This is a genomic window from Pelagibacterium montanilacus (genome assembly GCF_003992665.1).
Classification (GTDB): Bacteria; Pseudomonadota; Alphaproteobacteria; order Rhizobiales; family Devosiaceae; genus Pelagibacterium; species Pelagibacterium montanilacus.
Window position 1 is genome coordinate 1 of the sequence record NZ_RZMX01000012.1, and the last position, 164123, is coordinate 164123.

At 63.5% G+C, this 164123-nt stretch carries 172 protein-coding genes, 4 tRNA genes and 2 pseudogenes; 77 read left to right on the forward strand and 101 right to left on the reverse strand.

Features of this window, described 5'->3' with window-relative positions; translation table 11 throughout:
* The 17 genes from tuf to EO136_RS03955 form a co-directional block, all read right to left on the reverse strand.
* On the reverse strand, positions 1-1191 hold the full coding sequence (gene tuf, locus EO136_RS03875; RefSeq protein WP_127143157.1) for an elongation factor Tu: 1191 nt from the start codon (positions 1189-1191) through the stop codon (positions 1-3).
* 111 nt (positions 1192-1302) lie between these two features.
* Positions 1303-2532 carry a TadE/TadG family type IV pilus assembly protein gene (locus EO136_RS03880; protein WP_127143158.1) on the reverse strand — a complete coding sequence of 410 codons (1230 nt, stop codon included), beginning with the start codon at positions 2530-2532 and terminating at the stop codon, positions 1303-1305.
* Positions 2533-2717: 185 nt separating this feature from the next.
* Positions 2718-3689: a class 1 fructose-bisphosphatase gene (locus EO136_RS03885; RefSeq protein WP_127143159.1), complete on the reverse strand. Its 972-nt coding sequence runs from the start codon at positions 3687-3689 to the stop codon at positions 2718-2720.
* 199 nt (positions 3690-3888) lie between these two features.
* Positions 3889-4740 carry a pantoate--beta-alanine ligase gene (gene panC, locus EO136_RS03890; RefSeq protein WP_206513268.1) on the reverse strand — a complete coding sequence of 284 codons (852 nt, stop codon included), beginning with the start codon at positions 4738-4740 and terminating at the stop codon, positions 3889-3891.
* Positions 4737-5579, reverse strand: a complete 843-nt coding sequence (panB, locus tag EO136_RS03895; protein WP_127143161.1) for a 3-methyl-2-oxobutanoate hydroxymethyltransferase — start codon at positions 5577-5579, stop codon at positions 4737-4739. The genes panC and panB overlap by 4 nt, the downstream gene beginning before the upstream one ends.
* 284 nt (positions 5580-5863) lie before the next feature.
* Positions 5864-7378 (reverse strand): aldehyde dehydrogenase (NADP(+)), encoded by a 1515-nt coding sequence (locus EO136_RS03900; protein WP_127143162.1) that lies wholly within the window; start codon positions 7376-7378, stop codon positions 5864-5866.
* Between the two features lie 146 nt (positions 7379-7524).
* Positions 7525-9054, reverse strand: coding sequence for a UxaA family hydrolase (locus tag EO136_RS03905; RefSeq protein ID WP_127143163.1), 1530 nt, complete (start codon positions 9052-9054; stop codon positions 7525-7527).
* Positions 9055-9092: 38 nt separating this feature from the next.
* Positions 9093-9530 carry a methylmalonyl-CoA epimerase gene (mce, locus tag EO136_RS03910; protein ID WP_127143164.1) on the reverse strand — a complete coding sequence of 146 codons (438 nt, stop codon included), beginning with the start codon at positions 9528-9530 and terminating at the stop codon, positions 9093-9095.
* Complete coding sequence (gene scpA, locus EO136_RS03915) at positions 9527-11644, reverse strand: methylmalonyl-CoA mutase (RefSeq protein ID WP_127143165.1); 2118 nt, start codon at positions 11642-11644, stop codon at positions 9527-9529. Before scpA ends, mce begins: the two co-directional genes overlap by 4 nt.
* A 49-nt stretch (positions 11645-11693) precedes the next feature.
* Entirely contained in the window at positions 11694-13691 is a 1998-nt protein-coding gene (locus EO136_RS03920) for an acetyl-CoA carboxylase biotin carboxylase subunit (protein WP_127143166.1), read from the reverse strand.
* Between the two features lie 11 nt (positions 13692-13702).
* Positions 13703-15235: an acyl-CoA carboxylase subunit beta gene (locus EO136_RS03925; RefSeq protein ID WP_127143167.1), complete on the reverse strand. Its 1533-nt coding sequence runs from the start codon at positions 15233-15235 to the stop codon at positions 13703-13705.
* 75 nt (positions 15236-15310) lie between these two features.
* Positions 15311-16153: an S-formylglutathione hydrolase gene (fghA, locus tag EO136_RS03930; protein ID WP_127143168.1), complete on the reverse strand. Its 843-nt coding sequence runs from the start codon at positions 16151-16153 to the stop codon at positions 15311-15313.
* A gap of 26 nt (positions 16154-16179) precedes the next feature.
* Positions 16180-16767, reverse strand: a complete 588-nt coding sequence (locus EO136_RS03935; RefSeq protein ID WP_127143169.1) for a DUF1345 domain-containing protein — start codon at positions 16765-16767, stop codon at positions 16180-16182.
* Between the two features lie 56 nt (positions 16768-16823).
* Positions 16824-17294 (reverse strand): YaiI/YqxD family protein, encoded by a 471-nt coding sequence (locus EO136_RS03940; RefSeq protein ID WP_127143170.1) that lies wholly within the window; start codon positions 17292-17294, stop codon positions 16824-16826.
* A gap of 8 nt (positions 17295-17302) precedes the next feature.
* Entirely contained in the window at positions 17303-18430 is a 1128-nt protein-coding gene (locus EO136_RS03945; protein ID WP_127143171.1) for an S-(hydroxymethyl)glutathione dehydrogenase/class III alcohol dehydrogenase, read from the reverse strand.
* Positions 18431-18626: 196 nt separating this feature from the next.
* Positions 18627-18700, reverse strand: a tRNA-Gly gene (locus EO136_RS03950).
* Positions 18701-18751: 51 nt separating this feature from the next.
* Positions 18752-18836 (reverse strand) — tRNA-Tyr (locus tag EO136_RS03955).
* Positions 18837-19008: 172 nt separating this feature from the next.
* Here EO136_RS03955 and rlmB point away from each other — a divergent pair.
* Positions 19009-19764: a 23S rRNA (guanosine(2251)-2'-O)-methyltransferase RlmB gene (rlmB, locus tag EO136_RS03960; RefSeq protein WP_127143172.1), complete on the forward strand. Its 756-nt coding sequence runs from the start codon at positions 19009-19011 to the stop codon at positions 19762-19764.
* A gap of 58 nt (positions 19765-19822) precedes the next feature.
* On the opposite strand, the gene EO136_RS03965 is transcribed toward rlmB, so the two are convergent.
* Complete coding sequence (locus EO136_RS03965) at positions 19823-20521, reverse strand: polysaccharide deacetylase family protein (protein WP_127143173.1); 699 nt, start codon at positions 20519-20521, stop codon at positions 19823-19825.
* Positions 20522-20888: 367 nt separating this feature from the next.
* Between EO136_RS03965 and EO136_RS03970 the strand changes: the two genes are divergently transcribed.
* Positions 20889-20964: transfer RNA gene (locus EO136_RS03970), tRNA-Thr, on the forward strand.
* Positions 20965-21908: 944 nt separating this feature from the next.
* Here EO136_RS03970 and EO136_RS03975 read toward each other — a convergent pair.
* The 3 genes from EO136_RS03975 to EO136_RS03985 all read right to left on the reverse strand — a co-directional run bounded on the left by EO136_RS03975 (position 21909) and on the right by EO136_RS03985 (position 23030).
* On the reverse strand, positions 21909-22340 hold the full coding sequence (locus EO136_RS03975) for a hypothetical protein (RefSeq protein ID WP_127143174.1): 432 nt from the start codon (positions 22338-22340) through the stop codon (positions 21909-21911).
* Positions 22337-22633, reverse strand: a complete 297-nt coding sequence (locus EO136_RS03980; protein ID WP_127143175.1) for a hypothetical protein — start codon at positions 22631-22633, stop codon at positions 22337-22339. The genes EO136_RS03975 and EO136_RS03980 overlap by 4 nt, the downstream gene beginning before the upstream one ends.
* Before the next feature lie 67 nt (positions 22634-22700).
* Positions 22701-23030: a hypothetical protein gene (locus EO136_RS03985; RefSeq protein ID WP_127143176.1), complete on the reverse strand. Its 330-nt coding sequence runs from the start codon at positions 23028-23030 to the stop codon at positions 22701-22703.
* 281 nt (positions 23031-23311) lie between these two features.
* On the opposite strand from EO136_RS03985, the gene EO136_RS03990 reads away from it, so the two are divergent.
* Together EO136_RS03990 and EO136_RS03995 are read left to right on the forward strand one after the other, a co-directional pair.
* Positions 23312-23521, forward strand: a complete 210-nt coding sequence (locus EO136_RS03990; protein ID WP_127143177.1) for a transcriptional regulator — start codon at positions 23312-23314, stop codon at positions 23519-23521.
* A 29-nt stretch (positions 23522-23550) separates the two neighbouring features.
* Positions 23551-24147 carry a hypothetical protein gene (locus EO136_RS03995; RefSeq protein ID WP_127143178.1) on the forward strand — a complete coding sequence of 199 codons (597 nt, stop codon included), beginning with the start codon at positions 23551-23553 and terminating at the stop codon, positions 24145-24147.
* A 90-nt stretch (positions 24148-24237) separates the two neighbouring features.
* On the opposite strand, the gene EO136_RS04000 is transcribed toward EO136_RS03995, so the two are convergent.
* From EO136_RS04000 to EO136_RS04050, 12 genes are all read right to left on the reverse strand, one after another.
* Positions 24238-26673: a phage tail tape measure protein gene (locus EO136_RS04000; RefSeq protein ID WP_127143179.1), complete on the reverse strand. Its 2436-nt coding sequence runs from the start codon at positions 26671-26673 to the stop codon at positions 24238-24240.
* On the reverse strand, positions 26670-27014 hold the full coding sequence (locus tag EO136_RS04005; RefSeq protein WP_127143180.1) for a hypothetical protein: 345 nt from the start codon (positions 27012-27014) through the stop codon (positions 26670-26672). Before EO136_RS04005 ends, EO136_RS04000 begins: the two co-directional genes overlap by 4 nt.
* A 194-nt stretch (positions 27015-27208) precedes the next feature.
* Positions 27209-27382: a hypothetical protein gene (locus EO136_RS18535; RefSeq protein ID WP_164730431.1), complete on the reverse strand. Its 174-nt coding sequence runs from the start codon at positions 27380-27382 to the stop codon at positions 27209-27211.
* Between the two features lie 70 nt (positions 27383-27452).
* Complete coding sequence (locus EO136_RS04010) at positions 27453-27746, reverse strand: hypothetical protein (RefSeq protein WP_127143181.1); 294 nt, start codon at positions 27744-27746, stop codon at positions 27453-27455.
* Positions 27747-27757: 11 nt separating this feature from the next.
* Positions 27758-28564 (reverse strand): hypothetical protein, encoded by an 807-nt coding sequence (locus EO136_RS04015; protein ID WP_127143182.1) that lies wholly within the window; start codon positions 28562-28564, stop codon positions 27758-27760.
* Between the two features lie 234 nt (positions 28565-28798).
* A complete protein-coding gene (locus tag EO136_RS04020) occupies positions 28799-29254 on the reverse strand; it encodes a DUF5681 domain-containing protein (protein ID WP_127143183.1) in 456 nt (151 codons plus the stop codon).
* Between the two features lie 123 nt (positions 29255-29377).
* Complete coding sequence (locus EO136_RS04025; protein WP_127143184.1) at positions 29378-29626, reverse strand: hypothetical protein; 249 nt, start codon at positions 29624-29626, stop codon at positions 29378-29380.
* Between the two features lie 50 nt (positions 29627-29676).
* A complete protein-coding gene (locus EO136_RS04030; protein ID WP_127143185.1) occupies positions 29677-30162 on the reverse strand; it encodes a hypothetical protein in 486 nt (161 codons plus the stop codon).
* Positions 30159-30500: a winged helix domain-containing protein gene (locus EO136_RS04035; RefSeq protein WP_206513262.1), complete on the reverse strand. Its 342-nt coding sequence runs from the start codon at positions 30498-30500 to the stop codon at positions 30159-30161. The genes EO136_RS04030 and EO136_RS04035 overlap by 4 nt, the downstream gene beginning before the upstream one ends.
* A 192-nt stretch (positions 30501-30692) precedes the next feature.
* On the reverse strand, positions 30693-30890 hold the full coding sequence (locus EO136_RS04040) for a helix-turn-helix transcriptional regulator (protein ID WP_127143186.1): 198 nt from the start codon (positions 30888-30890) through the stop codon (positions 30693-30695).
* A 119-nt stretch (positions 30891-31009) separates the two neighbouring features.
* Complete coding sequence (locus EO136_RS04045) at positions 31010-31657, reverse strand: hypothetical protein (protein ID WP_127143187.1); 648 nt, start codon at positions 31655-31657, stop codon at positions 31010-31012.
* The gene (locus EO136_RS04050; RefSeq protein ID WP_127143188.1) at positions 31654-32934 is read right to left on the reverse strand and encodes a tyrosine-type recombinase/integrase; all 1281 of its coding nucleotides are present in this window, start codon (positions 32932-32934) and stop codon (positions 31654-31656) included. Before EO136_RS04050 ends, EO136_RS04045 begins: the two co-directional genes overlap by 4 nt.
* A gap of 274 nt (positions 32935-33208) precedes the next feature.
* On the opposite strand from EO136_RS04050, the gene EO136_RS04055 reads away from it, so the two are divergent.
* The gene (locus EO136_RS04055) at positions 33209-33517 is read left to right on the forward strand and encodes a hypothetical protein (protein ID WP_127143189.1); all 309 of its coding nucleotides are present in this window, start codon (positions 33209-33211) and stop codon (positions 33515-33517) included.
* A 177-nt stretch (positions 33518-33694) separates the two neighbouring features.
* On the forward strand, positions 33695-34471 hold the full coding sequence (locus EO136_RS04060; RefSeq protein ID WP_127143190.1) for an NAD kinase: 777 nt from the start codon (positions 33695-33697) through the stop codon (positions 34469-34471).
* A 69-nt stretch (positions 34472-34540) separates the two neighbouring features.
* On the opposite strand, the gene EO136_RS04065 is transcribed toward EO136_RS04060, so the two are convergent.
* The 3 genes from EO136_RS04065 to EO136_RS04075 all read right to left on the reverse strand — a co-directional run bounded on the left by EO136_RS04065 (position 34541) and on the right by EO136_RS04075 (position 37322).
* Positions 34541-35752, reverse strand: coding sequence for a DUF2336 domain-containing protein (locus tag EO136_RS04065; RefSeq protein ID WP_127143191.1), 1212 nt, complete (start codon positions 35750-35752; stop codon positions 34541-34543).
* Positions 35753-35841: 89 nt separating this feature from the next.
* Positions 35842-36633, reverse strand: a complete 792-nt coding sequence (locus EO136_RS04070) for a transglycosylase SLT domain-containing protein (RefSeq protein WP_127143192.1) — start codon at positions 36631-36633, stop codon at positions 35842-35844.
* A 110-nt stretch (positions 36634-36743) separates the two neighbouring features.
* On the reverse strand, positions 36744-37322 hold the full coding sequence (locus EO136_RS04075; protein WP_127143193.1) for a nitroreductase family protein: 579 nt from the start codon (positions 37320-37322) through the stop codon (positions 36744-36746).
* Positions 37323-37447: 125 nt separating this feature from the next.
* Between EO136_RS04075 and EO136_RS04080 the strand changes: the two genes are divergently transcribed.
* The gene (locus tag EO136_RS04080) at positions 37448-38434 is read left to right on the forward strand and encodes a hypothetical protein (protein WP_127143194.1); all 987 of its coding nucleotides are present in this window, start codon (positions 37448-37450) and stop codon (positions 38432-38434) included.
* Between the two features lie 5 nt (positions 38435-38439).
* Here EO136_RS04080 and thrS read toward each other — a convergent pair whose 3' ends face one another.
* From thrS to EO136_RS04095, 3 genes are all read right to left on the reverse strand, one after another.
* On the reverse strand, positions 38440-40413 hold the full coding sequence (gene thrS, locus EO136_RS04085) for a threonine--tRNA ligase (protein WP_127143195.1): 1974 nt from the start codon (positions 40411-40413) through the stop codon (positions 38440-38442).
* Positions 40414-40483: 70 nt separating this feature from the next.
* Entirely contained in the window at positions 40484-40801 is a 318-nt protein-coding gene (gene yidD, locus EO136_RS04090) for a membrane protein insertion efficiency factor YidD (RefSeq protein ID WP_127143196.1), read from the reverse strand.
* On the reverse strand, positions 40801-41229 hold the full coding sequence (locus EO136_RS04095) for an iron-sulfur cluster assembly scaffold protein (protein ID WP_127143197.1): 429 nt from the start codon (positions 41227-41229) through the stop codon (positions 40801-40803). The genes yidD and EO136_RS04095 overlap by 1 nt, the downstream gene beginning before the upstream one ends.
* A 212-nt stretch (positions 41230-41441) precedes the next feature.
* On the opposite strand from EO136_RS04095, the gene folE reads away from it, so the two are divergent.
* The gene (gene folE, locus EO136_RS04100; protein WP_127143198.1) at positions 41442-42071 is read left to right on the forward strand and encodes a GTP cyclohydrolase I FolE; all 630 of its coding nucleotides are present in this window, start codon (positions 41442-41444) and stop codon (positions 42069-42071) included.
* A 58-nt stretch (positions 42072-42129) separates the two neighbouring features.
* Entirely contained in the window at positions 42130-42594 is a 465-nt protein-coding gene (gene hisI / locus EO136_RS04105; RefSeq protein WP_127143199.1) for a phosphoribosyl-AMP cyclohydrolase, read from the forward strand.
* Here the strand turns inward: hisI and EO136_RS04110 are convergent.
* Positions 42582-43346, reverse strand: coding sequence for a rhomboid family intramembrane serine protease (locus EO136_RS04110; protein ID WP_127143200.1), 765 nt, complete (start codon positions 43344-43346; stop codon positions 42582-42584). The genes hisI and EO136_RS04110 overlap by 13 nt on opposite strands.
* Positions 43347-43545: 199 nt before the next feature.
* Here EO136_RS04110 and EO136_RS04115 point away from each other — a divergent pair, with 199 nt between their 5' ends.
* From EO136_RS04115 to EO136_RS04145, 7 genes and pseudogenes are all read left to right on the forward strand, one after another.
* Positions 43546-44211 (forward strand): PAS domain-containing protein, encoded by a 666-nt coding sequence (locus tag EO136_RS04115; protein WP_127143201.1) that lies wholly within the window; start codon positions 43546-43548, stop codon positions 44209-44211.
* A 113-nt stretch (positions 44212-44324) separates the two neighbouring features.
* Complete coding sequence (locus EO136_RS04120; RefSeq protein WP_127143202.1) at positions 44325-44954, forward strand: PilZ domain-containing protein; 630 nt, start codon at positions 44325-44327, stop codon at positions 44952-44954.
* Positions 44955-45179: 225 nt separating this feature from the next.
* Positions 45180-45524: pseudogene (locus EO136_RS04125) on the forward strand (cell wall hydrolase); the annotation flags it as partial.
* Positions 45525-45831: 307 nt separating this feature from the next.
* A complete protein-coding gene (locus EO136_RS04130) occupies positions 45832-46617 on the forward strand; it encodes a transporter substrate-binding domain-containing protein (protein ID WP_127143204.1) in 786 nt (261 codons plus the stop codon).
* Positions 46618-46683: 66 nt separating this feature from the next.
* A complete protein-coding gene (locus tag EO136_RS04135) occupies positions 46684-47358 on the forward strand; it encodes an amino acid ABC transporter permease (RefSeq protein ID WP_127143205.1) in 675 nt (224 codons plus the stop codon).
* Positions 47355-48014 carry an amino acid ABC transporter permease gene (locus EO136_RS04140; protein ID WP_127143206.1) on the forward strand — a complete coding sequence of 220 codons (660 nt, stop codon included), beginning with the start codon at positions 47355-47357 and terminating at the stop codon, positions 48012-48014. The genes EO136_RS04135 and EO136_RS04140 overlap by 4 nt, the downstream gene beginning before the upstream one ends.
* Positions 47992-48717, forward strand: coding sequence for an amino acid ABC transporter ATP-binding protein (locus EO136_RS04145; protein WP_127143207.1), 726 nt, complete (start codon positions 47992-47994; stop codon positions 48715-48717). The genes EO136_RS04140 and EO136_RS04145 overlap by 23 nt, the downstream gene beginning before the upstream one ends.
* 59 nt (positions 48718-48776) lie before the next feature.
* Here EO136_RS04145 and EO136_RS04150 read toward each other — a convergent pair whose 3' ends face one another.
* Positions 48777-49289 (reverse strand): SMI1/KNR4 family protein, encoded by a 513-nt coding sequence (locus tag EO136_RS04150; RefSeq protein WP_127143208.1) that lies wholly within the window; start codon positions 49287-49289, stop codon positions 48777-48779.
* A 138-nt stretch (positions 49290-49427) separates the two neighbouring features.
* Here EO136_RS04150 and EO136_RS04155 point away from each other — a divergent pair, with 138 nt between their 5' ends.
* Positions 49428-50054, forward strand: a complete 627-nt coding sequence (locus EO136_RS04155) for a transglutaminase-like cysteine peptidase (RefSeq protein ID WP_127143209.1) — start codon at positions 49428-49430, stop codon at positions 50052-50054.
* 71 nt (positions 50055-50125) lie between these two features.
* Here EO136_RS04155 and EO136_RS04160 read toward each other — a convergent pair whose 3' ends face one another.
* Positions 50126-50452: a DUF6949 family protein gene (locus tag EO136_RS04160; protein ID WP_127143210.1), complete on the reverse strand. Its 327-nt coding sequence runs from the start codon at positions 50450-50452 to the stop codon at positions 50126-50128.
* 127 nt (positions 50453-50579) lie between these two features.
* Between EO136_RS04160 and EO136_RS04165 the strand changes: the two genes are divergently transcribed.
* Positions 50580-51254: a hypothetical protein gene (locus EO136_RS04165; RefSeq protein WP_127143211.1), complete on the forward strand. Its 675-nt coding sequence runs from the start codon at positions 50580-50582 to the stop codon at positions 51252-51254.
* Positions 51255-51496: 242 nt separating this feature from the next.
* On the opposite strand, the gene EO136_RS04170 is transcribed toward EO136_RS04165, so the two are convergent.
* From EO136_RS04170 to EO136_RS04180, 3 genes are all read right to left on the reverse strand, one after another.
* Entirely contained in the window at positions 51497-51715 is a 219-nt protein-coding gene (locus EO136_RS04170) for a DUF3126 family protein (protein ID WP_127143212.1), read from the reverse strand.
* Positions 51716-51797: 82 nt separating this feature from the next.
* Positions 51798-52622 carry a serine O-acetyltransferase gene (cysE, locus tag EO136_RS04175; protein WP_127143213.1) on the reverse strand — a complete coding sequence of 275 codons (825 nt, stop codon included), beginning with the start codon at positions 52620-52622 and terminating at the stop codon, positions 51798-51800.
* A gap of 146 nt (positions 52623-52768) precedes the next feature.
* A complete protein-coding gene (locus EO136_RS04180; protein ID WP_246018257.1) occupies positions 52769-53521 on the reverse strand; it encodes an alpha/beta fold hydrolase in 753 nt (250 codons plus the stop codon).
* A gap of 162 nt (positions 53522-53683) precedes the next feature.
* On the opposite strand from EO136_RS04180, the gene EO136_RS04185 reads away from it, so the two are divergent.
* The 3 genes from EO136_RS04185 (at position 53684) to EO136_RS04195 (ending at position 56655) form a co-directional block, all read left to right on the forward strand.
* On the forward strand, positions 53684-53929 hold the full coding sequence (locus EO136_RS04185) for a zinc-finger domain-containing protein (protein ID WP_127143215.1): 246 nt from the start codon (positions 53684-53686) through the stop codon (positions 53927-53929).
* A 14-nt stretch (positions 53930-53943) separates the two neighbouring features.
* Positions 53944-55131, forward strand: coding sequence for an FAD-dependent monooxygenase (locus EO136_RS04190; protein WP_127143216.1), 1188 nt, complete (start codon positions 53944-53946; stop codon positions 55129-55131).
* A 90-nt stretch (positions 55132-55221) separates the two neighbouring features.
* Complete coding sequence (locus tag EO136_RS04195) at positions 55222-56655, forward strand: TCR/Tet family MFS transporter (protein ID WP_127143217.1); 1434 nt, start codon at positions 55222-55224, stop codon at positions 56653-56655.
* Positions 56656-56712: 57 nt separating this feature from the next.
* Here EO136_RS04195 and gndA read toward each other — a convergent pair whose 3' ends face one another.
* On the reverse strand, positions 56713-58131 hold the full coding sequence (gene gndA, locus EO136_RS04200) for an NADP-dependent phosphogluconate dehydrogenase (protein WP_127143218.1): 1419 nt from the start codon (positions 58129-58131) through the stop codon (positions 56713-56715).
* A 177-nt stretch (positions 58132-58308) separates the two neighbouring features.
* Between gndA and EO136_RS04205 the strand changes: the two genes are divergently transcribed.
* Positions 58309-58887 carry a gluconokinase gene (locus EO136_RS04205; protein ID WP_206513263.1) on the forward strand — a complete coding sequence of 193 codons (579 nt, stop codon included), beginning with the start codon at positions 58309-58311 and terminating at the stop codon, positions 58885-58887.
* Here the strand turns inward: EO136_RS04205 and EO136_RS04210 are convergent.
* The 3 genes and pseudogenes from EO136_RS04210 to EO136_RS04220 all read right to left on the reverse strand — a co-directional run bounded on the left by EO136_RS04210 (position 58866) and on the right by EO136_RS04220 (position 60840).
* Complete coding sequence (locus tag EO136_RS04210) at positions 58866-59732, reverse strand: TraB/GumN family protein (RefSeq protein ID WP_164730433.1); 867 nt, start codon at positions 59730-59732, stop codon at positions 58866-58868. The two genes, EO136_RS04205 and EO136_RS04210, sit on opposite strands and share 22 nt — an antisense overlap.
* A gap of 102 nt (positions 59733-59834) precedes the next feature.
* Complete coding sequence (locus tag EO136_RS04215) at positions 59835-60017, reverse strand: CsbD family protein (protein WP_127143220.1); 183 nt, start codon at positions 60015-60017, stop codon at positions 59835-59837.
* A gap of 68 nt (positions 60018-60085) precedes the next feature.
* Positions 60086-60840 (reverse strand): annotated as a pseudogene (locus EO136_RS04220) (SDR family NAD(P)-dependent oxidoreductase).
* Between the two features lie 269 nt (positions 60841-61109).
* Here EO136_RS04220 and EO136_RS04225 point away from each other — a divergent pair.
* The 5 genes from EO136_RS04225 to phnE all read left to right on the forward strand — a co-directional run bounded on the left by EO136_RS04225 (position 61110) and on the right by phnE (position 65471).
* Positions 61110-61442: an EF-hand domain-containing protein gene (locus EO136_RS04225; RefSeq protein ID WP_164730434.1), complete on the forward strand. Its 333-nt coding sequence runs from the start codon at positions 61110-61112 to the stop codon at positions 61440-61442.
* Between the two features lie 156 nt (positions 61443-61598).
* Positions 61599-62825 (forward strand): chromate efflux transporter, encoded by a 1227-nt coding sequence (gene chrA / locus EO136_RS04230; protein WP_127143222.1) that lies wholly within the window; start codon positions 61599-61601, stop codon positions 62823-62825.
* Positions 62826-62926: 101 nt separating this feature from the next.
* Complete coding sequence (locus tag EO136_RS04235; RefSeq protein ID WP_206513264.1) at positions 62927-63805, forward strand: phosphate/phosphite/phosphonate ABC transporter substrate-binding protein; 879 nt, start codon at positions 62927-62929, stop codon at positions 63803-63805.
* A 77-nt stretch (positions 63806-63882) separates the two neighbouring features.
* Positions 63883-64671 carry a phosphonate ABC transporter ATP-binding protein gene (locus EO136_RS04240; RefSeq protein ID WP_127143224.1) on the forward strand — a complete coding sequence of 263 codons (789 nt, stop codon included), beginning with the start codon at positions 63883-63885 and terminating at the stop codon, positions 64669-64671.
* The gene (gene phnE / locus EO136_RS04245; RefSeq protein ID WP_127143225.1) at positions 64668-65471 is read left to right on the forward strand and encodes a phosphonate ABC transporter, permease protein PhnE; all 804 of its coding nucleotides are present in this window, start codon (positions 64668-64670) and stop codon (positions 65469-65471) included. Before EO136_RS04240 ends, phnE begins: the two co-directional genes overlap by 4 nt.
* A 72-nt stretch (positions 65472-65543) precedes the next feature.
* Here phnE and EO136_RS04250 read toward each other — a convergent pair.
* The 3 genes from EO136_RS04250 to EO136_RS04260 all read right to left on the reverse strand — a co-directional run bounded on the left by EO136_RS04250 (position 65544) and on the right by EO136_RS04260 (position 66937).
* A tRNA-Leu gene (locus EO136_RS04250) sits at positions 65544-65630 on the reverse strand.
* A 12-nt stretch (positions 65631-65642) separates the two neighbouring features.
* On the reverse strand, positions 65643-66137 hold the full coding sequence (gpt, locus tag EO136_RS04255; RefSeq protein ID WP_127143226.1) for a xanthine phosphoribosyltransferase: 495 nt from the start codon (positions 66135-66137) through the stop codon (positions 65643-65645).
* Positions 66134-66937: a competence/damage-inducible protein A gene (locus tag EO136_RS04260; RefSeq protein ID WP_425466584.1), complete on the reverse strand. Its 804-nt coding sequence runs from the start codon at positions 66935-66937 to the stop codon at positions 66134-66136. The genes gpt and EO136_RS04260 overlap by 4 nt, the downstream gene beginning before the upstream one ends.
* Before the next feature lie 47 nt (positions 66938-66984).
* Between EO136_RS04260 and sfsA the strand changes: the two genes are divergently transcribed.
* Genes sfsA through radC form a run of 3 tightly spaced genes read left to right on the forward strand, consistent with a single transcriptional unit; the run spans position 66985 to position 69262 of the window.
* Complete coding sequence (gene sfsA / locus EO136_RS04265) at positions 66985-67695, forward strand: DNA/RNA nuclease SfsA (RefSeq protein WP_127143227.1); 711 nt, start codon at positions 66985-66987, stop codon at positions 67693-67695.
* A 26-nt stretch (positions 67696-67721) separates the two neighbouring features.
* A complete protein-coding gene (map, locus tag EO136_RS04270) occupies positions 67722-68555 on the forward strand; it encodes a type I methionyl aminopeptidase (RefSeq protein ID WP_127143228.1) in 834 nt (277 codons plus the stop codon).
* Positions 68552-69262 carry a RadC family protein gene (gene radC, locus EO136_RS04275; RefSeq protein WP_127143229.1) on the forward strand — a complete coding sequence of 237 codons (711 nt, stop codon included), beginning with the start codon at positions 68552-68554 and terminating at the stop codon, positions 69260-69262. Before map ends, radC begins: the two co-directional genes overlap by 4 nt.
* 130 nt (positions 69263-69392) lie before the next feature.
* Here the strand turns inward: radC and EO136_RS04280 are convergent, their stop codons facing one another.
* Positions 69393-70130, reverse strand: coding sequence for a cytochrome c biogenesis CcdA family protein (locus tag EO136_RS04280; protein ID WP_127143230.1), 738 nt, complete (start codon positions 70128-70130; stop codon positions 69393-69395).
* A 149-nt stretch (positions 70131-70279) separates the two neighbouring features.
* Here EO136_RS04280 and EO136_RS04285 point away from each other — a divergent pair, with 149 nt between their 5' ends.
* From EO136_RS04285 to purB, 3 genes are all read left to right on the forward strand, one after another.
* Positions 70280-71146, forward strand: coding sequence for a DMT family transporter (locus EO136_RS04285; RefSeq protein ID WP_127143231.1), 867 nt, complete (start codon positions 70280-70282; stop codon positions 71144-71146).
* A 123-nt stretch (positions 71147-71269) separates the two neighbouring features.
* Positions 71270-71950, forward strand: coding sequence for a ribulose-phosphate 3-epimerase (gene rpe / locus EO136_RS04290; protein ID WP_127143232.1), 681 nt, complete (start codon positions 71270-71272; stop codon positions 71948-71950).
* A gap of 56 nt (positions 71951-72006) precedes the next feature.
* On the forward strand, positions 72007-73311 hold the full coding sequence (purB, locus tag EO136_RS04295) for an adenylosuccinate lyase (RefSeq protein WP_127143233.1): 1305 nt from the start codon (positions 72007-72009) through the stop codon (positions 73309-73311).
* Positions 73312-73342: 31 nt separating this feature from the next.
* Here the strand turns inward: purB and EO136_RS04300 are convergent, their stop codons facing one another.
* From EO136_RS04300 to EO136_RS04310, 3 genes are all read right to left on the reverse strand, one after another.
* On the reverse strand, positions 73343-74020 hold the full coding sequence (locus tag EO136_RS04300; RefSeq protein WP_127143234.1) for a DNA alkylation repair protein: 678 nt from the start codon (positions 74018-74020) through the stop codon (positions 73343-73345).
* 119 nt (positions 74021-74139) lie between these two features.
* Positions 74140-74940, reverse strand: coding sequence for an SRPBCC family protein (locus EO136_RS04305; protein ID WP_127143235.1), 801 nt, complete (start codon positions 74938-74940; stop codon positions 74140-74142).
* Entirely contained in the window at positions 74940-75533 is a 594-nt protein-coding gene (locus EO136_RS04310; protein ID WP_127143236.1) for a helix-turn-helix domain-containing protein, read from the reverse strand. Before EO136_RS04310 ends, EO136_RS04305 begins: the two co-directional genes overlap by 1 nt.
* Positions 75534-75869: 336 nt before the next feature.
* Here EO136_RS04310 and EO136_RS04315 point away from each other — a divergent pair, with 336 nt between their 5' ends.
* The gene (locus EO136_RS04315) at positions 75870-76283 is read left to right on the forward strand and encodes a GNAT family N-acetyltransferase (protein ID WP_246018258.1); all 414 of its coding nucleotides are present in this window, start codon (positions 75870-75872) and stop codon (positions 76281-76283) included.
* Positions 76280-76831 (forward strand): RBBP9/YdeN family alpha/beta hydrolase, encoded by a 552-nt coding sequence (locus EO136_RS04320; RefSeq protein WP_127143238.1) that lies wholly within the window; start codon positions 76280-76282, stop codon positions 76829-76831. The genes EO136_RS04315 and EO136_RS04320 overlap by 4 nt, the downstream gene beginning before the upstream one ends.
* Positions 76832-76907: 76 nt before the next feature.
* Here the strand turns inward: EO136_RS04320 and EO136_RS04325 are convergent, their stop codons facing one another.
* Complete coding sequence (locus EO136_RS04325; RefSeq protein WP_127143239.1) at positions 76908-77234, reverse strand: DUF1476 domain-containing protein; 327 nt, start codon at positions 77232-77234, stop codon at positions 76908-76910.
* Positions 77235-77456: 222 nt separating this feature from the next.
* On the opposite strand from EO136_RS04325, the gene purC reads away from it, so the two are divergent.
* The 4 genes from purC to EO136_RS04345 all read left to right on the forward strand — a co-directional run bounded on the left by purC (position 77457) and on the right by EO136_RS04345 (position 80163).
* Complete coding sequence (purC, locus tag EO136_RS04330; protein ID WP_127143240.1) at positions 77457-78221, forward strand: phosphoribosylaminoimidazolesuccinocarboxamide synthase; 765 nt, start codon at positions 77457-77459, stop codon at positions 78219-78221.
* Positions 78222-78292: 71 nt separating this feature from the next.
* Positions 78293-78535: a phosphoribosylformylglycinamidine synthase subunit PurS gene (purS, locus tag EO136_RS04335; protein ID WP_127143241.1), complete on the forward strand. Its 243-nt coding sequence runs from the start codon at positions 78293-78295 to the stop codon at positions 78533-78535.
* A 349-nt stretch (positions 78536-78884) separates the two neighbouring features.
* Positions 78885-79550 carry an FMN-dependent NADH-azoreductase gene (locus tag EO136_RS04340; protein ID WP_127143242.1) on the forward strand — a complete coding sequence of 222 codons (666 nt, stop codon included), beginning with the start codon at positions 78885-78887 and terminating at the stop codon, positions 79548-79550.
* An 88-nt stretch (positions 79551-79638) separates the two neighbouring features.
* The gene (locus tag EO136_RS04345) at positions 79639-80163 is read left to right on the forward strand and encodes a MarR family winged helix-turn-helix transcriptional regulator (protein WP_127143243.1); all 525 of its coding nucleotides are present in this window, start codon (positions 79639-79641) and stop codon (positions 80161-80163) included.
* A 15-nt stretch (positions 80164-80178) separates the two neighbouring features.
* Here the strand turns inward: EO136_RS04345 and EO136_RS04350 are convergent, their stop codons facing one another.
* The 4 genes from EO136_RS04350 to EO136_RS04365 form a co-directional block, all read right to left on the reverse strand.
* The gene (locus EO136_RS04350; protein WP_127143244.1) at positions 80179-80829 is read right to left on the reverse strand and encodes a glutathione S-transferase family protein; all 651 of its coding nucleotides are present in this window, start codon (positions 80827-80829) and stop codon (positions 80179-80181) included.
* Positions 80830-80900: 71 nt separating this feature from the next.
* Positions 80901-81605, reverse strand: coding sequence for a VIT1/CCC1 transporter family protein (locus EO136_RS04355; protein ID WP_127143245.1), 705 nt, complete (start codon positions 81603-81605; stop codon positions 80901-80903).
* 100 nt (positions 81606-81705) lie between these two features.
* Positions 81706-82380 (reverse strand): potassium channel family protein, encoded by a 675-nt coding sequence (locus tag EO136_RS04360; protein ID WP_127143246.1) that lies wholly within the window; start codon positions 82378-82380, stop codon positions 81706-81708.
* Positions 82373-83695 (reverse strand): TrkH family potassium uptake protein, encoded by a 1323-nt coding sequence (locus EO136_RS04365; protein WP_206513265.1) that lies wholly within the window; start codon positions 83693-83695, stop codon positions 82373-82375. Before EO136_RS04365 ends, EO136_RS04360 begins: the two co-directional genes overlap by 8 nt.
* A gap of 282 nt (positions 83696-83977) precedes the next feature.
* On the opposite strand from EO136_RS04365, the gene EO136_RS04370 reads away from it, so the two are divergent.
* From EO136_RS04370 to EO136_RS04395, 6 genes are all read left to right on the forward strand, one after another.
* On the forward strand, positions 83978-84706 hold the full coding sequence (locus EO136_RS04370; RefSeq protein ID WP_127143247.1) for a hypothetical protein: 729 nt from the start codon (positions 83978-83980) through the stop codon (positions 84704-84706).
* 309 nt (positions 84707-85015) lie between these two features.
* Complete coding sequence (locus EO136_RS04375) at positions 85016-86026, forward strand: phospholipase D family protein (protein ID WP_484237550.1); 1011 nt, start codon at positions 85016-85018, stop codon at positions 86024-86026.
* Positions 86027-86252: 226 nt separating this feature from the next.
* Positions 86253-86915, forward strand: coding sequence for a phosphoribosylformylglycinamidine synthase subunit PurQ (gene purQ / locus EO136_RS04380; RefSeq protein ID WP_127143249.1), 663 nt, complete (start codon positions 86253-86255; stop codon positions 86913-86915).
* A gap of 144 nt (positions 86916-87059) precedes the next feature.
* Positions 87060-89267 (forward strand): phosphoribosylformylglycinamidine synthase subunit PurL, encoded by a 2208-nt coding sequence (gene purL, locus EO136_RS04385; protein ID WP_127143250.1) that lies wholly within the window; start codon positions 87060-87062, stop codon positions 89265-89267.
* Between the two features lie 26 nt (positions 89268-89293).
* Positions 89294-89527 (forward strand): BolA family protein, encoded by a 234-nt coding sequence (locus EO136_RS04390; protein ID WP_127143251.1) that lies wholly within the window; start codon positions 89294-89296, stop codon positions 89525-89527.
* Positions 89528-89531: 4 nt separating this feature from the next.
* A complete protein-coding gene (locus EO136_RS04395) occupies positions 89532-89846 on the forward strand; it encodes a DUF6665 family protein (protein WP_127143252.1) in 315 nt (104 codons plus the stop codon).
* Here the strand turns inward: EO136_RS04395 and EO136_RS04400 are convergent.
* Complete coding sequence (locus EO136_RS04400) at positions 89818-90582, reverse strand: TVP38/TMEM64 family protein (RefSeq protein ID WP_164730435.1); 765 nt, start codon at positions 90580-90582, stop codon at positions 89818-89820. The two genes, EO136_RS04395 and EO136_RS04400, sit on opposite strands and share 29 nt — an antisense overlap.
* A 153-nt stretch (positions 90583-90735) precedes the next feature.
* Here EO136_RS04400 and grxD point away from each other — a divergent pair, with 153 nt between their 5' ends.
* From grxD to EO136_RS04420, 4 genes are all read left to right on the forward strand, one after another.
* On the forward strand, positions 90736-91071 hold the full coding sequence (gene grxD, locus EO136_RS04405; protein WP_127143254.1) for a Grx4 family monothiol glutaredoxin: 336 nt from the start codon (positions 90736-90738) through the stop codon (positions 91069-91071).
* Between the two features lie 57 nt (positions 91072-91128).
* Positions 91129-91593, forward strand: coding sequence for a YtoQ family protein (locus EO136_RS04410; protein ID WP_127143255.1), 465 nt, complete (start codon positions 91129-91131; stop codon positions 91591-91593).
* A gap of 127 nt (positions 91594-91720) precedes the next feature.
* Positions 91721-92953, forward strand: a complete 1233-nt coding sequence (locus tag EO136_RS04415; protein WP_127143256.1) for an MFS transporter — start codon at positions 91721-91723, stop codon at positions 92951-92953.
* Positions 92954-93044: 91 nt separating this feature from the next.
* Positions 93045-94304: a multidrug effflux MFS transporter gene (locus EO136_RS04420; RefSeq protein WP_127143257.1), complete on the forward strand. Its 1260-nt coding sequence runs from the start codon at positions 93045-93047 to the stop codon at positions 94302-94304.
* A gap of 15 nt (positions 94305-94319) precedes the next feature.
* On the opposite strand, the gene EO136_RS04425 is transcribed toward EO136_RS04420, so the two are convergent.
* Together EO136_RS04425 and ttcA are read right to left on the reverse strand one after the other, a co-directional pair.
* Positions 94320-95132 (reverse strand): inositol monophosphatase family protein, encoded by an 813-nt coding sequence (locus tag EO136_RS04425; RefSeq protein ID WP_127143258.1) that lies wholly within the window; start codon positions 95130-95132, stop codon positions 94320-94322.
* 4 nt (positions 95133-95136) lie between these two features.
* Positions 95137-95997 (reverse strand): tRNA 2-thiocytidine(32) synthetase TtcA, encoded by an 861-nt coding sequence (gene ttcA, locus EO136_RS04430; RefSeq protein WP_127143259.1) that lies wholly within the window; start codon positions 95995-95997, stop codon positions 95137-95139.
* 423 nt (positions 95998-96420) lie between these two features.
* Here ttcA and sbmA point away from each other — a divergent pair, with 423 nt between their 5' ends.
* The gene (sbmA, locus tag EO136_RS04435) at positions 96421-97662 is read left to right on the forward strand and encodes a peptide antibiotic transporter SbmA (RefSeq protein ID WP_127143260.1); all 1242 of its coding nucleotides are present in this window, start codon (positions 96421-96423) and stop codon (positions 97660-97662) included.
* Positions 97663-97756: 94 nt separating this feature from the next.
* On the opposite strand, the gene rpsD is transcribed toward sbmA, so the two are convergent.
* The 3 genes from rpsD to EO136_RS04450 form a co-directional block, all read right to left on the reverse strand.
* Positions 97757-98374: a 30S ribosomal protein S4 gene (rpsD, locus tag EO136_RS04440; protein ID WP_127143261.1), complete on the reverse strand. Its 618-nt coding sequence runs from the start codon at positions 98372-98374 to the stop codon at positions 97757-97759.
* 204 nt (positions 98375-98578) lie between these two features.
* The gene (locus EO136_RS04445) at positions 98579-99514 is read right to left on the reverse strand and encodes a DMT family transporter (RefSeq protein ID WP_127143262.1); all 936 of its coding nucleotides are present in this window, start codon (positions 99512-99514) and stop codon (positions 98579-98581) included.
* Positions 99515-99565: 51 nt separating this feature from the next.
* A complete protein-coding gene (locus EO136_RS04450) occupies positions 99566-100372 on the reverse strand; it encodes an RNA methyltransferase (RefSeq protein WP_127143263.1) in 807 nt (268 codons plus the stop codon).
* A 208-nt stretch (positions 100373-100580) separates the two neighbouring features.
* Between EO136_RS04450 and EO136_RS04455 the strand changes: the two genes are divergently transcribed.
* The 3 genes from EO136_RS04455 (at position 100581) to EO136_RS04465 (ending at position 104204) form a co-directional block, all read left to right on the forward strand.
* A complete protein-coding gene (locus EO136_RS04455) occupies positions 100581-101792 on the forward strand; it encodes an NADP-dependent isocitrate dehydrogenase (RefSeq protein ID WP_127143264.1) in 1212 nt (403 codons plus the stop codon).
* Positions 101793-101987: 195 nt separating this feature from the next.
* Positions 101988-103565: a hypothetical protein gene (locus EO136_RS04460; RefSeq protein WP_127143265.1), complete on the forward strand. Its 1578-nt coding sequence runs from the start codon at positions 101988-101990 to the stop codon at positions 103563-103565.
* 468 nt (positions 103566-104033) lie between these two features.
* A complete protein-coding gene (locus tag EO136_RS04465) occupies positions 104034-104204 on the forward strand; it encodes a YegP family protein (protein WP_127143266.1) in 171 nt (56 codons plus the stop codon).
* 136 nt (positions 104205-104340) lie between these two features.
* Here the strand turns inward: EO136_RS04465 and EO136_RS04470 are convergent, their stop codons facing one another.
* The 3 genes from EO136_RS04470 to recA all read right to left on the reverse strand — a co-directional run bounded on the left by EO136_RS04470 (position 104341) and on the right by recA (position 110062).
* Positions 104341-105708 carry an autotransporter outer membrane beta-barrel domain-containing protein gene (locus EO136_RS04470; RefSeq protein ID WP_246018262.1) on the reverse strand — a complete coding sequence of 456 codons (1368 nt, stop codon included), beginning with the start codon at positions 105706-105708 and terminating at the stop codon, positions 104341-104343.
* A 98-nt stretch (positions 105709-105806) separates the two neighbouring features.
* The gene (alaS, locus tag EO136_RS04475; RefSeq protein WP_127143268.1) at positions 105807-108467 is read right to left on the reverse strand and encodes an alanine--tRNA ligase; all 2661 of its coding nucleotides are present in this window, start codon (positions 108465-108467) and stop codon (positions 105807-105809) included.
* Positions 108468-108973: 506 nt separating this feature from the next.
* Positions 108974-110062, reverse strand: a complete 1089-nt coding sequence (gene recA, locus EO136_RS04480; RefSeq protein ID WP_127143269.1) for a recombinase RecA — start codon at positions 110060-110062, stop codon at positions 108974-108976.
* Positions 110063-110249: 187 nt separating this feature from the next.
* Here recA and EO136_RS19165 point away from each other — a divergent pair, with 187 nt between their 5' ends.
* On the forward strand, positions 110250-110489 hold the full coding sequence (locus tag EO136_RS19165) for a glycine zipper domain-containing protein (RefSeq protein ID WP_484237551.1): 240 nt from the start codon (positions 110250-110252) through the stop codon (positions 110487-110489).
* Here the strand turns inward: EO136_RS19165 and cckA are convergent.
* From cckA to flgB, 7 genes are all read right to left on the reverse strand, one after another.
* Entirely contained in the window at positions 110449-112986 is a 2538-nt protein-coding gene (cckA, locus tag EO136_RS04490) for a cell cycle histidine kinase CckA (protein ID WP_206513266.1), read from the reverse strand. The genes EO136_RS19165 and cckA overlap by 41 nt on opposite strands.
* A 188-nt stretch (positions 112987-113174) precedes the next feature.
* Complete coding sequence (gene flhB / locus EO136_RS04495) at positions 113175-114260, reverse strand: flagellar biosynthesis protein FlhB (RefSeq protein ID WP_127143271.1); 1086 nt, start codon at positions 114258-114260, stop codon at positions 113175-113177.
* Positions 114261-114263: 3 nt separating this feature from the next.
* Positions 114264-115025, reverse strand: a complete 762-nt coding sequence (fliR, locus tag EO136_RS04500; protein ID WP_127143272.1) for a flagellar biosynthetic protein FliR — start codon at positions 115023-115025, stop codon at positions 114264-114266.
* A complete protein-coding gene (fliQ, locus tag EO136_RS04505) occupies positions 115025-115291 on the reverse strand; it encodes a flagellar biosynthesis protein FliQ (protein ID WP_127143273.1) in 267 nt (88 codons plus the stop codon). The genes fliR and fliQ overlap by 1 nt, the downstream gene beginning before the upstream one ends.
* Before the next feature lie 64 nt (positions 115292-115355).
* Complete coding sequence (gene fliE / locus EO136_RS04510; RefSeq protein WP_127143274.1) at positions 115356-115679, reverse strand: flagellar hook-basal body complex protein FliE; 324 nt, start codon at positions 115677-115679, stop codon at positions 115356-115358.
* A 4-nt stretch (positions 115680-115683) separates the two neighbouring features.
* On the reverse strand, positions 115684-116085 hold the full coding sequence (flgC, locus tag EO136_RS04515) for a flagellar basal body rod protein FlgC (RefSeq protein ID WP_246018259.1): 402 nt from the start codon (positions 116083-116085) through the stop codon (positions 115684-115686).
* Positions 116086-116156: 71 nt separating this feature from the next.
* The gene (gene flgB, locus EO136_RS04520) at positions 116157-116564 is read right to left on the reverse strand and encodes a flagellar basal body rod protein FlgB (protein ID WP_127143276.1); all 408 of its coding nucleotides are present in this window, start codon (positions 116562-116564) and stop codon (positions 116157-116159) included.
* 187 nt (positions 116565-116751) lie between these two features.
* Here flgB and EO136_RS04525 point away from each other — a divergent pair, with 187 nt between their 5' ends.
* The 4 genes from EO136_RS04525 (at position 116752) to EO136_RS04540 (ending at position 120664) form a co-directional block, all read left to right on the forward strand.
* Positions 116752-117354, forward strand: coding sequence for a flagellar biosynthetic protein FliO (locus EO136_RS04525; RefSeq protein WP_127143277.1), 603 nt, complete (start codon positions 116752-116754; stop codon positions 117352-117354).
* Positions 117355-117382: 28 nt separating this feature from the next.
* Complete coding sequence (gene fliP, locus EO136_RS04530; RefSeq protein WP_127143278.1) at positions 117383-118111, forward strand: flagellar type III secretion system pore protein FliP; 729 nt, start codon at positions 117383-117385, stop codon at positions 118109-118111.
* Between the two features lie 70 nt (positions 118112-118181).
* Positions 118182-119639 (forward strand): YcjX family GTP-binding protein, encoded by a 1458-nt coding sequence (locus EO136_RS04535; protein WP_127143279.1) that lies wholly within the window; start codon positions 118182-118184, stop codon positions 119637-119639.
* Positions 119636-120664: a YcjF family protein gene (locus tag EO136_RS04540; protein WP_127143280.1), complete on the forward strand. Its 1029-nt coding sequence runs from the start codon at positions 119636-119638 to the stop codon at positions 120662-120664. Before EO136_RS04535 ends, EO136_RS04540 begins: the two co-directional genes overlap by 4 nt.
* 93 nt (positions 120665-120757) lie before the next feature.
* Here the strand turns inward: EO136_RS04540 and EO136_RS04545 are convergent, their stop codons facing one another.
* Both EO136_RS04545 and EO136_RS04550 read right to left on the reverse strand, forming a co-directional pair.
* Entirely contained in the window at positions 120758-121291 is a 534-nt protein-coding gene (locus EO136_RS04545; RefSeq protein ID WP_127143281.1) for a hypothetical protein, read from the reverse strand.
* 97 nt (positions 121292-121388) lie between these two features.
* Entirely contained in the window at positions 121389-121709 is a 321-nt protein-coding gene (locus EO136_RS04550) for a hypothetical protein (RefSeq protein ID WP_127143282.1), read from the reverse strand.
* Between the two features lie 198 nt (positions 121710-121907).
* On the opposite strand from EO136_RS04550, the gene EO136_RS04555 reads away from it, so the two are divergent.
* From EO136_RS04555 to EO136_RS04580, 6 genes are all read left to right on the forward strand, one after another.
* Positions 121908-122264: an ArsR/SmtB family transcription factor gene (locus EO136_RS04555; RefSeq protein WP_127143283.1), complete on the forward strand. Its 357-nt coding sequence runs from the start codon at positions 121908-121910 to the stop codon at positions 122262-122264.
* On the forward strand, positions 122261-122761 hold the full coding sequence (locus EO136_RS04560) for an arsenate reductase ArsC (protein WP_127143284.1): 501 nt from the start codon (positions 122261-122263) through the stop codon (positions 122759-122761). Before EO136_RS04555 ends, EO136_RS04560 begins: the two co-directional genes overlap by 4 nt.
* Positions 122762-122766: 5 nt before the next feature.
* Positions 122767-123825, forward strand: a complete 1059-nt coding sequence (gene arsB, locus EO136_RS04565; protein ID WP_127143285.1) for an ACR3 family arsenite efflux transporter — start codon at positions 122767-122769, stop codon at positions 123823-123825.
* Positions 123826-123830: 5 nt separating this feature from the next.
* Positions 123831-124253 (forward strand): arsenate reductase (glutaredoxin), encoded by a 423-nt coding sequence (gene arsC / locus EO136_RS04570; RefSeq protein ID WP_127143286.1) that lies wholly within the window; start codon positions 123831-123833, stop codon positions 124251-124253.
* On the forward strand, positions 124234-124965 hold the full coding sequence (gene arsH, locus EO136_RS04575) for an arsenical resistance protein ArsH (RefSeq protein WP_127143287.1): 732 nt from the start codon (positions 124234-124236) through the stop codon (positions 124963-124965). Before arsC ends, arsH begins: the two co-directional genes overlap by 20 nt.
* 363 nt (positions 124966-125328) lie before the next feature.
* Positions 125329-127536 carry an autotransporter outer membrane beta-barrel domain-containing protein gene (locus EO136_RS04580; protein WP_164730437.1) on the forward strand — a complete coding sequence of 736 codons (2208 nt, stop codon included), beginning with the start codon at positions 125329-125331 and terminating at the stop codon, positions 127534-127536.
* 109 nt (positions 127537-127645) lie between these two features.
* Here EO136_RS04580 and EO136_RS04585 read toward each other — a convergent pair whose 3' ends face one another.
* The 9 genes from EO136_RS04585 to EO136_RS04625 all read right to left on the reverse strand — a co-directional run bounded on the left by EO136_RS04585 (position 127646) and on the right by EO136_RS04625 (position 135716).
* Entirely contained in the window at positions 127646-128407 is a 762-nt protein-coding gene (locus EO136_RS04585) for an EAL domain-containing protein (RefSeq protein ID WP_127143289.1), read from the reverse strand.
* A gap of 223 nt (positions 128408-128630) precedes the next feature.
* Positions 128631-128963: a 2Fe-2S iron-sulfur cluster-binding protein gene (locus tag EO136_RS04590; RefSeq protein ID WP_127143290.1), complete on the reverse strand. Its 333-nt coding sequence runs from the start codon at positions 128961-128963 to the stop codon at positions 128631-128633.
* Complete coding sequence (locus tag EO136_RS04595; protein ID WP_127143291.1) at positions 128963-129994, reverse strand: NAD(P)/FAD-dependent oxidoreductase; 1032 nt, start codon at positions 129992-129994, stop codon at positions 128963-128965. The genes EO136_RS04590 and EO136_RS04595 overlap by 1 nt, the downstream gene beginning before the upstream one ends.
* A gap of 63 nt (positions 129995-130057) precedes the next feature.
* Complete coding sequence (locus tag EO136_RS04600; protein WP_127143292.1) at positions 130058-131350, reverse strand: phosphoadenylyl-sulfate reductase; 1293 nt, start codon at positions 131348-131350, stop codon at positions 130058-130060.
* Positions 131337-132995 (reverse strand): nitrite/sulfite reductase, encoded by a 1659-nt coding sequence (locus EO136_RS04605; RefSeq protein WP_127143293.1) that lies wholly within the window; start codon positions 132993-132995, stop codon positions 131337-131339. Before EO136_RS04605 ends, EO136_RS04600 begins: the two co-directional genes overlap by 14 nt.
* The gene (locus EO136_RS04610) at positions 132982-133296 is read right to left on the reverse strand and encodes a DUF2849 domain-containing protein (protein ID WP_127143294.1); all 315 of its coding nucleotides are present in this window, start codon (positions 133294-133296) and stop codon (positions 132982-132984) included. The genes EO136_RS04605 and EO136_RS04610 overlap by 14 nt, the downstream gene beginning before the upstream one ends.
* Positions 133293-134690, reverse strand: coding sequence for a siroheme synthase CysG (gene cysG, locus EO136_RS04615; RefSeq protein WP_127143295.1), 1398 nt, complete (start codon positions 134688-134690; stop codon positions 133293-133295). The genes EO136_RS04610 and cysG overlap by 4 nt, the downstream gene beginning before the upstream one ends.
* A 256-nt stretch (positions 134691-134946) precedes the next feature.
* Positions 134947-135267, reverse strand: a complete 321-nt coding sequence (locus tag EO136_RS04620; RefSeq protein WP_127143296.1) for a 2Fe-2S iron-sulfur cluster-binding protein — start codon at positions 135265-135267, stop codon at positions 134947-134949.
* Between the two features lie 68 nt (positions 135268-135335).
* A complete protein-coding gene (locus EO136_RS04625) occupies positions 135336-135716 on the reverse strand; it encodes an Hpt domain-containing protein (RefSeq protein ID WP_127143297.1) in 381 nt (126 codons plus the stop codon).
* A gap of 339 nt (positions 135717-136055) precedes the next feature.
* On the opposite strand from EO136_RS04625, the gene EO136_RS04630 reads away from it, so the two are divergent.
* On the forward strand, positions 136056-141734 hold the full coding sequence (locus EO136_RS04630) for an apolipoprotein A-IV repeat region-like domain-containing protein (protein ID WP_164730438.1): 5679 nt from the start codon (positions 136056-136058) through the stop codon (positions 141732-141734).
* Positions 141735-141791: 57 nt separating this feature from the next.
* On the opposite strand, the gene EO136_RS04635 is transcribed toward EO136_RS04630, so the two are convergent.
* From EO136_RS04635 to acs, 7 genes are all read right to left on the reverse strand, one after another.
* Positions 141792-142859, reverse strand: a complete 1068-nt coding sequence (locus EO136_RS04635; protein ID WP_246018260.1) for a glycosyltransferase family 4 protein — start codon at positions 142857-142859, stop codon at positions 141792-141794.
* Between the two features lie 49 nt (positions 142860-142908).
* Positions 142909-144096 (reverse strand): MFS transporter, encoded by a 1188-nt coding sequence (locus EO136_RS04640; protein ID WP_127143299.1) that lies wholly within the window; start codon positions 144094-144096, stop codon positions 142909-142911.
* A gap of 88 nt (positions 144097-144184) precedes the next feature.
* The gene (locus EO136_RS04645; RefSeq protein ID WP_127143300.1) at positions 144185-144985 is read right to left on the reverse strand and encodes a UDP-2,3-diacylglucosamine diphosphatase; all 801 of its coding nucleotides are present in this window, start codon (positions 144983-144985) and stop codon (positions 144185-144187) included.
* Between the two features lie 137 nt (positions 144986-145122).
* The gene (locus EO136_RS04650; protein WP_127143301.1) at positions 145123-145719 is read right to left on the reverse strand and encodes a LysE family translocator; all 597 of its coding nucleotides are present in this window, start codon (positions 145717-145719) and stop codon (positions 145123-145125) included.
* A gap of 93 nt (positions 145720-145812) precedes the next feature.
* A complete protein-coding gene (locus EO136_RS04655; RefSeq protein WP_127143302.1) occupies positions 145813-146910 on the reverse strand; it encodes a glycoside hydrolase family 3 protein in 1098 nt (365 codons plus the stop codon).
* A gap of 92 nt (positions 146911-147002) precedes the next feature.
* Positions 147003-147323, reverse strand: a complete 321-nt coding sequence (locus EO136_RS04660) for an EAL domain-containing protein (RefSeq protein WP_127143303.1) — start codon at positions 147321-147323, stop codon at positions 147003-147005.
* A 147-nt stretch (positions 147324-147470) separates the two neighbouring features.
* Positions 147471-149417: an acetate--CoA ligase gene (gene acs / locus EO136_RS04665; protein WP_127143304.1), complete on the reverse strand. Its 1947-nt coding sequence runs from the start codon at positions 149415-149417 to the stop codon at positions 147471-147473.
* Positions 149418-149564: 147 nt separating this feature from the next.
* On the opposite strand from acs, the gene EO136_RS04670 reads away from it, so the two are divergent.
* Positions 149565-150131, forward strand: a complete 567-nt coding sequence (locus EO136_RS04670) for an N-acetyltransferase (protein WP_127143305.1) — start codon at positions 149565-149567, stop codon at positions 150129-150131.
* Positions 150132-150158: 27 nt separating this feature from the next.
* Here EO136_RS04670 and EO136_RS04675 read toward each other — a convergent pair whose 3' ends face one another.
* Positions 150159-151466, reverse strand: coding sequence for a lipopolysaccharide biosynthesis protein (locus tag EO136_RS04675; RefSeq protein WP_127143306.1), 1308 nt, complete (start codon positions 151464-151466; stop codon positions 150159-150161).
* A 2-nt stretch (positions 151467-151468) separates the two neighbouring features.
* A complete protein-coding gene (locus EO136_RS04680; protein ID WP_127143307.1) occupies positions 151469-152638 on the reverse strand; it encodes a lipid II:glycine glycyltransferase FemX in 1170 nt (389 codons plus the stop codon).
* Between the two features lie 708 nt (positions 152639-153346).
* Between EO136_RS04680 and EO136_RS04685 the strand changes: the two genes are divergently transcribed.
* The 5 genes from EO136_RS04685 (at position 153347) to EO136_RS04705 (ending at position 156937) form a co-directional block, all read left to right on the forward strand.
* Positions 153347-154342 (forward strand): sensor histidine kinase, encoded by a 996-nt coding sequence (locus tag EO136_RS04685; protein WP_127143308.1) that lies wholly within the window; start codon positions 153347-153349, stop codon positions 154340-154342.
* Entirely contained in the window at positions 154343-154741 is a 399-nt protein-coding gene (locus tag EO136_RS04690) for a response regulator (RefSeq protein WP_206513267.1), read from the forward strand.
* Positions 154742-154935: 194 nt separating this feature from the next.
* Entirely contained in the window at positions 154936-156006 is a 1071-nt protein-coding gene (locus EO136_RS04695) for a sensor histidine kinase (RefSeq protein ID WP_127143309.1), read from the forward strand.
* Positions 156007-156051: 45 nt separating this feature from the next.
* Positions 156052-156426, forward strand: a complete 375-nt coding sequence (locus EO136_RS04700; protein WP_127143310.1) for a response regulator — start codon at positions 156052-156054, stop codon at positions 156424-156426.
* A gap of 286 nt (positions 156427-156712) precedes the next feature.
* Complete coding sequence (locus EO136_RS04705) at positions 156713-156937, forward strand: hypothetical protein (RefSeq protein WP_127143311.1); 225 nt, start codon at positions 156713-156715, stop codon at positions 156935-156937.
* 83 nt (positions 156938-157020) lie between these two features.
* Here the strand turns inward: EO136_RS04705 and EO136_RS04710 are convergent, their stop codons facing one another.
* Complete coding sequence (locus tag EO136_RS04710; RefSeq protein ID WP_164730440.1) at positions 157021-157659, reverse strand: PRC-barrel domain-containing protein; 639 nt, start codon at positions 157657-157659, stop codon at positions 157021-157023.
* 204 nt (positions 157660-157863) lie between these two features.
* Between EO136_RS04710 and EO136_RS04715 the strand changes: the two genes are divergently transcribed.
* The 4 genes from EO136_RS04715 to EO136_RS04730 all read left to right on the forward strand — a co-directional run bounded on the left by EO136_RS04715 (position 157864) and on the right by EO136_RS04730 (position 160407).
* Entirely contained in the window at positions 157864-158244 is a 381-nt protein-coding gene (locus EO136_RS04715; RefSeq protein WP_127143313.1) for a hypothetical protein, read from the forward strand.
* A gap of 85 nt (positions 158245-158329) precedes the next feature.
* The gene (locus EO136_RS04720) at positions 158330-158956 is read left to right on the forward strand and encodes a hypothetical protein (RefSeq protein ID WP_127143314.1); all 627 of its coding nucleotides are present in this window, start codon (positions 158330-158332) and stop codon (positions 158954-158956) included.
* Between the two features lie 191 nt (positions 158957-159147).
* Positions 159148-159804: a DUF1236 domain-containing protein gene (locus EO136_RS04725; RefSeq protein ID WP_127143315.1), complete on the forward strand. Its 657-nt coding sequence runs from the start codon at positions 159148-159150 to the stop codon at positions 159802-159804.
* 300 nt (positions 159805-160104) lie between these two features.
* Positions 160105-160407 (forward strand): hypothetical protein, encoded by a 303-nt coding sequence (locus EO136_RS04730; RefSeq protein ID WP_127143316.1) that lies wholly within the window; start codon positions 160105-160107, stop codon positions 160405-160407.
* A 114-nt stretch (positions 160408-160521) separates the two neighbouring features.
* Here the strand turns inward: EO136_RS04730 and EO136_RS04735 are convergent, their stop codons facing one another.
* The 3 genes from EO136_RS04735 to EO136_RS04745 all read right to left on the reverse strand — a co-directional run bounded on the left by EO136_RS04735 (position 160522) and on the right by EO136_RS04745 (position 162051).
* On the reverse strand, positions 160522-160872 hold the full coding sequence (locus EO136_RS04735) for a DUF1515 family protein (protein ID WP_127143317.1): 351 nt from the start codon (positions 160870-160872) through the stop codon (positions 160522-160524).
* A gap of 190 nt (positions 160873-161062) precedes the next feature.
* Positions 161063-161407 (reverse strand): hypothetical protein, encoded by a 345-nt coding sequence (locus EO136_RS04740; protein ID WP_127143318.1) that lies wholly within the window; start codon positions 161405-161407, stop codon positions 161063-161065.
* Positions 161404-162051, reverse strand: coding sequence for a YcbK family protein (locus tag EO136_RS04745; RefSeq protein ID WP_127143319.1), 648 nt, complete (start codon positions 162049-162051; stop codon positions 161404-161406). The genes EO136_RS04740 and EO136_RS04745 overlap by 4 nt, the downstream gene beginning before the upstream one ends.
* Positions 162052-162358: 307 nt before the next feature.
* Here EO136_RS04745 and EO136_RS04750 point away from each other — a divergent pair, with 307 nt between their 5' ends.
* On the forward strand, positions 162359-162700 hold the full coding sequence (locus tag EO136_RS04750) for a hypothetical protein (protein ID WP_127143320.1): 342 nt from the start codon (positions 162359-162361) through the stop codon (positions 162698-162700).
* Positions 162701-162745: 45 nt separating this feature from the next.
* Positions 162746-163966, forward strand: a complete 1221-nt coding sequence (locus tag EO136_RS04755; protein ID WP_127142641.1) for an IS701 family transposase — start codon at positions 162746-162748, stop codon at positions 163964-163966.
* Positions 163967-164123 lie beyond the last annotated feature (157 nt).

Consider the following 164123-nt stretch of genomic DNA (forward strand, 5'->3'; position numbering starts at 1 on the left):
TTACGCGACGATTTTGGAAACGACGCCGGCGCCGACGGTGCGGCCGCCTTCGCGGATGGCGAAGCGAAGCTTCTCTTCCATCGCGATCGGAACGATCAGTTCCACGTTCATTTCCACGTTGTCGCCGGGCATCACCATCTCAACGCCCTCGTTCAGCGTCACGACACCGGTCACGTCCGTCGTCCGGAAGTAGAACTGCGGACGGTAGTTCGTGAAGAACGGGGTGTGGCGACCGCCCTCTTCCTTGGTCAGGATGTAGGCTTCGGCAACGAACTTGGTGTGCGGGGTCACAGAACCGGGCTTGCACAGCACCTGCCCGCGCTCCACCTGGCTGCGGTCGATACCGCGGATCAGAGCACCGATGTTGTCACCAGCCTGGCCCGAATCGAGCAGCTTGCGGAACATCTCGACGCCGGTCACCGTGGTCTTCTGGGTCGCCTTGATCCCGATGATCTCGACTTCCTCGCCAACCTTGACGATGCCGCGCTCAACCCGACCGGTCACAACCGTGCCACGACCGGAAATCGAGAACACGTCTTCGACCGGCATCAGGAAGGGCTGATCCACGGGGCGCTCGGGCTGCGGAATGTAGTCGTCCACAGTCTTCATCAGCTCCAGGATCGCGTCATGGCCGATCTCGGGACGCTTGTCCTCGAGTGCCATCAGCGCAGAACCCTTGGTGATCGGAATGTCGTCACCGGGGAACTCATAGGACGAGAGAAGCTCGCGAACCTCGAGCTCGACCAGCTCAAGAAGCTCCTCGTCGTCGACCTGGTCGACCTTGTTGAGGAACACAACAAGCGCCGGAACGCCAACCTGGCGGGCGAGCAGAATGTGCTCGCGCGTCTGGGGCATCGGGCCGTCGGCAGCCGAGACCACAAGGATCGCGCCGTCCATCTGCGCCGCGCCGGTGATCATGTTCTTCACATAGTCCGCGTGACCGGGGCAGTCCACATGCGCATAGTGGCGCTTCTCGGTCTCGTACTCGACGTGCGCCGTCGAGATCGTGATACCGCGGGCCTTCTCTTCGGGCGCCTTGTCGATCTGGTCGTAAGCGGAGAACGTCGCACCGCCCGTCTCGGCCAATACCTTCGTGATCGCAGCCGTCAATGACGTCTTGCCGTGGTCAACATGGCCAATCGTGCCAATGTTGCAGTGCGGCTTCGTGCGGCTGAACTTTTCCTTACCCATCGCTCACAACCATCGTTCAAGAGTTGAAACTGCGGGGCGTTTACCTTCTGGCTCCCGGCAACACAAGCCCTTTTTGCTCGGGCGACAATGGCTTGCGGACCGCCGCGCCCCTCAGCCGACCAGCCGCGCGCTGCGTTCACCCTCGGTCACGAAGGTGGGGCATTCGATGATGACACGGATGTCATCATAGTCCCGGTCGGTCCATGCGAAATCCTGCCACCCCCCGCTTGCCCCGGTCTGCCCGGGAGGCCGGTCCTCCCAGCCGTAATACATGTACTTGCCCGGCTCGCACTCCCCGGACGCGCGCTGCGGATTGCGCCCGGTGCCCGAGGGGACCACCCCGCCCGAACCCGACCGGCATTCCTCCAGCGTGTCGCACAGCACCGTCTCGAGAATCTGCACCGGCTGGGCGGTCGTCGGGTGCATCAGGTGGGCGTACTGCTCGGTCGGGTCGCCCGCCGAAAAATACGTGTCGGTGTAATAGTCGAACCGCCCGGTATGCCGGTCCCCGCCGCCATTGGGCGCTTCGCCCTCGTCCCAGTACCGATGCGCGCTCCGGGCGAACCGGACGTTCTCGAGCCTCAGGCTCAGATGCGAGCCTGCAGGGCAGTCGGGCAACATGTAGCGGTAGACCCTGTCGGCCGTCCCCGCACCGTCGGCGAGCCGCCAAGCGCCCTCTTCCTGACCATCGAGCCCGAAATGATTGGTCCTCAGGATCTCTTCATAGATGATGCGCAACCCGGCATCGGACGGCGGCACATCGGTATCGGCGACGAACTCGGACCCGCCATTGTCGGCGATCGGCACCATGCGTGTGCGCTTGGGCAGGGTCGCTGTCGGCGTGTCGCGGCTGGGCCAGTAGCAATACATCCAGATCCGGTTGTAGTCCCCGGCTTCTGGGTCGAGCGTGGTGTTGATCGGAGGCTTGCGGATTTCGGTCGGCTCGCTCACCCGCGCAATTGCGGACACCACGACGGTCTGGGATTGCGGGATTCCCGGTATGATGTGCATGAACGAGAGCGGCACTTGGGCTGTCACTGTGACAGTCACGTCCGATCCGCTGTCGTTGAGCGCGTTCTCGACGGCCACGTCGCGGGCCCAGGCGCCCTCGTATTTCCGATCGAGCTCCGCCAGCAACAGCATGCGCCACTGATCGGCCGGCGCATCTTCCACCCAATAGTTGAGCGCGGCGGCGTCTGCCTGGGCCTGCAGATGGTCGTTCACATGCTGGAGCCGCACATAATCCACCGTCCAGCCGCCGAGGGCGATGAACGGAATAGCCATAAGCGCGAATATGACGGCGACAACACCGCCTTCGTCCTTGGCGAACTGTTTCATCATGTGCGCGAGCAGCCTCCCGGTGCCATTCGGGGACCGGCGCACATTGTATTCATGATCGCCTGTGCCGGCGCCCCCGCCAACCAGACACTAAACCCGCAAATTTTAGATGAACTTTCAAAGCCCAATCAAATTGCCGGCCTGCGATTAACCGCTTGGCACCGATGTGCATCTGCAGTGGCGCTGCGTCAGTAAAAGCTGCAGGCTCGCTTAACATCGTCGCGCGACCCGATGATCACCCCAACCCTCTGGTGCAGACCGCCCGGCTCGATATCGAGGATGCGCCGCGTCCCGTCGCTGGCCGCGCCGCCTGCGGCCTCCACGATCATCGCCATGGGGCTGGCCTCATAGAGCAGCCGCAGCCGTCCGCCCTTCTCGCGCGTGCCCGTATCGACCGGATAAAGGAAGATCCCGCCCCGGCACAGGATCCGGTGCAGATCCGCGACCATCGCCGCACACCAGCGCATATTGTAGCTGCGCCCGAACGGCCCGGACTTGCCGGCAAGGCAGGCCTCGATATAGGCGCGCGTCGGCTCCTCCCATGAATCACGCCGCGACGCGTTTATGGCGAACTCGCCGGCCTGGGGCGGGATGGACACTTTCTCCCGGGTCAGAACGAAGGTCCCGCTGGTCTCCTCGAGCGCGAACATCGCCACGTCTGCGCCCGCGGTCAGAACCAGGACCGTGGCGGGCCCGTAAAGGATATACCCCGCCGCGATCTGCCGGTGGCCGGGCACCAGTACGCGCCCGGTCTCCATCGCCTGGGGCGTGCCCACGTCCAGGATCGAAAAGATCGTCCCCACGCCTCCGTTGACCTCGAGGTTCGACGACCCGTCCAGCGGATCGAACACCAGCGCCAGCCGCGCATCGCCCCCGGCACCCGAGGGCACTACGATCTCTTCAAGTTCCTCGGAAACGATCGCCGAGACGACACCCGACGCCTCGCAGGCGGCCGAAAGGATCTCGTTGGAGATGATATCGAGCGGCTTCTGCTCCTCGCCCTGCACGTTGATCGATCCCGTACCGGCGGAGATACCCTTGGCAGCCTCGATCCGCAGCGCCTGGGATATCTCGCGCCCGCTCTCCGCGACTGCCGCCAGGAGCCGCGCCACGTCCTCGGCGACCGCCTGCGATTCGATCCAGCCAATAAGTGTCGTCACCGCCGGTCTCCCGTTCCTGCTCGTCTGTGGATGGCTGTTATGGACGCCCCGCCTCCCCGCTGTCGACCGCGAAAAAGGTCTGAGGCGAGGCCGGCAACGCGAGCCGTGCAGCTGGAGGAAGGCGGTACACCCGGCGACACTGTGCGCTCGTTCTTTGACACCAAACGAGAGTCTACGGCCCCGAGCCGCGCAAGAAAGGTCAGCGCGGCATGACCGGCACGTTGTCGATCAGCCGCACCCCATCGAGCCAGGCCGCAGCCAACAGCCGGGACGGCGCTTCGAGCACCTCGACCGGAGCCAGCGACCCGGCCTCGCGCAGCTCGATGTACTCGACCTCGCTATAACCGGCGGCCAGCACCATCTCGCGCGCCTTGGCGATCGTGGGTTCGATGGCCGCTCCAACCGAGATAGCGTCAGCGGCACTGTGCAGGGCCCGGGCCAGTGCCGGAGCCTGCGCCCGCGCTTGTTTCGATAGCCTTGCGTTGCGGGAAGACAGCGCCAACCCGTCCGCCTCACGCACCGTGGGACATCCCACCACCTCGATCCCAATATCGAGATCGCGTGCCATGCGCCGGATGATCGCGAGCTGCTGGAAGTCTTTTTCCCCGAACAGCGCAACATCGGCGCGGCTCTGGAGGAAAAGTTTGGCCACCACCGTGGCCACGCCCTCGAAATGGCCGGGCCGGAAGGCGCCGCACAGCCCTTCGCTCAGCCCGTCGACCCGCACCACGGTGGAGAACCCGTCAGGATACATCTCCTCGACCGGCGGCGCGAACAGCACATCGACGCCCAGCGGACCCAGCGCCGCGGCGTCGCTCTCCTCGGTCCGCGGATAAGCGGCGAGATCATTGGGGTTGTTGAATTGCTTGGGATTGACGAACAGCGTCACCACCACCCTGTCGGCCCGCGTCCGTGCGGCTTGGACCAGCGAGAAATGGCCCTCGTGCAGCGCCCCCATGGTGGGCACCAGCGCCACGGTCTCTCCCGCGTCATGATAGCCCGCCACCTTCTCCCGCAGCGCGGCAACGGTTCTGGCTATTGCGATCATCAGGTCTTGCCGGCCTTGGCCGGGCCCTCGCCATAGACATGATCGGGCCCCGGGAACGTCCGCGTCCGGACCTCCTCGGCATAGCGCGCGATCGCTTCCTGAGCGTGACCGGCAAGTTCGCCATAGCGCTTGACGAATTTGGGCGTGAAATCGGTAAACATGCCGAGCATGTCGTCGACAACGAGGATCTGGCCATCGCACGTCGCGGATGCACCGATCCCGATCGTGGGCACCGCGATCGCCTCGGTGATCCGGGTCCCCAGCGATTCAGGCACCGATTCCACCACCACCGCAAAGGCCCCTGCCTCGGAGACCGCCACCGCATCGGCCAGCACATGGTCGGCGGCATCGCCCCGGCCCTGTACCTTGTAGCCGCCAAACCGGCGGATCGACTGCGGCGTGAGCCCGATATGGGCGACCACCGGGATCGAGCGTTCGGTCAGGAACCTGATCGTCTCGGCCATGTGCACGCCGCCCTCGATCTTGATCGCGTCGCACCCGGTTTCCTTGACCAGCCGCACCGCGTTGGCGAAGGCCTGATCGGGCCCGGCCTCATAGGCGCCGAATGGCAGGTCCACCACCATCAGCGCATGCCGCAGCCCGCGCCGCACCGCCTGGCCGTGCAGGATCATCATCTCCATTGTGACCCCGAGCGTGTTGTCCAGCCCGTGCACGACCATGCCGACGCTGTCCCCCACGAGGATCAGGTCGCAATGGCCATCGACCAGCTTGGCCACCGGCGTTGTATAGGCCGTCAGGCACACCAGAGGATCGCCGCCCTTTCGGGCGATGATATCGGGCGGGGTCAGCGCCTTTGCGGGTCTTGCGGTCTGGGTGGACATGGGGACTCCCCGGCGCGCTTCGCGCTCGTTTGTCGTTCTGCGCCGTCTTATCCCAACACCGGGCCGGCGCAAAGTCCGCCAAAAGGCGAGGGCGGGAAAAGTGCTTTGCGCCTCGCCGCCGGTCGTCCCGGAGTGGGACCGGAAGGATTTCCCCCGGCCCCGAAATGTGCCTGCGATTAGCTCGGAGCGTTTCCAGAAAAAGTAGAATTACCTCTCCGGCTCGGAAACGCGACAACTCGATGACTTGGAGCTCCTGTTCTGATTCAATCAGAACAGGAAATGCACTAGTGCAGGTCGCCCGGCAGCAGCGCGTCCGGCATCGCCTGGAAGCAGACAGGCCGCAGGAAGCGCCGGATCGAGAGCGTGCCCACCGAGGTGGCGCCGAAATTGGTCGATGCGGGGTAAGGACCGCCATGGACCATCGCATCGGCGACTTCCACGCCCGTCGGGAAACCGTTGGCGAGAATGCGCCCGGCCTTGCGCTCGAGGATCGGCACGAGGGTCTGGGCCAGAGCCGTGTCGCCGTCGTCGAGGTGGATGGTGCAGGTCAACTGGCCTTCAAGGCTCCTGGCCACCTTGCGCATCTCGTCCTCGTCCTTGACCCGGACCACGAGCCCCAGCGGGCCGAACACTTCCTCGCCCAACTCGTGATTGGCCAGCCAGTTCTCGCCCGTGGTCTCATAGAGATAAGGCGTAGCGTTGCGCAGGTCGCAGGTGCTGGAGAGCACTTCGCGCACACCGGAGGTCTTGGCGATCCGGTCACGGCCCGAGCGATAGGCTTCGGCGATCCCGTCGGTCAGCATGGTCTGCGGGCCGACTTCGCCCAGAGCGTCCTTGGCCGCGGCAACGAACGCGTCGGCATCGCTGCCTTCGAGCACCACGGCAATGCCGGGATTGGTACAGAACTGGCCTGCGCCCATGGTCAGCGAACCGGCCCAGCCCTTGCCGATCTCGGCGCCACGCGCACCGAGCGCTGCCGGCATCAGGAACATGGGGTTGACCGAACCGAGCTCACCGAAGAACGGGATCGGCTCAGGCCGCTGCGCGCAAAGGTCATAGAGCGCGCGCCCGCCACCGAGCGAACCGGTGAACCCGACCGCCTTGATGTTGGGGTGCTGGATCAGCGTCTGGCCCACATCGCGCTTGCCACCCTGGATGAGCGAGAAGACGCCCTTGTGCAGCCCGTGCTTTTCGCGGGCGGCATTGACCGCTTCGGCAACGATCTCGCCGGTTCCCGGATGCGCCGAGTGGCCCTTGACCACGACGGGGCAGCCGGAGGCCAGCGCCGCTGCGGTATCGCCGCCGGCGGTGGAAAACGCGAGCGGGAAGTTCGACGCACCGAACACGGCCACCGGCCCGATCGGACGCTGGACCATCTTGAGGTCCGGGCGCGGCGCCGGCTTGCGGTCCGGCAGAGCCTCGTCGTGACGGCGGTCCAGATAATCGCCCTTCAGGATATGCTCGGCGAAAAGGCGAAGCTGGCCGGTCGTGCGGCCGCGCTCGCCATTGAGCCGTGCTTCGGGGAGCCCGGTTTCCTGCGTACCGATTGCGGTGATCTGCTCGGCGCGCGCTTCGATCTCGTCGGCGATCGAATTGAGGAACGCGGCGCGCTGCTCACGGGTGGTGTAGCCATAGGACCAAAACGCCTCTTCGGCGGCCTCGCAGGCTGCGTTCACGTTTTCGGGCGTGCCGACGGAAAAGGAATGGGCCTCGCCCGATGCGGGGGAGGATGTGAAGGTTTCGTCTCCAGCGACCCAGTCTCCGGCGATCAGGTGCTTGCCATGCGGCGTGAAAGTCATCTGGTGCTTCCTCGATTCTTTGGTCTTTTCATCATCCCCCGAGCGGCTGCCCGGAGGTGCGTTCGACGTGGTGAGTACCACGAGGGGTGTGACATGCACATGGTGTCCCGCGCCCCCGGTACAAGGGGCGATCGGCCATGCGATGACTACATGACGGCCCCGATCTGCCAGGGCACGAATTCATTGTCGCCCAGCCCGAGCGCTTCGCTCTTGGAGGCCTCGCCGCTCGCGACCTTGAGGATCATGTCCACGATCTGCCGGCCCTTGTCCTCGAGCGAAACTCCGGCCAGCACGTCCCCGCAATCGAGGTCCATGTCGTCGGGCATCGCCGCGGCCAGAGCGCTGTTGGTCGCCAGCTTGATCGTCGGCGCGGGCTTGGAGCCGAAAGCCGACCCGCGCCCGGTGGTGAACACCACGATCTGGGCGCCCGTCGCGATCTGGCCAGTCACCGAGGCCGGATCGTAGCCCGGACTGTCCATGAAGGCGAAGCCCGGCACATCGGCGGGCGCACCATAATCGATCACCGAAGTCAGCGGGGTCGATCCGCCCTTGGCGGCGGCCCCCAGCGACTTCTCGAGGATCGTGGTCAGCCCGCCAGCCTTGTTGCCGGGGCTGGGGTTATTGTCCATCGTCCCGCCGTTGATGCGGGTGTAGTTCTCCCACCACCCGATCCGCTCGATCAGCTTGTCGGCGACCTCCTGGGACGCGGCACGGCGCAACAGGAGCTGTTCTGCGCCATAGATCTCAGGGGTTTCGGCCAGCACCACCGTACCGCCCATGCCCACGAGAATATCGCTTGCCACCCCCAGCGCCGGGTTCGCGGTGATCCCTGAAAATCCATCAGATCCCCCGCATTGCAGCGCCACGCGCAGCGCCGAGGCCGGTGCCGGTGCACGCGTCACCGCATTGGCTTGTGGCAACAGCTTGGCTACCGCATCCACGATCGCCGCGATGGTCCTGGTCGTGCCTCCGCTATCCTGGATCGTGAGCCCCTTGAAGCGCTCGGCCGACCCCACGTCCCCGAAGGTCGCCTTCATGCGGGCGATCTGGATCACCTCGCAGCCCAGCCCGACGAACAGCGCCGCGCCCACATTGGGGTGCGTCGCATGACCCCAGAGCACGCGCTGGAGATTGTCGTGGCCCGGCCCGTCCGGCGCCATGCCACAGCCCGTGCCGTGGGCGAAGGCCACCACGCCATCGACATTGGGATAGTCATCCAGCATGCCGCTGGTGTTGATCTGGAAAGCCGCCTGCCGGATCACCGTCGTCGAGCAGTTCACCGTCGCGATCAGCGCCACATAGTTCCGCGTCCCGATCTGGCCGTTGGCCCGGTGGATGCCCATGAACTCGCCCGGCGCGACCTTGGGAATATTGGCCCGCGCCTGCTCGAGATCGACGCCGATCTCATAGGCGGTGTCGTGCTCGCCCATGGCGCAGTTGTGGGTGTGTATATGCTCGCCCGCCGCCACGGGCTGTGTGGCATAGCCGATGATCTGCCCGAACTTGATGATCGGCGCACCCTGCGCGATGGTATCGAGCGCAAGCTTGTGCCCTGCTGGCACAGCCCGTTCGAGGGCAGCACCATGGCCCAGCGGCTGGCTGCCGCTCGGCGCCTTCGCCGTGAGCACCGCCACCGTATCGCTGGCGTGCATCTTCAACCATCCGTCCGCGGCCATTGCGAACCTGCTCCTCGGGAATCTGGGAATGAGGCCTTTTAGACCCTAACATGTTTGTTGGAAAGGGGCGTCCCTGTCTCTTCCAGTTCGATCAACACCCCGTGGAAGTCCTTGGGATGCAGGAACACCACCGGCACCCCATGGGCGCCCGTCCGGGGCCGGCCGCCGCCGAGAACGCGCATGCCCTGCCCCACCAGCCGCTCCACCGCTGCGGCGATATCCTCGACCTCGAAACACATGTGATGCATCCCGCCGTCGGGATTGCGCTCTAGGAACTTCGCGATCGGCGATTGCGCGCCCAGCGGCGCCATTAGCTCCACCTTCGTGTTCCCGGTCTCGATGAACACCACGGTCACCCCGTGCTCCGGCAGCGCCTGCGGGGCCGAGACCCTCGCCCCTAGCCCGTCGCGGTAGCGCGCCACCGCAGCATCGAGATCGGGCACCGCGATCGCGATATGGTTGAGCCGCCCGATCATCGGTTCGTCAGCCTCCCCTCGATCCTGTCGAGCACCGTGAATGCAGCATCAAGGACGTTTGTGCCGGGCCCGAAAATCTCGGTCACCCCGTGCTCGCGCAGGAAATCGTAATCTCCGCTCGGGATCACGCCCCCCACGAACACCGCCAAATCGCCCAGCTCCCGGGCCTTGAGCGCAGCGACCAGCTCGGGGACCAGCGCCTTGTGCCCTGCCGCCAGCGAAGACACGCCCACCGCATCCACGCCGAGCGCATCGGCCTGGGCCGCGACCTCCTGGGGCGTCTCGAACAACGCGCCCATCTCCACGGCAAAGCCGATATCGGCAAACGCGGTGGCGATCACCTTGGCGCCGCGATCATGGCCGTCCTGCCCCATCTTGGCGATCAGGATCGCCGGCTTGCGCCCGTGACGCTGTGCAAAGGTATCGGTGCGTTCCCGGGCCGCGGCAAACTCCGGATCACCCGCATACTGATCCGCGTATACCCCGGAAATCATGCTCTGGGTGGCGTCATAGCGCCCGAAGACATCCTCCATGGCCTGGGATATCTCCCCCAATGTGGCCCGCGCCCGCGCCGCCGCAATCGCCGCCTCGAGCAGATTGCCCTCGTTCATCGCTGCGTATTCGCGCAACGCGTTGAGTGCGAAGGCGCAGTTCTCCTCATTGCGCGCGCGTCGCACCGCCCCGATCCGCTCGATCTGGCCGGCCCGGACCTTGGCGGTGTCGATTTCGAGCGCGTCGACGCCATCCTCGGTTTCAAGCCGGTAGCGATTGACCCCCACGATCACCGCATCGCCCCGGTCGATCAAAGCCTGGCGCCGCGCCGCCACCTCCTCGATGGCCCGCTTGGGTGCTCCCGATTGCACGGCGCGCGTCATCCCGCCATCCGCCTCGATCTCGGCGATCAGCGCGCGGGCCTCTACCACCAACTGCTCGGTCAGCGCCTCGACGTAGTATGAGCCCCCCAACGGATCGACCACGTCTGTCACGGCCGTTTCATGCTGCAGTATCAACTGCGTATTGCGCGCGATTCGCGAAGAGGTTTCGGTCGGCAGCGCGATGGCTTCATCGAATGAATTGGTGTGCAGGCTCTGCGTTCCGCCCAGCACCGCCGCCAGCGCCTCATAAGCGGTGCGCACCACATTGTTGAGCGGATCCTGCTCGGTCAGCGAAACCCCAGAGGTCTGGCAATGCGTGCGCAGCATTTTCGAGCGCGGGTCCGACGCGCCCAACCCCGTCATGATATCCGACCACAGCGTCCGCGCCGCCCTGAGCTTGGCGATCTCGGTGAAGAAATCCATCCCGATGCCGAAAAAGAATGAAAGCCTGGGCGCAAAGCTGTCGATAGCTAGGCCCCGCCCCCGCGCCGTGCGGACATAGTCGATCCCGTCCGCCAGCGTATAGGCCAGTTCCTGGACTGCCGTCGCCCCGGCCTCGTGCATGTGATAGCCCGAGATGGAAATCGAATTGAAGCGCGGCATGTGTTCCGAGCAATACCCGATCACGTCGCCCACGATCCGCATGGAAGGCTCGGGCGGGTAGATATAGGTGTTGCGGACCATGAACTCCTTGAGGATGTCGTTCTGGATAGTCCCCGACAGCGCTTCGGGCCCAATACCCTGCTCGTCGGCCGCCACGATGAACATGGCCAGCACCGGGATCACCGCCCCGTTCATGGTCATCGACACGCTCACCGCGTCGAGCGGTATGCCCTCGAACAGCGTTTTCATGTCCTCGACCGTGTCGATGGCCACTCCGGCCTTGCCCACATCCCCCGCAACGCGCGGATGGTCGGAATCATAGCCCCTGTGGGTGGCGAGATCGAAGGCGACCGAAAGCCCCTTCTGCCCCTTGTCCAGCGCCCGACGGTAGAACCTGTTGCTCTCCTCTGCAGTGGAAAAGCCCGCGTATTGCCGGATCGTCCAGGGGCGGTTGGCGTACATGGTCGCCCGCACCCCGCGCGTATAGGGTTCGACGCCCGGCACCGCGCCATCCTCGCCAAAATAGACCGGCTCGATCGGCACGCCCCCGCGCTCACGCCTCAGCGCCTCGAGCGGCGTGCCGCGCAACTCGGTGCTTGCGATATGGTCCCAGACCTCGCGGGGCGTCCGGGTCATTGAGGTCTCTCGATGGGGGGCATTTGGCAAGCGCGAACGATAGCTTCCATCACACGGCCTCGAATTCCATGATCACCGCGTCGACCGCCAGCACGTCGCCCTCAGACGCGGCCAGCCGCGAAACCCGGGCCCGCCGCTCGGCGCGCAGCACGTTTTCCATCTTCATGGCCTCAACGATCGCCAGCGCCTGCCCGTCCTCGACCACATCGCCCTCGGCCACTGAAAGCCGCACCACCTGCCCGGGCATCGGGCACAACAGGAACCGGCTCATGTCCGGCGGCGTCTTGACCGGCATGTGAACCATCAGATCGGCCACATGCGGAGCCACGACCCGCGCACGCAAATCCGCGCCCCTGTAACGCAGGCGAAACCCGGAGGTGATCCGATCCATGCGCACCACGAAGGTGCGCCCGTCGATCTCGCTGACCGCCAGCGAAGCGCCCGGTTGCCAACCATCCTCGATGGAAACCCCCTGCCCGCCGCTCATCAGAACGAATGAGTCCCCCGATTTCGGGATCGAGAAATCCCAGCGCTTGTCTCCGATCAGGACGCTGCGCTCGGCGCTATCATGCCCCCCGGCCAGCGCGGGAGGCTCGACGAACCCGCGGGTCTCGAGCTGATAGGCGGCCCGGCAGGCGAGCGCCGCCAGCGCCTTGAGCGTGCCCTCATCGGGTTCGGTCCCGGCGAACCCATCTGGAAATTGCTCCGCGATATAATTGGTCGAGAGGTCCCCTGAACGGAACCGGGCTTGCGCGGCGACAGCCGAGAGAAAAGGCACGTTGTTGCCCACGCCCTCGATCTCGAACGCGTCGAGCGCGGTCGCCATGGTCTCGATCGCCGCCTCCCGGGTCTCGCCCCAGGTCACCAGTTTTGCGATCATCGGATCGTAATAGGGGCTGATTTCCGAGCCTTCCTGAACGCCGGTATCGTTACGCACCACAAGGCGCGTCGACGCCTCCTCGGCGGGCGGACGATAGCGCTTGAGCCGGCCGGTCGAGGGCAGGAAATTGCGATAGGGATCTTCGGCATAAACCCGCGCCTCGATCGCGTGACCGGTGAGCGTAACCGCATCCTGATCGAGCCGGAGCGGCTCTCCGTCAGCGATCCGCAGCATTTCCTCGACCAGATCGAGCCCCGTCACCAGTTCGGTCACCGGATGCTCCACCTGCAGCCGGGTGTTCATCTCCAGAAAGTAGAAATTGCGGTCCCGATCGACGATGAATTCCACCGTCCCGGCGCTCACGTAATTGACTGCCTTGGCCAGCGCCACGGCCTGCGCGCCCATCATCTCGCGTGTCGCTGCGTCGAGAAACGGCGATGGCGCCTCCTCGATCACCTTCTGGTTGCGCCGCTGGATCGAGCATTCCCGCTCGCCCAGATGAATGCAATTGCCCCGCCCATCGGCCAGCACTTGGATTTCAATGTGGCGCGGGTTTTCGATGAACTTCTCGATGAAGATCCGGTCGTCCCCGAACGAGGACGCCGCTTCGGACTTCGCCCGCTCGAACCCCTCGGCCACCTCGTCCACCGAGCGGGCAATCCGCATGCCCTTGCCGCCTCCGCCCGCCGACGCCTTGATCATCACCGGGAATCCGATCTGGCACGCGATTGCGACCGCCTCGTCCGCATCTGCGATCAGCCCCATGTGCCCGGGAACCGTCGACACCCCGGCCTGTGCGGCGATCTTCTTGGAAGCGATCTTGTCGCCCATCGCCTCGATCGCCTTGACCGGCGGCCCGATGAAATAAATGCCCTCGCGGCGCAGCCGCTCGGCGAACACCGGGTTCTCCGAGAGAAACCCATAGCCCGGATGCACCGCCACGGCGCCCGTGGATTTGCACGCGGCAACGATTTTTTCGATATCCAGATAGGACCGGGCAGCCGGCGCCGGCCCGATATGGACCGCCTCGTCGGCCATCTTTACATGCACCGCATCTCTGTCCGCATCCGAATAGACCGCGACCGTCGCAATACCCATCCTGCGCGCCGTCTTGATCACCCGACACGCAATCTCGCCCCGATTGGCAATGAGGATCTTGGGAAACATCTATCTGGACCTCACAGCGGAATATTCCCGTGCTTTTTCACCGGTACATGCGCCTTCTTGTTGCGCAGCGTCTCGAAGGCCCGGGCCACCCGGCGGCGGGTGTTGTGGGGCATGATGACGTCGTCGATAAAGCCCCGCTCCGCCGCCACGAACGGGTTGGCGAAGCGGTCTTCGTATTCGCGCGTCCGCTCCGCGATCTTCTCGGGCTCGCCGAGTTCGGAACGATAGAGGATCTCGGTGGCGCCCTTGGCACCCATCACGGCGATCTCCGCGCTCGGCCAGGCATAGTTCACATCGGCGCGGATGTGCTTTGAACTCATCACGTCATAGGCCCCGCCATAGGCCTTGCGGGTTATCACCGTCACCTTGGGCACGGTCGCCTCGGCATAGGCGAACAAGAGCTTGGCGCCGTGCTTGATGATCCCGCCATATTCCTGAGCCACCCCGGGCAGGAAACCCGGCACGTCCACCAGCGTCAGAATCGGAATCTCAAAACAATCGCAGAAGCGTATGAATCGCGCCGCCTTTTTGCTCGCGGCAATGTCGAGGCACCCGGCAAGAACCAGTGGCTGGTTGGCCACTACGCCCACCGTCTCGCCATTGAGACGGATGAACCCCACGAGGATATTGCCCGCATGCTCGCGCTGGAGCTCGAGGAACTCGCCCTCGTCGGCGATCTTGCCGATCACCTCGCCCATGTCGTAGGGCATGTTGGCGCTTGCCGGCACCAGCGTATCGAGGCTGTCCTCGCGCCGGTCAATCTGGTCGTTGGTGGCCACGCGCGGCGCCTTTTCGCGCGCCGAAAGCGGAAGGAAGTCGAACAGCCTGCGCACTTCGAGCAGGGTCTCAATGTCGTTCTCGAACGCCGCATCGGCCACAGAGGAAAGCTTGGTGTGCGTCCCCGCCCCGCCCAGCTCCTCGGCGGTCACCACCTCGTTGGTCACCGTCTTGACCACGTCCGGTCCTGTGACGAACATGTAGGAGGTGTCACGCACCATGTAGATGAAGTCGGTCATCGCCGGGGAATAGACCGCCCCGCCCGCGCACGGGCCCATGATCACGGAAATCTGCGGCACCGCACCCGAGGCCTGCACATTGCGCCAGAAGACTTCCGCATAGCCCCCCAGCGAGGCCACGCCCTCCTGGATGCGCGCTCCGCCCGAATCGTTGAGCCCGATGATCGGCGCGCCGTTCTGGACCGCGAGATCCATGATCTTGCAGATCTTCTGGGCGTGGGTTTCCGAAAGCGAGCCCCCGAACACGGTGAAGTCCTGGGAAAACACGTAGGTGAGTCGGCCGTTGATCGTGCCCCAGCCGGTCACCACTCCGTCCCCGGGCACGATCTGGCCATCCATGCCGAAATCGCGGGCCCGGTGGGTCACGAACATGTCGTACTCTTCGAAGCTCCCCGGATCGAGCAGCACGTCGAGACGCTCGCGCGCCGTCAGCTTGCCCTTGGCGTGCTGAACCTCGATCCGGCGCGCACCGCCGCCCTGCCGGGCCTCCTCCCGGCGCGCTTCGAGCGCATCGATCACATGCTGCATGCCTTGCCCCTCCCTCGTCCGTTCACACTAGCGCACAGGTTCGACCGCGCCAGCCATCATTTGCAAAGTGCCCTATCAGGCCGCGTCCAGCCGCTGGGCATGCCAGCGGATGTGGCTGTCCATGAAGGTGGAGATGAAGAAATAGGAGTGGTCGTACCCCTCCTGCATGCGCAGCCGCAGCGGCTGGCCCGCAGCCTCGCAGGCCTTGGCGAACCGCTCGGGCATCAACCCGCTTTCGAGGAAACCATCTGCCGTGCCCTGGTCGATCAGAAGCTCGCCATTGAACCGCGCGCCGTCTTCGATGAGCGCGCACGCATCATGGGCGCGCCACGCAGCCTGGTCGGGCCCCAGATATTTCTCGAACGCGCCCTTGGACCAGTCCGCCTCCATCGGGTTGACGATGGGCGCGAACGCCGAGCACGAGCGGAACCGGCCGGGATTGGACAGCGCGAACGTCAGCGCGCCATGCCCGCCCATCGAGTGCCCGAAGACCGACTGGCGGTCCATATCGGCGGGAAAGTGCTCGCGCACCAGCGCGGGCAATTCATCGAGCAGATAGCTGCGCATGCGGTAGTTCGCATCATAGGGCGCCTGGGTCGCATCCACATAGAACCCCGCCCCGCAGCCGAACTGCCAGTTATCGGGTTCGTCCGGCACGCCCTCGCCGCGCGGGCTCGTGTCCGGGCAGATCACAATCACGCCCAGTTCGGCGGCGGTGCGCCGGTATTCGCCCTTGTCCATGACGTTCTGATGCGTGCAGGTCAGCCCCGAAAGATACCAGAGCACCGGCAGGGTCTGCCCCTTCTCGTGCTCGGGCACGAAAACGGCAAAGGTCATCTCGCACCCCGTCGTCCGCGCGGCGTGCGAATGCACGCTCTGCGTACCGCCAAAGGATAGGGCTTGCGATAGGGTCTTCATGATCGGGCTCCCGGTCGTCTGTGATGTCATCCAGCCAGCGAAACCGCCGCGTTCACCGCGGCGGCAACCAGCACAGTGTTGAAAAAGAACGAGACCACCGCATGGACCAGATTGGCCTTGCGCATGGATGTGGCGGTGATCGCGACGTCCGAGGTCTGGCATGTCATCCCGATCACCAGCGCGAAATAGAGAAAGTCGAACCCGCCGGGCGCATCGGAATGCGGGAATTCCAGCCCCCGCTCCTTGACCGCCCGAGAGGGGCGCCAATAAAGGTGCGCATAATGGAGCGCAGCCATGGTGTGGATCGTCAGCCAGCCCAGCGCCACCGCGGCGAAGCCGAGGAGCAGATCGGAGATGGTGGGCTCGTTCTCGCGGTTGAGTAGCAGGAACAGCGAAGCCAGCGAGATCATGATCGCGGCCAGCGTCACCAGGAAGATGATGGGGGCAGGCTCGTCGGTGTCTGTGGCATGGCGGCGCAGATAGGTCGCATCGAGCCGGGGCATACGGATGGCGACCACCGCCAGATAGACGAGGAAAAACCCGACCGCTGCCAGCTCCACGGCAAGGCCGGGCACCAAGGCCAGGCCCAACACAAGCGCAAAAACCCCGCCCATGAGCCCTGCGTAGAACGGCAGATGCCGGAGGTGTCTTCCCTTCGCCGCCCGTGTACTCACTGCGCCGCCCCGCCAGGCGCCGTGCGCTTGGCCTTGATGCACAGCGTGTCGAAGGCCTGAAGGAAGTTCGAGCGGTCCCGGGGCGTGAAGCTGGCATTGAGGCCGCGGCTCTCCCCGGTCTCACGCAGGTGCTGATTGAGATTGCGCATAGCCAGCGCCATACCGATCGAACTGGTGTCGAATATGCGCCCGGTCGGCCCGATGGCGTAAGCGTCTTTCTTGAGCGCCCTGTCCGCCAGCGGAATATCGGCGGTCACCACGATATCGCTGGCCGCGATTTCCTCGGCGATCCAGTCGTCGGCTGCATCGGGGTCCTTGGGCACGGTCACCATGCGGACAAGCGGATCGCGGCTGGGCCGCAATCCGGTATTGGCGACCATCGAGACGCGCATCTGGTGCCGCTCGGCCACCTTGAGCACCTCTGCCTTGACCGGGCAGGCATCCGCATCGACGTAGATTTGCGGCACCCGAACGCTCAGTACAGCACCACTGAGCGGATCGATTCGCCCTTGTGCATCAGATCGAACCCGGTGTTGATGTCTTCGAGCCGCAGCGTGTGGGTGATCATCGGGTCGATCTCGATCTTGCCCGACATGTACCAGTCCACGATCTTGGGCACGTCTGTGCGCCCACGCGCGCCGCCGAATGCCGTACCCATCCACTGACGGCCGGTCACCAGCTGGAAGGGGCGGGTGGAAATCTCCGCCCCCGCGGCCGCCACCCCGATCACCACAGATTTGCCCCAGCCGCGATGGCTGGCCTCGAGCGCCTGACGCATCACGGTCACGTTGCCGGTGCAGTCGAAGGTATAATCCGCGCCCCCGATCTGGTCGGCCCCGCGCTTGGTCATATTGACGAGATGGGGCACGATATCGCCGTCGATCTCCTTGGGATTGACGAAATGAGTCATCCCGAAGCGCTCGCCCCAGCTTTTCTTGTCGTTGTTCAGATCCACGCCGATGATCATGTCGGCGCCGGCCATCTTCAGGCCCTGGATCACATTGAGCCCGATGCCTCCGAGCCCGAAGACCACCGCCGTCGATCCCTGTTCGACCTTGGCGGTGTTGATCACCGCGCCCACGCCCGTGGTCACCCCGCAACCGACGTAGCAGACCTTGTCGAACGGCGCGTTCGCATCGATCTTGGCCACCGCGATTTCCGGCATCACCGTGTAGTTGGAAAAGGTCGAGCACCCCATGTAGTGAAAGATAGGCTTGCCCTTGTAGGAGAACCGCGAGGTCCCATCGGGCATCAGCCCTTGGCCCTGGGTGGACCGGATCGCCGTGCACAGATTGGTCTTGCGCGACAGGCACGAGGGGCACTCGCGGCATTCGGGCGTATAGAGCGGGATGACGTGATCGCCCTTCTTGACGCTGGTCACCCCCGGCCCGACATCGACCACGATACCCGCGCCCTCATGGCCAAGGATCGCCGGGAACAGCCCTTCAGGGTCGGCGCCCGAAAGCGTGAACTCGTCGGTGTGGCAGATACCCGTTGCCTTGATCTCGATGAGGACTTCGCCAGCCTTGGGGCCCTCCAGATCGACCTCTACGATCTCGAGAGGCTTGCCCGCCTCAAATGCCACCGCCGCGCGCGTCTTCATGTGCGTATCTCCATTCCCTTGCAGACGGCCCGCCCGCAAAGCGCCGCGCCGATCACCGTTGTCGAACGATTTCAAGTCTGTATTGGCCGAGGCGTCAACCCGCACGAGCCATCGTTACCGCCAACAGCGCAGTTGACGCGCGACGGCATCGACCGAACTGCGCCAGGAAAAGCCCGCAATGTGAGGGGGATGGCGTTGGAGCGGGTGAAGGGAATCGAACCCTCGTCGTAAGCTTGGAAGGCTTCTGCTCTACCATTGAGCTACACCCGCTCAGGGTGCGCCCCGTCTCGGGGGCAGTGCGTGCTCGCGCGGGCCGCAGTCTGGTGGAGGGGGCTGGATTCGAACCAGCGTAGCCATAGGCGTCAGATTTACAGTCTGATGGATTTAACCACTCTCCCACCCCTCCCCGAAGCATCGGCGAAGCGCGATGTCGACACGACCGGAACCCCAACCGCGTCTGTGGCGGTTTATGCTGACCGGGAGCCCATGTGTCAACTGCCCGCCATGGGAAAATTGCAGACTCTTCAACACGCACGATCCGCTTGCCGACCCATGACAAAGGGGCTACCCCTCTGGCCATGAGCAAGAACAAGTTCCCGCCCAGAAAGCGGCCGCAGCGCGCGCCCGAAGACGAGCCGGTCTACCTCTATGGTATCCATACCGTTCGCGCCGCGCTGGACAACCCCAGACGCGTCCGGCGCCAGTTGCTCGCCACCACCAACGGGCTCAACAGGCTGGCCGAGGGCGGCCCCCTGCCCGCGATCGAAACCATCGAAAAGACGCCGCGCGAACTCGACGCGCTTCTGGGCACCGATGCGGTGCATCAGGGCGTGGCGCTCGAAGTCGATCCAGTCGACCGCGCGCGGCTCGACGATATCAGTTCGCTCGATCTCGTTATCGTGCTCGATCAGGTCACCGACCCTCACAATGTGGGCGCCATTCTGCGCACCGCCTGCGCATTCGGGGCCGATGCGGTGGTCACCACCAACCGCTACGCCCCCCGGGAAACCGGAGTTCTGGCCAAGTCGGCCTCCGGCGCGCTGGACATGATCCCGCTGGTCGCGGTGCGCAATCTCGGGGATGCAATCGAGGAGCTCAAGGCTCAGGGCCTCATGTGCCTCGGCTTTGATTCCGAGGCTCCGGCCCTGCTGCGCCCCCGCGCGCCGGGCGGGCGCCTCGCCATTGTTCTGGGCGCCGAGGGCAAGGGATTGCGTCAGAAGACCCGTTCGCTATGCGACGAGATGGTCCGGCTCGACATGCCCGGCCCGATCAAGTCGCTCAACGTGTCCAACGCTGCCGCAATCGCGCTATTCGCCGCGACGGCGGGCCGCTGACGAGCGTCCCGAAATACGGCCGACGCTTTCCGCTTCGTAAGCGCAGAAGAACCCCGGCTTACAGCCCCGCCGTCACCAACGGCGTGTCAAACACCGATCCGTCCGTGCTCTTGAGCGAAACCACGCTGTAGCCCCGCTCGGCCAGGGCGGCGAGGAAATCGGGCAGCATGGCGACGGTCCGCGCATGGATGTCGTGGAACAGGATCACGCCCCTCCCCTTGCGCTCGAGTGCATCGAGCGTCGACTGCAGCAGTTCAGACGCGGTGACCGAGTAGTAATCCTTGGAATCGATGTCCACGCCCAGCTCGATCAGATGCCCATCGGCCACCGCCGTGCGCAGCACCCCGTCATAGGCGAGATAGGGAAACCGGAAGAACCGCGAGACATCGCCCGCCCCGTCCGCGCCGAGCGCCTCGGCAACTGCCTCATGGCCCGCCTGCACTTCAGCCATAGCCTCGGCCGGGGAAAGCTCGGTCAGTCGGGCATGGTCATAGGTGTGAGAGCCGATCGTGTGCCCATCAGCCGCCACGGCCCGGACCAGTCCGGGATGCGCCCGGGCGGCCCGTCCCAGCATGAAAAACACCGCCTTGGCCTCATGGCGCCCGAGCGCATCCAGCACAGCCTCGGTCCGTTCCGGCCGGGGACCATCGTCGAAGGTCAGCACCACTTCGCCGGGGGCAAGGGCAATACCCGCCCGCTCGCCCACGATCAGCGTCCGGCCGGCCAGCGATGTCGCCCGCTGGTCAATGCCTGCCATTCGATATTCTGGTGTCGACCGCAAATGCCCCGACCCGGTCGACGCGGTGATGACCGTATCGATGCCGGCATTATAGGCGCTGAGCGTAGGACCGGCCTCTGGTGGCCGGGCACAACCGGCGAGCGCCAGCGCTGCAAGACTTGCAATAGATAAGAGTTTGAACACGATCCCCACCAGGTGCCCCCATGCCCGAAAGCGCCTGATGCAGTCTTGATGATTATGGTTAACAACCGGTTCCGTAGCTCCGTGTTTATACTTAACGAAGTCTTACCCTTCGCGCCCGGAACGCCACTGCCACAAGCCACCTTACCGCCCGGCCCGCACCAGTCTTGCGCCGGCCTGGACATGGTGATAGCTAGCGCTCGTTGCCGGTATAGCTCAGTTGGTAGAGCATCTGATTTGTAATCAGAGGGTCGCGGGTTCAAGTCCTGCTGCCGGCACCAGCTAATCAGGCACTTAGCACACATTCTTCATAAGCCGGTGTAGCTGCCCGCCTACAGGGTAACGCCCGGGGTAAATCGGAACCACGTTTCGCCTGCACTTGCGCGTTCCGGGTTATTTCCACGCTGGAAAAAACGTCTGCGCGCCACCTGCATGATGCAGGTGCCATGCCCCAGATTTGGGCTGTGGCCGCAAGGGGGTACGCACCGGGCGCGTACCCTTGCCGCGACATGTGACGGAATTCGTCGGATGTGAGGTGTGGCCATGATGGCCCTACCCTTGCTGAATTCTAAGCAGACCCCCTGCGCAGTTTTGCGCAGACCCCTCGGCGCCTTACTGCACGGGCAGTTGTTTCGATATCGAAACAACTGAACCCACCGAAACGGCAGTGCAGACATCTCCGCAATTTTGCGGATATGTTTCGCGGGCGCGCGCCACGGTGGCGCGGGACCATCTGCATGAAACTGTGCAGACCCAACCGTGTTCATATGAACACAGCTGCCCAGAGTAAGGATGTGCTCTATTTGGAACGGCGGACAACTTGTCCACCGTTTCGATATCGAAACGGTCGGACGAAATTCCCACCACCGCACTGGGCAACTGTAACCATATGGCTACGGTTGAGTTTGGCGCCGCGCTGCACTGCGCAGCGCAATTTTGCATCGTTTAAAGCCAAGCACTTACCGGGCCCTGCGCTTCACCTCTGCCTTGCTGCCGAGATGGGCCGAACGGCTGTCGGGTGGGCGCCCGTTGCGCCGCGCGCCCTGGGGCAACCCAAAGAACGCCCGTTCCTTGGCCAGTATCCGGTCAGCGCGCCGGGATAAGGCCAAATAGCAGTTTGCCGCTCTCTGGGCCCTCCAGCGCAACCAACGCAACATGGCGAACCGCACAAGGCTAAGGGCCAGTCTGGGGCCTAGCATGTGGTCACCTCGTCGCACCCGGGACATCATGCGAGGTCCCCGATCCGTTTGCCAATTGTGGTTTCCAGAACGTGCTCGAGCCTACGGCTTCGCTCGCCCGGGCATGACACGATGAAGGTTCGGTATCCGTCGATGACTTCATTGGTCAATTCGACCCGGTAATGAATCCGCGCGCCCAAAGCGGTTTCATGGCCGCTCTCATAGATCCCGTCGCCTTCGTAGCGACCCGTTACGCGATTGCCGACCAGTAGCATCGGGTCACCGGGCCGCTCCGGTAGATTGAGCCTCCAGCGCACAAGCATCGGGTCGAGCTCTTCGGCTGCGCGTTTGAACTCGGCCAGGTGGTATTTCAATCGCTCGTAAGCCGTCATCACTTCGTCGGCGGCAGCCGGCGCAGACAATGCAACGGGCGTAAGAGCCGCGCCGGGCAGTGCCTTCAATATGTCACGGCGCTTCATGCTTCACCGCCTTTCGCGAGATCGACCACGCGCAAAAACCACTCGGGGCGCCATTCGCTGTTGCCGTGGTCAGTTTCGGCCAGCAATTGCATGGCCAGTTCTTGCGCGGTCACGGGAACTGCGCTGACAATGGCCTCTTGCAACTCCAGATAGCGCGCTGTGCTCTGTGCCTCCTGCTCGGCGCTGCAATCTTCAAACCCAAGCTGGTGGCACTCAAGCCATTCGGCGAACATATCTGCGATGCCAGGGGCTCGCGCTGTGTGGTGCTCTGGGGTTATGATGTTGGGGACCATGTGAACCTCCGATGGTTGTTTGGTTGAAGGCTCGGGACAGGTGGCAGCCTGCCCGAGCCGTTTTGTCTCAGGCTGCGCGCAGGCGAACCCCCATCAGGGACTCGAACAGGAGCGCGCACTGCCGGCGGTCGAGCGTCTCGGTGTGGTGGGTGTGTATCTCGATGTACGCGAGCTTCCGCTGCAACTCGATGGTCGCTTCGGGGACGTGCGAGAGAAGGGCGTCGAACGCTTTTTCTTCCTCGGCTTCTGCAGTGTCCCATTCGGCCTGATCGGCTTCTGAGACTTCGCGACCTTCCTGCCGCGCCTGGGTATTGTCGATGCCGTCTGCTGCCTCTTCGAGGCGCGCTGCTGCTACGGCGTGGGCTGCGATCAGGTGATAGATTTTCAGAGCGCTCATACCAGAGCCCTCCGACGCATAGCGCCCGGGAAATTCGGGGGCGTGGGGTTGCTGTAGATTTTGCGCTTGGAAAAGCGAACCCTGATCACGTTCCCCGTCATTGCGGTAACGGTCGCGCGGGTTGTCTTGCCTTCAAACTTCGGCTGATAAGTGCGTGTAGCCATTTGCATTCCCCTCTGTGTGCTGATAGCATCATTAAAGGGCACATAGCATATGCTGTCAATACAGTATTTGTGCTATTAGCATAAAAAGTGAGACATATGACACCTGAACAATTTCGCATGGCCAAATCCGCTCTTGGATTGAGCAATCCCGAACTGGCGGAAATCACCGGACTGCATCGCAATACCCTGAACAAGATCGATCAGGGAGCGGGCAAACCCTCGACTGCCCAGCACGTGCGCTTAGCCCTTGAGGCCCGGGGGATTCAGTTTCTCGAAAGCGGAGAAGTGGCGGAAGGCTCTGGCGTTGCCGTTCGTCCGCCCATGTGATCCAATGCATCCCAGATCAGGGGGCAATCGTGAAAATCATCAAGGCAATATTCCGCGTGTTCGTCGGGGCAGTGTTCGGCATTGCGAGCGGGCTTGTGCTGTCACCGGCCATCGCAGCGTTCGCAGGCGAACCGGGAGACTCCGCTTGGCTGATCTGGGTAGTGGTGGCCATTGCTGCCGTGCTGGCCTTTTTCGCCCCTACCATTCGGCGCGCCTTTGGTCGGAGCTTTCTGGTGTTGGGAGCCAGTACCTTTGCGCTCCCGCTTTCGATGATGGTTCTATCAGGGCGCGTGACGAACGACATGATGAACCAAGCCCAGATGGGCGAGCAGGGCATGGCCGCATTCGGCGGCGTCGTTGCCGGCACGATGATGACGGGCGCAGCCGCTTTCATCGGGTTCTTTCTGGGAGCCATCTTCCTGATCATCGGGTTGGTGCTGTCTCTCGGGGGACGTAGAGAGGTTATCGTGGTCCACCATGGGCCGGATCAAGCGCGCTACACACACAGGTCGGATGGCTTGGGGCCAGCGCCCCACGTGATTGATGCCCATCAAGCGCCATCGATTGGCCATGCCCGGCGTGGGCCGGAGCCCTCCGTGAACCGCGATATCGAGCCCACGCTATAACCCCAGCGTTACCCTATAGGTCGGACATGAAAAAAGGGCCCAGATTTCCGGGTCCCTTTTGCATTTTCGCACTGATGGTCACTCAGGGAATCAACCGGCTTTGATGGCCCTGACGAAGTCGTACCCGACTCCGTCATTGATCTGGCCGGTCATGTCCTCGAGCATTGCTCTCACCTCGTCGCGGCTATATCTGCCATTACCCGCCAATGTGAGACTGATGCCGATCTGTTGGGGCGCTGCCTGCTGTTGCGGTGCCTGCGAAGGCGCGGAGCCGCTGGGGGCCCGGGGGGCACTGCCCCCGCGCACATTGGTTGATGCAATGGCGGCGATCTGCCCGGCTGTGGCAGCGGCTGCGGTAGCTGCGAAGGCAGCGCCTACCACCGGGCCGCCAATCTTGGCGCCCGCCGCGTATGAGCTGACAACTGCCTCGATGCCCTTCACAACGGCTGTGGCGTAGGCCAAGGCTCGATTGTCCTCGAACGCGCCGGAAAGCATCGCGAGTTGATTGCCAACCGCGCCCGCCACCGACGCTGTTGCGTTCGCCATCGATTTGGATACGGCAGCGGCATATTCCTGCGCGGAAATAACGCCATCCACGCGGAACATCTGGTTCAGCCCCGCAAGCTCGGTCTGCATGCGCCCGAAAGGCGTCTCGATATCGTTTACCAGTCGCAGACCCGCATCGAGGTGGGCAAGATTGGCATTTGCCGCCACTAGGTTGTCATTCGCCGCCGTCAAAGCCTCCCCAAGCCCGCCTGTCTTTTCCGTCAGCTCGGTAAGCATCCCGCTCGCGCCGGGAGCGATGGAATTGAACTGCTCCCACTGCCCGCTGATGTTGCCCGCCCCTAGGTCTCGGTCCTGCCCGTCGCCCTGCGTCAGACGGCTCCAGTTGCTGCCCATGGCATCGTATGCGGTCCTGGTCGCTTCGCGGGACGAGTTGAACGCTTGCGTGCCCGCTGTCGGGTCGGCTTTCCACCCCGAAACGTCCACCCCTGGGATTGACGAAAGCCCGTCAAGAATCGTGTTCATCAGCGCCGCGAAACTATCCCGGACGGTCGCGAACGCCCCGAGAAAGAACGTGGCAATGCTGCTCGATGCCCAATCAAACGATGAAACGACAAGCTCGGCACCAACTTGCATGGTTTCAAAGAACGACCGCCCCGTCTCCCCGACACGATCGATCGATTCACCGAACGCGCGCACCCCGACCGTGGCGTCATAGATCCTGTAAACCACATCGGTGATGAGCAGGACCAAAAGCCCTACACCAGTGCCGGCGATGGCGGTTCGAAGGAATACAAGAGCGCCTGAGAGTGTCGCCGTGGCCCCGCCTGCCGCAACCATCGAGACGACATACTGACCTGCGAAATACACAGAAAACCCGGTTGCGGCCTGCAAAGCGGCATCCATATTGTCGGCAAGTGCGCGCAATAATTCTGTTGCCGTCTGTGTTCCCGCGCGGAGCGCTCCCGTCAGCCCGGCATCGCCCAAAGACAAAGTCACGGCCTCCACCGCCGACATGAGACCCTGAATGTCGCCCCCAAGGTTGTCTCGCATGGTGTCCGCCATGCGCTGGGCTTCTCCGGTTACATTTGACAATTCGTCTCCGAACGCCCCGACGCGATCGGCAGCATCCACCAGCACCAAGGCGCCGCTTGCCGCCTCGCGACCGAATATCGTCATCGCGTCTGCCGTGGAAAGGCTCGCAGAGCGCAACCGACCAAATATCGTTGCGAGGTCATTCGTCTCTGGGTTCACATCACCAATTGTCAGTCCGAGCCTTGAAAGAACCTCTGCCGCCTCGGCTGTCGGCCCGGCCAGTGAGGCCAGAACGCCCCGCATTGCAGTGCCCGCCCGTTCTCCCTGAATACCGGCATCAGACAGGACGCCGATTGCCGCCGCTGTGTCCGCAAGCGTGATATCGAGCGCCGCCGCAATGGGCGCCACGGTGGACATGGCCGCCCCCAGTTGCTGCACGTTCGTGTTCGCCCGGCTCGATGCAGCCGCTAGCACGTCCGCCACATCCGCCGCGTTGCTTGCCGCGATGCCGAAGCCCGACATGATGTTCGACGCGATATCGGCGGCGCTGCCCAGATCCATTGCCGCAGCCGTGGCGAGGTTGAGAACCGCCGGGATCGCGGCAACGCTCTCGGTGGCGGTGAAACCAGCCATGCCGAGAAACCGCAAACCGTCAGCCGCCTGAGACGCGCTGAATTCGGTCGTGGCGCCAAGCTCGCGAGCGACATTTCGCAAGGCTTCCATTTGCGCGGTATTGGCCCGAGTAATGGCCGCTACGGCCGACATGGATTGCTCAAAGGCCGCCAAAGTCCCGATGGTCCGCTGCAACCCGAATGCGGCGGCGGCCACGGCTGCTAGTTGGCCCGCAGCTCTGTTGAATGCGCTCGCCATCCGAGCTGCGGATTTCTCAGCATGGGTCCCGCTTCTCACCATCTCATTCAGATCGGATGAGGCGCGCCGAACCTTGCTGCTATTTACCTCCAGTCCGAGAACTGCGATTTCGCTCATTGCTGCCCCTTTCCGTGCGGCACGTGCCCGGTTGCCCGGAGCAACATTTCATGAATGGCTGCTGTGAAACGGATGTCGGGGCCACCAGGCTTATGGCTATCCATGGCTAGGCGGAGTTGTCCCCAGAGCATCGCGAGAAACCGCTCGTCATCTGGGAAATTGCGAATATCGCCGTGAATCGGCAAAGGCGTATGGCGCAAGGTGCCTGTGTCCTGCCGAACTATGATTGTCACTTGCGTGTCGAGATGCCGGCCAACCTCTAAATCATCTAGCTCGTGCTCCAGGGTCGGGCGCACCCAATGCAAGCGGTCCGGGTTGTCCCGAAAGAACTGCTCTACCATCTTGGCCCCCTGGGCTTTCGCCGCTCGGCATCTTGGCGATGGCTTTTTGGTTAGCTTAGGCATGTCTGCCGTTCCCCCTTCGATACCCTGAAACCGATTCACTCTTGGCCTTCATGCCGAAACCCTATCATACACTGGGTTTTCTCTGACGTGTTCCACTGATCGTAAGTCAGTGAGCATTGGACGATTCACTCTCATGAGCGGACCTCAATGTTCAGATCGCCCCGGCCATTGTCGGGAATCTCGAAATAAGCGCCGCTGGCTCCCTCGATCCGGATAACACCCGCTTGGATGGTCACGACCGGCTTGCCCCCGCCAGCCCCCGGCAGCTTCTTTTCCAGCGTCGTTACTCTGCTCTTGATGGACACTCTTGGCCCTCCGGTCACGTTGATAAAGGCGCCCGGGGCAGAAAGGGAAACACCCCCGGGCGCCTCTTCATCATTCCTGCTCCGGTGTCCCGAAGTTGGCGATGATGGTTTCAAGCCCGCTCCGAACCTGGGCACTGATGCCCGTCCCATTTTCTGGGGCGAATACCGGGTGCAGGATCTCTCCGGGGATGGCGTCGATCAGGCCATTGAACGACTGGTTACGGTGCCCGCCAATGTTGGCGTTGTTCATCGCGGCATCGAGGGTGGCAAGATCGATGTAGGCAGTGCGCAATTCCGCGATTGCCGCCCGGTAACGGACGCCGGCAGCTTCTCGGTGCCTCGAAATCTCTTGAAGCGTGGACATGCGCTTTCCCTTCACTGCGTATCCGGGCGAACCAAGTGCGCCCCTGGGTTGTCGGTTTCGTACTCGTGCTGGCTCGCATAGAACTTGCCAGCCGCTATCTCGTCAGCCGTCGCATGGGGATACTTGCTCTCCCCCGGAATCACGCGAACAATGTCGGCACCCTGGCGCATGAGCCATGGCGTCAGGCTGGACGACTTCAGCATGCCGTCAAACTGTCGGGCCGACACGCCGACCTCAGCCTTGATTTCGTTCAGTGCAACCTTGTGGGCAGCATTGGCCGACGCGATAGAATCCTCTGCCTCACGAAGCTCAGAAATGATCTGACCATGGCGCCGCTCAAGCGTGGCGTCGTGGATCTTGATGAATTCGTCATCGTTAAGCCCGCTCAGTGCTGCCGGCGCCGTCAGCACCGCGTCGAGTATGCGCTCGTCCTTGTTCCCGATCAGGTACCCCATGCGCTGGCCCCCGGTCATCTCACGAACCATGGCCCGTATCTCTTGCCGCTCAAGAGCTGCCGCGATGTTGGCGGGATCTGGCGCGGGGACCGAGACATCCCGGCGCTGACTCGTGATCGAGTCCACCGCCACCCCAATGGGGGCCTGCGCGGCATTGAGGGCCGGCAGATAGGTTTTCACAGCCTCGTCATGCAAAGCCTTGGCCTTGCCCGCCTGTGTCAGATTCTCATCGGCCTTGATCTTGGCAGCTCGATCGGCAAACTGGCGGGCAACGTCGAGACATTTCTCCGCTGCCGACCGAACGCCCTTAGCGCGTTCCGTTTCCTTGATCCGGGCCAGCAAAGCCTTATGGTTGTGGTTCAATTTCTTACTCCCTTTCCTGAGATGTAAGCGTTTGGAGGGTACGCAGATTGTGCGTGCCCGCTTCCCGGGTCCAAGTCCGCCCGACATAGTCGAAAGGTATTGGGCGCCCGGTTGGTGGGATCTCGACGCCATACAGGCGGCCATCATCTTCGCAGACGAATTCAAGTGTCGCTGGCAACCGCTCGGATGCCGATGTGATGGCCTCCAGCTTGGCCAGCCTGTCGCGTATCGACCTCATGAGCGCGCCGCCTTCTCTATCGCTGTCACACGCGCCTCAAGATCCGAAACCTCGATTGCGCGGGAATAGCGCTCCAGGATGCCCGAAAGGTCCCCTGCCTCGTCTGGGGTCAGCTTGCCCGCGGCGACTGCCTTGATAATCTCAGCGAACGCCAGCGGAACATCCTGAATCCCGTTCACTGGCGGGAAAGCCCGGAGATCAACAACGCGCCCTTTGCGAACTGGTGCAATGCGCTCCAGGCACAGCCTCAGTGCCACGTTGTCACCCGCCAGAGCGCTCTTGATTGCTTTCTCGGTCAGGGCCTCGGCTTCACCCTGCAAAAGCTTCTCGACTGCGACGGTAGTCTTGTGGCGAGCGCCGCGCGGACGGCCACTGTTACCGCGAGCGAACCGGCCCTTACCGTCCCGTTCCTTTTTGTTTCCGTCGTTTTCGGCGCTGTCGCTTTCGCTCATAAAAATTCCCTGCATGTGCCCCGATAACACCCGTATGTTACCCGGAATGCGCCCGTTTCGGTTTCCGTCAGTGTAACCCCTTGAGAGAAAAAAGGAAAAGCAAGGCATTCTCCTGATAGGATATCAGTGAGTAACGATGACAATCGGCGCTTGACCTAATTTTGGGTAGGAGGGGAAAAGATTACCCCTTGCCGTTTTCGGCCCGTAGATTCGGAGCGACATTCCTTGGCTGGGTTTGCACTGCATCGGTGCAAACCCCGGGGTATCGGCAATCACCATCTCCATTCCCGGCCAATCGCCGCCTTTGGTGGCGCTCTGCTTTTTTAGATTTGCTTTTTGATTTTCATTTGGATTTTCCCTCTGCATCTGCATTTGCTTCTGCTTCTTCCTTCTTCTTGTATCGGTAGGGTCTCGATACGGTATCAGCGGGTGCGAACGATGCTGTCATAGAGGCTTTGGGAAATAGGGGGCGAGTTGCGAGATGGTCCGTTCTGGGGCGCGGCGGCTTGTCCAAGCGGGTCGCGGGACCGATCAAAGTCCTCTTGGGCCCTCTCAGCGATGGACTCGCTCGGCAGCTCCACAATCATTCTCTGGACAGCCTGGGCGTGCTTGGGATTCTGGGCAGGGCACCACTTGAACCAATCGCAGATATAGACCGTGGCGTTTTCTTCATCGAACAGGATCAAACCCGCTTCGACCAATTCAGCCCGGGTGGATCGGTATTTGTCCTGGGGCCATTCCAGATCGGTAGCAGCGTACCCATCAGGCAGATGATAGGCACCGGCGCTGCACTGGTGCTTGGATGTCATCAGGTAGAGCAACAGGAGCTTGGCGTCCGGAGACGCCAAGCTGTTGAAACGGGCCGACGACCATATGGCCGGATAGACCTTGGTGAATTTGGCGCTCACGCTGCACACCCCGCAGGGTATCGCACCCCAGCCGGGCGCCACTCATCGAGGTTGCCCCCGTCGAGCGTGACGGCATCATGCAGGACATAGCGAGCATGCGAGCCGGCGAAGGGACCATCATGGGGCTCGTCAACCGTCTCGACCGTGAAGCCATGGCCCCTCAATAGCCAGACATAGTGCGACCATCGAGGCGCGGGGTTATCAATCGGAGTGCATCCCCGCTTGCCAGCCTCGACAAGCTCGAGCAGTGCCCATGCCTCCCGGCCCACCAGATCAATGGAGTGGTCGCCATCGGCGCGCCCGTGGATCTTCGCGGTGAGGTGAAGTTTCTTAGGCATGCGCGCCCCCCAGTCCCGAAAGTTCGCAAACCACCCTGGCCACAGGCAGGGAAAGCCCCATCCGGCCCGCAATGCGCCTGGCTGCAATTTCTCTTGCGGGGAATGCCTCGGGAACGTAGTGTGAGGGTGCCTGAATATCTTTGCCGCCGTGCCCGGTGCCAGCCGGGGCGGCGGTTTCCTTTTGGGGGTGCTTCATGCGGCCGCCTCCACTGTGCGCCGCGCTTCCCAATCGATGATGTCTTGTTCCTTGAACAGACGACGATTGCGGACTTTCATTGGACGGGGAAAGTTCAGGCTGTCGTCTTCCAGCCACCGCCAGAGGGTCATATCGCTGATGCCACCGAAGCGGGCGCGAACCTCTGTTGCGGTCAGGTAACGATTATCGGACATGGTGTCTGTCTCGGTCTCTCATGGTTGAACACGAGACCGAGAGTGTATTATCGTTACGCGGTGCGAAATTACTGTCGCCAAACTTGCCACTAGTGCAATCGAGCGCTGCACTAGTTTGCTTATTTCAGATTCTGCACTGGAGCCCGGTACGCATCAAGGTTGGACTTGCCGAACGTGTCAAAGTCCGGAATCTCGAAGGAAACTGGCGGAATCGGCCAGCTTTCCTGGGCCCGCCACATGGTCGCGCTAAACCGCATGCCCGCTTGCTCTGCCTTATCCAAAAGCGCGTGGGCCAGCCCGACGAATCCGCGCGGATCCTCGATCATTAGATCTTGCTCAAGAGCGAATGCTGCGCAGAGATGGGCCGCAGGCAGAAACTCAGTCCACCAACTTTGCAGGGTTCTCTTGCTCGTCGGGGCAAGGTGCCCGTTCACCAGCACCATCCCGTCTCGCATATCGCACCAGACCAAGTGCCAAGCCTTGTTGATGCTCTTTTTTTCCGGGTGATGCTCCGCCAGCATCAGGTAATAGAGCAGGACACGTCCGACCAATGACCATTCAAGGCCGGCACTCGACAAATCGCTAAGACGCGACTGCGTCAGCTCCGTCAAAGGGTCGCCATCCTCCGACATGGCGAGATCGAGTTGCATTGCAGATATGAGCATCTGGGCTTCGCGCGGCTTGCGCGGCCATCGCATAATGGCAGCAAGGGAGAGGAAACCCCTGTCCCCAAGATCGATCAGCGGGAGTGCTGCCGGACCCGTCATTCTGCTGCCCTTATCTGAACCACGTTAGCGGGCTTGTTCGTCACCAGCGTTTCCACATAGCTGGCCCACGCGTTGGCAGCTCTCCGCTTTTCGTCCGCATAGTCGTAGCGGTTGTATACGGCAGCAACCCCTTTCACGGTGCCGCTCTTGTGGTTGAGCAGCGCCTCGACAACGTGCACCGGCTGACCAAGGCGCGCCATTCCGCTTGCAGCGGTCCTGCGCAGGTCGTGGAACCGCCAGGCCGGCAGGCTGATATCGTCTGACGGCTTCCCGCGCTTCTGAGCCTCCGCAACCGCCGCAGCGAGCATTGCAGCGTCCAAATCTCGCTTATGCTTTGACCATCCGCTTGAAGGCGTGCGCCCGTTGCTCGTGAAAACCAGACCGGCGCGCCCAAGTTCGGGCTGGGCAGCAAGGGTTGTCTGCGCAAGCGGGGAAAGCGGAACTGTGTGTGCGTTGCCGTTTTTCGTCCGCTCGGGCGGAATATGCCAATCGCTGCCGTCAATCTCCTGCCGGGTCATTTCGCCAACCTCGCTCCGACGCTGGCCGGTCAGTACGAGCATGCGGACTGCCCCGTTCAGCGGGCCTTGGGCCTCTGTGGCTTTCCAGAGCCATCGGATCTCCGAGTCATTGAGCACGCGGTCGCGGCTAATCTCCGGCGCCGGGGCCTTCACCCCGGCTGTGGGCGGCGCTTCGATGACGCCCCGCTCGGCACACCAGTTGAAAAAGCGCCGAACCAAGGCCAGTACCCGATTTGCCAGCGTCTCCGCGCCACGCTCCACAATGCCGTCGAGCAAATCGATCACCTCGCGCCGCGTGATGGCGTGCACCTTGCGGTTACCCCAGAGGGGGCGAACCTCGCGCTCGATCAGCCGGCGCATTTCGGCGGCGGTACTGTCCTTTTTCTTATCCACATGGCGCTTGATGAACGTGTCCAGAAGCTCCCCGACCATGTCGGATCGATCCTGAGCGCCTATGCGAGCGGCCAGCTTCTCTGTCGCGGGATCGCGCGCCTCCGCAACGTCCCGAGCAGCCTTGCCAGCCGCTTTGCGTGCATCGGTGAGGGGGAATGCAGGATACCGGCCAATGGTCAGCTTCTTGGGCTTGCCATCGATCGGAGAGCGGTAGCGATAGGCCCAGCTCGCCACCCCGGACGGCTGAACCACCAAATAGAGCCCGGGCATGCCGCCGTCCGCAACCTCGCGGCGTGACGCGAACTCGCCACGCTCCGCCTTCGCTATCTCTGCCTTTATGGCTCGATCTGTGAGCGGCTTTGCCATGGGGTATCCTTAGGGTAATCAAATCACCTTGATAGGATACGTTACCCCAAGATATTATCAAGCCCTAACAGGGGTAACCAACCCCCGTAATCCGCAAGGTTTCCGGGCGCTCCAGCGATAAGCATGGTGTCAACCTGATGGGCTTGTCTCGCTGATTTGTAATCAGAGGGTCGCGGGTTCAAGTCCTGCTGCCGGCACCAGCCCCCCGCATCGCTGATCGCACAGTGAACCGCCCATCGGACCGACACGTATGCTGTGGGAAAGGTGGTGCCTCATGAACGCCCTGCGTTTTCTGCTCGCCCTTTGTGCCCTTGGCCTTGCTGCGCTCATCGTCTGGGCTACGGCGCAGGCCAACATGTTTGCAAGCTTCGGCACCGTTCTCGCCGATCCCTGGGGCATCGTGGCCATCGTCGATCTCTATCTCGGATTCATCGCCATTTCCGTGCTTGTCTGGATGCTCGAACCCGACTGGCGTATCCGCCTGGCCACCATCCTTCCCACTTTCATTCTGGGCAATCCCTGGGTCATCATCTGGCTGGTCTGGCGCCTGCCGATGATCGTTCGGCGCGTCGGCCTGTCCTGAACGGGTTCTGGCCTCTCTCGAGTGCGCATGATAAACGCGTCCGAGGCGTGCTCGATGGCGCGGGCACAGTCCCGCGTCTCGGGAACGCGCGGCAGAACAGGACCTTGGGGCAAATCCGCTACTTCGCAACGGGCGGAGCGCCCTGGGACGGTCGGCTTGGGCCCGGGGGAGGCACGATTGGCGCTATATACGGACGGCAGGGTCCATTTCGTCTCCAGCAGCGCCCCCGAGGCCATGGCCGCGCTGGAAAAGCTGTGCGCCATCCACGGCAATGCCGACCTCGATAACGCCAGCATCGTGGTGGCACTGGGCGGCGACGGGCTGATGCTGGAAACGCTGCACAAGGTCATGGACCGGTCCATCCCCGTCTACGGGATGAATTTCGGGTCCGTCGGATTCCTGATGAACGACTACCGGCCAGAGGCTCTGGACGTGCGCCTGCGTGCTGCGCTGCCCACCACCATTCACCCGCTCAACATGCGGGTCACCGGACCCGATGGCGTGGTGGCCGAAGCCCTCGCGCTCAACGAGGTCTCGCTCTACCGCTCGTCCTATCAGGCGGCCAAGATCCAGATATCAGTCGATGGAGAAAGACGCCTCGAGGAGTTGGTCTGCGATGGTATCATCATCGCCACTCCCGCCGGATCGACCGCCTACAACCTGTCGGCTCACGGTCCCATCCTGCCCATCGATTCCCCTTTGCTCGCCATGACGCCGATCTCCCCGTTCCGGCCCCGGCGCTGGCGTGGCGCGATTCTCTCGAACCGCGCGAGCATCGCGCTGGTTACCCGCGAGCCCGCAAAGCGCCCGGTCAACGCCGTGGCGGACAATGTGGAATTCAACGATGTCCGCGAAGTGCGCGTGCATGAGGACCGCAGCCACAGCGTCACGCTGCTGTTCGATCCGGGCCACGGCCTTGAAGAGCGCGTACTGGTCGAGCAGTTCCGGTATTAGCGCTTACAGGAAAAGCGGAAATGCTCTTCAGGTTCAGCGGCGCGACACGACAAACACTTGGATGACGCCTCAGGCCACCGCCGCCGGCAGGGCCAACAGCCCTGCAGACCTTCGGCCTTCGATCATCTCCAGATCAGGAGAGCTTGCCGCGAAGGCGGGCATCACCTGCCGCGCCGCGGCGCGCGCCAGCAGCACGTTCTGGTCGTTGAGATAGGCGAAGGCCTCCTCAAGGGCAGCGGGTATTTCGCCCTCGTGCTCTGCGATCATCTCGCCCAAAAGCACGGTCACGACGAAATGGCGGGCACTGATGTCCTCGGCCATATCCATCCGACGCGCATGCACGACCAGCCGCGCCATCAGGTTGCGCAGCGCAGGGGAGATTCCGCACCGCGCGAACAGGGCATTGAGCGCCCCACGGCTGCCGGTGTCGAGCAGCGCGCAGACCTTTCCATGCGGCGTCTGGGCAAGCTGGGCGAGGCAATCGGCGAAAAACAGCACCTGCCCGCTCACCACCGCATGCAGCATCAGCCGCGCATTGATCTGCCCGTTTTCTTCCAGCGCCGCCACATAGCGCTTGCGGCCGTGTCCTGCCTCCCGCTCACCGATCGTTGTCGCGGCCGTGTCGCACGCATCGCGCATCACGCGCCCGAGGCGCCGGGGCTGAATCGCTCCCGCCACCATCCGCGCGCCCATCAGCGCTTCGCGCACCTGCCCGACAAGGTGCAGACGCGCCAGCGCCGGAAGGTCGGCGCGCGCCAGCATAGCCCCGCGCAACTCCGCATCCTCGCCCCAGCGCTCGGCCAGCTCGATCAGGTCGTCCTCAGGCAAGGCGGGATCAGTCCGCTCGAGCACGCGCAGGCAAAGGTCCTCCTGGCCCAGCCGCAAAAGCGCCAGCGCCACCCGCGCGCTCAGCGCGGTGCGGGCGGTCATCGCCGTGAGCATGTCCGGATCGCCTGCCCGGATGATGCCCACGAGGTCCGCGTCCAGCAACACCGGCGAGAACTGCACCACCGCGCGCGATATCACCGGCGCATCCTGGGCCAGCGACAGCATGACGGGGCGTGGCGCGCGTTCGGAATGCAGCAGTCCGTAGGCGAGCGCGGCCCGGACCTTGACCGAAGGATCATCGAGAAAGCCGATCAGCGCCGCATAGAGCGCCGCTTCCTCGTCGACGGGACCGGAATGGCTCAGATAGGCAAGGGCCGCCATATGGGCCGCTTGGCCCCGCTCCTCGCTGTCGCTCGACTGCGCGAGCGCAATATATCGATGGTAGGCGACCATTACGCATCCCCCGGGTACTCATACTCGGGGCCAACTCTAGCGGCCAAGACTTAAGGATTGGTTCACCATAAATGGACGACTTGGCGTCTCTACTCGCCCGAATACAGGTCCGAGAACAGCGCCCGCGCAGCCGGGCCATCGCCCGCGGGCAAGGGCCCGCCGGATGCTCCGCCGGCCTCGGTCGAGAACAACGCTGTGAACGACACCCCCTGAGGCAGCGGCGGGCGCTGCTCGATTTCGAACCGTGAGGGCAAGGGCGGAGGCGACGCCCGTTCGGCTGCCATTTGCTGGGCCGCAAATTGCGGACTGGCCGAAGGCACCTGCTGGTGATGGCGCGCGACGAGGACCTGGTAGACTTCCCTGACGCTGCGCGGACGCCCATTGTCGTAGAATATCGTCGGGTTCGCCACGGCAGGACGCGGAAACAGGGCCGCCGCCTGCGCATCGGGCTGGCTCAGCCCGGCCTCAAAGAATCGCTCGGCCCCTCGGGCCCCGAGGAAATGGGCGATATAAAGTTCGCCGGCACTCGGCATCCGCCCGAACTTGGTGAACAGGTAATCGCCGTTGCGCCGGGTGAACGCCGCCGCCATGTCCGAGGCCACTTGCGGATCCTTGCGCAGATCCAGGATCTGCTGGCGCACCGTGGGATTTCGCACGAGGAACTCCCCGCCCCGCTCCTCGATCTGGTCGGCAAGCTGCTGATAGCCGAGCCGGCCGCCCTCGTCCTTCATCATCTCGAACCATGTGCTCTCGATGAATTGGAACAGCCCCGTCGCCGACGATGTCGCCGCCTTGGCCTTGGGGTTGAGGCTGCTCTCGCGAATCGCTGTCTGAACCAGATAGTCGAAATCCACACCATTGCGCTGCCCCGCCCGGTTCATGGCGTAGGCAAGCTCCTGGGGAATCGATTTTACGGCCGACGTCAAAGCGGGATCTCGCGACTCGGATGAATCAGTATGGTTAATGAAATATGACCGGGGTTAAGACCCGGTTAACCGGTCCACTTCGTCATCTTCTCAAGCGCGTCGGGACGGTCGCGGTCCTCAAGCCGGGTTTCGGGCCTCCCGATATGGACAAACCCCACGAACCGCTCGCCGGGTCCCGCGCCCAGCATCGCCGCCGCCTCCTGGTCATAGGCGAACCAGCGCGTCACCCAATGGGCCCCGAACCCCAGCGCGTTGGCACCGTGGCACAGGTTGAAGCAGGCATTGCCCGCCGCGATAAGCTGCTCGAACTCGGGGATCTTGGGGTGGATCGCAGCGGTCGAGACAACGCCCACGGTCAGCGGCGCGGGCAGGAATTGCTTGCGTTCGACCTCCAGCCGCTCGGGCGGGCAATCGGGCTCGCGCGACGCCACCAGTGCGGCCAGCTTCTCCCCGGCCTTGTGCCGCGCCTCACCCTCGAAGACGATGAACCGCCAGGGGGCCAGCTTGCCGTGGTCGGGCACCCGGCAGGCGATCGTGAGCAGGATTTCCAGCTGGGCTGCATCAGGGCCCGGCGCACCGAGGAAGGCAGCGGTCACGGTCCTGCGCGAGAGCAGGTAATCCTTGAGGGCGGCATTTTCAGTCATGGAAGAGGCGGTCCTTCATTCTTGCTCTTGAATGCCCCTTATGACACAGCTTTTCCCCATTCCAAGCGTATCGGTCGCCGCATCGGCGCATGTGGCGCGCACAGTCCAGGGAGATCGTTAGGCCAATGCCTCTTCGTGCCGGCCTTGCCGTACTGCTCACCCTTCTGGCGGCTCCAGTCCATGCGCAATCGGATGGCACCCAGGGCGCAATGGAAGAGGGCTTCGTCCCGCCGCCGCGCCCTGCGGAGATGGGCGGCGTTCCCTATGGCGGGGAAGGCGCTGGTCCGTCCTCGAACATCAACTCCGCCCAGGAGCTCGAGGAGCCTTTTTCCGACCGGTTCGCCGGGATCACCGATCCCCAGCCGGTCACCCTCTCTGCGCGCATTTCGGCAGAGGGCGATCTGATTCCCGAAGGCCTTGTCTGGCGCGTCTTCGAACCCCGCGTCGATGAGAGCGGCGAACTGGCCATGGTGGCAAAGTCCGAAGACGCAACCGCTACCTTTTCGCTTCCCCCGGGTGAATACCTGCTGCACGTCGCGTTCGGGCGCGCCCAGACCAGCGATTCCCTTTATGTCGAGCCGGGCCCCAACAACCGCACGATCATATTCGAGGTCGGCGCCCTGCAACTCGCCGCGATGATCGACGGCGATCTGCCCATTCCAGCCGACCAGCTCACCTTCGATATCCAGTCCACGGGCCCCGAAGGCCAGACACTGGTCGCCCAGGACGTGGTTCCCGGAGAGCTCGTGCATCTGAACGCGGGGATCTACACCATCATCTCGCGCTACGGCGAGGTGAACGCCGAGATCCATTCCGATCTGCACGTCGAGCCCGGACAGATCACCGAGGCGACGCTCTATCACCGCGCCGCGCAGGTCAATCTCAGGCTGGTGTCCGAGGAGGGCGGCGAAGCCATCGCCGACGTGGAATGGTCGGTTCAGACCCCGACCGGCGAGACCATCTACACCGAGATCGGGGCCTTCCCCGAAGCGGTGCTGGCCGAGGGCGAGTATGTCGCCCTGGCCCGTCTCGGCGAGAATGTCTACAACCGCGAGTTCGAGGTGCGTCCCGGCGCCCGCAATGAAGTCGAGATCCTCACCACCGTCTACTGACCGGTTCAGTCCGCCTTGCGGCGCAGGTCGGGGGCGAGGATATCGGCCGACAGCGTCGCGATGGCCTCGGCCAGTGGCTTTACGGTCTGCCCCTGGCTGCCCAGTTGCCGGATCGAAACGGTCTGCTCGTCAGCCTCGCGCCGCCCGGCAACGAAGATGAACGGGACGCGCCCCACCGAGTGCTCGCGCACCTTGTAGTTGATCGACTCGTTGCGGATGTCGAGTTCGGCCCTGATGCCCTGAGCCCGCAACTGGTCCACTACAGAGCGCGCATAGTCGTCCGCATCGGAAACGATGGTCGCGACCACCACCTGCACCGGCGCCAGCCACAGGGGCATGCGCCCGGCATAGCTTTCGATCATCATGCCGATGAAGCGCTCGAGCGAGCCCAGGATCGCCCGGTGCAGCATCACGGGCCTCTGGCGCGATCCGTCCTCGGCCACATAGGAGGCCTCCAGCCGCTCGGGCATCACGAAGTCGAGCTGCAGCGTGCCGCACTGCCAGGACCGGCCGATGGCGTCCTTGAGGTGGAATTCGAGCTTGGGCCCATAAAACGCCCCCTCGCCTTCCGCGATCTCGAAATCCCGCCCGGTCGCCTTTAGCGCATCGCCCAGGCTTTTTTCTGCCAGGTCCCAGACGCTGTCCTCGCCGGCCCGGGTCTCGGGCCGCGTGGCGAGCAGAACCTTGACCTCGGTGAAGCCCATGTCCTCATAGACCGAATCCAGCAGCGCGCAGAATTTTTCGGTCTCGGCTTGGATCTGGTCGATCCGGCAAAAGATATGTGCGTCGTCCTGCGTCATCTGCCGCACACGCATCAGCCCGTGCAGCGCGCCATGCGCCTCGTTGCGATGGCAGCAGCCGAATTCCGCAAGCCGCAGGGGCAGATCGCGGTACGACTTGATTCCCTGGTTGAACACCTGAACGTGCGCCGGGCAGTTCATCGGCTTGAGCGCCAGAAGGTTCGCGTCAGCCGAAATCTCGGGCTGGTCACCTTCGGTCGAGGGCGTCTCGTCGGGCACAACGAACATGTTCTCGCGGAACTTGCCCCAATGGCCCGATTTTTCCCAGAGCTTGTTGTCCAGAAGCTGGGGCGTCTTGATTTCCTTGTATCCGGCCTTGGTCAGCCGACGGCGGATATAGGCCTCCATCTGGTTGTAGATGGTGAAGCCCTTGGGATGCCAGAACACCGAACCCTGCGCCTCGGGCTGGAAATGATAGAGGTCCATCTCCTGCCCGATCTTGCGATGATCGCGCTTCTCGGCCTCCTCGATCATATGCAGGTGATCGTCGAGCTGCTGCTTGGTCGCCCACGCCGTCCCGTAGATGCGCGAGAGCACGGGATTGTTGGAATCCCCGCGCCAATAGGCGCCCGCCACCTTGGTCAGCTTGAAGGCCTTGCCCACGTCCTTGGTGGTGCGCATGTGCGGGCCACGGCACAGGTCGAACCAGTCGCCCTGCCGGTAGATCTTGATCTGCTGGTCCGCCGGGATCGCGTCCACCAGTTCAACCTTGAAATGCTCGCCCTTGTCGGCAAAGACGCGCTTGGTCTCCTCGCGGTCCCACACTTCCTTGGTGAACGGGGCGCCCCGGTCCACGATCTCTTCCATCTTCTTTTCGATTTCGCGCAGTTCGTCCTCGGTGAAGGGCGCCTCGCGATGGAAGTCGTAGAAAAACCCGTTCTCGATCACCGGGCCGATGGTCACCTGCGTGGTCGGCCACAGCTCCTGCACCGCTTCGGCCAGCACATGGGCCGTGTCGTGGCGAATGAGTTCGAGCGCCGCGCTGTCCTCGCGCAGCACGAACTCGATCCGCCCGTCGGCGTGCAGCGCATCGGAGAGGTCCGAGAGCACGCCGTTCCAGCGCATGGCGACGGTCTTCTTGGCCAGCGACTTGGAGATACCCTCGACGATGGTGGTCCCGGTGGTGCCAGAAGCGTAGTCACGCACTGCACCGTCGAGGAACGTCACCTTGATCGTCATGTCTCAAATCTCCAGAACTGCTCACGATTGAGCGGGGTATAGCGGGCGGTTGATTACCATGAATTGGGCGTCAATCCAGCCCTTTGTCTGCCCGCCACCGCCCGTAGCGCCACGGCAGATACCACCGCGCCGGACCCGGCACCGCCTGCGGCACCGGGTCATAGCCATGGGTTCCCCCCGGACGGCAGCGCCAGATCCGTGCCGCGCCCATCCATCCCCCAGGCCAGAAGCCATGGGCAAGGATAGCGTCGCGGGTGAATTCCGAACAGCTCGGCGCGTGCCGGCATTGCCGCCCGATAAGGGCGGAAAGCGAATGGCGGTAGATCTGGATCAGCCCGTAAGCCGCCCATTTGAAGGGCCAGTCGATCACGGCCCAGATTCGGCCCATCACGCCCCTGCCTTGTCCAGCGCCTCGACGATCGCTTCGAACACCAGAAGGGTCGAGGCATGGCGCGGGGGATAGGCGCGCACCGGCTGGAGATAGCGCAGATCGTCCCATTTGCCGTCCGGCGGCCCGCCCTCGCTCTTGAGCATGTCCACCATGGTCCGGCGCAATTGCCGCAATTGCTCGGGCGTCGAGCCCAGCACGTGCTCGGCAACGATCGCCGCGCTGGCCTGCCCCAACGCACATGCCTGGATATCGGCGCCATAGGCGCTCACCCGCCCATCCTCGAGCGCAAGGTCCACCTCGACCACCGATCCGCAGACCCGCGAGGATTTCCGCGCGGTGCCATCGGGCGCATCGAGCCTTGGAAGCTGCCGCGCGGCCCCGACGATCTCTAGAATTCGGGTACTGTAGAGGTCGGAGAACTCCATTGTGCTAGTCTCCTTGCCCGGAGCAGGATTTGCCTTTGTTCACCGCTTGCGGCCAATCTGTTTGCTTGTCGGGGACATGATGCGCCCTATATAAGAGCCTGGACGCCGACCTGCAAAAGGCAATGGTCTAAAATTCTCACCCCGGCGTATTAGCTGCCGAGGGGCCGCATGGGAGATGGCCCGGCCATCCGATGCGAAAGGGATGCACCCAGATGGACATGAACGCCAAACCCACGCTCGCCGCAGCGCCCGTCACGCCGATGCCGCGCCAGCGCCCGTCCCGTGAAGAGGCCGAAGCCGCCGTGCGAACGCTGATCCAGTGGGCTGGCGACGATCCGGATCGCGAGGGTCTCATCGACACCCCACGCCGGGTGCTCGATGCCTATCGGGAGATGTTTGCCGGCTACGAGATCGACGCCCGCTCCGTGCTCAAGCGTACCTTCACCGAAGTGGGGGGCTATGACGACATCGTCCTGGTGCGCGACATTCCCTTCAACTCGCACTGCGAGCACCACATGGTCCCCTTCGTGGGCAAGGCGCACATCGCCTACCTGCCCCATGATGGCGTTGTCGGCCTCTCCAAGCTCGCCCGGGTAACCGACGTCTTTGCCAAGCGGCTCCAGACCCAGGAAAACCTCACCGCGCAGATCATCGAGGCGATCAACGACTCGATCAATCCGCGCGGCGCGGCGGTTATGCTCGAGGCCGAGCACATGTGCATGTCCATGCGCGGCATCCAGAAGCACGGCTCGTCCACGGTCACCCACCGGTTCACCGGTGTGTTCGCCGAAGACCGTCAGGAGCAGGACCGCTTCTTCGCCCTCATCCGCGCCGGTCGCTGATCCTCGCCCCTTGCGCGGGCTCTGGCCCAGCGCGATACAATTCCCTATGAGCGGCGCCATGACGCATCCTGACAGCCCTTTCCCCGCCGCCGACTCCATCACAAACACCGAGCGCGAATTGGGCGCCGTCTTCGCCCCGAAGTTCGACGCGTCGGGCCTCGTCACCGCCGTGACCGTGGACGCGGCAACCGGCCAGGTGCTCATGGTCGCCCACATGAATGCCCAGGCGCTCGAAGCGACCGTCAGGACGGGCTTGGCCCATTACTGGTCCCGGTCGCGGTCGGCGCTCTGGAAAAAGGGCGAAAGCTCGGGCGAGCTCCAGGAAGTGGTCGAAATCCGCACCGATTGCGATCAGGACGCCGTGATCGTCATGGTTAACCAGACCGGCCGTGGCGCGGCCTGCCACACCGGTCGCCGCACCTGCTTTTTCCGCCGCGTGGTCACAGGTTCCGATGGCGCGATCAGCCTCGAGGACGCCGGCGAGCCTACGCTTTTCGACCCCGAAGCGGTTTATGGATCCTGACGGCTGCGCACGTAGCGGTCAAACAGTGTCGGAAGCCACAGCCCGAAGATGAACCCGCCCACATGCGCCTCCCAGGCGATGGGAATCGCCTCGCCCGTCACCAGCGGCGCAAGCGGGATCAGAAGGTTCAGTCCCAGCCAGATCAGGATGAAGGCACGGGTGCGCGTATTGCGCATCAGCTCTCCGAATGTCGCCGTCCGCCGGCCCAGCACCACGATCTCACCCGTCTCGGGATGGCGCGCCCGCAGCACCGGCTGGAAGGCGAATCGCATGGCCGCGCCCGTCAGCGCCGATACCCCGCCCGAGGCCCCGATCAGCACCAGGAACTGGGCGAGTTGGCTGAACTGGATCACCGTCATCAGCATTGCTCCGGCCAGCGCACCACCGAGGAACACGATGACAGTGGCACCTGCCCCATAGCGCCGGGCCACCGGCGTGCCGAACACCAGAAGCCAACCGCTGTTGACCAGCAGATGCATGAGATCGGCGTGCAGAAAGGCGTGGGTAAACCCGCTCCAGAGCAGCGGCGCTGCACCGCCTGGCAAGGCGTTGGGGTCGACGATTCGCATGGGCACGAATCCCGCCCACATCCGCAGATTCGCCTCTCCCACCTCGTCGAGGACGAACGCGGAGCCGAAATGGACCGCCCACATGAGCCCGAGCACGATAGTGATCACGCCCGGCACGAGGAAAATCGGCTGCCGGACCGGGGGCTCCTGGCCGGGATCGGATGGCTGCCCGGGCGTGGTCATGGTCTGCTTTCTCCCGTTGCGCGGGCGGTTTCCCGGGCCCCGACGCGGCTTTCCACAATGGCACCGTGGAAATTAACCTTAACCAATGTTTAAGGGCGATTTCGCGGGCCGTTTTTGCCACTTTGGCATTCGAGCATGAAGGGCGATCCACCACCGGTCCGCACGTCCTTCACTTACCTATTGGGGATAGCGGGACACGATGCAACTGCGCAGCACAAAAACGCTCTACTCGTACTGGAACGACATCCGCGGCGCCCGCAGCGCCCCTGATCGGCGCGACATCGATCCCACCCGTATCCGGGACGCCCTCGCCTATACCTTCATCCTCGAATCCGAGGATGGGCTGGACTTTTCCTTCCGGCTCGCGGGCTCGCATCTGTGCGCCAGCTATTGCCGCGAGCTCAAGGGCCGCAGCTTCGGCGCGCTCTGGCCGGCCCGGGACCGGGACGCGCTCGATACGCTGGTGCGCGCCGTCACCGAGGACCACGCGATTGCCGTTCTCACCTTCGAGGGTCGCTCCGAGCGCAACGAGACCCTCGCCTTCGAGACGGCACTTTTTCCCCTGCGCCACAACGGGGTCACCTGCTCGCGCATCATGGGCAGCATGACGGCGCTCGATACCCCGTACTGGCTCGGCATTCACCCCATCGTGCAGCAGCGGATCACGGGCCTGCGGCTGATCTGGCCCGACGACGCCTCCGATTCGATCGCCACCGGTTTCTCCATCGCCAGCGACAGCGATCAGACCACGCGGTTCGGCGCCGCCCTGCGCGAACCCATGCCGTCCATGCCCTCGAGCCTGGCCGGCGTCTCCGCCCGGCGCTATGCGCATCTGGCGGTCATCGACGGCGGCAAAGCCCAGTAGCGCTGCGGAAGCGATTGGACTAAAATCGGCAGCGCTGGCCTTACCAACCGTTAAGGCAAATGCACTTAAGGTTGACCTGACCGATAATCCGCGACGATTCAGCGAGAGCCCAAATGCTCACCGAGAACCTTGCCTTGGCGACCCGGGCCCAGCGCGGCCCGCGCGAAACCGAGGATCGATTCCAGAGCGTTCGGGTTTCGCTTCTTGGCCGTTACATGCTCGCCGACCGGCGTGAGTTTCCCTGCCAGGTCATCGAGATGTCCCCCGGCGATGCATGCGTCATCGCGCCCGTGGTCGGGATCGAGGGCGAGAAAGTCGTCGCCTACCTCGATCATCTGGGCCGCGTGGAAGGCCGTATTCTCGCGCTGATCGACGGCGGGTTCCGGATGGACCTCATCGCCTCCCCCCGCAAGCGCGACAAGATGGCCGCCCAGCTCACCTGGCTGGCCAACAAGGACCTTCTCGATCTGCCCGAAGACCGCCGTCACGAGCGTGTGGTCCCCGATATCCGGCATTCCTCGATCCTTCTCGAGGATGGTCGGCGCTACAATTGCAAGATCACCGACATCTCGCTCGGCGGCGCCGCCGTCGAGATGGACGTGCGGCCGGCCATAGGCACGCCGGTGACCCTCGGGCGCATGCGCGCCCGCGTGGTGCGCCATTTCCCCGACGGCATCGCGGTCGAGTTCGCCTCGGTCCAGGAAATGCTCACCGTGGTCCAGCAGAACCTGCGGATCAACTGATCGCGCCTGCCCGGTGCCGCCGATCGGTCTTGGTCAACACACCATTAACGTCCCATGGTTTAGTTTAGCGTTCTCAGTGCTGGGAGGCCCCATGCTGTTTGGACGGATTTTTCCATGACCACCCCATTTCGCACCCTGAGCACACTTATGGCCGGCGCCGTGCTGGCCACCACGCTTTCGGGGTGCATCACCCTCTTTGGCTGGGGTGGCGGAAAAGGGGCGCATGAATGTCTCGTACGCGCCATGTATTTCGAATCCATCCGTTCGAGCGATGAGGGCATGCTGGCGGTCGGCACCGTCGTCATGAACCGGGTCGATGACCGGGCTTTTCCCGACGATGTGTGCGGTGTCGTCGGCCAGAAGAACCAGTTCGCGCCCGGCGTGCTCACGCGCGCCATGACCGAGCCGCGCAGCGTCGAGCGCGCTTCCAGGGTGGCCAGCGATGTGTTGCGCGGCAAGCGCCATCACGGCGTACGCGGCGCGAAATACTTCCACACCGCCGGGCTCACCTTCCCTTACAAGAACATGCACTACGTGCTGGTCGCCGGCGGCAACGCCTTCTACGAGCGCCACTAGAGCGTTTACAGAAACAGTGAGAACACTTCGCCGGTTCAGCCGCGACAGTTCAAAGACTTGGAACGCCTGTTCCGATTCCATCAGAGCAGCAGCTCTAGCCATCGCAAATGCCGGCCTGTCATAGCCGGGCACATCACGCCAAGCTGCTCATCACTTGAGCAGCTTGGCTTGCCCTGCCCATCAAACGCGCAAATCCGGCATTGGAAGCCGCGAGCACCAGGCGTACAGCCCCGGAAACCGGGCGCTGGCACAGCGCTTGCAACTCTTTTCCCCGTCAGACACTGGAACACGGGGAACCGCAATGCAGAGACGTTCATTCATCGCCCTCGCCGCAGCCTTGGCGACACTGGCCGGGGCCACGGCGCCCGCCCACGCCGATGCGCTCGAGACGATCATGGAAACCGGCACGATCCGCATCGCGGTCCCGCAGGACTTCCCGCCCTTCGGCAGCGTGGGCACCGATCTCCAGCCTGTCGGGTACGACATCGACATGGCCATGCTCATCGGCGAGCGGCTTGGCGTCGACGTCGAGATCGTTCCCGTCACCAGCGCCAACCGCATCCCCTATCTGCAGACGGACATGGTCGATCTCGTCATTTCCAGTCTCGGCAAGAATGCCGAGCGCGAGGCGGTCATCGACTTCACCGATGCCTATGCGCCCTTCTTTAACGGCGTCTTCGGGCCCGACAGCATCGACGTGGGCAGCGTCGAGGATCTTGATGGCCAGATCGTCGGCGTAACGCGCGGGTCGGTCGAGGATCTCACCCTCACCGACATGATCGGCGACGGCGTCACCATGCGCCGCTACGAGGACAACAACGGCACCATTTCGGCCTTCCTGTCCGGCCAGGTCGAACTGATCGCTACCGGCAACGTCGTTGCGGCCGCCATTCTCGAGCGCGACCCCGACATCCGGCCCGAAATCAAGTTCCTGGTCCAGGATTCGCCCTGCTATATCGGGCTCAACCAGGGCGAGGATGCGCTCAAGGCAGCGATCAACGAGATCATCGCGGAGGCCAAGACCGACGGATCGCTCGAGGCCATCTCCATGGAATGGCTCGGCCAGGAGCTTCCCGAGGACCTGTGATCACGCGCGGCGTGTCGGCGCGATCGGCGCCGGCCCGCTCCCCCTTCCTCTCCCGGAGAGCGATCGATGGGCTATCAGCTCAATTTCGGCTGGATTCCCCAGTATATGCCCGTGCTCCTGCACGGCATCGGCATCACGATCTATCTGATCGCGGTGGGCGCCGTTGCCGGCTGCATCCTGGGCATCGTCTGCGCGTGGACGCGGGCCCTCGGGCCTGTCTGGGCGCGGCCACCCGTGGCCGCCTATGTCGAGCTGATCCGCAACACGCCATTCATGGTGCAGCTCTTCTTCATCTTCTTCGGCCTGCCTTCCCTGGGCGTCCAGATGAACGAGTTGCAGGCAGCGACCCTCGCGATGATCGTCAATCTGGGCGCCTATAGCTGCGAGATCATCAGGGCCGGCATTCAGGCGACGCCCAAAGGCCAGTTCGAGGCCGGCGCGAGCCTCGCCATGAGCCGCATCCAGACCTTTCGCCATGTGGTGCTGATCCCCGCCCTCCAGCGCATCTGGCCGGCGCTGAGCTCTCAGATCGTCATTGTCATGCTCGGCTCGGCGGTCGTGTCGCAGGTCGCGGCCGAGGACCTCACCTACGCGGCCAATTTCATCCAGTCGCGCAATTTCCGGGCATTCGAGACCTATATCGTCGCCACGGTGGTTTATCTGGGGCTGTCCATCCTGCTGCGCTTTGCGCTCGACGCTCTGGGCTGGGTCCTGTTTCCCCGGCGAAAGGCAGCGCGATGATCGAGTTCACCTACTGGGACATCATCCGCAATCTGCTGCTGGCCACGCGCTGGACCATCCTGCTGTCGCTGGTGTCGTTCATCGGTGGGGGCCTTGTCGGGCTGATCGTGATGTCGATGCGCATCAGCAAAAACCGCATCGTCTCCGCGATCGCGCGCGGCTATATCGAGCTCTTCCAGGGCACCCCGCTCCTGATGCAGCTTTTCCTCGCCTTTTTCGGCATGGCCCTGCTCGGCTTCACCGTGCCCGCATGGCTTGCAGCGGGCACCGCGCTCATCCTGTGGACGGCCGCCTTCCTGTCGGAGATCTGGCGCGGCTGCGTCCAGGCGATTGCCAAGGGGCAGTGGGAAGCCTCGGCGAGTCTTGCCATGAGCCGGTTCGAGCAGATGCGCTACGTCATCCTGCCCCAGGCCATCAGGATCGCCATACCGCCCACGGTCGGCTTTTCGGTGCAGGTGGTCAAAGGAACCGCGCTCACCTCGATCATCGGCTTCATCGAGCTCACACGGGCCGGCACCACGCTCACCAATGCAACCTTCCAGCCCTTTCTCGTCTATGGGCTCGTCGCGCTGATCTACTTTGCCCTGTGCTGGCCGCTCTCGAAAAGCAGCCAGATTCTCGAAAGGAGACTAAATGTCTCTCATAACCGTCACTGACGTCAGAAAGCGCTTCGGCGAAAACGAGGTCCTCAAGGGCATCACGCTTGAGGTCGGCCGGGGCGAGGTAGTGGCGATCATCGGAAAATCCGGATCGGGTAAATCGACCCTCCTGCGCTGCATCAATGGCCTCGAGCAGATCAATGACGGCGCGATCTCCGTGGCCGGAGCCCAACTGCTGCCCGGAGAGGCCGCCCTGCGGCAATTGCGGCTCAAGATCGGGATGATCTTCCAGTCCTTCAATCTCTTCCCTCATCTCACCGCTGGCCGGAACGTCATGCTCAGCCAGCAGGTCGTCAAAAAGACGCCCGCCCCAGAGGCCGAGGGGATGGCCCGCCGCATGCTCGAGCAGGTCGGCCTCTCCGAAAAATTCGATGCCTATCCCGACGAGCTGTCCGGCGGCCAGCAGCAGCGGGTTGCGATCGCCCGCGCCCTTGCCATGGAGCCAATGGGCCTTCTTTGCGATGAGATCACCTCAGCGCTCGACCCAGAGCTGGTGAGCGAGGTTCTGGCGGTGGTCAAGCAACTGGCGGCCGAGGGGATGACGCTGGTCATGGTGACCCATGAGATGAAGTTCGCCCGCGATGTCTGCGACCGGGTCGTGTTCATGCACCAGGGCCGCGTGCACGAGGTCGGACCACCCGCCGAAGTCTTCGCCAATCCCGGAACGCCCGAACTCAAGCAGTTCCTCGGAATGCTTTAGGCCGCTGAGCTGTGGCGTTTCCGAACCGGACGGGTGTCTCCGGTTATCATCGAAACGCTCTAATCCTGCAGGTCGGGCGCACGCCGCGAATTGTGCTCGGGCTCCCCGGCCGCGATCGCGGCCTCGGCGCTGACGAGGAGTTCCTCGATCCATGCCCAGACCGAGTCGTGGACTTTCTTGACCCTACCCGATGCGAAGTCCAGCACCCACACCGCCGAGTCCGCATGGCCCTCAGCCAGGAGGTACATGGGCTTTTCCCCGTGGTGGGCGGCGATGAACAGCGCCTCTTCGGGCACGTCCGGATCGATGTCGTCTTCGGCATATTCGTCGATCACATCCCGGGCCTGCCGGTTGATCCGCCCGAGCTGATCGAAATAGACCCAGTCCGCATGGTCGTCCACAAGCCTCCCCGCGCGGTGCCCGATGACCGACAGGATATCCCTGTAGGACTCCGGCAGGGGCCCGAACCGGGAGACCAGATGGTCGATCTCCTCGGGTGTACATCCCTCGATATCCTGGGGATCGGCGATGTTGGACGCAATCAGTCTCGCCCTTAGCGCTTCAGGCCCCATACCGGATTCTCCGTGTGATTTTTCATGGCTAACAGCCTGTAAATAAACCAGATCAAACTCGATTCAAAACTGGCTATCAGTTTTCGGATCGGTGCAATTCGCCCCGGTTACCGTGATCTCCATCGGGGAGATTGCACAATGAACATCAAATCGATCGTCGCATCCGGCCTTATCGGCCTTCTGGCACTGACCGGCATGACCACTCTGGCAATGGCCCAGGATCATTATGGGCATCCGGCTTTCGCAAGCGTCGCCGGCCCAACCTCGGTGCCCATCGGCCACCACGAATACTGCCAGCGCCGCTCCGGCGATTGCCAAGCGTTCCACACTCCCGGCGATCGCGTCAACCTGACCGATGCAAAATGGGCGGACCTGCAGGCGGTCAACAACCACTACAACGTCACGGTGACTCCCGCCAGCGACCAGGACCTTTACGGCGCTCCGGAGTTCTGGACCTATCCGGTCAACGGCTATGGTGATTGCGAGGACATCGTCATCGGCAAGCGCGCCGCGCTCATCGAGCGGGGCTGGGATGCCTCGAATTTGCTGATCACGGTGGTGTCCCAGCCCGACGGCGAAGGCCATGCCGTTCTGATGGTCCGCACCGACCGCGGTGACCTCGTCCTCGACAATCAGGACAGCCTCATCAAGATCTGGACCGACACCCCCTACACATATCTCAAGCGCCAGTCACAGACCCACGCCGGCCAGTGGGTCGATATCCTCGACGCCCGCGGCGAGGTCGCCGTCACTGCCGGTTACTGAGCCAACGCCTCGCGCCTCCCCGACATCGGGCGCCAACTGGGCCGGCCTTTCACACGAAAGGCCGGCCATTTTCATGCGATCGCGCGCATGATCCCCACATAGGTGCCAAGGATCATCAGCCCGGTGAAAAAGCTCCAGCCAAAGGCGATGAAGGACGCCAGAAGCGCCGAGGTGGTCGAGATGCGGTTGCTTTCATCAGATGAGAACCCCAGGCGCAGCATCAGATAGGGACCGCAGACAAAACTCACGAACAGATTGAGGACGGCCTCGATCCCCGTCTCCCCATGCCATCGGAACACCGCTGTCTGACGCGCGACGCCCTGGTAGAGATGCGTCCCCATGCCAGCTACGCACAATCCCACCCCGATGATGAACATGGACAGGACAAGATCGTGCATGGTGAATCACCACCCCTTGTTCTCGGCACATACCGCATTTGCTTAATGGTTTATTAAGCATATCGGGGTTCACACTGCTTGTCATGCAGGCTCACCCCGGTTGGTTAATTGTGAAGACGTATCCACGATGAGCGCATCCGGCCTGTCGCGTCCGTCTGCGACCACCTCGTCCCTCCCCTACACGCTTGCAGTGATCGCGCTCACGGTCGCGATTATTGGCATGGGCGCGGCCCTTGGAATTTCGACCTGGCTCGATTGGCGGGCCGAGCGGTCCGCCGCGGCGGCGCTGGAGGCCACCTACATCAAGACGATCGGCGCCCAGCACTATGTGGTGCCCGCGGCGCTCCTGCCCCAGCCGGGACAGCACCGGGAGGGCTTTGCCGAGCGCATGGACCTCGCCTTTACCCTGCCTCTGGGGCCGGCCGGCGCACTCACCGAAATCGGGATGACCATTGTGCCGCGCGGCCGAATCGTCCCCAGCGCCACGCTTCTGGATTCGGTGTACATGCGCCAGTTCGGCACCGGTCAGGCCTCGGGGGTTCCGGGTCTGGTGGGCAAGCCGCTCGATGGCGATGCCGGCACGTCCGGGGAAACGGTGTGGTACGACCCGCTGAGCGCCCAGCCCTTCGCCGCCAAGTGCATGCAGCCTATCTCGACGGAGACGCCCGGGCTCACATGCCTGCGCGCGCTCCCGCTCTCGGACCGCAACACAGCCGTGATCAGGTTCGCGCCACATGCGCTGGCAAATTGGCGGGCTTTCGACCGGACGGTCGAGCAATGGCTGGACGGGCTGCGACGTTAAACGCGTTCGCCGAGATGACCTCGCAAACGCCAAGAGCAGGAAGCAGTGCACCGCTCCCGCGGAAGGGAAGCACCCAGGATCGTCTCACGGGCGCTTCTCGAAGTCCTTTTGCGCTTAAAGCGTTTCCGGGAAATGCCTGTCCCAGACCCCGATCTGGGATGGTCCCACTTTTCCGGTTCACAAACGCGACAAATCAAAGACTTTGAGCTCCTGCTCTGATTTCAATCAGAACAGGATATGCTCTAGCTGACTTCGTCGAGATCGATATCGAGGATCGAGACCTGCATCATGTAGGAGCGCTCGCCCTCGTCCTCATCGAGATAGATCAGCCCGATGAATTCGTCGCCCAGATACAGCTCGACAGAGTCGTCCTGCTTGGGACGCGGGCGCACATCGATGGACGCATTTGCGAATTTCTTTTGCAGATACTTCTGCAGCTTGATGATTTCTTCGTGCTTCACAAAATTTCTCCGGTTCGCGTGGGCGGACCATTACCCATCACGCGCTGCACTTCAATGCCGAAGCACGGGAAATCAGAAGCTCTCAATCCTTGACGGGGACCATCACGATCTGATCCATCACCGTCGCAGGCTGGTTGCATCCCGCTTCGCCCACCACCCGGGCAGGCACGCCCGCCACTGTCGTGCGCGGCGGCACTTCCTTGAGAACCACCGACCCCGCGGCGATGCGCGAGCAGTCGCCCACGCGGATATTGCCCAGGATCTTGGCACCCGCACCGATCAGCACGCCGTTCCCGATCTTGGGGTGGCGGTCCTGATCGGACTTGCCCGTCCCCCCAAGCGTCACGCTGTGCAGGATCGAGACGTGATCGCCGATCTCGGCCGTCTCGCCCACGACAAAGCCTGTGGCATGGTCGAGCATGATGCCCTTGCCGATCTTTGCGGCCGGGTTGATGTCCACCTGGAACACGACGCTGGCCCGGCTCTGCAGGTACAGCGCGAAATCCCGCCGCCCCTGCTGCCAGAGCGCGTGTGCGAACCGGTGGGTCTGGATGGCCTGGAAGCCCTTGAAGAACAGGAACGGCTCGATCACCCGCTCGCAGGCCGGATCGCGCTCATAGGTCGCCGCGAGATCGGCGCGCGCGCCATCCCCGATCTCAGGGTGCGCGACGAGCACATCGTCGAGCGCCTGCCGGATCAGATCGGCGGGAACGTCAGCATGGTCGAGCCGCGCGGCCAGTCTGTGGGCCAGCGCGGATTCGAAGCTCTCGTGATTGAGCACGCAGGAGATCACCATCTGCGTCAGCGATGGTTCGCTCGCGCAGATCTGATGGCCTTCCGAAACGATGGCATCCCAGACCGGATCAATGGCCTTGAGCCTGGAAGACGACTTGAAGCTGGTGCTCATTGTGTTCTCCGAGGAACCTGCCAGACGGCCAGATATAGGAGATTCATTCTCCCAGACAACGGGCAGCGTGGCAAATTGGTTCACATTTGCCTTCCGTCCCGCCAATCGCGCCCTGCCGTGCCGGCGCCCTGAGAATCACGCTGCCCTCAGGCCGGATGGATCCGCCCCAGGAACTCCAGGGCCCCGGCCTTGAACTTGGGATCGCCGGTGGTGCGCATGTGATCGCGCCCCTCTACGGTAATCGCCTCGCCCTTGGGGATCATGCCCGCAAGTGTCGGCGCGTCGCCCCCTGTGGTATCCTCGCTGCCCGTCACCACCAGCACGGGCACGGGGATCGAGCCCACCTGCTCCTCGGTGATCCGCGTGCGCGATCCGGCCATGCAGGCGGCCAGCGCCTCGCGATCGCTGCCGGTGTGGTCGGCAAAGATCCGGAACTGCCGCCCGGTCTTGTGCGTCACGTCCGAAAGTGCGGGCGCCTTGAGCGCCGCGATGATCTCGTCGCTGTCGATCATGGGGCTGACCATATTGGCGCCCAGCCCCCCGAAAATCGCACAGGCGACCTTCTCCGGCGCCTGCAAGCAAACGAAGGCCGATATCCGCGCACCCATCGAAAACCCGATCAGCGCCACTTTCCCCAACCCCAGGTGGTCGATCAGATTGGCCACGTCGCGCGCCATGTCCTGTGCGCCATAGACGTCCGGATCGTAGATCTTTTCGGACTTGCCGTGCCCGCGATTGTCCAACGCTACCACCTGATAGCCTGCCGCGTTGAGCGTTTCGACCCAGCCGGTATTGACCCAGTTGATCTCGATATTGGACCCGAACCCGTGTACCGCGATGACGGGCGGGCCCTCTCCGAAGACCTCGTAGCGCAGATCGAAACCTTCGGATTGAAACATCGGCATAAGGGATTCTTTCGACTCTGGTTTTCATCGGGCAACTGCCCACTGCTTTTAAATGCCGCACCGCGATCTGCCAACCGTGCCCAGATCAGCGCTGGCCATCACGCCCCCTAATGGGTATGGTCCGGCCCAATCGCCAACCACCGGCAATGATCTCTCATGGCTCAGCACAGCACCCCCCATTTTCATAACTCCGAAGGCCTGGCGCGCATCGAAATCGGCGCACGGGAATTTCAGTGCGTGGGCGCCAAGCCGCCCTACGATCACCCGCACGTTTTTCTCGACATGGGTGGAGACGACGAGATCGTCTGCCCCTACTGCTCCACGCTCTTTGTCTTCAGCGCAGCCCTGCCAAGAGGGTCTGCCAATCCCGAATCGGCGATCTTTCACCTCGAAGACGCCTGAGAGGATCGAACCCGATGGCGGCCAACCGCACCATCGTTGTGGTCGGCGCGGGCATAGCGGGGCTCTCGCTGTCGCTTGCCCTGGCCAAGTTCGGTCTCCACGTCACGCTTCTTGAGCGCGAGACCGTCATCAGCGAGCTCGGAGCCGGTCTCCAGATCAGCCCCAACGCGCGGCGCACGCTCGATCGGATGGGCCTGGGTCCGGCCATTGCCACCACCAGCTTTGAGCCCGACGGGATCGACATCTATCGCGGCGGTGCGCGCAAACCCATCCAGACGCTCACGCTGGGCGACCAGATGCGCCAGCGCTACAAGTTGCCCTATGTGGTCATGCACAGGGCCGATCTCGCCCAGGCGCTCCACACCGCCGTCCGGCGCTTCGCCAATATCGAACTGGTGACCGGCGCCAGAGACCTGGAAATCGATCAGTCCGGCCCCTCCCCCCGGGTCCGCTTTTCCGAAGCGGATGGCACGGCCCGCAAGGCGAGTGCCTTTGCCGTCGTCGGCGCCGATGGCGTGCGCTCGGATATCCGCACGCGGGCTCTGGGCGGACCGCAGGCGCAGTACAGTGGCCGCGTGGCCTGGCGCACCCTCGCCCCCTCCGCCGCGCTCGACGGGCTGGTCGACCGCCGCCGCACATCGCTGGTTCTGGGCTCGGGCTATCACTGCGTGATCTATCCTTTGCCCCACCGCGACGCCATCAACGTGGTTCTTTTTTCCTCGGCGCCGGAAAGCCGGTTGGCTGGCCTTCTCTCGGCCCGCGCGCCCGATCTCAAGCCAAGGATGAACAAGCGCCTCTCATCTCTCCTTGCCCGAACCGGCGACACGTGGACGCCCTGGGTCGTCTCCACCGTGCGCACCGATCTCTGGCACCGCGGCGCCGTGGGGCTGATCGGGGACGCGGCCCACGCCATGCTGCCCTTCCAGGCGCAGGGCGCGGCCATGGCCATCGAGGATGCCGAGACGCTGGCGCCCCTGCTCTATTCCTCGCCCAATGCCCAGCATGCCTTCCAGCGGTTTACCGCGCTCCGCAGGCCCCGTGTGCACAAGGTCATGGACATCTCCGAAGCGAACGGGCGCGCCTTCCACATGCGCTGGCCGCTCTCGCTGGCCCGTGACACCGTCATCCGCATGCAAGGTCCCCATGGTCATCTGCGCCGACTCGATTGGCTCTACGGCTTTGACACCATGAAGAGTTCCTGAAACCGCACCTCCCCCCGATCCGGGGGGATTGTCTTGGGGGGTCAACTATGCGACCCCCCGCACGCAACGCGATAACCATAGCTGGACCAGATGCGCGCAGATCACCGGTCGCGACTGCCCCTCGTCTTTATCCTGATCACGGTGTTTCTCGACATCGTGGGACTGGGCATAATCCTGCCCGTCCTGCCCGGCCTGATCCTCGAGGTCACTGGGGAATCGGTGGTCGAAGCCGCGGTCATAGGCGGCTACCTCGTGTTCGTTTATGCGACCATGCAGTTCTTCTTTTCCCCGATCCTGGGAAACCTCTCGGATCGCTGGGGACGTCGGCCCGTGCTCCTGCTCTCGTTGGTGGGGCTCTCGGTGGACTACCTCATCATGGCCTGGGCCCCCACGCTGATCTGGCTGTTCGTCGGCCGGGCACTTTCTGGCATCTGCGGCGCGGCCATGGGAACGGCAACCGCCTATGTCGCCGACATTACCCCCAAGGAAAAACGCGCCCAGCGCTTCGGGCTGATCGGCGCGGCCTTCGGGCTGGGCTTTATCGTCGGCCCGGTGATCGGCGGTGAGCTGGGCGAGTTCGGGCCCCGGGCACCCTTCTATTTCGCCGCGGCACTCGCCGCCGCCAATGTGGTCTTCGGCTTTTTCGTCCTGCCCGAAAGCCTCTCCAAGTTCCGCCGCCGCCGCTTCAACTTCAAGCGCGCCAACCCCTTCGGCGCCATTCTGGCCTTCCGGCACAGCCCGGTGATCATCGTGCTCCTGGGCTGCCTGTTCCTGTTTGCCCTCGCCGGGCAGACCTATCCCAACGTCTGGAACTTCTTCACCATCCAGCAATTCGACTGGAGCACTTCTCAGGTCGGCCGCTCACTTGCGGTCTTCGGGATCCTGTTCGCGCTCAGCCAGGCCGTTCTCATCGGGCCCGCCAACCGGCTCGTCGGCCCTGCCGGCACAGTCCTCATCGGCCTCTCCTTCGCCGTCGTGGCGCTGTTCGGCGTGGCCTTCGTGTGGACCGAACTCGGCCTCTGGACGTTCCTGGTCATCGGCGCCCTGAGCGGGGTGGCCGCGCCCGCCCTCACCGGTCTTCTGGCCAACAATGTGCGCTCCAACCGCCAGGGCGAGCTTCAGGGCGCGGTCAATGCCACCAACGCGCTCACCGCCATCATCGCCCCGGTGGCCGCCACCCAGCTTTTTGCCCGTTTTACAGGCGAGAACGCCCCGATCATGTTCCCCGGAGCCCCCTTCTTTGCTTCGGGCATTCTTGTCACGTTCTCCGTCGGCGTCTTCCTTTACGCCGCGTTCCGGTTCGACCTCTTCGGCTCGCACCTGACCGAGGAGGCGACCAGGCCCGTAATGAGCCCGCCGCACGGCCAGGCCGTCAATCTTCCAGCCATCGAGCAGCAATTGCGCGAGCAGGACATCGCGCTCGAAGACCTCATGGATCTCGAAAACATCGTGATCACCGGCAACGCCCCGCCTGTCGACGAGGGCTCCATGGGCAGCGGGCGCCACCGGCGGCCAGACACCTGACAACGAAAAACGCCGGGTCAATGACCCAGCGTTTTCCATCTGGTTGGTCTCGGGGGCTCAGCCCGCCTTGCCGATCAGACTAGGCCAGTCATGGTGGAAGTCGCCGTCCTCATCGGTCCGTTTGAAGCCATGCGCGCCGAAGAAGTCGCGCTGGCCCTGGGTAATGTTGGTGGTCCCCTGCGCCTGCCGGTAAGCGTCGAAATACGCGAGCGCCGAGGACAGGCACGGCGTGGGCAACTCGGCCATGGCACAGGCGGCGACGACCTCGCGCAGCGACCCGTTGGACTCTTTCATCATTGTGACGAAATCGGGCTGGGTCAGAAGGTTGGCCGCGTCGCCCTTGGCGAAGGCCTGGGAAATCGTGTCCAGGAACCGCGAGCGGATGATGCAACCCGCGCGCCAGATCTTGGCGATCTCGTCGAGCGGAAGATCCCATCCGTTTTCTTCGGAAGCCTTGGCCATCACGGCAAAGCCCTGCGCGTAAGCGGCGATCTTGCCGGCCAGCAGTGCGTTCTCGAGCGTCTTGAGGTCGACCCTCGCCTTGCCCTTGGGCGCCGCGCCATAGAGTTTTTCGCCCGCGATCCGCTCTGGCTTCATGGCCGAGATCGACCGCGCCGCCACCGCACCCTCGATCGTTGTTGCCGACACGCCGAGATTGAGCGCCTCGATCGCCGACCAGCGCCCGGTGCCCTTCTGGCCGGCCTGATCGACGATGATCTCGACCAGCGGGCGCCCGGATTTGCTGTCCACCGCGTCGAGCACGTGAGAGGTGATTTCGATCAGGTAGGAATCGAGCGGCCCCTTGTTCCACTCGCGGAACACTTCGGCACACTGGGCCGGGCTCATGTCCAGCCCGTCACGCATCACGCCATAGACCTCGGCGATCATCTGCATGTCGGCATACTCGATGCCATTGTGGATCGTCTTTACGAAATGGCCCGCGCCCCCGGTCCCAAGATAGGCGCAGCACGGCTCGCCATTGAACTTGGCCGAGATCGCCTTGAGCACCTCTTCGGCATTGTGCCACTCGTCCTCGGACCCGCCGACCATGATCGAGGGACCGTGCCGCGCGCCTTCCTCGCCGCCCGAGACGCCGATGCCGAGAAATCCGATTCCCGTGCCGTCGAGCTCGGCAAAGCGCCGGACCGTGTCGTGATAATTGGCATTGCCCGCATCGATGATCACGTCGCCCTTCTCGAGGTGCGGCTTGAGTTGGGCGATCACCGCGTCCACGGGATCGCCGGCCTTGACCATGATGATGACAGAGCGCGGCGCTTTCAGCATGGACACGAAGGTTGCGATATCGGCGTCGCCGCTGACGCGGTCGGCCAGCGGCCCGGCATTGGCGATGAACGCCTCGATCTTGTCGGGCGTGCGGTTGTTCACCGCGATCCTGTACCCGTTGTCCGCAATATTGAGCGCAAGGTTTTCGCCCATGACACCGAGCCCGACCAGTCCGATATCTGCTTGAGGCATCTGGTTTTCTCCCCGAGGATGTTGTCTTTGGTGCGCGCTGCGTGCATGAGACAGCATGGTGGCGCGAGTGATGTGCTCCCGGTTTAATCGGTTTGGGGCAAGAATGCGAGCGCGGCTGTACCGGTATCATGCGAGAAATGTAACCGGTTACACGCCGCGCACGGGGCAAGACGAGAAATGAACGAAACGCACTTCGATACCGCTTCGGCCAACGCCGAGGGCTTGCGAAAGGCCCGGCTGTTCGTGGTCATGGGCGTCTCGGGATCGGGCAAGTCCACCATCGGCGAAGCGCTGGCCGACCGCATCGGCGCAGCGTTCATCGACGCAGACGATCTGCACCCCAGGGCCAATGTGGCCAAAATGGCCGGCGGACACGCGCTCGAGGATTCCGACCGCTGGCCCTGGCTCGAGATCGTCGCCAACGCCATGCGCGACCGCGCCCAGAGCATGGGCAGCAGCGTGTGCGCCTGCTCGGCGCTCAAGCGCAGCTATCGCGATTTTCTGGTTCGGCACGCGGGCGAGGCGATCGGCTTCGTCCATCTTCATGGGGACAAGGCGGTGATCGCCGAGCGCCAGTCGGGTCGCAAGGGCCACTTCATGCCCTCGAGCCTCCTCAAGAGCCAGTTCGATACCCTCGAGCCGCTGGCTCGGGACGAACTGGGCGTCCTGATCGACGTCAGCGGCACGGTAAGCGAGACCATAGATGCCGCCGCGCGCGCACTGGGCGCACCCGGTCAGCGCAGCTCGACCTCGTAGCCACGCGCCTCGAGCAGCTCGGGGATCGAGCCCTCGCCCACGAAATGACCGAGCCCCACCGCGACCAGCGCCGTGCCCCCGTCGGCCACGATCTCCTCAATCTGGTCGGCAAAGCCGATATTGCGCTGGGTAAAGAGCCGGTCGTGGAATTCCGGCGCCGTCACATAGGCTTGCTCAATGGACTCCGCCAGCGCGTCCAGGTCACCATCGGCCCAGGCGTCCACCTGCTCGACCATCGCATCACCCGAATTACGGATATCCAGCAGCGTCTGGCGCAGCATTTCGATCTGCGCCTCCTCGCTCATCCCCGCCAGGGTTTCGATCTGCTCCTCGACCGTCTCGAAGGCCAGAATCCGCTTGCCGGCGTCCTCCGCCTCCGCTTCGATCAGGAGGTCTAGGCTGTTGGCCGGATCGAACCCGGCTTCCACCAGCGGTATCGTGGTCAGTTGCAGCGCCGCGAACCAGGGCTGGACATGATTGATCGCCTCGATAGGCACCCCATAGGTCTCGAGCGCGTCCTCCAGCAGCGCGAAATCGTCCGCCTCCAGCCTCTCACTCAACGAAGCCTCGGGCGAAAGCGCACGCTCCATGATGTCCGGCACCATCGCCTCGGGATCGCCCGCGCCTGCCAGTTCGAGCCACACCACATCGGCCGCCTCGAACGCGGCGTCAAAGGCCTCGGTGCGCCACGCGGCCCCATCGCGCATCAGATGGATGGTCCCCACCATATAGACGGTCGCATCCTCCTCCTCGATCACCCACAGCGGAGGCTCTGCAAGAGCCGCCCCCCCGATCATCGAGACGGTTCCGGCCAAAAGGAGAGGTGCAACAAGGCGAGAGGGCATGGGCTTTCCTTTTTCGATAAAGGGGGTCGATGACCACCGGACCATAACAAAGGGGCCGCTCCGTGTCCCGGAACGGCCCCCAAGAGGGAATGGTGAGTGAAGTCAGTCTTCGAGCTTGTCGCGCACGGCGTCCTTGGCCTTGCCGGACTTCTCCTGAACATGGCCCTTGGCCTTGTCCATCTTGCCCTCGGCCTGAAGCTGTTCGTTTCCGACAGCCTTGCCAACGGCTTCCTTTACGGCACCCTTGGCTTTGTTGCCGGCGCCTTTGACTTCATCTTTGTGCATGGGATGTCTCACCTTGGTAGGATGAACATATAACGTCATGCACGAGGACAGGTTCCTTCACGCCTGCGTTACTGCGCGGCGTAGGCTCCATCGACGAGATGGTACGATCGGTGATGAACGAAGCCTCGTCCGAGAGCAGGAAGGCCACGAGCGCCGCCACTTCCTCGGGCTTGCCCAGCCGGCCGATCGGATGCAGCCCGGTCAGCTGCTCTTGCGCCTCTGCGTCGAGGTTATCGTCGATCAGCGGCGTCTTGATGAACCCCGGTCCCACGGCGTTCACGCGGATGCCCTTCGCCGAATATTCGATCGCGGCGGTCTTGGTGAGCCCCACTACGCCGTGCTTGGCGGCCACATAGCCCGAGGCCGTCGCAAAGCCATTGGTCCCCAGAATAGATGAGACATTGACGATCGCGCCGCCGCCCCGCTCGAGCATGGCCGGGATCTGGTGCTTCATGCAGTAGAATACCGAGTTGAGATTCACCGCGATGACCTTGTTCCAGCCCTCGTCGCTGGTCTCGGCCACCGGCTTGTTGTCGCCTGCGATCCCGGCGTTGTTGACGGCGAGGTCCAGACCACCGAATGTCGAGACGGCATGCCTGACCATTTCGGCCACCGCCGCCGGGTCCGCCACATCGGCGCGCACAGCGCTGGCCTCGCCACCCGCCGCCTCGATCTCCCCGACCACCGACTTCGCACCATCGAGGTCCAGGTCCGAGACCACCACTCTGGCGCCGGCCCCGGCCAGCTTGAGGCTGACCGCCTTGCCGATGCCCGAAGCCCCGCCTGTAACCAGGGCGACCTTGTCCTTGAACCCGTCCGTCATGTCCAATCTCCGTGTTCTGGTTGTGCTGGGCGCCGTGCGCCCGCCTTCATGGGAGATGGGAATTCAGTGGCATGAACGAAAGGTGCGGCGACCACGCTCCCCGACACTGAACCGCCCGGCAATGGCCTCCAGATCGCCCAAACCCTGCCCGAACCTCGTCACACCCGGCGTTCACGTTGGCATCACGAACTCGCGATCAGGCGGGCTCGGAGGGCGGCAGGCAGTCGTGCTGGCGCCCTTGCCTACCGACGAAATCCAGGAGTAGACCGTTGAAAAACATCACACTTACCCTCGCCACCGCATTCGGGCTCACCATCGGCGCGGCAGGCGGCGCTTTCGCGCAAGGGGTCGATTTCAACTCGGTTGACGCCAACAATGACGGCCAGGTCAGCTTTGAGGAGCTTCAGGCTCTCCTCCCGAACATGACCCCGGAGGACTTTGACGTGCTCGATGCCTCGGGCACCGGCAGCCTTTCGCAGGCCGAATTCAACGTGCTGCTCGAAGCTCCGGCCGAACCAGCTCCCGCGGATCCGATGGCCCCAGCCGAGCCAGCCCCTGCGGATCCGATGGCCCCTGCCGATCCCATGGCGCCTGCGCCCTGATCGCGCCGCCACATTGCAATCCTCCCGGCCGCCCTGCGCTCATCGCGCGGGGCGGTTTTTCCATGAACGTTCTGTGACATGGGCCCGGTCCCCTTGCCCGCTCAAACCGCTTCCTGCAAAAGGCGTATGTCGAGACCATAAGGGGGAGGCACGGCGATGCAGCAAGGTGTCGAGGGGAACCGCACTCCTGAAGCCAGGGGCACGCCTCTCGAAGTCTTTGTCGCGTTTCTGATGCTTGGGCTGACCTCGTTCGGCGGCCCCATCGCTCATCTGGGCTATTTCCGGACCGAGTTCGTCGAGCGGCGCAAATGGCTCGATGATCGCAGCTATGCCGATCTCGTCGCGCTCTGCCAGTTTCTCCCCGGTCCCGCTTCGAGCCAGGTTGGGTTCGCCATCGGCCTCTCGCGCGCCGGACCGCTCGGCGCATTGGCCGCATGGACCGCTTTCACCCTGCCCTCGGCCATCCTGCTCGTCGCCTTCGCCTATGGAGCCGCCGCCTTCGCAGGGCCCGTCGGATCGGGCATCGTCACGGGGCTCAAGATCGTCGCCGTGGCCATCGTGGCTCAGGCCGTGTGGGGCATGGCCCAGGCCCTTTGTCCGGACCGCGAGCGCGCCGGCATCGCGCTCGGCGCCGTTATCCTTGCCGTCTTCGTGGCTGGCTCGCTCGGTCAGGTCTCGGCGATCGCGCTCGGCGGGCTCGCCGGCCTGCTCCTTTGCCGCCCCGATCCCGGCACCGCGCGCCCATCGGAGGCCCAACCCCTCCACATTCCTGTCTCCCGCTCCGCCGGGATCGGATTGCTGGCCGCCTTTGCGCTGCTGCTCCTTGCCTTGCCCCTCCTCGCGGGAACGGCCCAGCCCATAGCCATCTTCGATGCCTTCTACCGCGCCGGCGCGCTGGTCTTTGGCGGCGGCCACGTCGTCCTGCCCCTGCTCGAAGCCGAAGTGGTGCAAGGCGGCCGAGTCGCAGCCGACCAGTTCCTCGCAGGCTATGGCGCGGCACAGGCAGTGCCCGGCCCGCTCTTCACCTTCGCGGCCTATCTCGGTGCGATTCTCGATCCCGGCCCCAACGGCATCGCCGGCGCGGCCATATCGCTCGTTGCTATCTTCCTGCCCGGGCTGCTCCTGCTGGTCGGTATCATGCCCTTCTGGGACCAGTTGCGGACCCGGCCCGCCATCCAGGCCGTCATGCGGGGTGCCAATGCGGCGGTCGTCGGCATTCTCGGCGCCGCGCTCTACGATCCGGTGTTCACCAGCGCCATCATCGACGGCCCGTCATTCGCCCTCGCCCTCGTCTGCTTCATACTGCTCGTCCGCTTCAGGGCACCGCCCTGGGCGATCGTTATTGCCGGCGCCATTGGAGGCGTTGCGCTCTCGCTTTTGTGAAATGTGATCGAACCGTCACACAGCCTATATCGAACTGTCATACGGACATGGTGGAAGGACGGTGCTCAAACAGTCACCTGTCCTTTCAAGGAGTTCAGACCGTGAACCGCCTGACCATTTCCCTCGCCGCGCTGACGCTTGCCGCGCTCACCGGCACCGCCAACGCCCAGAGCGTCGCCGACACCTGCCCCGCCACCCTTTCGATGGCCGACACCGGCATCGAAGGCATGGCATCGCTCGATGAGGCCTTCGGCCCTTTCGCGGAAAAGTTCGAGGAACTGACCGGGGTGGAGCTGGAGCTCTTCTCGCTCTCCAACCGCACCGCTGCCGGCACCGCGCTCGCCTTTGACGAAGTCGACTTCGTCTTCGCCGGCCCGTCCGAATTCGTCCTCTTCCAGCAGCTCGCCGAAATGGACATCCTGTTCTCGGTCGTGCGTCCCGAATACGGCTCGAGCTTCGTGGTCAAGGCCGACAGCGGCATCGAATCCATGGCCGACCTTGCCGGCAAGCGCGTCGCCCTCAAGGACGCCGGCTCGACCTCGGGCCACATCTTCCCGATGATGATGATGACCGAGGCTGGACTTGACGTGGACAGCGACGTCGAGATCATCATGGCCGGCGACGCCCGCATCCAGGTTCTGATCAACGATGACGTCGACGCCATGGGCGGCGGCAACAAGGATTGGGACGCCGTGCGCGAGCAGGATCCCGAGACCGAGTATCGCCTCCTGGCCCAGACCGAGACCCTCCCCGGTGACCCGGTCGTGATGCGCGCTACCCTCGCCCAGGAGTGCCGGGACGCCCTGCGCACCACCCTGGCTGATCACCACGACGAACTCTGGGAAGCGCTGACCGCAACCGACCGCAACGCCGACAAGTTCATCGAGCGCGGCGCCTATATGTCGTTCGAGACCGACCCGGCCATCTACGACATGGTCCGCGATGCCTACGAAGTCGCGGGTATCGCGCTGGACGACTAGTCCTCCGCCAGACCGACCTCTGGCCTCCCCCGGCGCCAGTCTTCGGGGGAGGCTTTCGCATACCGAAAGGACGACAGATGACCGACGCCCCGCTCATTGCCCGCGACGTGCACGCCAGCTATGGCAAGCTCCATGTGCTGCGCGGCATCACGCTTTCGGTCGGTAGCGCGGAGGGCGCGGTCCTGCTCGGCGCCAATGGCTGCGGGAAATCCACCCTCATGCGCGCTCTGAACGGTCTCGAGCGCATCGAGAGGGGCGAGATCATCGCCAACGGCATCTCCATCCCCAGCGCCTCGCGCGCCCAGCTGCGCAAAGCCCGCGCCGGCATGGGCTATGTCTTCCAGCAGTTCAATCTCGTGCCCCAGCTCACCGCCTATCAGAACGTCCTGTTCGGCATCATGGGTCAGCGCCCGCTCGGCATCCTCAATTGCCTCAACATGTTCGCCTCCCACGAGGACCGCGAACGCGCGCTGGAGTGCCTCCACCGGGTCGGGCTTTCGGACCGGGCCGAGCACCGGCCCTCCGAGCTGTCGGGCGGCCAGCAGCAGCGCGTGGCCATCGCCCGCATGCTCATGCAGTCCCCGCGCATCGTCATCGCCGACGAACCCATCGCCAGCCTCGACCCCAAAGCCGGCCGTGAGGTTCTCGAACTGCTCTGGCGCATCGTGGACGAGGACAGGCTGAGCCTTCTCTGCACCCTCCACCAGCTCGATCTCGCCCGGGAATTCGGCACCCGCCTCATCGGCATGAAGGCCGGGCGCATCGCGCTGGACTGCCCCGCCGCCGACGTCGCCCGCAGCGATCTGGACGCCCTCTATCACGGCCAGGTCCGGGTCGATGAAACCCTCGAAAGGACGGCAGCATGACCGACCAGACCGCGTCCAGCGGCCGCGCCCCCGCGCGCTTCCGCCGCCCCTCCCCGCTCGCCTTCGTCTTGGTCATCGGCTTTGCGGCGTTTTTCGTCCAGGGCCTTGTCGGCGCCGATGTCTCACTCGATCGCCTTCAGCGCGGCGCCTTCAATTTCGTGCGCTTCATTTCCATGGCCATCCCGCCCGATTTCACCCGCTGGCCGCGTATGGCAGCGTCGATGCTCGAAACCCTCAACATCGCGATCGTCGGCGTGGCGTTCGGGTGCCTGTTTTCCATTCCCCTGGCGTTCCTTGCCGCCACCAACACCGCGCCCCACCCGATCGTGCGCACCATTGCGCGCCTCTTCATCTCGATCTCCCGGACCATCCCAGACCTTATCTGGGCGCTGATCTTCGTGGTCGCAGTGGGCCTCGGCCCCCTCGCGGGCATTCTCGCCATCATCATGGACACGATCGGCTATGCTGCGCGGTTCTATTCCGAGCGCTTCGAGGAAGTGCCCCCCGGCCCCTCCCAGGCGCTGACCGCCACGGGTGCCGGGCGCGTATCAGTGATCCTGGGCGCGATCCTGCCCGAAAGTTTCGCCTCGATGACCGCGACCTCGCTCTACAGCGTGGAGAAGTCGATCCGCTCAGCGGTGACGCTCGGGCTCGTGGGGGCTGGCGGCATCGGGGTGGAACTGTCCACCGCCATGCGTCTCTTCCAGTACGATGTGGCTGCCGCGATCATCCTCGTGATCCTCGTCGCCGTCATCGGCTTCGAGCACCTGTCCACCATCATCCGCCGACGCTTGCTCTGATCGGCACCGCACCTGGCTCAGCATCCCGGAGCATTCCTGCTCCGGGCCCGGTGTTCATGTCTGGAAAAGCTCTGGTGCGGGCGGCGGGACTCGAACCCGCACGGGGATACCCCCTCAAGATTTTAAGTCTTGTGTGTCTACCGGTTCCACCACGCCCGCGGTGAAGTGCGTTCAGTCCGTGCCGCCCGTGATCGGGGGCGCGTACGAGAAGTCCAGATCCCAGGGGAAGTAGATCCAGGTGTCCTGGCTCACTTCCGTAATGAAGGTGTCAACCATCTCCCGGCCCTGCGGCTTGGCATAGACCGTCGCGAAATGGGCGTTGGGCAGCATGTCGCGAACCGCGCGCGCCGTGGCACCCGTGTCCACCAGATCGTCGATGATCAGCAGCCGCTCGCCCGAGGCATCGGCGGCCAGAAGGTCGGAGTTGATCGCTTTGAGAACCGTGATCTGGCCCTGGTTCTTGTGATCGTAGGATTTGACCGAAACGCTCTCGACCATCCGGACATTGAGCTCGCGCGCGATGATCGCCGCGGGCACCAGCCCCCCGCGCGTGATCGCCACGATGGCGCGGAACGGGCCTTCGCTGGTCAGCCGCCAGGCGAGCGCACGGGAATCGCGATGGAACTGATCCCAGGAAACAGGGAACGACTTGTTGGGCTGGTTCATGCTGAGGTGTCCTCGGGGATCGTGATGTTGCGTTCGGCGTGAAGGGTGTCGACCAGCTTGCGAACCTCGGCGGTCGCCTGCTCGAGCCGGTCGATGTCGTGGCTGCGCATCACAAGATACGTCATGACGTGGGCATGGCCCATCTGCGGGTACGACCCGATCTTGACGTCCGGATACGCCTCCTGGATTTTGCCGAGCGGCCCGCCGACCGTCCCCTCGCCCACGCCCGCCGCCACGGTGCGGCTCTCGACCTTGCGCCCGCCACGGAGCGTGGGCGCCAGCGCCTCGAGCATGGCACGCATGATCACCGGCACTCCGGCCATCACGTGCACGTTCTCGATCCTGAAGCCCGGCGCCGCGGAAACCGAATTGACGATCAGATCCGCGCCCTCGGGAATCCGCGCCATGCGCAGCCGGGATTCGGTCACCTCGATATTGGATTCCTTCCAGCGCGTCTCTAGCATCGCCCGCGCGTCCGGGTTGATCGGCAGGGCCACCCCGAAGGCCTTGGCCACCGCATCGGCGGTGATGTCGTCATGGGTCGGCCCGATCCCGCCGGTCGTGAACACATAGCTGTAGCGCGCCCGCAGCGTGTTGATCGCCTCGATGATCATGTCCATGTCGTCGGGCACGATCCGGACTTCGGCCAGCTCGATGCCCAGATCGGCGCAGAACACCGCCGTGGCGTTGATGTTGACGTCCTGGGTGCGGCCCGACAGGATTTCATCGCCAATAACGATGAGCCCTGCGGTTACTGTGGCTTCTGACATGGGATTGACCGGCTGAACATGGGAGGTCATGGATGCCCGCCCGGCCCCGAAAAATCAAGCCGAACTGAAGTCTTGCCATGCTGTTTCCCACCCCACTCGTCCCCGGAACCCTGCTGAGGCGCTACAAGAGGTTCCTCGCCGATGTGATTCTGGACACTGGCGAAGAGATCATCGCCCACTGTGCCAATCCCGGCGCCATGACCGGGCTTGCGGCCCCGGGTCTGCCCGTCTGGCTCTCGCGCTCGGACGATCCCAGGCGCAAGCTCGCCCATTCGCTCGAACTCGTCGAACTGCACACCGGGCTCGTCGGCATCAACACCGCCCACCCCAACCGCATCGTCGGCGAAGCCCTGCGAGCCCGCGCCATTCCCGAACTCGCGGCCTACCGAACCATCCGACCGGAGGTGAAATACGCCGACAAGAGCCGGGTCGATTTCCACCTCAGCGGGCCGGGGCTTCCCGATTGCTATCTCGAGGTCAAGAACGTCCACCTTGTGCGCAGGGACGGCCTTGCCGAATTCCCCGATTCCGTCACCGCCCGCGGCGCGCGGCATCTGGCCGATCTGGCGCGGATGGTGGGCGAAGGGCACAGAGCGGTGATGCTCTATCTTGTCCAGCGCACGGACTGCACCCATTTCGATCTCGCCGCCGACATCGACCCCGCCTATGCCGGGGCCTTCGAAGCGGCCCGCACCGCCGGTGTCGAGGCCATCTGCCACGGCACGACCATCACCCGCGAAGCGATAACGCTCGCCGCCCCCCTTCCCTTCGCGCCGGGTCGAGGCTAGATTCGCGGCCCTGTCCGGAGACTGCAATGACCACTTACGTAGATGCCACCGCCAAGAAGAAACGTATGGCCGGGATCATCCCCATCCACGGCGCCGAGGGCTTTGCGGGCATGCGCAAGGCGGGGGCCCTCACGGCCGAAGCGCTCGATCTGCTGGTGCCCATGGTCGAGCCCGGCGTGCCGACCGCCACGCTCGACCGCTTCGTTTACGAATTCGCGCGCGACAACGGCGCGATTCCCGCGACATTGAACTATCGTGGCTACCGCTATTCCACATGCACCTCGATCAACCACGTGGTCTGCCACGGCATGCCGTCCGATCGTCCCCTGCGCGAAGGCGATATCGTCAATATCGACGTCACCCTGATCGTGGACGGCTGGCACGGCGATTCCAGCCGCATGTATCCTGTCGGGGCGATCTCGCGAAAGGCAGAGCGCCTGATCGAGATCACCTATGAATCCCTGCGCCTGGGCATCCAGGAGGCCCGCGCGGGCAACACCACCGGAGACATCGGCGCGGCCATCCAGCGCTATGCGGAATGCGAGCGCGCCAGCGTCGTGCGCGATTTCGTGGGCCATGGCCTGGGGCGGCTCTTTCACGACGAGCCCAACATCCTTCATTTCGGCAACCCCGGCACCGGCGTCGAGATCAAGCCCGGCATGATCTTCACCATCGAGCCCATGATCAATCTGGGTCGCCCGCAGGTGAAAATCCTCAATGATGGCTGGACCGCCGTTACCCGCGACCGGACGCTCTCGGCCCAGTGCGAGCATTCCATCGGCATCACCGAGGATGGCGTGGAAGTCTTCACCGCGTCCCCCCGGGGCCTCTTTGACCCTCTGGCAGCGCGCACCGGATGACGCGTCGCGGGGGCCTATCGGAATCACAGCCGGCCCGTCCCCACTATCACGGGCACCGGGAGCGCCTCAGGGAGCGCTTCGTCACCGGCGGCTCCGCAGCGCTTCAGGATTACGAATTGCTCGAGCTGGTGCTCTTCCGCATCCTGCCGCGCCGGGACACCAAGCCCATCGCCAAGGCCATGCTCGAACGCTTCGGCAGCTTTTCCGAGGCGCTGGGCGCACCGCCCCATCTGCTCGAGGAAATCGATGGGCTCGGGCCCACCGCCATTGCCGACCTCAAGGTCATCCTCGCCGCCGCCCAGCGCATCGGGCGCGATGCCATCCAGGACCGTCCGATTCTCTCCTCATGGAGCGAGGTCGTCGACTACTGCAAGGCCCAGATGGCCTATGAGACAAAGGAACAGTTCCGCATCCTGTTCCTGGACAAGAAGAACCGGCTGATCGCCGACGAGGTCCAGCAGACCGGGACGGTCGATCACACCCCCGTCTATCCCCGCGAGGTGATCAGGCGCAGCCTCGAGCTCTCGGCCACAGCCCTGATTCTGGTGCACAATCACCCCTCGGGCGACCCGGCCCCGTCTTCCGCCGATATCACCATGACCCGGCAGATCCTCGACATCGCCAAGCCGCTGGGCATCTCGGTGCATGACCACATCATCATCGGACGCTCGGGACATGCCTCCCTGCGCGGCATGAAGCTGATCTGAGCTTGTGAACTTAGAGCGTTTCCAGGACAAGTGGAAACACTTTTCCGGTTCGGAAACGCGACAAATCAAAGACTTAGAGCTCCTGTTCTGATTCAATCAGAACAGGATATGCTCTTGGAGCGCTGCTGCTCTACCCGAACTCGGCCAGCGCCGGGAACGTCTCGAGGAACCAGAACGAGATGCGGGTGAAATTGCCCGTCAGGAACAGCACCCCGATTACAACGAGAAAGGCGCCCATCACCTTCTCCACCGTGCCCAGATGCTTGCGGAAGCCCTCAAAGAAGGTGAGGAACGGCCCGAGCGCCAGCGCAGCCAGCAGGAACGGCACGCCCAGCCCGGCCGAATAGACGCCCAGAAGCGCCGCCCCTTCCCAGGCTGTGTTCTGGTTGGCCGCCACCGTCAGGATCGCGGCCAGAACCGGCCCGATGCACGGCGTCCAGCCGATCGCGAACGCCAGCCCGAGGAGGAACCCGCCCGCCGGCCCGCTCGCGAGCTTGGGCCCCTCGAACCGAAATTGCCGGTAGAGCGCGGAGATCCGGAACAGCCCCAGAAAATGCAGGCCCATGATGATGATCACGATGCCAGCCAGCGGCATCAGCAGCGGCAGTGCGCGGCGCAGCGCCTGACCGAAGACCGTCGCGGTCGCCCCAAAGGCGATGAACACCACCGAGAACCCGATCACAAAACACAGCGCGGTGATCGCGGTGCGCCGGTAGAGCGCCCCGCCCTGCACCCCCTCGTCCCGCAGCCGCTCGAACGTCGCCCCGCTCATATAGGTCAGATAGGGCGGCACGAGCGGGAGCACGCACGGGCTGAGAAAGCTCAGTATTCCGGCGCCGAAGACGGCGTACAGCTCGAAGCCGAACATGGGGGCTCCCCTTGGTGGATGCCGCCGTTCTATCGCGTCACAAGATTTAGGCAATGGTCAGCGGTGACGCATCGCAGGGGTGTGATGGGCCCGGCTGGCCGATTCCAGTCCGAACGCCTATAGATGCCCCACCGGCCGGGGAGGATTTCATGCGCCTTGCGCTTTTGACGGGTGTCGCGATGATCGCGTTCGCCGCCAATTCGGTGCTCGCCCGGATGGCGCTAGGCTCCGATCTGATCGATGCCGCAAGCTATACCGGAATACGGCTGATTTCCGGGGCAGCGCTACTGTTCGTGCTGGTCAGCCTGCGTGCCCCGGCGCGCGCCTCCGGCCGCATCGGCGGCGGCTGGGCCGGCGCCGCATCGCTCCTGGGCTATGCCCTGGCCTTTTCCCTCGCCTATCTCATGGTCGGAGCCGGCATGGGTGCCCTCATCCTGTTTGCCAGTGTCCAGATCAGCATGCTCGGCTGGGCACTCTGGAAGGGCGACCGGATGAGCATCGCGGAATGGTCGGGCGTAGCGCTCGCCCTTGCGTCCCTAGCCTATCTGCTCTCCCCCGGCGCGGCAGCCCCCAACCCGGTCGGCGCGGCACTGATGGCGGGTGCCGGCGCCTGCTGGGCCGCCTATTCGCTCATCGGGCGCGGCTCGGCTTCGCCCCTCGCCGATACGGCGGGCAATTTCATCCGCTGCGTGCCCCTCAGCCTCGTGTTGCTCGGCGGACTGGCCCTCGCCGGCAACGCCACGCTCGAAGGCATTCTGCTCGCCTGCGCGTCGGGGGCCATCGCATCGGGCCTGGGCTATGCCATCTGGTATCTGGCCCTGCCCGGGCTGTCGCGCACACAGGCCTCCGCCGTCCAGCTGACGGTTCCCGCCATCGCGGCTTTGGGGGGAATCATCCTCGTGGGCGAGCCCCTGACCACGCGGCTGGTCCTCGCCTCGGCCGGCATTCTCGGCGGAGTCGCCCTGGCCCTGATCGCGGCGGATCGCCGAAAACGCCGCGCCCTCACCGCCGCTTAGACCAAAGTTCGGCGCGAAAATGAGCCTGTGCAGCAAATCCGCGTTTCATCCACGGCCGGATTTGCTCTAAGAAGCCCCCGAACCGCCTGCCCCCGATCGGACAGCGCCTCAGGGAGACCCGCCATGAGCCAACGCCCCATCATCATCTCGCCGTCGATCCTCTCGGCTGATTTCGCCCGGCTGGGCGATGAGGTGCGCGCCATCGGCGCAGCGGGGGCCGAATGGGTGCATGTGGATGTCATGGACGGCCATTTCGTGCCCAACATCACCATCGGTCCGCTGATCGTCGAGGCCATCCGCCCGGTCACCGACAAGGTGCTGGACGTCCACCTCATGATCGCGCCCGCCGACCCTTATCTCGAGGCCTTCGCCACCGCCGGCGCCGACATCATCACCGTGCACGCCGAAGCTGGCCCCCATCTTGACCGCTCTCTCCAGACCATTCGCGCTCTGGGCAAGCGCGCCGGCGTCTCGCTCAACCCCGCCACCCCCGTCTCGGCCATCCAGCACGTTCTCGACCGGCTGGACCTGATCCTCATCATGAGCGTCAATCCCGGTTTCGGCGGACAGGCGTTCATCCCCGAAGCCCTGCGCAAGGTGCGCGAGGCCCGCGCGCTGATGGGCGATCGCACTATCGACATCGAGGTCGACGGCGGGGTCACCCCGGCCAATGCCGGCGACCTCGCCGAAGCGGGCGCCAATGTGCTGGTTGCCGGCTCGGCGATCTTCAAGGGCAACGACCCCGCCACCTACACCCCCCGCATCACCGCCCTGCGCGATGCGGCATCGGAGCGTCTGCGCTAAGCCACGATCGAGCCGCTTCGTCATGATTCACTCTCAGAAAAAGGTCCGCTAACCTCATGATCCCGCGCTATTCCCGCAAGGAGATGGTCGACATCTGGTCGCCCGAGACCAAGTTCAAGATCTGGTTCGAGATCGAGGCCCACGCCGCCACCGCGCAGGCCAATCTGGGGATCGTCCCCATGGATGCGGCCGAGACCGTCTGGGCCAGGGGCCGGGATGCGCAGTTCGACGTCGACCGGATCGACGAGATCGAACGCGAGGTCAAGCACGACGTCATCGCCTTCCTCACCCACCTCTCGGAAATCGTTGGCCCCGAGGCCCGCTTCGTCCATCAGGGCATGACCTCCTCGGATGTGCTCGACACGACCCTCTCGGTCCAGCTCGCCCGCGCGTCTGACCTGCTGCTCGCCGACATCGATGCCCTGCTCGCAGCGCTCAGGACGCGCGCCCACGAGCACAGGAACACGATAACCATCGGCCGCAGCCACGGCATCCACGCCGAACCCACCACCTTCGGGGTCAAGCTCGCCCAGGCCTATGCCGAATTCGCCCGCTGCCGCGAGCGGCTGGTCAATGCGCGCCGGGAGATCGCCACCTGCGCCATTTCGGGTGCCGTGGGCACCTTCGCCAATATCGACCCCTCGGTCGAAGAATACGTCGCCGGACAGATGGGGCTCGAAGTCGAGCCGGTCTCCACCCAGGTCATCCCGCGTGACCGCCACGCCATGTATTTCGCAACGCTCGGGGTCATCGCCTCATCGGTCGAGCGCCTGGCCACCGAAATCCGGCACCTGCAGCGCACCGAAGTCCTTGAGGCAGAGGAGTTCTTCTCCAAGGGCCAGAAGGGCTCGTCGGCCATGCCGCACAAGCGCAATCCGGTCCTCACCGAAAACCTCACGGGCCTTGCCCGCATCGTGCGCGGCATGGTCACTCCCGCGCTCGAGAACGTCGCCCTTTGGCATGAGCGCGACATCTCCCACTCCTCGGTCGAGCGCATGATCGGCCCCGACGCCACCGTCACCCTCGATTTCGCCCTCGCCCGTCTGACCGGCGTGATCGAAAATCTCGTGGTTTACCCCGAGAATATGAGGGCCAACATGGACAAGCTCGGCGGCCTGCACAATTCCCAGCGCTTCTTGCTGGCGTTGACCCAGGCCGGCATGAGCCGGGAGGAAAGCTATTCGGCGGTCCAGCGCAACGCCATGAAGGTCTGGCGCGGCGAGGGCAAATTCCCCGACTTCCTCAAGGCCGACCCCGACGTCTCCGCGCTTCTCTCGGACGACCAGATCGACGCCAGCTTCGACGACGCATACCACCTCAAGCACGTCGACACGATCTTCCGCCGCGTCTTCGGGGACTGACCCGGCGGGCTGCAAACACCCAACGAGCCCCTCAGCCCTCGGCCTTCCGCCGCACGATCTCCTCGATCCACAGCGGCGCGAAGGGCGAGGTGCACCCCTTGGATACCGGATAATCCCTGAACGCGCCGATCGCCTCCCCGATCGCCATCGCCCGCTCGCGATGGACGGGGAAATTGATCCCGATGCCGGCAAGGCAGAAGTTCATCGTCCACTGCACCTCGGGCGCCGCAGCTCCCATCTCTGCTTCGATCCGGTCGAGCAGCCCGGCGATATCAAGACCATCGGGGTTATTGTCGATCCGCTCGGCGGTCAGGCTCCACCCCGCTCGCGCCACCCAGAGGTTCTCGTCAGCCATCCAACGCTCGCGAACCGCCTCCTTTTCGGGATGCGCCTTGAGCACATAGGCATTGAACCAGTCGGCAACTTGGACGAACGCGATCTCGCGTTCCATCCGCTCGAGCTCCGCGACCGTCAGGTCCTGTGGCTTGACCATCAGTGTTGCGAGCAGCCGCGCCTCGAGATTGCCCGTCCGCCAAAGCGCTTGCGCCAGCGCCGTATCGCCCTTGACCGCCTTGTGAACCTTGCGGATGTCGCCCAGCCGAACGCCGAACACGTTCTCGCCCGCGCCATTCCTCTGATACCGCGCCCGCACCGGCTCTGCCCCCAACGCCTCGAGCTTGGCCAGCACTGTGTCCACTGTTGCGCTCATCGCTTCGCCCCCGCGCCTGGAGTGTTTCCAGGAAAAGTGGAAACACTTTTCCGGTTCGGAAACGCGACAAATCAAAAACCCAGAGCTCCTGTTCTGATTCAATCAGAACAGGATATGCTCTAAGCCGCCCCGAACCGCTCGTTGAGCCATCCCTGCCATTCCGCCTCGATCCGCCCCGCCTTGCCGATCGCCTCGGCGCCATAGAGATAGAACCGCACCGAGACGTGCATCGCGCGCCCCATCGGAATTCCGATCATGTGAACGATCGCCCGCGCCGGATCATCGACACGCACAAGGACACTGAATCCTTCCTTCCCGCTCTGCACTTCCAGCAGGTCCCCAGCCAATGCCGGTGCGTCTTCCCCCGAGCGCACGCGCTGCGCATCGGTATCCGCACTCACCCCCAAGGGGCCCATCAGCCGCGAGAAGGTCTCGGCAACACTCGCCTCCGACCGCGCCGCCAGTTGCACCAGCATGCTCTCTTCGCCCGGGAAATACTCGAGGTAAAAGCGCAGGATCTTGAAGAACGACATCCAGCCCCAGCTATGACCCTCGAACTCGTTGTCCCAGTCGTCGCCCTCGGCCACCCAGCTATGGACCACCCGCACGGTGCACACGCCCCCGGCCCTGGCCTCCACGGACCACTCGGTCGCAACGATTCCCGGCCCTTCCTCGGTCTCGGCGACGAAGCGATACGGCGGCTGCCACTCGGTGATCCTCGCCACCGAATCCATGCTGCCGCCCGGCGCGAAATGGCACACGGTCGTACCCCCGACCCTCCCGTCGACCTCGGCAGGCACAAACCAGGCCGAAATGCCCGGCCCGCTCGCGATCGCCTCCCACACCGTCTCGGGCGTGCCCGGCACCTCGACTTCGGTTTGCACCGACCGGCGCCCGTTCGGCTCTTTTTTGACAGCCATCATGCGTCCTTTCGTGAACTGGGCGTGGGATGGGCGACGATCACCAGCCGGTGCGCTCGCCCGCCCGGCGCGGCCTCATCGTGATACCGGCTCGCCAGTGCGTTGACCGCCTGCGTCAAGTCCCGGGTGAAGGCCGCCCGGTCCGCCGCCGAGGCGAAGCGGATTTCCGTATCGATGGCCAGCGTGCCCAAATCCTTGTCCGCCGCGCGGGCCCGCGTCCACAGATCGCCGACCTCCCGCACGATCCGCGCGCCCAGCGCGATCAGATAACTCGCCGCCAGCCGGTCCGGGCTGCGCGCCGGATCAGCGGCAATAGCGCCGAGCGCCGCCGGCGAAACCACGAACGATCGGGCCGAGGCCACCACCAGCCGTTCGGTCAGCCCGCCCCAGCGCCGCTCTCCGGCCGGCTCCACCAGCCGCGCCGCCTGCAGCGCCTTGAGGTGATAATTGACCTTCTGGCGCGTCAGCCCCACGCTTTTGGCCAGCGCCGCCGCCGAAGCAGGCTCCGCCAGTTCGTCGAGCAATCTGCTGCGCACGGGATCGAGCGCCACCATCGCGGCCCTGGGATCAGCGATGACATCGACATCCAACATGCCCCCAGACTGCCCTTGACAACTTTTCTTGTCAATGGCCGTTCCGGCACGGAATCCGCCTTCGCTCAAGCCGGCGCGGCCCCTGCCCCCTCATAGCCGCTCGCCCCCGTGGCCACCCGCCGGTCCTGGTCCTGCCCCACCATCGCTGTCCCCGCGAAAGCGGGGACCATCAGCCTGCCTGCACTCACCCGCCCCACAGTCCCGGCACGGCGGCCCCGACCGGTCCAGCGGCCTCTCCCCTTGCCTCATGGCGGGCCATGCCGTATCGCACGAAGGTCCGGGCGGGGAATTCCGAATCCAATGTCAGTAACTTATGCACCAGAGCCGAATCTCTGCGTGAACGTGTACAGGCGCGTGCTCGTCGCCTCCACGCTCGGGGAGCGCCGTCCGGTCGACGACATCGCGCGTCTCTCGGAAATGCTCGCCCATTCCGATGTGATCGTCGTGGCGCGCGACGCCGGAGGAACGGCAATCGGCGTGGCGCGTTCGATTACCGACTACGCCTTCTGCCTGTACTGCTCGGATCTCGCCGTGGACGCCGCCCACCAGGGACAAGGCATCGGCAAAAGGCTCCTTGAGGAGACGGTTCGCGCCGCTCCAAGGGTGCGGAACTACCTTTTGCTCTCGGCACCCAAAGCTGTCAGTTTCTACGAACATGCGGGGTTTGAGCGTCTTCCCGACGCATTCCGCTTCTACCCTCAGGACGGCTGGAGCGTCCCATCACCTCCAGCCAGAAAAGCGAACCCATGAAAACCGCAGACGCCGATATTCTGGTCGTTCCGGGGCTGGGTCATTCAGGCCTAGGTCACTGGCAGCAGCGGTGGGTCGACAAGATCCGCACCGCACGCTTCGTCGAGCAGGAGAACTGGGATCGGCCCACTTTCGAGGATTGGGTCGGCACACTCGAGCGCGAGATCATCATGGCCACGCGCCCGGTGGTGCTGGTCGGCCATTCCCTTGGTGTGTCGGCCATCGTGGCCGCAAATGACCGCCTGGCCGATACCAAGGTGCGCGCGGCATTCCTCGTCGCCGCGCCCGATGTCGACGAGCACCCCGACGTGCCCCCGGCCACCGAACCGTTCCGGGACCTGCCGCGCGACCCGTTGAAATTCCCCTCCATGCTCGTCGCCTCGTCCAACGATCCTTTTTGCACGGTCGAGCGGGCTGCCGAGTTCGCGAACTGCTGGGGCTCGGACTTCCACATCGCCGGCGATGCGGGTCACATCAACCTCGATTCGGGCCACGGTCCGTGGCCCGAAGGCCTGTTGATGTTCACTCGGCTGATGGGCCGGATCTGACGCGTCCGATCTGCACCCGGACATGAAAAAGGGGCGCCACCGGCGCCCCCGTCAAGATTGTGGCTGACTGAAAGCCTCAGCTCCCCGCAAGGACTTCCTGCTTGGCCTGCGCGTCGAACTGATCGACCCTGCGGGCGATTTCCGCCTCGTCGAACGCCACGTTGCGGGCCTCGAAATCGGCCTTGAGCTTGCGGACCACGTCGGCGGGACCAGCTTCGGTCATGTCCGCAGCGATCACTTCGGCAACGTAGTTGGCGCGCTCGTCGGCGCCCTCGATACCGAGCTGGTCGCAGGCCCAGTAGGCGAGGTGCTTGTTCCGCCGCGCTTCGGCCTTGAACCGCAATTCCGCATCATGGGCAAACTTGGATTCTTCCGCCCTTTTCCGATCATCGAACGACGACATTTCCGGTCCCTCGGCTCTGGTGTTGTGCCCGCGCCGGTCCGGCTTGGGGCGTCTCGTCATTGAGATAGGCGGTTCGCCCCGTCAAATCAACGCCCTGCGCTAGTGGAGCCCCCCACATGCCCGGGCAGGGGGTCGAAAAAGCTTGCATTGGAGGGCCAAACCGGCGCATGAGTGCGCCCACTTCTCCCGTTCAGAACCACCCATGACCAACGGACAGGTTACATGAACCGTCGTCGCAAGATTTATGAAGGCAAGGCCAAGGTCCTCTACGAGGGCCCCGAGCCCGGGACACTCATCCAGCACTTCAAGGACGACGCCACCGCCGGCAATGGCGCCAAGCACGAGATCATCGATGGCAAGGGCGTCCTCAACAACCGGATTTCCGAGTTCATCTTCACCAAGCTCAACGGGCTGGGCATTCCCACCCACTTCCTGCGCCGGGTGAACATGCGCGAGCAGCTGATTCGCGAAGTCGAGATCATCCCCATCGAGGTGGTGATCCGCAACGTCGCCGCCGGTTCGCTCTGCAAGCGCCTCGGGCTCGAGCCGGGCACCCAGCTCCCCCGCTCGATCATAGAGTTCTACTACAAGGACGATGCGCTGGGCGATCCCATGGTCTCCGAAGAGCACATCACCGCCTTCGGTTGGGCCAACCCCCAGGAGCTCGACGACATCATGGCGCTCGCCGTGCGCGTCAACGATTTCCTGACCGGGCTGTTCATGGGCGTCGGTATCCAACTGGTCGATTTCAAGATAGAATGCGGACGGCTCTATGAGGGCGATCTCATGCGGATCGTGCTCGCCGATGAGATATCGCCGGACAATTGCCGGCTGTGGGACGTCAAGACCCGCAATAAGCTCGACAAGGACCGCTTCCGCGAGGATCTGGGCGGGCTCGTCGATGCCTATCGCGAGGTTGCCCAGCGGCTTGGCATTCTGGTCGAGGCAGAGAACGCCCTGACCACCGGCCCGCGTCTCGTGCAATAACGCGTCGGAGGGAGGCCGGTCGCCTTCCTCCAGAGAACGCGACAGTGCAGCACCGCCAGGGAGAAGAGTTCATGAAGGCCCGCGTCATCGTCACCCTCAAATCCGGGGTTCTCGACCCCCAGGGTCAGGCCATCGAAGGCTCGCTCACCAGCCTCGGTTTCGAAGGCGTCAGCGCCGTTCGTCAGGGCAAGGTTTTTGATGTGGAACTATCCACAGACGACGAGAGTTCAGCAAGGGAGGAGATCGACGCGATGTGCGAGAAGCTCCTCGCCAACACCGTCGTCGAGGACTACGCCGTCGAGATCATCGGTTAACTTCTCGATGCTATGTCTATCAACAGGCAAATATCAATTGCCGACCTGGAGCCTACGACTACCATGCGCATGCAAGCCACCCTCTCCCTCATGTTCGTTCTCGCCATGGGTATCATGATCGCAGCCTACGGCACCGTGCCGGTTTGATCCGATAGCCGGGCGCAGACGCCCCACATAAACGACCTCCAATTCCAATCGGCTCGATGCACCCGCATCGGGCCGATTGGCTTTTCAGCGACTCCTTCACCACCTTGACCCATCCCATCCGTCTATTTTCAATACGATCTTGACTACATATCATATAGATTCTAGATGATCTTTATCACAGATCATTTGAGAGTTTTGTCCCATGCCTTCGATCTTCCGCCTCGACGCCAGCATCCGCCAGGACGGCTCGGTGACCCGCTCCATCGCCGACAGCCTGGAGGCCGCGCTGGTATCGGCTGACCATGGCGAGGTGTCCGTCACCCGCCGCGACATCGGCCTCTCGCCCCTGCCCGCCACGGCATGGGCAAACGCCGTCTTCGGCCCGTACGCGCCCGAGGACACACGGACCCCCGAGCAGCAGGACTCCATCGCATTGGCCACCCGCCTGGCCGACGAGCTGGTTGAGGCCGACGCCTATATCTTCGCGCTGCCGTTCTACAATTTCGGCGTCTCACAGCACTTCAAGGCATGGGTGGATGTCGTTCTGACCGAGCCGCGCTTCGCGCCGGGGGCCGATGTTCTCATCAAGGGCAGGCCCGCCCACCTCATCGTCGCCCGCGGCGGCGGCTACGGCCCGGGCACTCCGCGCCATGGCTGGGATCACGGCACCGCCTGGTACCGGCGCGTGCTCGAGGACATCTGGATGCTCGACGTGCAGGTGATCGAATGCGAGCTCACGCTGGCCGACAGCACCCCCGCGATGGAAGAGCTGCGCGGCATGGCTGCAGAGAACCTGTCCAACGCCCACGCCAGCGCCGCCGATGGCGGCAAGCGCCTGGCCCGCACCCTCGCCGCGAAAGCTGCGTAAGGCACCCCGGCGCAAACGCGCACCACATCGCAAACGAGCCGGCGGGCAGGTTCTCGACTTGCCCGCCTCGCGCGGCTAAAATGATCCAATGAACAAGCGCTCACAGCCCATCGCGGACCCTCACCACCAGGTCGATCTCGGCTGGGCGCTGGCGACCTTGCTGCGCACCTACCAGAAAGAAGTCGAGGTGGCCCTCGAAGGCCTCCCCGGCGGCGCCCGCGCCTTTCTCGTGATGTCACTCGTCGGCCGCGAGACCTGCAACAGCCAGGTGGCCATCGCCGACCGGCTCGGGCTGGACAAGACGGCGCTGACCTATCTGCTCGACGGGCTGGAAAACCAGTCCCTCGTCCGGCGCACCCCCGATCCCAACGACCGGCGCACCCGCCACATAAGCCTGACCGACGCGGGCGCCCAGACCCTCGCCCGTTCGCAAAAGGCCGTACACGAGGTCGAGCGCAAGGTGCTCGCCCGGCTCGGCGCCCAGGAGGCCGACCAGTTCCAGCTCGCCCTGGTCAAGGCCGCCGGCCTCGCCGACCGCGCGGGCGTCGCCCTTGGGGACGCTCCCGAGGACGGGCACATCTGTCGGGCGGCCATGGAGCCGCCCTCCTGCTGATCCGGGCGCGTCGCCCTACCCTCGTTTTGCGTCCGCAGCGGCGAAATGGGCTATCTGGTCGCCATGGGCCTTGATGAACGCCGGCCTGCCGATCCCGCGCGCCACATAGGCCTCGCAGGCCGGATACCCTGACAGCTCGCCGAACCTGTCGACCAGCCGCAACACATCCACCATGGCGATATCGGCCACCGAGAAGGCCCCGGCCAGCCATTCCCGGCGCTCCAGCACCGCTTCCATATGCGTCAGCCGCTTGGCCAGAAACCCGTCCAGCGCGGTGCGGCCCGGCGTCTCGTGCTCATCGCCCGAAAACTTGTAGAGCGTCCAGGGCACCACCGGCATCTCGACCGAATTGAGCGCCCCGAAAAGCCATGAGATCACGTCTGCCCGGCCTCCTCCATCCTGCGGCATGAGCGCCGCGCTCTTTTCGCCCAGATGCAGAAGGATCGCCCCGGTCTCGAAGATCGAAAGCCCGTCATCGGTCAGCCAGGGCACCTGCCCGAAGGGCTGATGACGGAAATGCTCGGCCCCCCGGTCCGCGATGGGCACGCTCGCCACCCGGTAGGCCAGCCCCGCCTCCTCGAGCGCCCAGCGCACCCGCAGGTCGCGCACATAGCCGCGCGGCCCCTCGGGCACCCAGTCGAACGTGGTCACGACGATGTCGCTCATGGCTTTTCTCCCTTGCCTGCGATGCCCCCCAAGGACGCTTCATCGCGCCCCGTCCCGACAGCCTGTCCCAATCAGGCCGCCACACCGAAAAGCGTTCCCACCCCGGCGGTGATCGCCATGGCGATCGCGCCCCAGAACAGCACCCGGACCGTGGGCCGCAGCCTTGCCGCGCCGCCGGCCTGCGCGCCCAGCGCCCCGAGCCCGGCCAGCGCGATGAGCGTGGTCACCACCACCACGGGGATGACGAGCCCTTCGGGCGCCAGCATCGCGGCCACCAGCGGCACCGCGGCCGCGACCGTGAACGTCACCCCCGAGGCGAAGGCCGCCTGCAGCGGATTGGCCGCATGGATGTCGGAAAGCCCCAGCTCGTCGCGCACATGGGCCGCCAGCCCGTCCTTTTCCATCAGCTCGCGCGCCACGAGCGCTGCCGTGGCCGGAGAAAGCCCCCGCGCCTCGTAGATCGAGGCCAGCTCGGCCTCCTCCTCTGCGGGCATGGATACCAGTGCCTCGCGCTCCCGCGCGATGTCGGCCCGCTCGATGTCCGATTGCGAGCTCACCGACACATATTCGCCCGCCGCCATCGACATCGCCCCCGCCGCCAGCCCCGCCGCGCCGGCGACCAGAATCGCCGAATGCGCCGGAGTGGCCGCCGCCACCCCCACGATCAGCGAGGAGACCGACACGATCCCGTCATTGGCCCCCAGCACCGCCGCCCGCAACCAGCCCGAGCGGTTGACGAAATGGACCTCCTCATGCGCCGATCTGTACCCCACCATCGCTCACCGCTCCCGTGCATCGAAAAAACTCGGCCCCGTCACCGGACACCCAACCCCGCCAACCGGCAAGGCCCTTCCCGAACAGCAGGGCCTGCCCCCCTCATGTCCGCGAGGCGAACCGCTCGACCTGTTCGGTTTCCCCCAGCACGATCAGCAGATCGCCCTGTTCGAGCACGGTGTCGGCCTGCGCGTAGGTGAACACTTCGCCCGCCCGCTTGATGCCGACCACCGTCACCCCGTATTTCTGGCGCACCTTGCCCTCTTCGAGCGTCTGGCCCATCAGCTCCTTTGGCACCCTGGTCTTGACCATGGCGAAGTCGCTGTCGAGCTCGACGAAATCCATCATCTTGCCGGTCAGGATATGGGCCACCATCTGGCCCATCCGCGCTTCGGGATAGATGACGTTGCGCACCCCGATGCTCTTGAGGATCTTGCCGTGGCGCTCATTGTTGGCCTTGGCCCAGATGGTGGGCACCTCCGCCTCGATTACCGCCAGCGCGGTCAGGATGCTGGCCTCGAGGTCGGCCCCGATGGCGATCACTGCCGTCTTGAAATCCCCGATCCCGATCTGGCGCAGGGTTTCGGGGTTCGAGCAGTCGGCCTGCACCACATGGGTCAGCCGGCTCGAGGCCTCCTGAACGACGGCGGCGTTCTCGTCGACCCCCATCACCTCGTGACCCATCCGGATCAGCGAGGTCGCCACCGCGCTGCCGAACCTGCCCAACCCGATGATGAGCACGGTTTCGGATTTGGGGCGATTAAGGAAATTAGCCAATGATCGGGCGCTCCTCTGGATAATGCAGTTCGCTCCTGCCGCTTCCCAGCGCCAGGGCCGTTGCGATTGTGATGGTCCCAACCCGGCCGATCACCATCAGAACGATGAGCACCAGCTCGCCCGTGGGCGGCAACTGGCCGGTGATCCCGGTCGAGAGCCCCACCGTCGCGAAGGCCGAGATCGTCTCGAACAGCACCGCGGTCAGGGGCAGCTCGGTCACCGAGAGGATGATCATGGTCCCCGTCGAGACCGCCGCCAGCGACAGCATCACCACCGTGAGCGCCTGCCGCTCGGTCCCCGAGCTGATCCGCCGGCCGAATACGGCCGCCTCCTTTTCCCCGCGCACCTCCGACCATACGACGATGGCGAGCAGAAAGAACGTGGTGATCTTGATCCCGCCGGCCGTGCCCGCGCTCCCGCCACCGATGAACATCAAAAGGTAGGTGATCGCCAGCGACTCGTCCTTGAGGGCCCCGGTATCGAGCGCGTTGAACCCCGCCGTGCGCGTCGTGATCGACTGGAACGCGCCATTGAGCAGCTTGTCGCCAAGATCCATCGCCCCCAGCGTGGCCGGGTTGTGCCACTCGACGTAAAGGATCGTCCCGCACCCCACCACCAGGAGGATCACCGTCCCCCCCAGCGTGATCTTGGTGTGCAGTGTCCAGGGCTGCCGGCCGGACCGCAAATGGTTGCGCAGCTCGTGCAGCACGGGAAACCCCAGCGAGCTGATGATGATCGCCAGCCCGATCGGCAACAGGATCAGCCAGTCCCGCGCAAACCCCATCAGGCTGTCCGAATAGGTCGAGAACCCCGCATTGTTGAACGCCGAGACCGCGTGGAACACCCCGTGCCAGGCCGCCTCCGGCCAGTCATAACCATAGGCGAAATGCAGCCGCACCGTCAGCGCGACAGAAAGCGTCACCTCGGCGACCACCGTCACCAGAACGATCAGCCAGAGCACGTCCCGGGCATTGCTCATGTCGATCGCCCCGCGCTCGACCTGGGTGCGCAGCCGGTCCTTGAGCCGGATCCCCCGCCCCACGAGAAGCCCCAGCAGCGTCGCCGCAGCCATGATCCCGAACCCACCGATCTGGAACAGCGCGAGAATGACCGCCTGCCCGAACGGGGACCAGTAGGTCGAGGTGTCCACCACCGCCAGCCCGGTCACGCACACCGCCGATGTGGCGGTAAACAGCGCCGTCAGAAACGGACTGAACCCATCCCCCGCCCGCGAGACCGGCAGCATCAGCACAAGCGTTCCGATAGCGATGGCAATGAGAAAAGCTAAAGGCACCAGCCGAGTAGGATGCATCATCCTGGCTGCTCCGAGACAAAGGGCGGCCCTTATAATCCCGGGGGCAATGGCGGGCAAGGGGGTGGGTGATTGGGGTGGAATTCGGGTGGTGCCAGTTGGCTCGCATGATGGCTGCGGCAGAAATGACGAGCAGGTTGGATAGATGCCCAGAATGACGGCATACTGGCGAGGACGGCCAAGTAAGCAATTATCATCAGCTTCGCGCCGCTTCCGGACTTTTACGCCAACAAAGATATGCAATAACGCTTACAGCATAGGCATTTCTATATGGAGACAGAAAACATGAAGAACTCCGATAGTGCGGAGGGCGCGCCGCTGCCGCCGGAGAATGAGAGCCTATTTAAGCACACTCAGAAGGAGTGGGATTTCATTCTTAGTTGGTGGAAACGCGGATATGCGGCGGATAGCAAATTGGAATCTCTCGAGGCGTTGATCGATCATAGGCGCCGCGTAATATTTGTTGAGCGGAACATTGACGCGAAATTTGATTGGCATTCCGATTGGATAAATGCAAAAAACTTACATGACTACCATATCGATGGTATTAGAAATAATGGACATCATCTAGCCGGAGTCAAGAATTTCTGGGAAAAATGGACCGATACTACAACGAGCCATTTCTCTAACATTAGCCTCGAAGCGCTGCGCTCAACATTACTTCTAAACGGCGCTGCAATTATAGCATCACTATCTGTACTAACCGGACAAATAGATACACCTCGTGACAGCGCCATACTAACTGCAAAGATCACTACGATAACATCCGTCGTTAGCATGATTATGATGGCTAGTGGTCATGCGATTCTCTGGGATCGTATTAGCAAAACAATTGGGCAAGTGCGTAGCAGTATCCTCGGGTCACCTAGGCATAGGCGAGTTTACTCGGTAAGCCGCTACCTTCGGCGTCACCTGGATCCGGTCACCAACTGGGCGAACGCGCTAATTTATGGCTCAATTGTGGTTTTTGCTGGAAGCGCCTTCGCTTGCTCAATTATATTAGCATTCGGATAGCGAATTGTGAAAATATTATAAAAATTATCTCGTTTGCACAACATGTTTACCGGCTTCTGAAAATGCACACTCTTGGCATTCACCGGTTATTGAGCGGATTGCTGTAGACAAAAGAATGCCGACGGGAATCGTCGGAAATCACAAACCATCAACAACGGCATAGATATGAATCATTTTCGGTTGATTGACAGTGGATGGTCCGAAGAATTCGACAAAGCATTGCGTCTCAAAACAGCAGCGCTGCGGATTGTTTGTCCGTTCATAAAGCGATCTGTCGCTGAGAGCCTCCTAAAGCACGGACGCCCCGAGGTGATCGAAGTTCTCACTCGCTTTGACTTGAATGCATTCAAAGACGGCGTATCCGATTTATCAGCTTTGAGCAGGCTCCTTGCCGCTGGCGCAACCATTCGAGGCATCAAGGGCCTTCACTCCAAGATGTACCTCTTTAGCGGATCAATGGCTATCGTCACCAGCGCCAATCTGACTGAAGCGGCATTGTTCAAGAATAGGGAATTTGGCTTCGCTTCCAGTGATCCTTATATTGTCGATCATTGCGAATGTTACTTCAGATCACTGTGGTCTCAGACTACTTTTAATCTTAATGATAAGTTTATTGCTGAGTGGACATCGGATATAGATAATTCACGACGAAATTTTTGTTCAGTTTCGAATTCACTAGCTGACCACGGAGAATCCGTTTCTGGCAGTTCTCCATTTGTATCGGGAGATATATACGGCACACCACTTCAGTCGTTCGTTAAATTTTTTGGACGAAGTCAATACCGTGCGCCATTATCTCAGCCGATCAAGAATGAAGTTATTGCCTCCGGATCGCATTGGGCTTGTTCATACCCTACAGGTCGACGTCCGATGCAAGTTCGCGACGGCGCTGTGATGTTCATGGCACGAATGGTTCAAGATCCGAACGACTTGCGCATTTATGGCCGAGCAATCGGAACAGGCTATCGCGGGACAGTCGATGATGCCACCTCAGCCGATATCTCAGTTCGAAGTTGGAAATCTGCGTGGTCACACTACATTCGTGTACATGCCCCCGTGTTTATCAACGGACCATTGTCCGAGGGAGTGTCTATGGTAAAGATGATGGAAGAACTCGGGGCAGAGGCTTTTGCGCCCACCCTAAGGAACCAACTTTCTGGCTCAGGGAACACAGATCCAAGACGTTCGATTATGCGTAAGCCTGCGATGGAGTTGACCCCGCGAGCTTATGACTGGATTTCTACGCGACTTGATGCAGCCTTGCTTAAGAACGGCTCTATAAATCTGACCAGCCCGGAGTTCGACTCTCCTCTGCCGTGAGGGATGAGTTATCTTCTATCGCCGCGGGAGCACTTAGATCATTTTGGTGGGCACGCCGCTGCAGAGACTGGTGCGCAAGCAGCTTTGCAGGAGCATCATGCGAGCCGGACAGCCTAAACGCCCCCCACACCCCCCATCACGATTCCCCCTTGCGTTTTGCGCCCGGAATTCCGAAAAGGCCCCCATCCGGCACAATACTCCCGATCCTTAAAAGAGGCCCCGCGTGATGAAGTCCGCAGTCGTCGTCTTTCCCGGCCTCAATCGCGAGCGCGACATGATCGCGGCGCTGACACGGATCGGCGGCGTGCCGCCGGCGGTGGTCTGGCATAAGGACGCCGAACTCCCCGACGTCGATCTCATCGTCATCCCCGGCGGCTTTTCCTATGGCGATTATCTGCGCGCCGGCGCCATCGCCGCCCGCTCGCCCATGATGGATGTCATCCGCGCGCGCGCCGAAAAGGGCGTCACCGTCCTCGGCGTCTGCAACGGCTTCCAGATTCTCACCGAGGCGGGGCTTCTGCCCGGCGTCCTCATGCGCAACGGATCGCTCCGCTTCGTCTGCCGCAAGGTCCGGCTCGAGATCGCCAACGCCAACACCCCCTTCTCGCGCGGCTATCAGGGCGGGCAGGTCATCGATTGCCCCGTCGCCCACCACGACGGCAATTTCTTTGCCGAGGCCGAAACCCTGCGCGCCATCGAAGACAATGGCCAGGTCGTCTTCCGCTATGCCGAGGGCACCAACCCCAACGGCTCGGTCAACGACATCGCCGGCATCACCAACAGGCGCGGCAATGTCATGGGCATGATGCCCCATCCGGAAAACCTCATCGAGCCCGAGCATGGCGGCACCGACGGCCGCGCCATCTTCGCCGGGCTGCTGGCGGGTTGAGGCCCATGCCCACCGCCCTGCACCCGCGCCCCTCTTCCCTTCTCCCCCGGCGGGAGAAGGTGGCCGCAGAGCGGTCGGATGAGGGGGCAACGGCCTCCCATCCCCACCGCCGCCCGATACGTCCCCTCCGATCCCACGGCTGACATGACCCTTCGCACCGATATCGCCATCACGCCCGAACTCGTCGCCGATCACGGATTGAAGCCCGACGAGTACCAGAAGATTCTCGACCTGATCGGCCGCGAACCCAGCTTCACCGAGCTGGGCATCTTCTCGGCCATGTGGAACGAGCACTGTTCCTACAAGAGCTCGAAGAAATGGCTGCGCACCCTGCCCACCAAGGGGCCGCGCGTCATCCAGGGCCCGGGCGAGAACGCCGGCGTCGTCAATATCGGGGATGGCCAGGCCGTCATCTTCAAGATGGAGAGCCACAACCACCCCTCCTTCATCGAGCCCTATCAGGGCGCGGCAACCGGGGTCGGCGGCATCCTGCGCGATGTCTTCACCATGGGCGCACGCCCCATCGCGGCCATGAACGCCCTGCGCTTCGGCGCACCCGATCATGAAAAGACAAAGCACCTCGTCTCGGGCGTCGTCGCCGGTGTCGGGGGCTATGGCAATGCCTTCGGCGTTCCCACCGTGGGCGGCGAGGTCCAGTTCGACGCCCGCTACAACGGCAACATCCTCGTCAACGCCTTCGCCGCCGGCCTTGCCGACGCCGACAAGATCTTTCTTTCCGAAGCCAAGGGCGTCGGCCTGCCCGTCGTTTATCTCGGGGCCAAGACCGGGCGAGATGGGGTGGGCGGCGCCACCATGGCCTCGGCCGAGTTCGGCGCCGATATCGAGGAAAAGCGCCCCACCGTGCAGGTGGGCGATCCCTTCACCGAAAAGCGCCTGCTCGAGGCGTGCCTGGAATTGATGGCCACCGGCGCGGTCATCGCCATTCAGGACATGGGCGCCGCCGGGCTCACCTGCTCGGCGGTGGAAATGGGCGCCAAGGGCGGGCTCGGGATCGAACTCAACCTTGATGCGGTCCCGGTGCGCGAGGCGCGCATGACCCCATACGAGATGATGCTTTCGGAATCCCAGGAGCGCATGCTCATGGTCCTGCATCCCGAAAAGGAGGCCGAGGCCCGCGCCGTCTTCGAAAAGTGGGAGCTCGATTTCGCCACCGTCGGCAAGACCACGGACGATCTGCGCTTCCGCGTGCTGTTCCAGGGCGAGGAAGTCGCCAACCTGCCCATCAAGGAGCTCGGCGACGAGGCCCCCGAATATGACCGCCCCTGGGTCGCGCCAGAGGCCCCCGCCCCGCTCGACGAGACCACCCTGCCCGCGCTCGACGTCGCCGAGAGCCTCCTTGCGCTTCTGGGTTCGGCCAATCATTCCTCGCGCCGCTGGGTTTACGAGCAGTACGACACGCTCATCCAGGGCAATTCGCTGGTCACCCCCGGCTCGGACGCCGGCATCGTGCGCGTCGATGGCCATCCGACAAAGGCCCTCGCCTTCTCCTCTGACGTCAATCCGCGCTATTGCGAGGCCGATCCTTTCGAGGGCGGCAAGCAGGCCGTCGCCGAATGCTGGCGCAACCTCGTCGCCTCGGGCGCCGAACCGCTCGCGGCCACCGACAATCTCAATTTCGGCAATCCCGAGCGCCCCGAGATCATGGGCCAGATCGTCCACGCCATCAAAGGCATCGGCGAGGCCTGCGCGTCACTCGATTTCCCCATCGTTTCGGGCAATGTCTCGCTCTACAACGAAACCAACGGCCGGGGCATCCTGCCCACCCCCACCATCGCCGGCGTCGGGCTGATCGAGGACCGCAGCCGCATCGGCCGCATCGGCTTTGCGGACGCGGGCCAGACCATTCTCCTCGTCGGCGCGCCCGACGGCTGGGGCACCCATCTGGGCCAGTCCGCCCTCCTGCGCGATTGTCTGGGCCGGCACGAAGGCACCGCGCCGCACGTCGACCTCGCCGCCGAAAAAGCCACGGGCCAATGCGTCCTCGCGCTCATCCGGTCGGGCCTTGCCACCGCGGTGCACGACGTCTCGGATGGCGGCATCGCCCTCGCGCTCGCGGAAATGGCGATGGCCGGCGGCATGGGCGCAGAGATCGAGGCCCGATCAGCCCCGATCAGGGCCTTCTTCGGCGAAGATCAGGGCCGCTATCTGGTCACGATCGACCCGAAAAACCTCGAGCAGATCGTCGCCGAAGCCAGCGTCCCCCTCGCCGTCATCGGCACCACGGGCGGCGATGCCTTGAAGCTGGGCGATGCCCGCTCCATATCTCTCGATGACCTCAAGACCGCCTACGAGGGCTGGTTTCCGGCCTTCATGGGCGATACACTGAACTGAATTAACTGAACAAACGGGAGCAGACCATGCCGATGGACGCGTCGGAAATCGAAGGACTGATCAAGGCCGCCCTGCCCGATGCGCGGGTCGATATCCGCGATCTGGCCGGCGATGGCGACCACTACTCGGCCACCGTGGTCTCAGAAGCCTTCCGCGGCAAGTCCCGCGTGCAGCAGCACCAGCTCGTCTACCAGGCGCTCAAGGGCAATATGGGGGGCACGCTGCACGCCCTCGCCCTCCAGACCAGCGCCCCGGACTGATCCGATGTCCCTGCGCGACAGCCTCGATCTCATCAAGGCCGTCAATCCCGAAGGCGGCCAGGCCGTGCTCGAGCACGAGATCATGGCCGAGCGCGCCTCCTCGCTCAACGCCGCCGAGCAGCGCGTCGCCAAAGCCATGGCCGCGCTCAACGGCGCTCAAGGGGCGGACCGCGCGGTCCCGCTGGCCGAGGCCCGCAGGGCGGTCTGGGCCTATTTCGTACAGCGCGAATTGATCGGCTTCCGCCGCCATCAGGATGTCATCTCGGCCTTCGGCATCACCCGCGACGTTCTCAACGGTCTTGGGGCGTTTCACCCCTGATCCGCTTGAAAACGATCGGCGCCACCGAGACCACTCCCAGCAGCACCGTCGCGATCACGATCTCCGCGGTCACGAAATCGGCCAGCGCGAAATCGGGACGGCACGGAGGCACTTCGAGCCCGCAGGCCCTGATCCTCTCGTCGATCACCCCGCGCAGCCCCTCGCCTGCAAAGCAATAGGCCGCCAGCCGGGGCGCCATGCCCGCCAGCGTGGTGAGGAGAAACTGCACATAGGGCACCCGCAGCACGGGCAGCGCCACGTTGAGCACGGTAAAGGGCACCGGCGGCATCAGCCGCATGAACAGCATGTAGCCCACCGCATCCTCACGCAGGCCCTTGGCCATGCGGTCGAGCATGCCGCTGTTGCCGCGCGCGAACCGGTCCGGAACGATCCACACCGCCAGCACATAGAGAAGCGAAATGCCGATCGCCGTGGCGCTCATGGTCACCGCGATGGCCATGCCCCAACCCAGGATCAGCCCCACCGGGATCGAGAGCAGCGGCACCCCGGGCAAGAGCAGCAGGACGAGCAGCGAATAGATCGCCGTGCCGACAACGAATGCCAGCAATGGACGGGTCTCTGTCTCTGCCGAGATTTCTGCATAGCGGGCGATCAGTGCGCTCATGTCGACCCCGTCGAAAAGCGCGTAGCCGATACCCGCCATCGCGAGCAGCGCGGCGCCGCCCGCGACCATCCAGCCATGGCGCCGGATCAAATGAGTCAGTCTGTGGAGCATGGGTGCGGGCCGCTGGTCATTGCCATTCACACTTGCGATCCCGCGGCCCCTGTCAAGCGGGCCCGGCCTCGACATCGCCACTCCGATCACCTATCTATCGCGAAACACCGATGAACAGGTCCCGCTTGGCGGGGCGGAAAGGTCAGTTTTCCCATGAGCGATATCAACGCGATCATCGACGCACAGGTCAAAGCCAACGACGTGGTGCTGTTCATGAAGGGCACCCCCGATTTCCCCCAGTGCGGATTTTCCGGACAGGTCGTCCAGATTCTCGAATATCTCGGCGTGCCCTATGCCAGCACCAACGTGCTTGAGACCGACGCCATGCGTCAGGGCATCAAGGACTATTCCAACTGGCCGACCATCCCCCAGCTTTATGTGAAGGGCGAATTCGTGGGCGGGTGCGATATCATCCGGGAAATGTTCCAGGCCGGCGAACTCCAGACCCATTTCGAGAACGCGGGCATCCCGGTCAAGCAGAGCGCCTGACCGCACCCCTCTCTCTCGCGCGCACTCCCTGCTTCCAGACCACAGGACGGTATCCTCATGGCCAGAACCTGGTCGGTTTATCTTTCCGGCGAAATCCACACCGACTGGCGTGATCAGATCCAGTCCGAAGCCCAGTCCCGCGGCCTTCCGGTGCAGTTCTCGGCGCCCGTCACCAATCATGAGGCGTCAGACGATTGCGGCGTCGCAATCATGGGCGCGGAAAGCGACAAGTTCTGGCATGACCACAAGGGTGCCAAGCTCAATGCCATCCGCACCCGCACGCTGATCGCGGAGGCCGACATCGTCGTCGTGCGCTTCGGGGACAAGTACAAGCAGTGGAATGCCGCCTTCGATGCGGGCTTTGCCTCCGCGCTCGACAAGCCCCTGATCGTCATGCATCAGGACGAGCACCAGCACGCCCTCAAGGAAGTCGACGCCGCCGCGCTCGCGGTCACCAGCACACCCAGCCAGGTCGTCGATATCCTCGACTATGTGATCAACGGTACCCTTGCGGGATATTGATTCCTTCCGGCCGGGCGAGCCCACCGCCCGGCCCCGATCACGCGAAGTGATCGATGCCATGACACTTATGCGCTTGAGCCGTTGACCCGTTGGGCGTTAGATCGCCGCCCGATCAGCAGGTCCGCTCATGTCCCACACCGCCCCCTCACGCCGCCTTCTGCCCGTTCCGCTGCCGCTGGTCATCGCGGCCGGCTGCCTGATCGCGCTCGTCACCTTTGGCGCGCGTTCCTCGGCGGGCGTGTTCCTCGTGCCGATGACCGACGAACTGGGCTGGTCGCGCGAGGGCTTTGCGATGGCGCTGGCCATCCAGAACCTCGTCTGGGGCTTCACCCAGCCCTTCGCGGGCGGGTTCGCCGACCGGTTCGGCACCGGCCGGACGCTGGCGCTGGGCGCCGTGATCTACGCACTCGGCCTCGCGCTCTGGTCGATCAGCTCCACGGTTGAAGTGTTTTATCTCACCGGCGGCGTCCTCATGGGCGTCGGGGTGGGCACGGCCTCCTTCCCGGTGGTCATGGCCGCTTTCGGCAGGGCGGTCCCGCCCGAAAAGCGCTCCTTTGTCTTCGGCGTGGCCACCGCGGCCTCCTCCATGGGCCAGTTCATTTTCGCCCCGCTCGGTCAGGCCTTCATCTCCAGCTTCGGCTGGCAGACGGCGCTGCTCTATTTCGGGCTCATCATCCTCATGGTGGTGCCCCTCTCCTTTCTCATGCGCGGCAACACGACCAGCGCGCCCGGGGATGCCGACATGCCCTTCATGCAGGCACTCGCCAAGGCCATGGGCCACGGCTCTTACCGGCTGCTGATCGTAGGCTTTTTCGTCTGCGGGTTTCACCTCGCCTTCATCACCGTCCACTTCCCCGCCTTCCTCATCCAGTGTGGGCTCACGCCCGAGGCCAGTTCATGGGCGCTGGGGCTCATTGGCCTGTTCAACGTCGCGGGATCGCTTCTGGCCGGCTGGCTGGGCGATCGCCTGCCCAAGCAGATCCTGCTCGCCACCATCTATCTGCTCCGCGCCATCGGCACCGCGGCCTTCCTCTTGCTGCCCATCACCGAGGTGAGCGCCTATATCTACGCCGCGACGCTGGGCCTCTTGTGGCTCGCGACGGTTCCGCTGACCGCCGGCCTCGTCAGCCTTTTCTTCGGCCCGCGCTTCATGGGCATGCTGTACGGCGTGGCGTTTCTCTCTCACCAGGTGGGCTCATTCTTCGGCGTCTGGCTGGGGGGCCTCGCCTTCGATCTCACCGGCTCATACGATCTGGTCTGGTATCTCGGAATTTTGATCGGGCTCGCCTCGGCGGCAGTACACCTGCCGATCCGGGAATCCCGCGCACCTGCCTTTGCCGCACCCGTAGCGGTTGCGTGACCTTTGGGGTTGCCTTCCCAACGCGACGGGTTCAAACTTGCACATGTAATTGACCGGCAGTTCGCGCCGGCCTCAATCCTTAGAGCTTTCCATGACTGTTACATCGCCACAGGCCCGGGACGTTTCCCGGCCTGAATTCATCGCCCTGATTGCGGGGCTGATGGCCCTCAATGCTATGGCCATCGACATCATGCTGCCCGCCCTTCCCTATATGGGCGAGGCGCTCGGCGTTCTCACCGAGAACGACCGCCACTACGTGCTGACCGCCTACATGATCGGCTTCGGCCTCGCCCAGATCGCGTTCGGGCCCCTGTCGGACCGCTTCGGCCGCAAGATCCCGCTGGTCATCGGCATGAGCATCTATGTGATTGCAGCCTTCGCCGCCGCCTTTTCCCCCAACTTCACCACACTGCTCGTGCTGCGCATGATCCAGGGCATGGGCGCCGCAAGCACGCGGGTCATCTCGACCTCGCTGGTGCGTGACCGCTTCGGCGGACGGGCCATGGCCGAGGTGATGTCGCTTGTCTTCATGGTGTTCATGATCGTGCCGGTCATCGCGCCCGCGCTCGGACAGGTTCTGCTGCTGACCGGCCCCTGGGAATACATCTTCTTTTTCATGGCGGGGCTGGGCTTCATCATCACCGTCTGGACCTGGACCCGCCTGCCCGAAACGCTGGCGCCCGAAAACCGCCGCGCCCTGCGCCCGGCGATCATCATCGAGAGCTTCCGGCTGGTCTTTTCCAACCGCATGGCCTTCAGCTACGGGCTTTCGGCGATGTTCGTGTTCGGCGCCCTGTTCGGCTTCATCTCCACGGCCCAGCAGATCTACGTGGACATCTACGATCTGGGCGCGCTGTTCCCGCTCGCCTTCGCGCTCATCGCCAGCCTGATGGCCGTCTCGTCCTACACCAATTCGCGCATCGTGCGCCGGATCGGCATGCGCAGGCTCAGCCACGGCGCCATGCTCGTGTTCACGGCCATGAGCGGGCTGTGGTTCCTCGTGTCGCTCACCGGCTTCATGCCGCTCTGGCTGTTCTTCTGCTTTCTGGCCGTGATCATGTTCATGTTCGGCTGGATCATGGCCAACATCAATTCGCTGGCCATGGAGCCTCTGGGCAAGGTCGCCGGCACCGCATCTGCGGTCTTCGGGCTCATCCAGACCGTCGGCGGCGCGCTGATGGGAACGATCATCGGCCAGTTCTTCAACGGCACGATCGTGCCGATTGCGGCGGGCTATTTCGTCCTCGGCGCCCTCGCGCTCGGCTGCATCCTCGTGGCAGAGAAGGGCAAGCTCTTCGGCGTCGGCGAGGAATACCGCGACGAAAGCCCCGCAGCCCTCGCCGGACACTGATCGGCGGGACGAGTTCTAGACGGTGAACACCTCGCGGCGCAGCGTCTCCCATGACGCTGCGTCCGGGGCCACAAGGATGCCCCCGTCCCGATGCTCGGGCCGATAGGCCGAGCCATCCAGCCGAGCCACATATCCGCCCGCCTCGGTGACGATCAGCGCGCCGGCCAGATGGTCCCAGGGCATCAGTTTCGAATACATCAGGAAATGGGAATGTCCGCCCGCGGCGGCGCGATATTCGTGGCCCGCACAGCGATAGGACGTCATCACCCGGACCTTGGCGAGGTTCGCCATGTACGCGGCGCGCGCTACCGGCTCCCCATAGCTTGTCGAAGCCGACCCGCCCATGTCTTCGAGCGCCGCCGGCGCGGCAAAGCTCTGGCGGGTCATCGCCCCATCGGGCGTCTTGAGCCACGCCCCGCAGCCCCGCTCGGCCATCACCCAGTCGTCGCCCATGGGGTCATAGATTACCCCCGCAACAGTCTCGCCCTTGTGCACCACTGCCGCCATCACCGCAAAGAGCGGCAGCCCCGCGGCGAAATTGCCCGTGCCATCGACCGGATCCACATAGATCACCGTCTCGGCGTCGATGTGCCGGTCCAAAAGCTCCGGATCGGCCGCCACCGCCTCTTCGCCCACGACCATGGTCCCCGGGGTGGCTTCGGTGATCGCTCTTGTGATGAACACCTCCGCCTTCCGGTCGGCCTCGGTCACCAGATCGAAGGCGCTGGATTTGGTCTCGATGGCGCCGGGATCGAGCTTGCGGAAGCGCGGCAGGATTTCCGCCTGCGCGGCCTGGCGCAGTATGGCGGCGAGCCGTTCGATGTTCATGGTCTCAGACTTTCGGTTCGGCGTGGATCGCGGCGAAATCGAACAGCCGCGGGTCGAGCATGTGGCTGGAATTGACGTTGCCCAGCGCGCGCATCATCACGTCCTTGCGCCCGGGCATCTTGCGCTCGAAATCCTCGAGCATCGCTTTCATCGCGTTGCGCTGGAGCCCGTCCTGGGACCCGCACAGGTCGCAGGGGATGATGGGGAAGTCCATGGCCTCGGCGAACCGCGCCAGATCGGCCTCCGCGCACAGCGCCAGGGGCCGCAGCACTTCGAGATCCCCCTCGTCATTGACCAGCTTGGGGGGCATGGCGGCCAGCCTGCCACCGTGCAGGAGGTTCATGAAGAACGTCTCGAGGATATCCTCGCGGTGATGGCCCAGCACCAGCGCCGAACACCCCTCCTCGCGCGCCACCCGGTAGAGATGCCCCCGACGCAGCCGCGAGCACAGCGAGCAATACGTGCTGCCTTGGGGCAGCTTGTCGGTCACGATGGAATAGGTGTCCTTATATTCGATCCGGTGAGCGACCCCGTGCCGGTTGAGAAACTCGGGCAGGATATGCTTGGGAAAGCCCGGCTGGCCCTGGTCGAGATTGCACGCCAGAAGATCGACCGGCAGCAGGCCCCGCCATTTGAGGTCCAGAAGGATCGCCAGCAGCCCGTAGCTGTCCTTGCCGCCCGACAGCGCCACCAGCCAGCGTGCACCCGGACGGATCATGCCGTAGGTTTCCATCGCCTCGCGCGTCTGGCGCACCAGCCGCTTGCGCAGCTTGTTGAATTCCACGCCGCCCGGCGCGCCGGCGAAAAGCGAATGGCCGGGACCCTCCTCGATCTCGGAAACGGCCGCTGTCGATGCGCTGGTCATGAGGCAAACTCCCTGCACAGCGTGTGTGCTGCGCGCGTGCCTTGATACCGCGCGGGGGGAGCCAAGAAAACCCCGCAGGATGGACCGGGAAACATGGTCTGCTCCCGGCCATCCCTTGGGTGACGCAGAACAATGGAGATCCTGCACGAGCTGGCCGGAGAGACGGGCAGAACCCGTCACCGGCCGAACTCGCGGCGATCCTGACAGCAAGTGTTTTCCCCCGGCTCAACCCGATCCTGACAATTTGGATAAAATCGGCTTGCAGAGCGCCACGGCTTCACGAAACTTTGCAGCCGCGCGCTTCGTCCCCTGATGTTAAGCGCATTGCAAACCCTTGCGGACCAAACATAGTTACCTTGCCCTTGTCGGGCGCCAGTTCGTCCACGCCGCTCAGGCCGCGTATACACTCATGAGGATGCACCCGTGTTTCGCTCCTTCTTTCCCGAACCGAGGCTTTTCTTTTCCAGCGCCGTCGCCTGGGTGATCCTGGCCATGGCGCTCTGGTTTCTGATCGGCGACCAGCTCGCCGCAGTCCTGAGCCTCGGCCCGATCCTCGCCATCGCCCCCACCGAGCTCAACCCCGAGCCCTTCTTTAACGCCGAGCGGGTCTGGCTCTACCAGTACGTCATCATGGTGGGCTACGGCTTCTGCGTCCCCTGGTACTTTTACAAGCGCAACCGCTGGTACTGGTGGTCGGTGGTCACTTCGGTGACCATCCTCCTGATCATCTACTTCCAGGTCCAGATCAGCGCCTGGCTCAACGACTGGTATGGCCGGTTCTTCAACCTCGTGCAGGAAGCGCTCACCAACCCGGGCGAGTTCACCATCGAGGAATTCTACGGCGAGATGTTCACCGTCGCCTTCGTGCTCATTCCCTCGATCACCGTGGCGGTCATCCTGGCCTTCATCTCCGCGCACTACGTCTTCCGCTGGCGGCGGGCCATGAGCTTTTACTACCACCATTTCTGGCCTCACCTGCGCCATATCGAGGGCGCCGCCCAGCGCGTCCAGGAAGACACCATGCGCTTTGCGGCCATCATGCAGGGACTCGGCACGTCCTTCGTGGGGTCGATGATTACGCTGGTGGTCTTCCTGCCCCTGCTCTACGGGCTATCGGGCCAGATCTCGGAAATCCCCTTTATCGGGGACGTGGATGGCGGGCTGGTTTTCGTGGCGCTGCTCTCGGCGTCCTTCGGCACGGTGCTGCTCGCTGTGGTGGGCATCAAGCTGCCGGGCCTCGAGTTCGAGAACCAGAAGGTGGAAGCCGCGATCAGAAAGGAACTGGTCTATGGCGAGGACGATCCCGACCGCGCCGATCCGGTCTCGTTCCGGGAGTTCTTCGCCGCCGTCCAGCGCAACTATTTCCGGCTTTACTGGCACTACCTCTATTTCAACGTCGCCCGCTATGCCTATCTGCAGGGCGCCAATTTCGTGCCTTTGATCGCCCTGGGCCCCTCGATCGTCACCGGCGCGATCACCCTCGGGGTCTACCAGCAGGTCTCCAACGCCTTCGACAGGGTGGAGAACTCCCTCCAGTACCTTGCCAATTCGTGGACGACCATCATCGAGCTGATTTCGGTCTACAAGCGCCTGCGCGCCTTCGAGAGCCACATCCCCGACGATCTCGAAGAGCCCGACGCAGATGTGGCAGTGGTGCCCCAGTAAAGCGCTTCGAGGAGAACTGGGAACACAGACCTCAACGAAAAAGGGGCTGCCCATCAGGCAGCCCCTTTTCAAATCCATATGCGCGATCGGCAGATCAGCGCGAGTAGAATTCCACGACCAGGTTCGGTTCCATCTGGACCGGATAGGGCACGTCCGACAGGGTCGGGATGCGCACGAAGGTTGCGGTCATCTTGGAGTGGTCGGTGTCGAGATAGTCCGGCACGTCGCGCTCTGCGAGGTGGGTAGCCTCGATCACGACGGCGAGCTCCTTGGAGCGGTCGCGCAGCGAAATCACGTCACCCGGCTGGCAGTTGTAGGACGGAATGTTGACCCGCTTGCCGTTGACCAGGACATGGCCGTGGTTGACGAACTGGCGGGCGGCGAACACCGTCGGCACGAACTTGGCGCGGTAGACGATGGCGTCCAGCCGGCTCTCGAGAATCCCGATGAGGTTCTCGCCGGTATCGCCACGACGCCGGGCGGCCTCGGCATAGACGCGACGGAAGGCCTTCTCGGTGATCGAGCCGTAATAGCCCTTCAGCTTCTGCTTTGCGCGGAGCTGGATACCGAAATCGGAAAGCTTGCCCTTGCGGCGCTGGCCGTGCTGGCCCGGGCCGTAGGCGCGTGCGTTGACCGGGCTCTTGGGGCGACCCCAGATGTTCTCGCCCAGGCGACGGTCAATCTTGTACTTCTGCGAATGACGTTTCGACATCGCATGTCCTTCTCAATCGATTTAAAGACAGCGCCCTCCTTTGTACCACTCCTTTCGGAATGATACCGACAGACCGTGCGAAAAACGCGAAACCCGGGCCCGACCTCGCGGTCGAACCCGAGACGGCAAACCGACGGTCCCGGGTGCATTCTCGAAGGCAGGCCCTCGACAATGGCGCGTTTCTATGGGCCGGAGCCCGGCAAGTCAAGCGGAATGGGCCGTTACCGTGGTCGAGCGCCGCGCCCGGCGCTCGCGGTGGAACACATAAAGCCCCGAGCCCAGGATGATGGCGGTTCCCACCCAGGTCCAGAAATCGGGGAAATCGCCGAAGACGATAAAGCCCAGCGCCGTCGCCCCGACGATCTCGATGTATTGGAACGGGGCGATGGTGCTCGCCGGCGCACGCCGGAAGGCCTCGGAAATCAAAAAGAACGTGCCGCCCGACAAAAGCCCCATCAGCACCAGCATGCCCCATGGCCCGCCCGTATCCAGCCCGCTGGCACCAACCAGCGTGAACCCGCCGGTCACCGTCAGCCCTGCCCCCAGCCCGATACAGGCCACGATCGCGAACCAGAACTGGATCGCCACCGACGAGAGCGTTTCGGACGCCTTGCGCATGGAGATGGCCGAGAGCGCGAACGCCAGCGCGGCGGCCACCGGCAGCAGCGTGCGCCAGCCAAAGGCGTCCCAGCTCGGGCGGATGACGATCAGCGCCCCCACCAGCCCCACCAGCACGGCGACGTAGCGCCGCCACCCCACCTTCTCCCGCAGAATCAGCGCCGAAAGCACGATCAGCAGCAGCGGCTCGACGAAAAAGATCGCGATCGCCGTGGCGATCGGCATTACAGCGAACGCCCCGATCAGCGTCACCAGCGTCGCCGCGCTCATCAGCCCGCCAAGGATGAGCCAACCCACCGGACCACCACCGATCTTCTGGCGGAACGCAACGATCACCGCGGCCAGGATCAGGGCCTGGAACGAAAAGCGCCAGAACGCGATCTCGGGGGCCGCCAGAATTTCGGTCAGGAGCTTGGAGAGCGTGTCGCCCAGCGGCACCAGCATCATGGCGATCACCATGATGACGATCCCGCGCTCTGGCGTATTGATGCGCGCCGGAGACGCGGAAGCCTGCGAAGACATGAAAGAGCCCTTCCCTCGGAGACCGAGACCTAACATGTCACCTTGGCAGTCTCAATCGCCCCCGCACTCGGCTTTGGTCTGCCGTGTGGGGTTGGGCCGCTCGTGGCGCCTGTCCAGCGAAGCGATGATGCCGCGCAGGGTGCGGATTTCCTGCACGTTGAACCCGGCCCGGGCGAACATGGCCCGGAAATTGTTCATCATGCCCGGGCGCTTTTCGGGGGATTTGAAGAAGTTCGCGCGGTCCAGCGCCTCCCCCAATTGCTCGACCATTCCCGAAAGGTCTTCCAGAGTCGCGGGCTCGCCCTTGTCTTCCTCGAACGGCAAAGGCACGTCGGCGAGCGCCGCGCGGCGCCATTCATAGGCCAGCACCAGCACTGCCTGCGCGATGTTGAGCGAGGCGAACGCCGCTTCCACCGGCAGGGTCACCAGGGCATCAGCCAGCGCCACCTCGTCATTGGTCAGCCCCCAGCGCTCGCGCCCGAAGAGAATTCCCACCCCCTGGGACTGACCGATCGCCGCATTGGCGCGGTCCGCAGCGACGTCGGGCCCGATTACGGGCTTGAACATCTCGCGGTTGCGCGCCGTGGTCGCAAACAGCACGTGCAGGTCCGCGACCGCCGCATCGAGCGTCTCGAACACCTGCACCCGCTCGATCACGTGGTCCGCCCGCGATGCCGCGGCGATGGCGCGCTCATTGGGCCAGCCATCGCGCGGATTGACCAGCCGCAGGTCCCACAGCCCGAAATTGGCCATGGCCCGCGCCGCCGCGCCGATGTTTTCGCCCAATTGGGGTTCCACGAGGATCACCGCCGGTGAAGGACGGAAGACCACCTGCTTGCTGGTATCTGTACCGGCCATGTGCGCATCCTTTCGTTGCGGCGAATTACGCTGCCTTGGCGCAGGGATCAAGCACCCAGGCGCGCCGATGCCCGGCTTCTCGGTTCGGCACACCCCATCTCCCCGCCCGCGCGCTTTGCGCCCGGCCCCGCTGATGGTATAGGGACGCACCCCGTCCGGCCGCCCTGGCGACCGGACTACACAGATTTGCGCGGACGAGGAGCAATTCATGGAAAAGATCAAAGTCGCCAATCCGGTCGTCGAGCTCGACGGCGACGAGATGACCCGGATCATCTGGCAGGCCATCAAGGACAAGCTGATCCACCCCTATCTCGACATCGATCTTGAATATTACGATCTCTCCGTTGAAAACCGCGATGCGACTGACGATCAGGTCACCATCGACTCGGCCAACGCCATCAAGAAGCACGGCGTCGGCGTCAAATGCGCCACCATCACACCCGACGAGGACCGCGTCGAGGAATTCGGCCTCAAGAAGATGTGGCGCTCGCCCAACGGCACCATCCGTAACATTCTTGGCGGCGTGATCTTCCGCGAGCCCATCATCTGCAAGAACGTGCCGCGTTTGGTCCCCGGCTGGACCCAGCCGATCATCGTGGGCCGCCACGCCTTCGGCGACCAGTACCGCGCAACCGATTTCAGGTTCCCCGGCAAGGGCAAGCTGACCATGAAGTTCGTCGGCGAGGACGGCACCGAGATCGAGCACGAAGTGTTCGACGCACCGGGCGCCGGCGTGGCCATGGGCATGTACAACCTCGACGATTCGATCCGCGACTTCGCCCGCGCCTCGATGAACTACGCGCTCAACCGCGGCGTGCCCTGCTATCTCTCGACCAAGAACACCATCCTCAAGGCCTATGACGGCCGCTTCAAGGACATCTTCCAGGAGATCTACGAAGCCGAGTTCAAGGATCAGTTCGAAGCCAAGAAAATCACCTACGAGCACCGCCTGATCGACGACATGGTCGCCGCTGCGCTCAAATGGTCGGGCGGCTATGTCTGGGCCTGCAAGAACTATGACGGCGACGTGCAGTCCGACACCGTCGCCCAGGGCTTCGGCTCGCTCGGCCTGATGACCTCGGTCCTGATGACCCCCGATGGAAAGACCGTCGAGGCGGAGGCCGCCCACGGCACGGTAACCCGTCACTACCGCCAGCACCAGCAGGGCAAGGACACCTCCACCAATTCCTGCGCCTCGATCTTTGCCTGGACCCGTGGCCTCGCCCACCGCGCCAAGCTCGACGACAACGCCGAACTCGCGACCTTCGCGACCACGCTCGAGAAGGTCGTCGTCGACACCATCGAAGGCGGCCAAATGACCAAGGACCTGGCGCTCCTCGTGGGTCCGGACCAGAAGTGGCTGACCACCATGGGGTTCCTGGACGCCATCGACGCCAACCTTCAGAAGGCCATGGCATAAAGGCTCCGCGCCACGCGCTGGAGATGAAATCGGAGGGGCGGGATCGGAAACGGTCCCGCCCCTTTCGCGTCTCCCCGATTCTTGCCCCGCCCCCGGCCATCCGCCCCCCGAACGGGGGATAGCGCCCGCGGGGCCCTGCCCGCACCCTGCGCCGGGAAACTCACGCCATAAGGCATTGCAGGAGACGCAGGGACGATGAAACCGGTAACATTGGCTCGGCTGGCCGGCACGATGACGGCGGCAGTTGCACTGGCCGCCAGTGGCGCGGCATATGCGGGCCAGATCGAGCATGTCTCGATGGCCTATTCCACCACCCATCCGGTGCCCCATTTCCATTACAGCGGCCCCGTCGAAATGGGCGATCTCGACGCCCTGGCCGAGCTTTATTTCTCGGTTGTGAGCTGCCAGCCCGACCTGCTGCCCGCCGACGGCGGCAATTGCGGCGTCATCACCTTCGACAGCCCCGGCGGCAATTACGTCGAGGGACTCAACATCGCCCACTGGCTGCGCGCCAATGCCATTGCCACCGTCGTCGAAGTGGGCAATGGCTGTTATTCGGCCTGCGCCTTCGCCTTTCTGGGCGGCTCGGGCAAGTCAGGCGACAGCGCTATCGGCGCCTATATCGACCGCGTTGTCGAGCCCGGCGGCGTCGCGGGCTTCCACGCGCCCTACTACGAAAACGAAACCGTCGAGGAACTGATCGCCTCCTATGGCGTGGTCGAGGTTCTCGGCGACACCCGCGACGGCATCGCGCTGATGGTGGACCAACTCGTGGAATGGAACGTCAACCAGCACGCGATTGCCGATATGGTCGCGATGGGCCCCGACCAGTCCTTCGACGTCACGCGCCCCGAGGAGATGTTCCTCGTGCGCGCAGATCTGCCCCAGGCCCCGCTTTCGCTCTGGAACAGCGATCCCGAGGCCATGCTCCGCAACGCCTGCATCACCCTGATCGCCGACCATCGCGACACCTCCCCGGCCATGGTGACCGACACGGTCACCGGCCCGATGGAATACGACATCGTCACCGACCAGAACGGGCGGTCGCTCTCGGGCTACCGGCTGGGACCCGACAACGGGCTCGCCATCAGCTATTGCGCCGTGCCCACCGACGAGGCGAGTCTGCAAGGCGATGCCGACATCGCGCTCTTTTCAGGCCGGGGCGTGGAGGGCACCGTACGCCCCATGCACAGCTTCTTTCACCGACCCCAGGGCTGGTCGACCATCGGCACCGGCGGCCAGTCGGACCGCCGCATCATGGAGAAGGGCATGATCGTGCGCGCCTTCCTCGATCCGCTCACCTCTCCCGCGCCGGTCCCGCCCCTGCTTCAGGCCTATCTGCTCGGGCAGAACTTCATCGGCCGCGATGCAGCGGGGCAATACTACCTGCCCACGCTGGCCACCATGCCCGATGGTCTCGAAATGCGTTACCGCAGCTCGGCCATGGAAGTTTGGGGCAATGGCAATGTCACGGTCTTCACCCAGGCCGGCAACGCGCTGCTGTTCGAAACCATGCGCGACGCCCTCGATAACGGCAATGTCGAGATCACCCACAGCTCGGTGGGCGAAGATGCATTCGTCTTCATCGGCCGGCGCATGGACATCCAGCGCCACTTCTCGCTGATCGGCTTCCGCTCGGGCGAGGACAGCTCGATCACCCTCGTTGAGGCCCGCAGCCTCAATGGCACCGAGCCCGCCCAGTCCGATATCGAGCTGCGCAATTCCATCCACTGCGCCGTCACCTTCGCCTCGCTGAAGCTTAACTGCGGCTGACGCCAGACCCAGGCGACCAACAGGGTGGCCCGGCATGGCTGCCCTGCTCTGCCCCGGATCGCCAGGCGTGCCGGAAGGCTCGAGATCTATCGGCACCACAGCATCAAGGAACAGTCCGCGACAGTAATACGGCAGCAATACTGCCCGGTTCTGTGGATGACTTATCTTGTAGATTGATCTCCAACGAATCGATTACCATCCGGACGAGCGCCGCAAATCAAAGATTTAGAGCTTCTGCGCCAGTTCAGCCAGAACAGGATATGCTCTGATCTATCAAGTCGTGCGTCAGGACTATGGATGGTTGCTTGAACCTCGCTGCGACAGCGGTGGATGTTCAGCGGATTGATACGCTCTTTGGCCTGGCAGGCGCAGCGCGCACCAATCAAACGCCCATTGCCCGCCCGTTCGTGCCGGTCGTCAAACCGGCACCGATCAAGTTCCTTGTCTCAACCAAAGAGGATGTTGGGGATGTACTTCAAGCTCTACAAGGACGCCGCCAATGAGTGGCGCTGGACCCTGCGCGCTGCGAACCACCAGGCAATCGCGGATTCAGGCGAAGGCTATGTCAACAAGTCCGATTGCGAACACGCAATCGCGCTCGTCAAGAACTCCGCTTCCGCGCCCGTCAAGGAAGATTAGAGCGTTTCCAGGAAAAGTGGAAACACTTCTCAGGCTCGGAAACGCGACAAATCAAAGACTTGGAGCTCCTGTTCTGATCCGGTCAGAACTGGAGCTTCATGCCATTTTCGCGCTCGTCGCTCAGGCCCTGCCGGCCTCAGAACGCCTGGCTCAGAGCCGCCCGCGCGCTCCAGGTGTGCGTGTCGCTGCCCAGCCCGTCATACTGCCCGTCGAGCGCGATCTGCCCGCCTTCGCCCAGCGACATCGAGACCCCCGAGGTCAGCCGCGCCGACCACGCCGCGGTGCTCGCTCCATCCGCCCTACCGTCGCGCGCATGGTCCCAAATGCCATAGGCGCCCGCATAGACCGTCACGCCCATGCCATTGAGCGCCTCGGGGCTGACGAGACGCCCGCCGAGCGCGACCGTCTCCGCCGACACCTCCCGGCCGTCGTGAGCCTCACCCTCGCTGTCCTCCCAACCCGGCTGCCACTCGCGAACCACGAGCAGGCTGACCGAAGGCTCGAGTTCTATAGTGCCCACAGGAATAGACCCGGTCAGCGCCGTCGCCACGATCGCCCGATTGCCCGAGAATTCTCCCGTCGCCGTCTCGGTCGCGATGTCGTAGAAAAGTCCCGTATAGGCCGCCAGCACGTCCCAGCGCAGTTCGGGCAAAATGCGCCAGGCGCCATAGCCGCCCAGTGTCGCCCCGGTGCTGCGCAGGGCATCGTCGTTCACCGAATACACACCGCGCTCGGCACCCACGAAAGCCCCCACCAGCATGTCCGGCGAGAGCTTGTAGGTAACGCCCGTGCTGAAATTGGCCTGCCCGCCCTGCGTCGCGTCCTCGGCACCCTGCAGGCTATAGGTCCCGCTTCCCTGCAGGTCCGCCCAGACCGACCAGTCCGCTTCCCGAGCCTCCGGGGTCAGGTCGGCAAAGGGATCGGAACCCAGCGCCGTGCGCGTGGGCACATAGCTTAGCGTGACGCCGGAGGGCCCAAGGGACCCCGTGCTCTCCAGATTCGCAAAAGACTGCCCTATGACCCGCCCGATCACCGAGGACGTGATCTGCGCCGAAGTCCGCGCCATGCGCGCACTCCCCGCCGCCTGCACATCCTCTATGGTGGACCCGACGGCATCGAGAACCACCGGCACGCACGTCGCGGTAACGCCGATAAAGTCGCCGGTGCTTCGTATCTGACTTCTGAGCGCAGAATCGAGATCGCTTGCGACGATATATGTGTGCGTGGACGTGCCCGTTGAGAACCCAGATGAAACCAGGACATCTGCGGAACTGTTGAGCAGCCGCCATACCGAAGACAACCCCGCTTTTGTCACGACAAAATTCAGCGTTTCGCCCGGCTCAAACCCCGTCTGCGGCTGGGTTTTGGTTCCAATGCTGGAGGTCTCGTTATCGAAGCCTCCGGCATTGACCGCATCGCAGGCCGCCGATGCGTAGGCCGCTCCACCTGACGCCAATACCATCAGGCCCGCCGAGCCCCATCTTTGCAGCTCGCGCGTAAGCACCAATGCGGTATCCCCAATATGAAAAAATGCCTATGCGGCCCATCGCTGGTAAGCCATGGGCACGCACCGCACAAGCGCTTTCACCATATGGGAACTTCTCAGCTCGCCAGCATCGCCTTCACTGCGGCGACGGCTTCGTCGGCCTTGCCCGCATCCGGGCCGCCGGCCTGGGCCATGTCCGGCCGGCCGCCGCCGCCCTTGCCGCCGAGCGCTTCGGACCCGGCCCGCACCAGATCAACCGCCGAGAAGCGGGCCGTCAGGTCCTCGGTCACGCCCACGGCAATGCCCGCCTTGCCATCTTCGGTCAGCCCGACGATCGTCACGATGCCCGAGCCGATCTGCTTTTTGCCCTGGTCCACGAGCCCGCGCAAATCCTTGGGTTGCAGGCCCTCCACCACACGGCCGAGAAACTGCACCCCCTCGATGGTTTCGGCCGCGGCGCCGTTCTCGTTGGCGCCTCCGCCCATGGCCATCTTCTGGCGCGCGTCGGCCAGTTGCCGCTCGAGCGTCCGGCGCTCTTCCACAAGCGCCTCGACCCGGGCCAGCGCATCGCGCGGGCTGACCTTGAGCGCGGAGGCCACGGCGCGAAGCTGGGCCTCCTGCTCGGCGAAATAGGCGCGCGCGCCGTCTGCGGTCAGCGCTTCCACGCGCCGCACACCCGAGGCGACCGAAGTTTCCTGCACGACCCTGACCAATCCGATCTCACCGGTCCGGCGCACATGGGTTCCCCCGCATAGCTCCATCGAATAGGTCTTGCCGGCTTTCTCGCCCTCGAGCGCGGTGCCCATGGAGACCACGCGGACCTCCTCGCCATATTTCTCGCCGAACAGCGCCATCGCGCCTGCGGCCACGGCATCGTCCACGGCCATCAGCCGCGTTTCCACGGGCCCGTTCTGCAGGACGATCCCATTGGCCAGCCGCTCGACTTCGGCCAGTTCATCATCGCTCAGGGGCTTTGTGTGCGAAAAGTCGAACCGCAGCCGGTCGGGGCCAACCATCGAGCCCTTCTGGGCCACATGGCTGCCCAGCACTTCCCGCAGCGCTTCGTGCAGAAGGTGCGTCGCCGAGTGGTTCGCCCGGATTGCGGTGCGGCGCGCCCGGTCGACCGCAAGGGTCAGCGGCGCGCCCTTTTCCAGCCGGCCCCCGGTCACCCGCACCCGATGGGCGAAGACCCCGCCGGCCTGCTTGGTGGTCTCGAGCACCACGGCCGACGCGTCCTCGCCGGACATGGTGCCCGTGTCCCCCACCTGGCCGCCGCTTTCGGCATAAAACGGCGTCTGGTTGAGCACCACGAACCCTTCTTCGCCCTCGCCGAGCGCCTCGACCTCGGCACCTTCGCGCACAAGCGCGGTGACGGCCCCGTCGCTCTCCTCGGATTCATATCCCAGAAATTCCGTAGCCCCGACCCGGTCGAGCACCGAGAACCAGACCGCGCTCGTCGCCGCTTCGCCCGACCCGGTCCAGTTCTTGCGCGCCTCGGCCTTCTGGCGGGCCATGGCCGCATCGAAACCGCCCTGGTCCACCCCGATGCCCCGCCCGCGCAGCGCATCCTGGGTCAGATCGAGCGGAAAGCCATAGGTGTCGTAGAGCTTGAACGCGGTATCCCCGCCCAGCGTATCGCCATCGGCGAGCCCCGCCGTTTCGTCCTCGAGGATCTGCAGGCCGCGGCTCAGCGTCTTGAGGAACCGTTCTTCCTCGAGCCGCACCGTCTCGGCGATCATCGCCTCCCCATGCACCAGCTCGGGATAGGCCTGCCCCATTTCGCGCACCAGCGTCGGCACCAGCTTGTGGATCGTGGGCTCGTTGGTGCCCAGAAGCGTGGCGTGGCGCATCGCCCGGCGCATGATCCGGCGCAGCACATAGCCGCGTCCTTCGTTCGCCGGGAGGACACCCTCGGCGATCAGGAACGCCATGGACCGCAAATGGTCGGCGATCACGCGATAGGACGCGACAGTCTCGGATGTCGGCGATTTGCGGACCGCAGAGGCAGCCGCGTCGATCAGGTGCTTGAACAGATCGGTTTCGAACACCGACTCCACGCCCTGGAGAATCGAGGCCATGCGCTCGAGCCCCATGCCCGTATCGATCGAAGGCCGCGGCAGCGGGTCCTGCCCGCCTTCGGGGGTCTGCTCGTACTGCATGAAGACCAGGTTCCAGAATTCCAGGAACCGGTCCCCGTCTTCTTCCGGTGAGCCCGGAGGGCCACCCCAGATATGTTCGCCCCGGTCGATGAAGATTTCCGAGCACGGGCCGCACGGGCCGGTGTCGCCCATGGTCCAGAAATTGTCCGAAGTCGGAATGCGGATGATCCGGTCGTCGGAGAACCCGGCGATCTTCTTCCAGTAGTCCGCCGCCTCGTCGTCGGTGTGGTAGACCGTGACCAGAAGCTTGTTCCGGTCCAGCCCGAACTCCTTGGTCACCAGCGTCCAGGCCAGCTCGATCGCCTGTTCCTTGAAATAGTCGCCGAACGAGAAATTGCCCAGCATCTCAAAGAACGTCAGGTGCCGCGCGGTGAACCCGACATTGTCGAGATCATTGTGCTTGCCGCCCGCACGCACGCATTTCTGGGAGGTCGTGGCCCGGCTGTAGGGGCGCTTTTCGAGCCCTGTGAACACGTTCTTGAACTGCACCATCCCAGCATTTGTGAACATCAGCGTGGGATCGTTGCGCGGCACCAGCGGGCTCGAAGCCAGCTTTTCGTGGCCGTGCTCCGCGAAATAGTCGAGGAAAGTCGAGCGGATGTCGTTTACGCTTGTCATTACCGAGCCAGAATGATTTTGGCGCCGAGCCGCGCCGGAAAAAGGAGTGCGAGCGTTCTAGCGCGCCGCTGCGTCAAGCGCAATCGGGCGCTGGCCCTGCCCTGTGGCCTTACCCCCTGGCCAGCCCCGGCACGAGCCGATCCCGAACGATCACCACCTGCCCCACCGTCTACCCCGGCACCGGCGCAAGCCCACCGAGCGGCGTTTCACTTGCCTATCGAACAGACCAACCGACCAACCTCGCACCGGAATAGCCACACCAGCCACCTTCTCACCGGGATGCGGCCCAAGCCATGCCCGATCCCGAGCCCGCGCCAATCGCGATCAAGCCCTCCAACGCCCGCAATCATTCGCACGCCCTCCGCCCGGCGCACGTCTCTCAGCCACCTGCCCGTCCCTGGACGCAGCACCGCGATCAGGCAGCGCTCCAACCAGGCTGAGATTAAAATGCAAAAGGGGCGCGGCTTGCGCCAGCACCCCTTGAGAGTCTCAGCCGCCGCGAGCACCTACTCCTCGGCGCCCTCGGTGTCTTCGGTCTCGCTGTCATTGCCGCCATGGCCGATCATGTCGGTAGCGATCAGCCCGGCGCTCTCGCGCACCCCGCTTTCGATCTGCAGCGCGATCTCGGGATTGTCCTTGAGGAACTGGCGGGCATTCTCACGCCCCTGTCCCAGCCGCTGGCTGTCATAGGAGAACCACGATCCCGACTTCTCCACGATCCCGGACTTCACGCCCAGATCGAGCAATTCGCCGGTCTTGGATACGCCCTCGCCATACATGATGTCGAACTCGACCTGCCGGAACGGAGGGGCCAGCTTGTTCTTGACCACCTTGACCCGCGTCTGGTTGCCCACCACCTCGTCGCGGTCCTTGATCGCGCCGATGCGGCGGATATCGAGCCGCACCGAGGAATAGAACTTGAGCGCATTGCCGCCCGTCGTGGTCTCGGGCGAACCGAACATCACGCCGATCTTCATGCGGATCTGGTTGATGAAGATCACCATGCCCTTGGACCGCGAGATCGAGGCGGTCAGCTTGCGCATCGCCTGGCTCATCAGCCGCGCCTGCAGCCCGGGCAGCGAATCGCCCATCTCGCCTTCGAGCTCGGCCCGCGGCGTCAGCGCTGCCACCGAATCGACCACCAGCACGTCGATGGCGCCCGAGCGGATCAGCGTGTCGGCGATCTCGAGCGCCTGCTCGCCTGCGTCAGGCTGGGAGATCAGCAAATCATCGATATTGACGCCCAGCTTGCGCGCATAGATGGGGTCGAGCGCATGCTCGGCGTCCACGAACGCACAGATGCCACCGGCCTTCTGCGCCTCGGCGATCACATGGAGCGCCAGCGTGGTCTTGCCCGAGCTTTCCGGCCCGAAGATCTCGACGATACGTCCGCGCGGCAACCCGCCGATCCCCAGCGCGATATCGAGCCCGAGCGAGCCCGTGGAAATCGATTCGACATTGACCGAGGTGTTCTCCCCCAGCCGCATGATCGAACCCTTGCCGTAATTGCGCTCGATCTGGCCCAGCGCGGCCTCGAGCGCCTTGTTCTTGTCCATCGAATCCCCTTGGATCACGCGAAGCTGTGAGGTTGCCATTGATGCTCTCCTTATTTCACCGATACCGGGACGACGCAACGCGCGCACTGGGGTTGGACCACTTCGTTCAGTAGAGCGATGTTCTTATTTTGTTTCAGTGTTGTCAAGGGACAAAATAAGAACATTTGGCGATAGGAACCCCTCTCACCCCGCGTTCAACTCGGGACAAGGAGTTCGCCTCATGACCATGGGAGTCGGCATCGCCATCGGAATCGCCCTGGGCGCCGCAATCGGTGCGGCGCTCGACCAGCTCGCACTCGGCGTGGGCCTCGGGGTCGTCGGCGGCGTGGCTCTTGCGGTCGCGATTCGCGCGCGGGCCTCGCCCGACCGGAACCGCGACAAAGGCTTAGCGCTCCTGTTCCGATTCAATCAGAACAGGACATGCTCTACTCGTCCTCGCCCGAGCGGCCCGAGAGCACTTCCTTGACCTTGGAGTTGATCTGGTCGAGCGAATAGGGCTTGGGCAGGAACTCCACGCTCCGGTCGTCCTCCAGCCCCTGGCGCACGCTTTCCTCGGCATAGCCCGAAACGAAGATCACCTTGAGGTCGGGATAGGTCTTGCGCACCTGCACCAGAAGGCTCGGCCCGTCCATCTCCGGCATCACCACGTCCGAGATCAGGAGGTCGAGCTTGCCATCAAGCTCCTCGAGCACCTCGAGCGCCTCCTCGCCGGAGCCCGCCTCGAACACCTCGTAACCGGTCGCCGAGAGGGCCCTTGCCGAGAACGCGCGCACGCTCTCCTCGTCCTCCACGATCAGGATGCGTTCATTACCCGTCAGGTCCTTGACTGGCGCTGCGACCGCCTTGACCACTTCCTTGGGCTCGATCGGGATATGCCTGGGCAGGAACATCCGGAAGGTCGTGCCCTTGCCCACCACCGATTCGGGATAGATGAACCCGCCGGTCTGCTTGACGATGCCATAAACCATCGAGAGCCCCAGCCCGGTCCCCTTGCCCAGCTCCTTGGTGGAAAAGAACGGCTCGAAAATCTTCTCCATGATCTCGGCTGTCATGCCCGTTCCGGTGTCTTCCACCTCGACCAGCACATAGTCCGCCGCCGGCATGCCGCGATAATCGAGGCTGCCGGCTTCCTCCTCGCCCACATTGCGGGTCCGCAGCGTTATCTGCCCGCCCTCGGGCATGGCGTCGCGCGCGTTGACCACGAGGTTGATGATCACCTGCTCGAGCTGCACCAGGTCGGCGCGCACCGGCCACACATCGCGCCCGTGCTCCACGTCGAGCGCCACATGCTCGCCGATCAGCCGCTTGAGCAGCACCGTGAGGTCGTCGATATGCTGGGGCACCTCGAGCACCTGCGGGCGCAGGGTCTGGCGGCGTGAGAACGCCAGGAGCTGGCGCACCAGCCCCGCCGCGCGGTTGGCGCTCTGCTTGATCGACATGATGTCGGAAAACGAGGGGTCCGATGGCTTGTGCTTGAGCAGCAGGAGGTCGGAAAACCCGATGATGGCGGTCAGCACGTTGTTGAAATCGTGCGCCACCCCGCCCGCGAGCTGGCCCACCGCCTGCATCTTCTGGCCCTGGGCGAACTGCTCCTCGAGCAGCCGCTGCTCGGTGGTGTCGAGCGCATAGAGCACGGCGGATTCGTCCTTGTCCCCGCCGTCCTCGACCCCCGAGAGGTAGATGCGCACATTGCGCGGCTTGTCGCCGGCCACCGTCGCGTCCACCGGCGGAATTTCCGCCATATGGGCACGCGCCTCGCGCAGGGCGCGCTCGAATTTGGGCCGGCTTTCGGTGTCGATCAGCCCGGCGATATCCAGCCCCTCGATGCCGCGATCGCCCGAGGTCAGCCCGAATATGCGCGTGAAGGGCGCGTTGGTGCGCACCACCCGGCCCTCGGTATCGAGCGCCGCGATGGCGATCGGGGTGTTGTTGAAAAAGCGCGAGAACCGCACTTCGGCGGCGCGCAGCGCCTCGTCCCCGCCGATCCCGCGCGAGCGGTCGAGCACCAGGGTCCGGGTTTCGCCCAGCTCGCCTTCGGCCAGCCGCGCCGCCCTGTGCAAAAGCCGCACGGGAAAATTGGTGCCGTCCTGGCGCACGAGGTCGAGGTCGAACACCTCGGTGCGCACCGTGCCGTCCTGCCCGCCGCCCAGCAGCAGGCCCGCCCCGTCCCCATGGACGATTTCATTGAGGTCGAGATCGCCCGCCTCGAACGCGGCGAGGTCGCGCCCCAGCCAGTCCGCGAGCGTCGAGTTGATGTACTGGATCCGTCCGCGCGCATTGGCCGAGAAGAACCCTGCTGGCGCGTGATCGAGATAGTCTATGGCCTTCTGGAGCTCGACATAGAAGTTCTCCTGGCCTTCCTTGTCGCGGGAGATGTCCTCGACCGTCCAGACCACCGAGCGCCCCTGCTGGCCCTCGAAGGGCGGCAGGCTGCGCACACGCACCCGCAGCCAGCGCACCTGTCGGCGCGCGCCCATGATCCGGATGTCCTCGAGGATCGAGCGCCCCTCCCGCGCCGCGCGCGAGAGCCGGTACACCGCCTCGCTCGCTTCGGGCTGGCTGGCCAGCAGCCGGGGCACGCTCACCGCCATGCCGCGCGAGACTTCGGCGGAAAGCTCGGAATAGCGGGAATTGGCGTAAAGGATCTTGCCGTCCAGATCGGTCACCACAGCGCCTTCGGGCAGGCTGTCCACGATGGCGCGCGAAAGCGTGCGCCGCTCTTCGGTGCCGGTGAACCGGAACAGCCCCGCCGCCAGCGCGAACAGCGAGAAGACGCCCACCACCGCCAACAGGCCCAGAAACAGCAGCACGACGCTTGGGGGCACGGTCTCGCCCAGCAGCGAAAGCCCCACGGCGATGGCGACGAAGCCGAGCGCCAGACCCACCACGCGCCACAGCGCGGCGTTGGACGCTGGGCGACCGACCACGGGTTCGGGATAGCTATCCTCGTCCAACCGCGTCACCGCCCATCCCTTCGTATTGTGCCAATTTGCGAATCGCCCTTGCTCATAGGTAACAAAACCGCCTTGGCCTTGGGAGCCTTCATCGGCCCGCTGTCAACAGGTTGCCCCATGGCGTGCTCCGCGCGCCACCATCTTCCAGTCCCCGCGCTCCGCGCGCCACAGGTTTGCAACGCCCGCGCGCGCCCAGCTCAGCGCGGCGCCGGTTTCCAGCCCCCGCGCTGGCGCAGGCGCATCACATAGCCGATCACCTGGGCCACCGCCTTGAAGTGCTCGGCCGGGATCTGCTCGCCCACCTCGGCGCCCGCATAAAGCGCGCGCGCCAGCGGCGGGTTCTCGATGATCGGCACGTCGTGGTCGCTCGCCAGCGCCCTTATGCGCAGGGCCAGCGCGTCCACGCCCTTGGCCACCACCTTGGGCGCGGCCATTTCGCTGTCGTATTTCAGCGCCACGGCAAAGTGGGTCGGGTTGGTCACCACCACCGTCGCGTCGGGCACCGCGGCCATCATGCGCTTGCGGCTGCGCTCGAGCCGGATCTGCCGGATGCGGCCCTTGATATGCGGGTCGCCCTCCATCTGCTTGTACTCGTCCTTGACCTCCTTGACGGTCATCATCTGCCGCTTCCACCATTTGTGGCGCATGTACATGTAGTCCAGCAGCGCGATGATGGTGATCGTCAGGATGACCACCACGAAGATCTTGAGCCCGATTTCCTGAAAGATCGCCAGCAGTGCCACCGGGTCGGCAGCAATCATGGTGTCGAGCCGGTCCCGCTCGGGCCAGACGACGACGAACATCACCACCGAGAAGATCAGCAGCTTGCCCAGCCCCTTGGCGAAATTGACCAGGGCCTCGGTCGAGAACAGCCGCTTGAACCCCGCGATCGGGGAGACCTTGGAGAATTTGGGCTTGATCGGGTCGACCGAAAACACCATCCGGTGCTGCACCATGTTGCCCGCAATCCCGCACACCGCCAGCAGCGCCATGGGGACCAGCATGGCCACCAGCACCGTGCCGGCCAGCGCCTGCATGAACGGGCCGAATCCGTCCCCGCCCACCTCGAGCTGATGGGCGTTGTCGAGCACGCCCCGCAGCGTCTCGGTGATCGATGCAGCGGTCATGGGCGCCACGAACGCAAACACCAGCGCCGAGCCCACGATCATGAACCAGGTCGTCACCTCCTGGCTTTTGACCACATCGCCCTTCTTGTGGGCGTCGTTGAGCCGTTTTTGGGAGGGGTCCTCTGTCTTTTCGCTCTGTTCGGGCTGGTCGCTCATCGATCACCCGAGAAACAGCGAAAAATTGTCTTCGAGATAGCTCATGTAGAGCCCCATGATCATCGTGAGCAGCAGCGCGAACAGCATCAGCCCGATGATGATGTTGGCCGGCATCATCATGAAGAACACCTGGATCTGGGGCATAAGCCGTCCCAGAATGCCGAGCCCGAGATAAAACACCAGCCCGAAGACCAGCAGCGGCGCCGACATCTGCACGCCCACAACGAACGCGCCCGAAACGATGCGCACCGCCATTTCGGCGGCATCTCCCAGCATCAGCGGGGAGCCGGGCGGAAAATAGGCGTAGCTCTCATAGATGCCGACCAGCAGCATGTGATGCAGATCGGTGGCAAAGATCAGCGCAATCCCCATGAAGGCCAGGAAATTGCCGACGATCGCCCCCTGCACCCCACCCTGCGTGGGGTCGGCGGTCTGGGCCATCGATAGCCCCATCTGGTAGGCGATCACCGCGCCAGCCACCTGCGCCGCAGAGAGCAAGAGCCGCGCCAGTCCGCCCAGGATCAGCCCCACCGCGATTTCGTGCAGGATATTGGCCACCAGCCCCGCCAGCGTCTCGGGCGGCCCCGGCAGTTCGCCACCCACCAGCGGATAGAGCATGAACGCGAAGGCCAGCGCGAAGGAGAGCTTGAGCCGCGAGGGGATCGTCTGCTCGCCGAGCGCCGGCAACAGCATGATCATGGTGCCCACACGCGCAAACAGCAGAAAGAAGGTATAGGCGACCTCCGGGCCCCAGGTGATGCTCATCAGCCGCCCAGGATGATGAGATCCACCACCCGATCCATGTATCCTGCCATGGTGGCGCCAAGGAACGGCAGGACGATCATCATTGTGAAGAAGATCGCGATGATCTTGGGCACGAAGACCAGCGTCATTTCCTGGATCTGGGTCAGCGCCTGGAAGAGCGCGATCACCACGCCCACCACCAGCCCCACGATCATCATTGGCGCCGACACCACGATCAGCACCCAGATCCCGTCACGGGCGATGTCGAGGGTTTCGGCTCCGGTCATGGCAAGGCTCCGGCCGGTCGATCCGGCGAATCGGATGTCAGTTTACCGGTTCGCGGCCCTGCCGTCAGATCGGCATGCGCATGATTTCCTCATATGCGGAAATCACCCGGTCGCGGACCGTCACCATGGTTTCCATGGTCGCTTCGGTTTCCGCCAGCGCCGTCACCACGTCCACGATGTTGGCCTGGCCGTTGATCATGTCGAGGCCCACCTGGTCGCTGGCCCGCCCGGTCTCGACCACATTGCTCAACTGCTGGGACAGCATCTGCGCGAAATCGCCGCCCGGGGCTTCCGCGCCCACGCCCGTGGCGCGGCCCGAGGCCTGTTCGGAAATCAGCCGCGCCGCCGAGGCATAGGCGCTGGTCGCGCTGGTAAAGGGTGCCGACATGAACCTAGCCTCTCAGGATATCGAGTGTGCGCCCGAGCATCTGGCGCGAAACGGTGACCACGTTCAGGTTCGCCTCATAGGTGCGCTGGGCCTCGCGCATGTCCATGGTCTCGATCAGCGTGTTGACGTTGGGATATTTCACATACCCCGTCTCGTCGGCGGCCGGATGTCCCGGCTCGAAGCGCGAATCGAAGTCCGACATGTCGTAGGAAAGCTGACCCACCCTGGTCTCATAGGCACCCATCTCGCGGTTGAGCACCGCATGGAAGGTGGGCACCCGCCGGCGATAGGGATCCTCATCGGGCGTCTTGCCGACCGAATCGGCATTGGCCATGTTCTCGGCGATCACCCGCATACGCGCCGTCTGGGCGTTGAGCCCGCCGCCGGCGATCTTGATCGATGTCATGAAGTCGTTCATGGCGAACTGCCCTGTTTGAAGCGCGCCCGTGTAGGCCGGAAGCGCGTTATTTCATTGTCTTAGCCCTGCTTGCCCAGCGCGATGCGCAAGAGCCGCATGGAGCGGGAATAAAGTGTCGTGGCGGCCTGGTAGTCCATCTGGTTGGTCGTCACCTTCATCATCTCTTCCTCGAGCGTGACCCCGTTGCCGCTCGGGGTGGTCTCGAAACTGTTCATCGGCCGCGCCCCATAGCGCTCGGTTGCCGTGCCCGCGCCGATGGAAAAGTGCCGGTCATTGGTCGCAACCGTCGTCACCCCCGAACGGGTGCGCTGCAATTGCTCCGAAAAGCTGTATGGTTCCAGATCGCGGCCGCGATAGCCCGGCGTTTCCGCGTTGGCCACGTTCTCGGCCAATACGGTCTGGCGCGCCTGATGCCAGTGCATCTTGTCGCGCAGCGCTGCGAATATGGGCAGGTCGCCGATGGACATTTTGGGCCCTCGTCCCGATGAGATGGGCAATTCTTGCCTGCCTCATGGTTAACACGACGTTAACTCTTGACCGTCACCCTGGCTTTGGGCCCCGATTTTGGCCCATTGCGAGACTATGGTAGGCAAGTCTTGCCTGCACGCATTGCACGTGCAGTGATGTTTGAGTGCGAAACCGGGAGATGGTTGTTTGGGCTGGCTTGCAGACATTCTGGGCATCGAGACCACCTATCTCACCGCCGTGATCGCCCTCGGTATCGTGGTGGTCCTGATCATTCTGGTCGCCTGGGCGCTCAAATTCTTCGGCACAGCCTCGCGCACCGTCGGACGCCCCCGCGCCCGGCGCCTCACCGTGGTCGAGGCGATTCCGCTCGATGCCCGCCGCCAGGCCCTGATCCTGCGGCGCGACGGCGTCGAGCACCTGATCGTCACCGGCGGGCCCAACGATCTGCTGGTGGAATCGGGATTCGACGCCCCGCCCCAGCCCGCCTATGGCCGCCCGGGCCGCCGCGCGGTCGAGCCCCAGCCTACGGCCGAACCCGAGCCCGACCGGCAACTGCCGGGCCGCGGGCGCCCCATGCAGAACGCCTCGCGCCCCGAGCCCTTCACCTCCCGGCTGCGCCCCAAGGTCTACGATCCGCGTCAACTTGCCGGTGGAAACCGCGCCGCGAACGGCCGTTTGCCCGGCGACTCAGCTACAACCGGCTATGACCTGTCCGATGAGGACGAACGGCCGGAGGTGACGCCTGAGCCCGTCGAGGACGACTACGACCGCCACAAACGGCAGGGCTGATCCCCGCGTCGCGGGCCTTTTCACGCGCATCACCGGCCTTCTTGCCGCCTCAGCGCTGCTGCTGGCCCTTCTCCCCGACGCCGCGCTGGCCCAGGACATATCTATCGATTTCGGCGACGACACCACGCTGACCGAGCGTGCGGTCCAGCTCATCGCGCTCATCACCATCCTCGCGCTCGCGCCCTCGATCCTCGTCATGGTCACAAGTTTCACCCGCATCGTGGTGGTCCTGTCGCTCCTGCGCACCGCCATCGGGCTCCAGACCGCCCCGCCCAATTCGGTGATGATCTCGCTGGCCCTGTTCCTCACGGCCTTCATCATGGCCCCGACCCTGCAGGAGAGCTACGATCAGGGCATCGTCCCGCTGGTCGCCGGCGAGGTCGAGATCGAGGAAGGGCTCGAACTCGCCGCCGGGCCCGTGCACGCATTCATGCTCGCCCATGTCCGCGAGCGCGACGTGATGCTGTTTCTCGACCTCACCGAGACCCAGCCGCCGGAAAACCCGGAAGATCTCGAGCTGCGCATCCTCATCCCCGCGTTCATGATCTCCGAACTCCGCCGGGCCTTCGAGATCGGCTTTCTCCTGTTTCTCCCCTTCGTGGTCATCGACATGGTCGTGGCCTCGGTGCTCATGAGCATGGGCATGATGATGCTGCCCCCGGTCATCATCTCGCTGCCGTTCAAGCTCATCTTCTTTGTGCTCGTGGATGGCTGGCATCTGGTCGCCGGCTCGCTGCTGCGAAGTTTCAGCGGCTGAGACCGCTTCCCAACGCCTTGAATTCTCTGGGCAACCGCTTACCTTCAGGCCTGACCGGAGGCCAGCGCATTTGTCCAGATCGCCCACCACCCTTGCCGACGAGGTCGGACTGACCCTCGGCAATCTCGCCGATGCGGCTGCGGGCACCGTCACCCCCACACTGCGACTGGGCGTGACGGGGCTTTCACGCGCCGGCAAGACCGTGTTCATCACCGCGCTTGTCCACAATTTGCTCTCGGGCACCCGCCTGCCGGGCTTCGCGCCCCTCGCCGAAGGGCGGCTGATCGGCGCGCGCCTTGCCGAGCACCCCGACCGCGCCACCCCGCGCTTTGCCTATGAGACCCACCTTCAGTCGCTGTTTTCCCACAGCCCCCACTGGCCCGAATCCACCCGCCGGATTTCCCAGATCCGCATCGCCCTGCGCTTCCAGTCCGCCCACTGGCTGATGGGCCGGTTCGGACCCACGACCCTCAATGTCGACATCGTCGACTATCCCGGCGAATGGCTTCTCGACCTGCCGCTCCTTGCCCGGTCCTTCGCCGAATGGAGCGCCGAGGCGCTGACCCTCGCCAATCGCCCCGCACGCGCCGCCGAAGCCGGGGATTTCCTTGCCGCCCTCGCGCAAACCGACATCCTTGCCCCCGCCGAGGAGCCCACCGCCGAGCGGCTCGCCACCGCCTTCGTGAACTATCTCCGCAATTCGCGCATCGATGGCCGGGCGCTCTCGACCCTGCCGCCCGGCCGTTTCCTCATGCCCGGCGATCTCGAGGGTTCGCCCGCGCTCACCTTCGCGCCGCTGCCGCCCCCCGATCAGCGCCCCGACAGCGCCAGCCTCTACGCCATGTTCGAGCGGCGCTACGAGGCCTACAAATCCATTGTCGTGCGCCCCTTCTTCCGCGATCACTTCGCCCGGCTTGACCGCCAGATCGTGCTCGTCGATGCCCTCCGGGCGCTGAACGCCGGCCCCGAGGCCGTCTCGGACCTGGAAACCGCGCTCACCTCGGTCCTCTCGTGCTTCCGTCAGGGCACGTCCAATCCCATCTCCCGGCTCCTCACGCGCAGGATCGACCGCATCCTTTTTGCCGCCACCAAGGCAGACCTCCTCCACCACACCAGCCATTCCCGGCTCGAAGCGATCCTCAATCGCCTTGTCGCCAACGCCGTCGACCGCGCCCGCTTTGCCGGGGCCGAAACCCGCTCGCTCGCCATCGCCGCGGTCCGCGCCACCCGCGAAGGCACCATCCGCGAGAACGGCGATATCCTCGACACCATTGTGGGCACCCCCCAGCCCGGCGAGCGGCTGGGCGACACCACCTACGACGGAAAAACCGAAATCGCCTTGTTTCCCGGAGACTTGCCGGAAAATCCGGATTCACTCTTCAAGGACGATGACTCGACACCTCAAGTCAATTTCCTGCGCTTCCAGCCCCCCGGCGTGCTCGATCGCACTGAGCGCGGCGCGCCCATCCTCCCCTCCGTCAGGCTCGACCGGGCCCTCGATTTCCTCCTGGGAGACAAGCTGGCATGAGAGAGCCCCGCGCCATCCCCACCGCACAGCAGCGCCCCGCGGACGCCGCGCCGCGCGCGCCCCGCGCCTTTGGCGCCGCGCAGGCGGACCTCACCGAATATGATTTTGCCGCCGAAGATCCGTTGGGGACCGATGAAGCGGTAGTACCGCCCCCGCCCCGGCGCGGCCGCTTCTGGCGCACCCTCGCGCTCGGCACGGGTGGCGCGCTGGTCATGGCGGGTCTCGGCCTTGCCGCAGAGCGGCTCGTGGCCGATCTCTTCGCACGCCATGAATGGCTCGGCTGGGCCGGCAGCGCCCTTCTGGCGGTCTTTCTCGTCGCGCTCGCGGTGCTCCTCGTGCGCGAAATCCTCGGCATTCTGCGCCTCAAGGTTCTCGACCGGCTGCGCGACCGGGCGTCAGCCGTCCTCGCCTCGGACGATCTGGCCGGCGGCAAGGCGGTACTGGCCGAACTCGACGCACTCTATGGCGCGCGCCCGGACCTCGCGCGCGCCCGCACCCAGCTCGCCGCCGATGCAACGGACCGGTTCGACGGCGCCGAGCTGATCGGCATGGCCGAACGCGACCTCATGGCGCCGCTCGATGCCCGCGCGAAAGCGCTCACCGCGGCCAGCGCGCGCCGCGTCGCGCTCGTCACCGCCGTCTCCCCGCGGGCCCTGATCGACATTGCCTATGTGCTGTTCGAAAGCGTCCGGCTTGCGCGCGGGCTCGCCGATCTTTACGGCGCCCGCCCGGGATTTCTGGGCTTCGTGCGACTGGCCGGCTCGATCCTCTCCCACCTCGCGGTCACCGGCGGGCTCGTCCTCACCGATGGCGCCGTCGAGCAGCTTTTAGGCCAGGGACTTGCCACCAAGCTGTCGGCGCGTCTCGGCGAGGGCGTCGTCAATGGGCTCATGACCGTGCGCGTCGGCATCGCCGCCATGCGGGTCGTCCGCCCGCTCCCCTTCCACGCGCGCCCTGCTCCTGTGGTCACCGACTTCATCAAGGATTTACTGTCCGTCGCCACCAGCGCCCGCAAGCCACGCTGATTCCAGCCCAAACAAAAAGGCGGATCCCGAAGGGTCCGCCTCATTTTATGTCCGTGACCGGATCGCTTGACCGCAGCCGGTCAGAAGGACCGATCAGTCCTCTTCGCCTTCGGACTCCATGTCCGCGTCGACATCGACGTCAGCACCCACATCGGCATCGATGCCAATGTCATCGCCATCGTCCGAGTCTTCCAGGCCGGCATCTATATCGGCATCCGCGCCAGCGTCTGCACCCATGCCACCATCGGTCTCGTCGACGATCAGGCCAGCATCGATACAATCCTGCAAAGTGATGGCCTCCAGGTCGATGTCGGTTTCCGCAGTGGCGCCGGCTTCCATCGAATTGTCGGATGACATCGCATCCGTTTCCATGGCGTCAGCGTCCACGGCATCGGACTCCATACCGTCGTCCTCGCCATCTTCCTCGCTCATGTCGCCCGCAGCGCCAGCCGACGCATCGGCCGCTGTATCAAGGTCCATGTCCAAGGCTTCGCAGTGCGCCTCCACTGCGGGAAGTTCGATGTCGGATATATCCTGATCGCCCACACTCGTCTGGGCTGCTGCGCCGCCGGTCATGGCAAGGCCGGCAAGAAGCGCGATCGGTGAAACAAAAGACTTGATGGTCATTCTAGTTCTCCTGGAACGAAAGGCTTGCAGCGTCCCCGCAAGTTGAGCAGCCGCGCAAAGCGCGACCGCCAAGCTTGGTGATTAGGCGCTCAAGCGCTTAGTCCTCGGGCAGAGCCGACTCTTCGACGTTCCCGCCGTCCATGTCGGTCAGACCAGCTTCGATGCAGTCGTCACGCGTGATGGAGTCCAGCTCCACATTCACGGCAACTTCCTGCTCAACGGTAGCTTCGAAATCAGGGATCGTGGCCCCGTCTTCCATGTCGTACGCGTTCTCGAGGTGGTTGCAGTACTGCTCCACGACCGGCAGATCCTCATCGGAGACCTCAATGGTGCCAACCATGGTCTGAGCCATGGCCGCGCCGCTGAAACCAAGGCCGACGGCAATAGCGAAAGGGGCAACGAGCGTTTTGATGGACATGAGTGAAACTCCATTCTGTTTTTGCGGGCATCCAGCGCCCGACTGCTCCAACAACCGCCTGGCTCGACGATTGGTTGCGCATTCTTTCGGGGTTTTTTCGGGGCAGGTTTGCCATAATTTCCGAAGTAACTCATAGACTTAACCTACGATAAGCCTTACCTGTTGACCGCATCGAAACATATCGATATATCCAGATATATGGATACAAATGACGCATTGGATGCCTTTGGCGCTCTCGCCAGCCCGACCCGCCTTGATATTTTTAGGGCGTTGGTTTCAGCCGAGCCTGAAGGGATCAGCGCCGGGCGCGTGGCCGAGCTGTTGGGAGGCCGCCAGAACACCGTCTCGGCCCATCTTGCGGCCCTGTCACGCGCTGGTCTGATCGTCGGCGAACGGGACGGGCGCACGATTGTCTACCGGGCGCGCATGGAAACCGTCGCGAGCTTGGTGTCCTTCCTGCTCGAGGACTGCTGCGGCGGCCGTCCAGAGATATGCCGGCCCGTCGCTTCGGCGCTCGCCTGTCTTCAGCCCGCCCCTTCGGAGTCTCGACCATGACCGATCGCACCTACAATGCGCTGTTTCTCTGCACCGGCAATTCCGCCCGCTCGATCATCGGCGAAGCGCTGCTCAACCGCGATGGCGGAGGCCGCTTCAAGGCCTGGTCCGCCGGCAGCCGCCCGCGCGGCGAGGTTCATCCCTATACGATTGCCCTGCTCGAAGGGCTGGGCATTGATGCCGGCTTCGCCCGCTCCAAGAGCTGGGACGAGTTTGCCGAACCCGGCGCACCCGAATTCGATTTCATCTTCACGGTCTGCGACAGTGCCGCTGCGGAAGAATGCCCGATCTGGCCGGGCCACCCCACAACCGCTCATTGGGGCATTCCCGATCCCGCAGCGGTTGAGGGCAGCGAAGCGGAAAAGCATTTCGCCTTTGCCGAGGCGGCGCGCCAGTTGAGCAACCGCATCTCGCTGCTGCTCAATCTGCCCATCGCGAGCCTCGACCGGCTGACGCTCAAATCCCGGCTCGACACCATCGGCCAGACGAAAGACTGAACCCAATGACCAACCGCGTTTCTCCTGCCCCGGCGGCGCCGGGCGGCATCGGCTTTTTCGAAAAGTGGCTCTCGGTGTGGGTCGGGCTCGGCATCGTCGCCGGCATCATACTCGGCAATCTCGTGCCGGGCCTTTTCGCCGCGCTCGCGGCGTTCGAATACGCATCGGTCAATTTCGCCGTCGCCGTGCTTATCTGGGCCATGGTCTACCCGATGATGGTATCGGTCGATTTCTCGGCCATCCGGCGTATCGGTGAGCGGCCCAAGGGCATCGTGCTCACGGTAATAGTCAACTGGCTCATAAAGCCGTTTACAATGGCCCTGCTCGCGGTCGTTTTCTTCAACTTCGTCTTCGCGCCTTTCGTCGATCCGGCCGATGCCCAGCAATATATCGCAGGGTTGATCATCCTCGGAGCGGCGCCGTGTACGGCAATGGTGTTCGTTTGGTCACAATTGACCAGGGGCGACCCGGCCTACACCCTGGTGCAGGTGTCGATAAACGACGTGATCATGGTCTTTGCCTTCGCGCCGATTGTTGCGCTGTTGCTTGGACTTACCGAGATTTCGGTGCCTTGGGAAACCCTCCTTCTCTCCGTCGGGCTCTACGTCATCGTCCCGCTCGTTGCAGGCGCGATCACGCGTATATCATTGCTTAATAGCGGCGATCATGGCCGTCTTGACCGCTTCAACGCGCAGATCAAACCGGTATCTGTGGCCGCCCTGCTCGCCACAGTGGTCCTCCTCTTCGGCTTCCAGGGCCAGACCATCATCGACAATCCGCTGGTCATCATCCTGATCGCAATTCCCCTTCTGATTCAGAGCTATGGCATCTTCGCCATCACGTTCTGGGCCGCCTGGAAGTGGAAGATCCCCTTCAACGTCGCAGCTCCCTGCGCGCTGATCGGCACCTCCAACTTCTTCGAGTTGGCCGTGGCCGTCGCCATCGCGCTTTTCGGGCTCAATTCCGGGGCCGCCCTCGCCACCGTCGTGGGCGTGCTCGTCGAGGTGCCAGTCATGCTCTCGCTGGTCGCCTTCGCCAACCGCAACCGTCATCGCTTCGGGTAAACCCAATGACCACAACGATTTATCACAACCCCGCCTGCGGGACCTCGCGCAACACCCTCGCCATGATCCGCCAAAGCGGCGTCGAACCCGAGGTCATCCTGTACCTCGAAAACCCGCCCGATCGCGCGACCCTTGTGGACCTCATCTCCCGCTCGGGCCTCGGCGTCAGGCAGGCCATGCGGACCAAGGAACCGGTCTTTGCCGAACTCGGTCTCGATGCCCCTGAAACCCTCGACGAGCGGCTGATCGACGCTATGCTGGCCCACCCGATCCTCATCAACCGCCCCTTTGTCACGACCCCAAAAGGCGTGCGCCAGTGCCGGCCCTCGGAACTGGTGCTCGATATCCTTGAGAACCCCGATATCGGGCCCTTCACCAAGGAGGATGGCGAGGTCATCATTGACGAAAATGGACAGCGTATTGTCTGAGACCGACAGTTTCCCCGCTCTCGACGAGGCCCAGTTCCGCCCCATCGACGACGCCCGCCTGCACGCTCCCGAACGCAAGACTTATCCTCCACGCATCCTGCTGCTTTATGGTTCTCTGCGTGAGCGGTCCTATTCCCGTCTCGCGACACAAGAGGCCGCCCGTATCCTGCGCCGGCTCGGAGCCGAAACGAGGATATTTAATCCCGAGGGCCTCCCGCTCCCAGATGGCGCGCCCAAGGAGCACCCCAAGGTGCAGGAGCTGCGCGATCTCTCCATGTGGTCGGAAGGCCATGTGTGGTGCTCACCCGAGCGCCATGGCGCCATGAGCGGCATCATGAAGGCCCAGATCGACTGGCTGCCCCTTTCCATGGGCGGCATGCGCCCCACCCAGGGCCGCACGCTGGCCGTCATGCAGGTCAATGGCGGAAGCCAGTCCTTCAACGCCGTCAATCAACTCCGCATCCTGGGACGATGGATGCGCATGGTCACCATCCCCAACCAGTCCTCGGTGCCCAAGGCTTTCACCGAGTTCGATGACTCCGGGCGGATGAAACCGTCCCCATACTACAACCGAATCGTGGACGTCATGGAGGAGCTGATGAAGTTCACCCTCCTCGTCCGCGATCGCTCAGACTACCTCGTCGACCGCTACTCCGAACGCGTTGAATCCGCTGCCGAAGTTTCCAAACGTGTTAATCAGGCCAGTCTGTAAGGCCTATCCCGGCTGAAGACTGAAGATTCCTGCGCGGATCGTGTTTTAGAGGTTGCCGTGTCTCGGTTAATGCCCCCCTTATTGCTGCCGATAGCTTAATTCATTTAGAAAAATAGACCCGTGACCAAGTTGTTTGACGTCGCCTCCCCCCGGTCCCAGAACGCACCGGGATCCCGGTATTGGGGGGTAGCGCTCCTGCTTGGCACCGCCTCCGCCGCCTTGCTCGCAGCCAGCCCCGCCATCGCCGCCGAGGTGGAGCGCTCCTTGTTCGAGTGGAACGCCAACGAGGCGTCCCAGGAACCAACCGCCGAGCCCTGGAACAGCCCCGAGAACTGGCTCAAGGACGCCGAGCCCGCCGACGAGGTGCCCACGATCGATGATATTGTCTCGATCACCTATGGCGGGGCCGCTATCGCTGACAAGGCGACCGCATACAGCCTGACCACCTCGGGCGGCATCAACGTCAATGCCGGCGGCACGCTCACCGTCGAGGCCGGCATCGTCAACACCGCGCCCGAGAACGTCTATTTCATCAATGACGGTGAGGTCTTCGCCGATATCGACAGCTCCGGCTATCTCAGAACCAGCAATTCCATCGAGGGCAAGCTAGTCGTGCGCGAGGACGGCGACATCTACAACCAGACGAGCTCGGACGATGGCGCTCCCATCGCGACATGGCTCGGCGATGTCGAGAACGCTGGCTACATCGTCAACAGCGGGGCTGAAATGGACGGTGCCGTGCTGTCCAACACGGGGGCTGAATGGGACGGTGCCGTGCTGTCCAACACCGGCACCATCGTCAATTCCAAAGGGAGCACCTGGGATGGAGAAGTTCTCGTCAACACCGGCGAGATCCGGGTCGAGGATACATCCAGTTGGACCGGCACCGTTCATTCCAGCTCCGGTAACCTCGTCCTCTTGTCCGCCGATTCGTCATGGCACGGCGATGTTCTCGACAGCTCCGGCAGCATCTCGAGCTCCGGCAACTGGTACGGCTCGATCGACAGCACTGGCTGGCTGCACTTGTCCGGCTATGTCGGAGGCGACATCTCCAGCGTTGATGAACACTCAAGTCAGTTGAAGGTCGACGGAAACCTCGAAGTCGATGGCGATATTTTCGTGGATGGTTCGTTTTGGTTCATCAACGACGAGTTCCATACGCTGCAAGCCGAGAACTTGGAACTCAGCCAGAACACCTGGCTCGAAATCGATATCGACGCGGGCAACAACGACCGTATCGAACTCTCCGGAACTGCAACGCTGGCCGGCAACCTCTGGGTCCAGGCTACTACGGGCGAGAACTACGTCGAAGACATGCGCTACAGCATTCTTTCCGCCGAATCTATCTCCGGCACGTTCGGCTACGTCGGCAGCAGCAACCTCGACTTCCTTACCCCTATGTTGAGCATCGACGGCAGCGAACTCTCCGTGGTCCTGAAGCGCAACGGCTTCAGCTTTGCCGATGGCGCCGCCGGCGCAAACGACAAGGCCGCCGCAGGCGCCATCGATTCGCTGGGCGCCGGCAATTCTCTTTACGAGGCAGCCCTCAACCTTTCGAACGGGCAGGCACCTGCTGCATTCTCTGGGCTGGCGGGAGATATCCACGCCACTGCGCCCAACGCTATGATGGCCACGACGGTTGCAACCACCGGCCAGGTGATAAACCACCTGCACCAGAGCTTCGACGCGCTGGGCGCGACGCCTGGGCCCGCCGCCTACGCCGCTTCGGGCGCGCCCGCCGCCTCCGCCGAGCCGGTCACCGGCCCCTGGGGCACGGTCTATGGCGTTCGGTCCGATACCGAAGCCACGGACACCCTGCCGGGCAGCACTTCGGTTTATGGCGGTGTCGTGGGCGGCATCGATACACTTGTCGACACCTGGCGCGTCGGCATAATGCTCGAAGCCGGCAGCGGCCGCAGCGACATGAACGGGCACGACGCCTCGACCGATACCACGAGCTACGGCGCTGGCGTTTATGCGGGCAATGAATGGGGCGACACGCGTCTGCTGCTCGGCGGCAGCATCACCGGCCACGCCATCGAATCGCGTCGCACCGTCACCCTTCCCGAATTGGAAAGCCTTGAGGCCGATTACGGCGCCGCCACCGCCATGGCCTTCGCCGAACTCGCCCATCGCGTCGATCTCGGTGCAGTCGAACTCACCCCGCGCATCGGCCTCAGCCATGTCCGCTACAGCAGCGACGGCTATACCGAAACCGGCGGCGATGCCGCGCTGACCGGCGCGCCAAGTGCGTTTGACAACACCTTTGCCACGCTGGGGTTCGATATCGGACGCCAGTTCATTCTGGGCGAAAGCGCATTGCTGACCGCCAGCGGCAGCGTCGGCTGGCGCCATGCCTTCGGCGACGCCGAGTTAGCAGAACATGCGTTTGGCTCGGGCCCGTCCTTCTCTGTCGACACCGCCGGCCAGGCCGCCGATACGCTGATGCTCGGGGCCGATCTCGCCTTCGACCTCAACGAATCGACCGTTCTCGGCCTCGCCTACGGCAGCGAGCACGCCGAGGGTTCGACTGCCCATAGCCTGAAAGCAAGCTGGAACGGCCGTTTCTGATCGGCTCTAGATCGTTTCCAGAAAAAGTTGAAACACTTTTCCGGTTCGGAAACGCGCCAAATCAAAGACATAGAGCTCCTGTTCTGATTCAATCAGAACAGGATATGCTCTAGGCTGCGAGACCTTCAATCTCATCGAGCATGGAGAAGGTCTCAAGCTGCGGTCTGGCGAAGAGGTAGCCCTGGAACAGGGTGATCCCCAGATCCGCAAGAGCCTGGCGCTCCGCGTGGCGCTCTATGCCTTCGGCGATGATGGTGAGCCCAAGGTCCCGGCCGATGGTGGCGATCCCGCTCACAATGGCGTGGCGGCGCGCATGGCTATCGATGTTTCGGACGAGCTCCATGTCGATCTTGATCACATCGGGCTCGAGCATGGAGAGCAGGTTGAGACCCGCAAACCCGGCGCCGAAATCATCGATCGCGGTGATGAACCCGATATGTTTGTAGGCCTCGATAATCTTGGAGACGTGAGCAATGTCTGTCATTTGCTCGTTCTCGGTGAACTCGAACATGATCCGGTTGGGATTGAAGCCCGCGCGCGCAGCGGCCGCCAGGGACGCCCGAATGCAGGCGCGTGGCTCATAGACCGCATTGGGCATGAAGTTGATCGACAGCCGCGCGTCGCCCTTGAGCTTTTCGCCCGCCAGATCAATGGCTTTGACCCGGCACGCTTGATCGAAGGCATAGCGGTTCTCGTCGGTCACCGCCGACAGAATCGACCAGGCCGATTGGCCTTCGCGCCCCCGCACCAGCGCCTCATAGCCCCATATGCGCTGGCGTGGCAGGTCGATAATGGGGTGGAAAGCCATTGTGAATTCCACCGGAAAGGCAGCGCCGTCCTTGCAGCCTTGGCAAATTTTTGTGTCGGGCATGCCGAATATCCAGAGTGAGTGTTTGCACTCAATCTTGACTTAACCAGATGAACAAATGCCTTACGCGCGCAAAAAAGCCGGACCTTAGGACCCGGGCCGCCGATCGTCGCAGCGTGGTCTGGCTTAGAGCTCCTGTTCTGATTGAATAAGAACAGGAGCTCTAAGTCTTTGATTGGTCGCGTTTCCGAACCGGAAAAGTGTCCCCACTTGTCCTGGAAACGCTCTAGGCCGCTTCTTCGTCCTGCCGTGCAGACTCGGCGAGGGTCACCTTGAGACCGTCGAGATCGTCGCTCATCAGGATCTGGCAGGAGAGACGCGAATTCTCCTTTACGTCAGCGACCGTATCGAGCATGTCCTCTTCCTCATCGGTCGGCGGGTTGAGCCTGTCTTCCCAGGCCTCGTCCACATAAACGTGGCACGTTGCGCAGGCGCACGAACCGCCGCACTCGGCCTTGATGTTCAGGCCCCAGTCCCGGATCACTTCCATGACCCGCCATCCCTCGAGGGCCTCGAGTTCGTGAACCGTGCCGTTCTGGTCCGTGACGATGATTTGCATCAGGCAACTCCGAGCTTTTTCTGCAGCTTGGTCGAGGACGTGGTGTACTGGAACACGACCTTCTCGTCAGGATGCACGATCCGCTTGGCGGCCTGGGCCATCAGGGCAGCCTCGTGGAACCCGGAGAGAATGAGCTTGAGCTTTCCCGGATACCAATTGATGTCGCCGATGGCAAATATGCCCGGCGCGCTGGTTTCGAATTTCTCGGTGTCCACCTTGATCAGAGCATTTTCGTGCAGCTCGAGCCCCCAATCAGCGACGGGGCCCAGCTTCATGGTCAACCCGAAGAATGGCAGCAGCCGCGTGCCGGGAATGCCCATTTCTCCGGCCTTGGTGTTGAGCACAACTTCCGAGATCTGCCCGTTCTCGCCCTCGAGCCTGCCAAGCTGACCCATGACAAAATTGATGCGGCCTTCCTCGACCAGGGCCCGCATCTTGTTGACGCTGTCGGCATGACCGCGGAACTGGTCGCGGCGATGCACCAGGGTCAGCGACCGCGCGATCGGCTCGAGACTGAGGGTCCAGTCCAGCGCCGAATCCCCGCCCCCGACGATAACGACGTCCTGGTCGCGGAACTCGTCCATCTTGCGCACGGCATAAAAGACCGACTTGCCCTCATAAGCCTCGATTCCGGGCACCGGAGGCCGCTTGGGCTGGAACGATCCCCCACCGGCAGCCACCACGATCACCTTGGCCACAAAGGTCTGGTCAGCGTCGGTGGTGACGCGGTATCCGCCATCGGCCAGCTTCTCGACATTGGTGACCATCTGGCTGAAATGAAACTCGGCGCCGAACGGCGCGATCTGCTTCATCAGATTGTCCGTGAGCCCCTGCCCTGAAATCTCGGGAAAGGCCGGAATGTCGTAGATCGGCTTTTCCGGATAGAGTTCCGCGCATTGCCCGCCCGGGCGGTCGAGAATGTCGATCACCTGGCATTTGAGGTCCACGAGTCCCAGCTCGAACACCGCGAACAGGCCAACCGGGCCTGCACCGATGATGATGACATCCGTGACGATTTCATTTCCGGTCATCTGGAAAATCCTGTTTGGGCAAGAGCTGGCGCAACCGCGCTTTGTCGAGTTTGCGGCGCTCTGTCAAGCGTCCGCAAGCGCGCGCCGGAGGAAGGGTCGGGTCCCGACGGGCACTTCGGCCCGGGTTCCGACAGGTTGATAATACAGCGACACCTCGGCAAATGCATCGTTTTCGAGGGCCTGCCGCGTCGCGGGGTTGGCCACCACGAAGGCATCGATGCCGCACCGCCGAAGGAACGGCACCTGGTCGGCAAGAATATCGCCCACAGCCCGAACCTCGCCCTGAAATCCGAAGCGTTCGCGGACCAGCCGGGCACTGGAAAAGCCCCTCCCGTCACCGAATGCGGGGAAGCTGATCGCAACCGACGAGAACCGCGCCATGTCGGCTTCCACGTCCTCGACGCGGTGGCCCGGATCCACCCGCAGGCCGAGCGGGTGCGGGCTGGCGATGAACGCTTCCCGATGCGCTACGAAGACATCGAGGGGCACATGGGTGTAGCTGGCCTCGGCCGGATCGAGCGCCTCTACCCAATCAGTCCAGGGATCGGCCATGAACCCACCATTCTTGAACAGCCTCATCTCTTTCGTCTTGCCTGCCTGCTTTCGGGTCGGAGCGATCTGCCCGTTGAAATCGAAATGGATGCCGCATTCTCTCTTGTCCAGCCCTCGCCAGCGTCCGGCGCGGGGATCCTCACCCTCGGCCACCGCGCTGGTGCACGGAGCGCAGCCGATCGACTTGTAGCCCTGATGGTAGAGAGGATGGTCGGGCAAACCATACCGATGTTTGTACGCCTCGATATCGTCATGGGTGTAATAGGCAAGCGGATTGACCTTGATCCGGTTGTCCGAAGTGAGCTCGAAGTGGGGCAGCACCCCGCGCTCGGCCGTCTGGAACCGCTTGCGTCCAGTCACCCATCCGCCATAGCCGGAAAGCACCTTCTCGAGCGGTTCGGTCTTGCGGATGTGGCAGCACGAGTCTGGATCGGTCTCCCACAGCTCCCCGGTCGGATCGAACCGCGCGAGATCGGCTGGATCGGGAACCACGGCGATGACGTTTGTAAGCCCCAGCTCGGCTTTGAGCTGCTCGACATACTCCAGTGTTTCGGCAAAGTGCTTGCCGGTTTCCAGGAAATAGACGGGCAGCGAGGGGTCGACGCGCGAGACGATGTGCAACAGCACCGCCGAATCCGCACCGAACGAGGACACAAGGGCCAGATCAGCCGGCAGGATATCCTCGGCGGCCTGACGCAGGACACCCTCGGCATCCATCTCGTCGAACATTCCGTTGAGCGCGACGATGCCAAGCGCCCGCAGCTTGTCGGGGCCCTGCGAGGGGACGGGGTCAGCCATTGCCATAAAGCGCCTCCTTGAAGGGTGCATCGCCCAGCCGCCGATACGCGGCGATGAAAGGCTCTTCGGCACTCTCGCGCTGCGCGATATAGGCATCGACCAGCCGTTCGATGGCGTCCGGCACTTCGTCGGCGACAAAGCCCGGCCCGAGGATTTTGCCGACGGCCGCATCTTCCGTCCCGTCGCCACCGACCGTGATCTGGTAAAGTTCTGTGCCCTTCTTCTCGACGCCGAGAATGCCGATATGGCCCACGTGATGGTGCCCGCATGCGTTGATGCAGCCGGAAATCTTGATCTTGAGCTTGCCGATCTCGCGCTGGCGCTCCGGATCGGCAAAGCGCCTCGAGATGTCCTGTGCGATCGGGATCGACCGGGCATTGGCAAGCGCGCAGAAGTCGAGACCCGGGCAGGTGATCGTGTCGGTGATCTCCCCGGCATTGGCCTCCGCAAGTCCCGCTTCGGCCAGTGCCTGGTAGACCGCGCGCAGCTCCGACAGCGCCACATGCGGCAGCACCAGGTTCTGCTCGTGACTGACCCTCAATTCATCGAAACTGAAACGCTCGGCAATGTCGGCAACGGCATCCATCTGCTCGGCCGTGGCGTCGCCAGGCGCCCCGCCGATGGGCTTGAGCGAGACGGTGACCGAGGTGTAGCCCTGCCGCGCGTGGGAGAACGTGTTGTTTACAAGAAAGCGCCCGAAGGCCGGGTCGAGGATCTTCTCGCGCTCGACATCGATGGAGACAACGCCGGAATCTATGAAGGCCGGCGGGGAGAAATACGCGTCGATGCGATCGAGTTCGGTCTGGGGCAGGGTCAGAATCCCTCCCCTCACATGAGAGAACTCCTCCTCGACCTGCGCCTTGATGGTCTCGAGCCCTTCCTCATGGACGAGGATCTTGATGCGGGCCTTGTACTTGTTGTCCCGCCGTCCGTAACGATTGTAAACGCGCAGGATCGATTCCAGATAGGCTAGCAGATGCTCGTGGGGCACAAAGCCATTGATCTGCTTGCCGATCATCGGGGTCCGCCCCAGCCCGCCACCGACATAGACCGCCCAGCCGACCTGGCCGGCGCCATTAGTCTGCGCCATCAGCCCGATATCGTGAAATTTGACCGCCGCCCGGTCATTGGGTGACCCGGTGATCGCGATCTTGAACTTGCGCGGCAGGAAGGTGAATTCCGGGTGCAGGCTGGACCATTGCCGGATGATCTCGGCAATCGGCCGCGGATCGATGATCTCGTCGGCAGCAGCGCCGGCGAACTGGTCTGTGGTCACGTTGCGAATGCAGTTGCCCGAGGTCTGGATGGCGTGCATCTCGACGCTGGCAAGATCGGCGAGGATCTCCGGCACGTCGCGCAGCTTGGGCCAATTGAACTGGATGTTCTGGCGCGTCGTGAAATGACCGTAACCCCGATCGTATTTGCGCGCGATATGGGCGAGCATCCGCATCTGGCGAGACGACAGCGTGCCATAGGGCACGGCGACCCGCAGCATGTAGGCGTGAAGCTGCAGGTAGAGCCCGTTCATCAGCCGCAAGGGCCTGAACTGGTCCTCGGTCAGTTCGCCCGAAATGCGGCGCCTGACCTGATCGGAGAACTGGGCAACGCGCTCGGAAACGAACGCGGCGTCAAACTCGTCATATCGATACATGTTCGTCCTCTGCCAGATGCTGGCGTTCGAAACGCGGAGCGGTCGGTCCGCCGGCGCGGATGCGGGCCCGCGTACGGGCCGGCACCAAGGCTCCGTCCTCAAGAACCACGTCCTCGACCTCCAGACTGATGAGACGTCCCGTTGAGCTCGCCGCGACCCGCGCCGCCTCGAGCGCATGGGCATCGTCCTTGTCGAACTGCCGAGCGCCCTGGAGATTCTCTACCCATGCGCCGTCGGCGCCGAGATAGACCACTGCGCCCGAGAGCAGCTCGTTTGCGGTCAGAACCTGCTTGCTCATCATGCCACCCTGCTTTGCTGCCGCATCAATTCCGCCGCGCCGGCCCAATCGCCGCTGGCCACCGCCGGCCCAATGAAAATAATCGCGGGCCCCTCGGCGAACTCCGCCTGGCCCGAGGCAAGGCCAGCGATCGTGCCCGCGTGAAGCGATTTGTCCGCCCGGCCGGCATTGACAACGACCCCGACCGGCACCTGACCCGAAAGCCCCCGGGCCATCAGATCACTCGCCACTTTCGCGGCGATTGACTTACCCATGTAAAGCCCGAGCGTGAGCCCGGACTGGGCAAGAGCCGCCCAATGGGTCAGATCCTGGTTGTCGGCGCCATGTGCCGTTGCAAAGACGAAGCCGCTCGAAACTTTGCGCAAGGTGACTGGTGTGGCCGTATCGGCTGCCGCAGCGAGGGCAGAAGTCACGCCCGGCACGATTGCATAATCGATCCCCGCCTTGCGCAGCGCCGCGACTTCCTCGCCCGCCCGGCCGAACACCATCGGATCGCCGGACTTGAGCCGGGCAACCTTCTTGCCCTCGCTGGCAAGCCGAACAATGAGCGTGTTGATCTGCGCCTGGCTGAAGGAATGATGCCCCTTGGCCTTGCCGACCGAAACGCGCTCGGCATCGCGGCGCCCCATTTCCACTACTGCATCCGGCACGAGCTGGTCGTGAACGATGACGTCCGCCTCCTGAAGCAGCCGCTGGGCGCGAAGGGTGAGAAGATCGACCGCACCCGGACCGGCACCAATCAGCCAGACGACACCGGCGCCGCTCGGTTGACGCGCCGCATGCCTCGAGAGCAGCGCGTCGGCAACGGCCTCGCCCTGCCCCGACTCAAGCGCGCGTTCAAGCGCTGGCGCCGTTACAAGATCCTCGTAATAGCGCCGCCGCGATACGCCATCGGTCAGCAGACGTGAGACCTTGGCCCGCATCGATCCGGCCAGCCGGGCGATATCGCCCAGCCGCGGCGAGAGCACAGACTCGATCCTGGCGCGCACCAGCCGGGCGAGCACCGGCGCGGCTCCCTCAGACGATATCGCGATGGAAATCGGCGCCCGATCTATGATCGCCGGCGTGAAGAAATCGCAATTGCCCGGAACGTCCACCTCATTGGCGGGCACGCCGGCCAACCGAGCCATGCGTCGCGCCCTTGCGCCAGCGGCACCGTGATCGGCCACAAAGGCCAGCGCTGCGCCGAAAAAATCGCACGGAGCTGCGTGGCGCTCAACGAGTTTCACATCGAGCGCGGAGAAATCCGCCTCGAACTCCGGAGCGATGACCACGGTCTCGGCGCGGGTCCGCGCCGCAAGCCGCGCCTTGGCAAGCGCCTCATCGTCACCGCCGACGATGACAATCCGGCGTCCGTCCACCTTGACCGAAACTGGAAATGTGCCGAGACCGGGCATGGCCTTCGCTCCTGGTTGCAATTGGGCGTTCTCTTCCGGGGCGAAATGCCCACGGAGGTCATGCTGCGCCGCATGCTGTGATAGCGAACTGAGAAATAAGGGTTTTCGGCTTTACCGACAACCGCGTGCATCGAAGCGGGAGCTTTATTTCCCTGCCGGCAGCGCCCCTAGAACGGGCGCTGCGGACACCCCGGATACCACGCAACAAAATGCACGCTGTAGGCGTCCGAACGAAACACGACAGGCAGAATCGTGATTAGCCCTGGCGGCTCGGCACCCGGAGAATGAGCCCATCGAGTTCGTCGCGTACCTTGATCTGGCACGAGAGTCGGCTGGTCGCCTGCACGTCGAATGCGAAGTCGAGCATATCCTCTTCCATGGAGGACGGCCCGCCAGTGACCCCGAACCATTCCTCGTCGATATAGACGTGGCAGGTGGCGCACGTGCAGGCACCACCACATTCGGCGACGATTCCCCTCACCCCGCTGCGAATGGCTGTCTCCATCACCGTAGACCCCGCGTCAGCCTCGACCTCTCGGCGGGTTCCGTCGGGCTCGATATAGGTGATAGTGGGCATCTGGGCTCTCCATGAACAAAGTCAGCCCCGATATAGGAGGCCCCCCGGCGGGCGGCAAGCCGCGCGCGTCAGTCGACCACAAGCCGGGCGATATAGGCACACACCTCCTCGACCGCCATCGCCATGTCGGCGAGCGTCTCTTCTTCAAGCCCGCCGGTCTCGCGGAACTCGATCTCGGCGGAGCCAGCAAGATCTGCCAGCACCACGGCCCCTACTCCGGCCGATGCGCCCTTGAGCGTATGCAGGCCGATTGCCAACTCCTCCCTATCGGTGGTGGTACGGACACGGTCGAAGTACAAGCGAACCTGCTGCTCGAACAGGCGGAGGACTTCGCACTCCAGCATGCGGTCTCCGAACGTCTGGCGCGCAAGATGCACGAGATCGATCGGACGAGTGGTGCGATCGACCTTCTGCCTTGGGACTGCAGCGTGCCGCCGCGATAACGCCATAAGGAAAATCCTGTGCCTGAGGGACAAACCATGCTAACGTCCCACAGGTGAAAAGAGGCTTAATCTGCGGAATAGGCTTAAGAATTCCTTTCCCGCGGCTTGAGCGGAACGCATATTAACGACTTTTTAATAAAGAGTTCAGCTATCGCGCGGTTCGGTGTATAAAGCCGTGTTACGAGCAGAGTGGCGGAGTGGGTTCTCGTAAAGCGGTGTTGCCGCACCGGGCAGTTTTCGGGATGGTATCCACAGCCGACAGGGTGATGACAGCGTGTCAGTCGGAACCCTCATCGGGCTTTCGTCGCAATGAGTTGGCGGCACAGAGTAAGAGTAGTAAAGCGTATGGCGAACAAGTCGACCCCCCAGAAGGAAGATCCAGCAGCCCTCGCCTTCTCGGCTGTTGCAAGCGCCCTCAACGACCCCGGCGCACCGGCTCCTGAAGAGAAGCCTGCGCGCAAGGCGGAAAAAAAGGCCTCCCAGCCCAACAGCAGTGCATCGACCAACGATCGCCTGCGTGCCGCGGACAAGATCGCGTCGCGCGCAACAACGGTCGCAAACGATGACCGCGGAGCGGCGGGGGCACGCAGCTTCGGACTTGGCGCCCCCAAGCGCCCCACCAATTCCGCTCTCTGGATCGCCGCGACAGCTTCGGTTCTCTGGCTCGGCCTCGTCTACACCGTCGTCTCCATGCAGTACGGTTCGCCCGGAGGCTTTCTCGATTTCGGCCGCTCCATTGACTTCACGGTGATCGCGGCTGTCGCCGGACTGCCGGTGCTCGTCATCATGGCAGTGGGCGTCCTTATCCGCCGCGTCCACGATCTGCGCTATGCGGCCGCCACGATGGCGCAGGCCGCGATGCGCCTGAACGAACCCGAATCCACCGCGGCCCATCGCGTTGCGACGGTCGGACAGGCTGTGCGCCGTGAGGTCAATGCGATCGGGGACGGTCTTGAACGTGCTCTTTCGCGGGCCAGCGAGCTTGAGGTGATGGTCCACAACGAGGTCACGGCCCTTGAGCGCACTTATTCGGACAACGAAACCCGCATGCGCCAGCTGGTCGAAGAACTGGCCAACCAGCGCGAAGCCGTGGTCACCAACTCCGAACGCATGCGCGAAGCCATCGCGGCTGTGCACGGGAATGTGGCGGGCGAGCTCGATCAGATCGGAACCGTGCTGACCGAGCGCCTGCGGACAGCCGGATCGGACGTTACATCTACGCTCATGAACCGCGGCACCGAAATTGCCGACGCGATCGAAAACGCCGGTGGCGCAATTCAGACGGCGTTCGAGCGCCGCCGCAAGACCTTCGAGGAAACCCTCGACGACCGCACCTCCCAGCTCATGATGGCGCTGGAGGACGGCACCACCCGCCTCGACACCTCGCTCGCCGACCGGACCAACGAGCTTGCGCAGGCCATCGAAGGCTCGGCATCCTATCTCGACAGCACGCTGACCGAGCGGGCCGGGTCGGTCTCCCAGCTTATCGAGGAAACCGCTGCACGGGTCGACACCACTCTGACCGAGCGGGTAACCTCGGTTACCCAGTCGATCGAACAATCGACCGCGCGCCTCGACGAAGCCCTCTGGGGTACGGCCGAAGGGCTGCAGACGTCTCTCGACGGGCACGCCGCACGGGTGGAAACCAGTTTCTCGGGATCTTCCGAGCGCATCTCGCGTCTGTTCGATGAAAGCACCCGGGGGCTTGCAGAAACCCTCGACAGCCGTCTCAACATAATGTCGGAAGCCGTGGACTCGCGCGTCGGCAACCTCATCGAAGCACTCGACGGACGCGTCGACTCCATCTCGCTCGCCATCGAGGACAAGGGCATCAGCCTCTCGGAGGTTCTGCGCACCTCGTCCGATTCGATCCTGGCCGAATTCACGCGGCGCAGCGATGTCGTCGGATCGACCTTCGCGGCGCTGGGCGAACGCATGTCAAACGACATCGCCAGCCGGGGCGAAGAGGCCGAGGAAGTGCTCAGCCGCATAACCGGTCGCCTGGACGAGACCTTCGCCATTCAGTCCAACGCCATGCGCAGCCAGGTCGAGTCGCTGACCCTGGAAATCGGCGGTGCACTCGAGGAATCGGTCGAGCGAACCCGCTATACGCTCAGTGAAACGGGCGCCGAGACCATCTCGCAACTCAATGCCCGGGTCGAGGAAATCACCGGCACTCTTGATGCGAGGATCAGCCAGGCCGATTCCGTGGTCGGCACAAAGGGCGAGCGTCTGATCGCCGCGCTCGACGATCAGGCAGAGCGCTACGCCTACAGCGCCGACAAGCTTACCGCGACGATCGACGCCAAGTCGTCCGCCATCAACAGCTCGCTTGAAAACGCCAGCACACGCTTTGTCGAGATCGTGGATTCGCGCTCCGAGCAGCTTGGCGGCATCATCGATGACCGCAGCATTCGCTTCATCGAGAACGTCGATGCCCGCGCCGGCCAGATCGGCGAAACGATCGAAAACAAGGCGGGTTTTCTCATCCAGGCCCTGGACAGCCGCACCTCGCGGTTTGCCGAACTGGTCGATGTTCGCACCGGCCTATTGGGCACCACCATCGAGGGCAAGGCCAACGCGCTGGCCGAGGCGCTCGATTCGCGCAGCGAAGGCTTCGCCGCCCTGATTGACCAGCGCACCACGCGTCTCGGCGAGACCATCGAGAACAAGGCAGGCGCCTTTAGCGAAGCGCTGGATTCCCGCAGCCTGCATCTGGCCGAAATCCTCGACGAACGGGCCGGGCACCTGGCCTCTACGATCGACGCGCGTGCCTCATCTCTCAACAACGCGCTCGATAGCCGCAGCGCGCAGTTCGCCGAGCTGGTCCAGACCCGGACCCAGGAGCTGGGCGCCACCATCGCGGAGAGCGCGTCCGCCCTCGACGACACGCTCGTCAGCCGCAGCACACAGTTCTCCGAACTCGTGCAGTCGCGTACCGAGGAGCTGGGATCGACCATCGAGGAGCGGGCGGCCGCGCTCGACAATACGCTGGTCAGCCGCAGCGACATGTTCATCGAACTGGTCGACGTACGCACCGATCACCTCGCCTCCACGATCGAGCACCGCGCAGAGACACTCAACATCACGCTGGCCGACCGCAGCCAGGCCCTTTCCGAGATGCTCGAGACCCGCTCGACTGAGCTCGGCTCGGTCATCGACCAGCGTGCCGGTGCCCTCAATGAGGCGCTGGACAGCCGTAGCCGTAGCTTTGCCGGGCTGGTCGAAATCCGCACCAACCAGATGGCGACGACCATCGACCACAAAGCCGAGGCGCTCAATCAGGCGCTCGAAACCCGGTCCGAGCAGTTCGCCGAACTCGTGGAGGCCCGCACGCAACAGCTCGACTCCACGCTCGTCCAGCGGGCGAACGAACTCGATACCACCTTCGCGGCCCGTACCACCCAGCTCGATGACACCATCAGCGAGCGCACGGGCGCCCTGCATTCGATGCTCACGGTCACCACAAGCCAGTTTGCCGAGACCGTCACCGATCGCACCCGGTATCTGGGCAACACCATCGACCAAGCCACGAGCCGTCTCGACACCCAGATGGGCGAACGCGTCAATGCGCTCGAAGCCGCTCTCGAGGAGAAGGTCGAGCGTGTGGGCCAGTCGATTGCCGAGCGCACGACCGAACTCACCGGCGCCATGGAGACATCGGGCGACAAGTTCCGCCTCACCGTCGACAGCAGCCTGGCCAACGTCACCGAGACGATGGCGACGCGCACGGCCGAGGTGAGCACCGTGATCGAAGGCAAGGTTTCCGAACTCAACGCGACCCTGGGTCGTGGTGTGGAAACTGCCGTCGCGCGGATCTCCGATGCAGAAACCGGGATCACCTCGCGGATCGATACAGCCGCGCAGGCGGTGGGCGAAAGCGCCCGCGATGCGGCCGATCTCGTTGAGCAGCGTCTGGGCGCAGCCCGCAACGCGATCAGCGAAATGGTCGACGAGCGTTTGGGCACCCTGCCCGAAGCCATCACCGCTCGCGCCGAAATCACCGCAGAGCGCCTTTCGGGGCTCAACGAGGTTATTCACGGTACGATCACCGATTCCATGCGCGAACTCGAAGTGGGCGCAGACAAGATCGAGTCCACCATTTCCAAGTCGCTGCACACGGCCGTCGACCGGTCGGTCAAGGATCTGGAGGCCGGTGCAGACCGCATCGAGCACATCCTCACAGACAAGCTCGCGGCCACCACAGCCGACATATCGAGCGATGTCGAGAAAACGGCCCTCCGCATGGACCAGGTCGTGCGTGGCGCCATGGAGCAGTTCCGCACTGCGGCCAGTCAGATCGAGGAAATGGTCGACGTCCGTGCGGTCAATACGGCGGACGATCTTGCCCGCAAGACTGTCGAGCTCAACCGCATGGTCACCGAGCATACCGATACCTTCGCGGACCTGATCGATACCAAGCGCGATCAGCTCACGAGCGCATTGGGCACGCAGACCAACCTTCTGCGCAACGCGCTTGAATCGAACGCGCGCGAGTCCGAACAGCTGATGACCGAAACGACCAGCCGTATCGAGGCCGAGGTCACCGAGACCCTGCGCAAGCTCAACGACGCCAACATGCTGCTTCATCGCGTTCTGGAAAGCTCCTCGGGCAATCTGGCTCGACTGCAGAGCGACGTGGGCGATCAGACCCAAACCTACGCTACTGCAGTCGACAAGGCGCTGGAAGGCACTGAAAAGGCCGGTGCCGTGGTCGGCCAGCATGTGGAGGCCCTGCAGGCCACCATCACGGCGATGCTCGAGCAGTTCGGCTCCATCTCGGGACGCCTCAAGTCCGAGACCGAGACGTTCACAAGTGCAGCGGCCACGCTGGCCGAAACCAGCACCTCGACCGCCGATACGCTGGAGTCCCGCCGCACGGCCATGGAAAGCCTCGCGGAAGGCTTCACGGCGCGGACCGAGGAAATCGACACAAGGCTGCGCACCTTCGCCCAGTCGATCGCCGATACCGTCAACGATACCGAACGGCGGCTGCTGGGCGCGCGTCAGGCCATGGAACAGGCTCTCGCCTCGACCACTCAGACGGTCAGCAGCGAGATCGAGTCCATTGGCAAGCTGGCGGCCAGCGAAGGCGGTCGCGCGGGCGAATCCCTGCGCAAGGCCCAAGGCGAACTGCTGGCAGACGTCGAGCGCGCCTATGCCGAGGCAACGCGTCGGTTCGGCGACACAGCAGAAGCCATGCGCAAGACCGCTGCGGAACTGGGCAAAGAACTGGAGTCCACCCGCAACGAGTTGCAGCGCAGCGTTCTCGACCTCCCCGAGGAGACGCGGGCAAGCGCGGCAGCAATGCGCCGGGTTGTTGCAGAACAGATCGAAGCGCTCTCCGAACTCAATGCGATCGTCCACGGCCAGCCGGGCACACACGACGTCGCTGCGCGTCAGACCGCGTCCGTGCGTCGGACCGCACCAGCTGCTCCCGTGCGTCCGGCTCGCGAGGAAGCCCGCGTGGCGCCCCAGGCGCCGGCACGACCCGTGCAACAGGAGCCGCAGTCTCCCTCGCAACGCGTGAGCGAGGCGCTGGACCAGTCCCGCGCCAGCGAGCCGGTTCAGCCCCAGACCCCGTCGACTCAGGCCGGGCCAGAAGCTGGGTCGCAGACCGAAGGTCTGCCTGCGGAAAGCGGCTGGCTCCAGGACGTGCTTCGCAACGCGTCGGCGAACCAGCGCCCGATGAACCTGTCGAGCCTGACCGAAGAGATTGCCAAGTCCATGGACGACCGGTCCGTGACAGAAGCTTGGACGCGCTATCAGAGCGGTCAGCCCGGTGCCTTCAACCGCAAACTCTACACTATCAGCGGCCAGGGCACGTTCGACGAGGTGCGACGCAGGCTACAGCGGGACGCCGACTTCGCTCGGACCGCCAGTGCCTACATGAACGAGTTCGAGCAGATCCTGCGCGAAGCGGCGGCCGGCCCTGGTGGCAAGGAAGCCTATCTTGAACAACTCCGCTCCGGGCGCGGCAAGGTCTACACCATGCTCGCCCACGCGAGCGGCCGGTTGAGCTGACCTCGGTCCGCGATCGATCAATCACAAGCGCCGGGGCAATGCCCCGGCGCTTGTGATTCAGGCCGCGATCGGCTGCATGGTGGATTGGATCGGGCTCAGGCTGCCCATGAACTGGTCTGCGGCGCATGACCAGGTATAGCGCTGTGCAAGCGTGCGGGCATCGGAACCGCGGAGGGTCAGCGCACGCATGGTGGCCACTTCGAGATCCTCATCGAGAGCCCCTGCGCGGGTGTCGGTGAGGATATCGACCGGGCCCGGGACCGGATAGGCCGCCACCGGCAGGCCGCTGGCCAGAGCCTCTAGAATCACGTTGCCGAAGGTGTCGGTTCGCGAGGGGAAGACGAGCACCGACGCGCTTCGGTAGAGATGGGCGAGGCGCTCGCCGCGCTGAAATCCGAGAAACAGCGCTTCGGGATACCGGCTCTGTAGTTCAGCGCGGCAGGGACCATCGCCGACTAGAATTTTGGTGCCCGGCACATCCATATCCAGAAATGCGGTGACATTCTTTTCCACGGCCAACCGTCCCGCGTAAAGCAGGTGCGGACCGGGAAGGCCAGCGAACGCTCCACCCTCGCCCGGCGAAAAGGTTTCCGTGTCCACCCCACGGGACCAGAGGGTCAGGTTGGAGAACCCGCGCCGGGTCAACTCGGTGCAAATGCTGGCAGCAGGGACCATCGTGCGGACCGAAGCGCCATGGAACCACCGAAGATAGGCATAACTCCAGTCGGTCGGCACCGGCAGCCGCGCGGCGAGATATTCTGGGAATCGCGTGTGATAGCTAGTGGTAAAGCGCAGTCCTTCGGACGCACAGAACCGGCGGGCAAGAAGGCCGAGCGGACCTTCGGTGGCAATATGCACGCAATCGGGGGCGTAGCGACGGATGTAGCGCGCCACAGCACTGGTATGCGTCAGCGACAGCCGAATTTCCGGGTAGCTGGGAAGCGGCATGGTCCGGAACTGGGATGGCGTGAGGTAACGGACCTTGAAGCCTCGCCCTCGCAACTCCTGGCCGACTCTATCGAGAGAACGCACGACTCCGTTCACCTGTGGATGCCAGGCGTCCGACACGATCAACAATCTGCGCATGTCGCCCTCCGCGGCCTCCGGCCGCTCGCGAATGTCCATCGGGATCGATCAACGGATGCCCGATTTGAACAACCGTTTGATGACGCGGCTAGCGCTTGGAACGCACGATGGAGAGCGAGATCAGGATCAGGGCGCCGCCCAGGGCCGCGATCGCGGCGGCCACGTAGAAACTCGCCAGCCCCAAATGCGCAACCAGCGGCCCGAAGAGCAGCAATGCTCCCACCGTTGCAGCTTGACGGAGCACGACGAAAAAGCTCTGGGCCTGGGCCGCGATCTCCTCAGTGGTCCAGTTGGCAATGAAGTTCACGGTTCCCAGATATCCCAGGCCAAAGGTGGCCATATGCAGCATCTGCATTGCGGCAAGCCACCATGCGTCCTGGCTCAGCCCCATCCCCACCCAGCGGAACGCTCCGACAAAGCATGCCAGCGCCAGCAGATGCCGAGCAGAAAAGCGGCGCGCCAGCCGTGCAAAGAACAGCATGATCGCAATCTCGCAGATCGGCGCGATGGCCCACAGCACGCCGATGACGGACGGCGACACGCCGGCGGAGCGCCACATGAGGGCACCAAAGCCGATGAGCAGGAAGTGGCTCGCCTGAAGCAGCGCGGCACCGGCAAGCGTCAGCACGAACCACGGCTTCAGAATTTGCCTCATCGTGCTGGCGGCTTCGCTGTTGAGCACTTCGCCCGCCAGCAGGACTTCGGTCGAAGCGGCGCGGAACAGCGGCAGTTGCAGCGAGACCAATCCGCGCATCACGCATGCCGCGACGAACAGGGGCACGAACACGGCGATGCCCAGCCAGTCGAACGCCAGGCCCGAGAGCACGCTGCCCACGATGAAGCCTACGGTCCCCCAAACCCTCAGGCGTGAAAAATCGGATCCGCGCCGCCGGGTCATGCGTATCGCTGCAGCATCGGTTACCGGTTCACTGGCAAAGAAGGGTACCATGACCAGCGTCCAAACGATCAGGAAGCCCCAGAACTCGCCAGCGATGAAGAAGCCGACCGAGGCCAGGCCAGAGGCAATGGTGCCGATCACGATCACACCGCGCCAGTCTGGCGCGGCATCGGCAACGCGCCCGACGAACAGGCTGATCACGACCATGATCATCAGCGGCATAGCATTGATAAGCCCGATCTGCTCGGGCGACATTCCGCGCGAGTCGAGCCAAATAGGGAGCAGCAGCGTCGCTGCACCCGCCGGCAGGTACATCACGAGATAGTAGAGCGCCGTTCGCACCTCGGGGGATGCGGAACGCGCCTGGATCGGTGTCATGAGGAAAGCCCCGTCCGGTTTGGAACCAGGAGAGTGCTGGTCAAAGCGCGGCCGCGCAAGCTGAAATGTTAGTGCCGGCGACGAGCGCCTATGCCGCGCGACGTGCCCTTCGGAACCGCCGCCGCTTGGGCGGTGCGCTCATGTCCTTCCAGCGGATCAGCTCGAAGGCTCCGTCATGGTCCTCGATGATCGCCGTGCAACTTTCCACCCAGTCGCCGGAATTGAGGTAGTGAATCCCGAACTTGTGGTGCATGGCGGCATTGTGGATGTGGCCGCAAATCACGCCGTCGACCTTGCTGGTGCGCGCCTCGAGCGCCAGGGCTTCCTCGAACCGGCCCATCACGCTCACCGCGTTCTTGACCTTCTGCTTGGCCCATGCCGACAATGACCAGTAGGAGAGGCCCATACGGCGGCGCACCCAGTTGACCAGTACATTGACCCTGAGGGCGAAATTGTAGGCCCAGTCGCCCACATGGGCCAACCATTTAGCGTTGGCCACGACCACGTCGAACTGATCGCCATGGATCACCAGATAGCGCTTTCCGTCGGCCGTTTCGTGGATTGCACGGTCAGCGATCTCCACACCTCCGAAATAGGCGCCGAGGTAATCGCGAAGGAATTCGTCGTGATTGCCGGCGAGATAGACGATCCGCGCCCCGCGCCGCGCCTTGTCGAACAGCGACTGCGCGAGCTCGTCATATTCCGGCAGCCAGTTCCATTCCTTTTGCAGCCTCCAGCCGTCGATCAGGTCGCCCACGATGTAGATCGTGTCCGCGTCGAAATGGCTGAGGAACTTGAGGAGTTCGTCGACCCGAATCGCCTGCATCCCGAGATGCACATCGGAAATGAAAAGCGCCCTCACATGGCGGACGCCCTCGGACTGTGTCATTGGCAATATGGCCCTGTCCTTGCGCAAGACGCCCGTAATCGGGGCGGGTCGGGCGCACTATAGGCCGGGCGCGTTCGGCTTGGCAAAGGCGCGCGCTGTTTTCCCCCCAGATCGCGGCGCCTATGCAACATGCGTTCCTAGCGCAGGAACAGGATCACCGAAGCAACCATTAGCCCGGCCAGCACCCAGCCGAGCAGGCGCTCGGACCCGGTGCGTCGTAGGAAGGCGACCACCGCCCGCCCCGACACCATCCAGAGCCCGGCCGAAAATGGACCCATGGCCGTGCAGAGCCCTGCCAGCAGCACCAGTTGAACCACGCGCTCTTGGCCCGGGGTGATGAATAAGGCGACAAAGCTCACGGCCATCGCCCAGGCTTTGGGATTGACCCATTGGAACAAAGCTGCCTCGTGGAGCCGCATGGGACGCTCCGAGCCGCGGGCCTCTCCGATGCGAATTCCGAGCATGGTCCAGGCCATCCACAGAAAATACGCCGCAGACACAACACGCAGCGCCAGGTTGATTTGCGGATAGCGGGTGAAGATTTCGCCCAATCCAAGTCCAACGACGAAGACCATGAGCGGAAATCCCAGCACGATGCCTATGGCGTGCGGCAGCGTCCGCCACAGCCCGAACTTGGCGCTCGAGGTCATGAGCATAAGATTGTTCGGTCCGGGCGAGAAAAATCCTGCCGACGCCGCAAACAGGAATGCAATGAGCAAAGACGAGTCGTTCATGACGCACCATTAAGGTCAATATTACTGACCTATATCGCGTTTCAGCGCTGGTGTGAAGCGTGCTCGGTGCGCGTCGTTTGCCCCTCCTCTATCTCACAGCCCTGCGGACAGACGCTGCTTGAGTTGGGCAATTCGGGCGTAGCTCGCCTCGATCCGGTCGGCGAACGCCGGATCGGCCGCCGCCTGATCGACCATGATCTGGTGGATCCGGGCGCCCAGATCTGGGTCGTACGCGGCAGTGTTGGAAAACAGCAGGATATCGTTTCCTGCCATGACAGCACGAACGACAGTTTGTTCGAGATCGAAATGATCGGTCACAGCGCTCATTTCCATGTCGTCGCTGATGACGACGCCGTCATACCCGAGCTCACCACGCAGGACACCTTCGATCCATTCCGGCGCCAGGCTGGCCGGCAGGGCCTCCTCGTCCGTTGGCACGTAGTCGGCATTGTAGATATGAGCGACCATGATCATGTCGGCCATGTCGTCGGCAATGATCGCGCGGTATGGCTCGAGCTCGACCGGGTTCCACTCGCGCGTTACATCGACGAACCCGTCATGGGTGTCCCCCGAGCTCGATCCATGACCGGGAAAGTGCTTGAGCGCCGTTATGACCCCTGCTCGCCTGTGCGAATTGACGAAGGCCTCGGCAAAGCGTCGGACCCGATCCGGATCATCGCTGAATGCACGCTGGAATCGACCGATAACAGGGTTGGCGGGATTGAGGTCCAGATCGACCACCGGGCCAAAATTGAGCGTGAAGCCGAGGCTCTGGAGCCCCGTCGCGAGCTCGGTGTAGCGACCACCTGCGGCCTCGACGCTGCCCCGTCCCACCGCCTCCGCAGAGGGCGTATCGACAAAGCCGGTGGCGCTCGTCAGCCGGCGCACCTGACCGCCCTCCTGATCCACCGCGATCAACGGCGGCATCCACGGGCTGGCCGCGAGCAACGCCCGGTTCATCGCCCGAACCGTATCCAGGCCAGAAACGTTCGTGCGCAGGTACATGACCCCGCCGATCCGGCCTTGAGCGATCTGTCGCCGAACGGCCCGAAACCCACTGTCGGACACATCATCGCCCGTAAATCCCACCATGATCATCTGGCCCGCCATGCGCTCGATGCTCTGGGCGTTGGCAGTCGTCGCAGATACGACGATCATGAGAACGGCGATGAGGCGGGCTATGAGGAACATGATATCTCCCTGTTGGACGAGCCTGGTTGCGCTCAGGCGCTGACCTTATCGCCACCGAATGGAGAGATAATGGGGCAAGTGCTCTTTGCGGACTACCCTTCCCTACGGGCAAGGCGACCAAGGCGCATCTCATCGACCTGCTCGATCAGCACATCGGCGGGGCCCGGGCCGCCGAAATGATAGCCCTGCCCCATCCCGCACCCCGCGAGCCCCAGCATCCAGGCCTGGTCTTCGGTCTCAATTCCTTCGGCGATGACGGTCTTGCCCAGCGATTCGGCCAGCATCAGCACGGCGCGCACGATTGCTGTCAACTGCCGGGATTCCGGCAGGCCCCGCACGGAGTTCTGGTCGATCTTTATCTTGTCGACGGGCAGACTTCCCCCGAACGCAATCAGATTCAGCGAACGCTTCACCGTGCCTCCCTAAACTTGGCGCACGGGCCGATCCGGCTCCATGCGATCGTCCCGGTCAGGCTGCGGCAAGGGAAGTTCTCAAATCCTTGATGCCGGACCGGGGCGACCGCCTTTTTCGTGTAGCCCGTTAACTATTGCCCTATGAAATCAACGGTTTTTCCGGTTCTCGATCAGATCGTCCACCACACCGGGATCGGCAAGAGTCGATGTGTCGCCAAGGGCACCATAATCGTTCTCGGCAACCTTGCGCAGAATCCTGCGCATGATCTTGCCCGAGCGGGTCTTGGGCAGGCCCGGGGCGAACTGGATGTGATCGGGACTGGCGATCGGCCCGATCTCCTTGCGGACCCAATTCCGCAGTTCGACTGCCAGCCCGTCGCTGGGCGTCTCGCCGGACATCAGCGTCACATAGCAGTAGATGCCCTGCCCCTTGACGTCATGGGGAAACCCGACGACGGCGGCTTCGGAGACCTTGGAATGCGCCACAAGAGCGCTTTCGATCTCGGCGGTGCCCAGACGATGACCGGAGACGTTGAGCACGTCGTCCACGCGCCCAGTGATCCAGTAGTAACCATCTTCATCTCGCCGGCAGCCGTCGCCGGTGAAGTAGTAGCCTTTGTACTGCTGGAAATAAGTGTCAACGAACCGCTGATGGTCGCCATAGACGCTGCGCATCTGACCCGGCCAGCTATCGGCAATGCAGAGCACACCTTCAGCCTTCAGGTCGTCGATAACCTGACCTTCGGGCGTCATCACCACAGGCTGAACGCCGAAGAACGGCTTGGTCGCAGAACCGGGCTTGGTGGGGATCGCACCGGGTAGCGGCGTGATCATGAACCCTCCAGTCTCGGTCTGCCACCAGGTATCGACAACAATGCAGCGCTCGCGGCCCACCTGCTTGTGATACCACTGCCAGGCCTCCGGATTGATCGGCTCACCGACCGAACCGAGAATGCGCAGGCTGGAAAGGTCGGCGCGCTCGACGAATGCGTTGCCCGCACCCATCAGGGCACGGATGGCCGTCGGAGCGGTATAGAAGATGTTGACCTTGTGCTTGTCGACGACATCCCAGAACCGGCCCGCATCGGGGTAGTTGGGGACGCCCTCGAACATCAGGGTCGTCGCGCCGTTGGCAAGGGGCCCGTAGACGATATAGCTGTGCCCGGTGACCCAGCCGACGTCGGCGGTGCACCAGTAGACCTCTCCATCGCGATAATCGAACGTGAGCTGATGGGTAAGAGCCGCGTAAACCAGATATCCGCCTGAGGTGTGCAGCACGCCCTTGGGCTTGCCCGTCGATCCGGACGTATAGAGGATGAAGAGCGGATCCTCGGCGTTCATCGGCTCGGGCTCGTGAACCGCGTCGACCCCTGCCGCAGCCTCGTGCCACCAGACGTCGCGACTGCCCTTCATGGGCACTTCGTTGCCCGTGTTGCGGACAACGAGCACCTTATCGACACCTGCGCAGTCCTTGAGGGCGGTGTCGACATTGGCTTTGAGCGCCACCGTCTTGCCGCCGCGGCGGCCCTCATCCGCGGTGATCACAACGCGGCTGTCACAGTCGTTGATCCGGCCCGCAAGGGCATCGGGCGAAAAGCCGCCGAACACCACCGAATGGACAGCGCCGATCCGGGCGCATGCCAGCATGGCATAGGCAGCTTCGGGGATCATCGGCATGTAAATGGTGACGCGTTCACCCTTTTTGACGCCTATGTCCTTGAGGACATTGGCAAAGCGGCAGACCTCGGCATGAAGCTGGGTATACGTGATATGCCGAGCCTCGGCCTCGGGGTCATCCGGCTCGAAGATGATGGCGGTCTGCTCGCCGCGCGATTCCAGGTGCCGATCTATGCAGTTCGCCGCAACGTTGAGCACTCCGTCCTCGAACCATTTGATCGAGACGTCAGGATAGGCGAAGGACGTGTTCTTGACCTTGGTGAAGGGCTTGATCCAGTCCAGCCTGCGCCCGTGTTCGCCCCAGAACGCCTCGGGATGTTCGATCGAGCGGGCGTACATGTCATCGTATTGGCGGGCGTTGACGAACGTCTTTTCCACAACCTCGTCCGACGGGGCGTAAATGGCCTCCGAACTCATGCTGGCTCCTCCAGACTCTATACGTTTCCCCACCTATTAACCCGCCCCCGCTTGCCCCTGCAAGGCCGGCCCTCCGCGCGACCGGCAGAATATCCTTAACCCTCGGAGGGTTATCGTCTTGGATCAAAGCATCCGGGGAGCTGGGCAATGGCGGAATTCAGTGCACGTGCAGCACGGCACGCCGACATCGGACTGATCCATCGCGAATTGATGGAATTGATCGATTCGATGCCTTACTACAGCGACAGGTTCAAGGCGCACGAAAAGGCGCGGCTGGACAAGACATTCCTGCGTACCCTGATCGAAATCGACCCCTGGCACGTCATGGTGCTGCTCAGCGATTCCGAGCCCGGCGGATTTCTGATCTCGGGGCCCGATTGCGGAACCATCTTCCAGTTCTGGTCCTGCGTCTTTCCGCGCCATCGGAAGACCTCGCTGGGCATGCACGGCATGCGGGCATTCATCGAGCACTGGGACAATTCGCGGTTTCACAAGGCCTCGACCTACGTCCGGCCGGACAACCGGATCGCGCTCGCCCTCCTGCGCCGATATGGCTACGAGCAGGTTGCACTGCTCGAGCAGCACATCTTCGGGGAGGACTATTGCGTGATGGAGCGCAAGTTCACCAAGGCGACCGAGGGCTATGATTCCGGCATGCAACTCCCCCTGGCGAGCCGGCTGCGGCTGCGGGCTCAGGCTCTCCTCGATCGCTAGCCGATCAGCAAGACATCCGGTTCGCCCTCAGGCTGCTGCGCGGGCCCGAAAGCGCGCGAGCAGAGATACGTCCACCTTGGCGCGGCGAAGCGCCGTGAACCAAAGGGCGAACGACCAGAGTGTGATGGCTGTGAATGCGGAGACCGCCGCCCCCATCAGACCGTGCTGGGGGACAAGCAGGTAGTTTCCGGCAACGAGCGCCAGGATTCCCAGTCCCACCGCCGGAAGGCTGGCTGCGGGTTGGTCATGCATGGACAGGACCAGCGAAGCCGGGCCAAACATGGCGCGCACGACCAGCGCGAGGCACAGGATGCTCAACGGTCCGCTGCCCGCAACGAACTCGTCCCCGAACAGCGCCAGGGCATAGCGGCCAAAGAGTGCAACACCAGCAAAAAGACCGAACGCCAGAAGCGTCGCGACGAGGTTCGCTTCCCCGACCCGCCTGCCGAATGCGGTCGTATCAGAAGCCCTGTCGGCCTCGAACATGTCGGGCAAGGTCAGCGAATAGACAGTCACGATCCCGAACGACACGAGCGCAAAGATGCGTGTGCTCACCCCGAAGACGGCCAGGTCGGTGCGATCAAGGAGGCCGGCAAGCATCAGCAGATTGAGATCGAAGAAATAGTCCGATGCCAGGGTGATGAACACCCAGGGAGCGGCGAACCGCCACCAGAGGCCAAACTCTGCAGGACGCCTGGGCTCGGCGCGAGGCACGGTGCGCACGAACTGCGCCATGACCCCCAAATGCACGATGCAGATCGCCGTCGTGCCGCCCGCGATCAGCCAAAGGAGCAGGCTGAGCTGCGCCCCGTCCGTCAGCAAGATGACAACGGCGAAGAGGCCAAGCATCACGATCGGCCGTACCAGCATATCGGCCCCATAGCCCAGAAAGGGCTGCTTCATGCCGATGAGGGTCGTCGAGTTGACATACAATACCGCCGAGGACAGCGCGATCAGGGCGGTGGGCGTCCACACGCTGCGCAGATGCGCGCCCGTCTCACCCATAGGGAACGTCCCGACCCAGCCGAGCGCCACGACCAGCGTGCCAACCACAAGGACGTGGCCATAGGACTGCACGAGAAAGCGGCGCAGCATATGCCCATCGCTGCGGGAGCTGTAGAGCGCGGTGAAATAGGCTCCGACCGTCTGGTAGCCCAGGGGTATGACGACCGCCAGAATGCTGGCGGCAGCGATGGCCAGAATGAAATCCCCGAGAACCGCGGCACCCCACAGTCGAGCGATCGCGATCTGCAGCACGAAGATCAGCCCTGCGCCCAGCAGGCGCGCGGCGAATATCAGAATCGATCGGGAGGCGAGGCGCCGGACCAGGGACATGACTAGGCTGCGTCCCTCCGCAGACCGCGCATGAGACGCTTACGGGCCGAAACCAGCCGGTTCTTGAAGTTGCGGAGCCCTTCATAGCCCCGGTAGGCGACCGAACCGAAAAGCCGTGCCCGCCAGGAGCTGGCGTAATTGGCAAAGGGAGGAGCCGGCACCACGAATCCGGCGGAACCGACCATGCCGCTCTTGAACTGATGAAGCCCGGAAAAGCCATCGGTGCCCCCCAGATCGTATAGCCTGGCCCGGGTGTTGTCCCTCAGCCACGCGATGATGTGCCAGTGCAGGAAATACCCTGCCCTGAGATCCAGAGCAGCGTCCGCAGTCGCACCATAGAGGTAGGTCGCCGTTCTACCCGCTGTAAAGATCACGGCCCCGGCGACGGTCTCGCCTCCGCGCGTCACAAAGAACATCTCCGGCCGCCCGGCGCAGCGCGGCAAGGCCAGCAGGTTGTCCAGCTCTGCGATCGCGGAATAGTCGGGAAATTGCTTGCGTTCGGACATGGCGCGATACAGCGCCATGAAGCGATCGAGCTGCGGCTGCTCGACATGTTCGAACTCCAGCTCCGTCTTGAAAGATTTGCGCAGATGATAGCGCCACTTCTGGGCGAATGCGGCGAGCCGGTCTTCGTCATTGAGGGTAACATCGACCACATAGCGGTCCGGATAGGGCACGCCCATGCCCTTTTGGAATCCGCGAGCCATCAATCTCCCGTAGCCCGTGTTCTCGGCCTGGGGCTCGAGCTTGGGCATGATCGACAGCATCATGCCGCGATGATCGGCATACTCGGAGACGAGCGCGGAGGTCATGGCCTCCACCAGAGCCTCGGCATCGGCGCGGTCGCCGTCGGCGAGCATTGGGCCCCATTTCACCAGAGCGAGCGTAGCCAGCCCCAGCGGCAGGACCTTCAGCAGCACAAGGGCTCCGCCGACGACGACCCCGTCCTTCTCAAAGAGGCGAGGCTCAATTCGCGAGCCACCCCAACGCGTGCTGGCATAGGCATATAGCTGTTCCTGGCAGACCCCGTCGAAATTCGCCACTGTCGCGTCCCAGGCGTCGTGCGCAACCGAAGTCATCTCGAGTTCGGCAGCGCCACTGGCGCCGCGTTCCATTGGCGCGTACGTGTCCTCGACCTCGATCCGCGATGTGGTTTGCGAAGTCACACTCATCACTCTTCCTCTCCCCCGCAGCTCGGCCCCCTGAGCACCGACAAGACGCGGTGCCCGGGACGCTTTGGCCAGACTAGGACGTGGAGGTGAAGAGTAAGTCTACCCCGCGCGATGACAGCATGGAGTTGGCATACTGGTTAACAACCCATGCAGCGGGCGGCAGACAGACCATACGATACGTACCGGACAAAGCGCTATAGCGCCCTGTCCGTAACGGGCATGTTCGTAATGTTTTCAGGAGAAGATGGTGGGTGTACAAGGGCTCGAACCTTGGACCCGCTGATTAAGAGGCTGATGGTCGATCCCGGAGAGGGCCGGAATTTCTGGGGTCTCGGATTCCCCATTTTACATTGCCGGGTCTGACGGGGTCAGGAAATCCGGTACTCTCCAGCAAGGGATGTAAAATGATTCTGCCGCCAGATTCCAAGCCGCCCCGTCGATTCTCTGCTGCCGGAGTGAGACGCACTGATGAGCTGGTCCACCTGCAGATGGGCCTACGAACGACTTAATGCCGGGAGACGACGGTCGTGTCCAAATCCGCCCGCTCGGACAACTTTTCCCGAACAGTTCGGGAGTTTGCGGCCGTCCCTGCAAAGCGCCGCTGCGGAACGAAACGGAAATTCGCGAACACCAGATTCCGACTTTCGTTCGTGGCGGCAGCAACCCTTCTAGAGGTTTGAGCGTTGGGACGGTGCTGAGGGGAACTAAATGACACTAGACGAACTCTATCGAATGCTTCGGAGCAGCCATGTCCAGTCCCAGGGCATTGTTGACACCTTGCGCGAGCCGTTGCTGGTCCTCGACAGGAACCTTGATGTCATAAATGCCAATCCGGCCTTCTTTAGGACGTTCAAGGCCAACCGGGATGAAATGATCGGGCATAACCTGTTCGATCTCGGCAATGGCCAATGGGACATTGGCGAGTTGCGGGGACTTCTGGCCGACGTATTGCCGAAGGCCATGGCTCTGGTAGGCTATGAGGTAACCCAAGAGTTTCCTGAGATCGGCCGGCGTACCATGCTCGTCACCGCCCGCCGGCTTCAGCACCCCGACGAAAACAGCTCCCAGATCCTGGTCGTCTTCGAGGATACAACCGAGCGCAAAAGAACAGATTCCGACAAGGACATCCTGCTTGCCGAGACCCGGCATCGGATGAAGAATCTCCTGTCGATCATGAGAGCGGTCGCTTCGCAGACCGGAACCGACGGACGGTCTGCTAAGGAATACCGGGACATCGTGTTGGGTAGGTTCGAAGCCGTGACCAATGCCCAGATGCTCATCTCCTCCAACGGATCGGAGGCCGAGCTGTCCGAACTGCTCGCGCAGATGCTGGCCCTGGCCACTGGAGCTCGTATCAAGGTGGCGCCCAGCCCTCCGGTCGTGCTGGCCCAGCATCAGGTGCTGCCGGTTTCCTTGATCCTGCACGAGCTGGCGACCAATGCGTTCAAGTATGGAGCGCTCTCCAACTCGAGTGGTGTCGTTCACGTCAGTTGGACCACCGGGGAACACAACAGTTCGGAGTGCCTTGTTCTCAGCTGGCGCGAAGAGGGCGGCCCCCCGGTTGTGCCCCCCGCGCGCAAGGGATTTGGGACGGATTTAATACGTCACGGAGCAACATCTGAGGGCGGCGAAGTCGAGCTCGATTATGATGCGGCAGGCCTCTGCGCCCGGATCACTCTGCCCATCGGCGGAAAAGGAGGATAGGTGAGACCAGCGCCCCCCAACCCGAAGGCGTTCACCATTCTCGTGGTCGAAGACGAGTTTCTGATCGGCCTGGAACTGGTTGATGTGCTGGAAGGTGCTGGATATGCGGTTCTGGGGCCAGCCCCAACCGTGAACGCCGCCCTGACCTTGATGGAACAGACCGCCTTCGATGCCTGTATTCTCGACGTCAGTCTGCGCGAGGGAGACAGCGGACCGGTGGCAGAAGCCCTGAAAGCGAAAGGTGTCCCGTTCGTCTTATCGAGTGCCTACGAGCGCGCGACGCTGGACAAGGTCCCCGCGTTCAGAGACGTTCCCAATATCGGCAAGCCGAACCCACCCCATGAGGTGCTGGCCGCGCTCGCAGCTATGACCGAAGATAGGGGCGTAGGCGGCCATTAAACGAGCTGAAACAGGATGCTCCTTGGGCCCTGCCGCCGCGCCGGGGCGGCGCCGTCAAATATTCAGAATATTGATGACGGGTAGGCAGCGCAAACGTGATAGTGTGTGTTCGTAAAACCCATCATGCGATGATCGGATTTGCAGCCGAGCGATGACTTGCTTCGCGAGTCTCCGGCCCCCAAGGGGCCCTTTTCATGCCGAACAGCCCTACTGACCATTTCGAGGCAGCGAGCACGCTTGCCGTGGTCGTTTCATCCCACGAGCCGCTGCTTTTTCTCTCCCAGGACCTCAAGGTTCTCGCTGCGAGCGCCTCGTTTTGCCGAACCTTCGGCATCGAACCCTCCACCGTCTCTCATAAACGCCTCAGCGATCTGGGAAAGGGTGAGTGGGCCATGCCCAAGCTTGCCTCGCTGTTGAAGGCGACCGCATCTGGAAACGCCCGGATCGAATCCTATGAGATAGACCTCATACGACTGGATCAGGAGCCACGCCAGCTCGTGGTCAACGCGTGCAAGCTCGATGATGGCGACGAACAACGTACGCGGCTATTGCTGGCGATAACCGATGTGACCGAGGGCCGCGCGGAAGCCCGGTTGAAGGACGCACTTATTCGCGACAGGGCAATGCTGCTGCAGGAAGTCCAGCACCGGGTTGCCAACAGTCTCCAGATCATTGCGAGCGTGCTCATGCAAAGTGCGCGGCGCGTGCAAACCGAAGAAGCGCGCGGCCATCTGCACAATGCGCACCACCGCGTCATGTCGATCGCGTCGCTGCAGCGGCAACTATCGGCGTCCCATGACGGGGACGTTGAACTGCGTGCCTATCTGATCCAGCTTTGCCAGAGCCTCGGTGCATCCATGATTTCCGACCCTTCCAGGCTCTCGATCGAGGTCAATGTCGATGAGAGCGTTGTCGGAGCAGACGTGTCGGTGAGTCTGGGACTGATCGTGACGGAGCTGGTGATAAATGCTCTCAAACATGGGTTCCCTGACGAGCGCGAAGGCATGATCCATGTCCAATACGGCTCTGGCGAGAACAACTGGAAGCTTTCGGTCATCGACGATGGCATTGGCATGCCCGCAGGCGACAACGCACCAAAGGCGGGCCTGGGAAGCGGCATCGTCGAGGCACTGGCCAGAAATCTGAACGGTGCCATTCAAGTCAGCGATGCAGGGCCAGGCACCAACGTGACCATCAGCCATCGGAACACCTCTGGTGCAGCGCCCAACTTTCTCGGCGCCGATAGCAACGCCACTATCTCATGAGCGCTGTTCCGATGCGCGCCCGTCGACCATTGCCCGACGTGACCGATGCATAACGGTAAAGCCGTCGTGCTGGTTGTCGAAGACAGCCCGATCATTCGCATGGGAGCGATCGATCTGGTGGTATCTGCCGGCTACGAAGCTCTGGAAGCGCAGGACGCGGACGAAGCAATTCGAATCTTGGAATTGCGAGATGATGTCGATCTCGTTTTCACCGACGTGGATATGCCAGGCACAATGGACGGCATTCGACTCGCTCACTATATTCGGGATCGTTGGCCACCCGTGAGGCTGCTTGTCGCGTCAGGAGCGGCAATCATAGAGGAGAGCAGCCTGCCGCTGGGGAGCAAATTCTTCTCCAAGCCCTACCACGACCACGCAATAACCGATGCGATGGCACGGATGCTTGCAGGCAATCCCTAGAGCGTTCGCATGGCTAGGGCTAACCGGCAGGCCCCTCAAACGGGCAGCGTTCGTCCCAATTTCCAGCCCCGTAAGCCGCTGGCCGCGCTCAGTCCCTGATCGACCAAACAGCTGACTTGAACAGACCGGACGCCCAGGCTCACCCCATCATCTCGGTCATCGTCCCGGCACAATGGTCTGGTACCCATATGCTGTCGTTGCAGCGCTAAGCGGCACGTGACGATTGAGAGACATAGAGCCCTGGCTCAAGAGGTTCATGCTCCCGCCGTTTTTGGAAGGAACGATCATGACCGAACCCCTTGAGGATCGGGCAGTGAAATGCCCGTTCTGCAATACCATCAATACCTTGATCGGCAGCTATGTTTCCCCGCATGCCGAAGTCGCCTGCTCGCATTGCCGGATGCCTCTGGGACACCATGGTGACGTGTTCGCGAAAACCCCGTGCAGCGCAGAGCGCAGTGCGCTCGTCTTCGCCGACGATCCTGGCCTGGCCTCAGGCGCGTCGAGATAAACTGGCCTGCGCCGACGCAAAAAAGGCCCGGGCATAAAGCTCGGGCCAGTGCGATTTCAGGATATTGCGATTGCTGTCGGAGCCTACTGTGCGGGCGGTTGCGCCGTCAGACGCTGGTCCTGCCGCTGGTCGACATAGGTCTCTTCGTCGTACTCGGGCTGGGCCTCGAGTTCGTCCTGCGTGAACGGCGTAAAGACGTACCAAGTCTGGTTGGCATCGGTCATGAATTGAAGGTTGTCTAGTCCGATGGCCATCTGATGGGCTCCAAGACCGAGAAATCCGCCGACGTCGACAATCAGTGCGTCGACCTCGCCGTCTTCGGTGAGAATGACGTCGGTCACGTTGCCGATGTTTTCGTCATTGGCACCATAGACGTCAGAGCCGATCACGGTGTCGGTCGAGAGCTGCTCGGGCTCCTGCGGCTGAAGATCCTGCTGCCACCCAATGTCTGTCCGGGTTTGTCCGGCCATGCCGCCAACGCCCTGGCCCGCCATTTCATCAGTCTGGCCGAACTGGAAGTTGAGCGTGAATGCACCCGACTGATCGGGCTGGATAACGATCGTATCGCCGCTGTTGACCTGAACCTGCTGACCGGCGCCTGTCTGTTGTGCCTCGGACTGAAGCCGGGCATCGTCTTGCTGGACGGGCTGGGCATCTTGCGCGAAGACAGCCGAGGTGCTCAGCGCGGCCAGGGCGGTCGTTGCCAGTAATGTGCGAAGCATGTGGCACTCCTTTGAATTTGGAAGGGTGGGCTTTCCATTGCCCATCATGATGCCAAGCCTGCGGCGGCCGATGTGGTTCAGAATATTTCGCGAGCGTTGCATAGGTTAGTCCAGGCTGGGGCAAGCGACCGATCTGGAGGCGCACGCGGTCGTCCGCGGCCTTTTGGTTCCGGCTTTGGCCCTCCGGATGACTCACGCCGACGCATGACAGCCAACGACACAACCTATGCGATGCCCGCGCCCCGACCTCGTCGCAAGGAAGGGACCGATGCAACGATGCCCTTCTCCCCGCATTGGCGTCGTATCAAGGCGGGTGACAGGTTGCCCGATCAGATCTCACATTCTGGCATCGAGCCCATGGTTGACGGCCCTACCTTTCCACCAGACGCGAATCCATCGGCATCCGCGTGTCGCAAGGCCATCGAGGCCAACTTCAACGCACTGGTGGCCGATGCCGTCCATGTCGGTTTGCCGTCCCTCCTCATCGCGCGCAGCTTGACCAGCCTCGCCAAAGAGCTCGAGCGAGAGATCGAGGAGTACGAAGCACTCGCGGACATGCCGACCGATCGACCGCCAACCAGATAGAATTCAATCTCCACCCTCTTCATCGCCTCGGCCCTTCGGGCCGCACGAAGGCGCCAGAACCCCAGTTCACAAGGCCAGGCCCGTCATGCTCCAGTGGATAGCCGACAACAGCGACACCATCAACACGATCTCCAATGTCGCAATGCTATTGGTATGGGTGGCGTATCTGCAGGTCTTTTTGCAGGGCTATCGGCGGCAGGTGCGGCCCAAGATCGTGATCAATCGCGCGGCCGGGTCGGGTCTGGATGCGTCCTGCTTTGTCAGCAACATGAGCTCTGAATCGATCTACCTCGAGATCGTGATTGTCACCCTCAGATGTGGAGAGTTCAACGCGAGCCATACGGTCACCGACGTTGATTCGCTCGATGGGGAGGAAAGGCCCAATGATCCGCGCAAGAGAACGCTGCAGGGCCCCCTGCGCCCCGGCGACTATACCTCCATCGGGTCATTCGATAGCCTCATCGCAACGGTGCTGCGCCGAAAAGGCGAAGCCGTGGATCGGCTCAAGAACAGCGAGGATCCCATCCATGTTGAGGTGATGGTTGCAGCCGACTACTCCTCGGATGATCTGCTCGTGGGGGCGAGAAGGGCTTTTGCGGCTGATTGGGAAGCTCGGGGATGGCATCTTACGCCCCGATCGGCTGAAACCGAGCAGATCCGATCGCGGCGGGAGCGCCACAAGATCAAACAGGCCATTGCTGGGCAGGGTTGAGCGGCATTGCCAATTGAACCACTTGCAGCCCCGCAGACAGGAAGGACGCGCGGCCGTTGCGCGGTGACGGCCACCGGACTGAGAATGCACATTTTTCTCTACCCCACTGCCTGAACCAAGCGGAACTACAAACTCCAGTCACCGTTTCCATGCGTCGAGGGGCAAAACCTCTGCCACGAAAAGGGAACAAGATGAAATCCGCTTTTGCCAAGACAGTATTGGCCGCAACTGCCGGCCTGCTGATGACGGGAACCGCTTTCGCACAGACGGCGACAGCCACCGCAACCACCGAGCTCAATATCCGTTCTGGTCCCGGCCCGCAGTATGAAGCCATCGGCGTGATCGACGGCGGTGCCCAGGCCTCCGTTGCGGGGTGCCTCGAGGAAGGCATGTGGTGCCAGGTGGACTACAACGGGACCACGGGCTGGGCCTATTCGGACTATCTGATCGTCGAATCCTCGGGGGAGACTTTCGTTCTCACCGAACGCGCGCCCGAACTGGTGGGCGTGGTCGAGCCGGACACCACGGGTGACTCCGCAGTGACCGGAGCTGCGGGCGGTGCAATCGCCGGCGCGCTTATCGCCGGTCCGATAGGTGCGGCGGTAGGCACCGCGATAGGTGCCACAACCGGCGTCGTCATCGATCCGCCCGAGTCCGCCCGCACCTATGTGACGTCCAACCCGATGGACCCGGTATACCTTGAAGGCGAGGTCGTCGTGGGCGCTCAGGTGCCCGATACGGTCACGGTCGAATCTATTCCCGACTACGATTATGATTACGTCTACGTTAACGGTCAGCCGGTCCTGATCGAGCGGGAGAGCCGGCAGATCGTCTACGTCTTCCGGTAGGAAAAAGACGAGCACCGAAATGAAGGGCGGCCCGCGGGTCGCCCTTTTCTTGAGTTAACACGGATGGGTCATATCAGAGCCATGGCGGCCGGTCTCCACTTGGCCCTCACCCATCGGTGTGTTTCAGCACGGTGAACCGGCTCTGTCGGCCACCCCACCAGAGCAAAAGAACCTGCGCGCGCGACTTCTTCGCGGAATGTTTTACCCGCCCTTAAACCCGCCCGTGCCAGCACGGACTTAGGGGACGCAACGGTGTCCCTCTGCCAAGGCGAGGCATCCTCGCCACGGATGGAGGACGAGATGAAATACCTTATAGCGGCAGCGACCGCACTCAGCCTGACCGTAGCGGCCGGAGCCGTCGAGATCACCGTGCCCATGGGTTACAACCCCAATGGCGTTGATCCGACGACGATGGAATGCACGGTGCCGGGCAAGGTCACGACGACCTACACCGATCGCAACGGGAACACCTACGTCTCGTGCACGTCGGCGCCCAACCCCCGCAAGTTTATCGACAGCGAGCTCGGCCGGGGTGGAAGTTCGCCAGAACCATGCGATATCAAGCAAGACGAAAAGTGCCTGATCGAAGACAACTATCGTTGATTTCTGCTCGCCGAGCCGCTCCAAAGCGGCTCGGCCCTCACAGGGCTGCGGCCAGGTAAAGGATCACCGCGATCGCCAGCCCGCCCATCAGCACTGTGGCGGTGTCAATCCATCTCATTGGCCGCCCAGGGTGCGGATCGCCCATGCGGCGACCCACCCCAGCCCCTGGACCACCAGCCCGCCCACCAGCAGCCAGACAAAGCCGATGATCATCAGCATGCCCACGCCGCGCTGCTTGAGCCGCCCGAATTCGTCGACCAGCGGACGCATCTTGCCCACGGTCTCCTCGACGGTGTGCATGCGGCTGTCGAGCTCGTGGGTGTTGCGCTCAACGCTCCCCACCCGGTCATAAAGCCGTGCGCGGCTGGCATCGGACTTCTCTCCCTGGGATTTGACCGTCTCGATCAGCGCGTCGAGCTTGCCTTCCAGCCGGCCGATCGCGCGGTCGTTGTTCGCCTCGGTCATCGCTTATCGCCCCCCGAGCTCGGCGCGCAGCTGCGCGTGATAGTCCGCGACCGCCGCAAGCTGCCCCGAACACCGCACCAGCGCGGCGCGATCCCGGGCCCAGAGCTGCTCGACCTGGGCCCGGGTGAGTGGGCCGGCCAGGGTCTGAGCCGGATCGCAGCGCGTCAGATCTTCCGGCAGCGCTTGGAGCTCAATCGGCGCCCTGGCCGATGGACTGCAGGCGGCGAGCGCCGACAGCATCAAGGCACAGGTCAGTAGCGCCAGGGCCGGCCGCGGCCGCCCGGTCGAGTTCGGAAAGCGCATGGTCGAGCTCCGTTGATTTCTCGGTGAGGGATTTGGCGAGCCGCTCGAGCCGGCGGTTCGCGTTCTCGATGGCCTGCCGGTTGGCGCGCTCGATCTCGGCCTGCTGCGCCTCGCAGCGCGCCATGGCCCGCTCATAGCCGCGACGCTCGACCGCCAGATAGAGCGTTCCGAGGACCGCGAGCGCCAGCGCGGCCGCCCCGATCCGCAGGGGCCAGGGGCCGAGCCCGATCATGACCGGCGCCCCAGCTGGCGGACCGCGATCAGAACGGTCAGCCCGAAGATGACGAGCGCGAAGGCAATGCGGACATAGTCCCCCGAGCCGAACGCATCCTCCTGCCCCTCCAGCGCCTCGAGCGCGACGGGCGCGACGGTGACGATTGCCCCTGTCCCGCCGACCAGCCCGGTGTCCCGCGCCGCCTTGGCGCGCTCGAGCGGCCTGGGCGCCTCCTCGCCGAACCGGTTGTCCGGCCGCGGCTTGAACCACCCGCCCTCGTTCCAGCGGCGCACGGGCCCCAGGTCGATATGCATGAAGTTGGAATTGGGATAGTGCCCGATGCCGAGAAAGCCGAGCGCATTGGCCTCTTTCTCGAACTGGACGGGATCGTGGTTGGCCATGGAGATGTCATAGGCATGGCCCTCCGGGTGTTTCGACCGGGGGGCTCCGCCGACCTTGCGGTTGTGCTCGGGGCTCCGATAGGCCGAGTTGACGATCATCGGCTTGCCGATCTTCTCGCGCAGCGCCTGGAGGCGGTCCAGCGCCTCCTCATGGACGAGGATCGCCCCGGTGCCCCGGCAGGCGATCTCCTCGGGCGAAAAGCTGGGCCAGCGCCAGGTCCCCTCGGGGATCTCGCGCCAATGGGAATAGAGCCGCTGCATGGCGGACCTCCTCGGTTCTGGAATCGCGGATACAAAAAAGCCGCCCGGGCGGGCGGCTTTTGACCTAGGATAGGGCGTGGATACGATCGGACGGGAAGCGGGTTACACGAGGACGGTGGGCCCGCCCTGCTCGCCGTTCGGCCATCGGTCGGCCGCAGCCCTGAGCCGTTCGGTGGTCTACTCTGACGCAACGCCAGAGTTTCTCCCTAGGCTGTCCGCCCTTTGCCGTGGCTTCCCTCGGGCGGGCAGCCGCTTGACCGTTAAGGATTTCGTAATCATGATGCACCCTCAAGTTTGGGGGAACATCATGAACACCAAGATCGCCTTTGCGGGGCTCGCCGCTGTTGTGCTTTTGGCTGGCTGCGCCAAGCGGCCGGAATCCATCGCGCCGTCCTATGTGTCACATTTGACCTATATGGACCTCAGCTGCAGCCAGTTGCTCGAGGAGCGCGCCCGCGTGGACGCTGCATATACTCAGGCAGCGCAGGCACAGAACGATGCCGCATCGGGCGACGCGGTCGGCGTATTCTTCCTCGGCATGCCCACCTCAACGCTCTCGGGCGGCAACATCGCGCCCCAGGTCGCCAACCTCAAAGGCCAGCAGGAAGCCTTGCACCAGGCATCGATCCGCAAGAACTGCTCGGCCTAGCATTACAGTTGCATTTTCGGTTGACATCTGAATCCATGAGTTTCCATGATTCGGAGGTCATGGATGACAGGTGCATCGGTCGAGACAACGCTTGAACTTTGGGCGTCTTCGTTACGGGAAGTGAAGGCACGGCTGCGCCCGTTGTTCACCCAGGAGCGTGTGGCAGCTTCAGCGGGGCAGTTTTTGGATGGCCTGCTGGGGGACGAAAGACGCAAGACGGGCTGGATGCGCGCGGAAGCGGTAGGCGATCCTGGTCCATGGCGGCAACAGGCAATTCTGGGCCGGGGGCGCTGGGATGCGGATCGGTTGCGTGACATCGTACGCGATTACACGCTCGAAACGCTTGCGGATCCTGATGCCGTCCTCGTGCTTGATGAGACCGGCTTTCTCAAGCAGGGCAAAGCGTCCTGCGGGGTCGGTCGGCAATATACAGGTTCGGCAGGCAAGATCACCAATTGCCAGATCGGCGTGTTCGCCTCTTACGTCTCCCGGCACGGCCATGCCTTCATCGACCGGGCGCTCTATCTGCCGAAAGTCTGGACGGATGACCGGGATCGTCTGGCGGCAGCGCATGTGCCCGAACACGTCCGCTTTGCCACCAAACCCGCCTTGGCGCTCACCATGATCGAGCACGCCATCGCTGGCAATGTGCCGTTCTCCTGGGTGGCGGCCGACAGCGTCTATGGCGTGGGTGACATCGAAATGGCCCTCAAACGAGCAGGCAAGGGCTATGTGCTGGGCGTGAACGCCACCCATTCCTTCCGCTCATGGGACAAGTCGCTGGCCGTGGCTGGAACGGCAAAGGATATCGCCGAAGCCTTGCCGGAGGAGGCCTGGAGACGGCTGTCGGCAGGCGAGGGAAGCAAAGGCGCGAGACTGCATGATTGGGCCTATCTCGAACTCGCCGATCTTGACGCCGATGATTTCGACGCGGACTTTGCCGGCACCTGGACCCGCGGGCTGATGATCCGCCGCAACATCGCCGATGGTGACCTCGCTTTTTTCTCCACCTGGTGTCCGGCTGGGACGACCCTGGAGAAATTGGTCACCGTGGAGGGGCACCGTTGGGCGATAGAAGACAGTTTCGAAACCGCCAAGAACGAGTTTGGCCTCGACCACAATGAGACCCGATCCTGGCATGGCTGGCATCGCCATGTATCGCTCGTCATGCTCGCCTTCGCGATGGTGGCGGTTATCCGCCATCGCGCCAACGCCGTGCCGCCCCCAAAAACGATGCGGCCCGCAAGGCGCAAGATCGACAGTTGATCCGATGGTCGATTCAGGAAATCCGGCGCATCGCTACCCGCCTTGCTCGCGCGCACATTGATCCATCATCCATTATCGCATGGTCGCTCTGGCGACGAGCACATCAGGCCGCCGCTCAACGCGCACAACTCAAATCGAAAATGCAACTGTAATGCTA

Excerpts from the sequence above, each read along its gene's own strand:
- flhB (WP_127143271.1), bottom strand. The coding sequence starts at position 114,260 with ATGAGCGACCAGCCCGAACAGAGCGAAAAGACAGAGGACCCCTCCCAA.
- EO136_RS04190 (WP_127143216.1), top strand. The coding sequence starts at position 53,944 with ATGGCGGCCAACCGCACCATCGTTGTGGTCGGCGCGGGCATAGCGGGG.
- EO136_RS03905 (WP_127143163.1), bottom strand. The coding sequence starts at position 9,054 with ATGGCCGCGGACGGATGGTTGAAGATGCACGCCAGCGATACGGTGGCG.
- EO136_RS03945 (WP_127143171.1), bottom strand. The coding sequence starts at position 18,430 with ATGAAGACGCGCGCGGCGGTGGCATTTGAGGCGGGCAAGCCTCTCGAG.
- EO136_RS04720 (WP_127143314.1), top strand. The coding sequence starts at position 158,330 with ATGCTCCAGTGGATAGCCGACAACAGCGACACCATCAACACGATCTCC.
- purQ (WP_127143249.1), top strand. The coding sequence starts at position 86,253 with ATGAAGTCCGCAGTCGTCGTCTTTCCCGGCCTCAATCGCGAGCGCGAC.
- EO136_RS03935 (WP_127143169.1), bottom strand. The coding sequence starts at position 16,767 with ATGGGCGGGGTTTTTGCGCTTGTGTTGGGCCTGGCCTTGGTGCCCGGC.
- EO136_RS03990 (WP_127143177.1), top strand. The coding sequence starts at position 23,312 with ATGGCCAAATCCGCTCTTGGATTGAGCAATCCCGAACTGGCGGAAATC.
- EO136_RS04550 (WP_127143282.1), bottom strand. The coding sequence starts at position 121,709 with ATGTCCATCAAAACGCTCGTTGCCCCTTTCGCTATTGCCGTCGGCCTT.
- map (WP_127143228.1), top strand. The coding sequence starts at position 67,722 with ATGACCACTTACGTAGATGCCACCGCCAAGAAGAAACGTATGGCCGGG.
- fliQ (WP_127143273.1), bottom strand. The coding sequence starts at position 115,291 with ATGACCGGAGCCGAAACCCTCGACATCGCCCGTGACGGGATCTGGGTG.
- EO136_RS04300 (WP_127143234.1), bottom strand. The coding sequence starts at position 74,020 with ATGAGCGCAACAGTGGACACAGTGCTGGCCAAGCTCGAGGCGTTGGGG.
- fghA (WP_127143168.1), bottom strand. The coding sequence starts at position 16,153 with ATGAAGACCCTATCGCAAGCCCTATCCTTTGGCGGTACGCAGAGCGTG.
- EO136_RS04670 (WP_127143305.1), top strand. The coding sequence starts at position 149,565 with ATGGCGGAATTCAGTGCACGTGCAGCACGGCACGCCGACATCGGACTG.
- EO136_RS03980 (WP_127143175.1), bottom strand. The coding sequence starts at position 22,633 with ATGGTCCCCAACATCATAACCCCAGAGCACCACACAGCGCGAGCCCCT.
- arsH (WP_127143287.1), top strand. The coding sequence starts at position 124,234 with ATGGACAGCGTATTGTCTGAGACCGACAGTTTCCCCGCTCTCGACGAG.
- EO136_RS04595 (WP_127143291.1), bottom strand. The coding sequence starts at position 129,994 with ATGACCGGAAATGAAATCGTCACGGATGTCATCATCATCGGTGCAGGC.
- EO136_RS04340 (WP_127143242.1), top strand. The coding sequence starts at position 78,885 with ATGCCTTCGATCTTCCGCCTCGACGCCAGCATCCGCCAGGACGGCTCG.
- EO136_RS04350 (WP_127143244.1), bottom strand. The coding sequence starts at position 80,829 with ATGAGCGACATCGTCGTGACCACGTTCGACTGGGTGCCCGAGGGGCCG.
- thrS (WP_127143195.1), bottom strand. The coding sequence starts at position 40,413 with ATGACGATCAAGGTGACGTTCCTCGACGGTGCAGTGCGTGACTACGCT.
- purC (WP_127143240.1), top strand. The coding sequence starts at position 77,457 with ATGAACCGTCGTCGCAAGATTTATGAAGGCAAGGCCAAGGTCCTCTAC.
- EO136_RS04710 (WP_164730440.1), bottom strand. The coding sequence starts at position 157,659 with ATGCTTCGCACATTACTGGCAACGACCGCCCTGGCCGCGCTGAGCACC.
- EO136_RS04195 (WP_127143217.1), top strand. The coding sequence starts at position 55,222 with ATGCGCGCAGATCACCGGTCGCGACTGCCCCTCGTCTTTATCCTGATC.
- EO136_RS04070 (WP_127143192.1), bottom strand. The coding sequence starts at position 36,633 with ATGAACCGGGCGGGGCAGCGCAATGGTGTGGATTTCGACTATCTGGTT.
- EO136_RS04040 (WP_127143186.1), bottom strand. The coding sequence starts at position 30,890 with ATGTCCGATAATCGTTACCTGACCGCAACAGAGGTTCGCGCCCGCTTC.
- EO136_RS04020 (WP_127143183.1), bottom strand. The coding sequence starts at position 29,254 with ATGAGCGAAAGCGACAGCGCCGAAAACGACGGAAACAAAAAGGAACGG.
- panB (WP_127143161.1), bottom strand. The coding sequence starts at position 5,579 with ATGTCCACCCAGACCGCAAGACCCGCAAAGGCGCTGACCCCGCCCGAT.
- flgB (WP_127143276.1), bottom strand. The coding sequence starts at position 116,564 with ATGTCCATCGGCGACCTGCCCATATTCGCAGCGCTGCGCGACAAGATG.
- EO136_RS04280 (WP_127143230.1), bottom strand. The coding sequence starts at position 70,130 with ATGTTCGGCTTCGAGCTGTACGCCGTCTTCGGCGCCGGAATACTGAGC.
- gpt (WP_127143226.1), bottom strand. The coding sequence starts at position 66,137 with ATGAACCAGCCCAACAAGTCGTTCCCTGTTTCCTGGGATCAGTTCCAT.
- EO136_RS04160 (WP_127143210.1), bottom strand. The coding sequence starts at position 50,452 with ATGCACGATCTTGTCCTGTCCATGTTCATCATCGGGGTGGGATTGTGC.
- EO136_RS04045 (WP_127143187.1), bottom strand. The coding sequence starts at position 31,657 with ATGACGGGTCCGGCAGCACTCCCGCTGATCGATCTTGGGGACAGGGGT.
- sfsA (WP_127143227.1), top strand. The coding sequence starts at position 66,985 with ATGCTGTTTCCCACCCCACTCGTCCCCGGAACCCTGCTGAGGCGCTAC.
- mce (WP_127143164.1), bottom strand. The coding sequence starts at position 9,530 with ATGATCGGGCGGCTCAACCATATCGCGATCGCGGTGCCCGATCTCGAT.
- EO136_RS04645 (WP_127143300.1), bottom strand. The coding sequence starts at position 144,985 with ATGACACAGTCCGAGGGCGTCCGCCATGTGAGGGCGCTTTTCATTTCC.
- EO136_RS04305 (WP_127143235.1), bottom strand. The coding sequence starts at position 74,940 with ATGGCTGTCAAAAAAGAGCCGAACGGGCGCCGGTCGGTGCAAACCGAA.
- EO136_RS04025 (WP_127143184.1), bottom strand. The coding sequence starts at position 29,626 with ATGCAGATGCAGAGGGAAAATCCAAATGAAAATCAAAAAGCAAATCTA.
- cysE (WP_127143213.1), bottom strand. The coding sequence starts at position 52,622 with ATGAGCACCAGCTTCAAGTCGTCTTCCAGGCTCAAGGCCATTGATCCG.
- alaS (WP_127143268.1), bottom strand. The coding sequence starts at position 108,467 with ATGACAAGCGTAAACGACATCCGCTCGACTTTCCTCGACTATTTCGCG.
- EO136_RS04455 (WP_127143264.1), top strand. The coding sequence starts at position 100,581 with ATGGAAAAGATCAAAGTCGCCAATCCGGTCGTCGAGCTCGACGGCGAC.
- EO136_RS04680 (WP_127143307.1), bottom strand. The coding sequence starts at position 152,638 with ATGAGTGTGACTTCGCAAACCACATCGCGGATCGAGGTCGAGGACACG.
- recA (WP_127143269.1), bottom strand. The coding sequence starts at position 110,062 with ATGGCAACCTCACAGCTTCGCGTGATCCAAGGGGATTCGATGGACAAG.
- EO136_RS04685 (WP_127143308.1), top strand. The coding sequence starts at position 153,347 with ATGACACTAGACGAACTCTATCGAATGCTTCGGAGCAGCCATGTCCAG.
- gndA (WP_127143218.1), bottom strand. The coding sequence starts at position 58,131 with ATGCCTCAAGCAGATATCGGACTGGTCGGGCTCGGTGTCATGGGCGAA.
- EO136_RS04560 (WP_127143284.1), top strand. The coding sequence starts at position 122,261 with ATGACCGATCGCACCTACAATGCGCTGTTTCTCTGCACCGGCAATTCC.
- phnE (WP_127143225.1), top strand. The coding sequence starts at position 64,668 with ATGACCGACCAGACCGCGTCCAGCGGCCGCGCCCCCGCGCGCTTCCGC.
- EO136_RS04640 (WP_127143299.1), bottom strand. The coding sequence starts at position 144,096 with ATGACACCGATCCAGGCGCGTTCCGCATCCCCCGAGGTGCGAACGGCG.
- rlmB (WP_127143172.1), top strand. The coding sequence starts at position 19,009 with ATGAGCAAGAACAAGTTCCCGCCCAGAAAGCGGCCGCAGCGCGCGCCC.
- scpA (WP_127143165.1), bottom strand. The coding sequence starts at position 11,644 with ATGACCCGGACGCCCCGCGAGGTCTGGGACCATATCGCAAGCACCGAG.
- EO136_RS04755 (WP_127142641.1), top strand. The coding sequence starts at position 162,746 with ATGATTCGGAGGTCATGGATGACAGGTGCATCGGTCGAGACAACGCTT.
- EO136_RS04180 (WP_246018257.1), bottom strand. The coding sequence starts at position 53,521 with ATGTTTCAATCCGAAGGTTTCGATCTGCGCTACGAGGTCTTCGGAGAG.
- arsB (WP_127143285.1), top strand. The coding sequence starts at position 122,767 with ATGACCAACCGCGTTTCTCCTGCCCCGGCGGCGCCGGGCGGCATCGGC.
- EO136_RS04310 (WP_127143236.1), bottom strand. The coding sequence starts at position 75,533 with ATGTTGGATGTCGATGTCATCGCTGATCCCAGGGCCGCGATGGTGGCG.
- EO136_RS04445 (WP_127143262.1), bottom strand. The coding sequence starts at position 99,514 with ATGTCTTCGCAGGCTTCCGCGTCTCCGGCGCGCATCAATACGCCAGAG.
- EO136_RS04240 (WP_127143224.1), top strand. The coding sequence starts at position 63,883 with ATGACCGACGCCCCGCTCATTGCCCGCGACGTGCACGCCAGCTATGGC.
- flgC (WP_246018259.1), bottom strand. The coding sequence starts at position 116,085 with ATGACATCGATCAAGATCGCCGGCGGCGGGCTCAACGCCCAGACGGCG.
- EO136_RS04450 (WP_127143263.1), bottom strand. The coding sequence starts at position 100,372 with ATGGCCGGTACAGATACCAGCAAGCAGGTGGTCTTCCGTCCTTCACCG.
- fliE (WP_127143274.1), bottom strand. The coding sequence starts at position 115,679 with ATGTCGGCACCCTTTACCAGCGCGACCAGCGCCTATGCCTCGGCGGCG.
- fliR (WP_127143272.1), bottom strand. The coding sequence starts at position 115,025 with ATGAGCATCACCTGGGGCCCGGAGGTCGCCTATACCTTCTTTCTGCTG.
- EO136_RS04165 (WP_127143211.1), top strand. The coding sequence starts at position 50,580 with ATGAGCGCATCCGGCCTGTCGCGTCCGTCTGCGACCACCTCGTCCCTC.
- EO136_RS04695 (WP_127143309.1), top strand. The coding sequence starts at position 154,936 with ATGCCGAACAGCCCTACTGACCATTTCGAGGCAGCGAGCACGCTTGCC.
- EO136_RS04075 (WP_127143193.1), bottom strand. The coding sequence starts at position 37,322 with ATGACTGAAAATGCCGCCCTCAAGGATTACCTGCTCTCGCGCAGGACC.
- EO136_RS04055 (WP_127143189.1), top strand. The coding sequence starts at position 33,209 with ATGAACGCCCTGCGTTTTCTGCTCGCCCTTTGTGCCCTTGGCCTTGCT.
- EO136_RS04135 (WP_127143205.1), top strand. The coding sequence starts at position 46,684 with ATGGGCTATCAGCTCAATTTCGGCTGGATTCCCCAGTATATGCCCGTG.
- EO136_RS04650 (WP_127143301.1), bottom strand. The coding sequence starts at position 145,719 with ATGAACGACTCGTCTTTGCTCATTGCATTCCTGTTTGCGGCGTCGGCA.
- EO136_RS04585 (WP_127143289.1), bottom strand. The coding sequence starts at position 128,407 with ATGCCCGACACAAAAATTTGCCAAGGCTGCAAGGACGGCGCTGCCTTT.
- EO136_RS04400 (WP_164730435.1), bottom strand. The coding sequence starts at position 90,582 with ATGCTCCACAGACTGACTCATTTGATCCGGCGCCATGGCTGGATGGTC.
- EO136_RS04365 (WP_206513265.1), bottom strand. The coding sequence starts at position 83,695 with ATGATGCATCCTACTCGGCTGGTGCCTTTAGCTTTTCTCATTGCCATC.
- EO136_RS04155 (WP_127143209.1), top strand. The coding sequence starts at position 49,428 with ATGAACATCAAATCGATCGTCGCATCCGGCCTTATCGGCCTTCTGGCA.
- EO136_RS04745 (WP_127143319.1), bottom strand. The coding sequence starts at position 162,051 with ATGCAGCGGCTCTATTCCCATTGGCGCGAGATCCCCGAGGGGACCTGG.
- EO136_RS04095 (WP_127143197.1), bottom strand. The coding sequence starts at position 41,229 with ATGGAGTTCTCCGACCTCTACAGTACCCGAATTCTAGAGATCGTCGGG.
- EO136_RS04260 (WP_425466584.1), bottom strand. The coding sequence starts at position 66,937 with ATGACCTCCCATGTTCAGCCGGTCAATCCCATGTCAGAAGCCACAGTA.
- EO136_RS03985 (WP_127143176.1), bottom strand. The coding sequence starts at position 23,030 with ATGAGCGCTCTGAAAATCTATCACCTGATCGCAGCCCACGCCGTAGCA.
- EO136_RS04285 (WP_127143231.1), top strand. The coding sequence starts at position 70,280 with ATGCGCCTTGCGCTTTTGACGGGTGTCGCGATGATCGCGTTCGCCGCC.
- EO136_RS04460 (WP_127143265.1), top strand. The coding sequence starts at position 101,988 with ATGAAACCGGTAACATTGGCTCGGCTGGCCGGCACGATGACGGCGGCA.
- acs (WP_127143304.1), bottom strand. The coding sequence starts at position 149,417 with ATGAGTTCGGAGGCCATTTACGCCCCGTCGGACGAGGTTGTGGAAAAG.
- EO136_RS04415 (WP_127143256.1), top strand. The coding sequence starts at position 91,721 with ATGTCCCACACCGCCCCCTCACGCCGCCTTCTGCCCGTTCCGCTGCCG.
- EO136_RS04010 (WP_127143181.1), bottom strand. The coding sequence starts at position 27,746 with ATGTCCACGCTTCAAGAGATTTCGAGGCACCGAGAAGCTGCCGGCGTC.
- tuf (WP_127143157.1), bottom strand. The coding sequence starts at position 1,191 with ATGGGTAAGGAAAAGTTCAGCCGCACGAAGCCGCACTGCAACATTGGC.
- EO136_RS04150 (WP_127143208.1), bottom strand. The coding sequence starts at position 49,289 with ATGGGGCCTGAAGCGCTAAGGGCGAGACTGATTGCGTCCAACATCGCC.
- EO136_RS04725 (WP_127143315.1), top strand. The coding sequence starts at position 159,148 with ATGAAATCCGCTTTTGCCAAGACAGTATTGGCCGCAACTGCCGGCCTG.
- purL (WP_127143250.1), top strand. The coding sequence starts at position 87,060 with ATGACCCTTCGCACCGATATCGCCATCACGCCCGAACTCGTCGCCGAT.
- EO136_RS04325 (WP_127143239.1), bottom strand. The coding sequence starts at position 77,234 with ATGTCGTCGTTCGATGATCGGAAAAGGGCGGAAGAATCCAAGTTTGCC.
- EO136_RS04735 (WP_127143317.1), bottom strand. The coding sequence starts at position 160,872 with ATGACCGAGGCGAACAACGACCGCGCGATCGGCCGGCTGGAAGGCAAG.
- EO136_RS04420 (WP_127143257.1), top strand. The coding sequence starts at position 93,045 with ATGACTGTTACATCGCCACAGGCCCGGGACGTTTCCCGGCCTGAATTC.
- EO136_RS04035 (WP_206513262.1), bottom strand. The coding sequence starts at position 30,500 with ATGCCTAAGAAACTTCACCTCACCGCGAAGATCCACGGGCGCGCCGAT.
- EO136_RS04635 (WP_246018260.1), bottom strand. The coding sequence starts at position 142,859 with ATGGACATTCGCGAGCGGCCGGAGGCCGCGGAGGGCGACATGCGCAGA.
- yidD (WP_127143196.1), bottom strand. The coding sequence starts at position 40,801 with ATGGGCCGAATCTGGGCCGTGATCGACTGGCCCTTCAAATGGGCGGCT.
- EO136_RS04555 (WP_127143283.1), top strand. The coding sequence starts at position 121,908 with ATGGATACAAATGACGCATTGGATGCCTTTGGCGCTCTCGCCAGCCCG.
- EO136_RS04120 (WP_127143202.1), top strand. The coding sequence starts at position 44,325 with ATGCTCACCGAGAACCTTGCCTTGGCGACCCGGGCCCAGCGCGGCCCG.
- EO136_RS04715 (WP_127143313.1), top strand. The coding sequence starts at position 157,864 with ATGACAGCCAACGACACAACCTATGCGATGCCCGCGCCCCGACCTCGT.
- EO136_RS04210 (WP_164730433.1), bottom strand. The coding sequence starts at position 59,732 with ATGCCCTCTCGCCTTGTTGCACCTCTCCTTTTGGCCGGAACCGTCTCG.
- EO136_RS04630 (WP_164730438.1), top strand. The coding sequence starts at position 136,056 with ATGGCGAACAAGTCGACCCCCCAGAAGGAAGATCCAGCAGCCCTCGCC.
- EO136_RS04655 (WP_127143302.1), bottom strand. The coding sequence starts at position 146,910 with ATGTTCCTCATAGCCCGCCTCATCGCCGTTCTCATGATCGTCGTATCT.
- EO136_RS04625 (WP_127143297.1), bottom strand. The coding sequence starts at position 135,716 with ATGGCGTTATCGCGGCGGCACGCTGCAGTCCCAAGGCAGAAGGTCGAT.
- EO136_RS04705 (WP_127143311.1), top strand. The coding sequence starts at position 156,713 with ATGACCGAACCCCTTGAGGATCGGGCAGTGAAATGCCCGTTCTGCAAT.
- EO136_RS04005 (WP_127143180.1), bottom strand. The coding sequence starts at position 27,014 with ATGGTAGAGCAGTTCTTTCGGGACAACCCGGACCGCTTGCATTGGGTG.
- EO136_RS04465 (WP_127143266.1), top strand. The coding sequence starts at position 104,034 with ATGTACTTCAAGCTCTACAAGGACGCCGCCAATGAGTGGCGCTGGACC.
- EO136_RS04740 (WP_127143318.1), bottom strand. The coding sequence starts at position 161,407 with ATGATCGGGCTCGGCCCCTGGCCCCTGCGGATCGGGGCGGCCGCGCTG.
- radC (WP_127143229.1), top strand. The coding sequence starts at position 68,552 with ATGACGCGTCGCGGGGGCCTATCGGAATCACAGCCGGCCCGTCCCCAC.
- EO136_RS04130 (WP_127143204.1), top strand. The coding sequence starts at position 45,832 with ATGCAGAGACGTTCATTCATCGCCCTCGCCGCAGCCTTGGCGACACTG.
- EO136_RS04605 (WP_127143293.1), bottom strand. The coding sequence starts at position 132,995 with ATGTATCGATATGACGAGTTTGACGCCGCGTTCGTTTCCGAGCGCGTT.
- EO136_RS04370 (WP_127143247.1), top strand. The coding sequence starts at position 83,978 with ATGAAGAACTCCGATAGTGCGGAGGGCGCGCCGCTGCCGCCGGAGAAT.
- EO136_RS03975 (WP_127143174.1), bottom strand. The coding sequence starts at position 22,340 with ATGAAGCGCCGTGACATATTGAAGGCACTGCCCGGCGCGGCTCTTACG.
- EO136_RS04600 (WP_127143292.1), bottom strand. The coding sequence starts at position 131,350 with ATGGCAATGGCTGACCCCGTCCCCTCGCAGGGCCCCGACAAGCTGCGG.
- arsC (WP_127143286.1), top strand. The coding sequence starts at position 123,831 with ATGACCACAACGATTTATCACAACCCCGCCTGCGGGACCTCGCGCAAC.
- EO136_RS04140 (WP_127143206.1), top strand. The coding sequence starts at position 47,355 with ATGATCGAGTTCACCTACTGGGACATCATCCGCAATCTGCTGCTGGCC.
- EO136_RS04080 (WP_127143194.1), top strand. The coding sequence starts at position 37,448 with ATGCCTCTTCGTGCCGGCCTTGCCGTACTGCTCACCCTTCTGGCGGCT.
- EO136_RS04410 (WP_127143255.1), top strand. The coding sequence starts at position 91,129 with ATGGCCAGAACCTGGTCGGTTTATCTTTCCGGCGAAATCCACACCGAC.
- EO136_RS04730 (WP_127143316.1), top strand. The coding sequence starts at position 160,105 with ATGAAATACCTTATAGCGGCAGCGACCGCACTCAGCCTGACCGTAGCG.
- EO136_RS03900 (WP_127143162.1), bottom strand. The coding sequence starts at position 7,378 with ATGACTTTCACGCCGCATGGCAAGCACCTGATCGCCGGAGACTGGGTC.
- EO136_RS04540 (WP_127143280.1), top strand. The coding sequence starts at position 119,636 with ATGAGAGAGCCCCGCGCCATCCCCACCGCACAGCAGCGCCCCGCGGAC.
- rpsD (WP_127143261.1), bottom strand. The coding sequence starts at position 98,374 with ATGTCGAAACGTCATTCGCAGAAGTACAAGATTGACCGTCGCCTGGGC.
- EO136_RS04425 (WP_127143258.1), bottom strand. The coding sequence starts at position 95,132 with ATGAACATCGAACGGCTCGCCGCCATACTGCGCCAGGCCGCGCAGGCG.
- EO136_RS04065 (WP_127143191.1), bottom strand. The coding sequence starts at position 35,752 with ATGGTCGCCTACCATCGATATATTGCGCTCGCGCAGTCGAGCGACAGC.
- EO136_RS04700 (WP_127143310.1), top strand. The coding sequence starts at position 156,052 with ATGCATAACGGTAAAGCCGTCGTGCTGGTTGTCGAAGACAGCCCGATC.
- EO136_RS04620 (WP_127143296.1), bottom strand. The coding sequence starts at position 135,267 with ATGCCCACTATCACCTATATCGAGCCCGACGGAACCCGCCGAGAGGTC.
- EO136_RS03925 (WP_127143167.1), bottom strand. The coding sequence starts at position 15,235 with ATGCAGCATGTGATCGATGCGCTCGAAGCGCGCCGGGAGGAGGCCCGG.
- EO136_RS04750 (WP_127143320.1), top strand. The coding sequence starts at position 162,359 with ATGAACACCAAGATCGCCTTTGCGGGGCTCGCCGCTGTTGTGCTTTTG.
- chrA (WP_127143222.1), top strand. The coding sequence starts at position 61,599 with ATGCAGCAAGGTGTCGAGGGGAACCGCACTCCTGAAGCCAGGGGCACG.
- EO136_RS04320 (WP_127143238.1), top strand. The coding sequence starts at position 76,280 with ATGAAAACCGCAGACGCCGATATTCTGGTCGTTCCGGGGCTGGGTCAT.
- EO136_RS04205 (WP_206513263.1), top strand. The coding sequence starts at position 58,309 with ATGAACGAAACGCACTTCGATACCGCTTCGGCCAACGCCGAGGGCTTG.
- EO136_RS04345 (WP_127143243.1), top strand. The coding sequence starts at position 79,639 with ATGAACAAGCGCTCACAGCCCATCGCGGACCCTCACCACCAGGTCGAT.
- EO136_RS04050 (WP_127143188.1), bottom strand. The coding sequence starts at position 32,934 with ATGGCAAAGCCGCTCACAGATCGAGCCATAAAGGCAGAGATAGCGAAG.
- EO136_RS04110 (WP_127143200.1), bottom strand. The coding sequence starts at position 43,346 with ATGACCACGCCCGGGCAGCCATCCGATCCCGGCCAGGAGCCCCCGGTC.
- EO136_RS03920 (WP_127143166.1), bottom strand. The coding sequence starts at position 13,691 with ATGTTTCCCAAGATCCTCATTGCCAATCGGGGCGAGATTGCGTGTCGG.
- EO136_RS03965 (WP_127143173.1), bottom strand. The coding sequence starts at position 20,521 with ATGGCAGGCATTGACCAGCGGGCGACATCGCTGGCCGGCCGGACGCTG.
- EO136_RS04395 (WP_127143252.1), top strand. The coding sequence starts at position 89,532 with ATGTCCCTGCGCGACAGCCTCGATCTCATCAAGGCCGTCAATCCCGAA.
- purB (WP_127143233.1), top strand. The coding sequence starts at position 72,007 with ATGATCCCGCGCTATTCCCGCAAGGAGATGGTCGACATCTGGTCGCCC.
- EO136_RS04545 (WP_127143281.1), bottom strand. The coding sequence starts at position 121,291 with ATGACCATCAAGTCTTTTGTTTCACCGATCGCGCTTCTTGCCGGCCTT.
- purS (WP_127143241.1), top strand. The coding sequence starts at position 78,293 with ATGAAGGCCCGCGTCATCGTCACCCTCAAATCCGGGGTTCTCGACCCC.
- EO136_RS04675 (WP_127143306.1), bottom strand. The coding sequence starts at position 151,466 with ATGTCCCTGGTCCGGCGCCTCGCCTCCCGATCGATTCTGATATTCGCC.
- EO136_RS19165 (WP_484237551.1), top strand. The coding sequence starts at position 110,250 with ATGGGAGTCGGCATCGCCATCGGAATCGCCCTGGGCGCCGCAATCGGT.
- EO136_RS04215 (WP_127143220.1), bottom strand. The coding sequence starts at position 60,017 with ATGCACAAAGATGAAGTCAAAGGCGCCGGCAACAAAGCCAAGGGTGCC.
- hisI (WP_127143199.1), top strand. The coding sequence starts at position 42,130 with ATGACGCATCCTGACAGCCCTTTCCCCGCCGCCGACTCCATCACAAAC.
- EO136_RS04590 (WP_127143290.1), bottom strand. The coding sequence starts at position 128,963 with ATGCAAATCATCGTCACGGACCAGAACGGCACGGTTCACGAACTCGAG.
- EO136_RS04390 (WP_127143251.1), top strand. The coding sequence starts at position 89,294 with ATGCCGATGGACGCGTCGGAAATCGAAGGACTGATCAAGGCCGCCCTG.
- ttcA (WP_127143259.1), bottom strand. The coding sequence starts at position 95,997 with ATGACCAGCGCATCGACAGCGGCCGTTTCCGAGATCGAGGAGGGTCCC.
- rpe (WP_127143232.1), top strand. The coding sequence starts at position 71,270 with ATGAGCCAACGCCCCATCATCATCTCGCCGTCGATCCTCTCGGCTGAT.
- grxD (WP_127143254.1), top strand. The coding sequence starts at position 90,736 with ATGAGCGATATCAACGCGATCATCGACGCACAGGTCAAAGCCAACGAC.
- folE (WP_127143198.1), top strand. The coding sequence starts at position 41,442 with ATGGACATGAACGCCAAACCCACGCTCGCCGCAGCGCCCGTCACGCCG.
- EO136_RS04000 (WP_127143179.1), bottom strand. The coding sequence starts at position 26,673 with ATGAGCGAAATCGCAGTTCTCGGACTGGAGGTAAATAGCAGCAAGGTT.
- cysG (WP_127143295.1), bottom strand. The coding sequence starts at position 134,690 with ATGCCCGGTCTCGGCACATTTCCAGTTTCGGTCAAGGTGGACGGACGC.
- EO136_RS04610 (WP_127143294.1), bottom strand. The coding sequence starts at position 133,296 with ATGATGAGCAAGCAGGTTCTGACCGCAAACGAGCTGCTCTCGGGCGCA.
- EO136_RS04115 (WP_127143201.1), top strand. The coding sequence starts at position 43,546 with ATGCAACTGCGCAGCACAAAAACGCTCTACTCGTACTGGAACGACATC.
- EO136_RS04145 (WP_127143207.1), top strand. The coding sequence starts at position 47,992 with ATGTCTCTCATAACCGTCACTGACGTCAGAAAGCGCTTCGGCGAAAAC.
- EO136_RS03880 (WP_127143158.1), bottom strand. The coding sequence starts at position 2,532 with ATGATGAAACAGTTCGCCAAGGACGAAGGCGGTGTTGTCGCCGTCATA.
- EO136_RS04185 (WP_127143215.1), top strand. The coding sequence starts at position 53,684 with ATGGCTCAGCACAGCACCCCCCATTTTCATAACTCCGAAGGCCTGGCG.
- EO136_RS04355 (WP_127143245.1), bottom strand. The coding sequence starts at position 81,605 with ATGGTGGGGTACAGATCGGCGCATGAGGAGGTCCATTTCGTCAACCGC.